Origin of the sequence: Hyphomicrobium sp. D-2, from assembly GCF_029872155.1 — a bacterium.
Classification (GTDB): domain Bacteria; phylum Pseudomonadota; class Alphaproteobacteria; order Rhizobiales; family Hyphomicrobiaceae; genus Hyphomicrobium_A.
Genome location: NZ_JARXLA010000004.1, coordinates 56,561 through 287,246 on the forward strand (window position 1 = coordinate 56,561; position 230,686 = coordinate 287,246).

Annotated in this window: 194 protein-coding genes, 1 tRNA gene, 1 other RNA gene, 5 pseudogenes and 1 riboswitch (1 of these 202 only partly in view); of the genes and pseudogenes, 102 read left to right on the top strand and 99 right to left on the bottom strand. The window is 60.9% G+C overall.

Annotation, left to right across the window (positions count from 1 at the left end; all coding sequences use genetic code 11):
* Nucleotides 1-125: 125 nt before the first annotated feature.
* A complete protein-coding gene (locus QEZ49_RS08820; protein ID WP_280386108.1) occupies nt 126-872 on the top strand; it encodes a cell cycle transcriptional regulator TrcR in 747 nt (248 codons plus the stop codon).
* Nucleotides 873-1,288: 416 nt separating this feature from the next.
* Here the strand turns inward: QEZ49_RS08820 and QEZ49_RS08825 are convergent, their stop codons facing one another.
* A complete protein-coding gene (locus QEZ49_RS08825; protein ID WP_280386110.1) occupies nt 1,289-1,567 on the bottom strand; it encodes a hypothetical protein in 279 nt (92 codons plus the stop codon).
* 16 nt (nt 1,568-1,583) lie between these two features.
* Here QEZ49_RS08825 and QEZ49_RS08830 point away from each other — a divergent pair, with 16 nt between their 5' ends.
* The gene (locus QEZ49_RS08830; RefSeq protein WP_280386112.1) at nt 1,584-3,212 is read left to right on the top strand and encodes an acyl-CoA synthetase; all 1,629 of its coding nucleotides are present in this window, start codon (nt 1,584-1,586) and stop codon (nt 3,210-3,212) included.
* A 420-nt stretch (nt 3,213-3,632) separates the two neighbouring features.
* Here the strand turns inward: QEZ49_RS08830 and QEZ49_RS08835 are convergent, their stop codons facing one another.
* Nucleotides 3,633-3,818, bottom strand: coding sequence for a DUF465 domain-containing protein (locus QEZ49_RS08835; protein ID WP_338074326.1), 186 nt, complete (start codon nt 3,816-3,818; stop codon nt 3,633-3,635).
* A gap of 257 nt (nt 3,819-4,075) precedes the next feature.
* Between QEZ49_RS08835 and QEZ49_RS08840 the strand changes: the two genes are divergently transcribed.
* Nucleotides 4,076-4,282: a DUF465 domain-containing protein gene (locus QEZ49_RS08840; protein ID WP_280386115.1), complete on the top strand. Its 207-nt coding sequence runs from the start codon at nt 4,076-4,078 to the stop codon at nt 4,280-4,282.
* Between the two features lie 37 nt (nt 4,283-4,319).
* Here QEZ49_RS08840 and QEZ49_RS08845 read toward each other — a convergent pair whose 3' ends face one another.
* Nucleotides 4,320-5,723: an MFS transporter gene (locus tag QEZ49_RS08845; RefSeq protein ID WP_280386117.1), complete on the bottom strand. Its 1,404-nt coding sequence runs from the start codon at nt 5,721-5,723 to the stop codon at nt 4,320-4,322.
* Between the two features lie 186 nt (nt 5,724-5,909).
* Between QEZ49_RS08845 and purE the strand changes: the two genes are divergently transcribed.
* From purE to rpsU, 3 genes are all read left to right on the top strand, one after another.
* Entirely contained in the window at nt 5,910-6,404 is a 495-nt protein-coding gene (gene purE / locus QEZ49_RS08850; protein WP_068461930.1) for a 5-(carboxyamino)imidazole ribonucleotide mutase, read from the top strand.
* An 11-nt stretch (nt 6,405-6,415) separates the two neighbouring features.
* On the top strand, nt 6,416-7,516 hold the full coding sequence (locus QEZ49_RS08855) for a 5-(carboxyamino)imidazole ribonucleotide synthase (protein ID WP_280386120.1): 1,101 nt from the start codon (nt 6,416-6,418) through the stop codon (nt 7,514-7,516).
* Nucleotides 7,517-7,651: 135 nt separating this feature from the next.
* Complete coding sequence (gene rpsU, locus QEZ49_RS08860; protein WP_068461905.1) at nt 7,652-7,894, top strand: 30S ribosomal protein S21; 243 nt, start codon at nt 7,652-7,654, stop codon at nt 7,892-7,894.
* Between the two features lie 53 nt (nt 7,895-7,947).
* On the opposite strand, the gene QEZ49_RS08865 is transcribed toward rpsU, so the two are convergent.
* The 3 genes from QEZ49_RS08865 to QEZ49_RS08875 form a co-directional block, all read right to left on the bottom strand.
* On the bottom strand, nt 7,948-8,814 hold the full coding sequence (locus QEZ49_RS08865) for an alpha/beta fold hydrolase (RefSeq protein ID WP_280386122.1): 867 nt from the start codon (nt 8,812-8,814) through the stop codon (nt 7,948-7,950).
* Between the two features lie 273 nt (nt 8,815-9,087).
* Nucleotides 9,088-10,206, bottom strand: coding sequence for an alanine dehydrogenase (gene ald, locus QEZ49_RS08870; RefSeq protein ID WP_280386124.1), 1,119 nt, complete (start codon nt 10,204-10,206; stop codon nt 9,088-9,090).
* A gap of 111 nt (nt 10,207-10,317) precedes the next feature.
* The gene (locus QEZ49_RS08875) at nt 10,318-11,082 is read right to left on the bottom strand and encodes an SLATT domain-containing protein (protein WP_280386126.1); all 765 of its coding nucleotides are present in this window, start codon (nt 11,080-11,082) and stop codon (nt 10,318-10,320) included.
* A gap of 327 nt (nt 11,083-11,409) precedes the next feature.
* Between QEZ49_RS08875 and QEZ49_RS08880 the strand changes: the two genes are divergently transcribed.
* Entirely contained in the window at nt 11,410-12,150 is a 741-nt protein-coding gene (locus QEZ49_RS08880; RefSeq protein ID WP_280386127.1) for an HAD hydrolase-like protein, read from the top strand.
* A gap of 57 nt (nt 12,151-12,207) precedes the next feature.
* Here QEZ49_RS08880 and QEZ49_RS08885 read toward each other — a convergent pair whose 3' ends face one another.
* The 11 genes from QEZ49_RS08885 to QEZ49_RS08935 all read right to left on the bottom strand — a co-directional run bounded on the left by QEZ49_RS08885 (nt 12,208) and on the right by QEZ49_RS08935 (nt 24,204).
* On the bottom strand, nt 12,208-12,549 hold the full coding sequence (locus QEZ49_RS08885) for a hypothetical protein (protein WP_280386129.1): 342 nt from the start codon (nt 12,547-12,549) through the stop codon (nt 12,208-12,210).
* Between the two features lie 207 nt (nt 12,550-12,756).
* Nucleotides 12,757-13,290, bottom strand: coding sequence for a polymer-forming cytoskeletal protein (locus tag QEZ49_RS08890; protein ID WP_280386131.1), 534 nt, complete (start codon nt 13,288-13,290; stop codon nt 12,757-12,759).
* Nucleotides 13,291-13,491: 201 nt separating this feature from the next.
* Complete coding sequence (locus tag QEZ49_RS08895) at nt 13,492-14,382, bottom strand: serine protease (RefSeq protein WP_280386133.1); 891 nt, start codon at nt 14,380-14,382, stop codon at nt 13,492-13,494.
* Nucleotides 14,383-14,588: 206 nt separating this feature from the next.
* A complete protein-coding gene (locus QEZ49_RS08900) occupies nt 14,589-15,992 on the bottom strand; it encodes an NAD(P)(+) transhydrogenase (Re/Si-specific) subunit beta (RefSeq protein ID WP_068461890.1) in 1,404 nt (467 codons plus the stop codon).
* Nucleotides 15,993-16,065: 73 nt separating this feature from the next.
* Nucleotides 16,066-16,503, bottom strand: a complete 438-nt coding sequence (locus QEZ49_RS08905; protein ID WP_245281895.1) for a proton-translocating transhydrogenase family protein — start codon at nt 16,501-16,503, stop codon at nt 16,066-16,068.
* Nucleotides 16,503-17,639 carry a Re/Si-specific NAD(P)(+) transhydrogenase subunit alpha gene (locus QEZ49_RS08910; protein ID WP_068461885.1) on the bottom strand — a complete coding sequence of 379 codons (1,137 nt, stop codon included), beginning with the start codon at nt 17,637-17,639 and terminating at the stop codon, nt 16,503-16,505. The genes QEZ49_RS08905 and QEZ49_RS08910 overlap by 1 nt, the downstream gene beginning before the upstream one ends.
* An 84-nt stretch (nt 17,640-17,723) precedes the next feature.
* On the bottom strand, nt 17,724-17,867 hold the full coding sequence (locus QEZ49_RS08915; protein ID WP_280386138.1) for an aa3-type cytochrome c oxidase subunit IV: 144 nt from the start codon (nt 17,865-17,867) through the stop codon (nt 17,724-17,726).
* Nucleotides 17,868-18,231: 364 nt separating this feature from the next.
* Nucleotides 18,232-18,558: a c-type cytochrome gene (locus QEZ49_RS08920; protein ID WP_280386140.1), complete on the bottom strand. Its 327-nt coding sequence runs from the start codon at nt 18,556-18,558 to the stop codon at nt 18,232-18,234.
* Between the two features lie 152 nt (nt 18,559-18,710).
* The gene (locus QEZ49_RS08925) at nt 18,711-20,120 is read right to left on the bottom strand and encodes an AarF/ABC1/UbiB kinase family protein (protein ID WP_280386141.1); all 1,410 of its coding nucleotides are present in this window, start codon (nt 20,118-20,120) and stop codon (nt 18,711-18,713) included.
* 75 nt (nt 20,121-20,195) lie between these two features.
* Nucleotides 20,196-22,055 (bottom strand): potassium transporter Kup, encoded by a 1,860-nt coding sequence (locus QEZ49_RS08930; RefSeq protein ID WP_280386143.1) that lies wholly within the window; start codon nt 22,053-22,055, stop codon nt 20,196-20,198.
* Nucleotides 22,056-22,386: 331 nt separating this feature from the next.
* Nucleotides 22,387-24,204 carry a M3 family oligoendopeptidase gene (locus QEZ49_RS08935; protein ID WP_280386145.1) on the bottom strand — a complete coding sequence of 606 codons (1,818 nt, stop codon included), beginning with the start codon at nt 24,202-24,204 and terminating at the stop codon, nt 22,387-22,389.
* A gap of 310 nt (nt 24,205-24,514) precedes the next feature.
* Here QEZ49_RS08935 and QEZ49_RS08940 point away from each other — a divergent pair, with 310 nt between their 5' ends.
* On the top strand, nt 24,515-26,029 hold the full coding sequence (locus tag QEZ49_RS08940; RefSeq protein WP_280386147.1) for a sigma-54 dependent transcriptional regulator: 1,515 nt from the start codon (nt 24,515-24,517) through the stop codon (nt 26,027-26,029).
* A gap of 122 nt (nt 26,030-26,151) precedes the next feature.
* Here QEZ49_RS08940 and QEZ49_RS08945 read toward each other — a convergent pair whose 3' ends face one another.
* The 3 genes from QEZ49_RS08945 to QEZ49_RS08955 all read right to left on the bottom strand — a co-directional run bounded on the left by QEZ49_RS08945 (nt 26,152) and on the right by QEZ49_RS08955 (nt 29,104).
* Nucleotides 26,152-26,667, bottom strand: a complete 516-nt coding sequence (locus QEZ49_RS08945; RefSeq protein ID WP_280386149.1) for an HPP family protein — start codon at nt 26,665-26,667, stop codon at nt 26,152-26,154.
* Between the two features lie 58 nt (nt 26,668-26,725).
* The gene (locus tag QEZ49_RS08950) at nt 26,726-27,931 is read right to left on the bottom strand and encodes an NAD-dependent formate dehydrogenase (RefSeq protein ID WP_068461873.1); all 1,206 of its coding nucleotides are present in this window, start codon (nt 27,929-27,931) and stop codon (nt 26,726-26,728) included.
* Between the two features lie 249 nt (nt 27,932-28,180).
* Nucleotides 28,181-29,104 carry a LysR family transcriptional regulator gene (locus tag QEZ49_RS08955; RefSeq protein WP_280386152.1) on the bottom strand — a complete coding sequence of 308 codons (924 nt, stop codon included), beginning with the start codon at nt 29,102-29,104 and terminating at the stop codon, nt 28,181-28,183.
* A 470-nt stretch (nt 29,105-29,574) separates the two neighbouring features.
* Between QEZ49_RS08955 and QEZ49_RS08960 the strand changes: the two genes are divergently transcribed.
* On the top strand, nt 29,575-31,152 hold the full coding sequence (locus QEZ49_RS08960; RefSeq protein WP_280386154.1) for a DUF882 domain-containing protein: 1,578 nt from the start codon (nt 29,575-29,577) through the stop codon (nt 31,150-31,152).
* Here QEZ49_RS08960 and QEZ49_RS08965 read toward each other — a convergent pair.
* Complete coding sequence (locus tag QEZ49_RS08965; protein WP_280386156.1) at nt 31,133-32,101, bottom strand: hydrogen peroxide-inducible genes activator; 969 nt, start codon at nt 32,099-32,101, stop codon at nt 31,133-31,135. The genes QEZ49_RS08960 and QEZ49_RS08965 overlap by 20 nt on opposite strands.
* 410 nt (nt 32,102-32,511) lie before the next feature.
* On the opposite strand from QEZ49_RS08965, the gene QEZ49_RS08970 reads away from it, so the two are divergent.
* The gene (locus QEZ49_RS08970; protein ID WP_280386158.1) at nt 32,512-32,997 is read left to right on the top strand and encodes a hypothetical protein; all 486 of its coding nucleotides are present in this window, start codon (nt 32,512-32,514) and stop codon (nt 32,995-32,997) included.
* 149 nt (nt 32,998-33,146) lie between these two features.
* Nucleotides 33,147-33,830 carry a ParB-like protein gene (locus QEZ49_RS08975; RefSeq protein WP_280386160.1) on the top strand — a complete coding sequence of 228 codons (684 nt, stop codon included), beginning with the start codon at nt 33,147-33,149 and terminating at the stop codon, nt 33,828-33,830.
* A 105-nt stretch (nt 33,831-33,935) separates the two neighbouring features.
* Here the strand turns inward: QEZ49_RS08975 and QEZ49_RS08980 are convergent, their stop codons facing one another.
* Nucleotides 33,936-34,580, bottom strand: a complete 645-nt coding sequence (locus QEZ49_RS08980; protein ID WP_280386162.1) for a Crp/Fnr family transcriptional regulator — start codon at nt 34,578-34,580, stop codon at nt 33,936-33,938.
* A 145-nt stretch (nt 34,581-34,725) separates the two neighbouring features.
* A complete protein-coding gene (locus QEZ49_RS08985) occupies nt 34,726-35,130 on the bottom strand; it encodes a hypothetical protein (protein WP_280386163.1) in 405 nt (134 codons plus the stop codon).
* A gap of 728 nt (nt 35,131-35,858) precedes the next feature.
* Between QEZ49_RS08985 and ccoN the strand changes: the two genes are divergently transcribed.
* The 9 genes from ccoN to QEZ49_RS09030 all read left to right on the top strand — a co-directional run bounded on the left by ccoN (nt 35,859) and on the right by QEZ49_RS09030 (nt 42,566).
* Nucleotides 35,859-37,346 (top strand): cytochrome-c oxidase, cbb3-type subunit I, encoded by a 1,488-nt coding sequence (ccoN, locus tag QEZ49_RS08990; RefSeq protein WP_173953152.1) that lies wholly within the window; start codon nt 35,859-35,861, stop codon nt 37,344-37,346.
* Between the two features lie 7 nt (nt 37,347-37,353).
* A complete protein-coding gene (gene ccoO / locus QEZ49_RS08995) occupies nt 37,354-38,079 on the top strand; it encodes a cytochrome-c oxidase, cbb3-type subunit II (RefSeq protein ID WP_280386166.1) in 726 nt (241 codons plus the stop codon).
* Between the two features lie 8 nt (nt 38,080-38,087).
* Nucleotides 38,088-38,261: a cbb3-type cytochrome c oxidase subunit 3 gene (locus QEZ49_RS09000; RefSeq protein WP_280386167.1), complete on the top strand. Its 174-nt coding sequence runs from the start codon at nt 38,088-38,090 to the stop codon at nt 38,259-38,261.
* The gene (gene ccoP / locus QEZ49_RS09005) at nt 38,251-39,126 is read left to right on the top strand and encodes a cytochrome-c oxidase, cbb3-type subunit III (protein WP_280386169.1); all 876 of its coding nucleotides are present in this window, start codon (nt 38,251-38,253) and stop codon (nt 39,124-39,126) included. Before QEZ49_RS09000 ends, ccoP begins: the two co-directional genes overlap by 11 nt.
* The gene (locus QEZ49_RS09010; protein ID WP_280386170.1) at nt 39,126-40,604 is read left to right on the top strand and encodes a 4Fe-4S dicluster domain-containing protein; all 1,479 of its coding nucleotides are present in this window, start codon (nt 39,126-39,128) and stop codon (nt 40,602-40,604) included. Before ccoP ends, QEZ49_RS09010 begins: the two co-directional genes overlap by 1 nt.
* A complete protein-coding gene (locus QEZ49_RS09015; RefSeq protein WP_280386172.1) occupies nt 40,601-41,131 on the top strand; it encodes a FixH family protein in 531 nt (176 codons plus the stop codon). Before QEZ49_RS09010 ends, QEZ49_RS09015 begins: the two co-directional genes overlap by 4 nt.
* Nucleotides 41,128-41,298, top strand: coding sequence for a cbb3-type cytochrome oxidase assembly protein CcoS (ccoS, locus tag QEZ49_RS09020; protein WP_280386175.1), 171 nt, complete (start codon nt 41,128-41,130; stop codon nt 41,296-41,298). The genes QEZ49_RS09015 and ccoS overlap by 4 nt, the downstream gene beginning before the upstream one ends.
* Complete coding sequence (locus tag QEZ49_RS09025; protein WP_280386177.1) at nt 41,285-41,665, top strand: hypothetical protein; 381 nt, start codon at nt 41,285-41,287, stop codon at nt 41,663-41,665. Before ccoS ends, QEZ49_RS09025 begins: the two co-directional genes overlap by 14 nt.
* A gap of 196 nt (nt 41,666-41,861) precedes the next feature.
* Nucleotides 41,862-42,566: a superoxide dismutase gene (locus QEZ49_RS09030; RefSeq protein ID WP_280386179.1), complete on the top strand. Its 705-nt coding sequence runs from the start codon at nt 41,862-41,864 to the stop codon at nt 42,564-42,566.
* An 82-nt stretch (nt 42,567-42,648) separates the two neighbouring features.
* Here the strand turns inward: QEZ49_RS09030 and QEZ49_RS09035 are convergent, their stop codons facing one another.
* The 5 genes from QEZ49_RS09035 to QEZ49_RS09055 form a co-directional block, all read right to left on the bottom strand.
* Complete coding sequence (locus tag QEZ49_RS09035) at nt 42,649-42,849, bottom strand: hypothetical protein (RefSeq protein WP_280386181.1); 201 nt, start codon at nt 42,847-42,849, stop codon at nt 42,649-42,651.
* Between the two features lie 311 nt (nt 42,850-43,160).
* Complete coding sequence (locus QEZ49_RS09040; RefSeq protein ID WP_280386183.1) at nt 43,161-43,415, bottom strand: hypothetical protein; 255 nt, start codon at nt 43,413-43,415, stop codon at nt 43,161-43,163.
* Between the two features lie 125 nt (nt 43,416-43,540).
* Nucleotides 43,541-43,891 (bottom strand): DUF3240 family protein, encoded by a 351-nt coding sequence (locus tag QEZ49_RS09045; protein WP_280386185.1) that lies wholly within the window; start codon nt 43,889-43,891, stop codon nt 43,541-43,543.
* Nucleotides 43,867-46,986 carry a CusA/CzcA family heavy metal efflux RND transporter gene (locus tag QEZ49_RS09050; RefSeq protein ID WP_280386187.1) on the bottom strand — a complete coding sequence of 1,040 codons (3,120 nt, stop codon included), beginning with the start codon at nt 46,984-46,986 and terminating at the stop codon, nt 43,867-43,869. Before QEZ49_RS09050 ends, QEZ49_RS09045 begins: the two co-directional genes overlap by 25 nt.
* Nucleotide 46,987: 1 nt before the next feature.
* Nucleotides 46,988-48,049, bottom strand: a complete 1,062-nt coding sequence (locus tag QEZ49_RS09055; RefSeq protein ID WP_280386189.1) for an efflux RND transporter periplasmic adaptor subunit — start codon at nt 48,047-48,049, stop codon at nt 46,988-46,990.
* A 138-nt stretch (nt 48,050-48,187) separates the two neighbouring features.
* Here QEZ49_RS09055 and QEZ49_RS09060 point away from each other — a divergent pair, with 138 nt between their 5' ends.
* Nucleotides 48,188-48,841 (top strand): response regulator transcription factor, encoded by a 654-nt coding sequence (locus tag QEZ49_RS09060; RefSeq protein ID WP_280386545.1) that lies wholly within the window; start codon nt 48,188-48,190, stop codon nt 48,839-48,841.
* A 4-nt stretch (nt 48,842-48,845) separates the two neighbouring features.
* Nucleotides 48,846-50,198: a HAMP domain-containing sensor histidine kinase gene (locus QEZ49_RS09065; protein ID WP_280386191.1), complete on the top strand. Its 1,353-nt coding sequence runs from the start codon at nt 48,846-48,848 to the stop codon at nt 50,196-50,198.
* Between the two features lie 84 nt (nt 50,199-50,282).
* On the opposite strand, the gene QEZ49_RS09070 is transcribed toward QEZ49_RS09065, so the two are convergent.
* The 3 genes from QEZ49_RS09070 to QEZ49_RS09080 form a co-directional block, all read right to left on the bottom strand.
* On the bottom strand, nt 50,283-50,996 hold the full coding sequence (locus tag QEZ49_RS09070) for an ATP-binding cassette domain-containing protein (protein ID WP_280386193.1): 714 nt from the start codon (nt 50,994-50,996) through the stop codon (nt 50,283-50,285).
* A 2-nt stretch (nt 50,997-50,998) separates the two neighbouring features.
* Entirely contained in the window at nt 50,999-51,667 is a 669-nt protein-coding gene (locus tag QEZ49_RS09075; RefSeq protein ID WP_280386196.1) for an ABC transporter permease subunit, read from the bottom strand.
* 98 nt (nt 51,668-51,765) lie between these two features.
* Nucleotides 51,766-52,755, bottom strand: a complete 990-nt coding sequence (locus QEZ49_RS09080; protein WP_280386198.1) for an ABC transporter substrate-binding protein — start codon at nt 52,753-52,755, stop codon at nt 51,766-51,768.
* Nucleotides 52,756-52,946: 191 nt separating this feature from the next.
* Between QEZ49_RS09080 and QEZ49_RS09085 the strand changes: the two genes are divergently transcribed.
* The 8 genes from QEZ49_RS09085 to QEZ49_RS09120 all read left to right on the top strand — a co-directional run bounded on the left by QEZ49_RS09085 (nt 52,947) and on the right by QEZ49_RS09120 (nt 64,280).
* A complete protein-coding gene (locus QEZ49_RS09085; RefSeq protein WP_280386200.1) occupies nt 52,947-53,582 on the top strand; it encodes a Crp/Fnr family transcriptional regulator in 636 nt (211 codons plus the stop codon).
* Between the two features lie 201 nt (nt 53,583-53,783).
* Nucleotides 53,784-54,692, top strand: a complete 909-nt coding sequence (locus QEZ49_RS09090; protein ID WP_280386202.1) for a filamentous hemagglutinin N-terminal domain-containing protein — start codon at nt 53,784-53,786, stop codon at nt 54,690-54,692.
* Between the two features lie 181 nt (nt 54,693-54,873).
* Nucleotides 54,874-60,054: a YDG domain-containing protein gene (locus tag QEZ49_RS09095; protein ID WP_280386204.1), complete on the top strand. Its 5,181-nt coding sequence runs from the start codon at nt 54,874-54,876 to the stop codon at nt 60,052-60,054.
* Between the two features lie 70 nt (nt 60,055-60,124).
* Complete coding sequence (locus tag QEZ49_RS09100; protein ID WP_280386206.1) at nt 60,125-60,718, top strand: invasion associated locus B family protein; 594 nt, start codon at nt 60,125-60,127, stop codon at nt 60,716-60,718.
* 171 nt (nt 60,719-60,889) lie between these two features.
* Entirely contained in the window at nt 60,890-62,560 is a 1,671-nt protein-coding gene (locus tag QEZ49_RS09105; RefSeq protein ID WP_280386208.1) for a ShlB/FhaC/HecB family hemolysin secretion/activation protein, read from the top strand.
* Between the two features lie 14 nt (nt 62,561-62,574).
* Nucleotides 62,575-63,081 carry a TonB-system energizer ExbB gene (exbB, locus tag QEZ49_RS09110; RefSeq protein WP_348534804.1) on the top strand — a complete coding sequence of 169 codons (507 nt, stop codon included), beginning with the start codon at nt 62,575-62,577 and terminating at the stop codon, nt 63,079-63,081.
* A gap of 3 nt (nt 63,082-63,084) precedes the next feature.
* Nucleotides 63,085-63,507, top strand: a complete 423-nt coding sequence (locus QEZ49_RS09115) for a biopolymer transporter ExbD (protein ID WP_280386212.1) — start codon at nt 63,085-63,087, stop codon at nt 63,505-63,507.
* On the top strand, nt 63,504-64,280 hold the full coding sequence (locus QEZ49_RS09120) for a TonB family protein (protein WP_280386213.1): 777 nt from the start codon (nt 63,504-63,506) through the stop codon (nt 64,278-64,280). Before QEZ49_RS09115 ends, QEZ49_RS09120 begins: the two co-directional genes overlap by 4 nt.
* A gap of 53 nt (nt 64,281-64,333) precedes the next feature.
* On the opposite strand, the gene QEZ49_RS09125 is transcribed toward QEZ49_RS09120, so the two are convergent.
* From QEZ49_RS09125 to QEZ49_RS09170, 10 genes are all read right to left on the bottom strand, one after another.
* Nucleotides 64,334-65,311: an LLM class flavin-dependent oxidoreductase gene (locus QEZ49_RS09125; protein ID WP_280386215.1), complete on the bottom strand. Its 978-nt coding sequence runs from the start codon at nt 65,309-65,311 to the stop codon at nt 64,334-64,336.
* A 1,208-nt stretch (nt 65,312-66,519) separates the two neighbouring features.
* Nucleotides 66,520-67,242, bottom strand: a complete 723-nt coding sequence (locus QEZ49_RS09130; protein WP_280386217.1) for a sigma-70 family RNA polymerase sigma factor — start codon at nt 67,240-67,242, stop codon at nt 66,520-66,522.
* 29 nt (nt 67,243-67,271) lie between these two features.
* Nucleotides 67,272-69,515, bottom strand: coding sequence for an autotransporter domain-containing protein (locus QEZ49_RS09135; RefSeq protein ID WP_280386219.1), 2,244 nt, complete (start codon nt 69,513-69,515; stop codon nt 67,272-67,274).
* Between the two features lie 151 nt (nt 69,516-69,666).
* The gene (locus QEZ49_RS09140) at nt 69,667-71,982 is read right to left on the bottom strand and encodes a TonB-dependent receptor (protein ID WP_280386221.1); all 2,316 of its coding nucleotides are present in this window, start codon (nt 71,980-71,982) and stop codon (nt 69,667-69,669) included.
* 329 nt (nt 71,983-72,311) lie between these two features.
* Entirely contained in the window at nt 72,312-73,274 is a 963-nt protein-coding gene (locus QEZ49_RS09145; protein ID WP_280386223.1) for a FecR family protein, read from the bottom strand.
* A gap of 96 nt (nt 73,275-73,370) precedes the next feature.
* Entirely contained in the window at nt 73,371-73,877 is a 507-nt protein-coding gene (locus tag QEZ49_RS09150; RefSeq protein ID WP_280386224.1) for a sigma-70 family RNA polymerase sigma factor, read from the bottom strand.
* A gap of 409 nt (nt 73,878-74,286) precedes the next feature.
* Nucleotides 74,287-76,392, bottom strand: a complete 2,106-nt coding sequence (locus QEZ49_RS09155) for a S8 family serine peptidase (RefSeq protein WP_348534805.1) — start codon at nt 76,390-76,392, stop codon at nt 74,287-74,289.
* A 605-nt stretch (nt 76,393-76,997) separates the two neighbouring features.
* Nucleotides 76,998-77,074 (bottom strand) — tRNA-Met (locus tag QEZ49_RS09160).
* Between the two features lie 344 nt (nt 77,075-77,418).
* Complete coding sequence (locus QEZ49_RS09165; protein ID WP_280386551.1) at nt 77,419-77,760, bottom strand: lipid-A-disaccharide synthase N-terminal domain-containing protein; 342 nt, start codon at nt 77,758-77,760, stop codon at nt 77,419-77,421.
* Between the two features lie 61 nt (nt 77,761-77,821).
* Nucleotides 77,822-78,604 (bottom strand): glycosyltransferase family 2 protein, encoded by a 783-nt coding sequence (locus QEZ49_RS09170; protein WP_280386225.1) that lies wholly within the window; start codon nt 78,602-78,604, stop codon nt 77,822-77,824.
* A gap of 422 nt (nt 78,605-79,026) precedes the next feature.
* On the opposite strand from QEZ49_RS09170, the gene QEZ49_RS09175 reads away from it, so the two are divergent.
* Together QEZ49_RS09175 and pabB are read left to right on the top strand one after the other, a co-directional pair.
* Complete coding sequence (locus tag QEZ49_RS09175) at nt 79,027-80,514, top strand: glycosyltransferase family 39 protein (protein WP_280386227.1); 1,488 nt, start codon at nt 79,027-79,029, stop codon at nt 80,512-80,514.
* On the top strand, nt 80,511-82,355 hold the full coding sequence (pabB, locus tag QEZ49_RS09180) for an aminodeoxychorismate synthase component I (RefSeq protein WP_280386229.1): 1,845 nt from the start codon (nt 80,511-80,513) through the stop codon (nt 82,353-82,355). The genes QEZ49_RS09175 and pabB overlap by 4 nt, the downstream gene beginning before the upstream one ends.
* 169 nt (nt 82,356-82,524) lie before the next feature.
* Here pabB and QEZ49_RS09185 read toward each other — a convergent pair whose 3' ends face one another.
* From QEZ49_RS09185 to QEZ49_RS09195, 3 genes are all read right to left on the bottom strand, one after another.
* Nucleotides 82,525-82,713 carry a hypothetical protein gene (locus QEZ49_RS09185; RefSeq protein WP_280386231.1) on the bottom strand — a complete coding sequence of 63 codons (189 nt, stop codon included), beginning with the start codon at nt 82,711-82,713 and terminating at the stop codon, nt 82,525-82,527.
* 116 nt (nt 82,714-82,829) lie between these two features.
* Entirely contained in the window at nt 82,830-83,006 is a 177-nt protein-coding gene (locus tag QEZ49_RS09190) for a hypothetical protein (protein ID WP_173953172.1), read from the bottom strand.
* A complete protein-coding gene (locus QEZ49_RS09195; RefSeq protein ID WP_280386234.1) occupies nt 82,997-85,009 on the bottom strand; it encodes a hypothetical protein in 2,013 nt (670 codons plus the stop codon). Before QEZ49_RS09195 ends, QEZ49_RS09190 begins: the two co-directional genes overlap by 10 nt.
* A 1,037-nt stretch (nt 85,010-86,046) precedes the next feature.
* On the opposite strand from QEZ49_RS09195, the gene QEZ49_RS09200 reads away from it, so the two are divergent.
* A complete protein-coding gene (locus QEZ49_RS09200) occupies nt 86,047-86,877 on the top strand; it encodes an alpha/beta fold hydrolase (RefSeq protein WP_280386235.1) in 831 nt (276 codons plus the stop codon).
* Between the two features lie 248 nt (nt 86,878-87,125).
* On the opposite strand, the gene QEZ49_RS09205 is transcribed toward QEZ49_RS09200, so the two are convergent.
* The gene (locus QEZ49_RS09205) at nt 87,126-87,764 is read right to left on the bottom strand and encodes a DUF2147 domain-containing protein (RefSeq protein ID WP_280386237.1); all 639 of its coding nucleotides are present in this window, start codon (nt 87,762-87,764) and stop codon (nt 87,126-87,128) included.
* A gap of 343 nt (nt 87,765-88,107) precedes the next feature.
* On the opposite strand from QEZ49_RS09205, the gene QEZ49_RS09210 reads away from it, so the two are divergent.
* The 3 genes from QEZ49_RS09210 to QEZ49_RS09220 are packed head-to-tail and all read left to right on the top strand — an operon-like array spanning nt 88,108 to nt 91,089.
* The gene (locus QEZ49_RS09210) at nt 88,108-89,235 is read left to right on the top strand and encodes an ABC transporter permease (protein WP_280386239.1); all 1,128 of its coding nucleotides are present in this window, start codon (nt 88,108-88,110) and stop codon (nt 89,233-89,235) included.
* Nucleotides 89,232-89,990, top strand: coding sequence for an ABC transporter ATP-binding protein (locus QEZ49_RS09215; RefSeq protein ID WP_280386241.1), 759 nt, complete (start codon nt 89,232-89,234; stop codon nt 89,988-89,990). The genes QEZ49_RS09210 and QEZ49_RS09215 overlap by 4 nt, the downstream gene beginning before the upstream one ends.
* Nucleotides 89,983-91,089 (top strand): HlyD family efflux transporter periplasmic adaptor subunit, encoded by a 1,107-nt coding sequence (locus QEZ49_RS09220; RefSeq protein WP_280386243.1) that lies wholly within the window; start codon nt 89,983-89,985, stop codon nt 91,087-91,089. Before QEZ49_RS09215 ends, QEZ49_RS09220 begins: the two co-directional genes overlap by 8 nt.
* A 390-nt stretch (nt 91,090-91,479) precedes the next feature.
* On the opposite strand, the pseudogene QEZ49_RS09225 reads toward QEZ49_RS09220, so the two are convergent.
* From QEZ49_RS09225 to bcsS, 4 genes and pseudogenes are all read right to left on the bottom strand, one after another.
* A pseudogene (locus QEZ49_RS09225) lies at nt 91,480-94,622 on the bottom strand (efflux RND transporter permease subunit).
* Complete coding sequence (locus QEZ49_RS09230) at nt 94,622-95,875, bottom strand: efflux RND transporter periplasmic adaptor subunit (RefSeq protein ID WP_280386245.1); 1,254 nt, start codon at nt 95,873-95,875, stop codon at nt 94,622-94,624. Before QEZ49_RS09230 ends, QEZ49_RS09225 begins: the two are co-directional and overlap by 1 nt.
* Nucleotides 95,872-96,561, bottom strand: coding sequence for a TetR/AcrR family transcriptional regulator (locus QEZ49_RS09235; RefSeq protein WP_280386247.1), 690 nt, complete (start codon nt 96,559-96,561; stop codon nt 95,872-95,874). Before QEZ49_RS09235 ends, QEZ49_RS09230 begins: the two co-directional genes overlap by 4 nt.
* 294 nt (nt 96,562-96,855) lie before the next feature.
* On the bottom strand, nt 96,856-97,575 hold the full coding sequence (bcsS, locus tag QEZ49_RS09240) for a cellulose biosynthesis protein BcsS (RefSeq protein ID WP_280386249.1): 720 nt from the start codon (nt 97,573-97,575) through the stop codon (nt 96,856-96,858).
* 390 nt (nt 97,576-97,965) lie between these two features.
* Between bcsS and QEZ49_RS09245 the strand changes: the two genes are divergently transcribed.
* Nucleotides 97,966-98,436: a phasin family protein gene (locus QEZ49_RS09245; protein ID WP_280386251.1), complete on the top strand. Its 471-nt coding sequence runs from the start codon at nt 97,966-97,968 to the stop codon at nt 98,434-98,436.
* A gap of 112 nt (nt 98,437-98,548) precedes the next feature.
* Here the strand turns inward: QEZ49_RS09245 and QEZ49_RS17255 are convergent, their stop codons facing one another.
* Both QEZ49_RS17255 and QEZ49_RS17260 read right to left on the bottom strand, forming a co-directional pair.
* Nucleotides 98,549-98,791: an invasion associated locus B family protein gene (locus tag QEZ49_RS17255; RefSeq protein WP_348534806.1), complete on the bottom strand. Its 243-nt coding sequence runs from the start codon at nt 98,789-98,791 to the stop codon at nt 98,549-98,551.
* A gap of 28 nt (nt 98,792-98,819) precedes the next feature.
* A pseudogene (locus QEZ49_RS17260) lies at nt 98,820-99,284 on the bottom strand (hypothetical protein); the annotation flags it as partial.
* 241 nt (nt 99,285-99,525) lie between these two features.
* On the opposite strand from QEZ49_RS17260, the gene coxB reads away from it, so the two are divergent.
* The 12 genes and pseudogenes from coxB to QEZ49_RS09310 all read left to right on the top strand — a co-directional run bounded on the left by coxB (nt 99,526) and on the right by QEZ49_RS09310 (nt 114,991).
* Nucleotides 99,526-100,419, top strand: a complete 894-nt coding sequence (gene coxB, locus QEZ49_RS09255) for a cytochrome c oxidase subunit II (RefSeq protein ID WP_348534809.1) — start codon at nt 99,526-99,528, stop codon at nt 100,417-100,419.
* Between the two features lie 74 nt (nt 100,420-100,493).
* Nucleotides 100,494-102,116, top strand: a pseudogene (locus QEZ49_RS09260) (cytochrome c oxidase subunit 1).
* Between the two features lie 231 nt (nt 102,117-102,347).
* Nucleotides 102,348-103,271 (top strand): heme o synthase, encoded by a 924-nt coding sequence (locus QEZ49_RS09265; RefSeq protein WP_280386552.1) that lies wholly within the window; start codon nt 102,348-102,350, stop codon nt 103,269-103,271.
* Nucleotides 103,272-103,294: 23 nt separating this feature from the next.
* The gene (locus QEZ49_RS09270; RefSeq protein ID WP_280386255.1) at nt 103,295-103,447 is read left to right on the top strand and encodes a hypothetical protein; all 153 of its coding nucleotides are present in this window, start codon (nt 103,295-103,297) and stop codon (nt 103,445-103,447) included.
* Nucleotides 103,448-103,476: 29 nt separating this feature from the next.
* Nucleotides 103,477-104,091 (top strand): cytochrome c oxidase assembly protein, encoded by a 615-nt coding sequence (locus QEZ49_RS09275; protein WP_280386257.1) that lies wholly within the window; start codon nt 103,477-103,479, stop codon nt 104,089-104,091.
* 148 nt (nt 104,092-104,239) lie between these two features.
* Nucleotides 104,240-105,199: a cytochrome c oxidase subunit 3 gene (locus QEZ49_RS09280; protein WP_280386260.1), complete on the top strand. Its 960-nt coding sequence runs from the start codon at nt 104,240-104,242 to the stop codon at nt 105,197-105,199.
* A 386-nt stretch (nt 105,200-105,585) separates the two neighbouring features.
* Nucleotides 105,586-105,960, top strand: coding sequence for a DUF983 domain-containing protein (locus QEZ49_RS09285; protein WP_280386262.1), 375 nt, complete (start codon nt 105,586-105,588; stop codon nt 105,958-105,960).
* A gap of 335 nt (nt 105,961-106,295) precedes the next feature.
* Nucleotides 106,296-107,060, top strand: a complete 765-nt coding sequence (locus QEZ49_RS09290; protein WP_280386264.1) for an SURF1 family protein — start codon at nt 106,296-106,298, stop codon at nt 107,058-107,060.
* A 472-nt stretch (nt 107,061-107,532) separates the two neighbouring features.
* Nucleotides 107,533-108,939, top strand: a complete 1,407-nt coding sequence (thrC, locus tag QEZ49_RS09295) for a threonine synthase (RefSeq protein ID WP_280386266.1) — start codon at nt 107,533-107,535, stop codon at nt 108,937-108,939.
* Nucleotides 108,939-110,207, top strand: a complete 1,269-nt coding sequence (locus tag QEZ49_RS09300) for a pitrilysin family protein (RefSeq protein ID WP_280386268.1) — start codon at nt 108,939-108,941, stop codon at nt 110,205-110,207. Before thrC ends, QEZ49_RS09300 begins: the two co-directional genes overlap by 1 nt.
* A gap of 24 nt (nt 110,208-110,231) precedes the next feature.
* The gene (locus tag QEZ49_RS09305; RefSeq protein WP_280386270.1) at nt 110,232-110,846 is read left to right on the top strand and encodes a GNAT family protein; all 615 of its coding nucleotides are present in this window, start codon (nt 110,232-110,234) and stop codon (nt 110,844-110,846) included.
* Entirely contained in the window at nt 110,843-114,991 is a 4,149-nt protein-coding gene (locus QEZ49_RS09310) for an EAL domain-containing protein (protein ID WP_280386272.1), read from the top strand. Before QEZ49_RS09305 ends, QEZ49_RS09310 begins: the two co-directional genes overlap by 4 nt.
* A 160-nt stretch (nt 114,992-115,151) precedes the next feature.
* Here the strand turns inward: QEZ49_RS09310 and QEZ49_RS09315 are convergent, their stop codons facing one another.
* Nucleotides 115,152-115,766, bottom strand: coding sequence for a YqgE/AlgH family protein (locus QEZ49_RS09315; RefSeq protein ID WP_280386274.1), 615 nt, complete (start codon nt 115,764-115,766; stop codon nt 115,152-115,154).
* A gap of 184 nt (nt 115,767-115,950) precedes the next feature.
* Here QEZ49_RS09315 and QEZ49_RS09320 point away from each other — a divergent pair, with 184 nt between their 5' ends.
* Complete coding sequence (locus QEZ49_RS09320) at nt 115,951-116,778, top strand: protein-disulfide reductase DsbD domain-containing protein (protein WP_280386276.1); 828 nt, start codon at nt 115,951-115,953, stop codon at nt 116,776-116,778.
* Between the two features lie 72 nt (nt 116,779-116,850).
* On the top strand, nt 116,851-117,348 hold the full coding sequence (locus QEZ49_RS09325; protein WP_280386278.1) for a peroxiredoxin: 498 nt from the start codon (nt 116,851-116,853) through the stop codon (nt 117,346-117,348).
* Between the two features lie 88 nt (nt 117,349-117,436).
* On the opposite strand, the gene rnhA is transcribed toward QEZ49_RS09325, so the two are convergent.
* From rnhA to ispH, 3 genes are read right to left on the bottom strand one after another with little or no spacing between them, the layout of a single operon-like run.
* The gene (gene rnhA, locus QEZ49_RS09330) at nt 117,437-117,904 is read right to left on the bottom strand and encodes a ribonuclease HI (RefSeq protein WP_280386280.1); all 468 of its coding nucleotides are present in this window, start codon (nt 117,902-117,904) and stop codon (nt 117,437-117,439) included.
* Nucleotides 117,901-118,875, bottom strand: coding sequence for a homoserine kinase (locus tag QEZ49_RS09335; RefSeq protein WP_280386282.1), 975 nt, complete (start codon nt 118,873-118,875; stop codon nt 117,901-117,903). Before QEZ49_RS09335 ends, rnhA begins: the two co-directional genes overlap by 4 nt.
* 29 nt (nt 118,876-118,904) lie before the next feature.
* Nucleotides 118,905-119,912, bottom strand: coding sequence for a 4-hydroxy-3-methylbut-2-enyl diphosphate reductase (ispH, locus tag QEZ49_RS09340; protein ID WP_280386284.1), 1,008 nt, complete (start codon nt 119,910-119,912; stop codon nt 118,905-118,907).
* Between the two features lie 232 nt (nt 119,913-120,144).
* Here ispH and QEZ49_RS09345 point away from each other — a divergent pair, with 232 nt between their 5' ends.
* Entirely contained in the window at nt 120,145-120,735 is a 591-nt protein-coding gene (locus tag QEZ49_RS09345) for a hypothetical protein (protein ID WP_280386286.1), read from the top strand.
* 616 nt (nt 120,736-121,351) lie between these two features.
* Here the strand turns inward: QEZ49_RS09345 and QEZ49_RS09350 are convergent.
* The 7 genes from QEZ49_RS09350 to QEZ49_RS09380 form a co-directional block, all read right to left on the bottom strand.
* Entirely contained in the window at nt 121,352-121,849 is a 498-nt protein-coding gene (locus QEZ49_RS09350) for a F0F1 ATP synthase subunit B (RefSeq protein WP_280386288.1), read from the bottom strand.
* Nucleotides 121,850-121,869: 20 nt separating this feature from the next.
* Entirely contained in the window at nt 121,870-122,409 is a 540-nt protein-coding gene (locus tag QEZ49_RS09355; protein ID WP_280386290.1) for a F0F1 ATP synthase subunit B', read from the bottom strand.
* A gap of 35 nt (nt 122,410-122,444) precedes the next feature.
* Nucleotides 122,445-122,669, bottom strand: coding sequence for a F0F1 ATP synthase subunit C (locus QEZ49_RS09360; protein ID WP_068464942.1), 225 nt, complete (start codon nt 122,667-122,669; stop codon nt 122,445-122,447).
* An 86-nt stretch (nt 122,670-122,755) separates the two neighbouring features.
* Nucleotides 122,756-123,475: a F0F1 ATP synthase subunit A gene (locus QEZ49_RS09365; RefSeq protein ID WP_280386554.1), complete on the bottom strand. Its 720-nt coding sequence runs from the start codon at nt 123,473-123,475 to the stop codon at nt 122,756-122,758.
* Nucleotides 123,476-123,507: 32 nt separating this feature from the next.
* Entirely contained in the window at nt 123,508-123,918 is a 411-nt protein-coding gene (locus tag QEZ49_RS09370) for an AtpZ/AtpI family protein (protein ID WP_068464890.1), read from the bottom strand.
* Between the two features lie 161 nt (nt 123,919-124,079).
* Entirely contained in the window at nt 124,080-124,718 is a 639-nt protein-coding gene (gene metW, locus QEZ49_RS09375; RefSeq protein WP_280386294.1) for a methionine biosynthesis protein MetW, read from the bottom strand.
* 4 nt (nt 124,719-124,722) lie between these two features.
* A complete protein-coding gene (locus tag QEZ49_RS09380; RefSeq protein WP_280386296.1) occupies nt 124,723-125,922 on the bottom strand; it encodes a homoserine O-acetyltransferase in 1,200 nt (399 codons plus the stop codon).
* 87 nt (nt 125,923-126,009) lie between these two features.
* Nucleotides 126,010-126,089: riboswitch (SAM riboswitch) on the bottom strand.
* A gap of 172 nt (nt 126,090-126,261) precedes the next feature.
* Between QEZ49_RS09380 and hisC the strand changes: the two genes are divergently transcribed.
* Genes hisC through QEZ49_RS09395 form a run of 3 tightly spaced genes read left to right on the top strand, consistent with a single transcriptional unit; the run spans nt 126,262 to nt 129,088 of the window.
* Entirely contained in the window at nt 126,262-127,365 is a 1,104-nt protein-coding gene (hisC, locus tag QEZ49_RS09385) for a histidinol-phosphate transaminase (protein ID WP_280386298.1), read from the top strand.
* Nucleotides 127,362-128,402 carry a prephenate/arogenate dehydrogenase family protein gene (locus QEZ49_RS09390; RefSeq protein ID WP_280386300.1) on the top strand — a complete coding sequence of 347 codons (1,041 nt, stop codon included), beginning with the start codon at nt 127,362-127,364 and terminating at the stop codon, nt 128,400-128,402. Before hisC ends, QEZ49_RS09390 begins: the two co-directional genes overlap by 4 nt.
* On the top strand, nt 128,399-129,088 hold the full coding sequence (locus tag QEZ49_RS09395) for a gamma-glutamylcyclotransferase (RefSeq protein WP_348534807.1): 690 nt from the start codon (nt 128,399-128,401) through the stop codon (nt 129,086-129,088). The genes QEZ49_RS09390 and QEZ49_RS09395 overlap by 4 nt, the downstream gene beginning before the upstream one ends.
* Before the next feature lie 290 nt (nt 129,089-129,378).
* Here the strand turns inward: QEZ49_RS09395 and QEZ49_RS09400 are convergent, their stop codons facing one another.
* The 7 genes from QEZ49_RS09400 to ftsE all read right to left on the bottom strand — a co-directional run bounded on the left by QEZ49_RS09400 (nt 129,379) and on the right by ftsE (nt 137,270).
* A complete protein-coding gene (locus tag QEZ49_RS09400) occupies nt 129,379-129,819 on the bottom strand; it encodes a hypothetical protein (protein WP_280386302.1) in 441 nt (146 codons plus the stop codon).
* A 239-nt stretch (nt 129,820-130,058) separates the two neighbouring features.
* A complete protein-coding gene (locus QEZ49_RS09405; RefSeq protein WP_280386304.1) occupies nt 130,059-132,677 on the bottom strand; it encodes an adenosylcobalamin-dependent ribonucleoside-diphosphate reductase in 2,619 nt (872 codons plus the stop codon).
* A 707-nt stretch (nt 132,678-133,384) separates the two neighbouring features.
* Entirely contained in the window at nt 133,385-133,627 is a 243-nt protein-coding gene (locus QEZ49_RS09410) for a hypothetical protein (protein WP_280386305.1), read from the bottom strand.
* Between the two features lie 266 nt (nt 133,628-133,893).
* Entirely contained in the window at nt 133,894-134,682 is a 789-nt protein-coding gene (locus QEZ49_RS09415; RefSeq protein WP_280386307.1) for a lysophospholipid acyltransferase family protein, read from the bottom strand.
* A 3-nt stretch (nt 134,683-134,685) separates the two neighbouring features.
* Nucleotides 134,686-135,339 (bottom strand): YdcF family protein, encoded by a 654-nt coding sequence (locus tag QEZ49_RS09420; RefSeq protein WP_280386310.1) that lies wholly within the window; start codon nt 135,337-135,339, stop codon nt 134,686-134,688.
* Between the two features lie 187 nt (nt 135,340-135,526).
* A complete protein-coding gene (locus tag QEZ49_RS09425) occupies nt 135,527-136,630 on the bottom strand; it encodes an ABC transporter permease (RefSeq protein WP_280386312.1) in 1,104 nt (367 codons plus the stop codon).
* Entirely contained in the window at nt 136,614-137,270 is a 657-nt protein-coding gene (gene ftsE, locus QEZ49_RS09430; protein WP_068464868.1) for a cell division ATP-binding protein FtsE, read from the bottom strand. Before ftsE ends, QEZ49_RS09425 begins: the two co-directional genes overlap by 17 nt.
* A gap of 237 nt (nt 137,271-137,507) precedes the next feature.
* Between ftsE and hpt the strand changes: the two genes are divergently transcribed.
* The 3 genes from hpt (at nt 137,508) to QEZ49_RS09445 (ending at nt 139,981) form a co-directional block, all read left to right on the top strand.
* Nucleotides 137,508-138,059 (top strand): hypoxanthine phosphoribosyltransferase, encoded by a 552-nt coding sequence (hpt, locus tag QEZ49_RS09435; RefSeq protein ID WP_280386314.1) that lies wholly within the window; start codon nt 137,508-137,510, stop codon nt 138,057-138,059.
* Nucleotides 138,060-138,482: 423 nt separating this feature from the next.
* Nucleotides 138,483-138,860 (top strand): response regulator, encoded by a 378-nt coding sequence (locus tag QEZ49_RS09440; RefSeq protein WP_280386316.1) that lies wholly within the window; start codon nt 138,483-138,485, stop codon nt 138,858-138,860.
* A gap of 92 nt (nt 138,861-138,952) precedes the next feature.
* The gene (locus QEZ49_RS09445) at nt 138,953-139,981 is read left to right on the top strand and encodes a hypothetical protein (protein ID WP_280386318.1); all 1,029 of its coding nucleotides are present in this window, start codon (nt 138,953-138,955) and stop codon (nt 139,979-139,981) included.
* 485 nt (nt 139,982-140,466) lie between these two features.
* On the opposite strand, the gene QEZ49_RS09450 is transcribed toward QEZ49_RS09445, so the two are convergent.
* Nucleotides 140,467-141,255, bottom strand: a complete 789-nt coding sequence (locus tag QEZ49_RS09450; protein WP_280386320.1) for a class I SAM-dependent methyltransferase — start codon at nt 141,253-141,255, stop codon at nt 140,467-140,469.
* Between the two features lie 258 nt (nt 141,256-141,513).
* On the opposite strand from QEZ49_RS09450, the gene QEZ49_RS09455 reads away from it, so the two are divergent.
* Both QEZ49_RS09455 and QEZ49_RS09460 read left to right on the top strand, forming a co-directional pair.
* Complete coding sequence (locus QEZ49_RS09455; RefSeq protein WP_280386322.1) at nt 141,514-141,918, top strand: metalloregulator ArsR/SmtB family transcription factor; 405 nt, start codon at nt 141,514-141,516, stop codon at nt 141,916-141,918.
* A 3-nt stretch (nt 141,919-141,921) separates the two neighbouring features.
* Nucleotides 141,922-142,413 (top strand): SRPBCC family protein, encoded by a 492-nt coding sequence (locus QEZ49_RS09460; protein WP_280386324.1) that lies wholly within the window; start codon nt 141,922-141,924, stop codon nt 142,411-142,413.
* Between the two features lie 112 nt (nt 142,414-142,525).
* Here the strand turns inward: QEZ49_RS09460 and QEZ49_RS09465 are convergent, their stop codons facing one another.
* The 5 genes from QEZ49_RS09465 to mobA form a co-directional block, all read right to left on the bottom strand.
* Nucleotides 142,526-143,158 carry a hypothetical protein gene (locus QEZ49_RS09465; protein ID WP_280386326.1) on the bottom strand — a complete coding sequence of 211 codons (633 nt, stop codon included), beginning with the start codon at nt 143,156-143,158 and terminating at the stop codon, nt 142,526-142,528.
* On the bottom strand, nt 143,100-144,440 hold the full coding sequence (locus tag QEZ49_RS09470; RefSeq protein WP_280386328.1) for a ParA family protein: 1,341 nt from the start codon (nt 144,438-144,440) through the stop codon (nt 143,100-143,102). The genes QEZ49_RS09465 and QEZ49_RS09470 overlap by 59 nt, the downstream gene beginning before the upstream one ends.
* A gap of 199 nt (nt 144,441-144,639) precedes the next feature.
* Complete coding sequence (gene moaA, locus QEZ49_RS09475; RefSeq protein WP_280386329.1) at nt 144,640-145,665, bottom strand: GTP 3',8-cyclase MoaA; 1,026 nt, start codon at nt 145,663-145,665, stop codon at nt 144,640-144,642.
* A gap of 434 nt (nt 145,666-146,099) precedes the next feature.
* On the bottom strand, nt 146,100-146,642 hold the full coding sequence (mobB, locus tag QEZ49_RS09480; protein ID WP_280386330.1) for a molybdopterin-guanine dinucleotide biosynthesis protein B: 543 nt from the start codon (nt 146,640-146,642) through the stop codon (nt 146,100-146,102).
* A complete protein-coding gene (gene mobA, locus QEZ49_RS09485; protein ID WP_280386331.1) occupies nt 146,639-147,319 on the bottom strand; it encodes a molybdenum cofactor guanylyltransferase MobA in 681 nt (226 codons plus the stop codon). Before mobA ends, mobB begins: the two co-directional genes overlap by 4 nt.
* 259 nt (nt 147,320-147,578) lie before the next feature.
* Between mobA and QEZ49_RS09490 the strand changes: the two genes are divergently transcribed.
* Nucleotides 147,579-148,700, top strand: coding sequence for an ABC transporter substrate-binding protein (locus tag QEZ49_RS09490; protein WP_280386332.1), 1,122 nt, complete (start codon nt 147,579-147,581; stop codon nt 148,698-148,700).
* 59 nt (nt 148,701-148,759) lie between these two features.
* On the opposite strand, the gene QEZ49_RS09495 is transcribed toward QEZ49_RS09490, so the two are convergent.
* The 5 genes from QEZ49_RS09495 to QEZ49_RS09515 all read right to left on the bottom strand — a co-directional run bounded on the left by QEZ49_RS09495 (nt 148,760) and on the right by QEZ49_RS09515 (nt 153,638).
* The gene (locus QEZ49_RS09495) at nt 148,760-149,245 is read right to left on the bottom strand and encodes a hypothetical protein (RefSeq protein ID WP_280386333.1); all 486 of its coding nucleotides are present in this window, start codon (nt 149,243-149,245) and stop codon (nt 148,760-148,762) included.
* The gene (locus tag QEZ49_RS09500; RefSeq protein ID WP_280386334.1) at nt 149,242-150,459 is read right to left on the bottom strand and encodes a hypothetical protein; all 1,218 of its coding nucleotides are present in this window, start codon (nt 150,457-150,459) and stop codon (nt 149,242-149,244) included. Before QEZ49_RS09500 ends, QEZ49_RS09495 begins: the two co-directional genes overlap by 4 nt.
* A gap of 226 nt (nt 150,460-150,685) precedes the next feature.
* Nucleotides 150,686-151,144, bottom strand: coding sequence for a cupin domain-containing protein (locus QEZ49_RS09505; protein WP_280386335.1), 459 nt, complete (start codon nt 151,142-151,144; stop codon nt 150,686-150,688).
* Between the two features lie 59 nt (nt 151,145-151,203).
* Nucleotides 151,204-153,006, bottom strand: a complete 1,803-nt coding sequence (locus QEZ49_RS09510) for a TRAP transporter large permease subunit (RefSeq protein ID WP_280386556.1) — start codon at nt 153,004-153,006, stop codon at nt 151,204-151,206.
* 2 nt (nt 153,007-153,008) lie between these two features.
* Nucleotides 153,009-153,638: a TRAP transporter small permease subunit gene (locus tag QEZ49_RS09515; RefSeq protein ID WP_280386337.1), complete on the bottom strand. Its 630-nt coding sequence runs from the start codon at nt 153,636-153,638 to the stop codon at nt 153,009-153,011.
* A 343-nt stretch (nt 153,639-153,981) separates the two neighbouring features.
* Between QEZ49_RS09515 and QEZ49_RS09520 the strand changes: the two genes are divergently transcribed.
* The 10 genes and pseudogenes from QEZ49_RS09520 (at nt 153,982) to QEZ49_RS09565 (ending at nt 164,315) form a co-directional block, all read left to right on the top strand.
* A complete protein-coding gene (locus tag QEZ49_RS09520) occupies nt 153,982-155,592 on the top strand; it encodes a P-loop NTPase (protein WP_280386338.1) in 1,611 nt (536 codons plus the stop codon).
* Between the two features lie 212 nt (nt 155,593-155,804).
* Nucleotides 155,805-156,326, top strand: a pseudogene (gene infC / locus QEZ49_RS09525) (translation initiation factor IF-3); the annotation flags it as partial.
* Between the two features lie 319 nt (nt 156,327-156,645).
* Nucleotides 156,646-156,846 carry a 50S ribosomal protein L35 gene (rpmI, locus tag QEZ49_RS09530; protein ID WP_068464816.1) on the top strand — a complete coding sequence of 67 codons (201 nt, stop codon included), beginning with the start codon at nt 156,646-156,648 and terminating at the stop codon, nt 156,844-156,846.
* Nucleotides 156,847-156,914: 68 nt separating this feature from the next.
* Nucleotides 156,915-157,286 carry a 50S ribosomal protein L20 gene (gene rplT / locus QEZ49_RS09535; RefSeq protein ID WP_068464813.1) on the top strand — a complete coding sequence of 124 codons (372 nt, stop codon included), beginning with the start codon at nt 156,915-156,917 and terminating at the stop codon, nt 157,284-157,286.
* 263 nt (nt 157,287-157,549) lie between these two features.
* Entirely contained in the window at nt 157,550-158,632 is a 1,083-nt protein-coding gene (gene pheS / locus QEZ49_RS09540; protein ID WP_280386342.1) for a phenylalanine--tRNA ligase subunit alpha, read from the top strand.
* Nucleotides 158,633-158,704: 72 nt separating this feature from the next.
* Nucleotides 158,705-159,010, top strand: a complete 306-nt coding sequence (locus QEZ49_RS09545) for a hypothetical protein (protein ID WP_280386344.1) — start codon at nt 158,705-158,707, stop codon at nt 159,008-159,010.
* A complete protein-coding gene (gene pheT, locus QEZ49_RS09550) occupies nt 159,007-161,445 on the top strand; it encodes a phenylalanine--tRNA ligase subunit beta (RefSeq protein WP_280386345.1) in 2,439 nt (812 codons plus the stop codon). The genes QEZ49_RS09545 and pheT overlap by 4 nt, the downstream gene beginning before the upstream one ends.
* A gap of 134 nt (nt 161,446-161,579) precedes the next feature.
* Nucleotides 161,580-162,176 carry an amino acid transporter gene (locus QEZ49_RS09555; protein WP_280386346.1) on the top strand — a complete coding sequence of 199 codons (597 nt, stop codon included), beginning with the start codon at nt 161,580-161,582 and terminating at the stop codon, nt 162,174-162,176.
* 310 nt (nt 162,177-162,486) lie between these two features.
* Nucleotides 162,487-162,699 carry a hypothetical protein gene (locus QEZ49_RS09560; protein ID WP_280386349.1) on the top strand — a complete coding sequence of 71 codons (213 nt, stop codon included), beginning with the start codon at nt 162,487-162,489 and terminating at the stop codon, nt 162,697-162,699.
* Between the two features lie 275 nt (nt 162,700-162,974).
* Nucleotides 162,975-164,315: an NAD(P)/FAD-dependent oxidoreductase gene (locus QEZ49_RS09565; RefSeq protein WP_280386558.1), complete on the top strand. Its 1,341-nt coding sequence runs from the start codon at nt 162,975-162,977 to the stop codon at nt 164,313-164,315.
* 114 nt (nt 164,316-164,429) lie between these two features.
* On the opposite strand, the gene QEZ49_RS09570 is transcribed toward QEZ49_RS09565, so the two are convergent.
* Nucleotides 164,430-165,839, bottom strand: coding sequence for a lytic murein transglycosylase (locus QEZ49_RS09570; protein ID WP_280386351.1), 1,410 nt, complete (start codon nt 165,837-165,839; stop codon nt 164,430-164,432).
* Between the two features lie 178 nt (nt 165,840-166,017).
* Here QEZ49_RS09570 and lepA point away from each other — a divergent pair, with 178 nt between their 5' ends.
* From lepA to QEZ49_RS09600, 6 genes are all read left to right on the top strand, one after another.
* The gene (lepA, locus tag QEZ49_RS09575) at nt 166,018-167,820 is read left to right on the top strand and encodes a translation elongation factor 4 (RefSeq protein ID WP_280386353.1); all 1,803 of its coding nucleotides are present in this window, start codon (nt 166,018-166,020) and stop codon (nt 167,818-167,820) included.
* Nucleotides 167,821-168,097: 277 nt separating this feature from the next.
* The gene (locus QEZ49_RS09580) at nt 168,098-168,436 is read left to right on the top strand and encodes a hypothetical protein (RefSeq protein WP_280386355.1); all 339 of its coding nucleotides are present in this window, start codon (nt 168,098-168,100) and stop codon (nt 168,434-168,436) included.
* 406 nt (nt 168,437-168,842) lie between these two features.
* Nucleotides 168,843-169,565 carry a D-Ala-D-Ala carboxypeptidase family metallohydrolase gene (locus QEZ49_RS09585; RefSeq protein WP_280386357.1) on the top strand — a complete coding sequence of 241 codons (723 nt, stop codon included), beginning with the start codon at nt 168,843-168,845 and terminating at the stop codon, nt 169,563-169,565.
* A gap of 522 nt (nt 169,566-170,087) precedes the next feature.
* Nucleotides 170,088-170,294, top strand: coding sequence for a cold-shock protein (locus QEZ49_RS09590; protein WP_068464790.1), 207 nt, complete (start codon nt 170,088-170,090; stop codon nt 170,292-170,294).
* A 141-nt stretch (nt 170,295-170,435) separates the two neighbouring features.
* Nucleotides 170,436-170,720 carry a translation initiation factor IF-1 gene (infA, locus tag QEZ49_RS09595; RefSeq protein ID WP_068464787.1) on the top strand — a complete coding sequence of 95 codons (285 nt, stop codon included), beginning with the start codon at nt 170,436-170,438 and terminating at the stop codon, nt 170,718-170,720.
* A gap of 394 nt (nt 170,721-171,114) precedes the next feature.
* Complete coding sequence (locus QEZ49_RS09600; RefSeq protein ID WP_280386361.1) at nt 171,115-171,855, top strand: thermonuclease family protein; 741 nt, start codon at nt 171,115-171,117, stop codon at nt 171,853-171,855.
* Nucleotides 171,856-172,162: 307 nt separating this feature from the next.
* Here the strand turns inward: QEZ49_RS09600 and QEZ49_RS09605 are convergent, their stop codons facing one another.
* Nucleotides 172,163-172,852 (bottom strand): SH3 domain-containing protein, encoded by a 690-nt coding sequence (locus QEZ49_RS09605; RefSeq protein ID WP_280386363.1) that lies wholly within the window; start codon nt 172,850-172,852, stop codon nt 172,163-172,165.
* 434 nt (nt 172,853-173,286) lie between these two features.
* Entirely contained in the window at nt 173,287-175,116 is a 1,830-nt protein-coding gene (locus QEZ49_RS09610; RefSeq protein WP_280386365.1) for a phosphoenolpyruvate carboxykinase (GTP), read from the bottom strand.
* A gap of 458 nt (nt 175,117-175,574) precedes the next feature.
* Here QEZ49_RS09610 and rnpB point away from each other — a divergent pair.
* Nucleotides 175,575-176,021, top strand: an RNA gene (gene rnpB / locus QEZ49_RS09615) — RNase P RNA component class A.
* 395 nt (nt 176,022-176,416) lie between these two features.
* Nucleotides 176,417-176,767 (top strand): hypothetical protein, encoded by a 351-nt coding sequence (locus QEZ49_RS09620; protein WP_157066874.1) that lies wholly within the window; start codon nt 176,417-176,419, stop codon nt 176,765-176,767.
* A 57-nt stretch (nt 176,768-176,824) separates the two neighbouring features.
* Here QEZ49_RS09620 and QEZ49_RS09625 read toward each other — a convergent pair whose 3' ends face one another.
* Nucleotides 176,825-177,229 carry a diacylglycerol kinase gene (locus QEZ49_RS09625; protein WP_068464776.1) on the bottom strand — a complete coding sequence of 135 codons (405 nt, stop codon included), beginning with the start codon at nt 177,227-177,229 and terminating at the stop codon, nt 176,825-176,827.
* Nucleotides 177,230-177,724: 495 nt separating this feature from the next.
* Between QEZ49_RS09625 and QEZ49_RS09630 the strand changes: the two genes are divergently transcribed.
* From QEZ49_RS09630 to QEZ49_RS09725, 20 genes and pseudogenes are all read left to right on the top strand, one after another.
* Entirely contained in the window at nt 177,725-178,234 is a 510-nt protein-coding gene (locus QEZ49_RS09630) for a cell division protein MraZ (RefSeq protein WP_068464773.1), read from the top strand.
* The gene (gene rsmH / locus QEZ49_RS09635; RefSeq protein WP_280386369.1) at nt 178,231-179,259 is read left to right on the top strand and encodes a 16S rRNA (cytosine(1402)-N(4))-methyltransferase RsmH; all 1,029 of its coding nucleotides are present in this window, start codon (nt 178,231-178,233) and stop codon (nt 179,257-179,259) included. The genes QEZ49_RS09630 and rsmH overlap by 4 nt, the downstream gene beginning before the upstream one ends.
* Nucleotides 179,260-179,387: 128 nt before the next feature.
* Nucleotides 179,388-179,705 (top strand): septum formation initiator family protein, encoded by a 318-nt coding sequence (locus tag QEZ49_RS09640; RefSeq protein WP_157066873.1) that lies wholly within the window; start codon nt 179,388-179,390, stop codon nt 179,703-179,705.
* Between the two features lie 2 nt (nt 179,706-179,707).
* The gene (locus tag QEZ49_RS09645) at nt 179,708-181,504 is read left to right on the top strand and encodes a penicillin-binding protein 2 (RefSeq protein WP_280386371.1); all 1,797 of its coding nucleotides are present in this window, start codon (nt 179,708-179,710) and stop codon (nt 181,502-181,504) included.
* Between the two features lie 56 nt (nt 181,505-181,560).
* Entirely contained in the window at nt 181,561-183,012 is a 1,452-nt protein-coding gene (locus QEZ49_RS09650; RefSeq protein WP_280386373.1) for a UDP-N-acetylmuramoyl-L-alanyl-D-glutamate--2,6-diaminopimelate ligase, read from the top strand.
* A gap of 3 nt (nt 183,013-183,015) precedes the next feature.
* Nucleotides 183,016-184,425, top strand: a complete 1,410-nt coding sequence (locus QEZ49_RS09655; RefSeq protein WP_280386375.1) for a UDP-N-acetylmuramoylalanyl-D-glutamyl-2,6-diaminopimelate--D-alanyl-D-alanine ligase — start codon at nt 183,016-183,018, stop codon at nt 184,423-184,425.
* 90 nt (nt 184,426-184,515) lie between these two features.
* Nucleotides 184,516-185,598, top strand: coding sequence for a phospho-N-acetylmuramoyl-pentapeptide-transferase (gene mraY, locus QEZ49_RS09660; protein ID WP_280386378.1), 1,083 nt, complete (start codon nt 184,516-184,518; stop codon nt 185,596-185,598).
* A 40-nt stretch (nt 185,599-185,638) separates the two neighbouring features.
* Nucleotides 185,639-187,063, top strand: coding sequence for a UDP-N-acetylmuramoyl-L-alanine--D-glutamate ligase (gene murD / locus QEZ49_RS09665; RefSeq protein ID WP_280386380.1), 1,425 nt, complete (start codon nt 185,639-185,641; stop codon nt 187,061-187,063).
* Complete coding sequence (locus QEZ49_RS09670; RefSeq protein ID WP_280386382.1) at nt 187,060-188,250, top strand: putative peptidoglycan glycosyltransferase FtsW; 1,191 nt, start codon at nt 187,060-187,062, stop codon at nt 188,248-188,250. The genes murD and QEZ49_RS09670 overlap by 4 nt, the downstream gene beginning before the upstream one ends.
* On the top strand, nt 188,247-189,353 hold the full coding sequence (gene murG / locus QEZ49_RS09675) for an undecaprenyldiphospho-muramoylpentapeptide beta-N-acetylglucosaminyltransferase (RefSeq protein WP_280386384.1): 1,107 nt from the start codon (nt 188,247-188,249) through the stop codon (nt 189,351-189,353). Before QEZ49_RS09670 ends, murG begins: the two co-directional genes overlap by 4 nt.
* A 109-nt stretch (nt 189,354-189,462) precedes the next feature.
* Nucleotides 189,463-190,896 carry a UDP-N-acetylmuramate--L-alanine ligase gene (gene murC / locus QEZ49_RS09680; RefSeq protein ID WP_280386386.1) on the top strand — a complete coding sequence of 478 codons (1,434 nt, stop codon included), beginning with the start codon at nt 189,463-189,465 and terminating at the stop codon, nt 190,894-190,896.
* A 37-nt stretch (nt 190,897-190,933) separates the two neighbouring features.
* A complete protein-coding gene (gene murB / locus QEZ49_RS09685) occupies nt 190,934-191,899 on the top strand; it encodes a UDP-N-acetylmuramate dehydrogenase (protein WP_280386388.1) in 966 nt (321 codons plus the stop codon).
* Nucleotides 191,896-192,846, top strand: a complete 951-nt coding sequence (locus QEZ49_RS09690) for a D-alanine--D-alanine ligase (RefSeq protein WP_280386390.1) — start codon at nt 191,896-191,898, stop codon at nt 192,844-192,846. The genes murB and QEZ49_RS09690 overlap by 4 nt, the downstream gene beginning before the upstream one ends.
* A 245-nt stretch (nt 192,847-193,091) precedes the next feature.
* Nucleotides 193,092-193,880 carry an FtsQ-type POTRA domain-containing protein gene (locus QEZ49_RS09695; protein ID WP_280386392.1) on the top strand — a complete coding sequence of 263 codons (789 nt, stop codon included), beginning with the start codon at nt 193,092-193,094 and terminating at the stop codon, nt 193,878-193,880.
* Between the two features lie 19 nt (nt 193,881-193,899).
* Entirely contained in the window at nt 193,900-195,177 is a 1,278-nt protein-coding gene (ftsA, locus tag QEZ49_RS09700) for a cell division protein FtsA (RefSeq protein WP_280386394.1), read from the top strand.
* 72 nt (nt 195,178-195,249) lie between these two features.
* Nucleotides 195,250-197,215: pseudogene (gene ftsZ / locus QEZ49_RS09705) on the top strand (cell division protein FtsZ).
* Nucleotides 197,216-197,508: 293 nt separating this feature from the next.
* Nucleotides 197,509-198,444: a UDP-3-O-acyl-N-acetylglucosamine deacetylase gene (lpxC, locus tag QEZ49_RS09710; protein WP_173953230.1), complete on the top strand. Its 936-nt coding sequence runs from the start codon at nt 197,509-197,511 to the stop codon at nt 198,442-198,444.
* 596 nt (nt 198,445-199,040) lie between these two features.
* Nucleotides 199,041-200,012: an outer membrane protein assembly factor BamD gene (locus QEZ49_RS09715; protein WP_280386396.1), complete on the top strand. Its 972-nt coding sequence runs from the start codon at nt 199,041-199,043 to the stop codon at nt 200,010-200,012.
* A 208-nt stretch (nt 200,013-200,220) separates the two neighbouring features.
* Entirely contained in the window at nt 200,221-202,350 is a 2,130-nt protein-coding gene (gene ligA / locus QEZ49_RS09720; protein WP_280386398.1) for an NAD-dependent DNA ligase LigA, read from the top strand.
* A 77-nt stretch (nt 202,351-202,427) separates the two neighbouring features.
* On the top strand, nt 202,428-203,675 hold the full coding sequence (locus tag QEZ49_RS09725) for a sulfotransferase (protein ID WP_280386400.1): 1,248 nt from the start codon (nt 202,428-202,430) through the stop codon (nt 203,673-203,675).
* 130 nt (nt 203,676-203,805) lie between these two features.
* Here QEZ49_RS09725 and QEZ49_RS09730 read toward each other — a convergent pair whose 3' ends face one another.
* The 3 genes from QEZ49_RS09730 to QEZ49_RS09740 form a co-directional block, all read right to left on the bottom strand.
* Nucleotides 203,806-205,623 (bottom strand): aminopeptidase P family protein, encoded by a 1,818-nt coding sequence (locus tag QEZ49_RS09730; RefSeq protein WP_280386402.1) that lies wholly within the window; start codon nt 205,621-205,623, stop codon nt 203,806-203,808.
* 145 nt (nt 205,624-205,768) lie between these two features.
* Complete coding sequence (locus tag QEZ49_RS09735; protein ID WP_280386404.1) at nt 205,769-206,641, bottom strand: 50S ribosomal protein L11 methyltransferase; 873 nt, start codon at nt 206,639-206,641, stop codon at nt 205,769-205,771.
* A 43-nt stretch (nt 206,642-206,684) separates the two neighbouring features.
* Nucleotides 206,685-208,142 (bottom strand): TMEM143 family protein, encoded by a 1,458-nt coding sequence (locus QEZ49_RS09740; protein WP_280386407.1) that lies wholly within the window; start codon nt 208,140-208,142, stop codon nt 206,685-206,687.
* Between the two features lie 531 nt (nt 208,143-208,673).
* Here QEZ49_RS09740 and QEZ49_RS09745 point away from each other — a divergent pair.
* Nucleotides 208,674-209,945, top strand: a complete 1,272-nt coding sequence (locus QEZ49_RS09745) for a J domain-containing protein (protein ID WP_280386408.1) — start codon at nt 208,674-208,676, stop codon at nt 209,943-209,945.
* Nucleotides 209,946-210,065: 120 nt separating this feature from the next.
* Nucleotides 210,066-210,767, top strand: coding sequence for a protein-L-isoaspartate(D-aspartate) O-methyltransferase (locus QEZ49_RS09750; protein WP_280386410.1), 702 nt, complete (start codon nt 210,066-210,068; stop codon nt 210,765-210,767).
* A gap of 160 nt (nt 210,768-210,927) precedes the next feature.
* Here the strand turns inward: QEZ49_RS09750 and QEZ49_RS09755 are convergent, their stop codons facing one another.
* The 8 genes from QEZ49_RS09755 to ahcY form a co-directional block, all read right to left on the bottom strand.
* The gene (locus QEZ49_RS09755) at nt 210,928-211,359 is read right to left on the bottom strand and encodes a hypothetical protein (RefSeq protein WP_280386411.1); all 432 of its coding nucleotides are present in this window, start codon (nt 211,357-211,359) and stop codon (nt 210,928-210,930) included.
* A 172-nt stretch (nt 211,360-211,531) separates the two neighbouring features.
* A complete protein-coding gene (gene trxA / locus QEZ49_RS09760; protein WP_068460105.1) occupies nt 211,532-211,852 on the bottom strand; it encodes a thioredoxin in 321 nt (106 codons plus the stop codon).
* Nucleotides 211,853-211,917: 65 nt separating this feature from the next.
* Complete coding sequence (gene addA, locus QEZ49_RS09765; protein ID WP_280386415.1) at nt 211,918-215,508, bottom strand: double-strand break repair helicase AddA; 3,591 nt, start codon at nt 215,506-215,508, stop codon at nt 211,918-211,920.
* On the bottom strand, nt 215,505-218,699 hold the full coding sequence (gene addB / locus QEZ49_RS09770; RefSeq protein ID WP_280386417.1) for a double-strand break repair protein AddB: 3,195 nt from the start codon (nt 218,697-218,699) through the stop codon (nt 215,505-215,507). Before addB ends, addA begins: the two co-directional genes overlap by 4 nt.
* Before the next feature lie 4 nt (nt 218,700-218,703).
* A complete protein-coding gene (locus QEZ49_RS09775; protein ID WP_280386419.1) occupies nt 218,704-219,474 on the bottom strand; it encodes a nucleotidyltransferase family protein in 771 nt (256 codons plus the stop codon).
* A gap of 12 nt (nt 219,475-219,486) precedes the next feature.
* A complete protein-coding gene (tsaE, locus tag QEZ49_RS09780; protein ID WP_280386421.1) occupies nt 219,487-221,091 on the bottom strand; it encodes a tRNA (adenosine(37)-N6)-threonylcarbamoyltransferase complex ATPase subunit type 1 TsaE in 1,605 nt (534 codons plus the stop codon).
* A gap of 11 nt (nt 221,092-221,102) precedes the next feature.
* Complete coding sequence (locus tag QEZ49_RS09785; protein WP_280386424.1) at nt 221,103-223,628, bottom strand: ATP-binding protein; 2,526 nt, start codon at nt 223,626-223,628, stop codon at nt 221,103-221,105.
* A gap of 369 nt (nt 223,629-223,997) precedes the next feature.
* Nucleotides 223,998-225,401, bottom strand: a complete 1,404-nt coding sequence (gene ahcY, locus QEZ49_RS09790; protein ID WP_280386426.1) for an adenosylhomocysteinase — start codon at nt 225,399-225,401, stop codon at nt 223,998-224,000.
* Between the two features lie 698 nt (nt 225,402-226,099).
* On the opposite strand from ahcY, the gene QEZ49_RS09795 reads away from it, so the two are divergent.
* Complete coding sequence (locus QEZ49_RS09795; RefSeq protein WP_280386428.1) at nt 226,100-227,227, top strand: VWA domain-containing protein; 1,128 nt, start codon at nt 226,100-226,102, stop codon at nt 227,225-227,227.
* A 121-nt stretch (nt 227,228-227,348) separates the two neighbouring features.
* On the opposite strand, the gene QEZ49_RS09800 is transcribed toward QEZ49_RS09795, so the two are convergent.
* The 4 genes from QEZ49_RS09800 to QEZ49_RS09815 form a co-directional block, all read right to left on the bottom strand.
* Nucleotides 227,349-227,654 (bottom strand): HPr family phosphocarrier protein, encoded by a 306-nt coding sequence (locus QEZ49_RS09800; protein ID WP_068460093.1) that lies wholly within the window; start codon nt 227,652-227,654, stop codon nt 227,349-227,351.
* A 2-nt stretch (nt 227,655-227,656) separates the two neighbouring features.
* Nucleotides 227,657-228,067, bottom strand: a complete 411-nt coding sequence (locus QEZ49_RS09805; protein WP_280386430.1) for a PTS sugar transporter subunit IIA — start codon at nt 228,065-228,067, stop codon at nt 227,657-227,659.
* A 192-nt stretch (nt 228,068-228,259) separates the two neighbouring features.
* Complete coding sequence (locus QEZ49_RS09810; RefSeq protein WP_280386432.1) at nt 228,260-228,718, bottom strand: HPr kinase/phosphatase C-terminal domain-containing protein; 459 nt, start codon at nt 228,716-228,718, stop codon at nt 228,260-228,262.
* On the bottom strand, nt 228,711-230,686 hold the 3' portion of the coding sequence (locus QEZ49_RS09815; protein ID WP_280386433.1) for a sensor histidine kinase. Its footprint extends 85 nt past the window's final position; 1,976 of the gene's 2,061 nt are visible here — the last part of the coding sequence; the start codon falls outside the window, past its right edge; its stop codon occupies nt 228,711-228,713. The genes QEZ49_RS09810 and QEZ49_RS09815 overlap by 8 nt, the downstream gene beginning before the upstream one ends.

A 230,686-nucleotide genomic window follows, 5' to 3' on the forward strand; every position in this document is an offset into this window, starting at 1 on the left:
TGGAATTCTCAACTGATTGGCTTGTTGCCGCCGGGCCTCTGCCAAGTTATAAGGCGCCATTCCCCAGTTGACTCTAGAATGCACTTGGCCCTGCTGACCGACGCAGGGAGCCGGAGGTTCCACCTATGAGCGACCGCAAGCCCCTTATGCCGAAGGCGACGGCTGTATGGCTCGTCGAAAACACCTCGCTGACGTTCGATCAGATCGCTGCCTTCTGCGGTTTGCACGTGCTTGAGGTGAAGGGCATCGCCGACGGTGACGTCGCCCAGGGCATCAAGGGTCTGGACCCGGTCAGCTCCAGCCAGCTCACCCGTGAGGAAATCGAGGCGGCTGAGGAAAATCCGGGCCGCAAGCTCCGTCTGGCCGAGCCGAAGGTGACGATCCCCGAGACGCCAACCCGCCGCGGACCGCGCTACACGCCGGTATCACGCCGTCATGACCGCCCCAACGCGGTGCTGTGGCTGCTGCGGAACCATCCGGAGCTGAAAGACAGCCAGATCATGCGCCTTGTCGGCACCACCAAGCCGACCATTCTGCAGATCCGCGAGCGCACGCACTGGAATTCGGCCAGCCTTACGCCGCAGGACCCTGTAACCTTGGGGCTGTGCTCTCAGACGGACCTGGATGCCGAGGTAAAGAAGGGCGCCCGCCGCGTGGAGAAAGACCGCGCGGACATGCCGGATCTGGAGAATGCCGGCACGCTGCTCCCGACCGAGGAGACAACGGCGACTTCGGAAGATCGCAAGGTCGAGATCATGCAGCCGCGCCAGCAGGAAGAGCGCGAGGAGTCCGAGCTGGAAGAGCAGGCCCGCGTGTTCGCGAAGCTGAAAGAGCTTTCCGGTGGCGACCGTCCCGAAGAGGACGAGGACTGAGCTCCAGTGCACCGGCGGCCGGCTCCCCGAAGGAGAGTCGCCGGTGCGAGTGAGCTACATGCTTCCCGGCGCAGTCCGGAACCCACGCAAAATTCTGCGATAACGCCGCTGGATGGACTTCCAGCCTTGGCCGCGCGCACGCCATTTCACCTGATCAGACGTTGAAGCTGGCGTGGATGCCGGCCATTCGACGGATAAGGGCGCGGCGCGTTCAGCGAGATAACTACGGGGCATGGCCTCCCAGAACGCCCCGACCTTCGCCAGCAAGCCGCTGGACGGAGGAGCCCATGGCGCTCCAGATTCATTGCATCGAAGCGCAACTTTTTTGCTCGCCGGACCGGCGCATTGTCAGGCACCGTGCCTGAGTGTCGGGCATGGACGTCATCTGCTCGACTGAAGTCGTGGATCCCGTGGCGTTACTCAACAGCCCAGGGCACCCAGATCAGCAGCATCATGAGTATCCAGAGCGCGATCGATTGCTGTGTAGACTGGCTCATGTCCATCACCCTTCTGTGGAACATGCGACCAGTTGACATTAAACGCTTGCTGGCCTGTGCAGAAGTGTGTCCATGCGGTTTTCCAGACGGTTGATTGGCCACAGGTGCCGACTGATCGCGCGAAACCGCATTGCCCGCGCGCAGCGCTTTCGCTAGCGTTTTTGCAAATGCGCGGATATTCCGCTTGCACATCTTCACCAAGCGCCGGTCTCACATGCCATCCAAACCCTATGACGACAATCTTGGTAAGAACCCAGCCAACTATCAGCCGCTGACACCTCTGCAGTTTCTGCAGCGGGCGGCGCTTGCCTATCCCAATCACATCGCGATCATCCACGGCGATCAGCGCTTCACCTACGGCGAGTTCTATGACCGCTGTCGGCGGCTGGCGTCGGCTCTGGCGGCGCAGGGCATTGGGCCGGGCGATACTGTGTCGGTGATGCTGGCGAACACGCCGGCGATGCTCGAAGCGCACTATGGTGTGCCGATGATCGGTGCGGTGCTGCACACGATCAACACGCGGTTGGATGCGCCGATCGTGGCGTTCCAGTTCGATCACGCTGAAACCAAGCTGCTGATCACCGATCGCGAGTTCGCGCCGCTTTCCAAAGCCGCGCTGGAGCTGGCGAGCGCGAAGCCGATTGTCATCGATTATGACGATCCGGAATTTCCGCAAACGGGCGAGCGTCTGTCTGCAGTCGAATATGAAGAATTCATCGCGGCCGGTGATCCGCAGTTTGCATGGCAGATGCCGGATGACGAGTGGAACGCCATTTCGCTGAACTACACTTCCGGCACCACCGGCAATCCAAAAGGCGTCGTCTATCACCACCGTGGCGCGGCGCTGATGTGCTACGCCAACAACCTTGAAGCCGGCATGGGCGCGCACGCGGTATATCTGTGGACGCTGCCGATGTTCCATTGCAACGGCTGGTGCTTCCCCTGGTCCGTGTCAGCCGTTGCCGGCACGCATGTCTGCCTGCGCTGGGTGCGCGCGAAGGCGATGTATGACGCGATCATCGAGCACCGTGTGACGAACCTATCAGGCGCGCCGATCGTGATGGCGACGCTGCTAAACGCAGCAGACAATGAGAAGCGCCCGATTGAGCATCGCGTGTCGGTGAACCATGCCGCAGCGCCGCCGCCGCAGGCCGTGATGGATGCGATGACAGCGGCGGGCTTTCACTTGACGCATCTTTACGGCCTGACCGAAACCTACGGCCCGGCGGTGGTGAACAAGTGGAACGTCGAATGGGATGAGCTCGACGGCGCTGGTCAGGCATTCAAGCGCACGCGGCAGGGTGTGCGGTATCTCGCGCTGGAAGATCTGACCGTGATGGACCCTGAAACGATGCAAAGGGTGCCGGCTGATGGTGTGACGCTGGGCGAAGTCATGTTCCGCGGTAACATCGTAATGAAAGGCTACCTGAAAAACCCGACAGCAACGGCCGAAGCATTCGCAGGCGGCTGGTTCCATTCCGGCGATCTCGGCGTGCTGCATCCCGATGGCTATATTCAGCTCAAGGATCGCTCGAAGGACGTCATCATTTCCGGTGGCGAGAACATCTCATCCATCGAGGTTGAGGATGTGATCTACAAGCATCCATCCGTTGCCTATTGCGCGGTGGTGGCAAAGCCGGACGACCGCTGGGGCGAAACGCCGTGCGCGTTCGTGGAGCTGCGTCCGGGCATGGATGCTTCGGTCGAGGAGCTGATCGGCTGGTGCCGGGAGCGGCTCGCACACTACAAGTGCCCGCGCTATGTCGTGTTCGCGGAGGTGCCGCGCACATCGACGGGCAAGATCCAGAAGTTCAAGCTGCGCGAGATGGCGAAGAGCGCGTGACGCGCAGCGCTGCTTTGCTGAGCGTTGTGTGAGCGCATTTTTTCGATGGCAGCGGCCCAGAGTGCACTCGTCCGGCGTTCCGTCGAGCGGCACTAGCTTCAAAACGTGTTTGCGGCGCTAAAAATCAGGCTGGTCGCAAAGCGTGTCTAAGCGAAAGCGTGAAAATAAGACGTCGCGTGGGGCGCTCTGCGGCTTGACCCGAAGCGCGCCCCGTTACTGAACGAAGTATGCTCCGCGCTTGGGAGATGCGGAGACATACTCCGTAAGATATGCGGCCGGATCATTCTGCTACCGCGGCCTGCGTTGCCATCGCGGCTATTCAGCCGAATGGCTGGTGCTCAGCAAAAGCGGCGATCAGATGATCCAGCCTTTGTCGATCCTGGCCGGAGACTGAGGGCCAAAGGCTCCTGTTTGGCAGCTTTAATGTCGTGTGCTGCCGTTCATGCTTAGTCGTGTGATTTGGTCTTTGAGTTTCAGCTTCCGTACTTTCAGTCGCTGAATTTCCTGCTCATTCGCACCGGGGCGGGAGAGCTCCTCTTCAATCTTACGCTTAAGAAGCTTGTGCTTCTCGGATAGCTCTGCGAGGTGAGCTGAAAGCGCCATCATGGTCCTCCATGCATATTGAAGACGACAGTAGCGTGACAGAAGCTCGGCGACTTGTCCAATGGCGTTATTGTGTCGGATCGCCTAATTTTTGATGCAAATCTGCTTCGCGAGCGGCGCTGCAATGCGGCGCCTTTGCAATGTTTTATGTGCAGAATGTGCGCTGGCCTGTAACGGCAATCACTTGCGAGTTATAAGCAACAGATGGATAGTCCGGCCGCATATGCGCTGGTTGTTTAAAAGGACGTCGCCGGCCGGACATGACGCGCAACAACGATAGAGAGCTTCGGGACGAACTGGCAAAGTTGCGGGCTGAACACCGTGACCTTGATGATCAGATCATACAGCTTGAGGATTCCGGTACTGCGGATCAGCTGTTGGTGAAGCGCCTGAAGAAAAAGAAGCTGGTGATCAAGGATCGCATGACCGCGGTCGAGGATCAGCTGCTGCCTGACATCATCGCCTGACAGACATCGCTCGCGAACAAGCGCGCGCTGAAGGGCGTCAGGCTGCCCGGATGTCGCCTGACGCATTCGAATTGCTGCCATCCACTGCTGTTCCGGTTGCTTCGCCCGCGATTTCGCGCAGGGCCTTTGCGGCTGCTGCGGTTGTCGCTTCGGCATCCGCTTCGCCGCCGTGCGACGTGGAGATCATGCCGCCTTCCAGCGGCTGGCCCAACGTTTCCTTGAAGGTCAGCACTGCGGTGAAGGCCACGGCTGCTGCGAACATGACCATGAACGCTGGCGCCATCGGATTGTCTGTGTAGGCGACGAGCAGCGTGGCGATGAAAGGCGTGAGGCCGCCGACGATGCCGATCGACAGATTGTAGCCGAGCGCCACGGCCGTGCAACGCACCGGCGCCGGGGTCGATTCCACAATCAGAGCCGGGAACGATGACGTGAACAGGCCGACGAAGAGCGCGGCGCCGAGCTGGCCGGCAAAGACGAGTACAGGGTCGGGCTGGTGCATGAGCGTGAACAGCGGCCACGCGGTGAGAAAGCCCATCCCGATCGAGAATAGCAGCACCGGCTTGCGTCCGACCTTGTCGGTGAGCCATGCGCCGAGCAGCATGCATGGCAGCAGCGCAGTCATGCTGATGGTGTTGATGAGCAACGCCTGCGCGGGGGTGAAGCCGTTATCCAGCTCCATCACGCTGACGAGATAGACGAACAACAGGTAGAACGGCACCGCGTTGAATGCGGCGAGGGCGGCGATGCGGCCAACGAGGCGCCAGTGATTGCGCAGCGTGTCGACAATCGCCGGGCTCTTGCCGGTGCGCTCCGGCACTGTCTCCTCGATGTTGCGGCGGATGAGATTGCCGACCAAGCCGACGCCGAGACCCATGATGAAAGGAATGCGCCAGCCCCATTCGGCGAGTGCATCGGCGGACATCACCGCAGCTAGCAGTGCGCCGGTGGCGGAACCGAGCAGCAGGCCGACGATGGCGCCGCAGGCAGCAAGGCCGCCCATGAAGCCGCGCCGGTTCTCAGGTGCGCGTTCAACCAGAAACACCATCGAGCTGGGATGCTCGCCGCCGAGCGATAGCCCCTGCACCATACGCAGCATTGTGAGCAGGATGGGCGCGGCAATGCCAAGCACCGCGTATCCGGGCAGCAGGCCGATGAGGAAGGTCGGCACGGCCATGGCAGTGATGGCGACGATGAGCGCGGCGCGGCGGCCGTAGTGGTCGCTGACGTGGCCAATGGCGATGCCGCCGAGCGGGCGCATCAGGTAGCCAACGGCAAAGACGCCAAAGGTGGCGAGAAGCTGGGCGACCTGGCTTTCATGGGGAAAGAACTGGCGCCCGATCTCGACGGCGAAAAAGCCGTAGATGGCAAAGTCATACCACTCCAGCACGTTGCCGATCATGCCGGCGCCAATGGCCCGGCGGGTGCGCGCTGGTTGCATCCGGATGTGCCCCTCAAGGATGTTTCGCGGTCTGGTTGGTGGGCTGGCCGTCCCCGGGCCAGCGCGTACGGTGAGGCGTTAAGCATGGCATCGGCGGGCTAAGAAACGGCCAAGCGGCAACCAACACTTGTAAATATCGGGCTGTTCCTGTAACTCCGCGCTTTCTGTGGCCGCACGCAGCACGAGATGAGCACCGAAAAAGCCGTTGTAGGCATCATCATGGGAAGCCAGTCCGACTGGCCGACAATGAAGAAGGCCGCGCAGATCCTGGCAGACTTGCAGGTTCCATTCGAAGCGCGCATCGTTTCCGCCCACCGCACACCTGAACGGCTGTATGACTATGCCAAATCCGCTAAGGATCGGGGCTTGAAGGTCATTATTGCCGGTGCAGGCGGGGCCGCGCATCTGCCGGGCATGACCGCTTCCATGACCCAGTTGCCGGTTCTGGGCGTGCCCATCGCCACGACCGCGCTGGGCGGCGAAGACAGCCTGCTTTCGATCGTGCAGATGCCAGCGGGCGTTCCGGTCGGCACCCTCGCCATTGGCGAAATGGGCGCCACGAATGCCGGTCTGCTGGCGGCACAGATTCTCGCCATTACCGACGCGGCGCTGCTTAAGCGTCTCGAAGCGCACCGGGCGGCCCGCTCTGCGGCTGTCGCCGAAAGCCCCCAGGATACGTGAGACCGCATAGGATGCAGCCTCTTCCCCCCGGCTCGACGATTGGCATTCTCGGTGCCGGTCAGCTCGGCCGTATGCTTGCCGTGGCAGCTTCGCGGCTTGGCCTCAAGGCTCACATTTATAGCGACGTTCCGGGGCCCGCTTCGGATGTCGCGGCATCGACAACGATCGGCGCATACGATGATCTGGCGAAGATCACGGCTTTCGCGGCTGAGACCGATGTCATCACCTATGAATTTGAAAACGTTCCTGTTTCTGCCGCTGCTGCGGTGGAAAAAGTGCGTCCGGTGCGTCCGGGGCTGAAGCCTCTGGAAGTGGCGCAGGATCGCTTCAAGGAAAAAAGCTTCATCGCTTCGCTGGGCCTGCCGTTGCCGCGCTTTGCGCTGGTCGAAGGGCCGGGCGATTTTGCTGCCGCGATTGAAGCCGTTGGCGCGCCATCGATCCTGAAGTCGCGCCGTCTCGGCTATGACGGCAAGGGCCAGGCCCGGCTGGCTTCGCCCGATCAGATCGGCGAGGCGTTCGAAGCCATCGGCCGTGCGCCTGCAACTTTGGAGGCGATGGTCAACTTCCAGTTCGAGGTTTCGGTGCTGCTGGTGCGTGGCATCAATGGCGAAACGCTGGTTTACGATATCCCGCAGAACCATCACGAGGGCGGTATCCTGCGGACCTCCACGGTGCCGAGCCGCCTGCCCGCCGCCCATCGCGAGCGGGCGATCGAGATTGCTTCGACGCTGGCAGAGGCGCTGGGTTATGTCGGTTTGATCGGCGTCGAGATGTTCTACGTCGGCGATGCGCTTGAGCCGCTGCTGCTGAACGAGTTTGCCCCGCGGGTCCATAATTCAGGCCACTGGACGATGGATGCATGCGCCGTCGGCCAGTTTGAGAACCACATTCGGGCCGTTGCCGGCTGGCCGCTGGGTGCGACGGAACGTCATTCGGATTGTCAGATGACCAATCTGATCGGCGATGATGTTGCCGCGTGGCCGCAGTTGGCGGGCGAAGCTAATGCCTGTCTGCATCTTTACGGAAAGAACAAAGCTTTGCCCGGCCGCAAAATGGGTCACGTCAACAGGCTATTCCCCCGCTCAGGTGACGTTGAAACCCGTTCACTCTAATCACGCATGGACAATCCGGCGCTCCCTGTGGTAGGGGAAGCGCCATCATCAACGGCAATCGGGGCGTGGTGTTTAGATACCGCACCGTATGCCGCTTTTTTCATTGGTCACCACAAGGCACAAGGAAGTAGCCGCTTGCAGGTTCTCGTCCGCGACAACAACGTCGATCAGGCTCTCAAGGCGCTCAAGAAGAAGATGCAGCGCGAGGGCATTTTCCGTGAGATGAAGCTCCGTAACTATTTTGAAAAGCCCTCCGAGCGTAAGGCTCGTGAGCAGGCTGAAGCTGTGCGCCGCGCCCGTAAGCTGGCTCGCAAGCGCGCTCAGCGTGAAGGCCTTCTGCCCGGCAAGGCTGCACCCGCTGCTGGTGCCCGCCGCTAAAAGTCGGTTTCCGACGGCATTCCTTGTGATTTAGTGCGCCCTGAGTTATTTGCTCACGGGCGCATTTGCCGTTGGAGAGGCGCGTCATCGTAGGCGTCGAGCGCCTTGGCGCGCTTGTCGTATAGCGCCTCGATCCAGCGGAACATCGCCTCGTGCGAACCGTGCAGGTGGTGGTCCGAGTGGCCCGCGCGCGGGAAGGTGATGATATCCTTCGGCGCGTTGGCGGCCTCATAAACGGCCTTCCCCATCTCCACCGGAATGACGCGATCTTCTTCGCCATGCAGAATGAGCAGCGGAGCGGTCACGCGCGGCAGATGCTGTAGAGTCTCGTAGCGGTCGAAGATGAACGGCCGCACCGGCAGCCATGGATAGGACAGCGCTGCCACGTCGACGATCGACGTATACGGCGCATCCAGCACGACGCCGCCAACCTCGTGCGCGGCGGCCAGTTGCACGGCGACGCCCGACCCGATGGATTCGCCATAGACGATGATGTCTTCCGGGGCGACGCCGTCATCGCGCAGCGCCTGATAGGCCAGCGCCGCATCGGCAACATTGTCAGCTTCGCTGGGCTGACCTTCCGATCCGCCGAAGCCGCGATAACTGAGCATCAGCACGCCGTAGCCTTGCGCCAAGAAGCGCCGCATCCGTTCGGAGCGATTGGTGAGGTTGCCGGCGTTGCCATGGAAATACAGCAGCGTTGGCTTGCCGGGGCTGGCGGGGGCGTACCAGCTGACGAGCTGGGTGCCATCCGCAGCGGTCAACACGCGCTCGCGGGCGCCGGGCAGGTTGAACGCTGCCGGTGAGACGCGCTCAGCATCCGGAAAGTACATTAGCTTGCGCTGCAAAACGAATGCGGCAACCGCTACCACTGCGTAGACGGCAAAAAGGGCCAGCGCGATCTTGATGATGAGCTGCATGCCTCTCCAACGCGCTTTTGCTGCACCGATGGTTGAGCGGACGGGCGGTGGTGCCAAGCGGATGGCAGACTAGCCCGATCCGGCGCCGTCTGCGAAGCCGAACCGCTTCGGCCAATTACAAAATCGAATACGTCGTGGCTGAAAACCCGCAAAAAATTTTACGAGCCAATGCAACTCGGAGACAGGACAACAGATGTCGGATGGCTCTTTGTCCAAGCCATCCGAATTGCAGCGTCGGGCCGCAGCCCTGGCCAGATCGTCTGGCCGTCCGTGCTACTGGCCGAGTGCCCGGAGCGGATCGAAGTAGGGTTCGCCCAACGATTCAGCGACCGCTGGATGCGTAATCTTGCCATCATAGACGTTGAGGCCAGCCCGCAGATGCGGATCTTCCACCAGCGCCTCGGTGGTGCCCTTGTTGGCCAGCGCCAGTACGAACGGCAACGTGGCGTTGTTGAGGGCAAAGGCAGAAGTACGCGCGACCGCGCCGGGCATGTTGGCGACGCAGTAATGCACGACACCATGCTCAACGTAGCTGGGTGCCGCATGTGTGGTCGGCCGCGAAGTTTCGGCAAACCCACCTTGATCGATCGCAATATCGACGATGACCGAGCCGCGCTTCATGGCTTTGACCATGTCGGTGCTGATCAGCTTGGGGGCCGAGCGACCCGGTATCAGCACCGCGCCGATGACGAGATCGGCTTCAAGCACGTAATCCTCAATTGCCTGGCGGGTTGAGAATATAGTGTTGAGGCCCGCGCCGAACTGCTGGTCGAGCCCGTACAGCCGCTCAAGATTGACATCGAGGCAGGTGACGGAGGCTTCAAGGCCGATGGCCATGCGCACCGCGTTGACGCCGGAAACACCACCGCCGATTACGACGACGTTGGCTGGGGCAACGCCAGCGGACCCGCCAAGCAGCATGCCGCGTCCGCCCTGTTCCATCTCAAGGCAATGGGCGCCAGCCTGAATCGACATGCGGCCCGCAACTTCACTCATGGGTGACAGCAACGGAAGGCCGCCGCGCGCGCCGGTCACCGTTTCGTAGGCGATGGCAGCAACACCGGAGCGCATCAGGCCGTGCGCTTGATCCGGGTCAGGCGCGAGATGGAGATAGGTGAAAAGCGTCTGGCCAGGGCGAAGCATGGCGCGTTCAGCGGCCAGCGGCTCTTTCACCTTCACGATGAGATCGCTGCTGGCGAACACTTCGTCGGCGGACGGCAACACGGTTGCGCCAGCTTTCACATAGTCTTCGTCTGTCACGCCAATGCGGGCGGCCGCGTTTTTCTCGACGAAAACCTGATGGCCGTGGGCAACCAGTTCCCGCACGCTGGCAGGTACAAGTCCGACCCGGTTTTCGAAAACTTTAATTTCTTTGGGCACGCCGATGCGCATGTTGGCGCCTTTCTCCGCTTGAAGTCGCGGCAAGGGTATTGCGGATTACCGCCTTGGCAACCGCGATCTTGGTCTGGCCCCCATATCAGGGTGCGGCTTTTGCGGTTCGGCTTAATTTGCAGGTCGGAATGGAGATGCGCGCTGCGCGCCGGTGAAGTCGGGCAAGGCGCCGCCCTTGGTCGCTGACGCGGTGTTCTGCCCCGGCGGAACCAGAAGCAGCAGCATCGCGCTCAACAGCAGCGGTCCGATCCAGATTGCCCAGTAGAGGCCATAGATCTGCACAGCCTCGCGGCGTCGCAACGCGGCCAGCTTCTTTTTCTGGTCTGCCTGATTTGCGGCGTTCTTCAAATCCTGCTGCGCGCGGGCGATTTCATAGTCGATCTCGTCGTGGTTCTCGCCGCACTCATGCAGCGCCCGTTCGTATTCTTCGAGGATCGGCTGCAATTCGCGATCGGCAACTCCGTTCATCAGCGTAAGCCGTTGCAGCGCGCTGTTGACCTTGCGGCCGCACTCGTCGAAGCGGCGCGCCTTGGCAGGATAATCCTTCGCCTGCTCGATGAGACCGATGACCATGGACAGAGAGCCGGTGACAAAGCCGGTGAAATCCAGCACGTTGCGCGTATGCACGCTGATGCTGTCCTGAAAGATGGTGGTGTAGATCGGCAGCAGAAATCCGAACACACCCGCCAGCGCAAATGCCAGCGTGCTTGCATCCTGCTTGCGCTCGAATCGTTTTGCGGCGTTGAAGCGTGCGCGCTTCACGACGTTCCAGTTGTTCAGGTATCTGTCGCGCGCGGATACGTTCTTGCGCACGGTCTCAGCCGCAAGCCGGATTTGTGTCGCGCCAGATGCCGTGGGAATTCGACTCGTCTGCATGCGGGCACATTACTGCGCATCTATCGAACGCTCATCAGGCGAGATGCCATTCCGATGGCCAATGCGCCGGATGGTGTTGAAAACCGGAAGGCGCATCAGGGGGCCGTGCCGCAGGGTCGCATCCGCTGGCAAACCCGCCGCGCAAATCGCGAATGTTACGACCGCTTACCGAACGTTATCGGTGGCGACTCTTTGCGCGGGTTGCAAAACCTGTGGTTGACCTACGATGTAAGGTACTCGTTGGCGCCTTTCTGATGTGCTCTGCGTGTTGATATTCGCCGCAGCCGTGCGCCCAAAATTCTCGTCTGAATGCCTGGAGTAATGCGTATGCGGTTACCTCCCGTTCCAACAACGCCGACTGTCGTATTCGATCTGGACGGCACGCTTGTGCACACCGTTCCGGACATCGCCGCCGCGTTGGATGAAGTTCTCGCGCCCTATGGTGTTGCTTCGACCAGCGAGGATGAAGCTGCCTCCATGATGGGCGACGGCCTCAGCGAATTCTTCTGGCGCGCGTTGACCTCCAAGCGTCTCAATTTGTCGGCCGATGAGGCGGATACAGCGCGGCGTCGCTTTATTGCCTGCTATGCCAAGCAGCCGGCGCGTCGATCACGCGTTTATCCGGGCATCTATGCGCTGTTGCAGGAGCTGCGTCAGCGCAATGTTCGCATTGCGGTCTGCACCAACAAGATCGAGGAAATTGCGCGTACGATCTTGCAGGATATGCGCCTGCTGAATTGTTTTGATGCGGTGGTTGGCGCCGGTGGCGATCGGCCGGCGAAGCCCGATCCTCGCCCTGTTCTGGAAGCAGTTACGCGAGCAGGCGGACAAATGGAGCGGGCGCTGCTTGTCGGTGACACGAGCGCCGATCACGGCGCGGCAATTGCTGCGCGCATTCCGCTGGTGCTGGTCGATTACGGCTATAGCCATTTGCCGATCAGCGCGCTGACCTATGGCATCATTGTCGATAATCCCACGAGCCTGCACGACGCGGTGATGCGGTTTGTCGGCATGGAGGATTATCGCGGACCGGACGCCGAAGCGGAGCATCATCCCGGCGTCGCTTAGGCGCGCCAGTCACACTGAATCATGCGGCAAAGGTAAGTGGTACGCGCTGAGCTGAGCCTATTCGCCAGCGGCAAGCTGACGTTTGCAGATCTCACGCCATTTGCTTTTGGTGATGTGTGTGCCTGCATCCCAGGTGTCGATGCAATACTGAAGTTTTTCAGCGCGAGTAGGCGCCTTGTAGTCGCTGATGCTGGGCGCCGCGGTGTCGGTGCTGCCACCCTCGCGATAGTTGCGCGTGCCCTTGCGGCCGGCGTCAACCGTGCTGACGACGGTGAGTGTCGTCGCGGGGTGAGCAGACGAAGCTGCGACTGTCCATGCACCGGCGGCGGCGTTTGATGCCGTCAAAGCAAGGAGCGAAAGCGCACCGAGGGCGCATATATATGTGCGAGCAAAGGCCATGGTTAATCCTACAACGGATTGCCGCCGCGTGGTGCAGGAACAGGATTTCTGGTGAAGCTTTGCTGGCGTAATGGTCCGGATTGGAACGACGCTTTTGCGTGCGCGGATCCGAGCTCTGAAAAGGGGAAGGCGCGCGAAAGGGGACGTTCGCGCGCCTTCGCCGGCCAGGGCCGGGAAAGCCTGACCGGCTGTATGCCGTGTGATGGTTCAGGGAGCTTCAGAAGCAGCGGCGCTGCTGGGCGCGCTCTTGCTGGTGTTGCGGGATGATGCTGGTTTTGTCGTTTCGGTCCTGATGGAAGCGCTGGCCGTTTCATCCATGTGCCGCAGAGTGCCCATGATGCGCGCGCCTTCATCGGCCGAAAATATCTGATGGATGATCTCGCTCTCAACGATCGCGGTGTTTTCCATTCGCACGCGCTTGGCGTTTATCTTGCCGGTGCTGCGTCCGCGGATGATGACTTCCTCCGCATCAATGCCGCCTTCAACCGAAGCATCGGTGTCGATGATAAGCAGCTTGCAATGCACGTTGCCGAATACGTTGCCCTTGATGAGAATGTCGCCGTTGCTTTCTAGATCGCCGCGCACTGTCAGGCATTCGTCAACGAGCGCATGCACGGGTGGCTTGGTGCGATCTGGTGCGGCGTATTCTCCGGTTGCAGGATGTACTGCCGGGGCAGAAGGCTCGATGCTGTCGGCGTTTCCTGGTGCAGCAAAGCTGTCAAGTTTCTTGGTATTGAACATTGCGAATGCCCTTGTGGAATGATGCAGGCAATATCCGAGCTACGCAGATGAGCAGTAACAGCAGCAATTAAGTGACTGTTCGCACACTATTGGAAGCAAAGAGTGCTGTTCCCGTGAGCAATATGCGTAAATGAAATTGAAGTGTTTCCCGCGCGCTACTCGCACGTCAAAGGATATAAGTCAGTGTTCAATCGGATTGCGCTATTGCAATCCACTCTGTTGCAGCAGTCGAAGAACCGCGCTGCATGGCGCTACAAATGAGTGCCAGTCGCCCTTCTTCTTCGGATCGACATCATATCGAAAGCGGTTCTGCGGTCCGGCCGCGCCTTTGGCCATGACGCCGACAAGCGATCCATCATGCGCAAGAACAGGCCCGCCGGAATTGCCGGGCAGTGAGTCCACGCTGGTGGCGATGTAGGTGGATGTCGTGTCGCGAAACTCGGCCTTGCCGATGCCGACAGAAATGCCGTGGCTCCAGCGCTTGATCTGCTGCGACTGTTTCAGCGAGCGCCGCTTGGCGACACCGGGAAAGCCGATCGCGTAGACTTCCTGCTCGAACGCGCTGTCACATTGTCCGTTCACGGGCAGGGGTGCGCCGACGTGGCGTTTCGATGGTGCTACGACCCGGATGACGGCGAGATCGTACGCATCATCGATGCGGACGGCTTTGACATTGTCGAGCCGCTGCGGGCGCGGCGCGAGCGTGATGCCATCCGCCTCAAAGCGTTTGCTGCTGGTGTCTTCAACCAGATAGCGCTTCTGGCCTTTGCAATCCTCCACTGCATGTCCGGCGGTGATGAAATAGTGCTCAGTGCGTTCGCCCTTCGGTACGCGTCGGACCGGGAAGGCGGAGGCGGTGTAACTGCCTTTGCTGCCTTCGCACACGAACGCGTAGACGGAGTTCCATGCCTCGGAAACAGCTGCGGGGCGCTCGTCGGTGAAGAAGCCTTCGCCCGCGTGAGCCGATGACAGCGAAAGCATCGGCATGGCGACAGCAATGATGGTGCTGACGGCAAACATCGTCGTCAGACGCCGCGTGATGGCGCCGGCGGCTAGTGGCTTGCGGACTAATTTGGCAGAGGCGGGCGGCATGGGTGCGGCGAATGGTTGTTGCAACTCTGCCTGCGGAACCGGGCGGCATCCCATCGAAAACAGCAAAGCCGCTCTGCGGTCAACCCGCAGAACGGCTTTGAGATAACGATCGCACATTGGCCCGGTGATCATGAGCCAGTGGCGGAAACAATGCCCCGCCACAGGGCGCCGAGATCGTGGGCTCCGATGTGGAGCCCGGTTTCCGTTTAGTGGGCCAGCGCCTTGACGATTTCTTCCGTCATCTTCTTGGCGTCGCCCAGCACCATCACCGTATTGTCGTTGTAGAACAGCGGATTATCGATGCCTGCATAACCGGACGCCAGCGAGCGCTTGTTGAACAGCACAGTGCCCGCCTTCCACGCCTGCAGCACCGGCATGCCGTAGATGGGCGACGTCTTGTCGTTCTCAGCCGCAGGATTGACGACGTCGTTCGCGCCGATCACGTAGACGACATCGGCCTGCGGGAACTCCGAGTTGATGTCTTCCAGCTCGAACACTTCGTCATAGGGCACGTTGGCTTCGGCCAGCAGCACGTTCATGTGGCCGGGCATGCGGCCTGCAACCGGATGGATGGCGTACTTGACCTCGACGCCTTCCTTCTTCAGCGCATCGCCCATTTCGCGCAATGCGTGCTGGGCTTGCGCCACCGCCATGCCGTAGCCCGGCACGATGATGACCTTGGAGGCGTTCTTCATCACGTAGGCGGCATCTTCCGCCGAGCCGAGCTTGACGGGCTTCTGCTCGCCGCCGGCCGCCGGGCCCGCCGTCTCGCCACCGAAGCCGCCGAGAATGACGGAGATGAACGAGCGGTTCATGCCCTTGCACATGATATACGACAGGATTGCGCCTGACGATCCGACCAGCGCGCCGGTGATGATGAGCGCGATGTTGGATAGCGTGAAGCCGATGCCCGCGGCTGCCCAGCCTGAATAGGAGTTGAGCATCGACACCACAACCGGCATGTCAGCGCCGCCGATCGGGATGATGATGAGCACGCCGAACAGCATCGAAAGCAGCGTGATGGCCCAGAACAGTGTTGCGTCGCCGCCGGATTGGCAGAACAGATAGATCAGGTACACGATCGCGACGAACAGGCCGAGATTGATGGCGTGGCGCGCGGGCAGGATGATCGGCTTGCCGGACATGCGGCCCGAGAGCTTCGCGAACGCTATGACCGATCCGGTGAAGGTGATGGCGCCGATGGCAACGCCAAGCGACATCTCGATGAGACTGGCGGCGCCGATGGCTCCGCGCGTGCCGATGCCGAAGCTGTCCGGCGCATAGAGCGCGGCGGCGGCAACGAACACGGCGGCAAGACCGACAAGCGAGTGGAACGCGGCGACCAGTTCCGGCATCGCCGTCATGGCGATGCGACGGGCGGTGACGGCGCCGATGCTGCCGCCGACGCCGAGACCGCCAAGCAGAAGTAGCCATGTCCACACCGACTGCGGCGCGGCGACGGCCAGCGTCGTGACCATGGCGATGGCCATGCCGGTCATGCCGAAATAGTTGCCCTGGCGCGAGGTGGCCGGGCTCGACAATCCACGCAGCGCCAGGATGAACAGCACGCCGGAGACGAGATAAAGCAGAGCGACGAGATTAGGTGTCATTGTGCACTTCCCCCGAGGGCAGGCATTGCGAGTGCGGTCGGGATGGGATTGAGGGCGCGCGTTGCTGGGTTCATCACCGCTTGTCGCCCTTCTTCTTGTACATCGCCAACATGCGCTGCGTGACGAGGAAGCCGCCGAAGATGTTCACGGCGGCCATGATGAGGGCCAGCACGCCAAACGTTTTCGAAGCGACAGTGTCGCCGCCCGTGAGGCCCGAGACAGCGCCGTGCTCAACCGCAACGGCGAGCAGCGCGCCAACCACGATCACCGATGAAATGGCGTTGGTGACGGACATCAGCGGCGTGTGCAGCGCGGGCGTAACGGCCCACACAACGTAGTAGCCGACGAAGATCGCCATCACGAACACCATCAGTTCGTAGACGATGGGGTCGATGGTGCCGCCGATGCCACCCGCCGCGAGTGCGGGCGATGCCAATGCGGCGGTGAGCGTGACAGCGCCAGCCGCCAGAGCGGTGAGCCGTCCGAATGTCGATTGCTTGCGACCGTGCATCATGCGGCTCCCTGCAGGCTGGGGTGAACGATCGCGCCGTCGCGGGCGACAAGCGTGCCCTTGATGATCTCGTCGTCCCAGTTGATCGCCAGCTTCTTTTCCTGCTTGTCGAACATGGTCTCGAAGAAGGTGTAGAGGTTCTTGGCGTAGAGACTGGAGGCGTTGATTGCGATCTCGCCCGCGAGATTGAGCGGGCCAAAGATCCGCACGCCGTTGTGGTCGACGATCTCGCCAGGCTTGGTCAGCTCGCAGTTGCCGCCGCGCTCCGCCGCCAGATCGACGATGATCGAGCCGGGCTTCATGCTTTCCACCATGGCGCGCGTGATGAGACGCGGTGCCGGACGCCCAGGAATGAGCGCGGTGGTGATGACGATGTCCTGGCCCTTGATGTGATTGGCGACCAGTTCCGCCTGCTTGGCCTGATATTCCGCCGACATCGCCTTCGCGTAACCGGCTGCGGTCTGGGCCTGCTTGAACTCGTCGTCTTCGACGGCGATGAACTTGGCGCCGAGTGAGGCGACCTGTTCCTTCGCGGCCGGGCGAACGTCCGTGGCCGACACCTGTGCACCGAGGCGGCGTGCGGTGGCGATAGCCTGGAGACCGGCTACGCCCGCGCCCATGATGAAGGCCTTGGCCGCAGGCACGGTGCCCGCCGCCGTCATCATCATCGGCATTGCCTGCTGGAACATCGCGGCGGCATCGATCACCGCTTTGTAGCCCGCGAGGTTGGCCTGCGAGGACAGCACGTCCATCGACTGCGCACGCGTGATACGCGGCATGAATTCCATCGAGAACAGGGAGGCCTTGCCGGTAGCCAGCGCCTCCATGCCTGCGCGATCGCCATAGGGATCGAGCATGGCGATGACGAGTGCTTCCGGCTTCAGCGCCGCGACCTCGGTGGCGGATGGCCGGCGCACCTTCAACAGCACGTCGGCATCGCGCAGCGCATCAGCGGCGGTGGGCACGATTTCCGCACCCTGGGCCGCGAGTGCCGCATCGGCAAAGCGGGATCGCGCTCCGGCGCCAGCTTCAACCTTCACTTTAGCCCCTAGGGCGACGAGCTTCTTGACCGTCTCCGGCGAAACCGCAACGCGCGGTTCATCCGCAGGCTCGGCGGTAACTGCAATGGTGACCATGCAAGTGTCCGATTCCGTGAGAAAAACGCTGTCGCCGGACTCGGCGGCTTGTCGGCCGCCGGTCCATGGGGATTTGGCTTCAGCCTAGGTGAGGAAGAGGTACATGCCGACGAGAAGCACAATCAGCGAAACTACTGCGATTTTCGTTAGAAACATGAAGCCCTTGTAGGTGCTCTCCAACTGGGCGTAGTCCATGTTTTCGTTGCCGCCAGAAAGATCGATCGACACTTGCTTGCCCCTCCCTAGGGATTGCTTGATCGTTGAGCTTTCTTCGTTACATCAAGCCAGATGTGCTATCAAGTCGCACACGGTGTTAGCGTGGTGCTGCATCGATGCTGACCGGCACCGTTTTCCGGTCCTGCCCCGCCAGTTGCGGCGGTGCAATAGGACAGCGCAGCCGAGCATCTGCAGCGACAGTAACGCAGCGATGACAGCGCGGCAGCCCGGACAAAAGAACATAGGTCTAAGGGCTTAGACTTTGGTCTCGGCAGAAAAGCGTCTGCATGATGCGCTGCGTGCTCTGTCTGCGGAGCAAGGCGAACGGACTCGAAACTGCAGCGCTTTCGCGCGTTCGCGAGCACTTCCCCTGCGATCATTTGCGCAGGGACATGATGTAAGCGGCCAGCGCGTGCATCTCATCCTGGGAGAGATTGTGGTTCGGCATCATCGGTGGAATCGATGCCAGCCAGCTCACCACGCCATCGTAGGTTTGCAGCGGTCGATTGGCCACCGCGCTGAAGCCGGGAATGCCCATGGCGCCCTGCTTTTCGCCCTGCCCAGGATTGAGGTGGCATTCGGCGCACAGAGAAATCGCCAGCTCATGCCCTTTCCGTATCGCGTCGGCGCCAGTTTGGGCGTGGGCTGCAGCGGGAAGCAGAACGGCGAATGCCATGCACGCCAGGCGCGCAAGCTTGTGCAAGGAGTTTGCCCCGCTGAACCTCGGCCATATCGACATGGTGCATTCCCCCGGCATCGCAATCAGCGCCGCATTCTACTGAAGGAGCGCGCGAATGCGTTGATCAATATCAGATCCGGCAGTGCGTGATCAGGCGGGCCGGCGTGTGCGCTGGCCTATTCAGGCAGCGGCACACCGGCCAATGCAAACGCTTCGCGCTGGCGGGCGGCGAGCGTGTCGAGGTCGAAATCGTCGATCATGCCGTTGAACAGCCGATACCAGTTCTGGCGCGCACCGAGGTGCAGGAAGACGCCGCCGAGACCGATGGCAGCGCGATCCATGAAGACGAATTCGCGCGGGATGCGAACTGGCCCTTTTTCCTTCAGGATGCGATGCACGGTGAATGCTTCCTGCCGGCCATACTCGCCGGGAGACGTATCCTCAGCGATGGTGCGCTCGCGATCATCCAGCAGCGGGCCGTAGATGAAGCGCGCCCAGATGGTGAGCGCTTCAATCAGCTCGTTGGAGAGACCGGAAAACCCCCAGGTCTCATAGGCGCTGACGATGCGGTCGCGGTCGTTGGCGAGCAATCCGCGATAAAGGTCGACCACGCCCCCGACGAACTGCGGGCGGAATGCGCGTATGCAACCATAATCCAGCAGGTTGATGCCGCCGGGCGCGGGCAACGCTGGAGCTGTGCTGTCGCCCGATGCCGGTGTTGATGCCGCTTGGTCGGCCGCCGCAAACACGGTGTAATTGCCCAGGTGCGGATCGCCGTGGATGACGCCGTAATGGCTGAATGGATACCACCAGGCGCGGAACATCGCCTGCGCGATTGCGTTGCGATCCTCCAGCGGCGCGGCCTTGTAATCGAGCAGCGGTTTGCCATCCAGCCACGTCATGGTCAGCAGACGCTTGGTTGAAAGTGCTGCGATGACTTGCGGCACGCGGACGGTTGGATCGTCGGCGAAGATGTGCGCGTAAAGCCGCGTGTGGCTGGCCTCGCGCTCGTAATCGAGTTCTTCGCGCAGGCGCGCGGCGATTTCAGCCAGGATGCCGCTGGTTTCAATTGCGGGATTGAAACGGGCATGGATGGCGAAGATGGCGCGCAGTTGCGTCAGGTCCGCTTCAACCGCCGACGACATATCCGGATATTGCAGCTTCACCGCCAGAGCGCGGCCGTCGTTGTCCGTTGCGCGATGCACCTGTCCGAGCGATGCGGATGCTGCGGCGTTGAGATCGAATGATCGGTAGCGCCCCGGCCAGTTCGGCCCCAGCTCCGCCACCATGCGGCGCTTTGCGAACGCTGGCCCCATCGGCGGCGCAGCGGATTGAAGCTGGGAAAGCTGACGCGCGTATTCGGCTGGTAGCGCTTCGGGGATGGTTGAAAGCAGTTGCGCCACCTTCATTAGCGGGCCTTTGAGCCCGCCGAGTGCAGCTGTCAGTTCGGCAGCTCCGCGCGCACCGTCATGCTCGCGGCCGAACAATCGCTCTCCGGCGATGCGTGTCGCGACACCACCGACGCTGGCGCCAACCTTGAGATAGCGCGACGCGCGCGCTGAGAACCGGTTTTCTTCCTTTGTCATCGCTTCCCGCATATCGGGTTGCGCGGCGCCATCGGCAAGATGCGATCTGCCGCGACAGCCGTGTTCGACGGCCGGCTAGACCGCAACCTGCGTTCCCACTTCGACAACGCGATCGGTTGGAATGCGGAAATATGTGGTGGCGTCCTGCGCGCTGCGCGCCAGCGCAACGAACAGTTTGTCTTGCCACGCTGGCATTTCCGATTTTGGCGTTGTCTTCAAGTTGCGTCGCGACAGGAAGAACGATGTGGTGCCGACATCCACGTTGAGATCCTTGCGCCGACACACCTCGAAAATTTTCGGAACGCTCGGCGTTTCCATGAAGCCATAGCGCGCGACGACGCGGATGAAGGTGTCGGACACGCGATCGACGGTCAGGCGTTCATAGCGGGGCACGCGTGGCACATCTTCGGTTTTGATCGACAGGATGATGTTACGCTCGTGCAGTACGCGGTTGTGCTTGAGGTTATGCATAAGCGCAGTTGGCGCCGCCGTCGGATCGGCGGTGAAGAACACGGCAGTGCCCGGAACGCGGTGCGGCGGCTTGGCATCGAGCCTGCGCAGCAGCCACTCCATATCGGCTTCATCCTTGCGGGTCTGCTTGGCCAGCAGGCGCGAGCCGCGCACCCATGTCCACATGATGGTGGCGATGCATGCCGCCAGCACCAGCGGCAGCCAGCCGCCTTCAAACACCTTCAGCATGTTGGCGGCGAAGAAGAACTGCTCCAGCACCATGAGCGGCATCAGCAGTGCCAGCGTCTGCCACAGCGGCCACTTCCAGTATTGCCACAGCACCAGAATGGCCAGCATCGATGTGATGACCATGGCGGCGGTAACGGCGACGCCATAGGCCGAGGCGAGGTTGGATGACGACTGGAACATCACCACCATCAGCAGCACGGCGATCAGCAGCATCCAGTTCACGCGCGGCAGATAGATCTGGCCGGACATCGATTCAGATGTGTGGGTGATGCCAAAGCGCGGCAGCATGCCGAGCTGGATCGCCTGGCGTGTCAGCGAGAATGTGCCGGTGATAACGGCTTGCGCCGCAACGACCGTTGCGATGGCGGCCAGCACGACGATGAACGGCAGCGCCCAGCTGGGATACAGCAGGAAGAACGTGTTGGTCAGCGTTTCGGGATGCGTCAGCACCAGCGCGCCCTGGCCGAAATAGTTCAACAGCAGGCAGGGCAAAACGAGCACGAACCACGCGGCCTGAATGGGCTTGCGGCCGAAGTGACCAAGGTCGGCATATAGCGTCTCGGCACCGGTAATCGCCAGGAAGACGAGGCCAAGAACGGTGAGGCCGAGAAAGCCGTGGTTGAGCAGGAACTGCACGCCGTACCAGGGATTGAGCGCAAGCAGAACGCCCGGATTGGCGACGATATTGATGACGCCGCCGAGCGCCAGCGTGAGGAACCAGACGACGGTTATGGGGCCGAAGAAGGTCGCCACCTTGGAGGTGCCGCGCGATTGGACGGAAAACAGCAGCACCAGGATGAGCACGGACAGCGGAACGACGAACTTCTCAAACGCTGGCGAAATAAGCGTCAGGCCTTCCATCGCCGATAGTACCGAGATGGCGGGGGTGATGACCGCGTCACCATAGAAGAACGCGGCGCCGGCAATGCCCAGGCCAACGATAACCGGTGCTGATTTTTTCGCGACGGATTGCCCAAGCGCCATCAGGGCGAACATGCCGCCCTCGCCTTTGTTGTCAGCGCGCAGAAGAATGACGACGTACTTCAGCGTCACAATGAGCAGCAGCGCCCACGTGATGAGCGACAGTACGCCATAGACTACTTCGTTGCCGGGCAGGCTCGAACCCTTGGCGGCATCGACGGCGACACGGAAGGCGTAAAGCGGGCTGGTTCCGATGTCGCCATAAACGACGCCGACTGAACCAACCATCAGCCCCAGAAACTTCTTGTTCGCCATTCCTTCAGGTGAGGCCGGCTCGGCGCCTTTTTGGGCCCCCTGCGAATGTGCCACGTGGCACCCCCGTAGCTGGATTGCAGTGCAGCAATTGGCGCGGGCTTCTGAACCCATACTGAAGCGAAGGGAACCATTTAATTGATATTCTCACCGCGACGCATTGCTTGACAATGACAGGTGAAACTGAAGCGGAAGCAAAGAAACGGACAGCGGCGCACCGACGAAGAGCCGATGCGCCGCAATTGGTAAGGAATTCCCGAAGGGGCGGCGACCAATTGATCGGGTCTTTGCAGCGGAACGCGTCAGCCCGCAGGCAGACGATATCGCCGCCCGATCAGACCGCCTTCTCCGCAGCTTCCAGTTCGTCAATCATGCCCTCGATGACCTTCAGGCCCTTGTTCCAGAACTCGGGATTGGAGGCGTCGAGCCCGAACGGTGCCAGCAACTCAGAGTGATGCTTGGAACCGCCCGCCTTGAGCATATCGAAGTACTTGTTGACGAAGTCGGGGTGCGCTTCCTCGTAAAGGCCATAGAGAGAGTTCACGAGGCAGTCGCCGAACGCGTATGCGTAGACATAGAACGGCGAATGCACGAAGTGCGGGATGTAGGCCCAGAACACTTCGTAGCCGGGTTTTAGCTCAATTGCCGGGCCAAGACTTTCTGCCTGCGTTTCGTACCAGATCTGGCCGATCTGATCCGGCGTCAGCTCGCCGTTGCGGCGGGCTTCATGCAGTTTGCGCTCGAAGGTGTAGAACGCGATCTGGCGCACGACCGTGTTGAGCATATCCTCAACCTTGCCGGCAATCATCGCCTTGCGCTCGCGTGCGTCCTTGGTTTCCCGCAGCAGCGCCTTGAAGGTCAGCATTTCGCCGAACACCGATGCCGTTTCAGCAAGCGTCAGCGGCGTTGAAGCCAGCAGCGCGCCCTGCGAACGCGCCATCATCTGGTGCACGCCGTGGCCGAGTTCGTGCGCGAGTGTCATCACATCACGCGGCTTACCCAGATAGTTGAGCAGCACATAGGGGTGCACGGACGGAACCGTCGCGGCAGCGAATGCGCCGGGCGCCTTGCCGGGACGTGCCGGGGCGTCGATCCAGTTCTTGTCGAAGAACTCACCCGCAACATCGGCCATCTGCGGCGCGAAGTCGTTGTAAGCGCTGAGCACGAGGCGCTGCGCGTCCTTCCATGCAAACACGCGCTCAGGACGTTCCGGCAGCGGAGCATTGCGATCCCAATGGGACATCCGCTCCATGCCAAGCCACTTGGCTTTCATCGCGTAATAGCGGTGCGACAGACGCGGATATGCAGCGCGCACGCTGGAAACCAGCGCGTCGACAACTTCCGCTTCCACCTGATTGGCGAGATGGCGGCTGTCGGCCACGTCCTTGAAGCCGCGCCAGCGGTCGGAGATTTCCTTGTCCTTGGCCAGCGTGTTGGTGATGAGCGTGAAGAGGCGAACGTTGTCCTTGAACACTTTCGATAGCGCTTCAGCGCCGGCCTGACGCTTCTTGCCGTCCGCGTTCGAAAGCAGGTTCAACGTGCGTTCAAGTGCCAGCGGCTCGCTCTCGCCTTCCACGGGGAAGCGCAGCGCCGCCATCGTTTCGTTGAACAGCCGGTTGAACGCGCCGCCCGATGTCTGGCTTTTTTCGTGCATCAGCCGTTCCAGCTTTTCCTCAAGCTGATAGGGCTTTTCCTTGCGGACGTTGATGATCCACGGCCGATAGTGGGCAAGGCGCTCGTTCTTCAGCGCTGCTTCCAGCGTCGCGTCGTCGATCTGGTTCAGTTCCAGCTCGAAGAAGATGATGTTGGTGGAAATTGCGGTCAGCTTTTCGGCGACATCGCCATAGAATTTCGCGCGTTCCGGATCAGCCTGATTGCCGGCGTAGTGCAGGCCCGCAAACGAACCAAGGCGGCCAGTCAGTTCGACGAAGCGCTCGAAGTCCTCGAGCGCGGTTGCCAGCGCGCCGCCGTCCTTGGCGATCTCAACCAGCTTGCCGTGATAGGCATCCTTGATGCGCTGGCCTTCCGCCGCGGCAGCGTCGAGGTCGCGCGCAAGCTCTGGAGCGGTTGGCGAAGGATAAAGATCGGCGAGATTCCACTCGGGCATTGCACCCAGTTCGTCGTTCGTGTCGGCGGTAACGGCCTTGGCCACAGCGGTCTCCTGCGCGTTAAATTTGGTCTGAATGGCGATCGCGAGCGCGTTCGCCCGCTATATGTGAGCTGTCGATTAACTGATTTACAGGTCTGTTAAGGCTGTGCAAAGGCACGCTGAACGTGTCGTTTTGAACCCGACCGAATCAGAAAAGGCTCAACCTGAGCGTCTTCGCAACTCCTTATTTACCCTTGTTGGGCAGTCTTAGCTTCAGTGAGTGAGCCACTGGCGGCCGAGTGTTCGATCCTGACGCATTTCAGGCGAGGCCAGCCAGTTAGGTAGTCCGTTACAGGTTGAGTTCGAGTGCCTCATGGTCAAGAGTTTGCTTATCGTCGATGACGATCCCACCCAACGCCGCATTCTTGAAGAAACGATCAAGCGCCTCGGGTTCGCTACTAAAACTGCCGGCTCGGGCGAGCAAGCCCTGCAGATCCTTGAAGGCCCGGAACGCGGCGACATTAGCCTCGTGCTTTTGGACCTCGTCATGGCCGGCGTGGACGGCATGGCGGTTCTGGAAAAGCTCGGAAGCAATCCGGGCACCCCACCGATCATCGTGCAGACGGCGCATGGTTCCATCGACGCAGCCATCAACGCGATGCGCGCCGGTGCTGTCGATTTCGTCGTAAAGCCGGTTTCGCCGGAGCGACTGGAAGTTTCGATCAAGAGCGCGCTCAAGATCGAGGCGCTGGCCGGCGAGATCACGCGCATCAAGAAGAAGGTTGAAGGCACGCTGACCTTCGCCGATCTCGTGGTGCAGGCTGAAGGCATGGAGCGTGTCGTTGCGCTCGGCAAGCGTGCTGCGGCTTCGAATATCCCGGTGCTTATCGAAGGCGAATCCGGTGTCGGCAAGGAGCTGATCGCCCGTGCCATTCAGGGCGAATCCGAGCGTGCGGGAAAACCGTTCGTCGTCGTCAACTGCGGCGCCATTCCGGAGAACCTGATCGAATCCACGCTGTTCGGCCATGAGAAGGGCGCCTTCACCGGCGCCGTCGACAAGCGTATCGGCAAGTTCCAGGAAGCCGACGGCGGCACGCTGTTTCTCGACGAGGTTGGCGAGCTTCCGCTTGATGCGCAGGTGAAACTGCTGCGCGCATTGCAGGAAGGCGAAATCGATCCGGTCGGCGCGAAGAAGTCCGTCAACGTCAACTTCCGGCTCATCTCGGCTACCAACCGCAACATGATCGACATGGTGCGCGAAGGTAAGTTCCGCGAGGATCTCTACTATCGCCTCAACGTGTTCCCGATCTGGGTGCCGCCGCTGCGCGAGCGGCTGGGTGATGTTGCTGAGCTGGCGCGTCACTTCATTGCCCGCTTCGCGGCTGAGGAAGGCAAGCGCATCAGTGGCCTCAGCGAGGATGCATTGCGTCTGATCCGCAGCTATCCGTGGCCGGGTAATGTGCGGCAGCTTGAAAACGCCGTGTTCCGTGCGGTGGTTCTGGCCGATGGTCCGGAGCTGACGGTTGCGGAATTCCCGCAGATCGCTGCGCACGTCACCGGCTTTGAAACGGCTGTGCCTGCTGCGCCAGCTCCGGCTCCGAAGCAGCCTGCGTTCAAAGGCCCGGCGGTGCTGGGTGCGGAAGATATCATTCCGCAGACGATGGAAATTCGCGGCGGCAACGGTGGTGGTCACGCCAGTGCGCTGGGTATTCCGGTCGTAACCGAAGCTGGCGACATCCGCTCGCTGGATGAGATTGAAGCTGACATGATCCGGCTGGCGCTTGGGCGCTATCGCGGACACATGACGGAAGTGGCGAAGCGCCTGAAGATCGGTCGCTCGACGCTCTATCGCAAGATGCAGGAATACGGCCTCGAGCCGCGCGCCTAAACCGCGGAGGCGTGCAGCTCCTGGCTGTGAGACGGCGCCGCGTCACCCGAGGGTGGCGCGGCGTAGTCGTATCTGAAGTAGAAAGTTATCAGAATTATCGTGTGACGATATTATTCTGCCAGCTAGCGTTTCGGCAGAACGTTGTAGGCGTGGCCAGTCACAATGCGATGATAGATGTAGCCGATCAGCACGATTGAAACGGCGCCAACGGCGACCGGCATCAACAGGAACTGCCAGGACGCTGCGGCTAGAACCACGACAATCGGATTTGCGCCTGCCGGCGGATGCAGCGTGCCGGTAAGAAGCATGCCAGCGATACCGAGGCCAACGCCGACCGCCATGGCTGCCACCGGTGAGGCAATGAACATGAAAGCTAACAACCCGAGCGACGCCGTAACCAGATGGCCGCCGATGACATTGCGCGGCTGGGCCAGTGGGCTGGCCGGCGCACCAAACACAAGCGCGCAGCTGGCGCCGAACGGCGCGATGATGAGCGGAAGCGCCGTCAGATCGGCTGCGCCCGCCAGAATGGCTATGGTCAGAGTGGCGCCAATGCCGGCCAGAATGGCGTTACGCCAGGGCAATGCCCGGAATGCTTCCAGCCGCGACGGCGCCGCGTATTCTGTTGTTTCGGTCAAAACTACCCTCCCCTGAAGTGAAAACGGCGCCGGATTTCCATCCGGCGCCGCACAGGTCTTAGTTGACCTTCTTGAACTTGGCAGCTTCTTCCGAGCCGCCCGTCGCGTTGCCGGCGCTGTAGGAGTGGGCACCGACGCCCGCCAGCTTGCCGCCCTGTACGACGAGGTATTCGTCGCGGATCGGCTTGCCAGAGAAGTAGGCTTCCAGAATTTCGCGCGTTCCAGCAGCGTAACGTGCCTGGGCCGAAAGCGAAGTTCCGGAAATGTGCGGGGTCATGCCGTGATGCGGCATGGTGCGCCACGGGTGATCCTGCGGAGCGGGCTGCGGGAACCACACGTCGCCTGCATAACCGGCGAGCTTGCCGCTCTCAAGGGCGCGCACGATCGCATCGCGATCGCAGAGCTTGCCGCGAGCGGTGTTGACGAGATACGTGCCGCGCTTGAAGAACTTCAGCGTCTCGTCATTGATCATGTGCTCGGTTTCAGGGTGAAGCGGGCAGTTGAGCGTGACGATATCGCAAGCCTTGGCCAGGCTTTCGAGGCTGGTGTGGTGCGTAAGGTTCAGCTCCTTCTCAACCGACTCCGGCAGACGGTGACGATCGAGATAGTGCAGGTTGACGTCGAACGGCTTCAGCAGGCGCAGCACGCGCAGACCGATGCGGCCAGCGGCAACCGTACCAACGTGCATGCCTTCGATGTCGTAGGAGCGGGCGACGCAATCGGCGATGTTCCAGCCGCCCTTGGTCACCCAGTTGTAGGACGGGATGTAGTTGCGGACCAGCGACAGCATCTGCATCACAACGTGCTCGGCGACGCTGTTCGAGTTGCAGTACGTGACCTCGGCAACGGTGATGCCGCGATCCATGGCAGCCTGCAGGTCGGTGTGATCCGAACCGATGCCGGCGGTGATGATTGCCTTGAGCTTCGGGGCCTTCGCGATGCGCTCAGCCGTCATGTATGCGGGCCAGAACGGCTGCGAAATGACGATTTCGGCGTCGTGCAGTTCCTGGTCGAGCTTCGAGTTGGCGCCGTCCTTGTCGGACGTCACAACCAGCGTGTGACCGTTCGATTCAAGGTACTTGCGCAGGCCAAGCTCACCGGAAACGCTGCCCAGCAGCTCGCCCGGCGTGAAGTCGATGGCGGAAGGCGTCGGAGCCGTCTGGCCGTCGGGATACTTGGTGATGTTGGGAATGTCGTCGCGAGCGTAGGACTTCGGGTAGCCGTCGACGGGATCATCGTACAGCACCAACACGATCTTCGCCATGGGGGTATCTCCATCAAGGATTGGCCAAGAGGGAGCGTTTTCGGCAGACGGGGTCTGTCGAGCAGATTGCTCATGCGGGGCGGTGTGCAGGCGGCGAGCAGTTGCCGCTAATGGCCCAGCTTCTAACGCTTCCTCACCGCGATGCTCCGGGCCTTTGCAGCCACTGCTTGCGTCACGGCGAGCGGACTGTGGAAGTGCGAAGCGTACCGATCAAACGAATATGTTGAGACAACTGATCGATGGCATCAATCACGCAGTTGCGAGATCGATCCGCGTGCGGACATATTCGTTGAGCTCCAATTGGGCCGCACAGTGCAGCAAAGCGCGTGCAAGCGGGGGCAACGGATCACGGTCCGACGTTACAATGCCGATGCTCTGTTCATGGACTGGATCGATGAGATCGATCAGAACCAGATCCTCGCTGCCGGCAAATATATAGCTGAATGTGTGGGGAATTATGCTCGACCAGCCGCCGCTGCAGACATGCGAGCAAACGCTGAGGAATGAGTTTGTAGTAACGGTGGGAGTGAGCTTCAGGCCGATTGATCGGGCGAGGTTGTTCAATACGCGCCGGTTCTGCATCGTTTCGTTCAACAGGCAGAGATTTTCCATTGCGGCGTGACGCCAGGTGATCTTCGTCGCTTTGCCCCATTTCGCGGTGCGTGGCGTAACGAACACATATTTCTCGCTGTAGAGCGGCACCTTGCGCACATTCATCAGTGGTTCGTTGTCGAGATAGGTGATGCCGGCATCGAGCTCGAACTTGTCGAGACCGCGCTGGATCTCGGCTGAGGTGATGGATTGAATGTCGACGGTCACGTGCGCATGCTTGGCGCAGAATGGTTCGGTAAGTCGCGCGATCTGTGGCATCGCGGCTGGCACCACACCGAGCCGCAGAGTGCCCTTCAGGCCGCTGCGGAAGCCCTCCATGTCCTGGCGCAGGCTTTGATAGTCGGCGATGATCTGCGCAGCCCATTCGACTACGCGCTCGCCCTCGGGGGTGAAGCCCATGAAGCGCGGTTCGCGGATCACGAGCCGCATATCCAGCTCGCGTTCAAGCGCCTTGAGGCCGGCTGAAAGCGTTGACTGCGTGACGCTGCAGACCTCCGCAGCCCTGCCGAAGTGCTTCTCGCGCCCGAGCGCGACGAGATACGTCATCTGGCGAATGAACATGCTAGCCCCTTCTCCGTGAACCGCTATATCACTACGGATATAACGCATCGCGCACCAACGGCAAATGAGGCGACGATGATAGGTTCGTCCGAACGCAGTTGCAGGCCGAGAGCCTTTTGTTGAAATGCGTTCTAATTTAAATTGGATCTAACAACGCGTTATTTATGTTTACCATTTCTTGATTCAAACATCCAGTAAAGTCGGCGTTTTCACCATTTTGGAATCAAATTGAACTGCGTTGAAAATGAATAGTCCCAACAGTGGGTTAACTCGTTTCCATGTTGTCACGCTGCTGCCACGTTTCAGCCGTGCTAGGCCCCAATTACGTAATTAGAGAAGCACTCACTTGAAATTAAGGGTTTTCGATTAACCCTTAGGGATCGTGAATGCTGGTCGCATGGCGGGATGGCACGGGCGCAAGACGCCTCAACTCAAGCATCCTTTGGCCGGTCAGAACACGGGGTGGCACTTTGGTATCGCGTAGGAAGGCTATCCTCGGCGGGTTCACCGCCGCTGCACTGCTGGGCCTGAGCGCAGGCCCGCCGGACGTCGTTGCAGCCTTTGGCTCGACGCGAACGATCTCGCTGTATCACATCCACACCAAGGAAAATATCTCCGTCACCTACAAGCGTAATGGCAAGTGGGACGAAGCCGCGCTCAAGAAGCTCAACTGGTTCCTGCGCGACTGGCGCGTCGACAAGGCGACGGAAATCGATCGCAACACCATCGATATCCTGTGGGAGATGCATACCGAGCTCGGCAGCCGTAAGCCGATCCACATCATCAGCGCCTATCGCTCGCCCCACACCAACGAGATGCTGCGCAAGACCCGCGGTGGGCAGGCCAAGAAAAGCCGCCATATGACGGGGCAGGCGATCGACGCGACATTCCCCGACGTGTCGCTGAAGCGGATGCGCTACTCAGCCATCATTCGTGAGCGCGGTGGCGTCGGCTATTACCCCACATCCGGCATTCCGTTCGTGCACGTTGATACCGGTCCGGTGCGCGCATGGCCGCGGCTGCTTCGCAACGAGCTGGCGCTACTGTTCCCGAACGGGCGTTCAAAGCATCGGCCATCATCAGGGGGCGAGCTGACGCCTGGCGACGTTCGCAAGGCGCGCCAGAACAAGGAGCTGGTGCAGCAGATTGCTGCGTTCCATGAGCAGCGCAAAAATCCGCGGCCGGTCACGATCGTGGCGGAAGCGCAGTCACTGCCGCCGATCGAGCTTGCGCCGCCACCCGCACCCGCACAAACTTCGCGTCCATCGCTGAGTATTCCTCCGGCGCCGATTGCGCGTCAGCAGGTGGCGTCCATCGGCATGCCGGCGCTGGTGCCGCCCGCGCCGACGCTGGCAAAGCGTCCCGTCGCAGCTGTTCCGCCACCATCGGATGTGGATCGCGGGCGTTTGAACCATCTGGTGACGCTGGCCTCGCTTGGCCCCTCGGAAGTGATGATCCGCACGAACGAAGCTTCAGCGGCCGACCGGCGTCAGCTTGAGGCGCTGGTGCGCAGAGCTGCATTTGTTGCGCCCGATGCGCCAATGTCAGCGCCCGTGGTCGAGCCGCCGGCGAAACCGTTGCAAACGGCGGCGCTGAGCCAGCACGGGCACGTGCAGCCGGGGCCGATAAAGATGGAGCCGGGTCCGCCGTTAAGGCCGCACACCGCGCACGATGCTGGGGCTGACGAAAATGGCCGTTGGGCTTCAGCGCCGGAGTTCGATGACGATCACCCGGAAGAGCTTTCCTATCGTCCGTTTCCGGTCGCGCCGTTCCTGACGCAATCGGCCTCCGCCGATGACGAAGTGTTCCTCAAGCTTGTCCACCCGGATCTGAATCGGACGCTTGATCTGCTCGACGACAAGCCGATCGTTCTGCCCATGCGTTTACGCCCCGGCGATCAGATCGGTGAGGTTCTGTGGGCGCAGCAGTTTAAGGGTAGTGCAGTGGATTTTTCCGCCCATGAACACCAGGCGCCCGGTACGCAGGTTGGTGCGCAAGTGGCAGGTGCGGGCATGACATCCCGTTCGGTCAGGACTTCTGCGCGTTAGTGCTGGCGGGATTGTTCGGCACAGTTTCGCGTTGAGCCGGGGGTATCAACGCTTTCGACCATGCGAGGTTGATAAGGCGGCCCAGTTCGCGGAAGTCGTCGGCGCGGGGCGATGTTGCGCGCCACGCAAGACCAACCGTGCGCAAGGGCTGCGGTTCCACAAAACGTGTGATGCCGATATCCCGCCCGCGCGCTTCCACGTTCAGGCACATCTCCGGCAGTAGGGTGATACCGTAGCCAGCGGCGACCATCTCAACGATGGTTGAAAGGCTGGAAACGCCGAATGTGTTGACCGCCGACGACTGTTGCAGGCTGCAATAGGTGAGCGCCTGCTCCCGCAAGCAATGTCCTTCCTCAAGCAGCAGCAGGCGTTCGTGCTCGATCAGATCCTTGGTCGCGCGCACGCGGCTTGCGAGCTTCTTGGATTTCGGCAGCGCCAGCAGGAAGTGGTCGTCAAACAAAGGCATCGTCTCGATGTCCGCCTGCGTGATCGGCAGTGCTAACAGCACGACATCGAGTTTGCCCTCGGTCAGCTCCTGCATCAGCAGCAGCGTTTGCGTTTCGCGGACATGCAACTCAAGAGTGGGATAGCCTTCCCGCAGCAGCGGCAGCAATGGCGGCAGCATGTAGGGCGCAATCGATGGAATGACGCCCAGTCGCAGCGAGCCAGCAAGCACGTTGTTGGCGTGCAGGGCGAAGTCGATCATCTCGTTGACGTCACACAGGATGCGCGCGGCTCTGGCGGCAATTTCGCGACCCTTGTCGGAAAGCAGCACACCGGAACGCGTCCGTTCGACCAGCACCAGGCCGAGCTGCTGCTCCAGCTCGGTGATTTGCATCGACAGGGCTGGCTGCGTGATCGAGCACGCTTCGGCGGCGCGCCCGAAGTGTTGTTCGCGGGCGAGCGCGTCAAAGTAGCGTAGCTGTTTCAGCGTAACGTGAGGTCGCATAAGAAATACTGATCCAAACCAGCATAACATCCGATTGGATCTTATGGTGCCACCTGCCTACACCATCTGCAACGACGATGTGGCCGCTGGTATTCACGGCTTCGTCATTCTGATCGGCAGGGTAAGGGAAACCACGCCCTCTAGCCGTGGGCGCCTCGGCCGAGCGCCGAATTTGGCCGGGGCGCTCTTACTCTTCCTGTCACCTCCCGCCGCTTCAATCTTCCCATCGTCTCGGAGCGCGCTTCGGAAGAACAGGCATCGCAGTCATGTGCGTGGCCTAACCGCCAGCGGTAGAGCGTCAGCCCATGATGCTTCAGCGCATAGCTTCGCGCGTGTTTAACCGGGCGACATCATTCTGTGCGTCTATCGTTTGATTGATGCCTCTGCATCGGTCGTCACGATATTGCCATGTGATTGTCGCGCTTCCGACGAACGATCAAGGCATCGTATCCGAACTTGTGATGATAGCTGCATCGGGGGAAGAGATGCTGCCGGATATGATCGCAAGCATCATCCTTGCGGGGATGATGCTCGTTCCAATTCTCAATCTTTTTGTTGGGGTAATCGTAGGCGCCGGCATTGCCGGTGCTTCCGGAGCCGCAGCCGGGCTGCTTGTTGCGCTGCTGATCATGGCGGTGGAACATATGGCAGTATCCGGTGTGTACACTGCTGCGCTTTTGGCCCGTCCGCTTAAGCGGGCCAACGCACTTCTAATCGCTCAACCACAGCCGTTCTCGGTCAGGCGCAATGCGGTTGCTATACGTAACGCGTCGCGCAATCGTGCCGTGCCCAGGTTTGCGCGCAGGTTGAGACACGAGCAGGGGCCAGCCCATGCTCTGTCAGGAATGGTCGGTGTAAGACCGTCGGCGAAATCACCGTTGTCGATCTCGTACTGAACTCGAACTCAGATTGATGACAGTCAATCACCAACAGGGCGGAGGCAGCGTTTTGATGTCGCTTCTTCCGGCCTGTTTCCATTTTAACCAAGGGTTAACCCCGTTACCAAGAAACTGGCGCTGTCTTGGATCGCATTCTTGGGGAACGGATGCCGCCAGTCTTATCTGGAAAACGCGCTGCACTGCGCGACCTGCCGCCATCGATTATTTTCAGTGACATTGATACGCAGCCCATACAGCGGGTGGCCGTCGATGCGCTACGTCCCACGCAGATGGCGGTCGGGATGCGTGCCGTTGAGGCCAAGCGCGAGAAGCTTGCACGCCTCACCAAGCGGCCACGGAAGCTGACGCATTATTTGCAGAGGCGAGCCATTCCCGCAGTGCTTGGCCCGGGCGAAGAACTCTACATCATCGATCATCATCACCTCAGTCTGGCGCTATTCCAGAGCGGCGTGCCTGATACCTTCGTGCGTGTGGTCGCGGATTTCTCCAATCGTCGGCGGCTGGCGTTTTTGCGCGCGATGCAGGCGCACGGCTGGTTGCGGTCGTGCGACGGTGAAGGGCGCACGATATCGCCCGTTCTGCTGCCCGCTACGGTGGGGCACTTGCAGGCAGATCATTATCGCGATCTTGCGTGGTCGGTGAGAGAGGCGGGCGGGTTCAGGAAATCGCCGATCCCGTTCAGCGAATTCGTTTGGGCGGATTTCTTCCGCGAACACATTCCGGCTGAGCTGGTCCAGCAGGATTTTCTCTCGGCGCACAGAACTGCCATGCGCATCGCACGGTCGCGCTCGGCTTCTCACTTGCCAGGCTGCAAGCGCGGCAAGTCCTGACCGACGAACGGCGACCGTTTCGAGTACCGGCCGCCGTTATTTGCTGTCAGATAATTTGTGCTGATTGAACGCTGTCGCGGATCGGATGGATTGGGCCGGGCCGCTTTAGCTGCCAGCTTGCTCGTCGCAGAACCGCTGCAGCAGGACAGGGTCGGTAATCACGATCTTGTCCCGGCGTGTGGTCTGGATGGCGCCACTCTGCTTGAGAGCCTTGATAGCGCGGCACACGGTTTCGATCGCAAGGCCGAGGTAGCTCGCCATGTCCGCCTGGGGCAATGCAACGCGTTCATGCGGAACCTTGTCGGTAATGCTCGGCAGCGACAGCACAAGCTTGGCTACGGAGGCCGTGGCCGACGTGCGCATGCGGGTGCGGCTCTCTTCCTGCAACTTCTCAAGCTTGCGGGTCAGAGCCCAGCCAATGCGCCTTTGCAACTGAGGTGAATTCTCGATGGCGCTGCGGCCGATGCTGGCGAGCGTCGATCGCGTCAAGGCTTCCGCCTTGCAGCCGTAGTGCGGCCCCGAAACCATGCCCAGCACGGCGCCCGGACCGGCAACCTCGATTACTTCTCTCTGCCCGGCAGCGCTAAGGCGCGTGACGACAACTGCGCCGGAGATGACCTGGAAGATGACGTCATTGACCTGGTCGGCATCAAAGATCGTCTGGCCTTTGGAATAGATCACGCTGGTGATCTTGTCCGCGTAGCTGTCCAGCCGTGGTGTGTCGGAGGGCACTGGAGAGGCCGTGCTCATCACTTCTCGTACGGGTGTGCTTGCTAGTTCCTGCGCTATGGGAGTTACACGCGCAGTATTCTCGGATCGCGACATATTTCGTCTCGCCACAAATCGTTCTGTCGGCGTTGGACAGAACGACGTCATTGAATGGAACGTAGGTTGGTCAGGCGAGATCGGTCGGTGGCGCGCGCGGCTGCGCGATTACTTCAAAGCGATGTGCCGCTCCGGTGTGAATTGAAGTCGAGTTTTGCGCGTAGCGTGTCGCAATTGGCGGAGCGACGTTCGCAATTGCAGACAAGGCTGCCGGTGTCGACAGCAGCAGGAATGCGTCACACAACGTACGTTGCGTCGAATGGAGAGACGCAAGCGATGCGCGCGGTGGTGTGTTGTCGTCGTTATCACTGCGCGTGCAGATCGAAGGCAGTGCGCCATCCGGCAGCGCATAGGCCGCAAGATCCGGACCCGTAGGGCGCGAAGGGCGATGCGCAAGCGGCACGGCCAACAGCGCCAGCCCGTAGAGGGCGGCGAGCAGTAATCTGGCGCTGTATGAACGTCGAGGATTCCACATGGTGCAGCATCGTATGCAGGACCATTTGAAAGCGTCAATTTATCCCTCGGAAAACAACCAGTAAGTCGCAGTTGCCGTAAGGCAGAATGTCGCGATCGGGTTGACCGCGATCACTCCCGTGGATGCTCTTTGTTTGAGTTAAAAGGTGTGCAGTGAATTTTCGTCGACTGAAGTCAATTTGGCTGCGACGTAAGTGTTCGTTGACCCCCGGGGGGTGCCATAGGCCACTAAGGTCCATGCTGAGAGAGATTGACGCATTGGTCCTGGTGGAAACAAGCGCCGTATGCAGGCGCTTCCTGTCTCCACTCGATCCGAGGCCTGATCTCTCTCGCGACATAACGTCGGTACGGCTTGCCTGGGGAAGCAACCTTCGTGCAGATGTCCGGCGCTTCAGGAACGAACCTGGGCGCAGGAATCCGTCGGGAAGCAAACCCGGTTACGGCCCAAACAAAATAAGGGAAGCCGGCGCATGCCTGTCATGCGCTGTTGGATCGGTTCGTTGCCGGCGCTGCACGGTTGCTAACCAAATTCCGCTTCCAGCAGAGGAAACGCTAACGCGCGGTAGCAGACGACACGCTTGATGTGGTGCGAATGCGCGCTGCGCCAAGTGTGGGCCGAGCGTAGCCACACAGAAATGAGAACGAGCTGTCATGTGCGCCAGGGGTGCCGGACGGCTTATCGGCGGGATCAGGTGCGTCAGCACGCTCTAATGGAATTTTGTTATCGCGATGGCCATAGCAGCAGCAACAACACCATTATCGGACGTTCACGACAGAACCACTTCGGTTCCCGAATATAACGAAAGCGTCATACGCGCATTCACCGTGGCGACGGTCCTCTGGGCCGTCTTCGGTCTTTCGGCCGGCGTGTGGGTCGCGCTGCTTCTGGCGTTTCCTCAGCTCAACGTCGGCGAATTCTTCACGTTCGGTCGCCTGCGTCCGGTGCACACTTCGGGTGTGATCCTGGGCTTTGGTGGCAACGCGCTGCTGGCGACATCGCTATACGTCGTGCAACGCACCTGTCAGGCTCGACTGTGGGGTGGGCGGAATCTCGCCAGCCTGCTGTTCTGGAGCTACCAGATTGTGATGGTGGCCGCCGTCATCAGCTATCCGCTCGGCCTGACGCAGTCGCAGGAATATGCGGAGCCGGAATGGTTCCTGGACATCCTGATCACGCTGGTCTGGCTGCTGTATCTCGCCATCTTCGTCGGCACGCTGGTCAATCGTCGCGAACCGCATATCTACGTCGCGAACTGGTTCTTCCTGGCCTTCATCATCACCGTTGCCGTGCTGCACATCGTCAACAACATGGCGATGCCGATCTCGTGGACGTCAACGAAGAGCTATTCGTTTTACTCCGGCGTTCAGAGCGCCATGATCCAGTGGTGGTACGGGCACAACATGGTGGGCTTCTGGCTTACCGCCGGCTTCATCGGCATGATGTACTACTTTGTGCCGAAGCAGGCTGAGCGTCCGATCTACTCCTACCGTCTGTCGATCGTGCACTTCTGGGCGCTGGTGTTCCTGTATATCTGGGTCGGTCCGCACCATCTTCACTTCACGGCGCTGCCTGACTGGACTCAGACCCTTGGCGCCGCTTTCTCGATCATGCTTTGGATCCCGTCTTGGGGCGGCATGATTAACGGCATCATGACGCTTTCGGGCGCCTGGCATAAGCTGCGCACCGATCCGATCATTCGCTTCCTCGTCGTGGCTGTTGCCTTCTACGGCATGTCGACGTTCGAAGGTCCGCTAATGGCGCTGAAGCCTGTGAACGCGCTTTCGCACTACACGGACTGGACCGTTGGCCACGTGCATTCCGGTGCATTGGGATGGTGCGCGTTGATGGCGTTCGGATCGCTGTATCACCTCGCAGGCAAGCTTTGGAACCGTCCGCTGTGGTCAATGAAGCTGGTCGAGGTTCACTTCTGGCTCGCTGCTATCGGCATCGTTCTCTACATCACCGCGATGTGGGTCTCGGGTATTACCCAGGGCCTGATGTGGAAGGCTTATGACGACTACGGCTTCCTTATGTACTCGTTCACCGACAGCGTCGCGATGCTGCATCCCTACTATGTCGTCCGTGCACTTGGCGGAATCTTCTTCCTCGCCGGCGCCATCCTGTTCGCGATCAACATCTTCATGACGATCTACGGGGCGCATGAGCAAAAGTCCGCTGACAAGCGACTTTCTGCTCGCCCGGCCCCTGCGGAGTAAGCCGATTATGAATCACGCACTCATTGAAAAATCGGTCGCTCTGCTGTTCATGCTGACGTTCATCGTCATCTCGATCGGCGGCCTTGTACAGATCGTGCCGCTGTTCAAGATCGCAACAACCGTTCCGCCGGTTGAAGGCATGCGTCCCTACACGCCGCTTGAGCAGCTGGGACGTAACATCTACACGCGCGAAGGCTGCTACACGTGTCACAGCCAGATGATCCGTCCGTTCCGCGATGAAGTGGAGCGCTACGGCCATTATTCGATCCCGGCTGAGAGCATGTACGATCACCCGTTCCTCTGGGGATCGAAGCGCACCGGTCCGGATCTGGCGCGCGTCGGCGGCAAGTATTCGAATGCTTGGCAGCTGGCGCATCTCGTCAATCCGCAGAGCGTGGTGCCGGTATCGATCATGCCGTCATACGCGTTCCTCAAGAATAAGCCGCTGCAGTACGATGACATCGATCTGCATCTCAATGCGCTGCGCTCGGTTGGTGTGCCCTACAGCGACGAGATGCTCGAAAAGGCTCGCGCCGACATTGAGGCGCAGGCAACTGGGCAGGGTGATACTGACGATTTGCTGAAGCGCTATCCCAAGGCGCGGCTGGGCGACTTCGACGCCAATCCATCTGAGATTACCGAGATGGATGCATTGATTGCGTACCTGCAGATCCTCGGTGCACTCGTCGACTTTTCCGAACCCGGTGCAGCCAACGCAACCCCGGCGAAATGAGACCGCTTATGAGCAACCAATTTTATGCACTGCTTGAGGCATGGTGGCCGGTTTTCGGACTCGTGCCGTTTCTAGCAATCGTTCTTTACGTCATGCGTCCGGGCGCCAAGGCCAAGGCCGAATACAAGCACGACGCTGAAATTCCGTTTGAGGACGGGAAGGACGATCGCAATGGCAAGTGAGCGTCGCTACGATCCCGTAACCGGCCAGTATACGACCGGCCATCAGTGGGACGGGATTGAAGAACTGAGCACCCCGCTGCCGCGCTGGTGGGTGATCTCGCTGGTGGTGTGTTTCATCATCGCTATCATCTACGCGTTCCTGTATCCCGCGTGGCCGACGACGAAGACCTACTACACGGGTCTTCTCGGCTGGACGAGCCACAGCGAACTGGCGGAATATCAGACCGAAGCGCGCGCGGGACAGGCGCATTGGCGCGAACAGATTGCCGCCAATACGGTGGGCGATATCGCTGCTTCCGATGATCTGCGGACTTTCGCGGTTGCTGGCGGTAAGGCGCTCTTCAATGAGAACTGCGCGGGCTGTCATGGCATCGGGGCCGGCGGTCAGCAGGGGCAATTCCCGTCGCTGATCGATGACGACTGGCTGTGGGGTGGTACGCTGGATGACATCTACCAGACGGTGACACACGGCATCCGCAACACCGATGAGTCTAGCCGCCAATCGGAAATGCCTTCGTTCAAGGACATGATGAGCGAAGAGGAAATCGCTGCCACCGCAAAGTTCGTGCTGGCGATGTCCGATACGTCCGTTTCGGCCGAAACACGCAACGCAATGCCCGGCGCTGAGCTTTACACTAACAATTGTGCCGGCTGCCACGGCGCTGAGGGTGAAGGCATGCGCATGATGGGTGTGCCGGCTCTCGCAGATCAGATCTGGCTGTATGGCGAAACGGAAGAAGCCATTCGCAATCAGATCGTGCGGCCCAAGATGGGCAGCATGCCGGCGTGGGGCGGTCGACTGGGCGATGATGCAGTCAAGATGCTGTCCGTTTACGTTCATTCGCTCGGCGGCGGAGAGAAGTGATGCATACCCATGCATCCACAGCACTGGGGCATGCCTCCGCGCAAAGAGCGCCGCGCACAGGCACGCCTCATGCCGCAACCGGAAGGTTTCGGCAGGTCAAGACCGCGCTTACGGTGTTTTTGCTGGGTCTTTACTACATTGTGCCGTGGGTGCGCTGGACGCGGGGCGGTGAAAGCTCGCAGGCCGTCATGTTCGACGCTTCGGCGCAACGCTTCTATTTCTTTGGCCTGGAGTTCTGGCCGCATGATCTGCCGCTGCTGCTCGGTCTTTTGATCTTTTCCGCAGCGGCGCTTTTTTTTGTGACATCGCTTTTCGGTCGCGTGTGGTGCGGCTTTGCCTGTCCGCAAACGGTATGGACTGATCTCTTTTTTGCGATCGATCGCCGCGTAGATCGCATGCTCGGCCGCGATCATCCGCTCGGCCAATGGGCGAAGACAGGCGTTCACGTCGTTGTTGCCATCTTCACTGGCTTCACGTTCGCTGGATTTTTCACCAACATTGTCGAGCTTGGGCCGCAGTTCATTTCGGGCCAAGCTTCGATCGTAGCTTACGTCACGGTCGGTGTGCTCACGTTCACGACTTACACGCTGGCCGCACATGCGCGCGAAAACGTTTGTCTGCACATGTGCCCGTGGCCGCGTTTCCAGGCGGCGCTGCTGGACCCTGAAAGTCTGGTCGTCACCTATCAGAACTGGCGCGGAGAACCGCGCGCGCGTGCACGCGTGCCGCTGCGGCCGGAAATCGCTACACTTGATAGCAGCGCCTATATCATGCCGCGCGTGGCGACCGCGTCAGTGGCGGGCAGCAGTGCTGCAACCACCTATCGCGGAGACTGCATCGACTGCGGCAAGTGCGTGAGCAGTTGCCCGACACGGATCGATATTCGCGAAGGCTTGCAGCTCGGCTGCATCGGCTGCGGCCTTTGCATCGACGCGTGCAACACGGTGATGGAGCGTATCGGCCGCCCGCACGGCCTCATCAACATGGCGCCGGAGTTGTCTTCGGTTGGTGGGTGTGCAGGAAAATCCGGTCGGATCCGGCTTTTCCGGGCCAAGCCGATGTTCTTCGCATCCATAATGATGGTTACGGGTTCGGCGATGGCCTGGGCATTGGCGACGCGCAGTGATGTAAACGCCGCTGTTGAGCATCAGCGCCAGCCGCCGTTCGTGAAACTTTCCGATGGCAGCATCCGCAACGATTACACGCTGCGCTTCAGCCGCTTGGGTGTTCATGATTCCAACGTTGAAATACGAGTCGAAGGGCTCGACGGCGCAGCGATCCGTCTGAGCAACAGCGCACAGGCTTCGTTTACTCAGGGCGCCCGCCGTTCGTTCAGCGATCGGGTGATGGTGACGGTTCCGAAGGGCAGTGTCCCCAAGGTGCGCGTGCCGATTGCCTTTGTGATCACTGACCGCGAAACCCGTGCGCCTGTTGCGCGGCTGGAAACTTACTTCTGGGGACCGGGAGGCGTGCGATGATCAATTACCTTCGGGGGCTGTTCCGCAACGACCGCTGGATACCGGCTTCGTTTGTGCTGTTCTTTATCTTCCTGACGGGCGTTGAGGCGGTGCTCATCACGCTAGCGGTCGGCAGCTTCACCGGGCTTTCCGATCCAGACCCCTACCAACGTGGGCTCACCTATAATGATACGCTCAAGGAGCGTAAGAAGGATCGCGAGCTGGGCTGGCGCATCAGCGTCGATTTCGATCGCAACGGTGATCTCGACGGAGAGGTTACTGTGGTCGCCTATGATCGTGACGGCACGCCGCTGACCACGGCGACCGTTACCGGTACGATTGGAAGGCCGGCAGGTGGTCACGAGCCAGTGGCTATTCCGTTCGGTCCGCTCATAAGCGGTAAAGCAACCGCGAGAGTTTCGGTGCCGACGCCGGGGCGTTGGTTCCTGTACATCCGCATCGAAGACGGTGACACCAAAATCGAGCGTCGCCGGGAAATCTTCATCGAGAACGCATTGACGCAAAATCAGTTAGGGAGGGCGTTATGAGTAGTCTGCTGCTTCTCATCCCCATCGCTCTGGCATTGGGTGCGCTTTATCTGATTGCGTTTCTGTGGAGTTTGCGCGCCGGGCAGTACGACGATCTTGAAGGCGCTGCAGCCCGCATCCTATTCGAAGACGAGCCAATGGAGCGTGACGACCGTGACCGTGACTAGCTATTCGACAGTGTTTCCGAAGGATACGCCGGAGCGTAAACGCGCGCGGGCAATTCTGGCGGTATTCAACTCGACTATGGCGCTCTTCATCGGTGCGATGACGGTTGGTTGGCCGGTCGGATTGGCAGTGGCCGTCGTGCTGGCTGTGCTGCCGTATGCGCCGCTGCTGCTGCGCGTCGTTCCGGAGCTGGTCGCGGAAAACAAGCTTTCTTCTGCGCTCGCCGCATTTCTTGCAGGCGCCGTAGTGGGCACGGTGATTTGGGGCTTTTCGGTCGCGTTCTATATCGCGCTGGCATTGGTGCCGGTAATGCTGATGACCATCCTCTACGCTGCGGTTTCGAATCCGCAGATTTCTAGCGTCGATTAGAAACGTTATATCTGACGCCGATATATCTGCAGAACTGTCATGAGAAAGGGGAGCATCGCGCTCCCTTTTTTTGTGCGCGGACTGCCCCACATGGTGAGTGCGCGCCGCAGTTGTCCAGTTTTGGCGTTGCGTGGAACATGCCAGCGCCAGCGCGCGTTTTATCGTGGGCCGGGGCTTTCGGAGAAGGAAGCTAGCGATGAGGAAACTGACTGGAGCGCTTGCGTTCGCGGCAGTGCTTGCAACAACCGCTGTCGGGTTTGCTGCCGAACCGAAACCTGCATTTGAGTTGCCGCCACTGCCTTACGCAGCCAACGCGCTGGAACCTGTGATCGATGCCAAGACGATGGAGATCCATCATGGCAAGCACCATCAGGCGTATGTAACGGGGCTCAACAAGGCGATTGCAGCCGATAAGGCGTTAGAGGGCAAATCTCTTGAGGAGTTGCTTGCTAAGGCCGGCACTCTGCCTGCTGCGGTGCGTAACAATGCGGGCGGCCACTGGAACCACTCGCAGTTCTGGAAGTCGATGAAGGCGCCAGGCACCGGCGGCAAGCCAGCAGATGCACTTGCAAAGGCCATTGAGACAAAGTTCGGCAGCATCGATGAGTTCAAGCAGAAGTTCCAGACCGCAGGCGTGGGCCGCTTTGGCTCAGGTTGGGTTTGGCTGATTGTGACGCCGGGTGGCGAGCTGGAAATCACCTCGACGCCCAATCAGGACAATCCGCTGATGGATGTTGCGGAGGTAAAAGGTGCGCCGATCCTGGGCAACGATTTGTGGGAGCACGCCTACTACCTGAAATATCAGAACCGCCGCGCAGACTATCTCAGCGCCTGGTGGGATCTCGTCGACTGGGCTGAAGTTTCCAAGCGCTTTGATGCTGCAAAATCAGCCGCGAATTGATTTCCAATCTTTCGATCATATGAGACTTGGAGCGGCGCCTTAATGGCGCCGCTCTGCATTTCGCTACAGGCACAAATGATGGTCAGGCTGCTGCTTCGAGCAACTTCTTCGCTGTGTCGGCAGCAATGCGATCGTGCTCAACGGCAAGATTGAACCAACGGGCCTTGATGGTGTCATTGCTTGCACGTTGATACAGGCGGAAATATCGATCCGTGCGCCGCTGCGCGTGCTTTATGATAGACTGCAGGTGCTTGATATTCGTGATTGAAGACGTCGAGGACATGCGTCACTTCCAACTTGAAGTGTGCGGCTGCCATGTACGTGCGTGCACAGACTGCGAACGGTCGATCCATTCGCACGCAAATGCGCATTAGCCGCCAAATTTTGAATGAGTTCGTTCGCCCACCCGGAACTGCGATAGCGTTCCGGGGCTACTGCCCGGCTTTGTGACGCCGAGCCTCCGCATGTACTTCATTGGTCATAAAAATCATGGCAGCGAAGGCTAGAGCTTCCCCGTTGGGAAAACAAGCTCCCGGGCCCTGATGTCTCTCGGTGTCATGTGCAGCGTCGTCGCTGTTTGCTTGACCAGATCCGCTACCGTTCTACCGGTGTCACGGCGCCCATGACATTGGTTTGCACTACGCCCTCAATGGGTGTGATTTTCGTCAGCACGGCTGCATTGGCGTCGCGACCTGATGGGCAGTCGAGCTGAGCGACAAGCTTGTCGTCCGCCAGCACCACGACATTAGCCAGTTTGCAGGTATCGAATTCAATTGATCTGATTTTTGTACTGACATCCCCGGCGTTGGCCGCTCGCAGCAGTTCAATCAGCAGATACACCTTAACCATCTTCTCCGCTCCGGTTGCGTGGCGCTGGAGGAATAACGCTATGGCCTGCTCTGCGGGTTCCGAGCACGGAGCAAGATGCTGATCGAGAGATGCAGTCCTTTCAGCCGTTGCCCCACGTTTGAGCGCTATTCGGTGACCAGGTCGGACTTGGAATGAGCGACAGCGGGCGCTAGCCGGCCGAATGCATCGACAGGTTCAACCCAATACACAAGATCTGCAATCGCGGCCTTCACGCGGATCTCATCGAGAAGCGACGGAACGCGCGCGCGTGGCAAGACAACGACGAGCATGCCGCGCGCAATGCGTCCGCGAACGCGTTCGCGCATGGTGGCATTGCTGAACGAATGGCCGTGTCCTTCGGTTTCGAACGTCGTGAAGCCCTGCAGTGGTGGTTCCGCATTCAGCATCATCTCAACGATGTGGGCCTCCGACGCTGGCGGATAAACCAGCGTCAGCTTGCAAAGGGGTTGGTCCATGCGAGGCTCCGTGTGTCGGTGTGAGCGCCAGCGCGGACAACGCCGAAGCGGCGAAACAGAATTGGCAGCAGGATTAGCGTCAGCGTTGTTGAGGTTATGAGGCCGCCGATGACGACGATTGCCAGCGGCTTCTGGATTTCCGAACCCGGACCGCTTGCGAACAGCAGCGGCACCAGCCCGAACGCTGCTATACTGGCCGTCATCAAGACGGGTCGCAGTCGCCGCATGGAACCTTCAAACACAACCTTGTCCAGTGTCATTCCGCTGGCGAGCAGCTGATTGAAGTAACTGACGAGGACCAGACCATTCAGCACGGCAATGCCGAGCAGCGCGATAAAGCCGACTGAAGCGGGCACCGACAGATACTCACCAGATACCCACAGCGCGAGCACGCCACCGATCAGCGCAAACGGAATATTGGCGAGGATCAACACCGCCTGTCGAACCGATCGCAAGGTGGCAAACAGCACGACGAAAATAAGCGCCAGCGCAATCGGCACCACAACGGCGAGGCGGGTAGCGGCGCGGCGCTGGTTCTCGAACTCGCCGCCCCACACGAGGCGATAGCCGGGAGGAAGCTTGACGGCAGCGTCGACGGCGCGTTGAGCGTCCTCGACGAACCCGACGAGATCCCGCCCGGAAACATAGGCCTGCACGATGGCGAAGCGCGATGCGTTCTCGCGGTCTACTTTCACGAGGCCGGCGGTCCGCTTCAGCGCTGCAACATCGCCAATACGCACAAGGCCTCCGTCACCGGCAACAAGCTGGCTCTGGATGAACAACTCGGGCGCCTCTCGCAGCGTTTCAGGCCCTCGGATAATGATGCCGGTGCGCTTTTCACCTTCGGAAACGATGCCGGCGGGTGCGCCTTCCAGCAGCGCGCGCAACTCATCCTGAATGCGGGTGACGGAAAGCCCCGTACGTCCGGCGGTGAGGCGGTCCATGTCGATTTGCAGGTAATCGACGGTATCATTGGAAGCGGTGAAGACTTCTGCAGCGCCGCGCACGCCCGCGATAGTCTGTTGAATTTGTCCGGCCAGCGCGGCCAGCTCGTTTAGATCCGAGCCGAAAATCTTGACCGCGAGATCGCCGCGCGCGCCCGTCAGCATTTCAGACGTACGCATCTCGATGGGCTGTGTGAACGAGAACTCGACACCGGGCATATCGGCCATCGCGTCGCGTAGCTGCTGCAGCAGCCAGTCCTTGTCCTGAACGCGCCACTCCTCCTTGGGCTTCAGCACAAGAAACGCGTCGGAGTCGTTGGGGCTCATGGGATCGAGGCCAAGTTCGTCGGTGCCGACACGCGAGACGATTTCCTGAACCTCGGGCACACGCTCCATCAGCAGACGCTGAATGCGCACGTCACCTTCGATGGAGTTGTCGAGATTGATCGAAGGCAACTTCGTCGTCTGCATGATGACGGAGCCTTCGTCCATCGTAGGCATGAATGCCTTGCCGACGGCCTGATATCCCATGACCATGGCTGCAATACCTGCGGCCGCGCTGACGAAAACCGGAAACGGATGGGCAAGGCAGAAGCGCAGCACCGGGCGATAGCCAGCTTCGATGATGCGCATCAGGATGGGGTTTTTGTGCGCCTTGCCGCGCAGAACCATTGATGACAGCGCCGGAATAAGCGTCAGCGACAGCAGCAGCGAAGCCGATAGAGCCAGCACGATGGTGATTGCTACCGGCGCAAACAGCTTGCCTTCAAGGCCTTCGAGCGACAGCAGCGGCAGGAAGACGAGGCAGATGATGAGAATGCCGGATGCAACCGGTGTCACCACTTCTGATGCCGCGACATAGATGTGATGCAACGCAGGAACGCGATCATCACCCGCATGGTGGTTGAGGCGCTCAACGGCGTTTTCAACGACGACAACAGCGGCGTCGACGATCAGGCCGATGGCGATGGCGAGACCGCCCAGACTCATGAGATTGGCTGACATTCCCAGCAGCTTCATCAGCAGGAATGTCATCAACGCAGCCATCGGCAGCGTTACCGCGACGACGATAGATGCGCTAAAATCGCCGAGAAACAGAATGAGCAGAATGACGACGAGCACCGTGGCTTCAATCAGTGCTTTTGAAACCGTGCCGATGGCGCGCTGAATGAGGTCCGAGCGATCGTAGAATGTGTGTAGCTCAACGCCGGGTGGCAGCCCCGGCTTGAGCGCTTCAAGCTGGTCGCGGACGCTTTCGACAATCGCGCTGGCATCGGCGCCGCGCAACGACAGCACGAGACCTTGAACCGCTTCGCCTTTGCCGTCCTTCGTGACAGCCCCGTAGCGCGTGAGATTGCCGATGCCGACCGTAGCCACATCCTGCAACCGCAGCACCTTGCCGCCTTCCGCGCGTAGAACGATCTGCTCCAGATCCGCTGGTGTCTTGATTGCGCCCTCGGCACGCACCACCAACGCCTTTTCGCCATCGGAGAGACGTCCGGCGCCGTCGTTGCGGTTCGTTGCCGCGATTGCTTCATTGATATCGGATAGCGATACACCGGCAGCGGCCAGCGCTGCGCTGTCGGGGATCACCTCGAATGCGCGCACCATGCCGCCCAGAACATTGACATCGGCCACGCCCGGAATAGTGCGCAGGGCCGGGCGTATCGTCCAATCGAGTAGCGTACGACGCTGTTCAAGCGTCAGGTCACCGCCTTCGATGGTGAACATGAATACATCGGACAGCGGCGTAGAAATCGGCGCAAGACCGCCGCTGGCGTTTTCGGGCAGAGCCTCGTTGGCGTCAGCAAGGCGCTCGGCCACTTGCTGGCGCGCCCAGTAAATGTCGGTTCCGTCATCGAAGTTCAGCGTTATGTCGGCAATCGCATACTTGGCCGATGAACGCAGGATCGTCAGGTGCGGGATGCCCAGCAGTTCCAGCTCGATCGGCGTAATGACGCGCGTTTCGACTTCCTCCGGCGTCATGCCGGGTGCTTTCATGATGATCTTCACCTGAACCGACGAGATATCGGGAAATGCGTCGATCGGGATGCGCAGGAACGCCCATGCGCCTGCAACCATGATGAGCAACGAAGCAAACAGAACGAAAGCGCGCTGTGTCAGCGCAAACTCAACCAGCCGGCGCAGCATGTCATTCCTCGCCGATCATGTTTTCAAGTTGAGCCAGGCCAGATACGGCAACGCTCTGTCCGGGTGTCAGATCGCCTTCGATTGTTGCACCGTGCAGCGTCTTTCCCTTCAGCGTTACGGCAAGAACATTGAAGCCCGCATCGGTGCGCACGAATACGCTCGGCTGTCCATGCAGCCAAACGACGGCCGATGCAGGCACATCCAGGCCGCTGGCCTGCGCTTTGCGATGGATGCTGAGCGTCACCATCTGTCCGGGCACGAAGCCGGAGTTTGCAGGCAGACTGCCCGTCAGCAGCGCGGATCGCGTCCGCGGGTCAACGGTGTGGCTAACCGAAAGCGCTTTGCCCGTCGCACCATTTTCGAGACGGATGGTGTCGCCGACGTGCACCCGGCCGATGAGCGAAGCTGGCAGTTGTGCCTCAACCCACAGATCATCGCTGGTGTCGATCGTGATGGCCGGCGCCATCGCTGCAATGTTCGCTCCGGGCACCACGTTCAATTCTACAACCCGGCCAGCGCGCTGCGCGATGAGCGAATAGGAGCCATCGGCGTTGGTCTTGATATTACCCAGCGAGACAAGGCGCTCATGCTCCTCGACCACTGCTTGCAACCCTGCGCGTTGGGCCTCGGTTTCAGCGGCTCGCGTGGGCGAGGCAATTCTTTTCTCGGCCAGTCCCTTGTATCGCTGGGCGACGGCCTGCGCGGCTGAAAGGTTTGCCTCGGCCTGGCGAAGCTGCGAAAGGGTCTCAACCAGTTCTCGGCTGGCAATCGTCATCAGCGTGTCGCCGGGCGTTACCGCCTCACCGGGAAGCACCTCGACTGTGACGACGGTACCGGCGAACGGAGCAGGCACTGCAACGCGGCTGTTCATGGGGGGAATGATGGTGCCGGGTAACAGCGCGATGGCCTCCTCGGCGGCGGAACGCACTTCTGCAAGGTGGATTTCAAGGCGATCAATCTGCGCCTGAGAAACAACGATCTCCGATGCCCAGGCACTGAAGGCTGTGCCGAGCGCCAGAAAGACACCCATTGCTGTAGGAAAGACTTTTTTTGTTAATGACATAGGCTGCAACCGCTCCCACTCCTGATGAGGGCTGTGGGCACGGCTACCTGAATTTCACCTGAAAAGAGGGGGCTGTGGCTACCTTCAGGTTCGTTTCAGGTCCCTTTTTTATCCGTTCCGTCTGCACTGGAGGCTGACATCCGGATCTTGCTGGTTGAGGACGACGATGACATTGCCGGGCGGCTCGTAACCGGGCTGCGGCCGAATGGATCTGTTGTGGATCATGCGCCGAGTGGCGAAGACGGCGTGGTGCTGGGCCTGGGAGAGCATTTCGATGCCGCCATCCTTGATCTCGGGCTGCCGAAAATGCAGGGGATTGCGGTGCTGCGCAAATGGCGGACCGAGAAATGCGACATGCCCGTTCTCATTCTGACCGCGCAAGGTACGTGGACTGAGAAAGTGGAGGGGCTGAACGCTGGCGCCGACGACTACATCACCAAGCCGTTTCACATTCCTGAGGTTGTCGCTCGCCTGCGTGCGCTTATCCGGCGCAAGTCTGGGGCGGCAAGCGTGATGCTGAACCATAAGGGCGTCTGTCTCGACACGGCTGCGGGCAAGGTGACAGCTTCGGGTGACCCTGTGGACCTCACTGCGTCAGAACTCCGCTTGCTGACTTACTTCATGCACCGGCCGGGACGCATCGTCTCCCAGAGTGAGTTGACCGAGCGTCTCTATGCGCTCGATGCGACGGCGGAATCCAACACCATCGAGGTTTATATCAGCCGCCTGCGCCGCAAGCTGGGGCGTGATTTCATAACCACTGTGCGCGGTCTGGGATACCGGATGGATTGATTTGATGATCCGCAGCCTCAAAACCCGCCTCATCATTGTCGCGACGGTCTGGATTGCAATCGGTGTTGTGGTTGCGGGCTTTCTGCTGTCGCGCGTATCGAAGGATTTTCTGGTCAGTCAGTTTTACGACGAACTCTACGTGCATCTCGATGAGCTGCAGAGTTTGATGGAACTCGACGAGAACGGGCAGTTCCGGCTGCAGCGTCCGCTCAGCGATCCACGCTACCTGAAGACGCTTTCAGGTTTCTACTGGGAGATTCAGAAAGGTGGCCATCTGCTGGCGCGATCAGCTTCCCTTGAAGGGCCGAAGCTGGATGTGCCAGATGACGATGGCGTTGACGCACAGGTTCATACCCATCGGATAAAAGGGCCAACGGGTGAGCTGCTTGTGGCCGAGCGCCTGCGCTGGCTTGATACCAGCCGCGATCCGTTGCGCATCATCATTGGCACCGACAGACATTTTCTCGATGATGAACTGCGGAAGTTCAATAACGTTTTGGTCTGGTCGCTTGGCACGTTGGCGTTGTCGCTGATTGGTGCTGCAGTCTTGCTGCTGCTGTACGCGATGGCACCGTTCGGCCAGTTGCGTGAGGCGCTTTCTCGACTGCGCAACAATGGTGCGCCAAGCGTCAGTGGCACATTCCCCGAAGAAGTGCAGCCGCTCATCGACGATCTGAATAGCCTGCTGCTGGCATCTGGCGAGCAGATGCTGCGCGCCCGTACACAGGCAGGAAACATCGCCCACGGGCTAAAGACGCCGATGGCGATCCTCGTCGATGAAGCCCACCGGTTGGAGCAAAGCGGCTCGACGCATTCCGCTGCCGTAATTCGCCAGCAGTGCCGCAGGATGCAAAGCCAGATAGATTATCAGATTGCGCGTGCGCGAGCGGCCGTTGGCCGTGCGAAGCCTGTCGCGGCATCATCGCTGGGTGAAACTGCCGATCAGGTGGTCCGCGCTCTGGGGCAGCTGCATATTGATCTGGGATTGAATATCGAGAACCGCATCCCGGCAAATGTGATGGTGGCTTGCGAGGCGCAGGATTTGAACGAGATGCTTGGCAATCTCGTCGACAACGCGTGCAAGCATGCAAGAAGCACCGTCGTCGTGCGCACGAATGAAGACGAGGGCGGCGATTTCGCTTCGGTAGTGGTGGAAGACGATGGGCCGGGACTGCCGCCTGAGGCCTGGGATGTCGTGTTCAAAATCGGTGAGCAATGGGAGGCTGGTTCGACCGGGTCCGGTCTTGGCTTGGCCATAGTGCGAGATCTCGTTCATCTTTATGGCGGCAGTGTCGAACTTGGCCGGTCATCGCTTGGCGGTTTGCTCGCACATATCCGGTTGCCGCGCGCAGGGTGAGAACGGTCGATACGACTCGCTGACTACACCATGCCGCCAGAAGCAGTTCGTTCCCTCCCTCGTCAGATCATCGTCGTTGTGCGCTTATGTCGTCAGTGCGTCAGCGACGATCGGGTGCTGCAGCAGAGCTGATCCGGCCTGGTACGCCTCCGCGAGTGAAGCGGGCGGATAATTCGTCAGTTCGGCAACCGCACGGGCCGGTGCGGCCGACAATACGAAGATGCGGTCGGCGAGGCGGACGGCCTCGTTGACATCGTGCGTTACGAACAGCACCGCGACATTATCCTTTTTCGCAGCATCGCGTACGATCGTCTGCATCTCGCGCCGCAAACCGGCATCAAGGGCGCTGAATGGCTCATCCATCAGCACGAGTTGAGGCTTGATCGCAAGCGCACGCGCAAAAGCGACCCGTTGCGCCATGCCGCCGGAAAGTTCCCATGGCCGCTTGTCGAAATCAGCTTCGTTTATGCCGAACTGGCGCAACAACTGTGCAGCTTGTAAACGTCGGTGTTCGCGATCAACGCCAAGTGCTTTCAGCCCGAAGGCGGCGTTGTCGAGTGCGGTTGCCCAGGGCAGAAGCCTGGGCTCTTGAAACACGGAAGCGGTTCGGGTGAACGTATTGATGAGTTGACCGCCGGTTGGCTGAATCAGGCCGGCTGCGAGTCGCAGTGCGGTTGTCTTTCCGCAGCCAGAGCGACCGAGCAATACAGCCAGCTCACCGGGGTTGATGGTGAGATTGAGTTTGTCGATCGCTGGAGCGTCGCCGAAAGCGAAGCTGATGTCTGCGAAACGAAGCATGGTCAGCGCAGTTTCAAAGTGTTGAAGCGGGTATTCAAATAACGGCGGAATGGCATCAGAAGAAGGCCGTCGCAAACGAGAACGAGCGCTAGGATAACACTGATCCAGGCCATCATTTCAGGCATATCGAGATTGGCCCGCGCGGTCGCCAATTGTCCGCCCAGACCTGTGCCGCCGCCCAGCATTTCGGCCATGATCGCAACCTTCCACGCGTATGCGATCGTTGTCGCCAGTGCCGGCAGAACCTGCGCCCAGACTTGGGGCAGGACAACGTCAACCGTGTGCTGCATTCGAGGAACGTTGAACGTGCTAGCCATTTCGTCCAGCAGTTTGTCGCGACCGCGCACGCCCTGCAGACAGGATGCGAAGATGATCGGGAATGTCGACATGACAACAGTAAACATTGGCTCGATGCTGCCGGGGCCGAACCAGAGAAGTGCGAGCACGACCCAGACGATTGGCGGCGTTGCGAAGACCATCGTGGCCAACGGTGCTACGGCGTCGCCAACGGCGTCTACGTGACCAGCAAGCAGGCCAAGTCCGCATCCGATTGCGGCTGCCAATAGCCAGCCCGCTAGTGCCTGCTGCCCCGTTGCAAGAACCGTAGATCCGACAATTCCGGATGCTGTAATATCGACGAGGGCGCGGAAGGTATCAGCCAGGGACGGCAAGATTAATGGGCCAGAAATGGCGTGAATCGTTTGCCAGAGCGCTGCGAACAGCACAATTCCGACCGCTGACCAGGCCCATTTTCTAACGCCCGGCCGCATCACATATCCAGATAGAAATCGTCAGTTGGCAGTTTGCCGCCGAGTGCGCGGGGCTCAAGCTCGCGTAGCGTCTGATAGAAGTTTGTCAGTTCGCTCTTTGCGCTCCGGGCCGACACGATTTCGATCCGAGAATGATCGAGTGCTCCGATGAATGCGGCGGGTCGCATGCCGAGTACGCGCGCCGCGAGTTCGCCAGCTTCAGCGCGGTTTTCGAAAGCCCAGGTTTTGGCGCGCGGCAATCCGTCGCGCAGGGCCGCGATCAGATCAGGCATTTCTGCCGGCAAGCTGGCATCAACCGCTAAGCCGACCATGGGGATGCGCTGACCACGATGAGCAAGCCATATTTGCTGCAGGTCGATTGCGCGCCGCAATGTGCGGCCCATGTTTTGCGCCATCAGGATTGAACCTGAAGCTGGCGGTTCAGAAAGCACCGCCGTCTCGGCCTTCCCGGCCGCAAGCATGTGCGCTGCTTCCATGGGTGACTGCACGTAGGTGAGTATCAGGTCGGTATCCGGATCGAGCCCCTCCATCCTGAGCACGCTGCGAAAGACGAGATCGGGCATGTCGTTCTTGAAGAAGCTGAGCACGCGCTTCCCTTTGAGATCGGCAATCGCATTGATCGATGTATCGCCTGTAACGATCGACAAATGCCCCATGCCGAGCAGCGACATCAGTCGCACCGGCACGCCGAGGTTGAACAGCGTTGCCGGGATATGCGTGGGCGTAGCAAAGAGGCGTGTGCGTCCTGCAACGATCGCAGCGCGCAGTTCATCGGGGGAGCGCCAGGTACGCAGGCTGATGCCCGGAGCAACGCTGGCGAGATCGCCATTGTCGATTAGGCGCGCGAGCAGGATTGCCGCTGCGTTGTGTGGAACCAGAACTTCCAGGCCGTTGTCTGGCCCGCCACCAGCAGCCGGCTGTCCGCCCAGAACGAGACCAGCTGCAGCTCCCGCTCCGCTAATGAGCATCGACCGTCGAGATAGTGACAAAGCTTGACCTCTCCGGAAAAAACGGACGGAGGGTGGTGCTTACATTAATATATCGCAGCGCGCTATATTGTATCCAATACGACGGCGGTGGCCGCCCGTGCGAAGGATAGATTATGCCGGGCGCGCTTCGGCCGGTATGACAGCGGCCATCGCACGCACGGAGCTACGCGGTGCAATCGTGGATTTAAACTATGCAGTCACATGACGCGATTGAGCGTTCCGCGCCGGATGGGTCGTTTCAGGATTGGATGCCGCAATCGATCCGCTCGGCAAGCAAGGTCCTGACATTGCAGGCTGGCGATAACCTGTTCTGGCAGGGTAGCACGGCCATCGGCTTCTATGAGGTGCTGAGCGGGCGCATGCGTATGGGGCGGCCGACCATCACCGGTCAGCATGTATCGCTGTACGTCGCGCATGCCGGCGATTTTCTTGCGGAGGCATCGCTGTTCTCGGATGTCTACCATTGCGATGCTACTGCGCTGGTTCCCTCCGAGGTGCGGCTTTATCCCAAAGGCGCAGTGCTGGCGGAATTTGACCGACGCGGTGATTTCGCTACGGCCTTCACCGCAATGATTTCCCGCAGCCTTATAGCAGTGAGGGTGCGCAACGAGCGGCTGATGCTGCATTCCGCGCGGGACCGCATCCGGCATTTTCTCATTCTCAAAGCCGACGACGACAGCACGGTTACGATCAGCGGGCCGCTGAAAGATCTTGCGACCGAGCTGGGCTTGTCGCACGAAGTTCTCTACCGGACGTTGGCGCGCATGGTAAGCGACGGCGAGATTGAACGCAGCGATAATGCAATCAGGCTGCTCAATCCAGCATAGCTAATAAGCGGCTCCCGACGCTGGATTTGTTGCAGTTCTGCACTCGCGCGACTTCTTAAATAAAAAAATTCCACCTTTCTGACGGTGGTATGATTGCAGTCATCACCCCCCTTGCCGGTCCCGTGCTAACGCAAACGCTATATCAAGTTGGATACAGCGATGGCGCCGTTTCCTGCGGATATGGTTTGTTGGGAGGCGGTAATGCGTTTGTTTGCTTGCACGATGGCTTGTTTCTCGGGTGCCGATAGATCGCCGGGCTGCGACAGCCCTGCCGGCCATCGGAGTGGCACGCTGCGCCGCCTGAGTTTGCTGCTGCGCGCCACGGCATCCTATGCGGTCATCACAGCCCTCATCATCCCCACGCCCGCGCTTGCAGGGCCGGAGGGCGGCAATGTCGTCTCGGGTTCTGCCAGCATCACGCAGACGGGCCCTGTTACCGACATCACCCAGTCGAGCGCCAAGGCCATCATCAACTGGCAGGGCTTTTCGATTGCGCCATCAGAAACGGTCAACTTCCACCAGCCGGATGCATCGTCGGTTGTTCTTAATCGCGTCATCGGCAATGAGAGTTCGCTCATTCAGGGCGCACTGAATGCCAACGGTCAGGTGTTCATCGTCAACTCCAACGGCATTTTGTTCTCCGATACCGCAAACGTGAACGTCGGCGGTCTCGTTGCTTCAACGCTCGACATCTCGAACGACGACTTCCTTGCGGGCAATTATACCTTTGCTGGCAATTCGACGGCATCGGTCGTCAACAAGGGCCAGATCAGCGCGACGCAGGGTGGCTACATCTCGCTGATGGGCAACACGGTGTCGAACCAGGGCGTCATCACCGCGACGCTCGGCACAGTGGCGTTGGCCTCAGGCAAGAAGACCACGCTCAACTTTGGCGGCAACTCGCTGGTTGATGTCACGATCGATCAGGGCGTGCTGAACGCGCTGGTTGAGAACAGGCAGCTGATACGCGCCGACGGCGGCCGCGTAATCATGACAGCCCGTGCCGCTGATGCAATTCTCTCCGCGCAGGTGAACAACTCCGGCATCGTGCAGGCGCGCACCATGGCCGCGCTGACGGGTTTCTGGCAAGCTCGACGCATCGGCGCCTGATGGCGGTGATGGCGGCTTCATTGAGACATCCGGCGACAAGGTTTCGATCCAGAACGGCACCGTTATCACCACAAAATCAGCTGACGGCGCCGATGGGCTGTGGCTGATCGATCCCGATGGTTTCACCATTGGCAGCGATATTTCCGGCGCGACGCTGACGGATCAGCTTGCGAACACGAGCGTGACCATCGTGTCGACATCGGGCTCCGGCACCGACGGCAACATCCATGTCAACGAGGCGGTAAGCTGGTCGGCGAATACGCTGACGCTGGATGCCACGAACAACATCTTCGTCAATGCCGCCATGGAGGCGACCGATACGGCGAGCTTCTCCGCGCTGTACGGTTCGGGGACCAACGCTGACGGTACGCCGCACGGACTTTATACCGCGTTCGGCGGTGCAAGCGGCACGTTTGCCGGCAAGATTAATTTCTCCGGCACCGGAACGGTGACGCTGAACGGTGAGGGCTACACCGTCGTCAACAACCTCACCGAACTTGCCGCAATAGCCGACGATGTGACGGGCAATTATGTGCTCGGCAGCGATATCGTCATGCGCGATGCCGAGCCGGCCTGGGCGATTGGCATCGGATCGCAAGCATCGCCTTTCTCCGGCAGCTTCAATGGTCTTGGCCACACGGTTCAGATAGCGGCAGCGACACCCAGGACGCAGACCGATGGTTTGTTTGCGGCCACATCATCAACCGCTTCCATCAGCAATATCGGTGTGAAGGGCATCGTGCTTGCCTATCAGTACGGCGCCAAGATGCTGGGTGCGCTGGCCAATGTGAATGAAGGCGCAATCGTCAATGCGTTCTCCACTGCAACCGTATACGGCTATAGCGCTGGCGGTCTGGTTGGTTCTAACTCGGGACTGATTGCGAACAGCTATCAATCCGGTAACGCGCTCAATTCATACCCCAACACCGCAGCCACAGTGCCGACCAGCGTCGGTGGGCTCGTGGCGGTCAACAGCGGGACGATCAAAAACAGCTTTGTCCATCAAAGCACGGTCGGCAACGCGTCTGCCAACAATAACTCCGGCAATGCGGGGCTGCATATTGGCGGTCTCGTCGGCACGAACACCGGTGTAATAGATAACAGTTACGCTGCGGCCAATGTCGTTACCGGAAACAACAATGAAGCAACCGCCGGTGGCTTCGTCGGCTACAACTCCGGGACGATCACCAACGCGTATGCGGGCCAAAGCGGATACACTCTCCCTAATGACACCGTGGTGTCGTATGGCGCCGTAACGGCCCGTGAGAACGACATCTACGTCGGTGGCTTTGTTGGCGACAACGCCGGGCTGATTGAAAGCTCGTATGGAGCTGTGAAGGTTTCAGTCAATCAGCAGTCCACCGCGGCAACGTCATTCGGCGGGTTTGCTGGTCACAACAGCGGAACGGTCGCGAGCGTATACTACAATCAGGATATAACCGGACTGAGCGTGGACAAAGCCGGCGCGGTCGGGCTGGCCGGCAGCGCGGCAACCGACCTTGCCAATTACGTGGGCTTCAGCTCCGACTATTGGGCGTCGTCGGTTTCCGGCAATCCGTTGCTCGCCAAGATGCCGGTTTATGTGAGTGTGCCGCAAACGAGCACGCTCTCCTATGGCACTTCGGGCGCGGATATCATCGGCGCGCTAACGGCATTCGGCCTGCAATGGACGGATACGCTTGGTGTGCTGCAGTACGATGTCAGCGATGCATCAATGCTGTCGTCGTCTGGCTATCTCAATGCCGGAGGCCACAATGCAGGCAGCGTCATCAACGCGGGTGCCTATTCCAACATCGTCGGTGCTGTCGCCATCGCGCCCAAGGCACTGACGCTGGCGGCCAACGGCATCATTGCGGACAAGGTCTACGACGGCACCACAGGTGCATTCGTCGATGTCACGGCCGCCAACAATGGCTTGGTCGGTCTCGTCGGCAACGAGAGCATCGATGTCATCTATTCCGATGCGACGTTTGCGGACAAGAACGTTGGCAACGGCAAGATCGTATCGCTCACCGTCACGCTGGGCGCTGGTTCCAACGGCGGTGATGCGAACAACTACGTGATTGCAGCCGGCGCCACGACCAAGGCCGCTGTCACGCCAGCGACGCTTTCGGCAACGTATGCGGTTGGTAACAAGGTCTATGACGGCACCACTGCCGCGACCGTAAGCCTAGCGTCGATTTCCGGCCTCTTCGGCGCCGACATTGTCGCGCTGGATGCGAGCGGACAATTTGCCGATGCAAATGCTGGAACCGGAAAGTCCGTAACCATCACCGCTGCGCTTCAAGGTCTTGATGCCGGCAACTACGTTCTGGCGCCGCCTTCCGCTGGTACGGGGGATATTACGCCGCGTGCGCTTCAGTTGGTGGCAACGCAGCCGAAGGGCGGTTCGCCGTTCATCGACGCCGCGATGATTGGCGTCTCCAATCTGGTTGCGGGCGACACGGTATCGCTGTCGGGACGCGCTCTCATTGGCGGCACCGGCGTCGGCACATACGAGATGTCGCTCGGCACGCTGCAGACTTCAGGTAACGCCAACTACACGATGGATGGCGCCGCGGGCATCGCAGTTATCTATCAGGCCAATTTGCCTTTTGGCGGCGTCGTTGCGCACGGCAACGCGGGAATCTCGACGTCCGGAACCACGATGACGGTGGCGCAGACGACGAATAGCGCCATCATCAACTGGCAGAGCTTTGACGTGGGGCAGGGCTATACGGTTGCGTTCGAGCAGCCGAATGCATCGGCGGCGACGTTGAACCGCGTGGTCGGCAATGAGGAAAGCGTCATTGCCGGTGCGATCACTGCGCCTGGCCACGTGTACATCGTCAATTCCGCTGGCGTTCTTTTCACCGGCTCGTCACAGGTGAATGTTGGTGCGCTGGTGGCGTCGACGCAAAACATTGCCGACACCGATTTCAAGGCTGGCATCTACACGTTCGGCGACAACGATGCGACTGGATGGATTGAAGCATACGGCGCGATCAACGCTGCGGATGAAGGCTTTGTTGCGCTCATCGGCAATGGCGTTGCAACCAATGGTTCGATTAAGGCCGCAGGTGGCCGCGTTGTGCTGGTCGGTGGATCGGGCGTCACGTTCACGCTCGACGGCATCATCGAGACAGCCGGTTTCCTCAACATTGACGGTGCTCTCAACGCATCGGCTGCCGGTGCCCCAGGTTTTGCCAATGGCCACTGGCTGATGCGCGCACCGGACGACTTCAACGTCGCGGCTGACGGCAATGTCAGCGGTGCGGGGCTGATGACCGTGCTTCGTCAGATGGACACCAAGGTGGCGTCCGACGCTGGCGATGTGAACATCAAGGATGCGGTTTCCTGGTCGTCGAATACGCTCAGCCTGATTTCCGGCAAGAGCATCAATGTTGCCAACGTGATGAACGTAGCGGGTGCAGGCAACCTGTTCGTCTCCTACGGTCTGACCTCGTTCGAAGGTCCGATGTACAGCAACCTGCTTGGCGTCACAGAATTGCATCGGGATTTTACCTTCCATGGCATCAACATGGCCTACGCCGTGGACGCCGATGGCAATCCAACCGGGAAATTCGCCGGCAAGATCAACTTTGGCAGCTCTGGCAGCCTGACCATGGGCAGCACCGGCAACGAGGTCGCGTACACTATCATCAATACGGTTGCCGACCTCGTGGCGCTGAACAACAGCACGGCGAACCTTGATGGCGGCACGCGCTATGCGCTGGGCAGCGACATCGACCTGAGCGGCATTGCCGACTGGACGCCGATCGGAATGATCGGTGGCAGCACGCACGTCTTCAATGGCGTGTTCAACGGTCTCGGCCACGTGGTCGCCAATCTGACATCCTCGCGCAACGGACTGTTCGCTTCGGTCGGCGAAGCACGTCGCGATCAACAGAATACCGCCAGCCAGAGGCTTGGCACCGTCGCTGAGTATGCGGGGCTGAGCAATCTTGGCGTGACCAACGTCGACATCAACTGCACCGCTGCCTGCAACGATAACTCTGCGACCTACAGCATCGGTGCTCTCGCCGGGATGACGCAGGGGCAGATGACGAACGTGTTCGCGACGGGAAGCATCTTCGCGCAGTCAAGCCTGTCGAATACAAACAAGAGCAGTGTCGGTGGCCTATGCGGGGAATACGGCGGCATCGCGAACAACAACTATGCGGCCGTAAACGTCACGACCAACGGCATCAGCTTCGCGGGCGGGTTTGCGGGCACAGCGCGGGCGTTCTTTGTCCTGGACAGCCATGCATCGGGCGACATCACCTATGACAGCTACGGGCGTGGGGAAGCCTCGGCCGGCGGATTCGTCGGTTTGCTGATAGGCGCTCATATCGTCTCGTCGTCTGCGAGCGGCAACGTGATTGCCAAGGGCGGGGAGATCGGCGGTTTCGCCGGGGATGTCCAACAGAGCAGCTTGGTTTTGCAGTCAACGGCATCGGGCGACGTGTATCTCAATGATACCGCCTACAATCGCAATGAAAAGGACTATGCCGGCGGCTTTGTCGGCTCGATCACCGAAGGCAGCGTTGCGTTCTCATATTCGTCGGGCAGGGTTCAATCGGCTCTGGGCGACCTGACAACAATCGGCGGTTTCTCCGGCAATGTCGTCAGTGGCCTGCACGCCATGTCGGTCGGCAACTCGTGGAACGTTGAGACGAGCGGCCTCTCGACCAACGGCAGAGGCAACTATGAGCCCGACCACGAAGACGGCAGCACGCCTGTCGTCGATGCCTACAACGCAAAGTTCGGCACCAACCTGACCGCGGATCAGTTCCACGGTGGTGCGGTTGGCGTTGACAATGCCGGTGCCCAGACCATGCAGGAGCAGGCGGGCGACACGGCAGCGTTGGCCAAGAGCGCCGAGAGCGTGATGAACGGTGGCTCGCCGATTGCTACCGGTCCAGGCAATGGTGGCGGCACCGGGAATGGCGGTGGTGGCGCAGGCCAGCCAGGTACACCGCCGACGCGTCCAGCGCGGACACCTTCGGGCGCAACGCCGCAACAGTTCCTCGCCACGATGTCAGCTGCTGCGGTTGCTGCGACGGGCGCAGTCGAGGAAACATTCGAAAAGGCGGCTACACCGACAGACGCCAAGGCTGGCACAGCACAGACGCAAGCCAAGTCCGCGCCGAAGCTGGAAGACAACGTCGATCTTTCTGCTGCGCCAACTACAGTGACGCAGATCTCGGACGATGAGGACGAGCGTCGTCGCCGCCGGGCGCAAACTGCACCGGTTGATGCCGGAGCTGACTATGGAGCGGCCATCAAGTCGATCGATGTCGATGGCCAGCGCTTCGACCTCGAAAAGCAGGACGGTTCGACCGGTGATGACGCCGGGTCGGCGACGGCGCCAGCACCATAATCGAACGGAAATGCGGGTGCGGAAACAGCCACCGCACCTCCCGTACGCCTAGCAAAGGATGCATGAGACAATGAGCTTGGCTCAAACAAACAACAAGCAGTGGACCCGGCGGGCGATGCGCGTTGCGGCTGCGGGAACTTGCATCGCGCTCGCACCATTCACTGCACTTGCGCAGACGGCTGCTCCTGCGGCTCCGGCGAATGCGGCAACAGTCTCAACGCTGCCCGGTGGCGCTCAGGCGATCAACGAGGCGTTTCAGGACTGGACGATGACCTGCGTGCAACCAGCTGGCGGCAAGCGCTGCGCTATCACGCAACAGCAGGCCGATGCTAAGACGCGCCAGCGGCTGATCGCGGTGGAACTGCAGCCGATTGGCGATAAGGCTGAAGGTGTGCTTGTGCTCCCGTTTGGGCTGTTGCTCGACAAGGGCGTGACGTTGAAAGCCGGTGCGACGGAGCTGGGCGCGCTGCGTTTCAAGACGTGTCTGCCACAGGGCTGCGTTGTGCCGCTCACCCTTGATGCCAAGGCGCTCACCACTCTGCGCGGCGCGAAAGATCCGCTGACGGTGACAGCGTTCAACGATGCCGGCGGTCCGCTTGCGTTTGCAGTTTCCGTGAACGGCTTCGGCCCTGCGCTCAATCGGGCTGCGGCGCTAGGTAAGTAAATTCGCCTCCCACTGGCGCGGGAGATCAGTCGCCCCGCGCCGAATGGGCGAAGTGTTTTGTATGTGTTGTGTTGGAAATGAGTGAGTAGCGTGATGTCGCGTACCCTGATTGGTTGTTTCTTTCCTCGCTCTTGCCGGGGCGTGAAGTTCGCTACGACAGCACTGTTGGGCATGGCCGTGATCGCACCGATCGCCGACGCACAGACCTATGATGCAGGCACTGCCGCGCGCGAGGCCGAGCAGGCGGTGGAGCATGCGCCCGAACCGCCGCGCTCCGGACCGATAAATCTGCCGCAGCTCATTGATCCGCCGCTGACGCTGGAGGATGGAGAAACGCTGCGTGTGCGCCGCTTCGTCGTAAAGGGTGGCGAAGGACTGGTTGATGCAGCAGTTGTTCGTGGGCTGCTTAAGCCATATGAGGGCCGTAAGCTCACGCTGACGCAAATCTATGAGGCGGCCGACAGAGTAACCGGGCTGTATCGCGAGGCCGGATATCTCGTCGCCAAGGCCTATGTGCCCGAGCAGGACGCGAGCGGTGGAACGCTGCGTCTCAAGATGGTGCCCGGCGCTTACGGTCAGGTCACAATCGACAATCGGTCGCTCGTGCATAGCTGGTACGTGCAGGGCATTCTTGAGCGCCATGGTGTCAGGAATGGCGCGCTGGTCCGCAAGGAAGGACTGGAGCGCGCCATGCTTCTGATGTCGGATCTCAACGGCGCGGGTATGCCCCGGTCTGTGATGGGAGCAGGACGTGCACAGGGATCGTCCGATTTTCTGTTTGAGGTGCCAGAGGAGAAGCGTGTCGACGGGTTTATCCTGGGCGACAATTTCGGCTCGCCTTACACCGGACGTCACCGCGCCATGGCGGGCGTAAATGTAAATTCGTTGCTCGGGCTAGGCGATCGCCTGTCTGCGTTCGGCATGGTGTCGGAGACAACCGACCTCATCAACTGGCGTTTCGCTTATGCGGTGCCGCTTGGTTATGACGGGGTGAAAGCGGAGGCGGCCATCTTCCGCACCACATATGCGCTGGGTGGTACGTTCGCGAACACGCAGTCGACGGGCGTTGCTGAGGGTGCATCGGGCACGCTGTCATATCCGTTGGTGCGTTCGCGCGATGAGACGATCATCGTCAGCGCTGGATATACGTATAAGCGGTTGGACGATCAGGTCTTCGATACCTCGATCAACGAACGCAACCTTGGTGCCGGTATCGCCACGATCAACCGGCAGCGGGTGGGTGAGCTGTTTGGCTTGCCGTATGTGTCCAGCGCCAATCTCGGTCTCACCATCGGCAACGTCGATTATCCCGACCCACTGCAGTTGGCCTGGAATCAGGCAGGCGCCGATACCGCTGGCAATTTCCGCAAGCTGGCCGGTGGCGTCACGGTCACAATGGCGTTGAGCGAGAAGCTGTCGTTTATCGTCGATGCGCGCGGGCAGAAATCGCTGTCGGGTAATCTCGACTCCAGCGAGCAGCTCGGGCTGACGGGCGTCTATGGCGTGCGTTCCTATAATGAGGGGCTGTCGGGCGACACCGGCTGGCTGATTACGCCTAAGTTGAAATATGCCCTGCCTGCGATTGGCGACTGGAACCACGCCGTCAGCGCATTCGCGGATGTTGGCGGCGTTTCGCTGGAGGATGGCAGCTATACGACCACGCAGCCTGACTATGTATCGCTTGCCGATATCGGCCTTGGCTACTACGGCACCTATGAATACATGAGCGGGCGCATGCTGCTGCTCAAAGCCTATCTTGCGCACACGGTTGGCGCCGATGCTGACGCTGCAAGCTATGATCGTGGCACAGTCGGTCTGGTGCAGGCCGGTATTACCTACTGAGGAAAGTGTTGTTCGTGCAGACGCAGTTGGACATTGAATGGCTGGGCCAAGCGATTGACTACGGTGTCATCGGCCTGCTCGGAGTTTTGAGCGTTCTGGTCGTTGCCGTTATTCTGGAACGGCTGGTGTTCTACGCGCGCATCAAGCTGCACCGCTACGTCACTGCCGAAGGGCTGGAGCTGGACCTGACCAAGTATCTGGTGCTGGTTGCATCGGTGGCTTCCAACGCGCCGTACATCGGTTTGCTCGGCACCGTCCTTGGCATCATGCTCACGTTCTATTCCATGGACTTTTCTGCGGGCGCTGATCCGGGCAAAATCATGGTTGGCCTTGCGCTGGCGCTGAAGGCAACTGCGATGGGTCTCATCGTCGCCATCGTGGCGGTGGTTGCGTACAATGGCCTCGTTCGGCGCGCCAAGGTGCTCCAGCTGCGATGGAAGGTACAGCGCGAGGCGCAGATGCAGGCGGCTGTCGACGCGCTGTCCTCGCGTCAGGGCATCGCCGCCGATGGGGGAAAGTGACCGATGGACGAAAAGCCTTTTGAATCGCTTAACGTCATTCCATTTGTCGACATCATGCTGGTGTTGCTGACGATGGTGCTGACGACGGCGACGTTCGTCGCGGTCGGACGCATTCCGGTCACGCTACCGCAGGCTTCGCCGACAAAAGTTGAGCAGCAGACGGAGACCGCGATTGAGATCGCGGCGGGCGGCATAATTCACTTCGACGGAGTTGCTGTCTCGAAGGAACAGCTTGAAGCCAGCCTTAAAGATCTGCCCAAGGACACCAGCTTCCTCATCCGCGCTGACAGAACTGTGCCGTTCCAGGCATTCATTGACGTCGCTGACGTTTTGAAGCGTCTCGCGTTCACCAAGGTTGGTGTGCAAACGCAGAGCGGTGGCGGATCGTCGGCTGGCAGCGGAGCGGGCGCAGGTGCAGCGCCGTGAGCTTCACGCTATCACACGCGGTCGTCGCATCGCTCTTCATCCACGGTGCACTTGTGCTTCCGTTTGTGCTGCCGCCCGTAGCAACACCGCCTGAGGATCCACCGATCCTGGTGGTTGAGCTTCAGGGGCTGGATGCTCCAATGCAGAGCGAAGAAAGAGTTCAGAAGCAGACGAAGGGCGAGGGCGCGCCACGGGAAGCGCAGGCCGCAGCACCAGAGACTCCGCCACCGCAGGAAGCCTCACAGCCTGAACAACCGCCGGAAACTGAGGAGCCACCTGAGGAGGTCGTTGAGGACGGTACGCCGCAAAAGGCTGAAGACCCAAGTGCTGAACCGCAGCAGAGTGAGCCGGTTCCACAGCAGACGCAACCATCAGAGCCGGTTGCGGCAAGTGCGGGCGCATCGGGTGCAGCGAATGTTGAAGGTGATCTGGCGCAGCAGAAGGCCCAGACAATTGCGCAGGAACAGCAGGAAGCAGAACGTTTGCGCGCCTACGTGCGTGCGCTGGTAAAGAAGGTGCAAGACAATCTCGTCTATCCCGATTCAGGTCGCAGGAAGGGGTTGAAGGGCGAGGCTAGCATTGGCGTCAGTCTGCAAGCGGATGGCAGCATAGTGCCGGGATCGCTGCGCGTAGTGGCAAGTTCCGGTCAGCCGCAGCTCGATGCAAGTGCTCTGAAAACGGTTGAGGGTAGTGCGCCGTTCGCGCCGCCGCCGCGCGCTATCACAATTGCCATCGCCGTTGTGTACGGCAAGCTCGCGAAAGACAGGAAATAGCGGCGGGCATGGGCGCCGCTGTGCGTGGATTGCGCGCGGCGCTCGTTTTTGGATCAGGCGGCGAGAGAAGTCTTGCTTAGCTCGGCGAAGGCGACCAGATCTTCGCATTGCTTGTCGTGTTGCGCGGTGATTGGCTTGACGATCAGGCTATGGGGATTGAGATCAGCCTGCAGTGCGGAGAGCTTGGCGCGGACGTCCATCTGGGTGCCGATGAGTGAGCCTTCGATGATGGGCTCAAGATCCATCCAGGGTGTCCAGGAAGGCTGCAAAACTTCCGTCGTCTTGCGCATGCGCTCAACAAATGGCTGCAGCATCATCCGTGCTTCGGCGACGGCCTGCTCCCGTGTGGGTGCGATATGCAGAAAGCGCGTTAGAACCAGGCGCGGATCTTTGTTTGGCGCGGTCTCGCGATACAGGCGCAGCGTGTTGCGAAGGTGTGCGATTGGAAACGGGGGGCCGGCCATCAAGCCATATCCGCGCGTTGCGGCCAGCGCGATCATATCGGGCGTGGAGGTGGCCACGAAGATTGGCAACGGTTGTTGCAGAGGCTGTGGTGTGAGTTCCACGCTATCGGCTTGGTGGAAAGTGCCATCAAAATCGACGCGTTTTTCGGTCAGCAGTTTTTCAACGAGAACGACGGCCTCGCGTGTGCGGGCGGACGCCTCGTCTGACGATAGACCGAAGTGCTTTAATTGCATGGGAAAGGGGCCGCCCTTGGCCACGCCCAGATTGAAGCGGCCGCCGGAGAGGATATCGACCGTCGCGGCGCCCTCAGCAACCATGATGGGATTGTGGAAGGGCAGCAGGATAGCCGCTGAACCGAGGCAGATCCGCGAAGTTCTTGCCGCCAGATATCCAAGAATGGCGAACGGATTTGAACACGCCGAACGAGGATTGAAATGGTGTTCTGCGATCCATGCCTCGTCGAAACCAAGCCGTTCCGCGAGTTCAATCAGATGCGTCTGATCGGAATAGGCGCTGCGGTAATCATTCGAGGTGCTCTCGTAAGTGCAGAACAACCCGGTCCGCATGTCCCATTCCTTTTGAAGTGCTTGCGACGGCCGACCGACGTAAAGCGGCCTGCAACTGAAGCTTTGAAGCTCAGCTGGGACCGCAGCCTTCACTTGCTCAATTGGGTGAGCTGCGCAGCAAACGATCTGCGTTCTATGTATCAGTTTCTCAAGTAATTACGAGTGGCTGGAACATCGCAAGCGGGCAGGAAAAACAATGAAACAGAAATCATCGCCTAAAGGCTGCAAGGCATGCCCCGTGTCGATGATCGGATCACGTCGGCATTGTCGGCATAAGTTCGACGGAGGAGAATTTGTGTACACCATTTGGTGAGGAGCAAAGTCTTCGGTGCCGTGACAATAGCCGTCGCAGTTACGGGCACCCATCAAGGGAGGGGGAAGCCCTTCAAGGGACGGGAAACCCGAGGTGGCTGAGAGCCCGCGCTGCGAGGCGGGCATCATCTCCGCCGCCTGCGACGAGCTTGTCGAGGCTGCGTACAAGCTTGGTTAGCTGGCGTCGTTTCAGCTTCTGATAGAAAACGCGACCGACCTGTTCGGGTGCCAAGCTCAATATGTCGGCGGCCAAACGGCAAGTATCTTCCTTCCTATCGGACAAACTCATCGCCAGCACTCCATGCGATCGCGTGGGCATCAGTATTTTATGGAGCTTCGATAGCGCAGCAGCCTGCATTTCTGATGACAGACCGGATTGTTTCGTGCGTCTGCTCAGCGAAATCTTTCACGCTCTGCACGAAAACATCTAAAGTTTGGCCGTTCAGGATGGGAGTGATCCTGTAGTGCCATTGCAACTTTCTCGGGCAACTGAATTCGAAGATATGACGGGGGTCTGACACACCTGTCATAAAGCGATGGCAGCAAGCTGCTGAGAGGCTCTCAGCTCGAATGTCGTCATCGTGGACCAACTCGACAAAAATCAGCTGCGCCGGGGCACAGCCATGGAGCAACGCTGCTGGCGTTGTCTGCCAGTGGGCGCCAAGATTTTATCCTCAAGTGTGCGACGGCTATTTTCGTTTTCTGGCGGGACAGAAGAGCCATCGCCGCCATCAATGGAAACCGGTGCATTGATCGCGTAGCGGAAGCGAATATATCGCTTTGCTCCTGCAGCAGTTGGCGAAGCCTTCGGCCGCAGTACTCTGTCACCATCGTGTAGCAATGGTCCGAGCGGTTAAATTATCCCAGTCTCCGACCTGCCGGTGAAGCGATCACGATCATGCTTCTATGGCCAGTCGCCTGCGGCAATCCTTGAGACCATCAAAGATAAGACTATGCGTTAGCGCGACAGAAATATCGAGGCGCGCAGCAATATCCTTGAGCTTCCAACCTTCGAACCGATGCAATTCGAACGCAATTCTTGTTCGCTCGGGAAGCTCGGAGATGGCCTTCATTACGAGACGCAATTCCTGCTGAGAACAGAATGCCTCTTCCGGGTTTGGCCGATCTTCGACGATCGTCTCTGGAGGGTACTCGCTGTCGAAATATGCGCGCTCAATCGAGAAACGCCTCAGCCAATCCAGGCATAGGTTGCGGACGATCCTGCGAAGATAGCTAAGCGGTTCTTTAATGGGCCGATCTTCGGCGATTGATGTCTCCAGGCGCAAAAAGGCCTCCTGGACGACATCTTCTCCGCGCGCCCGATCTCTGACGAACATCGTCGCATAATCGACAAGTTCGCGCCGGAAGCCAGAATAGTAGTCAAAGCCTTTGATACGGCTGTCTACGCGCACGTTATCATTCGCAATTGATGGTGCGGCGATCGCTGATTGCGTCTGCCGCACATTGTTATGCTGGACCTCGCAGCAGTGTGCGTCGCGCGCATGGATTGAGAACGGCACTGCCACCATGATGTTGATCGCTCTGTTCGCGCGACTGATGCGCTTCGCTCTCAGATGTCTGGCGCGGCGCGCCTTGGTCGGAGCACCGCCGTGGATCACACGGCGGCGCCCAATCGCACGATGGGTGGTCAGAACTTCAGATTGAGCTTTGCGTTAAAGCCGCTCTCCTGAACGTCGGAGCCGAACTGGCCAGTGTAGGCCAGGCCGAACGAACCGGATTCCGAGAAAAGGAAGTCCGCACCGGCTTCGACCACTGCGACGTTCTCAGCCACCGACACGCCCACCACTGTGAAAGCATCGCTGCCGGAAGTGAACGCATGCACCGACCTGCTTTCGATGTCGCCGAACGCACGCCGCCAGCCGAGCCCACCGCGCGCCACGGCGTGTACGCCGCCGATCTCGAAGTTGGAGGAGACGCGCCCACCCAGTGTTGTTAATGCGGTGTCGGTTGTCTGGCCGTTCACGCCGAGAGCGATATCACCGAAGCTTTCCGCGAAGGCATCAGTCTGCAGTCGCACATAGGCCAGGTTCACATAGGGTTCGAACGCCATCCGCGCGATGCCGATGCGGTAGCCGAACTCGCCGAAAGCCTGCAGGTTATTGCCTGCATAGCTGGCTTCAGTGCTGCCTGTGTACGGGAAGCGGAACAGGTCCGCCTGGCGCTGGATGGTGACATCGCGCGAAGCCTTGAAGTCGTGCCAAGTGTAGGCAAAGCCAGAGCGGAACGCGAGCCCAGACCAGTTGGCGCCTGCGTAAAGACCAAGATGATAATTGTCGCTTGATCCTTCGAAGCCATTGGCGTCGCTGTAGGACGAATGACTGTAGCCGGCGAGTGCGCCGAGGCGCCAATTGTCCAGCACCGCCGCATCAGCACCGAACACGATACCGCCTGCGGAACGATCAAGGTCAGAAGCGCCATAACCACCACCTTGCGACGCACCCCACGCGCCGAAGCCGGTGCCCCAGATTGCCAAACGCTCCAAAGATGCAGGTTGATGATTGGCGGCGGGGCTATCCTTAAGCGACACCTGTTCCTCGCCGAGAGCAACAGCCGGCAATGAGGGCGCAGCGACCGAATTGAACGCATCGCGCATGCGGTTGTTCATGGCATCGCGAACAAAGTGGCTGTCTTCGATCACGGCGGAGCGGGCGGAGGCGTAGCCTTCGCCAGAGAGTCGATTAAACGCCGCGGGCGAGGCGCCCTGTGCCGCGTTGAGGATGGACTGGTAGACGTCGTTCGTCGGGGCAAGCGATGACAGTGCCTGAGCAACGGCAAACTGGTTCGGCGTCTGGGCGCGTGCTGCAAAGTTCGGGCCTGGAGGATCTGTCGGATCCGTAGGGTCGGTGGGGTCCGTTGGGTCAGTCGGATCGGTAGGATCTGTCGGGTCAGTCGGCCCCGAATAATTCGGATCAACCGCTGTGATAGTCAGGTTCACATCTTCGCCAGTATAGTCCACACGATAGGTGAGATAGTCGCCCGTGAACGTTGCACCGTTGGCAGCGTTGGCGAACTCGCCCTCAATATGGTCCGCGTTAAGAATATTGTAGTTCCAGCCGCCGGAGGCAGCCTGTGCGTAGTTTACGGTCGCGCTCGGATTGATTTCTACTCGCCCGCCGTCGATCATCACGATGCCGTCCACAACCACTCTGTCGCTTTGGCCATTAGCGCCGATGTCGACGACGTATGTCGATCCCTGGTTGAGGTAGAGAGTGCCTCCCTCCCAGGAAGGGCCGCCTGCCTCCTCCGGAGTAAAGGTTGCGCCGCCGAGATCGAACGTCAGAGTACCGATATCGCCATCAGCTGCGCCCGGCCGCAGGAAGCCGCCACTGTAAAAGTAGTTGAAGCTACCTGCTTCGGCTCGAATGGTGCCGGTGCCGCGAACGGTTCCATGCTGGTCTGCTTCCAGGGGATGAAACGTCATCGAGAGATCGATGCCGGCAGAGAAATATCCGACGTCAACCGCGCCGGCGACATTCAACGTTCCGAAGTTGATCTCGATAGATTCTGCGCTCAGCTTGCCGTTGGATTCGACGATGACGGTTCCGCCGGATAGCGAAGGGTAGAACCAACCTTTGGATGGGTTGTCGTACTGGTACCGATGCTCGCCAATTCTCAGCCACCTTGCCGAGGCGTTCTGCGTGTTGACGGTGATCTCGGCTCCGGCGTCGCGTGTTCTTGCGGAAACCTTGTCATTCAGCGACGGCAATACGTCGGTTCCCGGAACGCCGGAGCCCGTCTGCTGCCATTTGGTGATGTCCGACCAATTGCCGATCCCGCCGCGCCAATCTGCGTTGACGTTCTGCGCTGCTGCCGGCGCCGCTGATCCAAACGCAACGGCAACTGTCAGCGCGAGTGGCGCCACGCTAGCCATGAGACGGTTTCGAAGTGTTCCTCCGCGTGAGGTGGATAGATCGAGTTCGAGTGTAGAGGCCATTACGCTGGCAGATACTGAGCGGTTCATGATGTCTTTCCTTCGCAAGCAAACGGGTTGACGCGTGATCCACACGCGGCGGATCAGTCGGTCAGAAGCGGGCAGTGAATGAGAGCGTGCCGGTGCGCCCAGGCGAGGCGAGACCGATGGCAGTGAGCGCGTCGAAGTAGTATTCGTCGGTGACGTTCTCGACGGAGAAGCTCAACTCTGTTTTCTCGTTGAGCTTGTAGCTGCCGAACAGATCGTAGATGCCGTATTCCGGCCAAGTTGGGGGCGGCGATAGTCCGCCTGCCTGGGTCATCACTCCACCTATGCGCTCGGATGCGAAATGCGTGCGCGCACCAAGCGTCAGCTTCTGCTCGAAGAGGCGCACGCCGGCCGTGAGGCTGCCATGGAATTTCGGAGGCACATATCCGCCGCCGGAGTCGGTCGAGAAAGTGAATGACGAACACGTGCTCGACGTCAGGCAGTACTGAATATCGATATAGTTTGTGAACGCACCTTCGAAAAAGAACCGGCCTGAGTCGTAGGAACCGGAGAACTCGAAGCCCTTGTAGATGGCGCTATCGATATTGAGGGAGAAGTAGGGGAGATTGGGCGAAGCTCGGTAGCGGACGATATAGTCGTCGTATGTGTTGTGAAATGCGGCGGTCTTGAATCGCAGTACGTCGTTAGCGACGAGCACACTATCGCGCAGGATGTTGAAGCCCAGCTCGTGGCTGTTGGCGCGTTCCGGATCGAGCCCAAACTCGCGCGCAGCCGGAGCCTTCAGGCCCTGCTTGAACAGGCCGAAAACCTGCAGGCCATCAAGCGGCGTAAGGGTGACGCCGCCATTCAAGCTCACGCCATCGCCATCCCGCTTCCACAGGCGCTCGGGAAGGCCGCGGACCCACGGCGGGATTTCATTCTCGAACCAGTCGTAGCGGATGCCGCCCGTAATGCTCAGCCAGTCTGCCGGTTCGAATGTGGCATTGGCGAATTCGGCTAGGGTTGTGCGCTTGCCCGTTGAGCCGCCGCCCCAAAAAGCCGTGGGATCTCCCCAATAATTCTGGAAGGTATATTCCGCGCCCGTGTCCAAGCTCAGCAGGCCGACTGACGTCTCGAACTTGAAGACGTTGCCGATGTCGCCGCCAACCATGGTGCTCGTACGAACGTCGTTCCAGACATCGCCTCTCCCGAGCATCGCGACGGCGAGATCCGTGTGCCACACATTGGCACGCACGTTGATGAGATCGTTGTTGTCGGGGTTCCAGCGGTAGCGTGCGGTGTAGGATTTGGCGGCGATATCGACCAGCGGCCACTCGATGCCACCGAGCAGACTTCCCTGTTCTATGATCTCGCCCGAGATTGAATCATACGTGCGATAGGCAAGCTCGAGTGACTGATTGTCAGCCCACTTCAGCTTCCCCTTTGCGAGTAAGGATTCCGTCTCTTCGGAGCTGTTCGGAACTTCCTCCCCGGGAGCGCTGAACTTTTCGGTCGGCGCACCCCAGCGGTCGATGCCACCGATTTTGCCGTTCGTGCGCGTGCCGGCAAAGTAATTGCCGCGATTGCGCTTTGCGTATGCGACGATGCCTTCAAAGTGCTCGTAGTCGACCGCGCCTGCAAGGCTGCCGTTCCAGGCGTTACCTTCGAAGAACGACGGTCGGTCACGGGCTTCGATATTGCGGTGGTCGATGCCGTAGGGCAGCGGCTTGATGGTGTTATTGCCGATCCCGCCCTTGACCTGGACGCCCCAATTCTTGTCGCCGGTGATGATGTCGGGCGCAGAGATCGTGCGCATGGCGACAAGGCCGCCGATCGTGCCATTGGTCGGGCCTTTTGTTATGTCAACGCCAGCAATCAAGTCCGGATCGATGTAGGATTCATCGCGGCTGCCGATGTATCCGCGATCGGAGCTGACGCTCTGCTCGGCACCATCGATCGTCGTCTTAACGCGATCTGCTCCCTGAAGACCGCGTATGTTGGGCTGGATTGATGTGCCTCGACTGCCGGCGGAAATTACGCCGGGCGTCGAGCGGAAGATGTCGCCGGCCGTCTGCGGACGCACGCGCTCAATCTGCTCGCGTGAGATGTGCGATACGGAGCCTGCAGTTGCGAACGGCGTATCGACTGTGAATGCTTCGCCGGGCGCCGCGCCGCCGCTGTTGCTGCCAGAGACGTCGATTGTATCGAGCGCGATAGCACCGTCCACCGCCGCGGCTTCATCACCGCCACCCGCTGCGGGATCGAAGATCCGCACAGTGTTCGCGCCGGAGAAGCTGTAGCTCAGGCCCGTTCCTGCCAGCAGCTGATCGATCGCTGACTGCGATGAAAGCTGTCCGCTGACGCCACCTGTCTGCTTGCCGGCAGTCAGCGCGCTGGCATAAACAAGTTTGAGATTGGCTTGGCGACCCAGTGCAAGCAAGGCGCTTTCTAAAGGTCCGGCCGGCACAGAGACAGTGACCAGCGCCCCCTGTTGCGCGCGTGCCTGCGTTCCCTGGACTGTCAGTCCACCTGAGAAAACCAGCGAGCTGGCCAATATAGCCAGCCCGCATCTGCTCGCCTGTCTCGGCGAGACGACCCTAACGGCCATTCCGTGCCCCCAATACGCATTACAAATCGTGGGGGTGCGTACGCATCACGCACCGCTCTACTGACTAAGAGCGCTGCTGTCGGCAAACTCCTGACGTTGATCCGAAGAAAAATTTTGCGGCACGCGATTTGAGCGCTTCGAGATGAGCGCGATCGTATTCTTCAGCGAGCTTTGCTCCGCACGACAACCGCGACACCCGGCAGCGCTGTAACGGAAACAGGAAGACTGCTTTCGATCTCGCGCAGCGCTTCATCGGTATCATTGAGGTCGAATATTCCCGACACCCTCTGCTCGGCGGCGGCATCGTCGACGACGTAAATATGGCCGTGGCGATAGCGGGATAGGACTGTCAGCACTTCACGCAACGGGCGTCCCGAAAACACCAGCTTGCCAGTGCGCCACGCCGTTGCGCTGGAAACGTCCAATGGCGTCACAGTAACATCGCCACTTGCAGTTAGCGTTGCCGCACTGCCGGCTTGAACCAGAACCTGTGTGCCGCCGCTGCGTACCGCGACTTGCCCTTCCTCGACCAGAACATCGCCGCGGAACTGGCCGTCAGCTGCTCGCATGCTGTACTGCGTTCCAACTGCTTGCGCCGTTAGCGCTCCCTCGTCGGCAATGAACGGACGCTGCGGATTTCTTGCGACGTCGAAGAAGGCTTCACCGCGCAGGATCTGCACGCGCCGTTCGTTCTCCGAATAGTCGACGATGATTGCCGTGTTGGTGTTGAGGTCGACGCGCGTGCCGTCGGTGAGCACTATGCTGCGCACCTCGCCAACCGTCGTGTAGTAGTCGGCGCGGATACGATCGAGGTACCCCATCTGGATCATCGCAGTGGACAGTAAAACCAGCACCGCCAGACCTGCTGCCTTCGATACGGTTGTCCGCCGCCGGGCACGCTTGAGCTTCTTCAGTTGGTCTGGAGGAACGGGAATATCTTTGAGGTCGCCCCAAAGACGATTGAACTCATTGAAGGCATCGCGATGGGCAGGGTCGCGCTCAAGCCACTCGGCGAACTTCCGGCGGTCTTCATCGGTGGCGTCGCTGGACTGCAGGCGTGCAACCCAACCGGCCGCTTCTTCGGCAACGCGATCCATGTCCGTCTTGTCGCGATGGTCAGTCATGAATTACCCGGCCGATGACGACCGCTCCCCCGAAGGGAAAACGGAATAGCAGCTACTTAACTAGAGTCAAAAAAGTGCCGCCACCTGACGTCGACCTTAGAAAATAATCTCGGCGCGTGCTTGTTTGCAGTGGATCAATGCCTTGATGATGTGCTTCTCGACCATGTTGCGAGAGATGCCGAGGCGCATCGCGATCTCGCCGTTGGGCAGTCCGTGCAGACGACTCAGAATGAAAACTTCCTGGCAGCGATTGGGGAGTTTCTCAATCGCCTTGGCGAGTAGCAGCAGGCACTGCCGCCCGTTGACGATTTGCTCCTGACATGGAGCATCCAGGGCCTGCTCGGCGCCGGCCTCGTCGGGCAGGAAAAGCCGTGCATCAGCTGCATACCGAGCCGTAGTTCGGCTCGCGACGGACTTGGCGATCTGGAACAGATACGCCTGAGGATTCTCAATGACCGTTTTTTGCGGAACGGTGAGAAACCGCAGAAATGTTTCCTGCGTGGCGTCGGCTGCATCGGCAGCATTTCGCAGGCGGCGCTGGAAAAAGCGAAGCAGACGGCCTTCTTCCGAACGGTGTAGATCCTGCACCAATATCCCGAGCATCCGGGTGCTCCAACTCAGAACGCCTCAAAATAATTCAGGTCAGTGGCGGAGCCGTCGTCTGTCGCAGGCCGAAAGTACGCAGAGGCAAACCGGATCACACACCACCGATCGCCACTCAAAGCCTAACGAGAATTCTCCCGCAACATGAAAGATTTAGAGCTTCTCTACAGAACGCCGGAGCGCGTCTTCCACAAATATTACCTGACAAGTATAGTTAGTGGTTGATATTGCAGCCCTTTGTCGATGAAGCGCCCGGTGAGCGCGGATCTGATTTCAGATATCAGCCGCGCTAAAATCCTGGACTTCGTTGCCCTGCAGCAACGAATCCGGCCGCGCAGATTTGGCTCAGTGAGAGTGCGCGCGACTCAAGGGAGCGCAAACTTAAGCCGGTGATTACCGGGCTGATCACCTAGAACCGTATGAACGCTCCGGCAGAGAATGAGTTGTTCTGTGCATTCTCCTGGAAGCGGCCGTCATAGGCAGCGAAGGCGCCGACCATCTCATCAAATCTCAACACGTCGAACTGAAGACCTACGCGGAAGATATTGCGTCCGATTTGGTTGGCATTGGCGGCCAGCGTATTGCCCAGCAGCTCGAAGCCGACAGGCACGCCCACATCGCCACCGAGCCGGCCATAGCCAAGATCGACCGCAGGCGAGAAATTAAAGCTACCCCAGGATATGCCGGCGGTTTGCGCTCGCACACCAATGCCGCCTTCAGTCTGATCCAATCGCGTGGCGTTGACTGCAAGCGAGAAAATATCAGCGCCGGTTTCTATGCCGCCGCTGGTGCGTTGATTTAGGTACGTGACATAGGCGTATGGCGCCAGCGTATGCATACCCAATCCGTAGAGGTGGCCGCCTGTGAGACGGCCGGCAAAACCGTTGGTGTCATTGGAGGAGTAACCGGCGAGTCCTGCATTGCCCAGCACGGTGTTGTTTGTGCCGCCAATGCCCGTTCGCTTGTAGGTATTGTCGAAGCGGTTGCCGCCGATGATGCCGTCAATGAACCAATTGTCTTCGAGCCAGGTCGCGTATGCGAAGCCATGCCATCCTTTTGCCGATCCGTCATCGCCGGTTCCGCGAATGTCGATGTTTGAATCGGTGTAGGCGATAGCAACGCCTGCGGTGATAGTGTCGTTGTCGATCAGATCGTAGCCGCCCACGGCACCGCCGAGAGTGGCGCTGGAGCGCGGAGAACCGTCGATGCGTGCATAGGCGCCGATGCCTTGCGCCCACACCGCCGTGCCGCGACCGTTGGTCAGCATCACTGCGGTGTCGACGTCATCTCGGACAGGCGGGCCGCCGAGCGCCATGGCCGGCACCGCGCTGGTGTTGGCGATGATCTGAGCGACGGTCGTTTCCGGCGTGCCGCCGCTACCGCTCGCCATGATGCGTTGCGCGCTGCGGTTCCAGAACGTCGTCACCAGCGTATCCACGGCGGCAAAGCGCGCATAGCTGGAGTTGACGAACAGCGCGCCGTTATCGTCGCCGTCTTCCGGGTCGTCGCCGGGATCGATAACGTTGACGAGGTTTTCGATGCTGAGAAGGCCCCAGCCGTAAGTGCTGTCCAGGCCCGGAGTGCCCATGTCGGTAGCGGTGCGTAGCACGAGGCTGGCGAGATCGGAGCCGGAAGCGTTCGGGAACATCTGCTTGGCGATTGCTACTGCGCCCGTAACGTGTGGTGCTGCCATTGAGGTGCCTGACAGCGTACCGTAAGTGCTGACGGGGATTGTTGAGTAGATGTCCTCGCCCGGGGCGGCCATGCACCAGACTGCTCCTGCGCCGCAGCGATTGACGTCCTTATCAAATACAATCTCGCCGGATGGAGTACGGAGCACTGATGTAACGGTTATCCAGCCTGGCATTAGCTCGGGGAAATGATACGGCAACCCTGCATAAATATCCGGATTGGATAGGTGCTCGTTACCCGCTGCGAAGACGATGACAGATTGATCGTTGATCGCTCGACGGAAAGCAGTCAGCAGGGGTTGGCCGACGATAGTCTCCACTTGTGCCCTGGTGACAGTGGTTATGTCGACTTCGCCTCCGTTTGGCATGCCCCACGAATTGTTGAAAATCCGAATGCCGGCGGTCAGGGCCTGATTGTATCCGGCTGCTCTGGACGTGTTAGGGCCACGCGAGCTTATGGTCGAGAGCAGGACGCCCGGCGCGACACCTTCCATGCCGACGCCATTGCGCGCGGCGCCAATAATGCCAGCCACATGTGTGCCGTGTTCGGAAGCTGGATCGTCGAGGGGATTGTATTCGAATGGCAGTATCCGGCCGGAAAATTCCGGATGCGTCTTTTGTATTATGCCATCGACCACGCCGATGCTGACTCCCGCGCCAGTATACCCCTTTTCCAAGGCGTATTGCGCACCGACGACCGCAAGGCCCCATTGCGCATTGAACTCGGCATCCATAATCGGTTGGGCCAAAGAGGGCGAGGGTTGGACGTAGAGCAGCGTGCAGGAGGCAGCCGCAAGTGCCATGATCCGGCGAGAAGCAGGCATGCAATTGTCCGATCGATCTATTGCTTGAATGAATGCAAATGCGACACAGACGCGGATGAATTCCGGCGAGATACATGCGACATCAATATGTCAAGCACTATTCGGCGATCTGATTCTGCGGCTCAAGCGCACAATTACTTGGAGCGAACGAATTTGTTGGCCCCTGCGTCCGCACGGCCATTCCGTAACACTGGAGCTAAGCATCCGGTCTTCGGCGCGCTGGACGTTTCACGGCCGGCCGACACGATCTGCTGAGCAGCGACGAGCTCAAGCAGCAAGCAAGCAGCGGAGCAGGAGGCCACAGGGCGCCGTCGGCAGTCTTGCAGACGAGAATACCCACCTGCCGTCAGGCCGGGTTACGCGACATCGCCATATCGCCGATGGTGCGCCAAAAAACTCGTAGAGGGGCTTCATGATGCTTTGCGTGAGAGGACGATGGCCCGGAATTGAGGGCCAAACTGTGCCGCCTCATTCAGCGGGTTCGCATCGTGCCAATGGCAGCCGGAGAGCCGTCCAGCATGCTGACGGTGCGCCACGTTACTGGCTATGTCCGATGCCTAGAAAACCAAAAGCCCGCCAAGCTTTTGCTTAGGCGGGCTTTTTGTTGGTTGCGGGGGCAGGATTTGAACCTACGACCTTCAGGTTATGAGCCTGACGAGCTACCGGGCTGCTCCACCCCGCGTCACCGACCGGACTTCTGAAAAAATCGAGCAGCGTTTTTCTCAGAAGTGTTCGCCGCATTTCTGCGCCGACAACAAAAGCCGCCCGTCACCGAGCGGCTTCGATGAGGGGCTTATAGCATGTTTTTGACGGCTGTGAAGCCTAATCTGCGATTGTGCAAAACTTTGTCTCACAAAGACGTTTTAGCTCGGTGCGACGAATTTCTGACATTAGCTCGGCTGCGTCGTTGGCCGGGCTTGATCGCATTTTTTTTTGCGCTGAACGATGGGCGCGCGAGCAGGCAAAGCAGCGTTGATGGCAGCGCTGCATGATGGGACCCACAAACCGCCACGGAGAGGCGGCGCGCTATTGCGCCGAATGCGCTGCCGGCTCTCCGTTGGCCGCGGCATCTTCCTTGCGGCTGGAGCGGATGAAATAGATGTTGCGGCTGTAGATGATGAGGCCCATCGCCTGTCCCATGATGAATACGGGGTCAAGACGGTAGATCGCGTAGGCCAGCAGCATCGCGCCGCCGACGAGGCTGAAGTACCAGAAAGTTTCCGGCACGATTGAACGCCGCGCGCGTTCGCTGGCGATCCACTGCACGATGAATCGCATCGAGAACATCAGCTGCGCCATAAAGCCGATGCCGAGCCAGACGATCTCGTACGTGGGGGTTTTGCCCCACCAATCGGCCAATGCCGTCATGGCGGTGTGGAGATGCTCCATCGGAATTCATCGCTCTGACGCCATAAAAGGCTGGATTGAACTAAACGGTGGTTTTGTCGTGCAGCCGCGCATCAACATTCGTCGATGACGCACCATCAGGATGCTGATCAACGATTTGCGGCACTTTTGTGCGCTTGCGCAGCCAGGAGACGCCGACAAGATCATAGATGCCAACAAGTGCGCGATTGAGATTGTTGTACTTCGACACGCCAGCCTGCCGGTGCCGATCGTTAACCGGCAGATAGGCCACCTTGCAGCCGTAGGTCTGGAACAGCGCCGGAAGGTAGCGATGCATACTGGTGAAAAATGGCAGTCGCAAGAACGCCTCGCGCCAGTAAACCTTGATGCCGCAGCCGGTGTCCGGACAGTCATCCTTCAGCACTGAATCGCGGATGAAATTGGCGGCCTTCGACGCCCATCGCTTCGAGCCAGTGTCCTGACGCTTGGTGCGGATGCCGCCGACCAGCGCGACGCCGTCGCTGCCCGGCTGGCCCAGCAGTTCCAGCAGACGCGGAATATCTCGCGGGTCATTCTGCCCGTCGCCGTCCATGGTTGCGATTATGGGGCTGGTAGCTGCCCAAACGCCGGTACGCAGAGCCGTGCTCTGGCCACTGCGGCGATCGTGACGCAGATAACGCAGGCCGGGAAAGCGGCCGGAATCGATGAGCGCTTTGATTTCGTTGGGCGTGGTGTCGTCGCTGGCGTCGTCGATGACGATCAGCTCAGCGAGATTGGCAACCGGAACGGCTGCATATGACTCTTCAATGAGGCGGCCGATGTTGCCAGCTTCATTGAGGGCCGGAATGACAATGGTGACGCGCATCAAGCTCCCCTATCCCGCAGGACTCGCCGCGACACCCCTCAATAGCCCTTACGCGTCGACGACGATACCAGTCTTATTCGCGCTGTACCAAGCTAGTAAATAGCTCTGCCCGCAAGCGGAGTAATGTCTGTAAAATCAATGTTGTGGGTGGCGTCGGGAGGCCTGATGGCTGCGATTGATCCACAAAAAAGCCTGCGCTGCGTGCGTCCCTTACACATCGGCGATCCCGGAACCGGTTGACCCAGCATGGCGGGGCAAGGACAACAGTGCCCAAGCTTCACGCGGGTGCCTGAAGCCGTTAAATGGGGGCACGGGTTGGGGCTTTAACTATGGTGGCCCTCCCTCGTGGTGGCTATCGATTGACGCCTAAGTGTCGATTCGCTGGGCCATACTGTTCCCCGTAAGACAAAATCAGAGTGCCAATGCCAGCCACCTCCGGTCACCTCACTCAACAGCGCGACACAAATTGGTTCGCCGTTCTCCTGGTCGGTCTGGCAGCGCTGCTGGCGATGAGATTTGCCGCGCTTTATGCCAACGCCACGGATCTCTTTTTCGATGAGGCTCAGTACTGGGCCTGGAGTGAGGTGCCGGCGCTGGGTTACTACTCAAAGCCGCCGCTGATTGCCTGGATCATCGGGGCGGCGACGACCGCTTGCGGCAACGGTGAGGCCTGCGTGCGGCTGCCGTCTCCATTGCTGCACACGGCGACGGCGCTCGCGATCTTCTGGCTGGGTCGGCAGCTATATGATGCCCGCATCGGTGCGCTGTCGGCATTGGCATTCGCCACGCTGCCGGGCGTGTCGCTTTCGGCCGGTATCATCTCAACCGACGTGCCTTTGCTGCTGTGCTGGGCATTGGCGCTCGTGGGCTTCTGGCTGCTGCTGACCAGTGACCGGTTATGGCCTGCCGTGTTGATGGGCGTGGCGTTCGGTGCCGGCCTCAACGCCAAATATGCGATGATATGGTTCGTCGTATGTATCGCCGTCTATCTGGTGTTTTCGCCTGAAAAACGCGGCCTGCTGCGTGACGGGCGGCTGTACCTGGCGTTGGTGATCGGCGCGGCAATGATTGCGCCCAACCTGCTGTGGAATTACTCCAATAGCTTCGCGACGTTCTCGCACACCGCTGACAATGCGAATTGGGGTGGCTCGATGCTGCACCCGAACAAGGCGCTGGAATTCTTCGGCGCGCAGTTCGGTGTGTTTGGCCCCGTCCTGTTCGGCGCGCTGCTTGTGATCGCATGGCGAGCGCGCAAGGGCGCTGGCGACCGCGAGCGCCTGTTGCTGTCGTTCTCGCTGCCGATCATCGGTTTCATCGTGCTGCAGGCGTTTCTGTCGCGGGCGCATGCGAACTGGGCGGCTCCCGCCTATGTCGCGGCAACCGTGCTGGTGATCGCGACGATGGTGCGTGATGGCGCGTGGGGCTGGCTGAAGGCCTCGTTCGCGATCAACATCGCCGTGCTGTTGCTGCTGGCAATCGGCACCGCGACGGCGGGGCGGGTTGCGCTGCCACTGAAGACCGATCCGTTCGCGCGCACGCTCGGCTGGCGGGGAGTGGCGGAGGCAACTCAAGCCGAGCTGGCCATTGCCGCTGGTGCGGGCAAGCCGTTTGCCGCAGTGCTGAGCGATGACCGCGCCATGACCGCCGAACTGCTCTATTATATGCGCGATGAACCAACCCCGATTCTCGCCTGGCGCGTCGGTGCGCCGCACGACCATTTCGAGATGACGCGGCCTTTCACCGCCTCAACACCGGCGCCAGTGCTGTTAGTGCGTATCGGTGAAACGCCAGGCGCGGTTGCCGGCTCCTTCACCAGCGTGGAGAAGATTGCCGATCGCACGCTCCCGGCCGGTGAAAACGCTCAAAGGCGAGTGTCCTTCTATTCGCTCGCAGGATACAAAGGCGAATGACAGCGCAAAAGCCGCGCGGCGGCCAAGGCCAACCCACTGAGGAGGCCGCGGCACTCTCGCAAACGTTCGTATTGCTGGATAACAATTCCGGATCAGGGCCGCCGTCGCTGCTGTTTTCGGAGCCGCTCGATATCATCTCGGCGTCGACACCGGAGGAAGTTCCGGCTGCGTTGGCGCGGATCGAAGCGGGCGTTGCCAGTGGCCTGCATGCGGCCGGTTTTTTTGCCTACGAGCTTGGCTACGCATTGGAGCCCAAACTCGCGCCGTTGATGCCGCAGCAGCGCAACGTTCCGCTGCTGTGGATCGGCCTTTACCGGGCGCCACAGCAGATGACCAGCGCCGAGGTTGAGCATTGGCTGGCGACGCATACGCGTTCAGGGTCATTCCACTTCGATGACGTGAAGCTGGCGTGGAACGAGCAGCAATACGTTGAGCGTTTCGATCAGGTGATCGAGAAGATCCGTGCCGGCGATATCTATCAGCTCAATCTCACGTTCAAGGCGCGCTTCAAGCTTTCCGGCTCACCGCTGACGTTCTTCCTCGATCTGCGCCAGAAGCAGCGCGTTGCCTATGGCGGCATCGTCGACACCGGCGAGATGACTGTGCTTTCGGCGTCGCCAGAACTTTTTATCGAGCAGGAAGGGCGCACTGTCTTCACCCGGCCCATGAAGGGCACTGCGCCGCGCGCCGGAACGGAAGAAGCTGACGCACAGGCCAAGCTGCAGCTCGCGGGTGATGTGAAGCAGCGCGCCGAAAACCTGATGATCGTCGATCTGATGCGCAACGACATCGGCCGCATCGCTGAGGTCGGCAGCGTCGAGGTAACGGACCTCTTCACCGTCGAAACCTACAAGACGCTGCATCAGATGACATCCGGGGTGCGCGCAACATTGCAGGAAGGCATCGACATCAGCGAACTGATGCGCGGCATCTTCCCGCCGGGCTCGGTAATCGGCGCGCCCAAGATCCGCGCCATGGAGCTAATCCGCGAGCTGGAAACCGAACCGCGCGGCGTCTACTGCGGCGCCATCGGATATATTTCGCCGGAAGGCCGGTCGCTGTTTAATGTGGCCATCCGCACCGCTGTCATCTTCCGCAACGCCGATGGCGAGATGGGGATCGGTTCCGGTGTCGTGTACGATTCCCAGGGGCCGAAGGAATATGCCGAGTGCCTGCTGAAGATGAAGTTCCTCACCGATCCGGTGAAGCGCTTCGAGCTGATTGAAACGCTGCTATACGATCCCGCGCAGGGCGGCTTCGTGCTGCTGGAGCGACATCTGGAGCGGCTTGCGAAGTCGGCCAGCTATTTCGCGTTCGTGCACGATGAGGCTGCGGCGCGTGAAGCTCTCGATCGCGCTGTCGAGGATGCCGGAAGCGACAAGCGCCTGCGCGTGCGCCTGCTGCTAACGGAAGATGGCGCCGTGTCCGTCACGACGACGCCGCTCGGCGCTGCTGCGCCGGATGCAACGATGCGTTTTGCCGTATCGTCATCACGCGTCGACAGTAATGATCTATTTCTGTTCCACAAGACGACGCGGCGCGAGCTGTATGATCGCGAATGGCAGGAATACGCTGACAAGCTCGGCACCGATGAAGTGATCTACCTCAACGAGCGCGGTGAGATCGCGGAAGGCAGCCGCATGAGCGTGTTCATCGAGCGCGATGGCACGTTGCTGACGCCACCGCTCAGCGCCGGATTGTTACCGGGCACTCTGCGCGCCGAATTGCTTGCTGAAGGTAAAGCGCGTGAAGCGGTGCTGACGCTCACAGATCTTGATAACGCCGATGTGGTCTATCTCGGAAATTCTGTGCGCGGACTTCTGCGCGCTGTTCGCGTCTAGCGAACTCGCTCAGCGCTGCGGCTCTAGGTGGCCGTTGAGTGCCGAGCAGAGCCTCAACATAAACAATCGAGCGCTCACGTTTTTTGTGGGCGCTCGATTGATAAAAATTTCTTCGATTTAGATTTGGTCATCGTCGCACGTTAGGGGCGCGCGGCGATGTAATTCTTCTCTACTTGATAACCGTACGGTCGGCCGTAATGACACCGACCTTGGTTTCGCTGATAGCCGAACCGCTGACCATCGCAACGAGTAGAAATGCAAACGCCGCCACCGTTAGCACGGCGGCGACGACGATCTCGCGCGATGATCGACGCATACGGTCAGCGTATGGATCGAGTTGGCTGAGGTTCCATTTCATGCCCGCAGTGTTCTGCGATCTCCGGTCTGCAAGCCAGAGCGCTGAGTGCCGCGCGACAGAAATGACCAAAAAATCAGAGCACGTCAGAAACGTTCTAAGCGGTAGCAAGAACGGTTCTAAAGGCCCCGCATAATGCAGCCCAAAATCAGCATGAACTGTGCAAACAGCAGCGCCCAGAACTCGTTACCGGTGATGAACGGAATGTCGGCTCCGAAGAACTTTATGATGAGCACAGTGACGGTGAGAATAACGGAAAGCATGAACGTCAGAATGCCTGGCGCTTTCAGTCCCATATTGAAGTCCCCTCGGTTTCTTTGATGCATGTCAGCGCGGATCGCTGTGCGACCCGACGACGATTCGTGAGCCCCTGTCGGCTTATAGCAGGAGCAACTCGGTCTGACACCGAGCGCTCAACAAGTCTGGGGATCGTTGGGGATTGTATAAAAACGTTGGCGAACCTGTGTGCCCTGATGATGCTCCACCGAACCCGAAAGCCACCCCTAGCTGCGGCGCTTTTGCGCGGGCGTGCAAAAAACAGCCGCCGCAACAACAGCAACAGAACCAGCATCAGAAAGCCGAAGGCTGCGACAATGGCGGGATGCTTCTCCCATAGCAGGATCGGACTTGTGCGCCCGTCCAGGGTCGCCCGCACGTCGTTGCTGATCGCATCGATATCCAGGATGGCGTTGGTTCGCAGCATCATCTCTACGGCAGCGGTTTGGTCGGAGCTGGAGATGATGGCGGTGCGCACGCGCTCCGATGCAAGCGCATGGATTTTAGCCGGGTCTGCGGCAACCGTACGCAACACCCGTGCACGCGGTGCGTCCTTCAGGCCGCTGAGATAACGCGACAGGCTGGTGAGTTCGTGTTCGGTCAACCTGCGGGCAAGATTGGTCAACTCGGTGTCGTTGAGCTGAAGCAGGGTGTCTCTGTCGGCCTGTTCAATGCCGGTCAGGCGAACGATCGCCAGTTGGTCGTTCAGCGACAGCAGGCGGTGCAGGTCGGGCTGGCTGATCTTATCCGGCGTGGTGCGGCGATAAAGACTGAGAGCAATGACCTTCGGCAGTTGGTCGCCCGCCAGTACAGACCATTTCAATCCGGCATCGATCGAGCGTACCTGCCGGGCGATTTCCATCGCCGGATCCGGCAGCGACTTAACGGCCATTGCAAGGGTGCCGTCATCAAGGCGGCGCAACAGGCCGCTCTCGCCTTCGGCCGCGAGGGTCAAAGCGATCACCTCGTCCAGACGCGCCATCCGCGCCGGCGGGACCGAGTCCAGGAATGTGCGGAACTGCGGGTTGCGTTCAGCCAGGTTGAGGGCTTCGGCATGGGCGTTGCGGAAGTCGCGCCAGATTTCAATGATGCGGTCCGCGGTGGCCGCACCGATTTCCTGCACGTGGATCGAAATCTGCTCGGAGAACGAATCCGCCAGAGCCTCCTGCACCTTGGCCTTGATGTCGGGTGACTTCATCTCGGTGGCGATGATCGGCAGTACGCCGTTGCGCAGATCCCAGATGTCTTTCGCTACCAGCACCAGCCCGACGCCTCCGGCCACCACTGAAACGAGGCGGGCCAGCACGGCGCCGACGATGCGCTGTCCGACGCGGCCGGCCATGTTTGCAAGCTGGCGCCGCATCAGCAGCACAGCCGCGCCGGCGATGCCGCTGCTGTTCTCCTTCAGCACGGATCCGGCGGAGATGTCGGCCGCGCCTTTGCCAGGGTCCACGGTAATGCCATGCCCGGCATCGCCGACAACCGCGCGGGCAGCAGTCTCGCCATAGCGCGCACCAACGAAGGCCTTCAGGCAGGCCAGCGCCGGTTCGGTCGCGTCTTCGCTGGCAAATTCCATCTGCCGGCCGATTTCGTTGCCGACGCCAACCGCAAGCTGCTCAAGCGCGCCCTTCATGGCGTCGGAGCGATAAACCCGTTCAGCCACAGCGGTGGCGAGTTCCTGGGCCTTCTGCTGGTTGGCCAGCGACTGGAGAAGATTGGCCCAGCTCGTCTGCTGGCGCACTTCCTCGACCGCGAGGTCGACCCGGGTATCAATGATGCCGTCCATGCCGATGCGGCGCCACTGGTCCCGCACCGCTGCGTGATAATCGACCCCGGCGATACCGGCCTTTAGCGCCCGCACCGAAATGCCCTGGATAGTCTTGCGGAAGGCCGCCTCGTCCTGAGCCTGGCAGGCCTCATATTCCGCGCGGGAAAGTGGTTCGGCAAACGCCGGAGCGACCGGTCCGGCGGCAATGGCAATGGCGAGGAGCAGCGAGAGGGGGCGGCGAGCGTGGGCGAGCAACGCGGGTCATTCCTTCGGTCTGCGATCGCAGCCCATCCGCGGTGCGATCCGGTGCGAGACTTAATTATATATGCACCTTACTTATAAGGTGTGTCGATTGCGCTCTCAGCGTGGCGCAGTGGGATCGCAATTGTTCGAGCTGCGGACTTATCGGCTAGAGGCTGACCGATGCGGCTGTCCGGGATGGGCGAAATGGCCCTCGGAGGGGCGCTTCGAGCATCACAAATTCTTTCAAATTTATACGATTTGAGACACTGCGGCTTGTGGCCGAGATGTTTCATCAGGCTGACGGTGGGGTGACGGTCGCAGAAAAAATCGAGCCGGAATATCGACTTATATGTGGCGACTGTACAACACTGAGTTGAAGTATTAGCAGTGATGTTCCCGAGGGAACCGCCAGACATTTTAACCCTCAATTACAGTCCGGGCTAATCGACCAATTGAGAAATGTTATTGTTTTAAGGCGTTTACCAATGAAGTTGGGCAGTCGCATCGGATTTCTGAGCGGGCAAATAGTTACTCTCAATTCCCGTTCAGGTGGCAGGGGAATGGCCTCGTTCTCGTCATTCTTTCGCCTCAGGTGGATTTGCACCTTCCCTTGCCCTTATGCGGGAAGGCCACACCAAGTGGCTTGGGGGAGGTTAGTTCGGAGGGAAATTTCGGTTCCTGGCTTTGAGTGGCTGCGGCAAGGTGACCAGTCGCACTTCAAGGCTGATCCGTTCAGTGAGGGGTTCGACCCCTCTCGTACTATACGGGTGCGGGGCCTTACCCGGTGCGGCGGCTGATCATTTCAGAGGGACGTCTGCACTAAACTAGCAATTGTTCGGCAACCACTCTCTATCAAGGAAACGAAATAGAGAGAGTTTCAGCGACAATCTCCGGTCATCGCGGACTGAGTCTCCCGCGGTCTACCGGAGCCGGATGGGGTTCTTTTGGCTTCGTCTAGTAAGCGAGCGAGTTCAGTTACCAAGATGCAAAACAGCGAAAAAATGAAAGCGGCTTGGGGTAGCATTTTCGTCCCGGGGGGGCGTAACGGCGTGCTTTTGGTGCACAGCCTGGGTGGTTCCCCGCTTGAGCTGAAGTTCGTTGCACACACGCTGGGCCAACTTGGCTACACCGTATATTGCCCACTCATTCCAGGTCTTGCTGGCGGGACAGACGTCTCGGGGCTTTCGACTTGGCGTGACTGGTATGGCGCGCTTGAGCAGGCGCACAACGATCTGACCGAGCAGTGTGACGCCGTTATCGTGGGCGGCATCTCGGCTGGTAGCATGCTGGCCCTGCGCCTGGCGGCTACGCGGCCTGAGAAGGTTCATGGCCTCATGCTGTTCTCGCCCACGCTGAAGCCAAATGGCTGGGCGATTCCGTGGTATTTCCGTTTCTTCAGCCTCGTGCAGCAGAAGTGGACAGCACGCCTGTTCAAGTTCCAGGCGCGCAACCCGCACGGCATCAAGGATGAGCGCCTGCGCAACTTCATCCTCGACAGCGTGAATAGCGAGTCGAGCACGATGCCCGATCTGTTCGCCCGTGGTGGCGGACTGGTCTATGAGTTCCGCCGACTGGTGAATAACGTAAAGCCGCTGCTGGGCCAGATCACGCAGCACACGCTGATGTTCCACCCGCGTCACGACGATCAGAGTGATCTGGTCAACGCGATGGTTCTGCAGCGTAAGCTTTCCGGCATCGTCGAGACCTGCGTGCTTGATGACTGCTATCACATGGTAACGCTGGACCGTCAGCGTCCGATCGTGATGGAGCGCGTCAAGGAATTCGCGACCCGTCTCACCGCACGGTTTGAGAAGCTGCGAGCTGAGGAAGCGATCATTTCCGCCGCCAATCGTGGCGAGGGCCGTGGCGCCACCCCATGATTTGAGGGTGCTGCTGCATGAAGTCGAGTGGGCATGCATTGTGCCCCTCGCTCAGATCAAATTCGATAAACAAAAAGCCCGGCTTCGACAGCCGGGCTTTTTGTTTATCTGGCGGTACTGGTGAACCGTACGCTGCTGATGTGCAGAACAGGCCGCAGAAGAGCTACAGCCGCCCGGGCTTCCGCGTGAGCGATCCGCCTATCCATCTCTAACGCCCGGACCGGACTGACCACCAGTTAGTGAGGCGATCAGTCGAGTGCCTTGGATTGCTCAATCGGCTTCGGCCGAACCGCTGGAACCGGGCGAGGCACCTTGAGCGCGGGCAAAGCCTTCGCTTCCTGTGTCTTGGCGCTAGCTTTCTTGCGAGCATCCTGCTGGACGCCATCGCAGCGGGGCAGATCGTCCGGCGCGCGCTTCCAGGTGAACGACTTCGAGAACAGCTTGATGCCCTTGTAGCCGGTGAGAACCAGCCGATCGCGGTTGGCCAGTTTTATGGCTGCATCGAAGGACGCGCCCTGTTCGGGATCGTACACCCATCCATTATCCCAGCCGCCGTCGCTGACCCGCTGCAATGAGCCGAGCACCGGTAGCCCACAGATGCTGCGATTGCGCTTCGTGGGGTCGGGATTGTAGCCGTCCGTTAACGGGTCGCCGCGCTTGTTCGCCGGGTCTTTGAGCCAGACGATGTAGCCGCAAAGATTTCTCGATGCCGGGCCTTGCTCTGCGCACGGACGGATCTCTACGGCGCCGCGGCCGGTATGATTGATCCATACGCCGAGTTCCGGAGAGGCGGCAGAAACGCTGGAGAAACAACCAAACAAAACGCTAATAACCAACGCGCCGGCCAGTGTTTTCAGGGCTGTTAAGCCAGGAAGATCATGACGCATGGTGGTATCGCCGTTCCTGTGTCAGACATTGCGAGCGAAAACCAGGCTTTGAAAGCGGCAGAAAACCGATCAAATGACGGGCATGCCAGGGTTTTCAACGGTAGTATGGGGTTGAGAAGTTCTTTCTCCAACTGCTCGACATAACCCTTTTTTGACCTATTCGCGTTAACGCCCCGTGAGCGAATTGAAACTCGCGTATCTAAACGGAGCGCTTTAGCGTTATACTTGGGCAACTCTTAAGCATGGGTTTGCCATTTCATGGCCAAGTTGGTCGGATAGCAGCGGTGCCGCAGCGCCAGCGCTATTGGCGAATTGAAATCCTTATTCACTGCGGAACCGATCTATGATCTTGACGCTTGCTTTCCGTAATCTGTTTCACGACCGCATTCGTCTTGCGGTTACGCTGATTGGTATTCTGTTTTCGATCGTGCTGGTGGCGGTGCAACTTGGTCTCTACCTCGGTGCCAGCAAAATGATCACCTCGAATATCGATCACGCGAACGCGGATCTATGGATCGCCGTCTACGGCGCGAAGAGCTTCGAGGATGGCGGCATGCTGCTGACCTCAAGGGAGCGGCATCAGGCGTTGGCAACGCCCGGCGTGAAGGCTGTCATTCCGTTGATCGTGCGCTTTGCTGAGTGGCGCAAACCTGAAGGTGGCTCAACCCGCGTCGTGCTTGTTGGTACTGACGCCGAGGACGGCGGGCTGGAGCCGTTCGATCTTGTCGAAGGCTCCTGGGAAGATATCAAGGCGCCAGAAGCTATCGCAGTGGACCGCACCTATTTTAACGAGCTGGGTATCAAGGGTGTCGGCGACACCGCGCAGATCGCCAATGGCCGTGTCCGCATTCGGGCCGTTACCGATGGCGTTCGCTCGTTCACCCAGTCGCCATATGCTTATACGACCTTGAACCGCGCCCGCGCCCTGTTTGGCGATGGCGATGGCACCACGTTCTATCTGGTGCAGACCGTGCCTGGCGCCGACGTCAAACAGGTGCAGCAGGATCTTGTAAACCGTCTTGAGGGCGCTGAAGTTCTGACCAAGGAAGAGTTCCGCGATCGCAGCCTGAAGCAGTGGCTGTTCCGCACCGGCGCCGGTGTTGCGCTGATTGGCGGCGCGTTGCTGGGTATCCTGGTTGGCACGGTTATCGTTGCGCAGACGCTTTATTCCAGCACCAAGGATCACCTTGGCGAGTTCACAACCCTGCGAGCGCTGGGGTCATCGTCAGGATATATTTACAAGGTTATCCTCGCACAGGCGGGCATCAGCGCCATTGTCGGCTATATCCTTGGTATCTCGATAGCGCTGATAATCTTGGTGCTAAGTCATAACACGGCGCTGCCGATGGTGATGACACCGGCGCTAGCGTTCTGGCTCTTCACTTTGACTGTCGGCATGTGCGCCATCTCTGCGCTATCCGCGATCATGAAGGTTACAAAAATCGATCCTGCAGTGGTGTTCAACAAATGATCGATCAGCCGCAACCTGTTCTGGAAGCCATCGACATCGTCAAAGAGCTGGGCTCCGGCGCCGGCAAGGTGCGCGCGGTGAAAGGCGCCAGCCTGGCGCTCGTCCCCGGCGAGCTGACGCTGCTGATGGGGCCATCCGGCTCGGGCAAAACAACATTGCTCTCGATCCTCGGCTGCATTCTGTCGTCGACGTCGGGCATCCTGCGCGTCGCGGGCACCGAAACGACCAATCTGGATTCGGAAGAGCTGGCCGATTTGCGGCGCAAGCACATGGGCTTCATCTTCCAGTCCTATAACCTGTTTCCGACCCTGACCGCGCTTGAGAACGTGCGCATTGCGCTGGACGTGCGCGGACAGAAAGACTTCTCCGCTTCCAATCGTTGCGAGGAAGTGCTGCGCGATGTCGGGCTCGCCCACCGTTTACGCAGCTATCCGGGCAACCTTTCGGGCGGTGAGCAGCAGCGTGTTGCCGTGGCGCGCGCTATCGCGTCGTCGCCGTCGATCGTGCTGGCGGACGAGCCTACCGCAGCACTTGATGGCGAAAACGGCCATGCGGTGATGGCCCTGTTGGCCCGCATCGCCAAGGAACAGAAGCGTAGCGTTCTGGCTGTTACGCACGATCCGCGCACATTGAGTTATGCCGATCGGGTGGTGCGGATTGAAGACGGGCGAATTGTTGGTGAGGAGCGCCGGCCGGACGGTCTTGATGCTCCAGAAATTGCAGATCTTACAAAGAGACGGAAGGCCAATGGGTAATAAAGTCAATTCTACCGTCGTCACGCTTGCGATCGCTGGCGCTTTGGCGGTCGCCGTCGGCTTCTACGTGAACAGGGTGAGCTGGGCGCCGGTCGGCGAGCATGTGGCTTCGTCGGGCACTGAAACCGGCAGCAACAAGAAGGCCGCTGTTACGGCAGCGGCCATGCGCCCGACCTGGGCAGCCTCGGCAACTGGACGCGTTGAGCCGAAGAGCGGTGAAGTGCGCGTGACCGCCACTACGCCGGGTCGCATCGTCACCATTCCTGTGGCGCTGAACGACAGCGTGAAGTCCGGCGACGTTCTGCTTCGTCTGGATGACGAAGACGCAATGACCAAGGTGACGGCCGCAACCGCTGAAGAGCAGGTGCGCGTGCGTGAGCGCGACGAGGAAGAGGCCGTTGGCCTGCAGCTTGAGCGCCGCAAGGCCGAGGACGCCGTCGCTGAAGCCAAGCGCGCGGTGTTCGCCGCGCAGCAGGAACTTGACGCCGCCTATATCGAGGCGCGCACCAAGAACGGCGCTGAGACCGCCGTCGATAACGCGCGCACGAAGCTGGCCGACACCGAAAAGAAGCTCGACGACGAGCTGACCAAGATGTCGACGGTTCTCAACAAGGGCGGCATGCCTTTGCCGACGCGTCTTGAATCGGCACTCACGATTTCCCGCACCGACGTTGATGCCGCCGAACTTGGCGTTGAACACACGCGCATCCGCGCACCGTTCGACGGCACGGTTCTCAATGTGATCGCGAAGGAAGGCGAAGTTGCCGCGCCGTCGCCTGAGAACACGCTTGTCGTATTCGGCGATCTTACCAGCATGAAGGTGCGGGCTGAGGTTGAAGAGCGTGACGCCGCCAAGATCCGCAAGGGGCAGCGGGTGGTTGTCCGCGCCGATGCCTATCCGAACCAGGATTTTGAAGGCAAGGTCGATTCAATCGCCCAGTCGCTTTCGCCGCCCAACATCGTGTCACGCGGCCCGCGCCGTCCAAACGATGTCGAAGTGCTGGAAGTTCTGGTTGATCTCGACGGTAATCCGCCGCTGCTGACGGGCATGCGCGTTGACGTGTTCTTCAAGCACGACGCGACGGCTTCGACGAACTGACAAGCCGGCAAGTTTGAAATTGAGAAACGGGCGCATCGGCAACGGTGCGCCCGTTTTGTTTTGCGTGATGGGGACAGCGAGAAAGACGACCATTGCACGGTGTCGAACGCGTTATGAGGGCGCAGCGCCGAGCAGGGGCAGGATCTGGAGCAGAGACGGGGCAAGACTTAGCGAGCCTGTATCCCTGCGGAGCTGGCCCGGGCAATGGATCGCACATAAGGTGCGAGCAAGAAGATGCAGGGCGGATCAGCGCGGACACGCAAACCTTTTAGCGTGATCGGGCAGGAGATGGCCCTTGCAACTCCGCGGTGTTCCTCATCGCTGATCCGCCACGCCGCATGAGCAGAAGAAACACTTCAGCAGGTGTGACCCGCGATGCGGAGTGCGTATTCACTCCGCCGGTGCGTGCGGCTGGGCACTGTCATGAGCCGGTTTGCGCGCGGCAGCTTCCGCCGCAAGATATTCCGGCGACTCGTCTGTCGGACCGATAAAGCGGCCAAAGATCCACCAGACGCCCCGGCCGAAGTCGTCCATCACCGTGAAGAACGACGGCACGAACACCAGCGACAGCACCGTTGACACCAGCAGGCCGCCGATAACCGCAATGGCCATCGGCGCGCGGAATTCGCCGCCGTCGCCCATCGCCAGCGCGCTGGGGATCATGCCCGCCACCATCGCCAGCGTGGTCATGATGATCGGCCGCGCACGCTTGCGTCCGGCGTCGATGACAGCGTCAAAGCGCGGCACGCCGCTGGCGATTTCCTCAAGGGCGAAATCAACCAGCACGATGGCGTTCTTGGTGACGATACCCATCAGCATCAGCAACCCGATATAAACCGGCATGCTGATGGAGTTGTTGGTGGCCAGCAGTCCTATCACCACGCCACCGAACGACAGCGGCAGCGACAGCAGAATGGTGATCGGCTGCGCGACACTGCCGAACAGCAGCACCAACACGCCGAACACGATCATCAGGCCGGTGCCCATGGCGGTCATGAAGCCGGTTGCGACTTCATCCTGAACCTCGGCATCGCCGGAGGCCTGCAGGCGCACAGCGGCTGGCAGCTTCTGCTGTTCGAACACCGTGAGGAATGTTTCGCGCGCATCCGACATCGCACCGGTGGATTCCAGATCGACACCGATAACGGCGCGCCGCTCGCGGTCGTAACGCTTGATGGAGCTCGGCCCCTGACTGAATGAAACATCGGCGACGGCGGCCAATGGCACGGCGGTGCCGGCGGCATTGGTTACACGCAGGTTCCTGAGGCGCTGTATGTCGGTGCGCGCGTCTTCCTCGATCTGGACCCGAATGGGAACGAGACGATCGCCTGCGTTGAATTTAGCGAGGTGTTGCGTCAACGTCACCGATAGTTGCGACACGGATCGTCTCCGCGATCTGGCTCGGCGCGACGCCAAGGTGTGCAGCGGCCGCGAAATCAGGCGACACACGCAGCTCCGGCCTGTCGACCGCAGCATCGGCGGCGACATTCTTGAAGCCCGGCACCTTGCGCAGTGCGCCTTCCAGCTTGTGCACGGCATCGCTGAGAACGTCGCCGTCCTTTGCCAGCATGGAGAACGACAGCTCGCGTTCGCCGCGTTCGTTCACGTACCATGCGCGGGCGTCCGGGATGTCGGCGAGCTTGGCGGAAATGATGTTTTTGACATCCTTCTGCGCCAGCTTGCGTTCGGTCTTGGGCACCAGCTGCACGAACAGCGAGGCCACGCGCACTTCAAGCGTGCCGGTTGGCGTTGCGCCGCCGAGCACGAATACCTGGTCGATCTCCGGAATGCTGGCGAGTGTTTTCACCATGCGATCGGTGGTGACGCTGTGTCCTCCAGCTTGGAGCCGGGCGGCAGCTCCACGCGCACAGCACAACGCGGGCGGTGTCTTCGTCGGGCATGAATCCGGTAGGCAGCAGTGTGGTTGCATAAATCGAGCCGACGAACAGCCCCAGACCGACGACAAGTGTGAGATAACGCACGCGCAGCGTTGCACGCAGGAAGCCGACATAGGCGCGCATCAGCGGGCCATTGCCCTCGTGCTCCTCTATTCGATCGCGCATGAAATATGCGGCCATCATCGGCGTTATGAGGCGCGCAACGAGCAGCGAGATAAGCACGGCGATGGCGACGGTGAGACCGAACTGGCGGAAGTATTGCCCCTGCGATGCCACCCATGAGACGCACACCGGCGGAGGATCGCGACGATGGTCAGCGAGATCGCGATCACCGCTAGGCCGATTTCGTCGGCGGCTTCCACTGCGGCGCGATAGGGCGATTTGCCGGTGCGCATGTGGCGCACGATGTTTTCGATTTCGACGATGGCGTCGTCGACGAGAATGCCGGTTACTAGGGTGATACCGAGTAGGCTGACGAGGTTGAGCGAAAAGCCCAACATATCCATCGCCCAGAAGGTGGGTATCGCCGATAGCGGCAGCGCCACTGCTGCGATGATGGTGGCGCGCAGATTGCGCAGAAACACGAACACCACCAAAACCGCCAGCACCGCGCCTTCAATCAGCGTTTCCATCGCCGATTTGTAATTGCCGCGCGTGTAGGCGACAGCATCGTCGATCTTGGAGAGGCGAATTTCCGGATTCGCCTTCTGCATCTCGTCGAGTTTTGCAGCCACAACATCGGCGACGGAAAGCTCGCTGGCGCCTTTCGATCGGAATACCGCGAAGGTGACGACAGCTTCGCCATCGAGGCGGACGAAACGAGCGCTGCTCGCTGGCGTCATCGATCACGCGGCCAAGATCGGAAAGCCGCACGCGCCGTCCGCCCGAAAGCACGATCTGCGTCTCGGCCAGCTCTTCCACCTTGCGCGCGCCGGCGAGCATACGGATGGCCTGCTCCTGGCCACCGATTTCGCCACGGCCACCGCCCAGATCGACGTTTGTGGCGCGCACCTGATTGTTGACCTCGGCGGCGGTGATACCAAACGCGAGCAGGCGGTCAGGATCGAGCAGAATGCGGATTTCGCGGTCAACGCCGCCATAGCGTTCAACACGGCCGACGCCCTTGAGCCCCTGCAGCTGGCGCTTGATGACATCGTCGACGTGCCAGGACAGGGCCTCCAGCGTCATGCCGGGCGATGACGCCGCGAACGTAAGGATGGACTGCCCTTCAACGTCGATGCGCTGCACGATCGGCTCGTTGATGTCGCGCGGAAGATCGAGACGGATCTTGTCGATCGCGTCCTTCACGTCGTTGAGGGCGCGATCCTGATTTATCTCCAGCCGGAACTCGATGACTGTTGACGACAAGCCGTCGGAAACGGTCGACATCACGTGCTTGACGCCGGTGATGTTGGCGACAGCGTCTTCGACTTCCTTGGTGACTTGGCTTTCAAGTTCAGCCGGGGCCGCACCGGACTGTACGACTGTAACGGAGATCAGTGGGATGTCGATGTTCGGGAAGCGCGTCACCGGCATCGTCATGAAACTGATGATGCCGAGCAGAGTGAGCACGCAGAACAGTACGATCGCCGGAACGGGCCGGCGGATCGACCAGGCGGAAATGTTAAGGCGCATTATCTCGCCTCGCTGATCTTAGAGTCCGGCAGCACCGGGCGCACCTGATCGCCCGAGCGCAGGAACGATCCGGCGCGGGCGACGATGACATCGCCATCGCGCACCCCTTCCAGAATTTCCACCATGCCGCCGGAGATGAGGCCGGGTTTAACATCGCGCCGCTCGACGCGGTTATCATTCACGACCTGAACGTAAGCGCCGGACGGGTCGAAGATGACGGCGGCAGAAGGCACCGCGATGCCATGGCTGCGGCCGGTGGTGATGGTGCCGCGCGCGAACGCACCGATGCGCAGGCGTGCGTCGTCACCAAGAAAGACGCGCACACGGCCGAGGCGGGTTTGGCGATCGACTTCCGGTGAGACGAGGCGCACGGTGCCCTGCACGGGGCCGACGCCTGCAACGTCGATAACGGCCTTCTGCCCCTGGGCGATTTTACCGATGTCGGTTTCGATGACCTCAGCATCCAGCTCGACCTCGCCGCGATAGACGATACGGAACATCGGTTCGCCGACGCTTGAAGCCATGCCGCCGATGCGCGCGGTGCGGCGGCTGATGAGGCCGTCGGCAGGTGAGGTTACTTTGGTGTTCGTATGCTTCCACTGAAGTTCGCGCCGCTGCGCTTCGATCTGCAGCTTGTCGGCCTCGGCGACGCGCAATCCATCCTCGGCGGCCTTGAGTTGGGCAGCGGTGCTTTTGGCTGCGGCTTCGCGCTGGTCATAAGTCGAGCCCGAAAGGAAGCCGGAGTTTTTCAGCGGTTTGGCGCGATTGAAATTGGCTTCTGCTTCCTCGCGCCGGGCGGTTGCTTCAACGATCTGGCTGCGGACCTGAGCAATGGCCGCTTCGGCGCGTGCAAGGGATGCTGCATTCTGCGCCAGCTGCGCTTCGAGAGATTCCTGCACCAGCACAGCCAGCACGTCGCCCTGCTTGACGCGGTCGCCCTCGTCCACATTGAGCTGCAGCACGCGGAAGCCTTCGACCTCCGGTGTGACGAGAATTTCATCGCGCGGGATCAGCGAGCCGGAAACCGTCACCATCGCGGTGAAGTCAGCGTGCTGCGCCTTGATCACCGTGACGGCCGGGGGCGGCGTCAGCTTCGCGGTATCGGGGGGAAGCGATGCCGTTTCAATCGGTGTCTGCTGGCCAGTAATTGCAGCCAGCAGCGGCGCAACGTACGGCTTGATTTGAGGCGCGAAGAAGTATGCGCCGCCCCCCAGTATCGCCAGCAAAAGCAGGGTTTTGATAACTCGCTTCATGTGCGTTTTGCCTTGGCTGGCTTTGAGGGCTGACTTGATGCTGCGGCCACATCAGATGGCGCATTTTGCGACGGGGCTTGGCTTGGGGCGGGCGGCACGACGTTCAGCAATTTGCCGACGAGATTCAGCGCGCCCGCGATAATGGGTTCCATGTCGAGTTCCGGCTCGACAACGCGGCGGGTGAAAAGCCCGTCGCCAATGAGCGAGAAGATCTTGGCGACTGTCGGGATGTCGAGATCGGGCGCGATGCGTCCTTCGTCGGCGAGTTTCGCAAACAGCGCTTCAAAGCTCTGGGAGACTTCGCGATCAACGGCGCGATAAATCTCGCCAACCCGTTCGTTGCGGGTCGATTCCAGCGCGATCTCCAGGCACAGCGTGCGCCGGTGAACCGGTTGCTCGTTGAAATAGTGGTTGCCGAGATCGCTGAGCGCACCGAGGAAGTCGCTTCCATCGGCAACGGCGGCGAAGCGCTGGGCGAATTCGGCGCGGTCGCGTTCAACCAGGCCAGCGATCAGGTCTTCTTTCGAGCTGAAATAGACATACAGCGCGCCGGGGCTGATAGAGGCCTCGCGGCAGATGTCCTGCATGGTCGTGCGGTGAAAGCCGCTGCGGGCGAAGCATAGCTCCGCCGCGTCGAGGATGTGCTCCCGCCGGGCAGCCTGAGTGGCCGGTTTGAGTTTGGGCATGTGCGCGCCGCGGTAAATGATGCCTAAGCAAGTGTCTTGTAACGAGAGGGCGTAAAACGAACAATCGTTTTGTTTGCATGGGATCGTGGCGGCGTGAAGGCATGCATGCTGCAACGCGGAAAGATGGTTTCAACGGAGGAGGTGGCGATCTCAGGCGGGCGTTGGATCGATCGCTGATGGCGGCGGGTGGCCTAGAGCGCGCTTCCGGAAAAGTGGGACCGGTTTTCCGGCAAGAAGCACGCAAAAACAAACGGCTAGAGTCTTTCCGCGATTCAACGAAACGGCTGAAAGGCTCTAGAACTGCAGCAGCAGTGTTGCTGTCGCGTATGGGTCTTTCAGCTCTTTCGCCTCCTCTAGGAAGCGTCCGGAATAGCCACCCGCAATCGAGAATTCGCCGCCATTCCAGGCAAATCGCGTGAACAGGCCGCCGCGCAGATCTTCGCCCATGTCGTTGGCATGCAGCGCGCCCTCAATGCCGATTGAGGTGTCTTCCCACACGCGATAGCCGGTCCGCACACGGGCGCCGGATGTATTGTGCGCCGAAGTCCAGGAGGCATCGACCTGCCCCCAGGCTGAGGCGCCCATGTTGATCCATAGCTCCGCCACAACCTTTGGCCCGATCTCCTGGCCCTGCACGGGGTTGTCGGGGTCGTAGGGTGCAATGTCGTGTTCGATTGCCGTGATGCCTGCGAACGCCTTGGCGGTGACGGGGCCAAGCCGCATCAGATAGCCAGCCAAGGCTTCGGCGTAGGACGTACGGGCGGTGAAGGTGTGCAGTTCGGAGCGGCGTTCGCCGGTATAAGTGTAGCCGCCATAACCGCCTGAGACGCGCAGGCGTAGGCCATTTTCATAGACATTGCTGAAGGGCGAGACGGTTACGCCGGAAAACATCAGCCAGGTGTGGCTGGCGGCATCAGCGCCGGTCCAGACTTCGATCCAGCCGGGTTGGTAGGGCTGTTCTGCATCATCGGCGGCTGCGTTGTGATGGGGTGCTGAGACGGCAGTCAGCGACATGAGGCAAAGCGCAGATGCTGCTGCCCGCCTTCTCGCAGCGAGCCACGCGACCGAACGAAGATGGCGCCAACACAACATCGCAATACGCAATACAAATTGAACAACGTGCGAGTTTTCTATGGTGTGATTAGAATCCTATATGCCGACATGCAACACGTCTGTGGCGCCGTCAGTGAACTGAGGCATCGCGTGGGCCCTAAAAGGCACAGCCGTCGCGCTACACGGAAGTTTGATTCGTGGCTGTGTATTGTTTGACCACTGTCAACGTATTGCCCGGTTGTTTTGCTAAGGGTTTGTTTGTCGGGTTGGTTCAAAACCCTAGACGGAGACGGTCGTCAGTCTGGCTCCCCCGCCGCAATCTGCGCCCGTCCCATAAGGGAGGACGTCACCATGGTTGCTCACGCGTCGCCTTCGTCCGCGAATGAAAAGTCGCCGACGCTTTCCGGATTTCAGATGTATTTTGATGGATTGGACAACGTCGGTCGCTCCTATGACAGCTTCGTCAAAGGGATGGCTCGCGCACAGCTTGAAATGATGGGCTTCTTCAATCGGCGCGCCCAGGCCACGATGCATTTCCCAACGAGATTGGCCAACTGCCGTTCGGCTCAAGACGTTGCCGGGGCTCAGCTCCAGTACTGGCGTTCGGCGATGGACGACTATGTCGAGAGCGCAACCCGTGCCGGTCGCGCATTCGGCACCACCGTGCCGGGTATCGTGCCTGCCATGGCCGAAGCCGCACGGACGGCCAGAGACTACATCACGTTCCCCGAGCCTGAGCTGGAAGCGGATACGGCGGTTGCCGCCCCCGCAGCCACGGCAAAGGTCTCCGAGACGTCGCGTCAGCAGCGCAAGGCCGCCTGACGGAGCGGCGCCGGATAGGGCGTCTGGACAAAAAATTAAACGCCCGCGCGACGGTTTTTGTGCGGGCGTTTTCTGTTTGTATTCGAAGACATAGCGACAGCTAGTGTAGAACTCACTTTGGCTTTGCAAGTGCCTCTTTGAAGCCCGCCAGCGAGATCGGAATGCCGATGCCGGCTTCCTCCGCCTGGAAGATGATGAAGATCGCGGTCTTGCCGTTCTTCAACTGCTCGACCAGCGGATCCTCGACGACGACCTGCGCGTAACAGGCGAACGTGTGACAGCGCAAAAACGGCGCGTGGCCAACATCCTTGTCGTCGATTTTCCAGGCCCAGTCCCAGCGGCAGCAGGATGCCAAGCGGCGCGAATACGCGCAGCACGCGCGTGCCGTTGGAGAAAATCTGGAAGTAGACGGTGAGGCCGATGTTGTCCTTGTCCTCAGCGGTCACGCTTTGGACGAGCGCGCAGACTTCGCTCTTGGCCCCCGAGGGCGGATCCTTGCAGACGACCTGCCAGTCGCCGTGCTGCGCCTTGACGGTGCCCTCCTGGGCCGAGGCGGACGATGAAATCAGACACGCCGCGCTGACCCAGATCAACGTGCATAGGAACCTGATCATACCATGCGCGGTTGTGCTTGATGCGCTGCGGTATGAGGCGCGATCAAGCGGCTTGAAATTTTGCACACGGTTCTCCTGAGGCTTCACGGCGGTGACACTCGGCTTTGCTGAGGTGGTGTGCCCGGAATCGGGCCAAATTTTGGATTGATGGGCACTGATTTTGCTGCGTAGCGGAATGGCGATTTGTTGTCTCGCAACGCGTAGAAATGACGCATAAAGCTTGACTTGAGGCATGGAAGTCGATTGTGCTCTTAGTAAACGAGGGGACGAGTCTTCTACGCTGAGACTTTATGTCCCCCAACACGGGTGTCACAGGGCAGCTGACCTAGCTCAGCGACTGTTTTGGGGAAAGACTCGGCCAGAGAGCCGAGCAGTACTTTTGGGGAGCGGACGCATGTGGAGACGACTGCTTTGCTCGGCGCCAGCCGCAGCATTGGCAATGCTATGGCTCGGGGCTTCAGTCGCGTGGGCCGGGATGGGGCAGCCGTCACCGGGTGAAATGGGTTTGCAGACCCCAGCCTCGCCGGTTGCCGAGAGTATTCACAGCTTCCACGATCTGGTGAACGCGATCATCATCGCGGTTACGGTTTTCGTGCTGCTGCTCATGCTCTACGTGATGTACCGCTTCAACGCGCGGGCTAATCCGACCCCGTCGAAGGTTACGCATCACACGCTGCTTGAGGTTGCCTGGACGGTTATTCCGATCCTCATCCTCGTGGCGATTGCCATTCCTTCGTTCCGCTTGCTGCACTTCCAGTACAGCTATCCGAAGGCCGATGTGACGCTGAAGGCCACGGGCTATCAGTGGTACTGGGAGCATTCCTATCCCGAGCTCGGGCTGTCGTTTGAAACCCGCATGCTCGATGACGCTGCCCGCGAGGAGCAGATTGCTGCAGGACACGACGCACCGCGTCTGCTGGCCGTGGACAATGAGGTCGTTGTTCCCGTCAATAAGGTGGTGAACGTGCTCATCACGGCCGCACCCGATGGCGTCATTCACAACTGGACGATCCCGTCCTTCGGCTCAAAGGTCGATGCTGTACCTGGCCGCGTGACGACGACCTGGTTCAAGCCCCTCTATGAAGGTGTTTTCTACGGTCAGTGCTCGGAGCTTTGCGGTAAGGACCATGCGTTCATGCCGATCGCCGTTCGTGTGGTGAAGGAGGAGATCTACACTTCCTGGGCCGACACGATGAAGGAAGCAAACGAGGTGGCGAAGTCCGCTCGCTCCGAGAAGGACAAGGACCGCCGCCGTGAACTTCTGCAGCAACGCAACGAGCTGCTGGAGAAAGCCAAGGGAATGGTGCGTCAGGCCTCGGGTCCGCAAACGGATGTCCGTCAGGTCGCCGCCGCCACTCCAGCGAAGTGATCGTTCCGGTTTAACCGCATCACTTCCGGCATTCGTCCGGCAACAAGAACACCGACTTACAAGGCAAACGCACCATGGGAAGCACAACAACAACGGCACATGACAGCCACGACGACCACACGCCGACGGGGTGGAGACGCTGGCTGCTATCTACTAACCACAAGGACATCGGTTCGATGTACCTTGCGTTCTCGATCTTTGCTGGCCTGATCGGCGGCGCGCTTTCGGTCGCAATGCGACTGGAACTGCAAGAGCCGGGCATGCAGTATTTCGTCGACGGACACGCCTACAACACGTTTGTCACCGCCCACGGTCTCATCATGGTGTTCCCTGCGGTGATGCCTGCGATGATCGGCGGCTTCGGCAACTGGCTTGTTCCGTTGATGATTGGTGCGCCGGACATGGCGTTCCCGCGCATGAACAACATTTCGTTCTGGCTGCTGCCCGCCGCGTTCGCGCTGCTGCTGCTGTCAATGTTTGTTGAAGGACCGCCCGGTGGCATGGGTGCGGGCACGGGCTGGACTGCCTATGCGCCGCTTTCCACCTCCGGCCATCCTGGCCCGGCAATGGACTTCGCGATCCTTGCGCTGCACGCCGCGGGTGCCTCGTCGATCCTCGGCGCCATCAACTTCATCACCACCATCTTCAACATGCGCGCTCCTGGCATGACGATGCACAAGATGCCGCTGTTCGCATGGTCGGTGCTGGTTACCGCGTTCCTGCTGCCGCTGTCGCTGCCGGTTCTGGCCGGTGCCATCACGATGCTGCTGACGGACCGCAACTTCGGCACTGCGTTCTTCAACCCGCAGGGTGGTGGCGATCCGCTGCTCTACCAGCATCTGTTCTGGTTCTTCGGTCACCCTGAAGTCTACATCATGATCTTGCCGGGCTTCGGCATGGTCAGCCACATCGTGTCCGCGTTCTCGCGCAAACCGATCTTCGGTTACCTCGGCATGGCCTACGCCATGGTTGCCATCGGTCTCGTCGGCTTCATCGTGTGGGCGCACCACATGTACGCGGCCGGTATCTCGGTGAACACACAGGCTTACTTCGTGTTCGCGACGATGGTGATCGCGGTTCCGACCGGTGTGATCTGCTCTGGATCGCCAATGAGCGGCCCATCAACTTCCGTACCCCCATGCTGTGGTCGCTGGGCTTCATCTTCCTGTTCACCGTTGGTGGTGTTACGGGCGTGATGCTATCGGGAACGCCGGCGTCGACCGCTGCACTGCACGACACCTACTACGTGGTTGCGACACTTCCATTACGTGCATGTCGCTGGGTGCCGTGTTCTCGCTGTTCGCTGGCTGGTACTACTGGTTCCCGAAGATGTCGGGCCTGACGTGCCAACGAGACCATCGGGCAAGCTGCACTTTCCGGCTCACCTTCATCGGCGCCAACATTCTCTTCTTCCCGCAGCACTTCGCCCGGACTGTCGGGCATGCCCCCGCCGTTACGTCGACTATCCGGATGCCTTCGCATTCTGGAACGGCGTTTCGTCGGCCGGTGCCTACATCACAAGCATCGGTACCCTCGTATTCATCCTTGGTGTGCTGCAGGCCTTCATGGCTCGCAAGCAGGCTGCGGGCAATCCGTGGGGTCCGGGTGCAACGACGCTGGAATGGACGCTTTCTTCGCCGCCTCCGTTCCATTGCTTCGAGACGCTGCCGCGCATCAAGGCATCTGATCCGCACTAACACGCGATCGATGTTTCGCGACTGGATCGGGTGTGTGCCCCGTCCCCACGCTCAAAACCGCACAGTGACCCTGGTCACTGTGCGGCCCTCGGGAGGAACCTGCAGGCGGCTGTGCGGTGCGGAAAGAAGCACCGGAAGACCCGGCAGAACGAGAAAAACAATCAGGCTGTGCACGACCTCAAACAATGGGGCGGAAGCATAAGTCGATGGGGTGGAGTGAACATGCAAGGAATGCGCGCGCGAGCCGACCTTGGGCATGCTGGCCCGGTATCCGGCTCAAATGTTGGCGATTTTATCCAGCTTCTTAAGCCGCGGGTGATGTCGCTTGTTGTGTTCACGGCTCTTACTGGAATGGTCGCGGCGCCGGGATCGCTGCACCCGGTGCTGGGAATTATCGCGCTTGTCGCGATCGCAATCGGTGCCGGTGCGGCCGGTGCGTTGAACATGTGGTACGACGCCGACATCGACGCGCACATGGCGCGCACGGCGGCCAGACCGATCCCGCGCGGACGCGTTACGGCCGATGAGGCGCTGAGCTTTGGCACCGTGCTGTCAGTGTTTTCCATCCTGACGCTCGGCGTGCTGGTGAACTGGACCGCTGGCCTTCTGCTCGCGATCACCATCGGCTTTTACATGTTCATTTATACGATGTGGCTGAAGCGCTCGACGCCGCAGAACATCGTTATTGGCGGCGCCGCGGGCTCGTTCCCTCCAATGATCGGCTGGGCCGCTGTCACCGGAAGCGTCAGCATCGAAAGCGTGTTGATGTTCCTCATCATCTTCATGTGGACGCCGCCGCATTTCTGGGCTCTGGCGCTTTATCGCTGCCGTGATTACGAGCGCGTCGGCGTGCCGATGCTGCCGGTTGTGCATGGCCCGCAGGAAACCCGGCGTCAGATCTGGCTTTACTCGCTGCTGCTGGTGCCGCTGGCTGTTTCGCCTGCGCTGATCGGCCTTGCCGGTGTGGTTTACGGCGTAACCTCTGTGGTGCTCGGAGGCATCTTCCTCTGGCTGGCCTGGCGGGTACGTACGATCACTGAAGGACGTGAAGCAGATGCGGCCGCCCGCAAGCTGTTTGCCTTCTCAATTCTGTATCTTTTCCTGCTGTTCGCCGTCATGCTCGTCGAGCACGCGGTAACGCGTTTGATGGCATAACGAAAATGGCAGCAGGATTGACAATGACTGACCCGAATGAGGAGGAGCGCGAGCGTCAGAAGCGGCAGCGTATGCGTTCGCTGGCGATCGCGTTTGCCCTTATTGCGCTCGTGGCGCTGTTCTATGCGGCAACAATCGTCCGCTTGGGCGGCAACGTTTTCAACCGGCCAATGTAACGCAACGCAAGCGCAGGGCACCAATAGGAATGGATGAGATCAACGCACAGCAGCAAGGGAAGCGCCCAACCGGACGGCGCGACGGTGCTGTCGCGTTGATCTGCGGTGCCATTGTGGTTGGCATGATCGGGGCTTCGTTCGCCGCGGTTCCGCTCTATCGGCTCTATTGTCAGGTGACCGGTTACGGCGGCACGACGCAACGGGCTGAAACGCTTCCCACCAAGGTGCTGGACCGCATCGTTCGCGTGCACTTCGATGCCAATGTCGCCAAGGATTTGCCGTGGACGTTTGAGCCCGCGCAGCCGTGGATGGATGTGAAGGTGGGCGAAAACAACCTCGCCTTCTATCGCGCCACCAACACGTCGGATCGCGCCACCACAGGCACTTCGATTTACAACGTCACGCCGGACAGCGTGGGGCGTCACTTCAGCAAGGTGCAGTGCTTCTGCTTCAACGAACAGCGTCTGGAGCCGGGGCAGTCGATCGACATGCCGGTGTCGTTCTTTGTCGATCCGGAGTTCGTCAGCGACGAGGAGACCGGCCACCTGTCGGAACTCACGCTGTCGTACACGTTCTATCCGGTGACAGCGCCAAGCAAGATCGGCGGGCAGGCAGGCATCGCCACGGAGGGACGCGGCGGATGAAAACCTGAACGCTGGAACGGGACACACAGAATAACAGCCGCGGATCCTACGACCGATCCTTACGGACGGCGGCAAGGTTTCACCCTGGGGGCGGAACCACACGATAAATGGATCGGGAGTACCATCGGGGACTACGGGAGAAACAACAATGGCCGCGTCGCACGCGAAACAACACGATTATCACCTTGTAAATCCTAGCCCATGGCCGCTGACGTCATCGATCGCGGCGTTTGTGCTGATGTTCGGCGCTATCGTATGGATGCGCTCGCAGGACGGCGGCGCCGGTATTTTCGGCGTCACAGGACCGTGGGTGTTCTGGCTTGGCTTCCTTGGCGTTGTTGCTAGCGCCACTGCCTGGTGGCGCGATGTCATTCGCGAGGGCAATGAGGGCGAGCACACGCCGGTTGTGCAGCTTCATTTCCGTTACGGCATGATCCTGTTCATCGCCTCGGAAGTGATGTTCTTTGTGGCTTGGTTCTGGGCCTATTTCGATGTCGCCCTGTTCCCCAAGTCGGTGCACGATCTTCTGAACACGACTGACCTTGTCGGGCAGATTTCGCGCGATCAGCTTGTAGGTGGTCAGTGGCCGCCGGTTCCTGTTGAGGGCACTGGCGTGACGGTTCCCGCAACCGGTGCCGCAACGCCGGGCGTGTTCCAGCATACGTTTGATCCGTGGGGCATTCCGCTGCTCAACACGCTGATCCTGCTGGCATCGGGCGTCACTGTTACCTGGGCTCACCACGCCATGCTCAAGAATGATCGCCGCGGCATCATTCTCGGCCTGCTGCTTTCGGTGCTGCTGGGCATGATCTTCACGTTCTTCCAGTGGTATGAATATCAGCATGCCGCGTTCAGCTTCGCCGGTCATATCTATGGCGCGACGTTCTTCATGGCGACCGGCTTCCACGGTTTCCACGTTATCGTCGGCACCATCTTCCTACTGGTGTGTCTGATCCGTGCAATGCGTGGTGCCTTCACGCCCAAGGCACACTTCGGCTTCGAAGCTGCCGCCTGGTACTGGCACTTCGTTGACGTGGTCTGGTTGTTCCTGTTCGCCTCCATCTATGTGTGGGGCGCGGGTCCTAACGCCGGTGGCGTAGGACACTGACGCGGATGACGCGTTCAGCTGGATGCAGTTCCGTCTGAGCGTCGAGTGGATACCAAGCAGGGCGGCCCATGTTGGAGCCGCCCTGTACTGTTTCAGGGGCTGTTGCCGGAGAAATGGCGCATTGCGCGTGGCTCTGTGCACCATATCGAAATGGTCTCCTGAAAGAGTGCTGCAGGTGTTTGCGGTGAGTGGTTGCCCGCCACATTCGTGCTTCCGGAAAAGTGGGCACTGGTTTTTCGATATGAAGCACGAAGGAAAGCCAGCGCTTCCGGAAAAGTGCGTGCTCAGCGGGTGGCTAGAGCCACTTCCTGACTCTATAAAAATACAGCGCAACCGTCCGTGGCCGTTCAGCACGGCCTGCAGGTTTGGCGCACAGGAGGCATGCGATGGATACAGCGCCCAAATCCGTTTCACCGGTTTACGCGGCGATCACAGCGCGGTGTCCCCGCTGCGGAAAGGGGCCGCTGTTCAAGAACGTGCTTGAACTGCGCGATGCCTGCAACCACTGCGGCCTGAACTACCGCTTCATTGATACCGGCGACGGTCCTGCCGTGTTCGGCATATTTATTCTTGGCTTTCTGGTGTGCGGCGCCGCGCTCTATGTGGAATTCACGTTCGAGCCGCCGACGTGGGTGCATTTCCTTTTGTGGGGCATCGGAACGCCGCTGATCGCTCTGGGGCTGTTGCGCTTCCTGAAAGCGCTGCTCATCACCTTGCAATATCGCAATCGCGCTGAAGAGGGCCGGCTCGCGGACGAATAGCGGAACGGGGGAAACGTCGGCGGCGAGACGTTGGGCCTAGGCTTGAGGGGTTAGACTTCGGGGATTAGGCTTGGAGCTTGGCCTGGGCCGCTCGTGACAAGTGGCAGAAGATCATCAGCGCCGTAATGGCTGCGGATGTGACGCGTTGAGCGCGGAGCAGGCTTCCTATCGCCAGTGAAACAGCAGCTGCATGGCGCAAATGGGGGATGCCGATTAACGGGCCGCCGTATAGCGCGGTTGACCGCTTCCGGCTGAAAGGTGCATTTGCTGGCCGGTTGCAGGCGGCTGGGATCGAATAGGTCCGGCCGGGCGGAACGGCCGGGAGTGTCTGATTGATGATAGCCATCATACGAAAACGGGGTTTGCTCTGGCCGACGCTTGCAACGCTTGCTGGTCTTGCCCTGCTGATTTCGCTGGGCAACTGGCAGATGCGTCGGCTGGCGTGGAAGCAGCACCTCACGGAAAACATTACCGAGCGCGTGCACCGCGATCCGTTGCCGGTGGAAGCTGTCGATGCCGCTGCGGCGCGGGGCGATGACATCGAATACACGCGCGTGTCTGCCCAGGGGCAGTGGCTGCATGACCGCGAGATGCATCTTTATGCGCTGGATGCGAGCTACGGGCCGGGCTTTTATATCATCACGCCGCTGAAGCTGGCTGATGGCAGCGTGCTGCTGGTCAATCGCGGCTTCGTTCCGAATGAACTGAAGGATGCGGGTCGGCGCGCTGAGGGGCTGGTAGCGGGCGACGTGCGCGTGGTTGGTCTCGTGCGCGGACCTGAGGCGCATGGCGCCTTTGTGCCGCCAAACGAACTGAAGCGAAATATCTGGTACTGGCGCGACATCGCCGCCATGGGGGCCGAAGCTGCAGGTGGCACTGACGGTGGCGCTGCGCAGGTCCATGCCTTCTTTGTCGATGCCGAGAAGGACCCGGTGCCGCCCGGAGGATGGCCGATAGGTGGGACGACGCGGCTGGAGCTGCCCAATCGCCACCTGGAGTATGCGCTGACCTGGTACGGACTGGCCGCGACGCTCGTCGGGGTATTCGCCGCTTTTGCCGTGGCGCGATGGCGGCGCAAGGGCGCCGATGCGAACACGTGAGAGCGGCCGCCCTGTGCCCTGACCGGGGTCGGGGTCCGGCATCATCCAACCGCTGCGAATCGGTGGGCAGGCGAGGCGGGCGTCCGTTTGAAGCTGTTATGTGCGGACGTGGCGGTGCGGCATTCTGTCGGTCGTGCTGTGCGCGGTCCTGTGCCCCCGCCTACGCACAGCGATCGCCAGCGTCCATTTCGCGCTTGAATAGACGCCATCCCGAACGGAGCGGGCTTCTGGCCCGGCCGGTGCCAGGCCCTTTGGGTTAACCGGAAATCGGCTGTGCGGCAGGCGCTTCGGGTTGCCACGTTCGCTTGTAGGCACGTGTTACGGGCTCTAAAGTACGGCGCAAATTCAGGGCACCGGTTTCCGACAAGAAAAGTACGGTCAAACGAAAAGATTAGGGGCGTTCTGCCAGTCCGCGCGGAAAGCGGAACACCCTATGCGGCTGCCATCTGCTTCGCACGGAGAACGACGCGCTTTGAACTACATCTCGACCCGGGGTGAAGCGCCCCTGCTGGGCTTTGAAGACGTTGTGCTGGCGGGACTGGCCCGCGATGGTGGGCTGTATGTGCCGGAAACGTGGCCGACGCTCTCACCTGAAAAGATCGCGTCGTTTGCCGGGATGCCGTTTGCCGATGTGGCGGCTGAGGTCATCGCGCCATTCACCGGCGGCGCCATCACCCGCGACGAACTGCGCGCCATGGCGGCCGATGCCTATTCCGGCTTTGGCCATTCCGCTGTGACGCCGCTTGTGCAGGTCGGCCCCAACCGTTTCGTGCTGGAGCTGTTCCACGGTCCGACGCTTGCGTTCAAGGATGTGGCGATGCAACTGCTCGCCCGCCTGATGGAGCGCGTGCTGGCTGCGCGTGGACAACGCGCCACCATTGTCGGCGCGACCTCGGGCGATACCGGCGGCGCGGCGATTGAGGCTTTCCGTGGCTCGCCCCATGTCGACGTGGCGATCCTGTTCCCGGAAGGGCGCGTGTCGGATGTGCAGCGGCGCATGATGACGACGCCAACGGAAGGCAACGTTCACGCCATTTCCGTGCGCGGCAACTTCGATGACTGTCAGTCGCTCGTGAAGGCGATGTTCAACGATCACGGCTTCCGTGACCGCATTTCGCTGGCGGGCGTCAACTCGATCAACTGGGCGCGCATCGCGGCGCAGGTGACATATTATTTCGTGGCGGGCGCCGCGCTGGGCGCGCCGTTCCGTCCGGTTTCGTTCGTCGTGCCGACCGGCAATTTCGGCGATATCTTCGCCGGCTATGTCGCCAAGCGCATGGGCCTGCCGATCGAGAAGCTGGTTATCGCCTCGAACGTCAACGACATTCTGCCCCGCACGCTGGAAACCGGCGCTTATCAGATGCGCGGCGTCGTCGCGACGTCATCGCCATCAATGGACATTCAGATTTCGTCGAACTTCGAGCGCTACCTGTTCGAAGCATCGGGCCGCGACGCCCCGTTCATCCGCGCCAAGATGAGCGCGCTGCGTGAAACCGGCGGCTTCGACCTCGGTCCGGTGAAAGACGCGATGCGGCGCGAGTTCGGCGCGTCGGCGGCCAGCGAGCAGGATGTGGCGGAAGCCATCATGCGCACGCGGGCAGCAACCGGCTATGTCGCCGATCCGCATACGGCGTGCGCGATTGTTGCCGCTGAGCGAGTTCTGGGTGAGGGCGGTGCGCCGCAAATCGTGCTTTCCACCGCGCATCCGGCTAAGTTCCCCGATGCGATGGAGGACATCACCGGCGAACGGCCGGGGCTGCCGGCGCGGCTCTCGACCTTGATGACCGACAAGGAGCGCTTCACCACCATCGACAACGACATTGCCGCTGCGGAGGCTCATGTGGAGGCGCTGACGCGCGCAGCTGCGGAGCGCACCTGATGCCGGTTGAAATCACGACGCTGTCGAACGGCCTGCGGGTTGTGACCGATACCATGCCCCGGCTTGAGACGGTTTCGCTCGGGCTATGGGTCGGCACGGGGGCGCGCCACGAAAGCGAGCGCGAGCACGGCATCTCGCATTTCCTTGAGCATATGGCGTTCAAGGGCACGGCCACCCGCACGGCGCAGCAGATCGCGGAAGAGATCGAGGCGGTGGGCGGCGATCTCAACGCGGCCACCAGCATGGAGACGACCGCCTATTACGCGCGCGTGCTGAAGGGCGATGAGAAAGTCGCGCTGGGTATCATCGCCGACATCCTGCGCAATTCCGAGTTTGGCCGGCCGGAGCTGGAAGGCGAGCGGCAGGTCATTCTGCAGGAAATTGCTGCGACGCGGGATAGCCCGGACGATATGGGCTACGACCTCCTGCACGATGCGGCATTCCCGGATCAGTCGGTGGGCCGGCCCATTCTCGGCACGCCGGAAAGCGTCGGCCGATTTACGTCAGGGGATCTGCGGCGCTTTTTGGGGCGGCGCTACGGCCCTGCCAACATGGTGATCGGAGCGGCGGGCGCTGTCCGCCACGGAAATCTGGTTCGCCACGTTGAAGCCCTATTCGGAGACTTTGCTGACAAGAAGCGAACAACCGGGGAACGGAAGGCCAAATATGTTGGTGGCGTTCGTTTTTCCGAGAAATCCTTTGAGCAAAGCCATCTTCTGATCGGGTTTCCCAGTCCATCCTATCGGGACGAATCATTTTTTGCGGCTCAGGTGTTCTCGGGCCTGTTCGGTGGGGGCATGTCGTCCCGTCTGTTTCAGGAGGTGCGTGAAAAGCGCGGGCTTTGTTATGCAATCTACTCCTCGGCCTGGAGTTTGAGTGACACCGGACTGTTTGCGGTTCATGCGGCGACGGGCACGGGATTGATGACACAGCTCATCGACGTCGTGGGAGCCGAGTTCAAGCGTGCAGCGGAGCAGGCGCCGACAACAGCGGAGCTGGAGCGCTCCAAGGCACAGCTCAAGGCTGGGCTGTTGATGAGCCTGGAGAGTTCTTCGGCCCGCGCCGAGCAGGTGGCCCGCAACGTGATGATGCACGATCGTGTGCTCACCAACCGGGAGCTGATGGATAAGGTTGACGCCGTAACCGCGGAGGAAACGCGGGCGTTTGCAGCTAAGCTGCTGTCGAACAGGGCGTCGGTTTCGCTTGTTGGAAGTGGGAAGCGCTCGCGCAAATACGCCGAGCTTGCGGCTGCTACGGTCGGCACGTAGCGCCTGTTAAGGGGGACACAGCCGATGGCATTCCTGCGATCCAGCAGCATTCCGGACGTCAGCATCGCGCTGCGCGGTCGCGGTGTGTGGCTGCGAGCGCCGGTCATGGCTGATTATGTTGCGTGGGCGGAGCTGCGCGCCGTCAGTCGCGATCACCTGACCCCGTGGGAGCCCCTCTGGCAGCGCGATGAGCTGTCCCGCAGCGCCTTCCGTCGCCGCGTGCGCTACTACCAGCGCGAGGCGCGGGAAGACATGGGCTATGCCTTCCTTATTTTCTCTGAAGACGATGATGAGTTGATCGGCGGCTTGACCATGTCGAATGTGCGTCGCGGTGTGACGCAGTCGGCTGTGTTGGGCTACTGGATGGGAAAGCCGTTTGCCGGTCGCGGTTACATGACTGAAGCGGTGCGCGCGGTTGTGAACTTCGGCTTCGAGACGCTGCACCTGCACCGGCTGGAAGCTGCGACGATGCCGCACAATATCGCTTCCATCCGCGTGCTCGAACATAACGGCTTCCGACGTGAAGGCTTTGCGCGGGGCCTGTTGAGAATAAACGGCGCTTGGGAAGATCACGTTCTGCATGCTCTCCTGTGTGATGAAGTCCCCCGTGATGTGGGCTTGGAGGCGCAGCTGGAATGAACGATCACTGCGGCAACCCTATCGGACATCAAAGCGCGTTCGCGAGCGGCACCCGATCGGGCGTCGCTGGCTGGCTGATGTTCGTTGCCGCGATTCTGGTGCTGCTTGCCTCGCTGTCGGGCCGCGCGCTGGCGCTTGGGCCCATCGCGATCGATCCTGAGCAGGACCGGCTGGAACTGACCACGCTGGGCGAGTTCTATGATGCACGCGGCGACAGTCTGCAGGTTGAAACGGCACCGGCTGCCGACGGCATGTCGGGGCGTATGTCCGTTTCGGCGCGCACACCGGGCACCAGCCCGAACTGGGTTGTGTTCGCGCTCACCAATCCGACCGACAAGCCGATCGAGCGCTGGCTAACGGCGGCGCGGTATAACATCGTCGGCTCAGGCGCGGTGTGGCCCGACCTGGACGCCAAGCGCATCGAGGCGGTAACGCCGTCGATGGGTTTCATTCCCGAGCGCATCAAGTCCGACCGCGCTGACATCTTCCGCATCACCATCGAGCCGGGGCAGACCGTTACTTATGTGGTGGAGCTGGCGGCAGATCGTTTTGCCCGCATCTATCTCTGGAAGCCGTTTGAATACGAGCTTTATTCGCGCGATCGCCAATTGATGAACGGCATCATGCTGGGTCTGACCGGCTTGCTGGCCATCTTCCTCACGGCGATCTTTGCCGCCAACCACAAGGCTATCTTCCCGAGCGCCGCGCTCGTTGCCTGGTGCGTGCTGGCATATCTGTGCGTCGACTTCGGCTTCTTCCATAAACTGTTCCAGCTCAAACCCGAGGACAACGCCGTCTATCGAGCGGCGAGCGAGGCGGCTGTCGCGGCCAGCCTCGTCGTTTTCATATCGGTGTTTTTGCGCATCGCGTTCTGGCATGGCCTGATACGTATGCTGTTCACGGTGTGGATCATCGCTCAGCTCACGCTGGTGGCCGTGGCGATCATTGATCCGCGTCTCGCCTCGACGTTTGCGCGCATGTCGTTCCTGGTCATTGGCGGCGTTGGCGGCGCGTTCGCGCTGTTCCTTGCCGTTCGCGGACAGGATCGCGCGCTGTCGCTTATCCCGACGTGGATCCTGTTCCTGATCTGGATCTTCGGCGCCTCAATGGTGCTGACGGGCCGCATTTCCGGCGATGCCGCTGTGCAAGGCCTCGTGGCCGGTCTGGTGCTGATCCTCATTCTCATCGGCTTTACGGTGACGCAGTTTGCGTTCCGCTCGCTGGAGCCGCTGTTCGGCACCACGCCGAGCGAATTGCAGTTGCGTGCACTTGCTGTCGATGGCGCCGGTTCTGCGGTGTGGGAATGGAGCGCACGGCGGGATGAAGTGAAGGTCAGCCCCGCCATTGAGGCATCGCTGGGCCTCAATCCAGGCGAGCTGTGCACTAAGGTCGATGACTTTATAAAACATCTGCATCCGACGGATCGGGAGCGTTTCCGCACCATTCTGTGGTCGGTGCAGGAGCGCACCTGGGCGCGCATCCGCACCGATTTCCGCATGCGCCACACCGACAACAGCTATCGCTGGTTCGAGCTTGAAGCGGCGAGCGTTCCCAATGCGGACGCCCGGGCCATGCGCTGTGTCGGCCTTGTGCGTGACGTCACCGATGCCAAGCGCGCGCATGAGCGGCTGTTGCACGATGCCGTGCACGATAGCCTGACCGGCCTGCCTAATCGCGAGCTGCTGCTTGACCGGTTGGGTGTAGCCATCACGCGCACGAAAACCGAGATCGGCGTGCGGCCCAGCGTGATGGTCGTCGACATCGACAAGTTCAAGAGCGTCAACGTTTCGTTTGGCTTGGTTGTCGGCGACAGCCTGCTGCTGACCATCGCGCGGCGTCTGCAAAGCCATCTCGGCCCGCATGATACGCTGGCGCGCGTCGGCGGCGATCAGTTCGCCATTCTGATGATCGCGGGTCAAAGCCCGCAGGATATGGCCGGCCTTGCGGAGCGTGTGCGGCGTTCGCTGCGTGCGCCGATCAAGATCGCCGGACAGGAAATCGTGTTGACCGGCTCAATCGGCATCGCGGTTTATGATGGCGCGACGCCTTCGCACCTCGACCTTTATAAAGAGGCTGAGATCGCGATGCACCGCGCCAAGCGTGGCGGCGCCGACCGGATCGAGATCTTCCGCCCCGATATGCGATCGGATCGAGATGATCGCGTTGCGCTGGAAAATGATCTGCGCAAGGCGCTGGCGAAGAACCAGATCAAGATTCTGTATCAGCCGATCATCTACCTGCCGACCGAGGAACTTGCCGGGTTCGAGGCGATGATCCGCTGGGAGCATCCCAAGCGCGGTTTGCTTGCGCCGGAGGATTTCATCCCGGCTGCGGAAGAATCCGACCTGATCGTGCGTCTGGGTTCGCACGTGTTGCTGCGCGCGGCGCAGGATGCTGCGCGTTGGCAGCGTGAACTGCCGCGCGATGAACGCCCGCTTTTCGTCTCGGTGAACATTTGCAGCAGCCACATCTTCCAGCAGAATCTGATCCAGGAAATCCGCCACATCCTGGGCCGTAACATCGTGCCGAAGGGTTCGCTGCGGCTTGAGATCTCCGAGAGCCTGGTGATGGAGAATCCGGAGCGGGCTACGGAAATTCTGGAATGGCTGCGCGGCGCGGGTGCCGGTTTGGCGCTGGATGAGTTCGGCACCGGCTATTCTTCGCTGGCCTATCTGCAGCGCTTCCCGTTCGACACCATCAAGGTTGATCGTGCGCTTGTGCAGGCGGGCGGTGACAGCGGCAGCGCGGGTTCTGCCCTCGTGCGCTCAATCGTGGCGCTGGGGCACGAACTGGGCAAAAGCGTTGTCGCTGAGGGCGTGGAAACATCCGAGGATGTCGCATTCCTGCGGTCCATCAGCTGCCAGTACGCGCAGGGCTTTTACTACGGCGAGCCGATGGCAGATCGCGATGTGCAGCAGCTTTTGAAAATGGTGCGCACCGCCGAGCACAAGCTGCGTCCGCGTGGCCTGTTCCGCAACAAGGTGAAATCGAAGTCGCGCAACAAGGGCCAGTCTGGCGCTGATGAAGCGCAGACCGATGCTGCTACCGGCAATGCGGTTGTCGCCAATGGCGCCACGCCGCCGCCAAGATCGGGCAACAACGGTACGTTGGCAGCGGCGATGCAGGCGGCAGGCAATGCATCGGGTGGTCCGTTGCGCTCGCGCATCCGCACGCAGCCTCCAGGCGGAGGAAACGGCGCGGGCCCCGCAGGGCGCGGTGTACGTCCGCCACCTCCAGCACCGGTGCCGCTGACAAACGCCGATATCTCAGCCGCAATGGCGGAACTCGTTGCATCATCTGCGGGCGGAGCGTTGGCTACGTCCAGTGCTGCGATCCCACCGGGCGTGATGCCAAACGGCGGTGGTGTGCCGCCGCGATCAGCGCCGAATGCTCCCGGCGGCATCGCCCCCGACAACGCTCATCCATCGCAGCAACCGGTTCTGCGTGGCGGGCATGATCTTGCTTCGCCGCCTGGACCGGGCGCATCGCAGACGCGCAGGGACGGCATGCATGCGCCGGCCGCTCCGTCACCTGCACCGATGCCCATGCAGCCGATGAACCAGGATGGAATTGCGCATGGCGTTGGGTTCGCCTCGGCGCCTCAGGCAATGACCAACGGCGGACGTCCCGTCGAGCACCAGCAGGAGCCGGTTAAGCGGCCGGACTTCACGCCACCGCCCGCGCGCTCGCCAACGCCAATGACCGAAGCCAGCGCATCACCGTTCGATGCGTTCGTTGATCCGCCGCTGGTGCATGGCGCTGCGCCGTCGTTTGCGCCGCCTGCGTCCGGTGCGCAGATGGAGCCACCGCAGCGTCAAGCCGGTGGCGCTGAAGGCAATCATGCGCAGCATCAGCAGAACGGCCAGATGCCTCCCCAGCATGGCAATGAACCGATGCCAGTGGGTGTGACGCATCCGGCACCCGCACCCGCTCCGGGCAATGCGCCTGCATTTGCACAGCCGTCACAGAATGCACCGGCAGATGCACCTGCGCGCCGGACACCACCTGATTTTGCAAGCTTGCCGCCAACGATGGCCGCAAGCCTCGCCAAGCTCGCGGGCGTGCCGTGGCCGCCGCGTGAGGAAGATGAGCGCGAGCTGGCCGATCACGCGGCAGGCGGCAGACTGCCACCGCGCCAGAGCTGATTGCTGGACGCGCACTGCAGGCAAGCCGCGCGCGCGGCTCTTCCCTGATCGATTGGCTGCAAGCGATACTTGGGCGGTGTTTACATCGCGAACAGGGGGCGTGGGGCGAATTCCGTCGCCCGTGTCGCCCCGTGAGTCGCAGTGTGTTCGCCTGCTCGCCTCAGGCGTGTCCGGCGTCGCTGACCAGATGTGATGGATCTACGCCCAGCTTCGCCAGTGCGCGCACATACTTCGTTTCGAGATTTGGATCGAAGATGATGTCGGGATCGGCGGGGCAGCTTAACCAGCCATTAGCCTGGATCTCGCTTTCGAGCTGACCCGGTGACCAGCCGGCATAGCCGAGCGCAAGAATGGCCCGATCAGGCCCTTCGCCAGCTGCGATGGCTTTCAGAATATCGACGGTAGCTGTCAGGCACACGCCGTCCTCAATCGTAAGTGTGGAATCGTCGGCGAAGTAGTCATCACTGTGCAGCACGAATCCGCGACCGGTTTCGACCGGACCACCAACCTGGATCGTCATGTTGTTGATTTCGCCGATACCGTCGTCGTCGGTGTCAGCTTCCAGTATGCCCAAACGCTCAAGAAGGTCGGGGAAGGAAATGTGCGATGCGCGTTGATTGATGATCAGACCCATGGCGCCCTCTGCGGAATGGGCGCACAGATAGATGACAGAGCGCGCAAAACGCGGGTCTGACATTACCGGCATGGCAATCAGAAGCTGGCCATCAAGATAACCATCTTCCAAGTCCCAGTTCGTATCGTGATCTATGCTCATGTCCCGACATTACCGTGATCGCCGCGCGGCTGTGAAGCGGGCAAATTCCCTCCCGGTTCAATCCAGTGCCGGAAGCCCTTATATGGCAGGTGTTTAGGCTGAGTTGTAAGCTGGCCACATGAATGGGCTGTTACAACGCGAAGCAACGCCATTGCCCGACGTTATTGCTGAGGAACACACAGCCATGCGTAGCAAACGGAATTTTCTGCAAAGTGCATTTGTCTGCGTAGCTGTATTTTCAGCGGCGACGGCCAGCGCGGAGGTCGCCTCTGACTGGGTCGATGGCCACTACTCGCGCACGCGTCTGATTGGCAGCGGCGGTTTGGTCGGTGTTGAGCTGGAACTGCCTGCGGGCTGGAAAACCTATTGGCGATATCCGGGCGAAGCAGGCGGCGTGGCGCCATCGTTTGACTGGTCGAAATCATCGAACCTTGAAAGTGCCGAGGTGCTTTATCCGGCTCCGCAGCGGATGTCAGACGCCGGTGGCGAGACCATTGGATACAAGGGCAGCGTCACGTTTCCGGTGCGGCTGAAGGCTGAGGATCCGGCCAAGCCCATCGATGTCCGGCTCGGGTTGGAATATGGCGTATGCAAGGACATCTGCATTCCCGCCGAAGCCGAACTTGCACTGTCATTGCCGGCGAACAGCGATGCTGAAACAAGCGAGCCGTTGATTGCCGCGATGGCGCGCATTCCCGCAACGCCTGAGGCCCGGCGCGAGAATGATCCGCTCATCAAGCGGGTGACGCCGGAGCTGGGCGGCGATAAACCGCGCATCGTGATTGAAGCGCAAATTCCCGGCGGCACCGATGGCGTTGATGCGTTTGTGGATGCGCCGGGTGGGTTTTACGTTCCGTTGCCAAAGCAGTTGGCAGCCAGCCCCGATGGAAAGGTTACGTTTGAAGTCGACTTGTCCAAGGATGTCGACGTCGCCGATTTCAAGGGCAAGCCGCTGACCGCAACGGTGGTGTCCGGCAGCGGGCAATCTCAGATGACGTTTTCATTGGAATAGAGCGTCCGGGCGGCGCATCGAAAAGCGCAAGCGCCGTGACGTGGTGCAACAAATCTAGGAGGAGACAAACCAATGGCAATCAAAGTCGGCGACAAACTGCCGGATGCAAGCTTTGTGGTGATGACGAGCGACGGCCCCGCTGAGCGTTCAACCAGCGATGTGTTCGCTGGCAAGAAGGTGGCGCTGTTCGCCATCCCTGGCGCCTACACGCCGACGTGCCAGAACCAGCACGTGCCTGGCTTTGTCGATCGCGCCGAAGAACTGGCGGGCAAAGGCATCGACACCATTGCCTGCACGGCGGTGAACGACGTGTTCGTGCTGTCCCACTTCGCCAAGGACACCGGGGCTGAAGGCAAGATCGTGATGCTGGCCGATGGCAACGGCGATTTCGCCAAGGCGATCGGGCTTGATCTTGATCTCACCAGTCGCGGTTTCGGTGTGCGTTCGTCGCGCTATGCGATGCTGGTGGAAGACGGTGTCGTGAAGGTGCTCAACGTCGAGGACATTCCTCCGCAGCATGACAAGTCGAGCGCGGCGACGCTGTGCTCCATGATCGATCGTTCGCTGTAACGGCGCCAACGCACGACGACCTGCGAACATGCAAAAGGGAGCTCAATGCTCACCTTTTTTGTGTTCCGGTGTGATCGGGCGGCGCGCATCACTCAGCGCGGCTGCGCTTGCCGGGTTTGAAATCTTCCATGCCGAGGCGTGCAAGTTCGTCAGCGCGCTCGTTCATCGGGTCTCCAGCATGGCCCTTGACCCAACGCCAATCAATTTCGTGAATGCGGCGCGCTTCATCCAGTCGCTGCCACAGATCGGCGTTCTTCACCGGCTTCTTGTCGGCGGTGCGCCAGCCGTTGCGCTTCCAGCCGTGTATCCAAGCGGTGATGCCGTTCTTCACGTATGCGCTGTCGGTGTGCAGTTCCACCTGGCTGGGACGCTTCAGCGCCTCCAACGAGGAAATTGCCGCCATCAGCTCCATGCGGTTGTTGGTGGTCTCCGCTTCGCCGCCGAAGATTTCCTTGCTCGTTTCGCCGTAGGTGAGGATAGCGCCCCAGCCGCCGGGGCCGGGATTACCGGAGCACGCGCCGTCCGTGTAGATAACGACAGGCTTTGGATCGCTCATGGTGCGGTGTCTCCAAGCCCATATTCTGCGATCGAGCTGACGCCCTGATGGAAGCGCAGTTTGCGGACATACTCCAACGGGTTCTTCGGGCTCACAAGCGCGTCTTTCGGCGTGTTCAGCCAGTCATAGGCGCGCGTTAGCAGAAAGCGCGTTGCAGCACCGCGCGCCAGCGTCGGCATGGCGGCGCGCTCGGCGTCGGTGAGCGGGCGTACGCTTTCGTACCCACGCAGCAGGGCGCGCCCCTTGGTGATGTTGAAAGCGCCGTCCTTCTCAAAGCACCAGGCGTTAAGACACACGGCGATGTCGTAAGCCAGCGCATCATTGCAGGCGAAATAGAAGTCGATGAGGCCGCTCAGCTCATCGCCGATGAAGAACACGTTGTCGGGAAACAGGTCGGCGTGGATGACGCCTTCAGGCAGATCCTGCGGCCAGTTTGCTTCCAGATAATCGAGCTCGCCTTCAATCAGCGGCGCAAGATCCGGCACGATGCCGTTCGCATCCGGCGCGAACTTGTCATACAGCGGCCGCCATCCATTTAGCCCAAGTGCATTGGCGCGCCGGATCGCGAAGCCTTCGCCGCCGCGGTGCATTTCCGCCAGCGCACGACCGACATGCCCGCAGTGCGCCGCTGTTGGCTGGCGCACCCAGAAGCCTTCGAGGAATGTCACAAGCGCTGCGGGGCGGCCGGAAAGCTGGCTCAGGTTATGGCCGTCGGCATTGCGCACCGGCGTCGGGCAGGTGACGCCGTTCTCCGCCAGATGCTCCATCAGGCCGAGATAGAACGGCAGATCCGAAACCTCGACGCGCTTTTCGTAGATCGTCAGGATGAACGGGCCTTTCGAGGTGTGCACGATGTAATTCGTGTTCTCGACGCCCTCCGCGATGCCCTTGAAGGATAGCAGCTCGCCCAGGCCATAGCTGGCAATGAAGCTGGCCAGCTCTGCGTCGCTGACTTCCGTGTAAACAGCCATTTTTATCTTTCGAAGATCGGTGGCGAAGATCAGGTGGCAGCGGGCGCCGGGCGCAATTCACGCGGTACGTTGAAGGCGATGTTCTCGACCGCTGTGGTCACGGTTTCGACGGTGACATCGTACCGGGAGCGGAACGCATCGACGACTTCCTCGACGAGTTGCTCGGGCGCTGAAGCACCGGCAGTTATACCGATCGCCGACAAAGCTTCCAGCTTTGCCCATGGGATATCCGCTGCGCGTTCGATCAGAAACGCCGATTGGCAGCCCGCACGCTCGGCCACTTCCACCAGCCGCAGCGAGATGGAGCTCTTGGGACTGCCGACCACCAGCAGGCTGTCGATCTTGTGTGCGATGGACTTCACCGCCGCCTGGCGGTTGGTGGTGGCATAGCAGATGTCTTCCTTGGCCGGGGCTGCAATGGCGGGAAAACGGCGGCGCAGCACAGCGGCGATGGCGGCGGTGTCGTCGACCGAGAGCGTGGTCTGGGTCACGAATGCCAGCTTGGTCTCATCGCGCGGCTGGAAGGCTTCAGCATCTTCGGTGGTTTCGATCAGTGTCACCGCTCCCGGCGGGAGCTGCCCCATCGTGCCTACAACCTCGGGATGGCCAGCGTGACCGATGAGCAGAATCTGCAAACCGTCAGCGTGTAGGCGCGCGGCTTCGATGTGAACCTTGAACACCAGCGGGCAGGTGGCATCGAGCACGAACATGTTGCGCGACTTGGCTGCGGCGGGCACCGACTTGGCCACCCCGTGTGCTGAAAAGATCACGGGTTGATCGGTCTCTGGAATGTCGGTCAGCTCTTCCACAAAAACGGCGCCTTTGGCCCGCAGGGAATCGACGACAAATCGGTTGTGTACGATCTCGTGACGAACGTAGACGGGCGCGCCGTATTTGGCCAAAGCCAATTCTACGATTTGAATGGCCCTGTCGACGCCGGCGCAAAAGCCGCGCGGGGCCGCCAGATAGACAGTCAAGGGCGGTCGCTGATCCAGCGGCTGGGACGGGGGCGCTGACGATGGTGATGCGGCAGACATTGCTTTCTCTGTCTATCCCGAAGCAACTTGGCGCAATGCGCTTGGTCCGGTTCGGTTAGGGGTGGTAGTATTGGTAGACAATAATACAGGAAGCCTCCACCGCTGGCCTAGGGCTTTGGCCCACTGCGGATCTGAAGGGGCCAACAATGGGTCAATCCGGGGCACGATGAGGCTAGCCGTATTTAACGCTGCGCGCACGGGGGTGTGTGCGTCTCTGCTGGCACTCGGTGCTATGTCGCTGGCTGGGTGCGGCATATCTTCCATCACGTCCGGACTTGGTGGCGGCATGTTCGGCGGCGGTTCTTCCTCGCAGACGACCGGCGCCACCGGTGTAAGCGAAGAACAGCTACTTTCCGCCGCCAAATCCGATGGCGGCAGCGGCTCTGCCGTAGGAGAGGTTGCGCACGGTTGTCCGCGTCTGAGCATATCGCCCCACGGCGGGCACCTGACCATCTACGAGGACGGCCGCGCCGGTGATGGCCTTGCGATCATGCACCGCGGTGAAATCACCAAGACCGCACGTGAATGCCACATCGAGCCCGGTCGGGTAACGGTGCGCTACGGTTTCTCCGGCCGTGTGCTGCTCGGCCCGCGCGGCCATGCCGGCAACGTGCGTCTGCCGATCAACGTCGTCGTGACCGACGCCAAGCGCGCGCGCATCAGCGGCGATCCCGTTAGCGTCGATGCGAGCGTCGCGGTCGACAATCCGATCGGCTATTTCTCGACAGTGCGCTCGGTCACTTTCGATATTCCGGAAGGCACGCGCCCGGGCGAATATGAAGTGTTCGTCGGCTTCGACCAGAACGCCCAGGGCGCGGGCTAATAGCGCATTTGCAGAACCTGGGCCGCTAAGGCTGCGCATGCCCTTATGCAGCGCAGCTATGCGCAGGGCGGCCTGATGTCCCGGAGCATCACGCGTTGGCGCTGAGCTCCCGACTGGAAAAGGAGCGCTTCAGCCATATCGCAAGATGCGCACTGAGCCTTCGCTGTTTGCTCTGAAAGCCGCATCCCGCTTGTGTGTGGTGAGTCAAAAACGGCAGCCTGCGTTGGCAGCGCCGATGTTCTCAGATTTTTGGGCGGCATCCGTCCAAGGACAGCGATGGCTTTTCTCTGCTGACAGTCACCGCCGATGGTCGTCGAAGAGCGGAGCATAACGCCCTTCACGCTATGTGATCAGGTTAGCTGGTGCCGGTGTCGTCGCCCTCGAAGGTCTGCCAGCGCCCCAAGCTTTCCTTGAAGGCTTCCCTGCCCGCTGGGCGCACACTGATGCGCGTTCCACTCAACTTGGAAGCGGGCATGGCAGCGAGACCGACCGACTCTTGTGTGAGGCCGCTTCTACGAACGAAACGCAAAACAAAAACGCCCCGGACGGTGAGGTCCGAGGCGTTTGAATTTGTGTAGCGACTGTACGGATGAACGGGGTGAACCCTCATCAACCGTTAGTTCAGCTTGCCACCCAGATCCTTGATCCCTGCTTCGATCAGGCCGGATGCGGTGGTTGCCGCAGAGGCTTTCGATTTCAGGATTTTCTCAGCGGCTGAAATAGCGTTTTCAACCGCGGACGAGCGCACATCGGCGATAGCCTGAGCTTCCGCCCGGGCGATCTTCTCTTCGGCAGACTTGGTGCGACGTTCAACCGATTCGGTCAGAGCCTCACGGGTTTGCGCCGTCAGCGCCTCCGCTTCACGCTTGGCCTGCTCGAGGATTTCCTTGGCCTCGTTCTCGGCTTCGCGGCTCTTGCGCTGATAGTCGGCCAGCAACGCCTGTGCTTCGTCACGCAGGCGGCGGGCTTCGTCCAGCTCGTTCCGAATAGCATCGGCGCGCTGGTCCAGCGTTTTCCCGATGATGGCCGGGACCTTGTAGTACAGCACCAGAGCGATGAACCCGAAGAACGAGATCATCACCCAGAAGGTCGGATCGGCTAAATCGAAATGCATCGGCGTCCTCACTAGGCTGCTTACTGCAGCGCGTTCTTGACCTCGGCGGGGCTTACGTCCTCGCCGAGAAGCTTGCCGACGACTGCGGTCGCGGTTTCAGCGGCGATATCATCGACGCTGGCCAATGCCTTGGATTTGGTGGCGGCGATGCGCGCCTCCGCTTCCGAGATCTCGGCAGCCAGTTCGCTCTCGACCCGGTTCCGCTCGGCTTCGGTGTCGGCCGCGAGACGATCGCGGACGTCCTTGGCCATCGAAGAAGCCTTCTGACGGGCATCGGCCAGCGCCTTTTCATAGGCGGCAAGCGCGCTGTCCGTCTCGCCCTTGAAGCGTTCGGCTGCGTCGAGATCACGTTGAACGCGATCACGACGCTCCTCAAGCACTTCACCGATGCGCGGCAGCGTTGAGCGCGACAGGATCAGGTAAAGGATGACGAAGCTGACCGCGAGCCAGAAAAGCTGCGGGGCAAAGTTCGCCGGGTTGAGCTGTGGCAACCCGCTTGACCCCTCCCCGTGCGCAGCCGCTGCGGCGGCTACGACGAGAGCTGAGACAGCTGCGATCATGCTATCCTCCTAAGCGCGTGTTGGTCCGTTGCCGATTAGGCGAACAGGATCATCAGCGCGATCAGCAGGCCGAACAGGCCGGTCGCTTCGCAGAGAGCGAAGCCGATCAGCAGGTTGGTGAACTGACCGGGAGCGGCGGACGGATTGCGCAGAGCGCCAGAGAGGTAGTTGGCAAAGATGTTGCCGATGCCGATACCAGCGCCGATGAGCGCGAAGCAGGCGAGGCCGGCACCGATGAACTTAGCTGCCTGAGGATCCATGGTCGTAGTCTCCATAAGGGTTTTTTGCTGGGATCAGGTACGATGAAGTCCGGCCCGGGCGTACCCGTTGACCGGACTTCATAGCGTCAGTGTTCGTGCATGTTCACTGCGTCGTTGAGATAGATGCAGGTCAGCACGGTGAAGATGAATGCCTGAAGGAAGGCGACAACAATTTCAAAGCCGGTGAAGCCAACCAGGAACACCAGTGGTGCCCAGCCGCCGAGCAGCCCCATGCCGACGACGAAGCCGGCAAAAACTTTGAACATCGCGTGGCCAGCCATCATGTTGGCGAACAGACGCACAGAATGGCTGATCGGGCGGATGAGATAGGAGATAACCTCAATGATGACGATCACCGGCAGCAGCCAGAACGGCACACCTGAGGGAACGAACAGCTTGAGGAATTTTGGACCGTGATTGGCGAACCCGATAGCGGTAACGCCGATCCAGACCATCGCAGCGAGAGCGAAGGTTACAATGATGTGGCTGGTTACCGTGAACGAGTAGGGCAGCATGCCCAGCAGGTTCAGCGCCAACACGAACATGAAGATCGTGAAGACCCACGGGAAATACTTCATGCCCTTTTCGCCAACGAGATCCTTGATCATGTTGGCTATGAATTCATAGCTGAGTTCGGCGATCGACTGTAGCCGACCTGGCACGAGAGCCCGGCGATTCATGGCGAAAAGATAGAAGAGCGGGATCAGCACCACTGCCAGAACCATGAACAGCGACGCGTTAGTGAACGATATATCCCATCCGAACAGTTCCAGCGGAATGATCCGCTTGATTTCGAACTGCTCCATAGGACCATGTCCGGCTGCCACGGTCGAATCCCCTACCTGTCGTCTTCGTCGTCGTCCGGTACGGACGGCGATGCAAGCTGCGACGCTTGCTGTTTTGCCTGTTCCTGCCGTGCAACCCGGATCAAATTCGAAAGTCCTGCGGCAAAGCCGAGGATTACGAACAGAACCATGAACCACGGCCGCGTATTGAGTTGGCCGTCAATTGCCCACCCGATAAACCCACCGACGCCTACACCAGCAACCAGCTCCGCGGCAAACCTAAAAGCCTTGGCGAAAGCTTCGCCCCGGGCCTTGTTGGTATCCGCACGGCTTACTGTGGATCGGCGGGTCTGGACATCATCCAGTCGCTTCCCGATAGCAGCCGAGCGCTGGCGAAACGCCTCGCGTTCCTCAGGGCTGATTTCGCCTTGTCCCGGGGGTAGGTCTTTCCCTTCAGAGGACATGGTTTCACCGGCCCGATTGTGTTTCTGAGGCGTCCCAAACGGCAGGTCTTATCAACGGCGCGCACCATAGTGACGCCCCCTAGGGGTGTCAAGAAAACGCGGCCAAGCTTTGCGGGGCGTTTGGGTACGGCGAAACCGCGCAGCCAGCATAGGATTTGGCACTAGCCGGCTCCACGCTTGCGCAGCAGGAAAACTGCCTTTTCGCCCAACAGGTTCTGCAGCGAGATCGACTTGCGAATCGGCAGGCGCTGACCGGAGGTGTTGAAGGCCACGGCCTGCTCGACCTCGGCATCGATCAGGGCAACCAGATCGACGAAATCCTTAATTGTGCACAGGTGTGCATCCGCTGTCGTGTACCAGGGCTCCGGCAGGTTGCGCGTTCGCGGCATGCGGCCGGTGAGCAGTAGCTCCGTTCGGATGCGCCAATGGCCGAAATTCGGGAACGACACGATGGCGCGATGGCCGATCCGCAGCAGATTCTCCAGCACGGTCTTGGGCTGGCGGGTGGCCTGGATGGTGAGGCTGAGGATAGCATAGTCGAACGCCTGATCCGGATAATCGGCAAGATCCCGGTCGGCGTCGCCCTGGATGACCGACAGCCCCCGCATCACGCAGGCATTCACCTTCTCGCGCGAGAGCTCGACGCCGCGACCGTCAGTGTTCTTGGTTTCAGCCAGCAACTGCAGCAGTGCGCCGTCACCGCAGCCGACGTCCAGCACGCGTGAGCCGGGCTCTACCATTTCGGCGATGAGCTGATGATCGACGCGCGACGTTCCCGGATATTGTAAGGCTTTTTGCATCGCGTCAGACCTTCAGACCGCGCTTCACGCCCGCTGAGCTCAGGAAGCCGTGGATGGTGGCGAAGAACTCGGGCTCTTTCAGCAGAAAGGCGTCGTGGCCCTTGTCGCTGTCGATTTCGACGAAGGAAACATTGGCGGCAACCGCATTCAGCGCATGCACGATGGCGCGGCTTTCGCGTGTTGGGTAGAGCCAGTCGGATGTGAAAGAAACCACGCAGAATCGCGTTTTTGTGCCGCGAAACGCATTCGCCAGCACATCGCCGCGGCTTGCGCCGAGATCGAAATAGTCCATCGCCCGCGTGATGTAGAGATAGCTGTTGGCATCGAAGCGGTCGACGAACGTCGAGCCCTGATGGCGCAGATAGCTCTCCACCTGGAAGTCGGCGTTGAACGAAAACGTCAGCTGCGAGCGGTTTTGCAGGTTGCGGCCGAATTTGTGGTGCAGCGCATCTTCCGACAGATAGGTGATATGCGCGGCCATGCGCGCCACAGAAAGCCCGTTGCGCGGCACCTTGCCGTGGGAATGATAGTCACCTCCGCACCAGTCCGGGTCAGCCATCACTGCCTGGCGGCCGACCTCATGGAAGGCGATGTTCTGCGATGAGTGCCGCGGCGCGGTTGCGATCGGCACGGCCGAGAACACGCGCTCCGAATGGCTCGCGGCCCATTCCAGCACCTGCATGCCGCCCATTGATCCGCCAACGACGCTGAACAGCTGGTCGATGCCGAAGTGATCGATCAGGCGCACCTGCGCATTCACCATGTCGCCGATGGTGATGACCGGGAAATTCAGCCCATAGGGCTTGCCGGTGGCGGGATCGATCGAGGCTGGGCCAGTTGAGCCCATACAACCGCCGAGAATGTTGGAGCAGATGACGAAGTAGCGGTTGGTATCAACCGGCTTGCCTGGTCCGACCAGTGTCGACCACCAGCCCGGCTTTTTTGTCACCGGATGCTCCGAGGCGACGTACTGATCGCCTGTCAGCGCATGGCAAACCAGAATGGCGTTGGATTTGTCAGCGTTGAGTTCGCCATAGGTCTCATAGGCGATGGAGATCGGCGCCAGCAACTGATCGCATGCCAGCCGCAGCGGCTGATCCTGTGGCAGACGCAGCACCTTGCTGGACGGGTTGTTTGCCTCGGTCAGCCGTTGGCAAGACCCGCTACCGGTGTCGGTATTCGCAAAATTCGGGGGCACCGACATTGATCCGCGCACTCCAGGCCCCGGCATCAACCGAGGCATAAAAAAACCGGCCGGATATTGAGGACCTAGAAGGCCGCCTCATCCGTTAACCGGGTGCGCGCGGCCTTTTTTAGCGACTTATTTAACGTGGTTGCAAGCCGGCCGGCCAAATCACCACGACATCTGCCATCGAAATATCGGCATGGGCGCCTTAACGTCAAGTGTCGGGCCCCGCACATCAGATCGCAGCGTCAATCAACGCCAGTCTATTGGCCTGCAAAGCTTTGCGTTTCGCTTTCGGCGTCTGTATCACTTCCCGCGCCTGAAAACTAAAGGCTCCATACATCCGGAAAGCCCGCAATGACCCTCGCTGCGCCCCAGCCCAAGCCCGGCATTCTCGAAATCGATCCCTACGTGCCAGGCGAAAGCAGCCTGCCCGCTGGCATCAAGCCGATCAAGCTGTCGTCGAATGAAACGCCGTTCGGCCCTAGTCCGAAGGCGGTTGAAGCCTATCGCGCCGCTGACGCTGCACTCGAGCGATACCCCGACGGCGCGGCGACCAAGCTGCGCGAGGCGATCGCGCGCCGTTACGGCCTCAATCCTGCGCGCATCATCTGCGGCGCAGGCTCCGATGAGCTGCTAACGATGCTGGCGCACGCCTATCTGGGCGAAGGCGACGAGGCCATCTACACGCAGCACGGCTTTCTGCTGTATCGCATTATCATTCTGGCCAACGGAGCAACGCCAGTCGTCGCGCCGGAAACCGGTTTGCGCACCGATATCGATGCCATTCTCAACCGTGTGACCGAGCGCACCAAGATGGTGTTTCTCGCTAACCCGAACAATCCGACCGGCACCTATGTGTCGTTCGACGAGATCCGTTCGCTGCGCGCGCAACTGCCGCCGCATGTGCTGCTGGTGCTGGACGCGGCGTATGCTGAATATGTCCGCCGCAACGACTATGAAGCTGGCATCGAGCTTGTCGCGACGACGCATAACACGGTGATGACGCGCACGTTCTCGAAGATTCACGGCCTTGCTGGGCTGCGTATCGGCTGGGCCTATTGCCCGGAAGCAGTGGCCGATGTGCTCAATCGCATTCGCGGTCCGTTCAACCTTTCCGTGCCGTCGCTGTTGGCCGGTGCTGCCGCCATCGAAGACAGCGCGCATGAAGAAATGTCAGTGGCGCACAATGAGCACTGGCTGGCATGGTTGACGGGCGAGATCGCGGCGCTGGGGCTGAAGGTGACGCCAAGTGTTGCCAACTTCATTCTGGTGCATTTCCCGAATGAGGGAGCGCGCACAGCAAACGAAGCTGATCGCTATCTGAAGCAGCGTGGCATCATCGTGCGCAAAGTGGCTTCCTACGGTTTGCCCGATTGCCTGCGCATCACCATCGGTTCAGTGGATGACAACCGCGCCGTAGCAGCGGCGCTTACGGATTTTATGGCGGGCAGTGCATGAGCGAGCAGCAAACCACCGCATCGGCTTCTGCAGCGCCGATGTTCAAGCGCGTGGCGCTGATCGGCATCGGCCTCATTGGCTCGTCGATCAGTCATGCGATGCGCCGTGGCGGACTGGCAGCGGAAATTGTCGGCAGCGCACGCACGCCTGCAACGCTTGAAACGTCACTGCGTCTTGGCCTGATCGACAAGGGATATGCCAGCGCAACCGAAGCGGTTGAGGGCGCGGACCTTGTTATTCTCAGCGTGCCGGTTGGTGCGTGTGGGCCGATCACGGCTGAGATCGCACCGCATCTGGCTGCGGGTGCCATTCTCACAGACGTCGGTTCGGTGAAGGCGCAGGTGGTGCGCGATATGGCTCCGCATGTTCCGGCCGGTGTGCACTTCGTGCCGGGGCATCCCATCGCAGGTACGGAACAGTCCGGGCCTGAAGCGGGTTTTGCGGAACTGTTCGACGGCCGCTGGACGATCCTGACGCCCACCCCGGACGTGGACGATGCGGCGGTCGAAAAGCTGCGCACGTTCTGGGAAGCGCTGGGCGCCAAGGTTGAAGTGATGGACCCGAGCCATCACGACATGGTACTCGCCATCACCTCGCATCTGCCGCATCTCATTGCGTTCAACATCGTCAACACGGCTGAAGACCTTGGGCGCGTCACTGACAAGGAAGTGATCAAGTTCTCCGCCGGTGGTTTTCGCGATTTCACCCGTATCGCGGCGTCCGATCCAACCATGTGGCGCGATATTTTCCTCGGCAATCGCGATGGCGTCATGGAGATGCTGCGACGGTTTTCGGAAGATCTCGATGAACTGAAACGCGCGATCGAAGCCGGCGACGGCGATACGCTGTTCCGCCGCTTCACTGAAGCGCGGGCCATTCGGCGTGGCATTGTGGCGGCCGGTCAGGATACGTCGGCGCCGGACTTCGGCCGTGCCCACAAGGTTGCGCAGCCGGGCGATAAGCGCGCGGATGCTGCAGATGCCGACGCGACAGCCGCGTCGGGTGGAACGGCAGCGAGCGGTAGGTCACGCAGTTGAGCAGACGCGGCCAGCACGATCTCTGGATCTTTGCCTACGGCTCGTTGATGTGGCGGCCGGGGTTCGAGGCCGAGGAAGTCGTACACGCGCGTTTGACAGGCTGGCGCCGCAGTTTCTGCATCTATTCGCGCTTCCATCGCGGCTCGCCACGCAGACCCGGTCTTGTGCTGGGCCTTGACCGCGGCGGTGTGTGCGAAGGGCTTGCGTTTCGTGTTGCGCCGGAAGCGGAGCGCGAAACGCTGCGCTATCTGCGTGAGCGCGAGCAGGTGGCCAGCGTTTATCGCGAGGCGCTGGTGCCGCTCACGCTGCTGGAGCGCGACCACACAGAAGTGCAGGCGCTCGCCTATTTGGTGGAGCCCGCGCATCCAAGCTATGCAGGCAGGCTTACCCTGGCGGAGCAGGCGCACCTGGTTCGCGGTGGTATTGGCCGCTCAGGCAATAACATCGATTATCTCGCCAGCACCGTGGCTCACCTTACCAAGCTCGGCATCCGCGAGCGCGAACTGGAGCGCCTGATGGGGCTTGTTGGGACCTATGCAAGTCGCGGCCCCGGCAACAGGGATACGCGCGCCAGCGCCATTGCGATGGTGCGGGAATTCGAGCGCAGCCCGGTTAAGGTGCGGCCGCTGCAATCGGGCGATGCGCAGCGCTTCTGTTACCGCTCGGTGCTGAGCGCGCGACGCTGAGTGCAGGGAGCAGCTAGCCTCGGCCACATGCCGCCCGTCATCCGAAGCGGCCTGACCAGGAACAACCTCCTGAGGCATCACAACTAGAGCCCGTTCACACCTCACACCTGGGTGCAGAGCTGCCCGACGTTGTGCTCATCGTTTAACACCGCGCATCATCTGGACGAGCGTTTTCAGACACGCACTCGCGATGGCGACGGCAGAGAGGGGTTTGGGAGCTGGTTAAAGCCGCGTCTTTGATACACGCGGCTTTGTGCATGGGCGGTGCGGTCACTATTGCACATGGCCGCTCAGTGGAGGCGATTGGCGCCCGCGCCTGCTACATTGAGTTCAGTCTGTGCCTGGGCGGTGCGCAGGTCGAACTCAATCAGCTTGCTGATCTTGTTCGACTGAGCCAGCAGATGGACATGCACCTCGTCGGCGGCGAGCTCGGCGCCGCGCTGGCGAATTTCGGCAAGGTTCAGGGTGTCAGCCTCATGCGCCACGCGACCGATGGCAAGCGCTTCTGCGCGGCCGTTCTCATGTCGGCGGACGAGCACATAATTTGCGGCGGGCAATGCTGGGCATTCACGCAGGCTGTAGATGTGATGCACATAGCGCTTGCCTGAAGCGCCGGCCCAGAAGTGGAAGCTTGCTCGTTCCTTCGCGAGTGCGGCTTTCTCAGCAACTTCCCGGTTAGCTAGGGTTCGCTGAGCCCGATACACGGCCAGCTCTATGATACGCGCAACCATTACTGATGTTCCCCTCGCGGCCTTGCGGCGCGCGCTGTGTTCGACGCTCTTTTCTTTTCGTGCCAGCCTAGGGTTCATTCCTTAACGATGAACGTGGTTTCGAGCTTAATTGTGGCTCGATGTCAGTGTTTTTGGGGCAAAGTGAATGCATTCTTGCGGCATGTCGCAGACATTGACGCGCTCGTATGGAGCATAATTTAACGGGCCGTTAGCGTCTGTTTATGGACTTGCGACGCCCGTCAGCCGCAACGGGAAAATCCACATCTGTTGCACGTCCAGCAGCCTTCTCTTTGAACGTAATCGGTGTCCGAACAGCGCGGGCATAACTTGATCCGGGCGCGCGCAGGCTGTTCTGCTGATGGTGCGGCACTGCTGCGTGAAGGCGAATGTTCATCGGAACTGATCGCGATGTGAGAACTGTATCCGGACGCGGATTTCGCGGTGTTGTTATGACGGGCCTCTGCCGCTGCCTCGTTCGTGCCACAGAAAGCACCGGTGCGGCGCATGTGGTTTTCTATGACCTCTCCGATAGCAGCCAGCAGGCTGGGTACGTAACGGCCGCCAAGCCAGTGGCCTCCCTGTGGGTCAAATACAGCTTTCAATTCCTCCGCGACGAAACTGACATCGCCACCGCGGCGGAATACCGCGCTGATCATTCGCGTGAGCGCGACCGTCCATGCGTAATGTTCAAGGTTGCGGGTGTTGATGAAGATCTCGAACGGACGCCGGCGCTTTTGTGACGTTCCTGGAATAGCCTGTTCGATGTCGTTGATCGTGACATAAATCGCGTGGTCGCTGGCTGGCCATTTGAGTTTGTAGGTTTGGCCGGACAACACTGGCTCACGCTGCAGCGGTTGCGCCATGTAGACGACACCCTCGCGGCCAGCGGTTGAGCTGTTGAGTGCTGGAGCACCAAGATCACGCGGCGCCAGCTCACTGTCGAAGACATGCGTTGAGGCTGGTGCTGTCGCCCCCGGTGCGAAACCTGGGACTGGATGCGAAGGCGGTGCGCCCAGCATTTGGCCTGGGCTTGCGTCCTGGACCCCAGAATGGGGTGCAGGCGAACCGATGCCCGATGGCACGCCAGAGGGCGCGCGCGGATCGGTAGAAGGTGAGGCGGCAGCAGCGCCAGAATCGGTTTGCCCGATTGATTGCAGGACCGATCCGGTGATTGGATTGGGACGGTAGGTGGTGCAACCCTTTAAACCCGAACCGTACGCACTGAGATACACGTCTTTGAAGTCGTCGAACGGGATGCCTTCCGGGCAATTGATAGTCTTGGAGATGGCGCTGTCGACATAGGGCTGCAGCGCTGCCTGCATCGCCAGATGTTCACCGGGGGTAAGATCGGACGCCCGGACGAAGGCGGCGGGAAGTGACGCATCTGCGCCGAAGCGTTCCCGGAAGCGAGCGTAAGCATAGTCCTCGACGGTTTCTTCGTGACTGGATCCGTCGCGGGCCAGAATGCGCCGCGTATAACGGTAGTCAAACACGGGTTCAATGCCGCTAGAAACGTTGCCCGCGAGCAATGAGATTGTCCCTGTCGGTGCGATCGAGGTGAGGCAGCCATTACGAATGCCATGCTGGCGGATCGCCTTGCGCACATCCTTGTCGAGCAGCGCAACGTTGGGCGAGGCAAGAAATGCATCGGCCCTATAGAGCGGAAACGCGCCTTTCTCAGCGGCAAGGTCGGCGCTCGCGGCATAGGCTGCGTTCTGGATGACTGACATCCAGCTCTCCGCGGCGGCGACCGCTTCAGTAGAACCATAGCGCAATCCGCAAAAGATCAGCGCATCGGCAAGCCCTGTTATGCCGAGGCCGATGCGTCGCTTTGCGAAAGCTTCATCCCGCTGAGCTGCCAACGGATAGTTGGAAATATCGATGACGTTATCCAGGAAACGAACGGCCACGGCCACCCGTTGCCTCAGCTTCTTCAGGTCTATCCGTGCGCGATCGGTGAACGGATGCTCGACGAAGCGTGCAAGATTTATCGAACCGAGAAGACACGCCCCATATGGAGGCAGAGGTTGCTCCCCGCAGGGGTTGGTGGCGCTTATTTGCTCGCAATAGTGCAGGTTGTTGCGCGAATTGATGCGATCGATGAAGATGACGCCGGGTTCGGCAAAGTCATACGTGGAACGCATGATGCGCTCCCAAAGCGCCCGCGCTGAGACGGTGCGATAGGTCTTGCCTCCGAACTTGAGATCCCACGGCTGGTCACCACGTACAGCGGCCATGAAGGCATCGGTTACCAGCACCGACAGATTGAAGTTGCGAAGCTTGAGCGGGTCGGACTTGGCATCGATGAAAGCCTCAATGTCCGGGTGATTGCATCTCAGCGTTGCCATCATGGCGCCGCGACGGCTGCCTGCCGACATGATCGTGCGGCACATGGCGTCCCACACTTCCATGAAGCTCACAGGGCCGGAAGCATCGGCGCCTATTGAAGTGACGGGGGCGCCGCGTGGGCGCAGGGTGGAGAAGTCGTGACCAATGCCGCCGCCCTGCTGCATTGTGAGCGCGGCTTCCTTCACGCCATCAAAGATGGCGGAAAGATCGTCTTCTATGCGGCCAAGGACGAAGCAGTTGAAAAGCGTGACCTGCCGGCCGGTTCCGGCGCCGGCCAGAACGCGCCCTGCAGGCAAAAAGCCGAAGTCCGACATAGCTGCGTGAAAGCGGTTGGCCCACTTGTCCCGTGCTTTCCGACCTTTTTCTGGCGCGGCGGCCGCATTGGCTACACGCCGGAACGTATCATCCAGCGCGCCGTCGATCGGGGCGCCATGTGCACCCTTAAACCGATACTTGCTGTCCCATATTTCGCGCGAAATCGGGGCTGGAAAGTCACCTACATCAGACATCGGACCATCCCGGCACTCATTTCTTTCAATATAGGAACGCCTCCGCCTCCCGTCAATTAAATGTTCCTGCTATGATCGCTAAATGTTCTTGCCTGAGAAGGAGGCAGTTGCTATGCTTCAGGGGATGCTAGGCGAGGTCCGCAACCGAGCGCCAGACGCCAAGACCGGAAGAAACATTGTGCGAATGCCGTGCGGTGCGCGGACGATATGAGGCAGACAAGAGAAGCAGCGCGGCCGGTGAACTGTATCGCGTGCGATAAACGGCTGTTGGGGCAAAGGGGGAAGGAGAGAAAGGCGTCGAGCCAGACGATGAATGGGTTGCTACGGGAATGCGCAGGGGAAATGCTTTGGCGTAGGGAGCGGGGGGCTTCATGATCAAGACAACGGTGACGGAGGCATGATCTCGGATTGGGGGCTGCGGGTGATGACTTGAGGAAGTCCGGTGAAAATGCTGCGGGGGCGTGAAGGGGCGTACGCGTCGTGCCAATAATGTCGGGCTTCGACGCGAACATCGGACCTGCCGGCCGGGCGTGCTGCGCCCAAGGGCGTCGGCTATCGCCTCCGGCAGTTATGCGTGTGGCTGATCTACGGGAAGGGAGCGAATGTAGAGGGGGCGGAGCCCAACTGTGCAGCGGTGCAGTTGAAGTGCGCGGAGGGAGGAAGCACGAAAGTCGAAGCACGATGGACGGGGCAGCGACGGGCGCTGCTCAACGACGTGGCAATGATGGCGCATCCAGGCCGTTCTGCACAACTTTACATGCAGCACACTGAATAGCGCCGGTAGACCACTGGTAGAATGTGATACAGCCGCAATCGCAGCACCACATTTCGGGTTCATGCTGCTCTTTGCATTGTGTGTGATTGCGACGCTGACGTTCTGCATCCAGATCGACGAGGTTCGACATGGCAAAAGCTTCTTCCACTAAGAGCTCTGGCAAAGCATCGGCCACGGGCAAATTCGTGGCTCCGGCCGCGACCAAAGCGAAAACAGCGGTTGTTGAACGCCGCAGCTCTGCAGCTCCGGCGAGGACAAAGTCCGCATCCGTGAAAACTAAAACGGCCGCCAAAAAGAAGTAGTTGTGAAATTAGATAGAGTTTTTCGCATCCCGCATGAATTGCGTGCGGCAGATGTGAAATGCGCCGCTCCAGGGCGGCGCTTTTGTTTTTGTAAAGTATAGCCGGGGTGGTCCGGCAGCCGGGGCAGCCGTTGCACGTGTTATCCGGCCGTTGCTACCTGGGCTCGCTTCAGAACATCAGCGGGAATCGGCGGCGGGTTTGCGGAGCGGGATGCCTCGATGATCAGGCGATTGGATGCAGCTTCGATGCGGCTCTGCAACTCGTTGCGGAAGGCAGCGCGCGATAGGCCAGCGGGGATCGGATCGAGGATCTCGACGATGATGGTGCCGGGATAACGCATCAGCTGACGGCGCGGCCAGTAGAGGCCGGAATTGAGCGCTACCGGCACGCAGGGAAGCCCAAGACCTTCATAAAGGGCGACCGCGCCGGATTTGTAGTCGGGCTCGCCGCCGGGTGCGCGACGGGTACCCTCGGGGAAGATCAGCACTTCGCGGCCGGCTGCTGCGCGATCCTTGGCGTCGGCGATGAGGCGGCGCAGGGCTGCCGGGCCGCGATCGCGCCGGACGAAGATGTGCTCGAACTTGCGCGAGAACCAGCCGTAGAAGGGGATGAGCGTCAGCTCCCATTTCATGACCATGGCCGGGTCGTTGAAAATGGGGATGAGGGCGAAGGTATCCCACGCGGACTGATGCTTGGCGGCGACGAGGTACGGTGCCTGCGGTAGCCGTTCGCGCCCGCGCACCTCCATGCGCGTTCCGGTGATCCAGCGCAGCAGCCACAGGCTGAACCGCGCGTGGCATTTCAGGCCTGCCATGGCCCAGCGGCGCGGACCGAACATGAGCGGGAAGCCGCCGATGACGAAAACGGCTGTGCCGACATAGAACAGCGCGGCGAAGATGAGCGAGCGGATATAGATGATGGTGGACAAGGGCTAAAAGATCCCGGCAGACGAACTCTCAGCTGCTTCCTTCGCGACCGAGCTTGATGAGGCCGATCGCACCAGCCGCGCCATGGTGAGACGGGCCGCGCGAGGCAGAAATTTAAGGTACTCGGAAATGAGCGTGCGCGTCACGGTGGTGTTCAGCCACCAGTGCGAGGAGGGGAAGCTGCCGGGCATCACCGGGTGCGGAATGAGTTCGACGTCGGGTAGCGCCAGCGACAGTTCGGCGAGGCTGCGGGGCATGTGATAGCTGGCGGTGACGACGATGACGCTGTTGTATCCATGGGCAGCGGCCCAGTTGCGCGTCTGCTGCGCATTTCCGACCGTATCCAGGGCGGCGTAGTCGATATCGACACAGCAATCGAACTTGTCTTCAGGCAGGCCGGATATCTCCAGCAGCGCCTTTTTGCCGGTGCGGGGAAATACGCCCGAAATCAGCATGCGACCGGCGCGGCCTTCATCGAGCAGGCGGGCGCCTTCGGCAATGCGTGCGCTTTCGCCGGTCAGAACCACAATGGCATCGCCGTTCGGATTGGCTTCCATGACCGGGCTGGTGACGACGTTGGCGAAGACAACAAAACCCAGCATCAGCAGCACAGCAATGGCTGCCGACCCGAAAACCAGAACTCGCCACAAGCTGCTCATTGCCGGGGCTATTCGCCTACGCTTTCTTTCATCGCGCCGTCTGCAGTCTAAAAACGCATCACTACCCTAACCGATTTGAAGCCCGGTGGGACAGCCATTCAAGGGTGCAGCGACACCTGCCCACACCGGAACGGCAAGTCGGTCGGAGACCGATCCAGGTCAGAATCGGCAGACTTTATGGAGCCTGTTACAGCTTGGCATTGAGGATGCGGAAGACGCCGAATCGCGACGTGAGCATGCACAGGGCGGATATGATTATGACAACGATGCCGAGCAGAACGTAACCGGTGGCGTCGAGGCCGCCCGATCCGATCAGGCGGTGCACCTCGGCGTTGGTCATGCCGCCGCCGCCCAGAACGCGCATCATGTAGGGCATGCCGAAAAACACGCCCATGGCGCTCGCAGCGCCGACGATGCCGGCACGGATGCCGAGGCGCAGGAAGTGGCGCTCGAACTCGCGGGCGATGTATCGGTCGGTGGCGCCGACCAGATGCAGCACCTCAACGATCTCGCGGTTCGATGCCAGTGCCGAGCGGGTGGCGGAAATGATGATGGCCGTAGTAGCGGCCGCGACCAGCAGCAGGATGAACAGGCCGCCCAACGCGAACGAGCGCATCACGGTGCGGATCTGCTGCTGCCAGCGGCGATGGTCGTCCAGCGTCGCGGAAGGGAACTTACGCGTCAGCTCGGCGCGCAGGGCGTCCGTGTCGGGCGCAGCGCTGCGGTCGATCTCGACCGCGATCATGCGCGGCACCGGCAACTCGGACAGCACATCGGACTTGCCGAGCCACGGCTCCAGCATCTTGGTGGAGCTTTCGAGGCTCAGAGCGTCGGCGCGGGCAATGCCCGGCTGCGCGCGCAGGAAATTCTCCGCATCGCGCAGGGTTTTTTCCATGTCGATGCCGTCGCGCGGCTCAACCTGCACGGTGACTTCGCTGGCGATGTCCTGCAGCCAGGCGTTGGCGGACTGGTTGATCATGTAGACGGCGCCGGCGGTGAGGCAGGCGAGGAAGCACATGATGGCGATGACGAGCGTGAGCGAGCGGCCCGTTACCGAATCGGGCGGCACCACTGGCGTGCTGGCGCTCTCGTGCTTCGGCTTGCGGCCGCGCGTTGAGGGGATGCGCCGGCGCGGTGGCTCGGTGCGCGGCTCCGGCTGCGCGGCATAGCCCTGCTGACCGTAGCCATCCGGCGACCCGGTCATGGCGTTGTCATAGGGGTCATAGTCGGCCGCGGCATGCGACCCACTGCGATCCCCGCGACCGCTCGGCCTGTCATACGATCCGGACATGGCCGTCGTGAAGCTCCAGTCGCGGCGCCTTGAATTGCCGCATCAGTTGATGGTCGTGGGTGGCGATCAGCACCGAGGTGCCGAGCCGGTTCAATTCGATGAAGAGACGCAGCAGCCGGCGCGCCATCTGCGGGTCAACGTTACCCGTCGGCTCGTCGGCCAGCAGCAGCTCCGGCTTGCCGATGACGGCGCGGGCGATGGCCGCGCGCTGCTTCTCACCGCCGGAGAGAATGGATGGATATGCATGCATGCGATCGCCTAGACCCACCCACTGCAGCAGGTCGGTCACGTCCTCGCGGTAGTCGCCAAGGCGCTTGCCGACGACGCGCAGCGGCAGGGCGACATTCTCCCACGTGGTGAGATGGTCGAGCAGGCGGAAATCCTGAAACACGATGCCGATGCGGCGGCGCAGCTGCGCGCGCTTGGCGGTGGAGATGCGGCTCACGTCCTGATTGAAGAGGTGGATCTGCCCGCGCGTCGGGTGACGCGACATGAACAGCAGCCGCAGCAGCGAGGTTTTGCCGGCACCCGATGGCCCGGTGAGGAAGTGGAACGAACCCGGCCGCAGATGAAAGTCCACCTCCGAGAGGATGTCCGGGCCATCCTCATAGGCGAGGGCGATGTTCGAGAGGCGAATCACGGATGTCAGCTAGCCGGTTGCAGCGCGGGGCCTCAGGGCTCCAGGGACGACGGAAACCACGGGAATTGCCGATCAATCGGGTACGAATGTGGCGGGTTCGTGTGCAGCGAGGCGCACGTATGGAATAATCCCGTTATGGCGGTATTGCCGCGGGGATGCAATGTCCTGCTATTCTGACGCCATATGATGCGGGTATGGGCGGGCAGTGCGCCGGGGCCGAAGGATGGGGTGGAGCTGATGAACGACGTGACGAATGCACCGAACAACACGCTTGAGGTCATCTTCACGCCGGAAGACATCGCCCGGCGGCTCGACGAGCTGGCTCAGACGATCGCGGCGGCGAAGCTGGACAACCTGCTGGTGGTGGCGATCCTGAAGGGTAGCTTCGTTTTCGCGGCCGATCTGATCCGCGCGCTGCACCGCCACGGGCTGGCGCCGGAGGTCGATTTCATGACCCTCTCCAGCTACAAGAAGGCGCGGATTTCCTCCGGCCAGGTTTCCATCCTGCGCGATCTCGATCTCGACGCGCGCGGCCGCAACATCCTCATTGTCGATGACGTGCTGGACTCCGGTCGCACGCTGGCGTTCGCCAAGGACCTGCTGGCGGCGCGCGGCGCGGCCTCGATCCGCACCTGCGTGCTGCTCGACAAGCAGTTGCCGCGGGCTGTCACGCTGGAGCCCGATTATTATGCCTTCCTGTGCCCGAACGAGTTCGTGGTCGGCTACGGCATGGACGTGGCGCATCGCTATCGCGAGCTGCCGTTCGTTGGGCGGCTTGTGCGTCCGTAAGGGCGACGGGCTGCAGGTGTGTGGCGCGGGTTGTGCGTCGCGCTGATAGGTTGATGACTGACGGCGGCGACGGGTGGCGTGGCGTGTTGATGCGAGTGCTGGACTGTAGTTCGCAGCGTAAATCGTCGGTCGCAGGAAAAGACCTCGTTCGCTGAGGGGGTATCAGTCAGCGATCTGAAACATTGGTCGCGTTGAAAATGTGGGATGGAGCTCCTTCGCGATTTGGCAAAGGCGATGGCGTTTCGGACAGGATCGATCACGTCACGCACGGATTTTGCACTCAACTGATTGTGGCAGGCTAGACCATGATCGCTTCGGGCCGGATCAGTCCGAGGCGTGAATCATCGGTCTCATCAAATGGCAAGAGCGGCGTCGCGATCTGAAGAGAAGCGATTGCGCTCCAGCACCGGAGGCACCATCACCATGGCCCGCATTCTCCTTGCCGACGACGATGCTTCGACACGCGATCTGGTGCGGCGCGCGTTGGAGGCCGATGGGCACAGTGTGCTGGTTACGCAGGACGGCGCGGAGGCGCTGGAGCAGTTGCAGTCCGGTGGTGGCGGTGCGGCCGGCGGGCAGGCGTTCGATGTGCTGGTGAGCGACGTGGAGATGCCGCTGCTGGACGGCATTTCGCTGGCCGAGCATGCGCTGAAGCAGCCGCAGATGCGTGTGCTGCTGATGTCAGGCTTTTCCGAGCAGCTCGATCGCGCCCGCGCGCTGGCGGGCACGAAGCTGGCGGTGATCTCAAAGCCGTTCACGCTTGAAGATGTACGCGCCGGGGTGAGGCGGTTGTTGGGTTAGGTTGGGGCAAATTGTGTGGATATATCTACTCTACATGAGCACTTTCAGGCTTTGCGTGCGATGAACTTTCATACCCGATGAGAGGCGCGCTTATGTCGAATAAAAACGAACGAGCTGTATTCCTCATTAATGCAAAAATATCGATGGTACCGGCTGACGCGCCGTTGATAAATTTGCCTGACGCTTTGATTGCGATTGAGCGCTTGTTTTCTGAGCGCCGCGCTTTTGCTTCGCTGACGGATTCTGACACTGTTAGCAACGTAACTGTTGGTATGACCCCCGAGCAGGCGAAGGCCACCAACGCAGACTTATCAGATGTCGTATATATTGCTGATCTACAACGGTCTGGCGATAAGACAATTATTTTGGTGACACGAGGCGATGAAACTATCGCTAGCCCTGCATTTGTGAATCGCTTGGAGCGCGAGGTGCGGATCGCAAAACCAAAACGGGATGAGCTTGTTGGTCACTCATGCCACGTGATTATCGACAGTCACAAGAGATCTTTTGGGGTATATAGAGCCGCCATTGAGAAAGTGCCAAATGTATCAAGGACTCTCGTTATAAGGTTTCTTAATGCATTGCTCAGAACTGATGCTCAACGCAACGGCGCTGCTTTCATGCGACAAAGTTCGCAACGCTTGATTCCCAATTACCCGCGTATCGATTTCGCCCTGCAGCCAAGCGCCAGTTTGGAGAAAGACATTAAGGCGGGCCGCGTAAATTCAATTGAATTAATATCTCGACGTGAAGAATTTAGTGGCCCAGACTTGGGTGTGAACATAAAAAGAAAAACGAGAAATCTGGCGATGACGCTGGATTATGAGGGTCGACCAGAGCGTTTAATTAATTGGTTAAAAAATAAACTTCCAATTATGGCCAGGGAAGAGAACTATGACGAAGTTCAGATTAACATATCCGGCTTAGAGGGCAAGAGTAGTGCGTCGCCCACATTTGCGATCTCAAGATTGGAGTCTGCAGAAACTATTTACGCCAGGACAGCCATCATAACTGATTTTGAAAGGCCGTTGGAGCAGTGCGAGAGCGTCTGCAATGATGAGCTTGCGAACAAAATATCGAACGTGATTGCGAATGAAAAATATTGGACTCCGTCAAGCTGATGTGGATGCTGTGGCAGCTAGCTCAGTGCTTCGCGTATCTGCGTATTCGCGTTGGGAAGGGTGTGTATGCTTCAAAATTGTTTGCTGATCTAATCGCGCCAGTTATCATTGGCGCTGTGCTTACCATGCTCCATCGTTATGCTCTCGGAGCTCCGGATTTCTTTGGAGACGATCAGTTCGTCGAGAAGTTTTCAAAATTATTTGAGCTTTTGGCGGCGTTTTTTATCGCAGCCTTGGCCGCGGTTGCGACATTGGATCGAAAAAACCTCGATGAGCCTCTGCTGGGTTCGCCAGCGACTCTACGCTCTTGGTCAAACGAGCGTCAGAGATTAAATGATGTGGTTTTGACGCGCAGAATGTATATATCATATCTTTTTGGATACTTGGCAACTGTCGCTCTTTTGCTTGTGACTTCAATGCCATTCGTTGAGGCGTTTGTAAACTCCTGTACTTTTTGCAGCGGAAGCTGCTATGAATTGCTGTGGTTAATTGGGAGAGCTTTGTTTTTTACTGTTCTTGCAAATGTCGTTATTACGTCTTTGTATGGGATATATTTTTTGAGCACCCGCCTTCAATCTTAGGAGTGGGTTGCTTGAGCCAGCCACCCACCCCCTGAAAGTGAAGCCTGCGTAGAACAGCTCGACGTCGGTGAAGCCGGCGTCGCGCAGGATGGCTTCGTCCTCGTCGGGTGAGAGGATCGTCAGTTGTTGGGCGATGGCCGCGCGGGCGGCTTCGGCCTTTTGCGGTTCGATGCCAGACGCAATCGCGAACGCCGAATAACGCTGCAGCCACAGCGCGCGCTGCGCCTCACCACCCGGAATGGAAAAGTGCGCGACGACGAACGGCGCGCCGGGCTTCAGACGCCGGCGCACCTCGGCGGCCGTGCGACGGCGCTCCTCCACATCCAGAAAATGCATCGTGAGCAGACATGTTGCGCCGTCGAACGGGCCTTCGGGAGTGTCATCGATCGTGCCGCGATGGAGGCGGATGCGCGCCATGTGCGGGGCGGCCACCTGCTCCGCCAGGGCCAACATTTCCGCTGACGGATCAACGCCATCGAAGGTCCAGTGCGGATAGGAGTCGGCGAAGCTTTTGAGTTCGAGGCCGCCGCCCGCGCCGAGCACCAGCACGCGGCCGGTGGGGCCGATGCGCTCGGCCAGTAGCAGGCCGGCCATGCGCTGCATGCCGGTGTAGCCGGGCACGATGCGGGGCGGGCCTTCGGTGTAGCGCGCGACCGCCTGCGGATCGGAGAACGCGGTGCTGGCGTCGGTCATGGCGGGGTTCTCCTGCCGCTTGCGTGCGTTGCGGCGTGGCGATGCATGTGTGTCGGGCGCGGGGGGTGATGGGTGCTCGATGTAACAATCAATGTTACATGATCGGGCGGCGGTCAAGGCTGAGGAAGCAGCGTCTCAGAAGAAGCGACAGCAGGAGAATGTTGCGCCCGCCATTTATCAGGGCACGATTGCGCGAAAAGTTAGCCAGATGGATAACCGATATTGACGCCGCAGGGCTCGGAGCTTACAGTTAGCCATATGGATAACTATCAGAACCAGCTCGATCAGACGTTCAGCGCGCTTGCCGATCCGACGCGGCGGGCCATCGTGGCGCGGCTTGCGGAAGGGGAGGCATCCGTGGGGCAACTGGCGCGCCCGTTCGCCATGGCGCTGCCGAGCCTGATGAAGCACATCCGCGTGCTTGAAACGGGCGGACTGGTTGAGACCGAGAAGCGTGGCCGGGTCCGCACGTGTCGGCTGAAGCCGGCCGGGATGCAAAGCGTTGAGACCTGGCTGGCGGAGCAGCGCGCCATCTGGGGGGCGCGTCTCGATCGCCTCGAGGCCTACGCGATGGCGCTGGAGCAGGCGACGGAGAAAAAAGCCAAACGCCGCACGGAAGCGGAAGCCGGGAAAAACGTCAGCACAGGAAAGCGGAAGGGTTAAGCTATGACATCACGTTCTGACGATACCCTTGATCGATGGGAAATGGAGCGCGAAATCGTTCTTACCCGCGCGATCAACGCGAAGCGGAGCAGTGTTTTCACGGCGTGGATCGATCCGCAGCACCTGCCGCGTTGGTTTGGGCCGACGGACATCGCGATTGAAACGAAGGCGATTGATATTCGCGTCGGCGGTATGTGGCGGTTTGATATGATCGCGCCCGATGGCACGCGATACACGAACCGCATGATGTTCCGTCGGATCGAAGCGCCGCGTCTGATCGAGGTCGATTACGGGGCGGACGTGGATGATGATCCCGCTCGCTTTCGGATGACGGTGACGTTTGATGAGCAGAGCGATGGCAAAACTATTGTCACGCTGCGGCAGTTGCATCCGAGCAAGGAACAGCGCGACGCGACCATCGGGTTCGGCGCAGTGGAGTATGGCTATCAGACGCTCGACAAGCTGGCGGCGCATGTTGAAGCGAAAGCGGCGTGAGCGCCGGCTTGGGTTCCGCAGCAGCGTCAGGACGGCCGTTGCGCGAGGGGCTGCGTCAACCGCCGGTGACGCTCATGTGGAGGGCGACGGAAGGGCGGCCGGCGCAAGGCGCTTAGTTCAGACGCTCAATCATCCGATCTTGATCGCTTATGCGCAGCAAATCGTGATGTCGACGCAAGATCGCCTCCAACGCCTCTTTGCGTCCTTTGAAGGCTGTGTTCTGAGCAAGAAATGTATTCGCGATGTGATGCAGCATGTCGGTCTTGACCCGCTTGCTATCTGTCAACGTCTCGTGAACCTGCGTGAAGCGGCCGGGGTCGAATTGCGCCTCGCGAAGCTCTGCGAGAAGCTGCTCTGCTGTGACAACGGGCACTTTTACAGTTTTGTGTGAAGATTTTTTCTTCGAGACAGACGGCTTTTTTGCAGGTGTTTCTTGCTTTGGCTTTTTTGTGCGGGCGGGGGCGGCCGGTCGAGATTGCAAGGCTGCGTCGATGGCCGCACGTAGTTCAGCCAAGTCGATATTTGCTTCCTGCATTTCGCCTATCAGCGCAAACAAATTTGCAGCGCGCGCCAGCGATTCCCGCTGCTTCTTTGTTTTGGCGTTGGCGCACAACTCTGCCGCTGCTGCAGCACTGTCGGATGACGTCTTGATAGCGTCCGCCAGCGCTGCGACAGTCTTCGCGACATCAGACTGCAGATAGCTGCTCAGGGCTGCGAGCGATTGAGGGAGATGGCTGCGGTCCATGTTCGTCTACTGCATCGAGTATCTGGTTGCCGAGATTCTGAATGATGCCGGATTTCTGCAGGTTCTGCGACCTGAGAAAGGGAATGCCAGATTGTACACCTTCAGTAATCTGCGATGATCTTGGTATAGTGGCATCATAAAAAAATGGCCCTGCGTTGGGGATGCGGTTGCGCACGGCATATTCGGTTGATTGAGCAGTGGGTATCAGAGTTTGAGGTAATCTGCCGTCATTACCGGTGGTCATGGTGCCGATGACGCCTGCCCAGTGAATTGCTGGATTTATGCGTGGCGCCAGTTCCGAGAACTGCCGCGCGAACGTTTCAACCGCACGCGTCGACGACAGATCAACAACTGTGGGCACAAAAAGATGCGTTGAAGATGTCATGCCATTGATAAAGCCAAGCGTGAATCGAGGCGGTGCATCAATGAGCACGTAGTCTAACTGCAACACTTCCGCGGCGTGCGAGAGGAATGCAGCCAAACGATAACGTGGATCATCGCCAAGCATGTTGAGCACCCAGTGATATTCCACTGCGCGTTCTACTTGGGACAGTTCATAGTCGTTCGCCAGATAGAACAGTTGGCCGGAAGCGCGATCTGTTCGGAGGCGAGGCAAATTATTGGTCGCCGGTATGATTGCGTCGTTGATACGATATGTGGGCCAATCGGATTTTCTGAAGCGGTCGCGAAGGATCGTTTTTGCGTCCAACGCTTGTCCAAATGGCGGGCCGCCGGGACCAAATTGTTCAAGCCGCATTTGTTGCGTCAGCGTACCTTGGTAATCAAGGTCAATGGCTAAAACCTTGAAGCCCTCAGTAGCGAAGTAGGCGGCAAGATTTGCAACCAACGTGCTTTTGCCTACGCCGCCTTTTTGATTGGCGAACATTAGTATTGGGCAGGGCATGCGCACCTGGAGAGGGAGCCCAGCGTCGTGCAGCGGTAAGGACGGTCTGCGCCAGAATGCAGTGTCACCCGACTGCGACAGTTCGAGCGCGTCGTGGAGCGTTTCGTGAGCTGCGGCGTTGGCAGCGACGCCTTCCCGTAGTCGGCGGACCTCGTCCTGAAGTGCAGTATTGCTTGATGTCAGTTTCTGTTCGATTTGGTTCGCTGCATCTATCCGGGCATCGAACTGGCGCTGAGCCTCCTCGGCGTTGGTGGCGCGATGACGGCATTCGTTGAACATGCCATCCAGCTTGTCGCGGTGCCGGCGTAGCAGCAAAATATAGCCGACGAGAGCGGTGATGAGCGCCGCGCTACCGAGGCCAGCTAAATCACCAGCCATTTTCAGCCAGCTATGCGTTATCGCTACACACGCCGAAATCGCCTCAGGCGAACTCCACCCGCAATCAACCACCGCCCCCTCCCACGCAATACTCAGCATGAGCTTAGCGAATAGTTTTACGTCGGAGCAAGCAGGATTTCGCGCAGAGCGCGAAGGCCTTTCCGATTGTCAACCGGAGTTGCTGAGTTGCGAGTGCCCGCTAACCGCCGGTGACGCTCATGTGGCGGGCGACGGAGGGGCGGCCAGCGCGGCGATCGATGACGAAGTCGTGGCCCTTGGGCTTCAGCAGCATGGCTTCGTCGATGGCGGCATGCAGAGCGGCGTCGTTCGGTCCGGCGCGCAAGGGTTCGCGCAGATCGACAGCATCTTCCTGACCCAGACACATGAACAGCGTGCCGGTGCAGGTGAGGCGCACGCGGTTGCAGCTTTCACAGAAGTTGTGCGTCATCGGCGTGATGAAGCCGATGCGGCCGCCGGTTTCGCGCACGCGGACATAGCGCGCGGGGCCACCAGTCTTGTAGGGGATGTCGTCGAGCGTCCAGCGGTCGAGCAGGCGCGCGCGCACGATGGAGAGCGGCAGGTATTGGTCGAGGCGATTGCCGTCGACTTCGCCCAACGGCATCGTTTCGATCAGGGTGAGGTCGTAACCGCGCCCGTGTGCGAAACGGATGAGATCGTCGATCTCGTCCTCGTTGGTGCCCTTGAGCGCGACGGCGTTGAGCTTGACCTTGAGCCCGGCTTCGCTGGCGGCGTCGAGACCCTGCAGCACAGTGTCGAGATTGCCCCAGCGGGTGATGGCGCGGAAGCGATCAGGCTGCAGCGTGTCGATGGAGACGTTGATGCGCTCAACGCCGGTGGCCTTAAGCTCGCGAGCGAAACGCTTGAGCTGGCTGCCGTTGGTGGTGAGTGTCAGCTCTTCAAGCTTGCCGGAATCGAGATGGCGTGACAGCCCCTGGAACAGCGACATGATATTTTTGCGCACGAGCGGCTCCCCGCCGGTGATGCGCAGCTTGCGCACGCCACGCTCGACGAAGGCGGTGCAGACGCGGTCAAGCTCCTCCAGCGATAGCAGGTCGCGCCGGGGCAGGAAGTTCATGTTCTCGGACATGCAATAGACACACCGGAAGTCGCAGCGGTCGGTGACGGACACCCTGAGGTAGGTGACCGCGCGGCCGTAGCGATCGATGAGCTCTGGCTGTGCCTGAGTTTTAGCTGGCTGACCCACGGCTTGTGGTACGCTCCGAGGCTTAAGTGTGAGGCCGGTTGGCCTTCGCTTATCGATAAATGGTACGGGCCTGTCGGGCAACCCACGCCGCACCGGACCGTTATGAAGATTGGGGCGGTTGAGCAAGTGATCAAGGCCGCCGCGCCCGGGTGGAGCGGTGATGCGTACGGTCATAGTCCTGCAATGGCTGGTTGCTCGGGCCGGATTAGGGGCGCGTTTTGCGGGCGGCGGCGAACTCGGTGGCTCGACCGCTGATCGCGCGGCCCGGCTGGTTCCCGTGCCCGGAGAAGAGCTGGAGCCGGAAGTTGGGCGGTCTCTGCTCGAGAACGGCACGTTGTGGCTTCTGATCGGTTTTGTACTGGTTTTGCTGGGATTGGGCTATCTGCGGCGGCGCTGGCGGGGAAGGTCCGGCGAAAGACCCGTGTGGGCGCGGCTCAGCCGTTTTTCGCAGCGCCGGCCGCGATGAAGGCCGCGATGGCTTCAACATCATTGAGATCGAACAGCGGCAGCGCGCCTGATTCAGTGGTGTGATCGGCGGCGATGGCGATGATGTGCGGATCGGACGGCGCCAAAGGATCGCGGGTTTTCGAGGCGGTGCGGCGTGCTTCGATTTTTGCAATCGGCGCCGACTTGAAGCCCTCGGCGATGATGAGATCGGCGTCGCCAATGATGCGCGGAATTTCCGTGAGCTGCGGTGGCGCGGATGGTTGCCGCACACCGTCAATTTCCCATGCGTCCGGTGCGATGACGATGGACGCGATGGCGCCAGCGTGGCTATGGCGCTCGCCGTCGGTTGCGCCATCGTGCGGGCGCAGGTGATGGTGTGTGTGCTTGACGGTGACAACGCGCCAGCCGCTGCGTGTGAAGTGCGCGACCAGCCGCTCGACAAGCGTGGTCTTGCCGGAATTCTTCCATCCCGCGACGCCGATTATGTAGGGCGATGATACCAGGGCTGGCGGTGTGCGATCAGCGCTCATAACGCACCGAGATTTGTGGCTGCTGCACAGATGGCGCGGGCCTGTTCGTATTCTTCCGGCGTGTTGACGTTGAAGAACGGGTCAACGGAAATATCGGCAAGCGATAGAGCTGGAAATTCCACGATGGCGCAGTCGTTGGCTTCGGCAAAGCGATATAGCGCCCGCATGTTGCGCGCCAGTGCGTCGGCGGCGGCATCGGCAAGGTTAATGCTCCAGAGCCCGGCGACGGGGTATTTCTCGCCCGCATGGGCGGCGATGGCGCAGGGTTTGCCGGATGAGCGGATGGCGTCGGCGAGACGCTGCACGAGGTCGAGCGGCACGAACGGGCTGTCAGCCGATGCTGTTGCAACATAGCGCGCGGCCGGGGCTTCGCGTTGTGCCCACAGCAGGCCCGCATGGAGGCCGGCCAGCGGTCCGGCGTGGCCCGGGATGGCGTCGGCAATGATGGGGTAGCGGAACGCGGCGAAGCGAGCCGGATCGCCGTTGGCGTTGATGGCGATCTGGCCAACCTGCGGCTCCATGCGGTCCAGCACGCGGCGGAGCATGGGGCGGCCGCCGAGATCGAGCAGCGATTTTTCCGGCCCGCCCATGCGCGATGACAGGCCGCCCGCCAGCAATACGCCGACGATGTCGTCGCGGTGGTTGGGGCTGTCAGCGGTGCCAGTCTCACTTTGCATGGTGGCGATTTAGGGGGCCGCTGCGATTGCGGCAAGCTTGCTGCGTTGCAGCATTGCGGGCTGATGGCGGAGAGGTTGGTAACTGGTGCCGCGATCGACGCCGGACATGACGCGCGGGATGCGCGGAACGGGTTGGTGGGCGAAACGGCGCGCAGTATAACGGCGGCAACTGAATGATGTCTGCCGACCCCGCGCTATAGGCCGGATGCAGGCGAGCGGGCTGCCCGAGCGTGGCGGCTGCACGGAAGGATAAGGCCCGGTGCCGAACAAAGTTGATCGACGCAAGTTTCTGACCACGACCGCGGCCGGAGCAGCCGGGGCGAGCATCGCTGTTCCAGCTGTGGCGGCGCCGGCGGTTATCGCGTCCAATCCCGTTGTCGAGTGGCGGCTGGTGTCGAGCTTTCCGAAGTCGCTCGATACGATCCATGGTGCAGGCGATACGTTCGCCAAGGCGCTGGGTGAGATGTCAGGCGGTAACTTCCGCGTGCGCGTGTTTGCGCCGGGCGAACTGGTGCCGGGCATGAACGCGGCCGATGCGGTGCAAAATGGCTCCGTCGAGGCAGCGCATACGGCGTCGTATTACTACTGGGGCAAGGACCCGACATTCGCGATCGCGACGGCGGTGCCGTTCGGCCTGAATTACCGGATGCAGAATGCGTGGATGTATCAGGGCGGCGGCATCGACCTGATGAACGCGTTTTATCAGCGCTACAACATCATCGGGTTTCCTGGCGGCAACACCGGCACGCAGATGGGCGGATGGTATCGCCGCCAGATCAATGCGCCGGAGGATTGGCGCGGGCTGAAGATGCGCATCGGCGGGCTGGCGGGCGCGGTGATAGCGAAGCTGGGCGGTGTTCCGCAGCAGATCGCGGGCGGCGATATTTATCCATCGCTGGAGAAGGGCACTATCGATGCCGCCGAGTGGGTCGGCCCGTACGACGACGAGAAGCTCGGGTTCTCGAAGGTGGCGCGCTACTATTATTATCCCGGCTGGTGGGAAGGGCAGGCGATGCTGCACTTCTTCATCAACATGGACCAATGGAACGCGCTGCCGAAGCACTATCAGGCGATGGTGCGCAGCGCGGCGACGATGGCGGACATCGGCATGATGACGCGCTACGATCTGCAGAATCCGGCGGCGATCAAACGGATTGCAATTGGCGGTGCGGAGCCGCGGCCGTTTTCCGAGGCAGTTCTGGAAGCCTGTTTCAAGGCATCGAACGAAGTGTTCGACGAGATCTGCGCCAAGAACGCCGACTTCAAGAAAGTGTACGAGGCGACGCTGGCTATTCGCGGCGAGGACTATTTGTGGTTCCAGCTGGCCGAGCACACCTATGATACGTTCATGATGATCCAGCAGCGCAAGGGGCTGGTTTAAGTACTCAGCGGAGCATGAGCGGGGGCGTGGCGCAATTTCGGACGCGTTTCGGCAGTACCCTATTCGATCGGGATGTCGTCGTCGTCGGCTTGTAGCGCCTGAATAAATTTCTCGTTCAGTCCGAAGTGTTCTGACAGGTCTTCCTGATACAGCGCATTGCCTAGCAGCAGCCGATCGGCTTCAGCCTTGCTGATTTGGGGCACGAAGAACGCGCAGACGTCGATCTTGTGCTCCACCGTTGTGAGGCAGCGAGCATAGTCTGGCACCGGCGCGCCGAACCGGATCGCAGCGTATTCATTGGTGAACTCAAATTCGCCAAGTCGTTTCTCGCGCACCTCGGCATAGAGTGCTGCCGCCTTAGGGCCGGTGCAACGGATGACCACGCCAATGATCTTGCCGTTGCTATCCTTGAATTCGCGCGCGTCCGCCCGGTCGCCGAGGCAGATGTCGAGACTTAGAGCTATGTCACTCGTCAGGCGGTCGGCGTGTGCGGGCGCGGTGCACAGTAGTGCCGCTATCAGTGCGATGTTGCGGAAAGGGTTCATTGCTTTTCTCCCGTCCGCGCGGAAAGCGTATTGGCCAGCTTGCATTTGCTGAATCCGGCATCTTTGAACAACGCCTCCACGCCGCGCTTTGCATCAGCCGCGTTGGCGCCAGCGAAGGCGGCGCAGCCGACGCGAGGTTTGCTGCAACACATGACCGCGAAGACATCGTCCAGATTGTCGGTGACGGAGGGCTTGTTTCCGCATGCGTCAGATGCCGCCCGGCACTGCTGTAGCGACAGCTCGCTCGCAACCTGCACCGACGGCCCCCAGACGACGCGCGATGTATGATGTTCCGTCGGCGTGTAGGCAGCGAAGATGCCGCTGGATGCAGGGACGCTGGAAGTTTCAGCGGATTTTTCACTGCTCGGAGTTTCGCCAGCAGGATTTTTATCTGCGGGGCTCTCGTCGAAAGGAGCCGCCATTGCCGTGGCGAGCAGCTTCAGGTCGCTGCCGGTGAGATCCTGCGCCTTCAGGCGTTGCAGGGATGCAGAGCACGTTTGTCGTTCGGGGTCGTATTCCACGCAACGCGCATAGTCGTTTATTGCGCGAAAAATCAGATGTAGCTTTTCATAGATGGCGCCGCGCGTTTCGTAGACGTCAGCCTGATCGGGTGAGTGCGGTTCGGTGCTTTTTGACAGCAGATCGAAAGCCATGTCGGCATCCCGAAGAGCCGAGTTGTCGAGATTGAGTTCGGACAGCGCCTTGGCGCGACCGGTATAAGCAAATATGAAATCGTCATCGCGATTGATGTATGCGGTGTAGTCAACCACCGCGTTGGCGAATTGTCCGCTGCCGAGGTGAGCGTTTGCGCGGTGGTATAAGCCGCGGAGATTACGCTTGTCCTTGAGAAGCTGGTTTGCGTCGGCGATGGCAGCATCGAACCGGCCCAGGCGAAAGTTTACGTGGCTTCTTGCGGTGAGATTAGCCTCCTGGTCGGCGTCCTGAAGCAGCGCTGCGTCCAGATCGATCAGCGCCTTTTCATACTGACGCGCGGTAGCGTATAGCGCACCACGCTGGCTGAGTGCGGCTGCGTTGGTTGGATCTTTGGTGAGGATGCGCGTGCAGGCGACGATGGCCTTGATGCCTTCACCCTCGCATTCCTTTGCTTCTTCTTGCGCATGGGCCGCTGAAGTTAACAAAAGCAGCACAAGCACGGCTTTGCCTGCTTGCTTCAGCGCAAAGGCGATGCGCGCGCGGACTTCCCCCAACAACATGATTGTTGCCCTATCACGCGAGCCAAACGGGCGCCGGAAAGATGCGTCGGGAATGGCCGTTGTTCAGTGAAAACGAGCCGTCAAGTGGCGCAGCAATTGAGGCTTCAGAATATTATCCGTGCACGAACTTTTCAATGGCGGTTTTCACACGGCGAAGCCATCGCGCGCCGGGCCGGCGATCTGATGCGTAGAGAGCAGGCTGGGGCGGTGCAGTTGATGTAGCTGTCTATGCCATCTGCTTGGCGATGCGGGCGATGGCGGCGTCCGCAACCTCTTCCAGCTCCGGCAGCAGCATGATGCTTTCCTGCCCGTTGGGATCGGTGCGTGCGATGAGGGCCGAGATGGGTTTGTCGGTGAGATTGACGGGCATATGCGGCACGCCGGCCGGAATATAGAAAAGGTCGCCGGCCTTGGTGAGAATGTGATGCTCCAGGTTGTCGCCGTAGAGCGTCACGCCTTCGCCCTCCAGAATGTAGACGGCGGCTTCGTGGTTCTCGTGCAGGTGCGCTTTGGCGCGACCACCGGGCGGGATGGTGAGCAGATGCATGCAGATGCCCTGCGAGCCGACAGTCTCGGCTGCGATCCCTGTAAAGTAGGTGACACCATGCTTGCCGTCGTAGGTATCGCCGGGTGTGTCGCCCGGCCGGATGAGCCGGCAGGTGGGTTTGGTCGGTTGCTCGCCCATCAGATGCACCTCCGGTGACGTTCAGCATACGTCTCACGGGGGAGTTTAGGCGAAAAGCTTTACGGCTTCACCTCACTGGGCTTCACGAGATCGGGAGGCACCGACATATCGAGCGTTGGCGCGCCGGGCCCTGTGGTATCGGGCGGCGGGGCGCCGGGAATTGCGGGCGGATACGGCGGCAGGTGGAAGCCTTCGCTTTTGAACGCGGGCGCTGCGCCACCCGGTGCTGTGACGGCGGGACGATGAGCGGTCGGCGGCGGATCGTGCCGGACGAGGCCGAGGAACGCGATCAGCAGCGCCACGACGAAAAGCTGGATACATAGATAGGGGAGGGCGCCCCAATAGATCTGGGCTGTGGTGACCGGCGGCATCGTTTGCCCGGTGACCTTGTCGACGTACGGTGCGCGCGGTGCGACGGAGCGCAGATAAAATAGCGCGAAGCCGAACGGCGGATGCATGAAGCTGGTCTGCATGTTCACAGCCAGGATGACGCCGAACCAGATCAGGTCGATGCCGAGCGCTTCCGCAGCGGGTGCCAGCAGCGGCACGATGATGAACGCGAGCTCGAAGAAGTCGAGGAAGAACGCGAGGAAGAAAACGAGGATGTTGACGAAGATGAGGAATCCGACTTCGCCGCCCGGTAGCGACGTAAGCAGGTGCTCCACCCACAGGTGACCGTTCACGCCATAGAACGTAAGCGAGAAGATGCGCGCGCCGATGAGGATGAACATCACGAACGCCGACAGCTTGGTGGTGGATTGCGCGGCGGAACGCATGATCTCGAAGTTGAAGCGGGCGCGATTGCCCTCGCTGTAGCGCTTGCCGAGCGCGAGCAGCATGGCACCGACCGCGCCCATGGCGCCGCCCTCGGTTGGGGTGGCGACGCCGATGAAGATGGTGCCGAGCACCAGGAAGATGAGCAGCAACGGCGGCACCATGACGAACACGACTTGTTCGGCCAGCGGCGAGAGGAATTGCGGTCCGCGCACGAGGCGCAGCAGCCAGTTGATGCCCGCGATGACGACGGCGAAGCAGACGCCAAGCGTCATGGTGAGGACGACGAAATCGGCGCCTCGATAATGGCTCTGCAGCATGATGAGCAGTGCCGATACGGAGCAGATGCTGGTGAGCACGACTAGCGAGAGATACCCGCGGCTACCGTCAGGCTGACGATAGCGGATCGCTTCCGGCGGCAGGCCCGGTGCGGCGGTTTTCCAGATGAACGCGATGGCGAACGCGAACACGGCGTAAAGGCCGGTGAGAATGAGCGCAGGAATAAGTGCGCCGGTGTACATGTCGCCGACGGAGCGGCCGAGCTGGTCGGCGAGTACGATAAGCACCAGCGACGGCGGGAAGATTTGCGCCAGCGTGCCCGAGGCGGCGATGGTGCCTGCGGAGAAGCGCCGATCATAGCCATAGCGCATCATGATGGGCAGCGAGATGAGGCCCATGGAGATGACGGAAGCGGCGACGACGCCGGTGGTGGCGGCAAGCAGTGCGCCAACGAAGATGACGGCGAATGCAAGACCGCCGCGCACGCTGCCAAACAACTGGCCGACCGTTTCGAGCAGATCCTCGGCCATGCCGGAGCGTTCGAGTATCAGCCCCATGTAGGCAAAGAAGGGGATGGCCAGCAGCGTGTCGTTGGTCATCACGCCGTATATGCGTTCGGGCATGGTGCCGAGTAGCGGCCACGACAGATTGATGGCGCCGCCGGAATAGGGCGCAAGCTCAACACCGATGACGAAGAACACGAGGCCGACGGCGGCAAGCGAGAACGCGGCCGGATAGCCGAGCAGCAGGAACAGCACCAGCGCCGCAAACATGATCGGCGCGAGGTTCTCGGCAATGAACGGCAGCAGCATCAATCCCCCTTCTGGCCCGCTGGCGGCGCTTGGTTGTGTTTGCCGGGTGGCGGGGCAAGGATTGGAAGCTCAGATGCTTCCGATGCCTGCTGCGGGGCGGTTGCGGGTGTGTCGCGGTCATCCGGCAGCTCGCCGCGCATGATGGCGATGCGCTTGATCAGCTCTGAGATGCCCTGCGCAAACAGCAGCCAGAACGCAATCGGGATCAGAAATTTGATCGGCCATTGCGGCAGGCCACCGTAGTTGGCTGACTGTTCGTTCTGCTGCCATGACATCATGGCGAAGCCCCACGACGTGTAAGCAATGAGCGCCGCTGTGGGCAGCAGGAAGAACGTGTGCCCGATCAGTTCAATGATGTTGCGCGTGCGCTTTGACAGCCGCTCGTTCACGATGTCGATGCGGATGTGCTCGTTGATGGCGAGCGTCCAGGGGGCTGCCAGAAGGAACACGGCCGCGAATAGCCACCATTGCACTTCGAGCCACGCGTTGGAGCTGCTGTCGAGCAGCTTGCGCACGACTGCGTTGCCGGCACTGATGACGGCGGCGACGATGACCAGCCAGGCAACGGACTGGCCGATGATGCGAGTGGCGTTGTCTATCCAGCGGCTGAGCGCAAGCAGCGCTCGCATGCATCTCTCCTGATCCTGCTATGGCGCCCATTCTGTGACGAACGAGCTGGCATTGTTGCAAGGCTGCTCAATTCGGTGTGGCATCCTATATCGATGCCAGTCCGTGACTTCCAGTAAAGCCTCTGACACTCTAGAATGACTCTAGAGCCGATCTGATTTAGCGGAAACGCGGAACGGCTCTAGGACTTTATTTGTTTGGCCGTACTTCGCATCGGAGAACCGGTCCCCATTTTTCTGGAAGCCACGCTGTTCAATCGTGCTTCTTGTTGGAAAATCGGGAGCCACGTTTTCGGAAGTACTCCAGGCGATCCTCCCTCGCCGCCTATGCCCCCTGGAGCTGGAAATGACTGTTTCGAAGACGCAGGTTCTCGACGAGCTGCGCCGTATAAAAGGCCCTGATCTGGAAGGGAATATCGTGGATCTCGGGCTGGTGTCCGAGGTGCTGGTGAAGGACGATCGGGTTTATTTTTCCATCACCGTGCCGGTTGCGCGCGCGGAAGAGCTTGAGCCGCTGCGCCAGGCGGCCGAGACGGTCGTTAAGGCGCTGCCGGGCGTGGCCGGGGTGAGCGCGGTGCTGACGGCGGAGGCGACGCGTGCGCAGGCAGCTCCCGCGGGCCGGGCGCCGGAAAGTGCGCGGGTAGCGCAGGCACGGGCGCAGGGCGTCGGCCTGCAAGGCGGCAATGGCGGCGCGCAGGGACATTCCCACAACCATGACCACGGCCACGACCATAAGCACGACCATTCGCACGGTCACAGCCACGGACCGGCTGGCGCATCAGCAACTCCACCGCCGGGCGCTGAGACCGGCAAGCGCGAACTGCCGGAAGTGCCGGGCGTCAAATCGCTGATTGCGGTTTCGTCGGGCAAGGGCGGCGTCGGCAAATCGACGGTGGCGGTGAACCTGGCGCTGGGCATGGCGGCCGCGGGCAAGAAGGTGGGCATACTTGATGCCGACATTTTCGGCCCGTCGCAGCCGCGCCTGCTTGGCCTCAAGGGTCAGCCGCAGGTGGTGAAGGGCAAGACGCTGAAGCCGCTGGAAGGCTATGGCCTGAAGGCGATGTCTATGGGCTTCCTCGTCGATGAAGAAACGCCGGTGATCTGGCGCGGTCCGATGGTGGTGGGTGCGCTCAACCAGATGCTTCGTGACGTGGCATGGGGTGAGGACGGCGACCTTGACGTGCTCATCATCGACATGCCGCCGGGTACGGGCGACGTGCAGCTCACAATGGCGCAGCAGGTGCCGCTTTCCGGCGCGGTGGTGGTTTCGACGCCGCAGGATCTGGCGCTGATCGACGCCCGCAAGGGTCTGGCGATGTTCCGCAAGGTGGGCGTGCCGGTGCTGGGCATCGTCGAAAACATGAGCACCTTCATCTGTCCGAAGTGCGGTGAGCGCTCGGATATCTTCGGCCACGGCGGCGCCCGCAGCGAAGCTGAGCGTCTGGGCGTGCCGTTCCTGGGTGAGGTGCCGCTTGATATGGATGTTCGGCTGCGGTCCGATACCGGTCAGCCGGTGACGGCAACGCTGCCGGACAGCGAGCACGCGCGCATATTCAAGGATATCGCCAAGCGCACGCTGGAAGAACTGGATCAGGCGAAACAGAACGCTGTGCGCCCGCCCCGGCTGGAGATCACCGGCGGCGGCACCGGGCTGATCGTCGAGTTCGCCTGCAAGACCCGCTATGAGTTCACGGCCGAGATGCTGCGGGTGATGAGCCCGTCGGCGGAGGTGCAGGGACATTCACCGGACCAGCGGGTGACTGTTGGCGGCAAGCGTAACGTGAAGATCAAGGATCTGCGCGCGGTCGGTAACTATGCGGTGCGCATATCGTTCGATGATCGCCACGATACCGGCCTTTATACGTGGAGCTACCTGCAGCAGCTTGGCCGGGAAAAGGAAAAGCGCTGGACGAAGTATCTGGAGGAGCTGGGCCAGAAGGGGCTGAGCCGGGGCTAAGCCCGGTAAATGGGGGCGATCTGATACTTTTTTGGGTGGGTTGAGGCCGGTGCGCGCCACGATCCACCCTTGACTTGCGCCCGTTTCTTCTCGATCTTTTGCGCTATTGTAGCCTGTTACTATGCCGGTTCGGCTCCTGGGAGCCTACCCGGCTTTCCGTGTAGAAACGGATTTATCGAAGCAATTCAAGGAGACGCAACATCCGCCGACCAATGCGAGCCGCGCCCGAGCGCGAGCCATCCGGCCCCCGGATCAATGAGGCAATCCGGGCCCGCGAAGTGCGATTGATTGACGAAGACGGACAGAACGTAGGTGTGGTGTCCCACACCGATGCTCTCGAGCAGGCCCAGAATGCGGGCCTGGATCTCGTGGAGATCTCGCCTGAGGCGACGCCGCCCGTTTGCAAGATCCTCGATTATGGAAAATTCAAATTCCAGTCGCAGAAGAAGGCAGCCGAGGCGCGCAAGCACCAAAAGACCGTTGAGATCAAAGAGATCAAGATGCGTCCGGCGATCGACGACCACGACTATGATGTGAAGATGCGGTCGATCAAGCGGTTCTTCGAAGAGGGCGACAAGGTAAAGGTTACCCTGCGCTTCCGTGGCCGTGAGATGGCGCATCAGCAGCTCGGCATGGCTGTTCTGCAGCGCGTGAAGAGCGATCTCGGCGAAGCCGCCAAGGTCAGATCCGAGCCGCGCCTGGAAGGCCGTCAGATGGTCATGGTGCTGGCCCCGTCGCCATCGAGCATCAAGGCCGCGCCGAAGCCGAAGGTCGAGACTGAGGCGGCTCCGACGCCTGCGCCCGTCGAAGAGTAGTGTTCAAAAGGTTAGCCCAAGTTAACCTTTGACCGCTTGCCGTTTACTGAAGGCGCTTCTATAAGGACGCCGAAGCCGCCCGGCGGGGCATGCCGTGGCGGCTGCAATTGCTTTGACAAGCCTCAAATAGGCGACCCCTCCCGCAAGGGAGTTTCCCGACCGGATCTGCACCGAATTGATCGGTGTCGCGCCGGACGTGGAATAAGGGTTTGCCGCGAGTTAGAAAGGATCGAGCCAAATGCCCAAGATGAAGACCAAGAGCGGCGCCAAAAAGCGCTTCAAGATGACGGGTACCGGCAAGGTGAAAGTTGCTGCCGCCGGCAAGCGTCACGGCATGATCAAGCGGACTTCGAAGTTCATTCGCGATGCGCGCGGCACGATGGTGCTGAGCGAGTCGGATGCGAAGATCGTCAAGAAGTACATGCCCTACGCACGCTGAGCTTGCTGCTGATTAAGAGTCAGCGGCGCTCGCGCAATCCGAACAACGTCATCTAACGGAGCAGCATCATGGCACGCGTCAAGCGCGGTGTTACCGCCCATGCCAAGCACAAGAAGGTTCTGAAGGCCGCCAAGGGTTACTATGGCCGCCGCAAGAATACGATCCGCGTCGCAAAGCAGGCCGTTGAAAAGGCACTGCAGTATCAGTATCGCGACCGCAAGAATCGCAAGCGTACGTTCCGCGCCCTGTGGATCCAGCGCATCAACGCAGCCGTGCGTGAGCATGGCATGACCTATGGCCGATTTATCGATGGTCTGAACAAGGCCGGCATCGAGATCGACCGCAAGGTTCTGGCCGACCTCGCTGTCAAGGACGCTGCTGCGTTCAAGGCGCTGGCCGATCAGGCTGCTGCCGCTGTGCAGAACGCCGCCGCTGCCTAAGCCTAGTGCGCGAAGCACTCTGAGACCAATGATCCATGCTTCGGACTGAATAGGGTCCGAAGCGATCATGGAAGTTTCTGAGACCGATGATTCACACTTCGGACTAACAGGGTCCGAAGTGATCATGGTCTAGGGTTCTCTACCTCTACGCTTGTCATCCCCGGCCGTCAGAATTGGCCGGGGAGCCAGGCATCCGCTTGCACAGCGCAAGGGATCGTCGGGACAAGCCCGAGGATCACACTTGAGAGAAGCTGGACAAGCGAATGTCTTCGACCGCGACAGGCTCTGACCTGAAATCCCTCGAAACTGAGCTGCTGGCGGGCATTGCCGCCGCAGGCGATCTGCCGGCCATCGAGCAGGTGCGCGTTGGCGTGCTGGGCAAGAAGGGCCGCATCGCCGAGCTGATGCAGACTCTCGGCAAGCTGCCGCCGGAAGAGCGCAAGACGTTCGGCCAGACCGTCAACGAATTGAAGGGCCGCGTAACCGACGCGCTTGAAGCCCGCAAGGCGGTGCTTGAGGAAGCTGCTCTGTCGCAGCGTCTCGCCAACGAGCGCACAGACGTTACGCTGCCGGTGCGGCTCGGCCCGGTTGCCGAAGGGCGCATCCATCCGGTCAGTCAGGTCTATGATGAGTGCATCGAGATTTTCGCCAACCTCGGCTTCTCGGTTGCGGAAGGTCCGGATATCGAATCCGACGACCTGAACTTCACCAAGCTGAACATTCCGGCTGAGCATCCCGCGCGCCAGGAGCACGACACGTTCTACTTCCAGCCGAAGGAAGATGGATCGCGCCTGCTGCTGCGTACGCACACGAGCCCGGTGCAGATCCGCACCATGCTGGGCCAGAAGCCGCCGATCCGCATCGTCGCGCCGGGCCGCGTTTATCGCTGCGACAGCGACCAGACGCACACGCCGATGTTCCACCAGATTGAAGGTCTGGTCATCGACGAGACCACGCACATGGGGCACCTGAAGTGGGTGCTTGAGGAGTTCTGCAAGGCGTTCTTCGAGGTGGACGAAGTGAAGATGCGTTTCCGCGCGTCGCACTTCCCGTTCACCGAGCCTTCCATGGAAGTGGATGTCGGCGCCGAAGCGATCGGCAAGCCCGGCCAGTGGCTGGAGATTCTGGGTTGCGGCATGGTGCATCCCAACGTCATCCGCAACTGCGGGCTCGATCCGGAGAAGTATCAGGGTTTCGCGTTCGGCGTCGGCCTCGATCGCCTGACGATGCTGAAGTACGGCATCCCGGATCTGCGCGCGTTCTTCTCCGGCGATCTGCGCTGGCTGCGCCACTACGGCTTCTCGGTGCTGGACGCGCCAACGCTGTCGGGCGGCCTTTCGTCTTGATCGGGTCAGGCCAATTCTGGGGGCTGATCGCGATTGTTGTCGTGCTGGTTGGGCTTGGGTTAGCTGGCATTCTTGCACTGGCAGCTAAGGGTCCGTCGTGCCTCCGGCTGGATTGTTTTTTTTGTCGGTCTGGCAGGCGGTCCGCTGACCCTGCTTGGCTTCTATCTCGCGCGCCTGCCGGGCTACCACGGGGTGTGCGTTGGATTGTTCGGCGACACTATGCCGTGCACTTTTTCTGAATTCGCCAATGCAGAAGCGAGCAAGCTCGTCTTTGGTTTCCCAATAGCGATTGGGTGGTTGATCATTTTTTTGATCGCTTACCTAATTAGCGTTTTCGCAAGTCCGACGACCACCCTGCGGAGCGATGGCACGCCATGAAATTCACGCTATCCTGGCTGAAGGATCACCTCGACACCAACGCTTCGCTCATTGAGCTGGAAGCGAAGCTGTCGGCGATCGGACTCGAGGTTGAAGGTATCGACGATCCGGCTGAGAAGCTGGGTGCGTTCAAGGTTGCACGCATCGTCGATGCGCGGCGCCATCCCGATGCTGACAAGCTGCAGATCGTGATGGTCGAGATCGAGCAGGGCGCGCCGCCGGTTGAAGTGGTGTGCGGTGCTCCGAACGCGCGCACTGGCCTCGTCGGTGTGTTCGCGCCGCTCGGCACCTACATTCCCGGCAGCGATATCACGCTGGTGAAGAAGCCGGTTCGCGGTGTCGTTTCCAACGGTATGATGTGCTCGGCGGCAGAGCTTGAGCTGTCCGACGAGAGCGCTGGCATCATCGAGCTGCCGGAGGACATGGCTGCGCGCGTGGGCGAAGCCTACATCGATGCGGCTGGCCTGAACGATCCCGTCATTGATGTGTCGCTGACGCCGAACCGTCCCGACTGCACCGGCGTGCGCGGCATTGCGCGCGATCTCGCTGCGGCTGGTCTCGGCACGCTCAAGCCGGAGCCGACGCTCGGCGCGGTGGAAGGCGATTTCGATTGCCCGGTGGATGTGAAGCTTGAGTTCAGCGCCGACACTGCCGATGCGTGTCCGGCGTTTGCGGCGCGCTATGTGCGCGGCGTGAAGAACGGCCCGTCGCCGGAGTGGATGCAGCAGCGGCTGCGCGCGGTTGGCCTGCGGCCCATCAATGCGCTGGTCGATGTGACCAACTACATCAGCCAGGATCGCGGTCGCCCGCTGCATGTCTATGATGCTGACAAGCTGAACGGCGCCATCGTTGCGCGCCTTGGCAAGGCGGGTGAAAAGTTCCTCGGTCTCGACGGCAAGGAATATGCGGTCGACGACACGATGTGCGTGATTGCCGACGCCAATGGCCCGCTGGGTTTTGGCGGCATCATGGGCGGCGAAGATTCCGGTTCGACGGAAGCGACCGTGAACGTGCTGATCGAGAGCGCGTATTTCGATCCGGGGCGTACGGCTGCAACCGGCCGCAAGACAGGCCTTGTTACCGACGCGCGTTACCGCTTCGAGCGCGGCGTCGATCCGGCATCGGTGCTGCCGGGGCTGGATCTTGCAACCGACATGATCCTGAAGCTGGCGGGCGGCAAGCCTTCCAAGCATCGCATGGCGGGCACGCCGCCGGTCGACCAACGCGTCATCGCGTTCGACTATGCGCGCGTTGCCAAGCTGAGCGGCATCGACGTTTCGGATGCGGAAATCACGCGCATCCTTGAGGCGCTGGGTTGCACAGTTGCGCAAGGCGGCAAGGGCAAGCCTGCGCAGGTGACGGTGCCGACATGGCGCCCGGACATTCACGGCGCGGCGGATCTGGTGGAGGAGGTTGTGCGTATCGCCGGCCTCGACCGCGTGCCGTCAACGCCGCTGCCGCGTCCTGAGGGCATCGCCAAGCCGGTGCTGACCGAGCGGCAGAAGCGTGCGCGTCGCGCGCGTCGCGCATTGGCTGCGCGTGGACTGACGGAAGCGATCACGTGGTCGTTCCTGCCGGAAGATGATGCCAAACTGTTCGGCGGTGGTGACGCGGCGCTGCATCTCGCCAATCCGATCTCGGTGGAGATGTCGGTGATGCGCCCGGGTCTGCTGCCGGGGCTTATCTCGGCGCTGGGCCGCAACCAGGATCGCGGTGTGCACGACGTCGCGCTGTTCGAACTTGGGCAGGCCTATCGCGGTGACGCGGAGGGCGATCAGTATCTTTCCGCTTCGGGCGTGCGCTCGGGCACGGCGAAGGCTGCAGGTGGCGGACGTAATTGGGATGGCGCGGCAAAGGCCGTGGATGTGTTCGACGCCAAGTCGGACGTGTTCGCGCTGCTGGCGTCGCTGAACGTCGATCCAACGAAGGCGCAGGTCACGCGCGATGCACCGGACTGGTATCACCCCGGCCGTTCTGGCACGCTGCGTCTCGGACCGAAGACGGTGCTGGCGCACTTTGGTGAGCTGCATCCGGCGACGCTGAAGGCGCTGGATGTCGATGGCCCGGTTGCGGCGTTCGAAGTGTTCATCGATGCGCTGCCGGCGCAGAAGGCCAAGGGCCGCACCAAACCGCGCCTTGAGATGAACGACCTGCAGGCGGTGCGTCGCGACTTTGCATTCGTGCTCGACAAGGACGTCGCGGCCGGTGACGTGGTGCGCGCGGCGGTTGGTGCCGACAAGGCGTTGATCCAGGATGTGTCGGTGTTCGACGTGTTCGAGGGCGGTGCGCTTGAGAAGGAAGGCAAGAAGTCGATCGGCATCGAGGTGGTGCTGCAGCCGACTTCGGAGACGCTGACCGACAAGGACATCGAGGCCGTTTCGCAGAAGATCACCGCGGCGGTGAAGAAGGCGACGGGCGGCGAAATCCGCTCGTAAGCCGAGGCGGGCGCTAAGCTGACACGCCAATACGACGCGCAGATTGCGGCGCGCCGTTGCTTGGATTGATCGGCTTGGTTTGGGCGCGCGACGGCGCGGCAGCGCCGCCCAAATGATGGAAACGCGCTTCAAACATGCAGCCGCCTTCTGACGATGCCTGGAGCGCGTGGGATCCTGAGCAACTGGCGCAGCGCCTTCGTGGCGTGCCGTGTGTCTGGTACGTCGTCGGCGGATGGGCGCTGGATCTCTGGCACGGCGAGCAGACGCGGCCGCATGACGATCTGGAATTCGCGGTGCTGCCGGACGACATCGCACGGTTTCGCGCAGCTTTGAGCGAACTGGAATTTTTCACCGCCCATGATGGCCAGCTGGAACATCTGGCTGCGGATGCTGTGCCCGCGCCTCACATCGGGCAGATGTGGGGGCTGGACCGGGAAGCCGGATGCTGGCGCGTCGATATGATGATCGAGCGCGGCACGCAAATGCGCTGGGTCTGCAAGCGCGACGAAGCCATTCATGCGCCACGCGCGGAGATGGTGAGCAGAAGCGCTGGCGGCATTCCGTATCTGGCACCGGAGGCGGTGCTGCTGTTCAAGGCCAAGTATCGGCGCGAGAAGGACGAAACGGATTTCGCGCGCGCTTTGCCGAAGCTTGATGCGGGCCAGCGGGAGCGGTTGGCGGACTGGCTGGCGATTATCCATCCGGGCCACGGCTGGCTGGAGAGCCTTTGAGGCGCGAGATTGCCGGGTGCGCTGGGAATTCGCATCGCACGCAAAATTTGCAAGCCGTTACAACCCACAGATGACTGGCTGATTGATGGCTGTCGTTGCCTGAAATGCCGGGGCGTGGGCGCAGAACGGCGGCGGCTTAGCGGTTTCTCAGGAGATTGTGTGCTTCGTGGTCCCTGAACCTGGGCCATGACCGCTTCGGACCTACCAGTCGGAAGCGTGGATCATCGGCCCGATCAAAAGGCTGGAGCGGCATCGCAATTCGAAAAAGTGCGATCGCGCTATAGCTGCGCGCAACGGGGAGCCCCACGCTATGATGGACAATCGCAAGTTTCTGATTTTCGGCTTCGTGGCCTGCATCCTGGCGGCGCTTGCTTACACATTTGTGTTCGCCGATCTGCCGTTTGCGACCGGCCCGGATTCCAAGGCGGCCATTGAGGCTGAGGAAGCCATGGAAGCGCAGACTGAGGCTCCGGCCCCGGTTCCCGCCGAGGCTCCCGCAGCCCAGCCGGACGCAGCGCAGTAATCAGCGCTTTCCGCTTTCGCTTTGGCCGGGTGCGGCAATGCTGCTGCCGCGTAACGCCTATGCGTCTGTGTGGCTAGCGCCGCACCGATATGCTGATGCTATAAGCCCGGTTTAGAGTGCTTCGAAGTTCTGCTGCGGAGCACCATTCCAAGGAATGGACCGAAGCGTCCTGTGCAGCGTATGCGGCCCGGGCGTTTCGCTGCCCGTAGGTTCACCACCCAAGAGGCGTGCCCGCGATGACCGAGATGACCACTGCCGATCTGCCCACCAAGATCATGCCCGTTGGCGAAGGCGACAAGGATCTGCCGCACATCGTCATCGTTGGCGGCGGCGCGGGCGGGCTGGAGCTGGCGACCCGTCTGGGCAAGAAGCTGGGCAAGACCGGCCGCTGGAAAAAGAAGAAGGCGGACATCTCGCTGATTGAGAAGTCGCGCACGCACATTTGGAAGCCGCTGCTGCATGAGATCGCGGCGGGCAGCATGGACGTGTCGCAGCACGAGCTGGAATATCAGGCGCAGGGCTACTGGCACGGCTTCAAGTTCCGCTACGGCGAGATGACCGGTGTCGATCGGGAAAAGAAGCTCGTCTATCTGGCGGCGACCTATGACGAGGAAGGCCGCGAGATCACGCCGGTGCGCTCGTTCCGGTATGACATTCTGGTGATTGCGATCGGCTCGGTCGGCAACGCGTTCGGAACGCCGGGCGTTGAGAAATACGCGATCATGCTGGATACACCCGTTCAGGCGGAGCGGTTCAACCGTCGCCTGATCAACGCGTGCGTGCGCGCCTATGCGCAGGAGGGCCCGGTGCTGCCGGGTCAGCTCGATGTTGCGATCATCGGCGCTGGCGCGACTGGCACGGAGCTGGCGGCGGAGCTGCATCGCACCGCGCGCGGCGTGGTTGCGTTCGGCCTCGACAAGATTGATCCAGAAAACGACATCAAGATCACGCTGATTGAAGCTGCGCCGCGCATTCTGCCGGCGTTGCCGGATCGCATTTCGCAGGGCGTATCGGAGACGCTGAAGGGTCTGAAGGTCGATATCCAGACCAATTCGCGCGTTACCGAAGTGACCGACAAGGGCGTGCATCTTGCCAATGGCAATTTCATCCCCTCGGAGCTGGTCGTGTGGGCAGCGGGCGTGAAGGGTCCGGCCGTGCTGGGCAACCTCGGCCTTGAGGTCAGCAAGTCTAACCAGCTTGTGGTGTCGCCAACGTTGCAGACGAGCGATCCAAGCATCTTCGCGATGGGTGATTGCGCCTATCTGGTGCCGGAAGGCGAGACGCAGCCTATTCCGCCGCGTGCGCAGGCGGCGCATCAGGAGGCCTCGCACCTCTATACTGAGATCCAGCGCAAGCTGAAGGGCGAGCCGCTGCGTCCGTTTAAGTATCGTGATTTCGGATCGCTGGTATCGCTGGGCCACTATTCGACGGTGGGCAGCCTGATGGGCTTCGTCGTTGGACGCAGCTTCATCATCGAGGGGCTGTTCGCGAAGCTGATGTATCGCTCGCTGTACAAGATGCATGAAGTGGCCCTGCACGGGCCGTGGAAGGTGTTTCTGGACACGCTGTCACGCACGCTTACGCGACGCACCGAGCCGGTGGTCAAGCTGCACTGACCTCCTGCTATTTCAGCACCGGCGACTCCGTTCGCGGAGTCGCCGAGCGCCAACAAAAAAAGCCCTCGGAGAAATCCGAGGGCTTTCAGTTTATGCAATGTGCTTGCGTGCGGATCAGCGGTTGCGGCGCAGCGCGTTGAGCAGTTCCGGCGTGGCGAACGAATCCGCTGGCAGGCCGAACTTGATCTGCACGTCCTTCACCGCAGCGCGGGTTTTTGCACCGGCCAAGCCGTCGACCTTACCGACATCATAACCGCGCGCCACCAGCTGACGCTGCAACTCCTTGGTGCCTTCATAGTCGAGGCCGTTGGTGTTGCCGCGACCCATCCCCATTGCGCCCGCGCCATCGATGCGGGTCGAGAGATAGGCGGCGGTGGTGGCGTAGTTCAGCGAGTTGTTCCACTCGGTGTAGATGTCGAAGTTCGGATAGGCGAGGAACGCCGGACCGAAGCGGCCCATCGGCAGCAGCAGCGATGCTTGCAGGTCGTCGGATGCTACAGGGCTGCCATTCGGATACTGGATGCCCCACTGCGCCCACTGCGAGCGCGGCAGCTTGATGGCCAGGTCGGCCTTGTCCCACGGCAGATCGCGGGTGACGCGCACTTCCTCAAGCCAAGGCTCGTTGGAGCGCCAGCCGAGGTTCTTCATGTAGTTGGCGGTGGAGCCGATAACGTCACGGTCGTTCGAGAACAGATCGATGCGGCCGTCGCCATCATAGTCGATCGCGTAATCGAGATAGCGGGTCGGCAGGAACTGCGTCTGGCCGATCTCGCCAGCCCATGAACCGATCATGGTGGAGGGCGTCATGTCTCCGCGCTCGATGATCTGCAGCGCTGCGATCAGCTCTTCGGTGAACATGTAGCTGCGGCGGCAATCATAGGCGAGGGTGACGAGCGCGGGCATGATCGGGAACTTGCCCATACCGGCGCCGAAGTCGCTTTCCAGTGCCCAGAAGCCGGTGATGACAGAGGCGGGCACGCCGAATTCCTTGGCGGCGCGATTGAACGTGTCGCTGTGCTGGGCAATCTTGCGCTTGCCGGACACGACGCGGTTCTGCGTTGCCAGGCGCTTCTGGAAATCCAGGAAGCTCATGGCGAAGAACGACTGCTTGCGGTCGCGCTGGATGATGGTGGGGTTGAGCTGGGTACCGTCGACAATGGCGACGGAACGGTTGCTCAGACCACGCTCGGCGGCGAGCTTGCGGAAGTCGCGCTTCCAGGCGTCAAACGACTGGGTGTTCTTGCAGTTGTCATTGGGCGGAGGATAGGGCGCCCGCTTTTCCGGGTGCGTCTCATGCGAGGTGACGGGCTGAACGCGGGAATTGGCGGCAACCTGCACCAGCGGCTGCAGATCAGTCTCAGCAGCCTGAGGCAGCTTCGGTAGCTGCGCGGAGCGGCTTGCGGCTCTTGGTGGTGGCTCCGTTTTGACGGCGGGAGAAGGCTCTTTCTGGGCCTGGGCGGGGTATCCCGCACCGAAAATGAAGGCCACGGCGGCAATTGCCGTACAGAATTTCAAAGCGTTCATCGGGCGTCCTTCGGCGTTTTTCACATTTTTCGAGGGTAACACAATCCCGCGGTATGTGGCCGCGTCAAGACACCGGCGGCCCTCGGGCATGCGGTATTTTCAGCCTTGCGAGAAAAAGGGGCTGCCAGCCAAGTTACAGCCCCTTTCTAGGCGGTTGGGGCAGTGCTATCTAGCCGCCATGACCGATACCTCTCACATTCGCAATTTCTCGATCATCGCCCACATCGACCACGGTAAGTCGACGCTGTCCGACCGGCTGATACAGCTTTGCGGAAACGTCGCCGACCGGGAGATGAAGGAGCAAATTCTCGATTCGATGGAGATCGAGCGAGAGCGCGGCATCACCATCAAGGCGCAGACAGTGCGCCTCGATTACAAGGCCAAGGATGGCCAAATCTATCAGCTCAACCTGATGGATACCCCAGGCCACGTGGACTTCGCCTACGAGGTTTCCCGCTGTCTGGCGGCCTGTGAAGGCGCCATTCTGGTGGTAGACGCTTCCCAGGGTGTTGAAGCCCAGACGCTGGCCAATGTGTATCAGGCGATCGATAACAATCTCGATCTGCTGCCGGTGCTGAACAAGGTCGATCTTCCGGCCGCTGATTCCGATCGCGTGAAGCAGCAGATCGAGGACGTGATCGGCATCGATGCCTCGGATGCGATCCCCATTTCCGCCAAGACCGGCCTTAACGTCGAAGCTGTGCTGGAAGGCATTGTCGAACGCCTCCCGCCGCCGAAGGGCGATGTCACCAAGACGCTGAAGGCCCTGCTGATCGACAGCTGGTACGACGCCTATCTGGGCGTTGTCGTTTTGGTGCGCGTCATCGATGGCTCGCTGAAAAAGGGCCAGAAGGTCACGCTGATGTCCACCGATGCCAGCTATCAGGTGGAGCGGGTGGGCGTATTCCGGCCCAAGCAGCAGATGCTGGACAGTCTCGGTCCGGGCGAGGTGGGCTTCTTCACCGCTGCCATCAAGCAGGTGGCCGATACGCGCGTTGGCGATACGGTGACCGATGCCAAGAATCCGACCAGCGAGCCGTTGCCGGGCTTCAAGCCGGCGCAGCCGGTGGTGTTCTGCGGTCTGTTCCCGGTGGATGCGGCGGACTTCGCCGATCTGCGCGAGGCGATGGGCAAGTTGCGCCTGAACGACGCCAGCTTCTCCTTCGAGATGGAGACTTCGGCTGCGCTGGGACTGGGCTTCCGCTGCGGCTTCCTGGGGCTTCTGCACCTGGAGATCATTACCGAACGTCTTGAGCGCGAGTTCAATCTCGATCTCATCACGACGGCGCCGAGCGTCATCTATCACATCTATCTAACCGACGGCAGCATGGTGGAGATGCACAATCCGGCCGACATGCCGGAAACGACGCGCATCGACCGCATCGAAGAGCCTTGGATCAAGGCGACGATCATGGTGCCGGACGACTATCTGGGCAGCATTCTCAAGCTGTGTCAGGACCGGCGCGGCCGGCAGAAAGAGCTGACCTATGCGGGTAACCGTGCGATGCTGGTCTACGAACTGCCGCTGAACGAGGTGGTGTTCGACTTCTATGACCGCCTCAAGTCGATCAGCAAAGGCTATGCCTCGTTCGACTATCAGATCATCGGCTATGAGCGGAACGATCTGGTGAAGCTGTCCATCCTCGTCAACGACGAGCCGGTGGATGCGCTGTCGATCATCGTGCACCGTACGCGCGCTGAAAGCCGTGGCCGTGCCATGTGCGAAAAGCTGAAAGAGCTGATCCGCCCGCACCTGTTCAAGATTCCGATTCAGGCGGCGATTGGTGGCAAGGTTATCGCGCGTGAAACGATCAGCGCGTTGCGCAAGGACGTGATCGCCAAGTGCTATGGCGGCGACATCAGCCGTAAGCGCAAGCTGCTGGAGAAGCAGAAGGCCGGCAAGAAGAAGATGCGCGAGTTCGGCCGCGTGGAAATTCCGCAGGAAGCCTTCATCGCCGCGCTGAAGATGGACGACGACTGATCTGTGCCTGATGGTGAGCGTTGCGTGCGCTATGCAGGTTTTTGCGCACGCACGCTCATTGGCACGGCCTAGACGGCAACCTTTATGGGCCGTGCTGCGTTGATCGCTCGGGGCCGTCGCACAGGGGACCCATGCGACGGAACCTTAGTCTCATCACCGTTCATGTGGACATGACATCGCCGCGCTGTTGCCGCGCGAATGCCATTGATGCGCGGCATTGTGCGCGCAACCCATGTATCTGGAATTTGATCGCCCTTGGCTTGAAAGGAACGTGACCGTGAAAGTGAAATCGTCTGTTGCCGCGCTTGTGTGTGCTTCATTGCTGGTGCCGCTTGTTCAGACGCAGGCGGTCGCTGCGCCGCTGCCGAAGCCCGCGATCACTAATGCTGACAGTGACGTGACGCTGGTGCATCGCCGCGGCCGCGGTCCTGCCACCGGTGCTGCAATCATTGGCGGTCTTATCGCTGGCGCCATCATCGCTTCATCGGTGCGCGAAGGCCGTGCCGAAGAGCGCGATCTGCGCCGCTGCGAACGCGATTTCTACTCCTTCGATCGCCGCACCGGCACCTACATCAACCGCTACGGCGACGAGCGCATCTGCCCATATCTGCGCTAAATCCTGCCGACATCCGCACGCGCATAATACGCGTGCATAGGGTGCGGTAATGCGTTGATGCAACAGGCAAGAATTATAACGGGGCGCCGATTGAAAAATCGGCGCCCCGTTGCTTTTTTAGAGACGCATACGGCGCATCGACGCAGTCGGTTAACCTTGCCGTATTCTTACCCAATCCTGTGGCAATGTGCGGCCAACCCGGAGCGGGCCGCTGTCGAGGCAGCGAGGCGCATACCGCCGCCCTTAACTGAGGCGAGACGGACCGGGGACTGAGCAGGATCGTTCACACGGCGGCTGGCTGATTGCGGCTCTGTGGGGGAATGGTCCGGCGTTTCAAACCGATCGGGCGCCAGCGATCCCATGCAGGGTAGGGCGGCCCGAAATCTCGACATATCCAGGAGTACCCATGATCAAGCGGCTCTCCACCGCAGCGATCTGCGTTGCGCTCGTTTCCATCCATTCCGCCGTTGCTGCGCCCAATCCGGGCTCGAAAACACCACGGCAGGCCAATGGAACCGCGGAAGTGAAAGCAGACCCCAGAACCAACGCCCAGTCAGAAACGAAGGCTGTCTACGGCGCTGACGTAAGGCCCGCCGAAGACAAGAAGCCTGTAAAGCGCCTGGCCGATGCCAGAGGCGCGCCGCGCAAGTGTCTCTCGGCGCCGGCGCGTGCGCTGCTCGATCAGATCGAAGAAAAGTTCGGTCCGGTGCGGGTTATCTCCACCTGCCGTCCGGGTGCGCGCATCGCGGGATCCGGCCGCATTTCACGCCATGCCAGCGGCAATGCGGTCGACTTTGATGCGGGCAACCGCAAAGGGGCGATCGTGAGCTGGCTCGTGGCCAACCACAAGAAGGGTGGCACGATGACCTATCCGAGCATGAGCCATATCCACGTCGATATCGGCCGCCACTTCGTTTCCCTGGCTGGTGGGCGCAAGACGGCCAGCCGTTCCAGCGGCAAGCGCAGCCGCCACGCTTCGTCGTCGGGCTCGCGCTACTATGACGGCGACGCCTACTACGGCGGACGTTCGTCGTATTCGTCGCGGGCGAGCTACGGTGGCGGCGGCAGCTATTACGGCAACGGCTCTGGCACCGGAAGCTATTCCGGCGGCTATGCCACGATTTACTGAGGTTGCGGCCGGTTAGCCGGGGCGAGCATCGGTGCTTTTGCGCCGCTGCAGCGTCCGGAAGCCGATCACGAGAATGTCCAAGAGGGCGTCAGGCGAAGGCTTGGCGCCCTTTTTTGTACCCCGGTTGAGAGGACGGCCCGTGCACGGAAGCGCAATCCGCGGGTTTCGGCAAGGATTTGAACACCTTCCACCAAGAAATCCGCCGCAAAAATGCCGCGATTTGACAGCGGCGCAAACAGGCTTCAAGGTAATGCCACTTCTACGCCTTTCTATAGCAAGTCTTGAGAATCATGGGTCTTTGCTGTCGCACTTGGTCTCCGCACGGGGCCGAGAACAATTTCGTGTGCCTAACCAACGCCGCCTTGCCTTTCGGGCTGGACCAGTCCATATAATGCGGATCGAACACGCCTTGGTTCACTCTACGGCGGTGCCATCGTGCGCCGACACTGGACGTCTCCATCGCGCGATTTGATCTACCCGGGGCAACCCGGGCAATTTGCCTACCTGCTTTGGAGAGACTTGATGGCAAACGGCACCGTAAAGTGGTTCAACGGTCAAAAGGGCTATGGCTTCATCCAGCCGGATGAAGGTGGCAACGACGTTTTCGTGCACATTTCGGCTGTTGAGCGCGCTGGCCTCTCGACTCTGCGTGAGGGTCAGAAGATCGCTTACGAGACCGAGACCGGCCGGAACGGTAAGGTGGCTGCAGTTAACCTGCGTCCGCTCTAATCGACTGCGGATTTATTTCCGCTTAGGGGAGCGGGCGCGGTCTGCTCCCCTAATGCTTTTCTGACTTCCGATTTTTTGCACTCCCCGTGCTCACACGCGCAGCGGCGTCTGTCTGCAGCGCTGCTTCACCTAAGGAACCTGATGGCCAAGGAAGAGATGCTCGAGTTCGAGGGCGTGGTGGAAGAAGTGCTTCCCGATGCCCGCTGCCGCGTGAAACTCGACAACGGACATGAAGTGGTCGCCTACACCTCTGGGCGTATGAAGAAAAACCGCATCCGTATCCTTGCCGGTGACCGTGTGACGATCGAAATGACGCCCTACGATCTGACGAAGGGCCGTATCAACTTCCGCCACAAGGATGTTCGCGCAGGTGGACCACCACCGCCGCCGCGCCCCGGTGGTCCAGGCAACTTCCGTCGCCGCTGATCTGATTGATGCCTGTGTCTGCGCATTGCGCGGGCGGTTTGATAGCCGGGTAACGCCGCAAGGCGTTGGCCCGGCTTTGTGTTTGGGCTGAGCTTCTCGCCCTCTTCAGTTCGTGTGCGGACTGTCTCTTCGTGCCGCCGCTGCTTTGCTGCGCGTGCCAAGGTCTAGAGCCTTCCAGCGTTTCGTTGAATCGCGGAACGGCTCTAGCTGTCTGTTTGTCGTGCTTCTTCTCGGAAAACCGGTTCCCACTTTTCCGGAAGCATTCAGGGTGCGGCGGCAGGCGTTGTCTTGTTTTCAGCGCGCGGGCATCGTCGCCACAATTCCCCCGTTGATTGCGTAATACGCACACGACTCCGCCAAGGTTGAGTCAAACGAATCAGCATTTGTTGGAGGCATGTATGTATGTCTCTCGCGTTTGTTCTCCCGTCGACCGGTGGCGTCTGCGCTGGTTGGCGTTCTCGCATTCGGCGGACTGTCGTTGCTGCCCTCCGACGATGAAGCCGCAGCACGCGTTGTTGCCAGCGGCGATGCCACGCTCAGCGGAACCGCACGGGTGATCGACGGCGATACGCTGGAGATTGCTGGCCACCGCGTACGCCTTGAGGGGATTGATGCTCCGGAGACGGGGCAGGTGTGCGCCCGCTCCGGTGGTTCAGGCAGCTGGAGATGCGGTGAAGCGGCGGCCGAGCGGCTGGCCAGCCTCGTCTTCCAGCGCACGGTGAGTTGCGAAAACCGGGGCTATGACAAATATCGCCGGATGCTGGGCATCTGCTTTGTCGGCGACACCGACGTCAACGCGCAGCTTGTACGCGAAGGCCTTGCCTGGGCGTTCGTGAAGTATTCGGACACCTATGTGCGCGAGGAAGCGCAGGCGCGCGCGTTGCGTGCGGGTGTGTGGCAGGCTGAAACCGCGCCGGCATGGGAATATCGCGAGCAGCGTTGGGCGCATGCGGAGCAGGTCGCGCCTGAGGGCTGCGCCATCAAGGGCAACATCACAGACAAGGGCCGCATCTACCACATGCCGTGGGGCCCCTGGTACGGCAAGGTGAAGATTGAGGAGGCAAAGGGCGAGCGCTGGTTCTGCAGCGAGGCGGAAGCGGCCGATGCGGGCTGGCGGCCGGTGGTGGCGCAGTAGCGGTTGGTGTCAGGCCAGCTCTGCCGAGCGAGATGACCAAGCCTGCGTGGCTCTGTGCAGTGCTGCTTCAATTGGGCTTGCGTCAGGACGCGTTTGGTTCGGTCTGCGTTGCAGTGCTCGATTTCGTCATCGGGTGCGGATGTGTTGATCTGTGTCCGTGCATGTATCGTTTACCGATATTTGTGCGCGTAACTTCGCAGTGCTTTGACTGACGCGCATGAGCTTGAGGCATTGGCATAACAAAAACGCCCCCTGCGGCAGTGCCGAGGGGGCGTTTGCATTTTTTGTGACCGTTACGCGCTGAAAATCAGCGGCGATATTCGCCGCGATCAGGTCCGCGGTCGCCACCGCCGCGGTGATCTCCGCCACGGTGGTCGTTGCCGCGACGGTCATCACGACGATCAGGGCCGCGGTGATCGTGTCCGCGGCTATCACGGCGATCCGGACCGCGATAGTGGTCATGGTTGCGATGATGCGGCTGACGGTTCCAGCGCTGTGGCGGCGCCTTCATGCCACGCGGAGCGTTATAGCCATCGCGCCACCAGCCAGCACGGCGCTGACCTGGAGGAGGTGCGCGCCAACCCGGGCGCGGCCGTACCTTGTAGCCGTACCAGCGATTGCGCTCGGCGTACCAGGGGCGTCCGACGTAGTAGCGGCCCCAGTAATCGCGGGCGCTGAAGGTGACATACGGAATGCGGAATGCTGCCAGCCCGATATCGGGCACGGCAACCATGTTGCCGCGATAATCGAAGGCCAGATATTCGCTGTAAACCCAACCGCGATCCGGTCCCCAGCGAACATCGCACCACGATTCATCGCGCAGGCAGCCTTCAATGTAGATTGGCTCACCTTCGGGGATGACGCCGATGCTCGGGAAGTCGATGTCGGGTCCGGTGCGCATATTCACGTTGGCGGTCGAGTACCCGGGCTCTGCCTGGGCCGCCGCCGTGATGCCAAGCGTCGCCAGAACGGCGACGGCGGCAAGGAAGCTTCGCATTATCATTTTCGTCCGATTGCTCCTGGTTCGGGTCAAAACCCCTCGACTGACCATCAGGCCCCTAACCTTGGCGGTGTCTTGGCAGGGACAGGGCCTTTCGGTGGCATTCAGTTGTCGGCGGGTTTTTGGGTCGGTTCAGCGGTGTGGAGGGAGGTTGGTGGCGGTCTGACGGGACTACGTTGCGGGCTTTTGAGATCCGTCGCATGGGAGCGTTTTCGCGCATTCCAGCGACAGGACTTTCAAAAGCGATAACGTGCAAAGGACCACTACGGTTCAAAGATTAACCGTATGCGAACGTCCGCCGATTTGTGCGCGATGCAACCCGATGTCAATTCGGTAGCGAGAGTGCGGGAGGGGCTCCCGGTATGGGCAAAGGCCGCGAGGGGGAGGCCTGCGCAGCCTGTTGGTGGTGCCCACATTTCTTCAAGCTGGCGTCAGCCCAGACGCTGCTCCAGGTTGGAGAGCTCGTCGTTGAGCTTTTGCGGCAGCCGGGCGCCGAATGTCGCGAAGTGCGCGCGGATAGATGACAGCTCAGACTTCCAGCCGTCGCGATCGACGCTTGTCAGAGCCTTCATATCGGCTGGATCGACAGCAAGGCCGTTCGTATCCATCGAGCCTTCCGCGGGCAGCCGGCCGATAGCCGTTTCGGTAGCGGCAGCGTTGCCATCGCAGCGCTCGAAGATCCATTTGAGCACGCGACTGTTGTCGGAGTAACCCGGCCACATGAACTTGCCCTTGGCATTCTTGCGGAACCAGTTGACGTAGAAGATCTTCGGCATCTTATCGCCGCCCTTCTCGCCCATCTTGAGCCAGTGCGCGAAGTAGTCGCCCATGTGGTAGCCGCAGAACGGAAGCATCGCCATCGGGTCGCGACGCAGTTCGCCAACCTGGCCGGCGGCAGCGGCGGTTTTTTCCGAAGCCATGATGGAGCCAAGGAACGTGCCGTGGGCCCAGTTCAATGCTTCCATGACCAGCGGCACCGTGGTGGCGCGGCGACCGCCGAACAGGATCGCGTCGATTGGCACGCCTTGCGGATCTTCCCATTCGCGGGCGATCACAGGGCATTGGTTGGCGGGTACGGTGAAGCGCGCATTGGCGTGTGCAGCAGGGCGGCCGCTGCCTGGGCGCCACGAGCGGCGCATCCAGTCCGTCAGATGCTCCGGCTGTTTTTTTGTCATGCCTTCCCACCACGCATCACCGTCATCGGTGAGGGCGACATTTGAGAAGATGACGTTGCTGTGCAGGGTACACATGGCGTTGAAGTTGGAATCGTTGCCGGTGCCCGGCGCGACGCCGAAGAACCCGGTTTCAGGATTGATCGCGTAAAGGCGTCCGTCTGCTCCGAACTTCATCCAGCAGATGTCGTCGCCGATCGTTTCTGCCTTCCAGCCGGCGATGGTCGGCACGAGCATGGCGAGATTGGTCTTGCCGCATGCGGACGGGAATGCCGCCGCAACGTACTTCACCCTGCCCTCAGGATTGGTGAGCTTGAGGATGAGCATGTGCTCGGCCATCCAGCCTTCATCGCGCGCCTTCACGGATGCGATGCGCAGCGCGTGACACTTTTTGCCCAGCAGTGCATTGCCGCCGTAACCGGAGCCGTAGGACCAGATCTCGCGCGTTTCGGGGAAGTGCGAGATGTACTTGGTGGCGTTGCAGGGCCAGGGAACGTCTGCGGTTGTGCCGGAGCTGAGCGGCGCGCCAACCGTATGCATGCCGCGTACGAAATCATCCGAGTTGCCGAGCGCGTCCCACACTTTTGAGCCGACGCGCGTCATGATGTGCATGTTGGCGACTGCATAGGCGCTGTCCGTCACCATGACACCGATGCCTGCGATGGGCGAACCAATGGGTCCCATGGAATAGGGCGCCACGTACATCGTGCGGCCTGCCATGGCGCCGTCGAACAGCTTCGAAAGCGTGGCTTTCATTTCAGACGGATCGCGCCAGTTGTTGGTCGGGCCTGCGTCGTCCGACGACTGTGAGCAGATGAATGTCTGATCTTCGACGCGTGCAACGTCAGCGGGGTCGGAGCGCACGAGAATGGAGTTTGGGCGCAGTTGCTCGTTGAGCCGGATTGCGGTTCCGCTGTCGACCATGGTCTTCACGAGCAGCTGATATTCCTCCGGCGACCCATCACACCAATAGACATTGTCCGGTTGGAAGCGCGCGTTGGCTTCTGCAACAAAAGCCAGAACCTTGGGGTTGGCGGTGGGCAATGCGCCGTGGGAAGCGGCGGCTCTGATCGGCGCTTGAACGTTCATGTGTGACGTTTCCTCGGATGGTCGTGTCAGCGCTTGGAATTTTCCGAACCTTCAGAGCGGGCCCGTTTGAACGCGCCTCAGGCAACGGGCGCCGTAGTGGACGTATAGGCTTCGCGACGCATGGCTGCTTTTAGCGACCTTGTGGCGCATTTCGATTATACCATTGGGTAGGTTGAGAGTTAATGCGTAGATGGTAGATGGTTGGTCAATTGCTGCATTCATGGCCGATATTTTCAGACGATTCCCGCCTGATGACTGCCCAAAAGGGTAGTCTAATATGTTTATTTTGCGCCCAATGGGGTTGGTTTGTTCGCTTGATGGCGTTCCGGCTCGCCATGTCAGTGCGCGCGCCGGCTGGGTTGCTGGGCTCTCGGCCTCTGACTGAGGTGGGGCGCGATGCTGGGGAGCGCGGGCGAGAGGCCTTGACGTCGGGGGTGTCTGGCCCCTTATTCGCCGTGTCAGCCGGCTGGACGGTCGCTGTTGGATTCGCGGGCGGCAACGCCGGCGGCTTCGATGGAGGAAAGTCCGGGCTCCATGGAGACACGGTGGCGGCTAACGGCCGCCGGGGGCGACCCCAGGGAAAGTGCCACAGAAAGCAAACCGCCCGGAGAGGCTTCGGCCCGTGCCGGGTAAGGGTGAAAGGGTGCGGTAAGAGCGCACCGCGCCGACGGTGACGTCGGTGGCAGGGTAAACCCCACCGGGAGCAAGACCAAATAGGGGTGGCCAGGCGCGCGGCAACGCGGCGCCAGATCCGTCTTCAGATCCGCTACCCGGGTTGGTTGCTAGAGGCGTTCAGCAATGGACGTCCCAGACGAATGGCCGTCGCGGAGGATTTGGCCAGCATTCGGCATGCCGATGTTGGGCTCGCCTCCAGACAGAACCCGGCTTACAGGCCGGCTGACAAAATTTCTCGTTCGCGGCTTCCTGTTTTTGCGCGCTTGTCCGTCTCATGGTGGTCGGCTGTCTGCGTGTCGGTCGCCGGCTTGGGTGCGTGCCGTAGCTGTGCAGGTGTCATAGGTGTCGGGCGCGGGCTATCCGCTGCCGTTTGTACGTCGACGATTATTGCGTTTGTCTGCGCGCTTCGCTGCGCCGAAAATTAGCGCTTCGGTAGTCATTCCTGCCGGCCGTTAGCGAATGCGATTGTCGGATTGGGCGTGTGGGCTTGCTGCTGTCGCGCTTTGGCACAGACTCGCAAAACGCATTAATTCGCGCCGATTTAATGCCTGATTTCGCTTTGAAATTTCAATTCAGCAGTAAGCAATCGGGCTTAGCTTCCATGCACGGGTTCATGGAGGTCCACATGCGTAAAGTTCTCTTGTCACTGCTCTGCGGAGCGGCTGCTGTCGCCACTTTCGGCGCCACCGCTGACGACGCTTCCGCGCGTTCCTATCGCTGGTATCGCGATTATGCGCCGATGTATCCGCAGGTTTATTACGGACCGCCGGCCATGTATGTGGTGCCGCCTGCCTATCCGTACTATCCGCGCAAGGTCTACTCGGCTTGCTGCGGCGGCTACGTTGTTGGTCCGGCCTACACGTATTATCCCGCGCCGGTTGTTGTTCCGGTGCAGCGCTATGTGCAGCCTTACTACGTAGCGCCGGCACGCGGTGCCTACTACGGCGGCCGTCGCGCGGCGCGTTGCTGCCGCTAACGGGTGTTGAGCTGCGCGGCGCATTTGCAGCATGCGCCGCGGCTCTGTTCCCGTTGCTTACTTCTGCCCGTTATCGACGAGCCAGGCCGGGTTGAACCATCGATCCGCTGGCCCGTCGTACGGCAGGCGGGTGATGTCCCAGTGGCGAATGTATTTCGCGTAGACATCCCATACCGGCGGGCCGCCGCCGATGTACACGACGCGACCGGCAAACTTCGCCAGCGTCTCCAGCGGATCCATATGTGAGCGCAGCTCGAAGATCGTCATGAACTGACGTTCGTAAGCTGGAACCGCGCGGCATGTCGTTGGTCCCGCCATCAGCACGTGCCCGCGCGTGTTGCGGAAGAAGTTGGCGACGTCTTCGCGGAACTCCGGATCTGGATTGCCTTCCCACGGCAAATGTCCGTTGAGACCGATCTGTCCGGAAAGGCCGATGGCGCACATCGATCGCACGTCAGGCATCTGCATTGTCTTCACTCGCTCGCTTTCGCTTCTTCGCCGTCTTCACAACAGCATCGGCCATAGATCGGTTTGACCGAAGTTGAAACCCGCATTCGTGGCGGCTGGCGCGCGGGGGCGCCGAATGGGCGCGCGCATTGGCGTGCGCAGGATGGATGTGTGGCGCCAACGTAACAATTGCGCCCGAGTTGAGGCGCTGCCTCCACACTTGCTGTGGATACCCGCTTGTGACGGGTCAAATTCCCTGTAGATCCATTGACGCCCATATAATCCCATGCGATCCCATTGATGCCCGAACCGCACCGGGCAGGGTTTCGTGGCAGGGCGCCGGTCTTCGAATGAGGGCTCGCAGACAGCGAGCGACCGCCACGGCCCTCCGGTTCGCGCAAGCGAGCGGATGGCAACGGTGCGCCAAACGGGTTGAGCAAGGCGAAGAGGAAGTCCGTCCTTCGGCGTTGAGTTTTGTGTTCGAGAGTTATGCGAGGCCGAAAACAGGGGATGGACCGCTTTGTCTCGACGTTCACCAACAAGATTGACGCCAAGGGCAGGGTTTCCGTGCCAGCCTCATTCCGCGCTGTGCTTGAGCGCGACGCCTATGCTTCCGGAGGCGCAGCCGGCATCTATTGCTACCCCGCGCTCGAAGCTCCTGCCCTTGATGCAGGCGGCGAGAGACTTGCGCAAAAAATCGACGGGCTTCTCGCAGGCCTGCCGGACTATTCGGACGAGCGGGACGAGCTCTCTGTCGCGCTCTACGGCGACGTCCAGATTCTCTCGATCGATGGCGACGGCCGCATCAATCTTCCTGAAGCGTTGCGCGCCCACGCCGGTCTCACTTCCCAGGTCACTTTTGTCGGGCTGGGCGACAAGTTTCAAATGTGGAACCCGGAGCAGTTCGCAGAGCGCCGCGAACGTGCCCGCCAGAAGGTTCATCAGACACGCAAGCTCTTTGGCGCGGGGAGCCGCTCATCCTCAGGCGAGGATGACGGTAGCGAAGGAGCACGGGGATGACGGCAGGACGCGGACCGGGAGACCGATCAACTAATCCCGATCGCGCGCGCCACATCCCCGTGCTGCTCGCTGAGGTGCTTGATGGCCTTCAGCCGCAGGATGGGGGTGTTTATGTCGACGGCACGTTTGGCGCTGGCGGTTACACGCGCGCCATTCTGGAGGCGGCCAATTGCAATGTGCTGGCGCTGGATCGCGATCCTTCTGCCATTCTCGGTGGGCAGCCGCTGGTGCGCGAGTTCGGCGATCGGCTGACGCTGGTTGAGTCGCGCTTTTCAGAGCTTGAAGATGTTGCGCGCGAGCAGGGCGTGGCGCCGGTGGATGGCGTCGTGCTCGATATCGGCGTTTCGTCGATGCAACTCGATCAGGCGGAGCGTGGGTTCTCGTTCCAGTCCGACGGTCCGCTCGATATGCGCATGGCGTCATCGGGGTTGTCGGCAGCGGATGTCGTCAATGACGCCGAGGAAGAAGATCTTGCGAACATCATTTTCCGGCTGGGCGAGGAGCGCCGTTCGCGCGCGATAGCCCGGGCGATTGTTCGCGTGCGGGCTGAGGCGCCGATCGAGACCACCCGTGTGCTGGCGGAGACGGTTTCCAAGGCAGTGGGCGGGCGTCGCGGTGACGATCAGCACCCGGCCAGCAAGACTTTTCAGGCGCTGCGCATTTATGTGAACGATGAGCTGGGCGAGCTGGCGCGTGCGATGGCCGCGGCCGAGCGCTGCCTGAAGCCCGGCGGCAGGCTGGTAGTGGTGACATTCCATTCGCTGGAAGACCGCATTGTGAAGCGCTTTATGCAGGAGCGCGCCGGCAAGGAAGAGGGGGTTTCGCGCCACCTGCCAGAGAGAAAGATAAAATTGCAGCTACCCAGTTTTGAGATTGTTAACCGGCGTCCATTAACTGCTTCGAAAGCAGAACTTGAGGTAAACCCGCGCGCCAGATCGGCACGCCTGAGGGCAGCAACCCGGACCGATCAGCCGGCCTGGCCTTTGGATGAGAAACGGCTCGCGGTGCCCTCGACAGATGAGTAGCTGGCTGCGAAGGCCTGGAGCGTGATCGCTTCTCTTCAGAAACGCGATGCGCTCTAGCCATTTGCTGAGGCCGATGATCGACGCTTCGGACTGGTGGTCTGAAGCGATCATGGTCTTGAGGGGGTGTGATGCGGATCATCATTCTGGGTGCATTATTGGCGACCATTGCCAGCGCTTTCGTCCTCTATTCCAGCAACTACGACACCCGGCTTCTGGAAGAGCAGGTGGCGAAGCAGGAGCGCGCAATTGAGCGCGCACGCAGTGACATCGCCGTGCTGAAGGCGGAACGCGCGCACCTTGGCCGTCCGGCGCGCATTGAGCCGCTGGCGCGCGCGCTGGGGCTTGGCCCTGCTTCGGAGCGTCAGCTTGCGCCATCGGTGGCGGCTGCGCTCGACCGTGCTTCCGGTTCCGACACCGGCTCTGTTCCGCAGAATCGGGGGCGCTGAATTTGCAAACGCCGCAAACCAACGATGAAGCCGCCGCTGCAGTTGCGTTCGACACGGCAATGATGGGAAGGCGCGCGAGCGGTCCGCTGCGGACGCTGATTGCTACGCTTGCGATGGGGCTGGCCTTCGTTGCAGTTGGCGCGCAACTCGTGCGGCTGGCCATTCGCGGCCAAGGCGGCATGTCGGTATCGATCAACGAGACTGTGGCGCAGAGCTTTGCCCGTCCTGATATTGTGGATCGCAACGGGCGGTTGCTCGCCACCGACGTTGAGGCCTATTCGCTGTTTGCCGATCCGCAGCGCGTTATCGATCGCGACGAGGTGATTGAGAAGCTGAGCGCGGTGTTCACCGACATCGATCGCACCACGCTGCGCCGCGACCTCTCCGATCGCAATCGCCGCTTTGTGTGGCTGCGGCGCGGACTGTCGCCGCGCGTTGCCCAGCAGGTGCATAACCTCGGGCTGCCGGGGCTGGATTTCCGCCGCGAGCTGCGCCGCGCCTATCCGGCTGGCAACATCGCGGGACACACGATTGGCTACGTCAACATCGACAACAAGGGCGTTGCCGGTATCGAGCGCTACGTCGATGAAGTTGTCGGTGTTGATGCCGTTCATACCGCGACGATTGCCGATCGTCCGCCCGTGCGGCTCTCAATCGATGTCGGTGTGCAGCACGCGGTCGAGGCGGAACTTGCCGACGCGATAGAGCGCTACAAGGCCAAGGGTGCGGCCGCGCTGGTGATGGATGTAAACACCGGCGAGCTTCTGGCTTCGGCATCGCTGCCGACGGTTGATCCGGCGCGACCGGGCACGAGTCTCGACACCGCCTTCGCCGACAAGATTTCCTCCGGCACCTTCGAACTCGGATCGGTCTTCAAGACGCTGACGGTGGCGATGGCGCTCGACCAGCAACTGGTGACGCCGGATACCGTGATCGATGTCGGGCGCGAAATGAAGACCGGGCGCTTCACAATCAAGGACGTGCACTCGACCGGGCGACCGCTGAGCGTTGCGGAAATTTTCCTGCGCTCCTCCAACGTCGGTTCAGCGAAGTTGGCGTTGCAGGCCGGACCGAAGCGGCAGCAGGAATTTTTGCAGCATATGTCGCTGCTGGAAGGCATAAAGACTGAGGCGGGGCCGGTGCCACCGCCGCAGGTGCCGAAGCGCTGGGGCGAAGTTGAAACCGTAACGGTTTCCTATGGCCATGGCATTGCGATGGCGCCGCTGCAGTTTGCAGGCGCGGTGGCCACACTCATCAATGGCGGCCGCAAGGTGGTGCCGACACTGGTGAAGCGGAACCCCGGCGCGGACGATGCGCAGACGGCTCCGCAGCAGCAGTTGATCTCGCCCGCCACCAGCGCGGCGATGCGCACCCTGATGCGCGGTAACGTCAGCGGTCCGGTGGGCACCGGCAAGCGCGCCAACGTGCCCGGATATGATGTCGGCGGCAAAACCGGAACGGCCGAATTGCCGGGGCCGGGCGGCTATCGCGAAAAGGCCGTGATTTCCTCGTTCATCGGTGCATTCCCGATGGAAGCACCGCAGTATGTGGTTTTCGTGCTGCTGTTTGAGCCTAAGGGTACCGCTGAAACGGGGGGCGAAATTCTTGCCTCGCGCAATGCTGCGCCCACCATGGCACGGGTTGTGTCGCGTATCGGGCCGCTGCTTGGGATCCTGCCCAAGCAATCGGCCTCGGCTGACCATGTTCCGGGCTCATCCGGCCAAGGCAACGGGTCTCTGGCGCTACGGTCGCGGCTGGCGTTTGACGCTGCGACGGTGGCAAAATATGAAACTCGGTGACGCCCTGGTGCGGGGCGTTTATTCGAGGCGTTGCGTTCCACAGCACCTGGAGAACCATGCTTCTCTCCTCTCTCATAGGGGCTGACGCCAGCGCTCCGGCCGGCTCCGGAAACGTGGAAGTCAGCGGCATCACATCCGACAGCCGTCAGGTGCAGCCCGGGTTCGTGTTCGTAGCCGTGCCCGGTGCCAAGGCCGATGGTGCGCGCTTCATCGCCAATGCGGTTGCGAGCGGCGCGGCCGCAGTCGTGGTGTCACCCGACACTGAAGTGTCGGGCGCGGGCGAGGTTCCGGTGGTGCGCGCGATAGAACCGCGCCGCTTGCTGGCGCTGATGGCGGCGCGGCTTTACGGATTACAGCAACCGGCGACAACGGTTGCGGTGACGGGCACCAGCGGCAAGACATCGGTCGCTGATTTCACCCGCCAGATTTATGCCGCGCTCGGCCATTCCAGTGCATCGCTCGGCACCATCGGTGTCATCAAGGGCGACGAGGCGGTCTATGGCTCGCTGACGACGCCCGATCCGGTCTCGCTGCACCGTACGCTGGCGCAACTGGCGGCCGATGGCGTTACGCATCTGGCGTTCGAGGCTTCGTCGCATGGGCTCGATCAGCATCGGCTTGATGGCGCGATTTTGAAGGCGGCGGGGTTCACGAACCTTGGCCGCGACCATCTGGATTATCATCCGACCGTTGAGGAATATCTGGCGGCCAAGCTGCGCCTGTTCAGCGATCTGCTGCCTGAGGATGGCGTTGCGGTTATCAACGTCGATGCCGAAGGCGGCGCGCGCGCGGTCGAGGTCGCAGAGGCTGCCGGTCGGCGCGTGTTCACTGTTGGGCGTGCGGGCACCGGTTTGAAGCTGGAACGTCTGGTGCGTGAAGGTTTTGCGCAGCGCATGTCGGTGGCGCATGAGGGCCGCGTGTTCGACGTTCGTCTGCCGCTGCTGGGCGAATATCAGGCGGCAAATGCGCTGGTCGCGGCCGGGTTGGCGATTGCTACCGGTGAGGTTGCCGGCCGCGTGCTGCCCGCGCTTCAGGGGCTGAAGGGCGTCAAAGGACGGCTGGAGATCATCGGCGAAAAGAACGGCGGCCTCGCTGCCGTCGACTATGCGCATAAGCCTGAGGCGCTGGCGGCAGTGTTGGATGCGCTGCGTCCGTTCGCGACCGGCCGGCTCATCTGCGTCATGGGCTGCGGCGGTGATCGCGATCGTGGCAAGCGGCCAATCATGGGCGCGATCGCGGTGGAGAAGGCCGACGTCGTCATCGTGACCGACGATAACCCCCGCACGGAAGATCCACAGGCGATCCGCACTGAAATTCTGGCGGCGGCACCGGGCGCGCAGGAGATTGGCGATCGCGCGGCGGCCATCGCTGCCGCAGTCGCCATGCTGGGCGCTGGGGATGTTGTGGTGGTTGCGGGTAAAGGCCACGAGACAGGCCAGATTGTTGGCGATACGGTGCTGCCGTTTTCCGACCACGACGAAATCCGCAAAGCGCTGGAGCGCGACTAGACGATGACCCGAGCTCTGTGGACCTGGGACAGCCTTGTGCCGGCCGCGATTGGCATGGCTGAGGGTGTGCCGAGCCAATCCATCACCGGATTTTCGATCGATACGCGCTCGCTGCAACCCGGTGAGGTTTTCGTTGCTCTGCGCGATGTGCGTGACGGCCATGATTTCGTGCTGGAAGCGTTTCGCAGGGGCGCGTCGGCGGCGCTGGTCGAGATGGCCTATCGCAAGGCCGATGGCGACGGGGCGCTGATCCGGGTCGATGATGTTTTGCAGGGGTTGCGCAGCATCGCGGCGGCCGCGCGCCGCCGTACCGATGCGCGCATCGTGGCTGTCACCGGCAGTGTCGGCAAAACCGGTACCAAAGAGGCGCTGCGCCGCTGTCTGTCGCAGATAGCGCCGACGCATGCGGCGGAAAAATCATTCAACAATCATTGGGGTGTGCCGCTGACGCTGGCGCGCATGCCCGCTGATGTGCGCTATGGCGTGTTTGAAATCGGCATGAACCACGCCGGCGAGATCACGCCGCTGACGGCGCTTGTGCGGCCCCATGTTGCCATCGTCACCACGGTGGAGCCGGTGCATCTGGAGTTCTTCGGCACCACGGACCGCATCGCCGAGGCGAAGGCGGAAATTTTCTCAGGGCTGGAGCCCGGTGGTGTGGCGGTGCTGCCGCGCGATAATCCTCATTTTGAGTTGTTGGCCGCCCGCGCGGCGTTGCATGGCGCGCGGGTGGTTTCGTTTGGCCGTCATGAAAACGCCGACGTGCGACCGGAAGTGTGGGTGCTTGATGCTGAGGGCAGCGATCTCACCGTCCGTCTCGGCGATCGGCTGATTTCGTATCGCATCGGTGCTCCCGGAGCACATCAGGCGCAGAATTCACTGGCGGTGGTTGCCGCGCTGGATGCGCTGGGTGTTGATATCGAGGCTGCCATATCGGCGCTGGCTGAGGTGCGCGCTGCCAAGGGGCGGGGCGAGCGCAGTCGGATCGATCTGGTGGACGGCCCGCTTTTGCTCATAGATGAAAGTTACAATGCCAATCCCGCTTCCATGCGGTCGGCGTTGGAGGCGATGGCGACGGTGCCCCGTGCGCAGTATCAACGCCGGATTGCGGTGCTGGGCGACATGCTCGAACTGGGCGAGGCATCCGGCGACCTTCATGCCGGGTTGAGCGATCCAGTGGAAGCCGCCGAGGTGGATCTGGTGTTCGCCTGCGGGCCAAATATGCAGCGGCTCTATGAGGCGCTACCGCCATCGCGGCGCGGTGCCTGGGCACCGGCATCCGATGGCATAAGGGAAGCGGTGCTGGGCAACGTACGCGGCGGCGATGTGGTGGTGGTCAAGGGCTCGCTGGGCTCGCGCATGGCGCCGCTGGTCGATGCGCTGGTTGCCAAGGGACACGAAGCGCGCGCCTGATGAATTTACCGGAGCGACTTGACGGGGCTCCGGTTATGGCACGAGAGGGAGAACGGCCGATGCCGTTGGAAGTGTTGGGCGGAGACTTGAATGCTGTATGAACTTGTAGCCTTCAGCGACCAGATCGGCGTGCTGAACGTCTTTCGCTACATCACGTTCCGCACCGGCGGCGCCATCTTCACCGCATTGTTGTTCGTCATGCTGTTTGGGCCTGGCATCATCGATCTGTTGCGGGTGAAGCAGGGCAAGGGTCAGCCGATCCGCGACGACGGGCCAAAGTCGCATCTGTCGAAGGTCGGCACGCCGACCATGGGCGGCCTCATGATTTTGGCGGGCATCACCGTTTCGGTGCTGCTGTGGGCCAACCTCAGAAATCCATACATCTGGATCGTGCTGGGCGTCATGCTCGGCTACGGCGCCATCGGTTTCTACGACGATTATCTGAAGGTCACGCGCCGCACATCGTCGGGCTTTTCGAGCCGCATGCGATTGGGGCTGGAACTGCTGATCGCGGCCATCGCCACCGGCGCGGTAATGTATCTGGGTCCGCCGGAAATCAGTCAGGTTCTGACGCTGCCGTTCTTCAAGAACATGGTGCTGGATCTGGGGCTGTTCTTCCTGGTTGTCGGCGTGTTCGTCATCGCGGGTGCGGGCAATGCCGTGAACCTGACCGATGGCCTCGATGGTCTTGCCATCGTTCCGGTGATGATCGCGGCGGCTACCTTCGGTCTGATTGCATATTTGATCGGCAACGCGAAGTTCGCCCAGTATCTGCAGATCCATTACGTGGCGGGCACGGGCGAGCTGGCTGTCATCTGCGGCGCGCTGATCGGCGCGGGCCTCGGCTTCCTGTGGTTCAACGCGCCACCGGCCATGATCTTCATGGGCGACACTGGCTCGCTGGCATTGGGCGGCACGCTGGGCGCCATCGCGGTGGCGACGAAGCACGAGATCGTGCTCGGCATCGTCGGCGGCCTGTTCGTGCTTGAGACGCTTTCGGTCATCATTCAGGTGGCGTCATTCAAGATGACGGGGAAACGCGTGTTCCGAATGGCGCCGCTACATCACCATTATGAGCAGCAAGGCTGGCGAGAATCGACGGTCGTCGTGCGCTTCTGGATCATCTCGGTGATCCTGGCGCTGGTCGGCCTCGCAACCCTCAAGCTTCGCTAACATCAACGCCTTCGGGCCTCAGTTGCGTTAGATTCTGCGCATGATTCGCATCACCAGCTTTGCAGGCAAGCGGGTGGCGGTGTTCGGCCTTGGGGCTTCGGGCATTGCCACCGCGAAGGCGCTCGTCGCGGGCGGCGCCAATGTTGTCTGCTGTGACGACAACGCTTCGGGGCTTCAGGCGGCAGCGGATGCCGGATTGGCAACCGCCGATCTGAAGGAGGCGAACTGGGCCGTTTATGCGGCGCTGATCCTTGCCCCCGGTGTGCCACTCACCCATCCCGAACCGCACTGGACCGTGCGGGCGGCGCGGCTTGCCGGCGTCGAGGTGATCGGCGACCTGGAGCTGTTCGTGCGCGAGCGGCGTCTGCAGGATTTCGATGTGCCGCTGATTGCCATCACAGGCACCAACGGCAAATCGACCACGACGGCGCTGGTCGGCCATCTGCTGCGTGAAGCGGGCCGGGATGTGCAGGTGGGCGGCAACATCGGCACCGCCATGCTGGCGCTGGAGCCGTTCGTGCCCGGCCGCCATTATGTGATCGAGTGCTCGTCGTATCAGATCGATCTCGCGCCTAGCCTCGATGCAAGCGTCGGTGTGTTGCTGAACGTGACGCCCGACCATCTCGATCGCCACGGCACAATCGAAAATTATGCGGCGGTGAAGGCGCAGCTGGTGCTGCAGGCAAAACACGCTGTCATTGGCGTTGACGACAACTATTGCCGCGCAATCGCCGCGAAGCTGATCGATGCCAAGGGTGCGGATGCCGTGCTGCGCATCTCATCGCGTCCCGAGGCAATGTGCGATGTCGGCGTCGAGGATGGCGATATCGTTCTGCGCCGCGACGGTTGGGAATCCACCATTGCCGGACTGGCGGGCATCGGCTCGCTGCGTGGCGCGCACAATGCGGAGAACGCCTGCGCTGCTGCGGCGGCGCTGCTGTCGTTGCCGCAACCGATGAAGCCGACCGAGATTGATGCCGGACTGAAGACGTTTCCTGGACTTGCGCACCGCATGGAGCAACTCGGCCGGGTGGGGCAAACGCTGTTCGTCAACGACTCGAAGGCGACCAATGCGGATTCCACCGAGAAGGCGCTGCTCTCGTTCAAGGGCAACATCTTCTGGATACTCGGCGGCAAGCCCAAAGCTGGCGGTATTGCCGAGCTCGTTCCCTATTTCGATCGTGTCGCCAAGGCGTATCTGATCGGCGAGGCGACCGAGGATTTCGCGGCGACGCTTGAAGGCAAGGTGAAGTTTGACCGTTGCGGAACGCTGGAAGCTGCAACGAAAGCTGCCGCGCGCGATGCCGCCGCATCGCTCAACGGTGCGTCTGCCGAGCCGGTCGTGCTGCTGTCGCCGGCGTGTGCCTCGTTTGATCAGTTCCGCAACTTCGAAGTGCGTGGCGATGCCTTCCGCGCGCAGGTCGCCGCGCTTCCCGGCTTCAGTGCTTTCCGGAGCGGGGCATGAGGCTGTCGCGCGCCGACAGGAGCCGCGTCGCCGACTGGTGGTTTACGGTCGATCACGTGCTTGTCGGTGCCATCCTGGCGCTTGTTGCTGCCGGACTGGTGCTGTCATTGGCGGCCAGCCCCGCCGTGGCACTGCGCAAGGATCTGCCGACGTATCATTTCGTCGAGCGGCATCTGATCTTTTCCGCCATCGGTGTCGTGGTGATGCTGGCGGTGTCATTGCTGAGCCCGCGCGGTGTGCGTCGGCTGGCGCTGCTGCTGTTCGGCGCTGCGCTTGCCGGATTGCTGGTGGTGTTCTTTACCGGCGCTGAAATGCAGGGCGCGCGGCGCTGGCTTTCAATCGCGGGGCATTCGCTGCAGCCGTCTGAATTTGCCAAGCCGGGATTTGTGGTGCTGTCGGCATGGCTGTTCGCCGAGAGCGGCAAGCGCGCCGATATGCCCGCGGTTCCGCTGGCGATCATCCTGCTGCTGTGCTTCACGGGCCTGTTGTTGTCGCAGCCGGACGTCGGTCAGACGCTGCTTGTCATTGCTGTCTGGACGTCGCTGTATTTTCTTTCAGGGCAGCCGCTGCTGGGCGCTGGCATCATCGCGGGCTGCGGCGTGCTGAGCTTCGCGTTCGCCTATTCCACGTTCGACCACGTGCGCTATCGCATCGACAAGTTTTTGTTTGCGACGCCGGGTGATTTTTCGCAGCTTGACCGTGCCATGCGCTCGTTTTCCGAGGGCGGATTCCTGGGGCGCGGACCGGGCGAAGGCGTCATCAAAACGGTACTGCCCGACGCGCATACCGATTTCATCTTCGCTGTCGTGGCGGAGGAATATGGCATCATCGCCTGCATGGTTCTGTTGGGGCTGTTCGCGTTCATCGTCATGCGTGCGCTTGTCACCGCCGCGCAGGAGAGCGATGCCGGAATACGTCTTGCCATTCAGGGGCTGGCGATCCTGTTCGGTACGCAGGCGCTCATCAACATGGGGGTGAACGTGGGCCTACTGCCGGCGAAGGGCATCACGCTACCGTTCATTTCATCGGGCGGCTCGTCGATGATTGCGGTTTCGTTGACGCTTGGCATGCTATTGGCGTTGACGCGGCATCGCCCGCACGCGACCCGGCTGAGAAAGCCCCCGCTGCTGAACGACATGGCTCCCATGGATCAACGTTTGCAGACATCAGGATCGGCGCAGAAGTGAACAATACGCAGCACACTGTACTGTTGGCAGCAGGCGGGACCGGCGGGCATCTGTTCCCCGCGCAGGCGCTGGCTGAGGAATTGGCCCGGCGTGGCATCGAGGTTGATCTGGCAACGGATATGCGCGGCGACCGTTATGGCACCGGCTTTCCCGCGCGCACGGTTTATCGTCTGCCATCGGCAACGCTGGGCAGCCGCTCGCCGATGGCGGTGGCGCGCACCGGATGGCTGCTGACGCAAGGCCTGTTCAACGCGTATCAGCTGCTGGGCCGCGTGCGCCCGAAGGTGGTGGTGGGCTTCGGCGGCTATCCGACGTTCGCGCCGATCAAGGCTGCGCAACTGCGTGGCATCCCGACGTTGCTGCACGAGCAGAATGCTGTGCTGGGGCGCGCCAACCGCATGCTGGCCAAAGGCGCTTCGGGAATTGCGACGTCATTTGCGCAGACCAAGTTTCTGCTGCCCGAGTGGCAGCCAAAGGTAAGGCTGATCGGCAACCCGGTGCGCAGCTCAGTGATGGCTGCGGCGCAGCTTGGCTATCAGGCGCCTGAGGCTGACGGTCCGTTGAAGCTGCTCGTGTTTGGCGGCAGCCAAGGCGCGCGATTCTTTTCGGAGGCGGTGCCCCCGGCGTTGGCGCTGCTGCCGGAAAGTTTGCGGCGGCGTCTTGAGGTGGTGCAGCAGGCACGAGCCGAGGATGCAGATGCGGTGAAGGCTGCTTATGCCGAAAGTGGCATAAGGGCGGAGGTATCACATTTCTTTGCTGATCTTCCTGAGCGGATGGCGGCAGCGCATCTGGTCATCGGCCGCTCCGGCGCCTCTACCGTTGCTGAACTGACGGTCATCGGACGCCCGTCAATTCTGGTTCCGCTGCCGCACGCGATCGATAACGATCAGCTCCAGAATGCTGGCAGGCTTGCCGAATCCGGGGCTGCCTGGTGTATCGAGCAGAAGGATTTGTCGTCGCAGCGGCTTGCGCATGACATCGCAAGGCTGTTGGGTGATCCTGGTCTCCTGACCTTGGCGGCAGACGCCTCCAAACAACTTGGGTTGCCGGATGCTGCTGCGCGTCTGGCCGATATGGCCGAAGAGCTGATACGTTTGAAGTGATTCGGACAGGTTGGTTGTGTTGCGGCTGTGGGGGCTAAAGCAGTCGTCGCCATCGGCGAGCCATGATGCTGCTGCCAGTGGCTGACGTATAAGAACGAGGGATTACCGCATGCAGATGCCCCGCGAGATCGGGACCTTCCACATCATCGGAATCGGCGGGATCGGCATGAGCGCCATCGCCGAGATTCTTCTCGCGAAAGGCTATGCGGTCCAGGGCAGCGACCAGAAAGACTCGCCCAACGTGCGCCGGTTGCGCGCCAAGGGCATGCGGGTTTTTATCGGCCATGATGCCGTGAACCTGGTGGGCGCGCGCTGCATCGTCATCTCGACGGCGGTGAAGGCCGGCAATCCCGAGCTTGAGGCAGCCCGCGCAAAGGGCATTCCCGTCATCCGCCGCGCCGAGATGCTGGCCGAGCTGATGCGGCTCTATTCCACCGTTTCGATCACCGGTACGCACGGCAAGACGACGACGACCTCGCTGACGTCGCACATCTTTGCCGCCTCCGGAACCGATCCCACGGTTATCTCCGGCGGCATCATCCAGGACTGGGGCACCAACGCGCGCCTCGGCAAGGGCGACTGGATGATTGTCGAGGCCGATGAATCCGACGGCACGTTCGTGCGTCTGCCAACGCAGATCGGCGTTGTGACCAACATCGATCCGGAGCATCTCGACTACTTCAAGTCGGTCGAGAACATGCACCGCGAATATGAGAACTTCCTGCGCAACATTCCGTTCTATGGTCTCGCGGTCGTCTGCGTGGATCATCCTGTTTCGCGCGAGATGGTCGAGCGGCTGGAACTGCGCCGCGACGGCCGCCCGCTGCTGACATACGGCACCATGCCGGGGGCGGATCTGCGTCTCGTTGGGCTGGTGCATGAAGCCGGTGGCATCGTCATCGACGCCGACCTGAGCTCGCGCGTTGCCGGTGGTGAGCGCCAGCTGCGCGGCTGGAAAATTTCCGTCTCCGGCCAGCACAACGCACTGAACGCGCTGGCAGCCATTGCGGTGGCGAGCGAAGCCGGCATCAACGACGGCGCCATTCGCCGGGCGCTTGGAACCTTCGCGGGCGTGAAGCGTCGCTTCGAGCTGACCGGCGAGTGGAATGGTGCGGCCATCTATGACGACTATGCGCATCACCCGGCCGAGATCAGTGCAGTGCTGGCGGCGGCGCGTGGCAGCGCACGTGGTCGCATTATCGCGGTGTTCGAGCCGCACCGCTATTCGCGCGTGAATGATCTGTTCGGTGAATTCTGCACCTGCTTTGGCGATGCCGACACGGTGATCGTAGCGCCGATGTATTCGGCTGGTGAGCAGCCGCTGCCGGGCATCGATCAGCGTTATATCGCCGAGGGCATCCGTGCTGCGGGTCATCTGTCAGCGATCCACCTCGACAGCATCCAGGATCTGACGCCGATGTTGCGTCATCATATTCGCCCCGGTGACACGGTGATCTGCCTTGGCGCAGGCACCTCCACCGAATGGGCACATGCACTTCCCGGTTGGCTTGCGGCCGATGAGCCGCGGCGCGTCAACGCGTAAACTGCCTGTTCCATCAGACATTAGCGGAGGCGCGACGTTGACGGTTTCCGATCTCAGCGCTGATCTGGCGGCCATGATGCCGGATCTGCGTGGTCGTCTTGCTGCGGATGTGCGGCTGGCCGACATCACCTGGTTCCGGGTTGGCGGCGCTGCGCAGGCGCTGTTCACCCCGGCCGATGAAGCCGACCTGGCTTACTTCCTCGCCAACTGTCCGCGCGATCTGCCGGTTACGGTGATCGGGCTTGGTTCCAATCTGCTGGTGCGCGATGGCGGCGTCGAGGGCGTGGTGATCCGCCTTGGGCGCGGCTTTGCCAACGTCACTGCCGAGCCGGGCAACCGCATCCGCGCTGGCACCGCTGTGCCCGATGTGAAGGTTGCGCGCGCCGCTGCCGATGCAGGCATCGCGGGGCTGGCTTTCTATCGCGGTATTCCGGGTTCGATCGGTGGCGCTCTGCGCATGAATGCCGGTGCGCACGGTAGCGAAACCAAGGACGTGCTGTTTGAAGCCCGTGCGGTGGACCGCCAGGGCAACATCCATGTGCTGTCGAACGCCGACATGGGTTTCAGCTACCGCCACAGCTCGGTGCCGAAGGATTGGATTCTTACCGAAGCGCTGTATCAGGGACGCCCCGGCGATTCCGCTGCCATCCTGCAAGAGATGGAAGAGGTGGCGCAGTATCGCGAGAAGAACCAGCCGATCAAGGAACGCACTGGCGGCTCCACGTTCAAGAACCCGCCGGGCCAGAGTTCATGGCGTCTGGTGGATGAAGCCGGATGCCGGGGCCTGCGTGTCGGCGGCGCCAAGGTTTCGGAGATGCACTGCAACTTCCTGATCAACGACGCCAACGCCACCGCCGAGGACATTGAACGTCTCGGCGAGACGGTACGTGCGCGCGTGAAGGCGAATTCCGGCATCGAACTGCAATGGGAAATCATCCGCCTCGGAGAACCGCTGCCCGGATGCCCGACAGGTGAAGCACTCGCGGAGGCGGAAGTTCTATGATTGGTAAGGCGCCGGAGCGTACGCGAGAGCATGTCGCTGTGCTGATGGGCGGCTGGTCGGCGGAGCGCGATGTCAGTTTGCGGTCCGGCGCTGCGTGCGCCAAGGCGCTTGAGGGCGAGGGTTATCGCGTCACGCAGATTGACGTCGATCGCGATATCGCCGCGCGCCTGAAGGAAGTGCAGCCGGATGTGTGCTTCAACGCGCTGCATGGCCGCTTCGGCGAGGATGGCTGTCTGCAGGGCGTGCTGGAGTGCCTGGCCATTCCCTATACGCACTCGGGCGTGCTGGCATCGGCGCTGGCCATGCACAAGGAGCGCGCCAAGGATGTGATGCGCCTTGCAGGCGTGCCGGTCGCAGAAGCGGAAGTCGTGACCCGCCGCCAGGCGATGGAGCGCCATGCGATCAAGCCGCCCTACGTGGTGAAGCCGGTTGATGAAGGTTCGAGTGTCGGCGTCGTTATCGTCGAGGCGGGCGCCAACGGGCCGCCCGCGCGCATCGGCGAGATCGGCAAGCCGGAGGATCTGGTGATGGTGGAGCGCTACATTCCCGGCCGCGAGCTGACCTGCGCGGTGATCGGCGATTTCGTTTCCAACATCATCGAGATAAAGCCGCTGAAGGGCCTCGAATTCTACGATTACGAGGCGAAGTACGCGCCCGGCGGCTCTCAGCATGTATTGCCGGCGGATGTTTCACCGGATGTTTACCAATTGGTCCAGAAATACACGTTGGCGGCGTGCAGCGCATTGGGATGCCGGGGCGCCGCGCGTGCCGATTTTCGTTTCGACGATGCGGCCGCCGGTGGGACGGGTGAACTGATCTGCCTTGAGGTCAATACGCAGCCGGGCATGACGGAGACGTCGCTGGTGCCGGAGCTGGCGCAATACGCGGGCTGGTCGTTTGGCGAGCTCGTCAGATTTTTGGTCGAGGATGCGAGTTGCAACAGGTAGGGGGCGAGTTGGGAGTTGCGCAGCGAGTGCCGAAGGCACCGTCGCTCAAATCCGCTACGAACCGCACTACCTCAGAGATTGAACGTCCTTCCCGCCAACGCAAGGCACCGGCCTCCTCCGCCAAGGCTGCACCGAACACCAAGCCATCGAAACCCAAGACGGCCGCGCGGTCTGGCTCCGCGAGATCCGGGGCTGCAAGGTCTGGCACTGCAAGGCCTGGCCCGCTGCAGCTGCGACGCCGTCCGATGCCCCGCTATACAACCTATGGCCGCCGTCTTGGCACGGCGCTGTTCATGGGGCTTTTTGGTGCGCTTGCGTTCTCGCTGCTGACCGATGGCGGCACCCGCACGCGGGAGGTCGCAAGTTTCCTGCCGAAGGCGGATCAGGTTCTGGCCTGGACCGGGCTGCGCATCGAGCAGGTGGCGCTTACCGGCCAGCGCTTCACGTCCGATGCGGACGTGTTCGAAGCCATTGATCTGCCGAATGCCGGTTCGCTCGCGACCTTTGACGTGGAGGCGGCGCGCGAACGCGTTGAGGCGTTGCCGTGGGTTTCAACCGCAGCCGTCAGCCGCGTTTATCCAGCTTCCCTCGATATCCGTATCACCGAACGGCGGCCCACAGCGCTGTGGGCGAATGGTGGGCGTGAGTTTCTGGTCGACAGCACGGGCCGCGTGCTGTCGGGGCTGAAGCCGGGCACGATGGTTCGCTTGCCGCGTCTTGCGGGTGAAGGCGCCCCGCAGGATGCCAGAGCGCTGCTTGAGCTGATCGTGCGCTATCCCAACATCGCCGAACGCTTTGTCATGGCCGAGCGTGTCGGCGGCCGTCGCTGGACGCTGCATCTGAAAAACGGGCTTGTCGTCCACCTCGGCGCCGACCGTGAAGCGGTGGCGTTTGCCGCGCTCTCCTCGCCCGACGAGCTTGGCGGATTTCTCAACGCACGCAATGTCGTCATCGATCTGAGGGCCCGCGGCCGCATCGTTGTGCGCCGGGCCCCCGCGTCGGCATCCATTATTCAACCCCCAAGTCAGAGTTAGTAGGTCGAGGAAGACCGTGATGCTCAACCGCGAAAAATCAGCCCCGAAAGGCTCCGAAATTGTCGGCCTGCTCGATATCGGAACGAGCAAGGTGGTGTGCATCATTGCTGCCCTGGAGCCTTCGCCGGTGCCAGGCGAGCCGCGCGTTACGCGCCTGCTGGGCATCGGGCATCTGCGTTCGCGCGGGCTGAAGTCGGGGGTGATCATCGATCTGGCTGAGGCCGAAGCGACGGTGCGGGCGGCCATTGCCCAGGCCGAGCGCATGGCCCGCGTGACGCTGGAAGAAGTGCTGGTCTCGGTTTCCTGCGGTCGGCTGCAATCGTCCAATTTTTCCGCCAGCGTTGACGTGCCGGGCGGGGTGATCCGCACCGACGATATCGATCGGCTGATGGCGGGTGGCCATGCCTTCGCCGAGCGCGACGGGCGCACGCTGATCCATCTCAATCGCATCGGCTACCGGATTGACGGCGTTGCAGGCGCCAGTGACCCGCGCGGGCTGGCGGCCAGCAAGCTTGCCGCCGATCTGCACACGGTGGCGGCCGACGAAGCGCCGGTGCGCAACCTCATGCTGGTGGTGGAGCGCTGCTACCTGAATGTGCGCGCACTCATCGCAACCCCCTACGCCAGTGCCCTTTCGGCCACCACCGAAGAGGAGCGCGCTCTGGGGGTCACATGCATCGATATCGGTGGCGGAACCGCAACGGTTGCGTCGTTCGCCGATGGGCACTTCATCCACGCCGCCACGGTACCGTTGGGCGGGCACCACATCACGCTAGATATTGCCCAGTCCTTGCAGACACCACTTGCGGAGGCGGAGCGAATCAAGACGCTATACGGCTCACTTGTTGTCGCGCAGTCTGATGAGTTTGAAACGTTTTCGTTCCCGCTTGCGGGTGATGAGGATGGGGCGCTCGGGCAAGCTACGAAGGCCGAACTTGCCGGAATTATTCGACCACGCGTGTCGAACATCCTGGGGCTGGTGCGTGAACGACTGGAAAAAGCCGGTGTGCTGGATTTCGCCGGCGAGCGTGTAGTTCTGACCGGCGGTGCCAGCGCACTGGTCGGTTTTGGCGAGTTTGCCGCTAACGCGCTGGGGCGTCCGGCACGGGCTGCAACGCCGCAACCGATCGCTGGCATGCCGCAGGGCACTTCGAGTCCGGCGTTTTCGACCGTTGCGGGGCTGCTGGCCGTTGCCGCTTCGGGAAGTGGAGAGGTTCCGGTCAGACGGAGCGGCGAGGCGCTCGGTGGAGGTTACCTCGAGCGCGTCGGTGAGTGGCTGAAGGCTGGCTTCGCGTAATCCGATCCCGGCCTCAACTTATGGATCGGCGCTTCCAGGCGTCCGACCGGGCACAGGGGGCGGCCGAACGCGATGAGCATCAAGCTGCAGCTTCCAAAGCTTACCTGATCTGAAACCGCGCATCATTGTCGTCGGTGTCGGTGGCGCCGGCTGTAATGCCATTAACAACATGATTTCCGCCGGTCTTGAGGGTGTGGAATTTGTGGTCGCCAACACAGACGCGCAGGCGTTGGCGACATCCACTGCTGAGCACCGCCTGCAACTGGGGGCTAGTCTGACCGAAGGGCTTGGCGCTGGCTCAAAGCCCGAGATTGGCGAAGCTGCAGCCGAAGAAGCTATCGAGGACATTCGCGCGCAGATTGCCGGCGCGCACATGGTGTTCATCGCTGCCGGTATGGGCGGCGGCACCGGCACCGGCGCAGCGGCAGTTATCGCCCGCGCGGCGAAGGAACTGGGCATCCTCGCGGTCGGCATCGTAACGAAGCCGTTCCATTTCGAGGGCGCGCGCCGCATGCGCGTCGCGGAGGCTGGCATTGCCGAAATCCGCAAGCATGTCGATACCCTGATCGTTATTCCGAACCAGAACCTGTTTCGCATCGCCAACGAGAAGACCACCTTCGCGGAAGCCTTCGTGCTGGCCGATCAGGTGCCGTATTCCGGCGTTGCCTGCATTGTTGATCTGATCATCAAGGAAGGTCTGATCAATCTCGACTTTGCGGATGTGCGCACGGTTATGAGCGGCATGGGTTCGGCCGTTATGGGCACGGGCGAAGCCTCCGGCGAGCATCGGGCTTCCATCGCGGCCGAGGAAGCCATCGCCAATCCGCTACTCGACGACGTGTCACTGCGCGGTGCACGCGGCCTGCTGCTATCGATTACCGGTGGCAGCAACCTGACGCTTTATGAAGTCGATGAAGCCGCGAGCCGTGTCCGCCAGGAAGTCGATCCCGAGGCGAACATCATCGTCGGCGCGACTTTCGACGATCTGCTGGGCGACAAGGTCCGCGTGTCGATCGTTGCTTCAGGCTTGGCAACGCCGCCGGCCGCCGGTCAGGATCGGAACGACGCGCACAGCGCTTCGGCTCCGTCGGCATCGCCGCATGGCTATACCGGCGCGCAGCAGCGGGAAGATATGCATCGCGCACCGCCTTCGCAGCCTGGTGGCATGGCAATGCAGCAGCCTTCTGCCAACCACTTCCAGCCAGTTCCCGGTTTCCATCCGGCGCCTGAGGTCTCACACCCGGTATCCCGGCCGCCTGCGCAGCAGCCGCCGCCACATCCCCAGCCCCAGCGATCTGATGCTGGACGCGGCTTTCCGCAGCCGACGCGGTCCACCGAAGAGGACATGCAGCGCCGTTTGAGCGAGGCAATCGGCGGTGAGGCATCGGGAGACCAGGTTCAGGCGCATGGGCACGGCCAAAGCCAGAATCACGGTCAGGGCCAGCCGTCCAGTGGTGAGGTTTGGCGCGCGCCCGGCAACGTGGTGATCGAAGAGGGGTTTTCGCAGCTTTCATGGCCGCGCGAGAGCGCAGCCCGCCGCACAGCTCAGACGCAAGCCCAGCCGCCGTCGTCCGCTGCTCAGCCTGCAACAGGCTCGTTTGTGCCAGCTCCGCCGGCTGATCTGCGTCGCAACGGACGCCGGATGCCGGAAGTCGAAGATTTCCCGCCGCTGGCTCAGCGCGAATACCGGGCGAAGGCGAGTTTTACCGAGACCGCCCACGCGGAAGATCTGGGGCAGATGCCGCCCGCCGTGCCGCAATCGGGCGGCGAGGAACCTCAGCGCCGGGGTATTCTGCAGCGCATAATGGCGCGCACGCGTCGCGAGGACGTTGAGGGTAGTGTTGCTCATCCGCAACGCGAGCGGCAGGGCGATGATCGCTACGATCAAGGTTACGATGACCGCCGCCGAGGTGGAGAGACACGCCAGTCATCGAGCCCGGTAACCGACTCATGGTGGGAGCCCGGTAACGAATCACAAGAGGTGGATTCCGGGGATGACCCAGGACCGCTGCCGGAGTTCTTCAATCGTCGCCGCTAGAATTTGCCGCTGAGCTGCCTTAAAAGTGCAGAAAATAAGGCTAAAACGGCATGTGTATTATAGTGGTAACACATCGTAAGAAACCGTGATTTGGCGTGTAACCGAGGCCCGGCGTATCGTTTGACTCGTTAACGACAGCGTTCGCTAAGTCCCTGCACTTCCTAGGGCGCAGCCTAAAAAGACGCCCGGATAAGTTAACGAAGATCGCAGATTGGGACTCGAACATTGTTGGGGGTGGTGGCAACCAGGACACACTGGGAAGCCACTGAAATAGCATCGAGGGACAGGGGCAGATGTCGAATCGATTTATCGGCGCGCGGCAGACCACAATCGCGCGCGAAATCGAGGTGACAGGGACGGGGGTCCACAGCGGAGCGCCAGTTTCGGTCATCCTGCATCCGGCAGCGATCGATACTGGCCTCCGTTTTCTTGTCACCAAACGTAACCGCATTATCGCGGAAATTCCGGCCACCGTTGAGCACGTCAAGAACCTGACGCTCTGCACGGTCATCGGAAACGACGCCGGTGTAACCGTCGGCACGATCGAGCACCTTCTCTCCGCGCTGCGCGGTCTTGCGGTCGATAACTGCATCATCGAAATCGACAGCAAAGAAGTTCCGATCATGGACGGCAGCGCGGCGCCGTTCGTTGATCTGATCGACGAAGCAGGCATCCGTGAACTGCAGGCTCCCCGCCGTTACATCAAGGTTTTGAAGCCGGTGCGGGTGCAGGAAGGCGAGAGCTACGGAGAGCTCCTTCCGCACGCAGGTTTCCACGTCGACGTCGAGATCGACTTCCCGACACCGCTGATCGGCAACCAGCGCGTAGCCTTTGAGATGAGCCCCGGCGTTTTCCGTCACGAAATCGCCAAGGCACGCACTTTCGGCTTCATGAGCGATGTTGAGCGTCTGTGGAAGGCCGGTCTGGCTCTTGGCGCCAACCTCTCCAACACTGTCGCCATCGGCGACGATAAGGTGATGAACCCGGAAGGTTTGCGCTTCCCGCAGGAGTTCGTCCGCCACAAGATGCTGGACGCTGTTGGCGACCTCGCTCTGGCCGGTAAGCCGCTGTTGGCTGCATTCCGCTCCGTGAAGGGTGGTCACCGTCTCAACTCGCTCGTCGTTCAGGCTCTCCTTGCCGATAAAGACGCTTGGACCGTCGCGACGGTTCCACATGTTCGCGAAACCAAGCACGTGGACATGCACTTCGCAGTTGCCGCAGGCGAGTGATACGCGCCTGCCTGGGCCCCCCCCCCCCCCGAGCTAGCAGCCCTGGGCCCTCGGTTTAGAAGCCGAGTTTTGAAATCGGGCCGCTCCGTAGTTCTTCCGACGCCAGCTGTTGCTGTAGAGCTTCAGCCCCTACGGAAAGCGTGATCGATTAAGGCGCGGGAAACGCGGTGCGCCGGATCAGCGGCGCTGTCCACCAGACATTATCGGTAGCTTTCGCTCAGGCTGATGCCGTCGATTGAAGCGGCGCCCATTCCCAGCCGTGTCGGCCGATTTAGCTTCGCAAAATGCGAATATCACGCTGCAGCCACTGGTCTTGCTGTCCAGTGGTGGACGGACACAGCCTCTCGTTTTCAGCTCCGGTGTCTTGCGTTGTCGCGGCTATGTTTCACGGCACAGCACGCAACTTCTTTGAGGCTTGATGGATGGGCAACGCGATAGCGCTCAAGTCCCAGAAGAACCATAATCATCCCATAGCGATCACGACCGTGTGGAGCGTCGTTCCGCCGTGGTATCGCCGCGGTGGCGGGATGTGCTAGGGGTAGCGTACTGCTGGGGTATTCCCCGGGGGACCAGAAGAAAGCAGGCGAATGCCGCACGTGGGGAAAATCAGGGAAATCGGCCCGGCGCGCCGTGCGTTCACCGTCGTTTCGGCGATCGCAGCTGCTGCGATTCTGGCCGCTTGTTCTTCCAACGACGCTATTCGTGCTCTCAACCCCGATCCGCCCTCCAAGATGTTTGCTGACGCGGATGCCCTTATGGCCAAGGGCAGCCATGAATCTGCGGCGAAGAAATTCGAGGACGTTGATCGCGAGCATCCCTATTCGCCTGAGGCGCGCCGCGCGATCGTGATGGCCGCCTATTCCTATTACAAGGCAGGCAAGACGCCGGAAGCTATCGCCGCTGCCGAGCGCTATACGACGATGCATCCGGGCACCAAGGAAGCACCGCTCGCCCATCACATCATCGCGCAGTCGTACTTCGACCAGATGAAGACGCCAAACCGCGATCAGGACACGACGCGCAAAGCGTTGGCCCAGTTCAAGATCCTGAAGGCGCGCTATCCGGACAGCACATACGCGCAGAAAGCCGATAACCAGATCCGCCTTTGCGAGGACACGCTGGCTGCTCAGGAGATGGATGTAGGCCGCTACTACCTCAACAAGGGCAACCACATCGCCGCCATTAACCGCTTCAAGACGGTGGTGACCGAATACCAGACCACGGCGCACGTTGAAGAAGCGCTCTATCGTCTGTCGGCGTCGTATCTTGCGCTCGGCATCGCGCCAGAAGCGCAGAACGCGGTCGCGGTGCTGGGCCATAACTTCCCGAATTCGAGCTGGTACAAGGATTCCTACGCGCTGCTGCAGAAGCAGGGGCTGATGCCGCAGGTCAGCGCAGGTTCCTGGATGACGGATGTTCTGAGCGGCCCGAGCAAACCGCCGGCAGCGCCGCCGGCCGCCGCACCGGCGCCTGCGCCTGCTCCGGCAGCGCCTTCGGTACCCGATTGGCCGGCCGCCACAACCACCTCGCCGCCGCCACCATCATCGCTGGGCGGTCCTAGCAGCTAATGGGGATTGAGCCCGGTGACCGGCGCACGTCCGGTCGCCCAGCCTCTCCACATGAGCCGTGCGCTTAATGCGTTGCGTTGACCTGCGTTCGTGTTCGGCATTTGAACAACGTCATCATCATCTCGCTGTGCATTCGCGCGCTGTGCGGTTTGCGGGTGTGACGGCATCCGCTATCTCTCGGGTGAAACGCCCGTAAGATCGGACTTCGATGAGCCAGGATTTCAGCACCACGCCCGTTGAAGATTTGAAACGCGCGGAGGCGGCAACCGAGCTGCAGCGCCTGGCGACGCTTATCCGGCATCACGACGATCTTTATTATCGCCAGGACGCGCCGGAGATTTCGGATGCGGAATATGACGCCCTGCGCCTGCGCAATGATGCCATAGAGGCGCGGTTTCCGAAGCTCGTTCGGCCTGACAGTCCCTCAATGCGCGTCGGCGCGCCCGTGGCTGAAGGGTTCGGCAAGGTCAGGCATCGGGTGCCGATGCTGTCGCTGGGCAACGCGTTCGCTGCTGAGGACGTGAGCGAATTTGTGCAGCGCGTGCATCGCTTTCTGCGTCTGCCGGAAGATGAGCCGCTGGCGTTCATGGCCGAACCGAAAATCGATGGCCTGTCGATTTCGCTGCGCTACGTGAATGGCGAGTTGATTGAAGCGGCGACGCGCGGCGATGGCATGGAAGGCGAGAATGTCACCCGCAACGTGATGACGATTGCGGAAATTCCGCATCGGCTGAATGGCGCCAAGGTGCCGGAAGTGATCGACGTGCGCGGTGAGATCTACATGGCGCATGGTGATTTCGCGGCACTGAATGAACGGCAGACTGCGGCAGGCGGCAAGGTGTTCGCCAATCCGCGCAATGCTGCTGCCGGATCGCTGCGGCAGCTCGATCCAACGATCACCGCTGCACGGCCCTTACGCTTTTTTGCTTACGCGTGGGGCGAGGCTTCGTCGTTGCCCGCCGATACGCAGTCTGGAGTGGATGAGGCGTTTGCGTCGTGGGGGCTGCCGGTCAATCCGCTTGCGCGGGTGTGCAACGGAGCGGACGAGCTGATCGCCTACTATGACAAGCTTGCGGCTGAACGCGCGAGCCTGCCGTATGACATCGACGGCATCGTCTACAAGGTGAACCGCCTTGATCTGCAGGAGCGGCTGGGTTTCGTCTCGCGCTCGCCGCGCTGGGCGATTGCGCACAAATTCCCCGCGCAGCAGGCGATGACTATCTTGCGCGATATTGAAATTCAGGTGGGCCGCACGGGGGCGCTAACACCGGTTGCACGATTGGAGCCGGTGACGGTGGGCGGCGTTGTCGTCACCAACGCGACGCTGCACAACGAAGATGAGATCAAGCGCAAGGATGTCCGCATCGGCGATACGGTGATCGTGCAGCGCGCGGGTGATGTCATTCCGCAGATACTTGGCTTTGTGCCTGACAAGCGTCCGGCCTATGCGAAGCCCTATGTCTTTCCCGAACGCTGCCCTGTGTGTGACAGCCACGCGGTGCGCGAGGTGAACGAGAAAACCGGCAAGGTGGATGCGGTGCGGCGCTGTACCGGCGGGCTCATCTGTGCGGCGCAGCGGGTGGAGAGGCTAAAGCACTTCGTGTCGCGCAACGCCTTCGACATCGAGGGTCTGGGCGAGAAAAACATTCAGGCCTTCTATGACGAGAAGCTGATTCAATCGCCTGAAGATATTTTCACGTTGGCGGCCCGTGATGCGCGCGCCGATAAACGGCTTGAAAGCTGGGAAGGCTGGGGGCCGCAATCCGCAACCAAGCTGTTCAGCGCCATCGCCGCGCGGCGTGAGATCGCGCTCGATCGCTTCATCTTCGCGCTTGGCATTCGTCATGTCGGCGAGACGACGGCGAAACTGCTCGCGCGCTTTTACGGAACGGTGGAGAATTTCCGCGCATCGATGATGGAAGCGGCTGAGGGCAAGGATACAGAAGCCTTCAAGGAGCTGACCAACATCGAAGGCATTGGCGAAGTGGTGGCGCAGGCCATCGCCGACTTTTTCGTCGAGCCGCACAATGTGACTGTGGTTGACGATCTTTTGAAGGAAGTTTCGCCGCAGCCGCTGGAGGCCGTCGATGCAACATCGGCGATAGCGGGCAAAACCGTTGTATTCACCGGCACGCTCACTATTTTGACGCGTAGTGAAGCTAAGGCCCAAGCCGAACGGCTGGGTGCGAAAGTTGCCGGTTCTGTGTCAAAGAAAACCGATTATGTTGTCGCCGGAGCTGACGCGGGCTCGAAGCTTGCCAAAGCGCGCGAACTTGGTGTCGCGGTGATCGATGAGGTTGAGTGGCTGCGGTTGACCGGCGAGCGCGATAGCGGCTAGTTGCCCGGATAGACATACAACATTGATTCATTGTCTGCGGGCCGCAAGCCGTCAGCGAAAACAAAAAAGGAAGACGCATGCTGAGGAGACGCCATCTTTCGTCGGGAGTACGCCTGGGGCCTCCGCTGCCGTTGCGCATGTTCAATCAGCTTGGGCCGCTCGTGCGCGCGGCGGGCAAGTGGCCGTCTATCGATGTCGACAAGATGATGCGTGACATCGAGCGCAAGTATGGACGCGATGACTGGCCGGATGAAATCCGCCGTGCGCTGCCTGTGCGCGCAAAGGCGTTTAACGAGGATGCGGATCTTTCGTTGTTCGGAATGCTCGCGGTTCGCGATCAGTTCATCAAGAGCGCCGACAACGCGCTGGCGCTTGAAGATTTGATTGCGGCGCATCCTGAAATTCTGGAAGAGAAGATCGAGCGCCCGCTGTTCGTGCTTGGCCTTGCCCGCACCGGCACGACGCTGCTGCAGCGGCTTTTGTCGATGCATCCCGGCGCGCGATATCTGCCATTCTGGGAAGGCTATTCGCCGTTCCCGCGCAAGTTCGGCAAGCATGAAGGTGGCCGCGATGGCCGCCACGCGGAAGCGGCTAGCCGGCTCAAGTTGCTGAACTTCGTGGGGCCGGAATTCAACAAGATCCATCCGATCGAAGTTGATGATCCGGAGGAGTGCTATCACCTTTTCCGCAACCACTTCCTGGTGCCGCCGGGCTTTGACTTTGCCTATGTGCCGTCGTTCTGGAAGTGGTGGGATGCAAGCGCGCATGAAGATGCCTATCGCATGCACAAGCGTCAGCTGCAGGCGCTGCAATGGCTCAACCCCAATCAGCATTGGGTGCTGAAGTGCCCCAATCATCTTTCGGGCCTGAAGCAGCTACTGGAAGTTTATCCCGATGCGCGCATCGTCAATACGCACCGCAGCGCTGATAAAACCGTGCCGTCGCTGTGCAGCCTTGCTGCCGTGACGTGGTGCATGACATCCGACACGGTTGATCTGAAAAAGGTCGGTGAGTTCGCGCTCAATCTGGCTGAAAGCTGTGAAGCTGCAGGCCGCGAGGCGCTGAAGATCGCGCCACCCGGCCAGGTGATCCATGTCGAATATAACGATCTGGTTGCCGATCCGGTCGGCATGGCGATGTCGATCTACGAGCGCTTCGGGTACGATGCCCATTCGTCACTGAGGGCGCGCATGTCGCAATGGCTTGCCAGCCATCCGAGCGACAAGCACGGCCGCCACCAATACGTGTTGGAGGACTTCGGGCTGACGCCGGAGATTATTGCGGAGCGACTGGCGGTGAAACAGCCGGCAGCGGTCAACGCATAAGTTTGAGAGGCCGCCGCGTAGCTGTTCGCTGTGCGCGGCGCATGTTGCTCCGTCAAGAATGCAAAAGAGAGGGTCAGCGCCCTCTCTTTTTTGTTTCACCTTGATCGCAGTGCGATGCGTGCACGCAAGCCTAAATCGACGCCGTTGCCTGCTTCAACCATGCCCGCTCCTTAGTGTCGTCAATGAGCGGAGCAAGCTCGGCGAAGACGCGCGCGTGATAGGCGTTGAGCCATTCGATCTGCTCCGCCGTCAGCAGCTCTTTCGCGATCAGCCGGCGATCAATCGGCGCCAGCGTGATGGTCTCGAAGCTCATCATCTCTCGATCGCCGCCCGCTGGCTTTTCCAGCGGAGTAACGAGCACGAGATTTTCGATGCGGATGCCGTATGCGCCTTCTTTGTAATAGCCGGGCTCGTTGGAAATGATCATGCCCGGTTCCAGAACGGCCATCCCTGCGCGCGAGATCGATTGCGGGCCTTCGTGTACGGACAGATAGCTGCCGATGCCATGGCCGGTGCCGTGATCGTAATCCAGCCCGGCCTGCCACAGCGCGCGGCGTGCGAACGGATCGAGATCGATGCCGCGCGTGCCCTTGGGGAAGCGCGCCGTTGCAATGTCGATATGGCCCTTCAGCACCAGCGTAAAGCGCTCGCGCATTTCCGCTGAAGGTTTGCCGATGGCGACGGTGCGCGTGATGTCGGTGGTGCCATCGGAATACTGAGCGCCGCTGTCGATGAGAAACAGCTCGCCGGCTTTCAGATTGCGATTGGTGGCTTCATTGACGCGGTAATGCACGATCGCGCCATTGGGGCCGCTGCCAGAAATGGTGTCGAACGAAATCTCGCGCAGCTGGTTGGTGTCACGGCGGAAGCCTTCCAAGCGTCGAACGGCCTCGATCTCATCAACTGTGCCGGACTGAACTGCGCTATCCAGCCAGGCAAGAAAGCGCGTCACAGCAACGCCATCGCGCACATGGGCAGCGCGTGCGCCCTTGATCTCGGTGGTGTTCTTGATTGCCTTCAGTGCAACGACAGGATCGCCGCCGCGCACGATCTTGCGCGCGCCACCGAGCGATTTCGCAAACCAGTAGCTTGCGGCGTTGGTATCAAGCCGCACTTTTTTGCCGGATGTACGCAGCGCCTTGAGGCGGTCAGCCATCGCATCGGGTGGGCTGACGCGCGTGAATGTTTCAAGCTGTTTGCGTCCGGCATCGGGCACTTTGGCGTCAGCAATGAACAGCTCGGGCTTGCCCGTTGCGGGGATTATTGCGAACGCAAGCGGCGCGGGCGTGTGCGGAATGTCGGAGCCGCGGATGTTGAACGCCCACGCAACGGAATCGCTGAGCGTAAGAACGACGGCATCCTGATTGGCCGCTTTCAGCGCCTTCTGAATGTCGGCGATCTTGTCGGCAGCGGAGCGACCGGCAAACTTCATCGGGTGGAGGAAAATCGGGTCGGATGGCGGAGCAGGGCGCTCGCTGCCCCACACGCGGTCAACCGGATTGCGCGGTGTCGGAACCATCTTGATGGCGCGCGGCTGCAGCGCGGCTTCAAGGCGTTCGATCTCAGAAACGGTGTGCAAACGCGGATCGAAACCGACGCGGGCGCCCTTCGGCAGATTTTCCAGCAGCCATTCGCCAATGCGTCCGCGCGGTAGCAGCGAAACCGACATGATGTCGGGGTCGACCTCTGCTTTGGCCTGTACGGTGTAGCGGCCGTCGGTGAACAGAACAGCGGATTTCTTGGCGATGATCGCTAGGCCGGCTGAGCCCGAGAAGCCTGTCAGCCAGCCGAGCCGGGCAGACGACGCGGGAACGTATTCGCCCTGATGCTCGTCAGCGCGCGGCACAAGAAAGGCATCAAGCTTGGCCGCAGCCAGATGGCGGCGAAGTTCTTTGATGCGCTCGGCGGCGGCGCCGCGCTCGGACTGGCTTTCGAAGCTTTGGAACATGGGATCTGATCGGCGTTGTTGCGAACGGAAGACACAGGAAACCAGCCGATTGCACAGCGTCATGCACGCGTGCAGCGTCAAAGGCGGCGCAAATGAAGTTGCGCACGCCCAGTGCTGTCGCCTGTCCGATCAGATTTTGAAGCGGTTAACCGCGCCGACGCAGCGTCAGCGTTGTCCAGTCGCCCATGCGCCGACGCTCTACCAGCGTAAAACCGTGCGCCAGATAGGAGGCGACCACTGTCGGGGCTTCCGGGTTCAGAATGCCCGAGAGCACGGTGAAGCCGCCCGGACGCAGCCCTGCGCCAATGCCACCGGCAAGGCCACGCAGCGGACCGGCGAGAATGTTGGCGATGATGAGATCGAAGGGCGCCGCGGCGCGCAACGTTGGATGTGCGAGCCCAGCCGTGCATGCGAACGTGATGTGGCGCACGCCGTTGGCTTCGGCATTGGTGCGCGCAACGTCCACGGCAATTGGATCGTTATCCGAGGCATAGACGCGGGCGGAAGGCAATGCGCGTGCCGCAGCAATGGCCAGCACGCCCGATCCGCAACCGAGATCCAGAATGCGCGTGAAATTATACGAGCGCGTCAGCCGGTCGATGGCGATCAGACAGCCAAGCGTGGTTTCGTGGTGGGCGGTGCCAAAGGCTTCTCCCGCATCGATCAGGATCGATCTCGGGCCATGCGGAATGCGATCGCGGTCGTGGCTGCCGTGTACAACGAAGCGCCCGGCGTTCACCGGCGGCAGGGCGGCCTGGGACATCGCCACCCAGTTGAGATCGGGCAGATCCTCAAGCGTTACAGCGGGCAGGTCCGCGCCAACCGTAGCGCTCAATTGTTCTACGGCGACATCCGCCGCGCTGCGGTCTTCCCAGTAGGCCTCGATGCGCCACGCGGCAGGGCCGTCTTCAAACAGGGTGACGGCATCGGCGGCCGGATCGGCTTGCGATAGGATGTCTTCGATCGTCTGCGCCAGGCCATGGTCGGCCGCGCGCACGGATAGTTTTGTGCTGGGCATGCGTATTCCAGATGTGTGAAGGGCAGCCATGCGCCCGTGTGGGTCAGCGGCTGCCCGAATATCCTTCGAACTCCATGCCCTCAGCGCTAACCGGATCGGGCAACTCGTCGAGGAAAAGATCCCACTTTCTGTCGATATGCAATGCGGCTTCTGCGGGTGGCATGGTTAGTAACCGGCCATCGGGCTGCTCTACAACCAGACCGTCGGCCGTCAGACGTTCCAAAGCGTCGGAAATATCGAAATCGACGCTGACCCCAAAGCTGGAAGCCAGATATTGCTCAATCGCCGCGTCGATGGCCTCGATATCCTGCCGGTAAGCATTTTCCTTGGCCAGCACCGAATAAAGCAGCATTTCCTCTTTGATGTCTTCCTCAGCGGCGCGAGCGGCAAGCTTGAGCATCACGCCGCGATTGTCCGCCATGGCGTGGAAGTAAAGGTTCTGCGCCATCACCACCATGTAGCGCTGCTTCTGGTTCATGAAGTTCATCGTCTGGCGGAAGGCGATGCCGCCGAGGCCGAACAGCGCTGTAGCCGCTGCAACAGGGTTCGAAGCTAGCAGGGCGATCTTGCCCGCCGCGCTGACAGTGCCGAGGGTAAGACCTCCGCCCGCCGTCGCGCTGAGCCGCAGCTTGTCATAAAAGCGGAAGCGCACGCGCGTGTTGGGAAACACCATCTCGATGTCAGAGCGCGGAATGTTCTTGAACAGCTTCATGTAGACGCACGATTCCTTCACTTCCGAAGGAATGGTCTCGCGCGCTTTTTTGACGAACTTCTCCGCATCGCGCCGATTGAGCTGCTGTGTTTGCATGACTTCACGCACATGCTTCTCAAACGGCTTTACCTTGAACAGCAGGAACAGTCGCTGGAAGATCGGAACGTCGAATTCCTCGCGCAGATAAAACTTGTTCCAGCGGCGCCGATGATTGCGACGCGACGTGGCGCCACGATAAAACAGCAGCAGTTCATCGAAGGCGCACAGATCGACATGCAGGTCGAGACCGTAGGCGGAATCCTGCGTCAGGATTTGCGCGACGTCCGAGTGCTGGATCTGCACATAGTTTGCCTGCTGCAGAATTCGTTCCATGCCGCGCAGAATGCGATGCTGCATCACGGCCCGCTCGTCGGGGGTGAAGGCGCGCGTCATCAGCAGATCGCTGTCGGGGCTGAACGGCTCATACGTTTCTTCAAGCTCGTGCAGCTCGGCGGTGTATTGCTGCCGGCGCCAGTGATCGAGATAGCGGAAGAAGCGCCGCGCTTCCTGTGCCTGACCGTTGGGCCATGCGGTGGGTGACGTCAGCCGATCCAGAAGGGCGAAGCGGGTAACCGGGATGAAACGCTCACGGGCGCGCTCGCCTTCCGGCTTGATAGCGTCGAAGGCGGAAACCTCGTCATCGGTGCCCGCAACTGTGCCAGGCGCATCCTGCGGTGGGCCATCAGCTCGGGCGTTGGAATAATCGGTCGCGTTAGGCGCAGAAGCCGCCTGCGCGTCGATTGATGACATTTTTCGCGCTCCCTCTAAACGCGGGCAAATACGATTTGCACATGAGCCGGTGGGCCACGGTGCCCTATGTTGTTCTATTGTTGAAATAACTTGATTGTCGAGACTTCGCCGGTGGACGGGGCGATTTTGCGGCGCGCTTGTGGCCGGCTTTCGTCATTGTTTAATTGCCAGCGGTTCCTGGCGCGCGCCAGGGTTCGAATTGGCCGCCGATTACGTTGATAAAACGCATATCCGCCACAGTCGCGCCCTTGTTCACCATAAGAACACATCCATGCATGCCAACATGGAGAGGGCATAGCGGTGCGTGGCGTCTTCCGCTGTCTGTTTGTAACAGTTCTCGCATTTGCGGGGCTTCAGCCGCTTAGTTCAGCGCTGGCTGACGAACGCATATCCATGCCGTTCGAGTGCGCGATCATAGATGGCCGGATCGTTCTTCAACCTGGCCGCGTGACTGAATACGCCGTTTTGGGCGTGCGTCATGAACGCAAGACATCAACCTGCGCACGAGATGGATCTGGCGGCTGCCGTGCCGTGACGGCGCATCGTTTCGATGTCGCCTGTAACGGTGGGGCTGCGGCATGGATCGATATCGCGGCCGAACTTCGCAATGCCGCTGGCAACCGCGTCTGGATCGAAAACGGCCAGCTCAATCTGTTGATGGCCCGGCCGGATGCCGCCGACGCGCAAACAGAATGCCATCGACGCGAAGCGCAGGCGGCTGCATCGGGTCGCGATGTTGTCATTGAAGGCAACTGCCTGCCATGGGTGCGCAAAGCGGCGCTCGATCATCTGGTGCTACCGGCCGGATCTGCTCCGGTTGATGAGCTTGGTGCGCGGCTGACGTATGCCACCTCGCCGACCCCGCAATTTGCGCCCGTCTATGCCGCGCTGCTGTCTCCCGTGGCGATGACCACGCAGTCCCGCACGCGCGAAACCACCGTCGCTGTCATCGATCCTGAGGCCATGCGCACTGCCGGCACGAGAATGCAGGCGTGGGATACAGTGCTGCAACCGGAATACGGACAGGATGATTGGGTGACGGTTGTGCATTCCGGCGCTGCAGAAAATGCGCCCGGCCATGTGGAAGTGAACGTCGCACAAAGCGCTGGACTTGAAGCGGCTGACAACGCTGTTGTGGGGGCAGAGCAGGCAACGGATGCAACGGTACGCGGTTGGGGCGGCTTGTGGCTGGTGGTATTCAGCGCTTTCGGCGTTGCTGTGATTGCGGCACTGCTGATGAAGTTGCCGCCTCTGGCGCAAAGATACGCTGTTCGATCGACCCGTCTGAGGTTGCGGCGGCGCAGTGTTTCCATAGCCAATGCAGCAACGACGATTTCCTCTTTGCTTGAGCAGACGGCCGACGCCGTGACACAGCTCAAGGGGGCCGGACCTTTGCGCGAAGTGCTGCTGAGTGAGGTGCAGGCAGTTCGCGAGCGGGCAGCGCATGTTGAACTTGCAGCAGGCAAAGGTGATGTCGCACCGGAAAAGTCTGGAATGCAATATCGTGCGATGGTGAGAGATCTGGAGCGTATCCGGCGGATTGTCGACAGCGCCGTCGCGAGCTTGAAAAAGTCCGGAAATACGCAATCGACTTTGCCTCAGACAGCGAGCGAAGCCTACGACGTGCTGGGCGTAAATGCGCACGTGAGTGCGGGCGTGCTGAAAAAGATCGTCGACGCGCTGCGCATGAGCTGGCACCCCGACCATGCCCGCGATGATGCGGATCGCGAGATGCGGGAGCAGCGCATTCGGCAGATCAACATTGCCTGGGATCTGATCAACGGTGAGCGCAAGGCAGCGTAGCCACGCCGCATGCCGCAACGCGTCGTTCCGATCGCTGCATTGGGCAGCATCTAAGTCGATTGCGATGCGGTCTGAATTCCGCTTGTAAACGCTCTTCGGTTAGAACCGCGCTGAGGGGTGATGGCTTCGCAGATGGAGGCTTCCATCGCACCTGAACTCAATGATGGCCGGGCCGCTGATCGCCAGCGCATGGTGGATGAGATCATCGCCATCGCTGCGGAGAGCATGGAAAGCTATCCAGCGGTTTCGCTCGATCCGGCGGTGTTGACGGTGATGCGTCGCGTGCCGCGGCATGAATTCGTGCCGGGCGTCAGGCGGCATGCGGCCTATCGCGACCGTCCGCTTGATATCGGCGATGGTCAGACGATATCGCAGCCGTTCATGGTCGCGCTGATGACCAGCCTGCTGCATCTGAAGCCCAGTGATCGCGTGCTGGAGATCGGCACCGGTTGCGGCTATCAAACCGCGATACTGGCCGAGCTGGCGGGCGACGTGTTTACGGTCGAGATTGTTGAAAGTCTTGCGAAGCGGGCGGCAGCCACGCTGACGCGGATGAGGTATGCGAATGTGCATACGCGCATCGGCGATGGAAACAGCGGTTGGCCGGAAGCGGCACCGTTCGATTGCATCATCGTAACGGCGGCACCCGATCATATGCCCGACGGCCTCGTTGCCCAATTGAAAGAGGGTGGCCGCATGGTGATCCCGGTCGGAGGCACCGAGCAGACGCTAAAGGTTGTCACCAAACAAGGCGGCGGACAAATATCTGAAGGCGATATTATGCCGGTGCGCTTCGTGCCGTTCACCCGCGACGCCAGCTGAGCCTGGGCCCTTGTCCGGCAAAGTACAAGCCCACGCTGCTGTTGCGATCAGCATGGAGTGCTTCCGGAAAAGTGGGCACCGATTTTCCGACAAGAAGCACGACAAAACAAACATCTAGAGCCGTTCCGCGATTCAACGAAACGCTGAAAGGCTCTAGCGGCTACTTCCAGCTCCACACCAGATCTGTCTGGCTGTAATCGAAGGCGCGGCTGGGCGCATTCTCATCGCTCATGTCGAGTTCGCGGCCTTCGTCGTCGAACAGGTGGACAGTGCCATCGATCAGCAGCGTTTTGCCGCCGATCTCGCACTCGTAGGGTACGGCCCGTGCGCCACCCAGTTCGCGCCAATGGTTGCCGAAGCGCGAGCCGGTACAGATGAGTGTATCGGCGTCTAGCGTCTGTTGTTCCAGCTCCGCCTGGATAGCGGCAATCAAGCGTGGCTCGTGCTTGAGCTGCTCCATCACATCGGACAGCGGTATCGTCCCGCCAGCATATGCGGGCGCTGCAGCAAGCAGCGTTGCGGCAAGCGCGCCGAACATGCGGCGCTTGGTGATGTGCGTGACAACGAAAAAAGCGGCTTTTGAAATATGCATTGCGCCTCACCCGGGCAAATTCACTTCAATTCAAACAGCTTATCGCAGGTCGCGGTGCCCGCCTAATGGTGTTGCAAAGGCGCTGTGGAGCAAGGCGTGGCCAACGAAAAAAGGCCCTGCGCTTGCAGGGCCTTCGATCGTTATTTTACGGCACCGTTGACGCGATGATGCGTCAGACGGCGGAGTTGATCCAGTCCTCAAGGCGCTTCTTCTGCACCAGGGCACCGGTGTGCTGAGCGGCAACCTGACCGTCCTTGAACAGGATCAGGGTCGGCATGGCGCGGATGCCGTACTTGCCGGTGACGCCAGGATTTGCGTCGACGTCAAGCTTCACAACCTTGACCTTGCCCTTCATCTCCAGCGCGACCTGGTCGAGAGCAGGGGCCATGGCCTTGCAGGGGCCGCACCATTCCGCGAAAAAGTCCACCAGAACCGGCTCCGAAGACTGCAAAACCTCCTGGTCGAAGGTGCTGTCGGACACTGCATTTGCCATTTGAATTCTCCATTTGAAGCGTAGGTAAGCACCGCACGGCGGCCACGCCTCTTTGTGCAGGGAAGTTAGGAATGCGACCCCTGCCCGTCAAGGTTATCCAGGTCAATGTTCCAGAGGCGCCCGGTATAGTCGTCCAGCAGGGCGTCCGGCAACATCATCATGCGGGGGCCATCGGTCCACAGCAGGGCCGCGCGCACAACCCTGCCGGGATAAATCTCCTGCAATGCAAGCCGGTAGGCGGCAAGCTGGTAAAGATAGGCTGGAGCCACCGTCTCGATGGTTCGGGGCGGCGGGCGATTGGTCTTGTAATCGACGATCAGCACCTCCGAGCCCGTATCCACCAGCCGGTCGATCTGGCCCATCAGTTTCAGCGGAGCGCTGCGTCCGTTGGGATGCGGAATCAGGGCTACGATGGGCACCTCGGCCCGGCTGCTAGGCCCGAACAGATCCGTGAACTGCGGTGCGGTGAGGATTGCCAGCGTCTCTTTGGCGATGCTTGCGCGCATGCCAGCGCTGAGAGCGGCGCCGCGTAGCTCCAGAAAAGTGTGTGCCGCCTGCTCCCATCCCGCAACCGGCAACGTCGGGAGATGTTGCAGCAACGCATGGGTGAGCGTTCCGCGCAGGAAGCGATGCTCGCTGGTTTGCAGGCGCGGTGAAGGAGCGGCGGGCTCTTCCTCGGCCGGGCGGCGGTGCTCCGGCTGCACCGGCAACGCTTCGCCTTCATCGTCGGGCGCGTAGGCCTCAAGACGGGACGGCGCGAGCGGAATGGAAAGCGCAGCCTCCTTTGGCGCAGCGGCGGCGGCCCATTCAGGCAGCGTGGCAATGGTGGTCTGACGTCTGTGTTCGGACTTCGGCTTGCCGGGTGCCGCCGACTGCGGAACGCTATAGCGGCGCGCCGTTGTTCCTTCACCGGTGTCCACCTTCTCCATCAGGCCCTCAAGGCCCTGCTCGATCAGCTCATACCAGCTTCCGGCCATCGGACCGTTCTTGCCTGCGAATCCGGCGACGTAAAGCCTGTCGCGCGCGCGGGTCATGGCGACGTAAAGCAGGCGATTGCGCTCTTCCAGTTCGCGCCGGGATTCGTCCGCCTTTGCCGCTTCGATCAGCGGATGCTTGCCGGTGCCTTTGACAACCCAGACAAACGGCTTGTCCTTCGTGCCATCCGGCAAGGCGACGCCGTCCAGTGTCAGAAGCTCGTCGCCCTTGCCGGAGTTCGAGCGCGTGCTGCACGTATCAGGCAGGAATACTATTGGGGCTTCCAGGCCCTTGGCGCCGTGCACGGTCATGACGCGAACTTCATCGCGGCCCTGCTCCATGTCGCGCTTCACCTCGCTCTCTGCTTTACGCAGGAAGGTCAGGAAGCCCGTGAGCGAAGGCGCTTCGGCATCGTCGTATCGTAGAGCGAGGTTGAGAAACTCGTCGATCGGGTCGGCGGCCTCGCTGCCGAGACGCGCAAGCAGACGCGAACGGGCACCCTCACGATCGAGGATCGACGCGAAGAATTCGAACGGCGGCACGAAGTCGGCACGCGAGCGCCAGCGCTTGAGTGTTTCGAACGCGGTGCGGAAGCGATCGTTGTCGCCTTTATGTGCGATCAGCCCTTTCCACAACGAGCCGTTGCGTCCATGCGCAATGGCCAGCAGGTCGTCATCGTCCAGCCCGATCAAAGGCGACTTCAGCACTTCAGCCAGCGCCAGATCGTCTTCAGGCAGGGTGAGGAAATCACCGAGCGAAACGAGGTCCTGCACCGCGATCTGATCGGACAGGCGCAGGCGATCGGAACCGGCCACCGGAATGTTGCGCGCCTTGAGAGCGGCGACCATCGGATCGGCAAACGGCCTGCGTTTGCGCACCAATATGATGATGTCGCCAGCGCGGATCGGGCGCGCCTCAGAAGCGAGCATCTCGCCTGTATCCAGCCACGAGCGAATGGTGTTGGCGATGCGGTCGGCAACACGCGCGATCGGCTTCTGCTCGTGTTCCTCTTCCAGCGGCGCCCAGCGGTCGGACCTGACAGCGTCCTCGGCTAGCTCCGGTGGCCAAAGCTCGACAACACCACCGTGGCCCATCCGGTGTACGGCGTGATGGATGCGGCTGCGATCAGCCGTGAGCCCCGGTGTGCGCAAATGGTCGGAGAACACGCGGTCAACCGCTTCAAGTATCGGCGCAACGGTGCGGAACGACAGATCGAGTGGGATGCGGCGCCACGCATCAGGGCCGCTCATTTCGGCAAAGCGCGTGCCCATGGCGGCGAACTGGCGTGGATCGGCGCCCTGGAAGCTATAGATCGATTGCTTCTCATCGCCGACGCCGAACAGCGTGCGGATGGTTTCCATCTGCCCTTCGCCGGTGAAGAATTCGCGCGCCAGTGATGCAACGATCTGCCACTGCTCCGGGCTGGTATCCTGCGCTTCATCGACGAGGATGTGATCGATGCCGCGATCAAGTTTGAACATCACCCACGATGCGAGATCCTGCCCGCTGAGCAGGTAAACGCTCTTGGTGATGAGATCGTCATAGTCCAGAGCCGCGCGCCGCATTTTTGCAACCGAATACCGTTGCAGCACGACACTGGCGATGCGGTGAAGCGCGATGGTTGCCTCGACCGCCCGTAGCGCGCGGCGCTCATTATGAAGTTCAAGGCAGTGCATTTGTGCTTCGGTCGCCGCGTCCTTCAAACCGCTGAAGCCATCACTGACGCCTTTTGTCATCAGACGATCACGCGGCTCTTTCTTGCCTGTCAGCAGATAGCCCATCAACGCTTCGGCGCGGGGGGCGGCAGAGCGAGCGCTCAACGCCCTGACGACGTGAGCGGAAAGATCCTGATCAGATTTTTTTCCGCCGGACAACGCATCGCGCAAGCGCATCAGCGTTGCGTCGTCGAACAGATTGGCAATCTCCTCGTCGATCTGGGTGGGTCTGATATCTGCACGCACATTGAACGCACGGCGGAATGCTCGGTCGAGACCATGAAAACTATCGTCTGAATCATCGCCGAAATCGATGCGCAAGGCGCTGTCCAGCCAACGACGCTGTTGCAGCGCGTTTTTGAGGATCTTCTCGAAGACGTCCTCCGATGCGAACGGGATGATGGCGGCGAGGGCCTGTGCCTGCACGTCGCTTCCGGCGCTGCCGGTCACATCGAACAGCGTAGCGTCAATCGCCTCGCGCAGCAGCTTGCGGGCCAGCGTGTCGTCAAGCACGGAGAACCCCGGCGTTACACCGGCTTCAAGCGGAAAGCGTTGCAAGAGGCGTTCGCAGAACGAATGGATCGTCTGCACTTTAAGGCCGCCCGGCGTTTCGATGGCGACCGCGAACAGCGTGCGTGCGAACTGAACTTCGTCGAATGTCGGTGCCCGGTTGTTGAGCTCCTGCAACCTGTCGTGCAGCGCTTCGTCGGGCAGGCTAACCCAGCCTGCAAGCGTGTCGAACACGCGCTTCGACATCTCGGCGGCAGCGGCCTTGGTGTAGGTGAGGCAGAGAATGCGCTCTGGCTTGGTGCCGGCCAGCATTAAGCGCAACACCCGCTGCGTCAGTACGTGCGTCTTGCCGGTTCCGGCGTTGGCGCTGACCCATACGGAGGCTGCAGGATCAGCAGCATCGCGCTGGGATTTTTTTGTGCGTTCGAGATCGTTGACGGGCGGATCAATGCTCATGATGCAGCCCCTTCTGATGCTGTCCCGTCATCTTCGCCGGGCATGGACCATTCGGCCACGCGCGCCAGATGCGCATAGTCGTCATAGAGGTATGTGAAGCCGGGCCGACGCAATGCCCTGTACGGCGTCGCTGGATCATCGAACTGTCTAATGAGCGCGGTTACATTTGTAAGCACCGACGCAACAACCTGATCGAGGTCTGCCTCGCTCGGGTCGATAAACAATTGCTCGCCTGGCGGTTCCGCGCCCGTCGCGCGTATGTAACGCAGACCGGCAACAGGCCCGCGCGGCACCTTGGCGAAGCCGCCGGTGCTTTGTGCAATCGCTGCTTCTAGCGACAGCTGCGGACTGGTGCCATCGAGCACGGATTTCTTGGCCGGGATGCCGCCGGTTTTGTAATCGACAATGACAATGCCATTGCTGCGCACATCGATGCGATCGGCGCGCGCTGAAAGCGTGAACGGCCCAGCAGGCGCTTCGATGATCAGCCGGCCTGAAACCTCCGACACGATGCGCTCCATGCCTTCGCGCCACTGCGGTTCGTGCTCGGCGAACCATTGCGCGAACCGCTCGAACCGTCCTTGCCAGAAGGCTTTGATCCTGGGGTTCTGCGCATAGTTCGCCAGCGTATCCTGCGCCATGGCTGTCAGCTCGCCATGGATGTTTTCGGGTAGCTGATCGGGAAACTTCGCCGCAAATCGGTTCATGATTTCGTGCACGACGCTGCCGCGCAGCGCATTGGTTGGGTCGGCGCCTAGTTCTGGCAGCGGCTCCAGTTTGAGGATCTCGCTGGCGAAAATTGCATAGGGATTTGCAAGCCATTGATCGATGCGGGTCACGCTGATGCGGCGCGGGCGCATGTCCACCGGTGGGCACGGCGCAGGCGCGTTGAGCCGAATACGATTGCCGATGTGATCGCGCATGCGCGCCCATCCGAGCCAAGGCTTGTCGGAATTGAGCGCATCGCTAACGCCAAGTCCCGACAGCAGCGCTTGCATGCGCATCAACCAGCGCGATGGCACCGTTGGCACGCCGTCGATTTTTTCTGCACGCGTCAGGTAAACCCGCGGCGCACCGAGTTGGGATGTAAAATCGTGCGCAGCGTAGCCGATCTTTTCTTCCGGTGATGGCAGGCCAAGCTCAGCGCGCATCGGGCGATTGAGCCATGGACCTGGATCGGCCGCCTCTGGCCAGGTGCCGTCGTTCAGCGAGCCTAGAATAACGACATCCGGCTGCTGCAGACGCGCTTCGAACGGTCCCCAGATCGCAAGGCGCGGATGAACGGCAACGTGCTGGCGCACATTCTCGGCGCTGATGAGGCTGCGATAAAGGTCGGCGTAGTCAGCAGTGCGCACCGAAAGTTGCGGTGCCTCGGGGGCGATCAGGCCGGCAAAGAAACTGGCGCCTGCACGGCCCGCTTCCTCGCGCCAAAGCGGCGAGCTGCCATCGTCAGCATCCGCGTCTTCCGGCAGGCGGCATATGGCTTCGGCCGCAGCAATGTGTGCCTCGGCAAGCTGCGCCAACGGTTGTTCGTCGCGATCGGCAAAGGCTTCAGTCAGCGGCGCGTAGGCTTCACGCAGCAGATCGACCAGCGCGTGCGCGGCGGCCCAGTCTTCCTCCCACAGACGCTTCACCGCCCGTTGGCGGCGGCGGCCCTCATCGACATTCGCCCGCGCCATTTCCAGCGCATCGGCAATGCCGTCGATGCCGCTGCCGAGATAGACATCTCGGAATGCGATAAGTTCCAATGCACGCGCCGACCGGCGAATGGTGAAGGCGTCAAGGCCAAGGCGCGCCAGCGGATGCTTGAGCAAGGCCATCACGGCAGCGGGCGCAAAATCCTCGGCGGCGGTGGTAACGACGAGATCAAGGAACGTGCCCGGCGGTGTTTTCGCAAACGGCCGGCCGGCGGAATCGTCGACACGGATGCCCCACGCTTCAAGCCGCACGGCAACGCGGCGCGCCAGCAGTCGGTCAGGTGAAATCAACGCCGCTGTGCGGCCCGGCGTTTCAGCCGCTTCGCGCAGAATAAGCGCGATGGTTTCGGCTTCGTCCTGCGCTGTGGGCGCCTCAATGAGCGACATGCCATCAAGCGCATTACGCACCGCGTCGGGCATGGTCGTTGCAACGTATCGGCGCCACTTCGCGGTTGTGCTGGAAGGGCGCATCATCTCGGAGATCAGCGCGTCCCGTTCGTGCAGGAGCGGAAGCGTTTCGGTTCCGGGCAACATCTGAACGTCGGAGCGCTGCAAGCCGAGAGCGGTGAGCAACTTATGGAAACCGAACTGCGGATGCTCCGGGTGATGAGCAATCGCGTTCCAGCTTTCCGTATCGAGATAGAGGTCGAGGCCCGGCAGCACGATCGCGCCTTCCGGCATCTGCGCGACCGCGCGCATCAGCTCAACCGTTGCAGGAACCGAGCCCGTCACACCGGCAACAATCACTGGCCCTTTGGGAGGCAGTTTTGCGAGCTGTTCGGCTTGCAGCAGTATTGCGCGGTTGCGCCGCTCCGCTGGAGAGAGAAGTTGTTTCTCCTCAAGGTGCGCGGGCCAGAACGCCGTGATGATTTCGAGAAACTTCAGCGTATCCTGCCAGTGCGCGGCGTATTCATCCGGCACCAGCGTCGCGAGGCGATCGAGCGGAACGTTTTCCGTTTCGATCATGTCCATCAGGCGTGCAAGTTCGGCGGCGAGGTGGGCGGCCTGCGCGGGCGTATTGGCCCCTGCGGCGACAGCGTGATCGGAAAGATGCGCTGCATCGCCGCCTGCACTGCGGATGGCCTCAGACCACCGCTGCACCAGCATGGTGAGCACAAGCCGTCGTTCGATCTCGCTTGCGGCGGGCGGCAGGTCGAGGGCATCTGTGCCAAGCGTTCCGGGGCCAGCGAGGCCAGCCAGCAGCGTCGCATCTTCCTCGCTGGCGGAAATGGGCCGTATCTGCGGCAGCGTCAGCGCGCGCCCACCCGCCGCTGACAGAAACGCCTCCTGCATGCTGCGCGTTGCGCGCCGGGTCGGCAGTAACAATGTGATGTCAGGCAATTCAAGCGGCGTTGGCGGCTTGCCGGTTCCGCCCGCCAGATCGCCGCTCAGGATGGCGTGCGCAACCGAATAGAGAAACGGTCTGCCGCTGGGGACGGTGAACACGCGCGCACCGGCAACCGGTGTGTCCGATGCCTCGAAATCCCCTTCCATGTCGTCAGGCTGCGTCCCCACTGTCGATCAACCTTTCCGCATCGGCCAGAGCTTCCGGCGTGCCAACGTGCATCCATGTTCCGTCGAGGCGGATACCATAGAGTCTGCCATTGTCGATGGCGCGATCCCATAGTTTGTTGAGCGAGAACGGGCCCGTCGGCGCGCCTTCGAACAAACGCGGATGCGCAATGGATACGCCGGCAAATACGAACGGCGCCATCCGCCCTTCAGCACGGCGGTGGAGGCGACCGTCGTTGTCCATCACGAAGTCGCCGGAACCATCGTAGCCCAGGCTGGTCGCGGTTGAGGCGAGCAGCATTGCGCTGTCCATGATGTCCGGGTTCCAGAATGAAAACAGGCGCTCTAGATTCGGAGTGACGCTTTCGATCCACACTGAGTCAGAGTTTTGAATGAGGAATGGTTCCGGGCCGAGCAGAGGCAACGCCTTGACGACGCCGCCGCCGGTGTCGAGCAACTCCGTGCGCTCATCCGATATGGTAACCTGCGGGTGCGTGCGCGTTTTTACATGCGCTTCCAGAACGTCGGCGCAGTAGTGCACGTTCACGACAGCACGTGGCACACCGGTCGCCGCAATGCGATCAAGCACGTGATCGATCAGCGGACGCCCTTTCAGCGGCACCATGGGTTTGGGAATATCGCGCGTCAGCGGAAGCATGCGCTTGCCGAAACCACCGGCGAGCACCATCGCAACCTCAGGGCGCCATTTGGTTCCGTCAGTGTCCGTGCGCGGAGTGTTGTCGTTCTGCGCAGTCATGAAATGCCTCTGTCAGCCAGGGATGGCGCCGCGCAGTTCAGCGGGAAAATGCGCATCGTACCAGTGCCGCAACGGTTCAAGTGCCGGATGGGCAAGGTCGCGTTCCAGATAACGCCATAGACGCGGAATGTGACGCAGGTATCCCGGCTTGTGATCGCGCTTGGCGAGGCGGGCGAAGATGCCGACGATCTTGGTGTTGCGCTGGGCGCCAAGGGCAGCATAGGAGAACGCGAAGCGCTCACGGTCGAAGCCCTCGCGGCCAGCCGACGCGTTGCAATAATAGTCAAGCAGTTCAGTCTCAAGCTCGGCTGGCACATCAACGCGCGCGTCCTGCAGAAGTGAGACGAGATCATAGGCCGCTGGCCCGCACATGGCATCCTGAAAGTCGATTAGTCCGACACGCGCAACGCCTTCGCGCTCCGGCAACCACAGCAGGTTGGGCGAGTGATAGTCACGTAACACCCAGGCGGGCGGCAATTTCTCAAGCTCTGCAATCACATCGCGCCACAGCGCAACAAATTGCGCGCGTGCGGCATCATCGATCGGTGCGCCTTTCACTGCTGGCCAAAACCAATCGGTGATCAGTTCGGTTTCGATGGCCATCGCAGTGCCGTCATACTTGGGCAGTTCGTGTGCGCCATCGCCTGCAACCGGCAACGTGCGTGGTGGCGGAGCGGCGTGCAGTGCAAGCAGCACATCGGTTGCGGCGCGCCATAGCGTGGCCTGGTCGGCGGTGCCCGCCAAAACTTCGGCACCGAACACGCGATCGCCGAGATCGTCGATGATCAGAAACCCGTTTGCCAGATCCTGCGCCCTGATGCGCGGAACAGTAGTGCCGACCGCGCGCAAGGCATCGGCAACGGCAACGAACGGCCGGACATCTTCGGCGAGATGCGCGATGCGGCTATAGGGCAGCCCGTTGCGAATGATCGGGCCGTCGGGCTGGCGCGGCGCATCCATCAGGATTGCCTTGCACTGCGTGCCTGCATAAATGCGGCCGTATCGGCGCGCCGAAGCATCGCCCTGCAGATAGCGGATCTGGCGCGGGTTGGCGGCATCGCTTTCGTCGCCGTTGCCGTAGACGAGTGCGCGCATGGCGATGAAGCGTTGCAGCCGCGAAGCCCATGCGCCGAAGCCGGTCAGCGTGATACGGCGGGTTGCGTTGACGACATCGTCTGCGGTGTCTTCGCCCCCGGCGTCGATGCTTTCATCCGGATCGTCGATGCGCACTTGCAGCCGGTCGTGGGGCAGAAAGCTTTCTGCGCGCTCCGGCCATTCCACCAGCGCGATGCCTTCCGTCAGCGCCAGATCGAGCCCCAGTTCGTCCAGCTCTTCCGGGGCGCCGAGACGATAAAGGTCGAAATGCGCAACGCCCATGCGCGGTGTTGTGTAGGTCTGCACCAGCGTGAAGGTGGGGCTCGGAATTTCTTCCTGCGCGCCGTCCATCAGCGTGTGGATGATGGAACGCGCCAGCGTGGTCTTGCCCGCACCCAATTCGCCGCTGAGCGTCAGCAGATCGCCGGTGCGGGCGACAAACGCGAGATCCGCGCCGAGGTTGGCAAGCTGGGCCTCGTCGAGGCAGGGAAACACATGGGTGAAAGCATCGGGCGCCGGCATACGGGCTCACATCAGGCTGATTTACTACCGGCCGATAACTGAGCCGCAGGGCCTTCATAAGGCAAGGCCGGATCTGCTTTATCAGGGCGTCCATTGGCCGGAAGGCGCACAGTGACGCGCGTACCCAGATTAGGCTCCGATTCCAGCGCAACGGTGCCGCCGTGCAACTCGACCAGGCTCTTGACGATCGACAGCCCCAAACCGGCGCCCCGGTGGCCGGCGCTGTGATTGCCGCTCTCGAAGCGGTCGAACACACGCCACAGGTCGTCCTTCGCGATGCCGACGCCCTCGTCATCCACGGTGAAGACAACCATTTCGCCGTCGCGACGGCAGTTGATCTCGATCGTGTCGCCGGGCTTCGAGAAGCTGACGGCATTGGACAACAGATTGAACAGGATCTGCCGCACCCGTGCTTCGTCGCCGATGAATGAGCGCGCGTCATCGGCAACGCCGATGCTCAGTGACAGCCGGGAATGGGAGGCGGCTTCGCGCACGCCGACGATGGCTGCATCGATAACCGTAGAAACGTCAATCGGGGCCTGCTTCAGTTCCATCGAGCCAGCATCGATCGAAGCCAGCGTCAGGATGTCGTCGATGGTGGTGAGCAGTTCCTTCGACGAATTGGAGATATCGGCGAGATACTCTTCCTGCTTGTCGTTAAGCGGCCCGATGATCGGATTGCTCAGCATCTCGCTGAAGCCGATGATTGATGTCAGCGGGGTGCGCAGCTTGTAGGAAACGTGGCTGATAAAGGCGTTCTTGATGCGGTCGGCCGCAACGAGCGCGGCGTTGCGTTCCTCCAGCATGCGTTCATACCGCTTGGCGTTGGTTACATCGCTGAACGTCAGCAATGTTGCGCCATCGGGCAGCGGCATGGCGGCATAATCGATCAGCGTCTCGTTGGAGCGCACCATCTGGCCGGTGAACTCTTCGCGATGCTCGGAGATTGACGTGACCGAGTGATTTAGGCGGTTCCAGATTGCCGGATCATCATACAGCGGCCGGGACTGTTCGATGAAGGCATCGATGTGCGGATGTTCCGCCAAGGCCCGCTTCGGCAGATCCCAGATTTCTGCCAGCGCAGCGTTGAACAGCTTCAGGCGGCCATCGGTGCCGAAAACCGCAACGCCTTCCTTCAGCGTGTCGAGTGTCTCGCGCTGAACATTGACGAGGGCGTTGATCTCTCGCTCCAGCGCCAATCTGTCAGTGTCGTCGATGAACAGATAGGTGATGCCACCGTCGGAGTTCTTTTCCGGGCGCACCTGCAGCGTGCGTCCGTCCGGCAGCGACCAGGTATCATCGCTGACCGATGGGCTGGCGTAGGCGTCGAGAATGTTTTCCTTCCACTCGGCGTAGTTCACGACCTGAGGCAGACGGCCAAGCTCGCGCAGCCGGTCGAGAATGGCGCCAGCGGAGGGCCGAGATTTCAGCCACGCTTCATCCAGGCGCCACAGCTTGCGGAATGCTTCGTTGAAGAACACGAGTTGCTGGCGATCATTGAATACGGCCACCGCAGTCGCCACGCGATTGAGCGTGCTGTCGTAGAACTGCGGCCGCTCACCTTCGCCTTGCGGTTTTTCCAGCGACGGCACTTCAACAGCCACGGCCGCCGTTGCTTCGTCAAATGGCAGCATCGTCACATCGAACAGCCGCCGATCCCTGCCAACAATCAGATGCAGGCGGTCGCGGTATCCTTCGCCGCGCGCTAGCACGCGGGCGGCATTGCGGCGCTGGCGCTGCTCCAGCAGTTCGATCTGGCGCTCGTGCACTTCCGAGCGGCCGCGCGCCTCAACGGCGCGAACGTATGCGTTGTTCACCCAGGTGATGCGGCCATCCTTGGCGCGCAGCCACACGGGTATGGGCAGAGCATCGAGCAGCGCACGGCTGGCGCGAACTTCGCGGGCCAGCCGTTGATGCTGAGCCATGATGCGCGCAACTTCATCGCGATGGCCTGCAACATCGCGGAAGCGCAGGATGGCGCGTCCGCCCGAGGTGCGGCCTTCAGCTTCGAGGTGTCCATCCGCCGTCGTGCGGACAATCAGGTTGAACGGGTGGCCGGAAGCGAACAGGGCATCAATGGCGGGTTTCAATGCGGCCGCTGAGGCCGGTTCCAGCCAGTTGCCGAACCGCAGGAATTTTTCGGGCGAGTCCGGCAGGCCGGGGATGCCATGCAACGTATAGGCAGCGACAGCCAAAGGCTTGTGCTGCTCCCAGTAGAGCAACACCTGCGGCTCGGAACGGATGACGGAGTCTGCTGCGGTGAGGGAGCGCTTCAGCGCGGTTATTTCCGCGCGCGATTGGCTTTCCTTGCTGCGCAGTCGATCAAACGCCATCCAGCCGATCCCGCCCGCAATGACCAGAGCGGCCACTGTTGCGCCGAGCAGAATGCCGGCCTGGGCGCCAAGCAATGGCAGATTGAATCCTGTGCCGGATGTGACGCTGGCGGCAAGCAGAAGCACGCATGCAAAGCTCGCCGTTGCTAATGCGGCCAGCCCATACGGCTTTCTTGCAAGTCGGGTCAGGGTCGCAAACTGCATCGGGATCCGGGACAGGAAAGGGGGCACCCGAGGCCAAAGACGCAACGAACAACGGACAAAGGCCCTGCGCCATCGCCCTCAGGGGCGAATCACATCCGATTATGGGGCAGGCAGGACCGCCGTGGCCAGCGATGCAGCCGTCGCAGTAGCGGGGCGGGAGCTTTTGGCTGTCAGGTGCTGCCGACAAGACGCACGCACCCGGTGATGGTGGCTGTTTCAGACCTGATCGATGCGGGCTCTATCGGCCCCCGGCGTGAATCATCGGTCCCAGCAAGGCCATAATCGCTGCGGGCATTCCCAGCCCGCAGCGATGAGTTGTTGGCTCCGGCAAGCAGCAGCAGCGTTGCCGGTTCGCAAGAAGCGCGGGCCTTAGTAGCGGTAGTGGTCGGCCTTGAACGGGCCTTCCTGGGTGACACCGATATAAGCCGCCTGCTCCGGGCTCAGCTTGGTCAGCTCGACGCCGATCTTCTCAAGGTGGAGACGGGCAACCTTCTCGTCGAGGTGCTTGGGCAACGTATAGACTTCATTCTTGTACTTGCCCGCGTCGGCCCACAGTTCCATCTGCGCCAGCGTCTGGTTGGTGAACGACGCCGACATCACGAACGAGGGATGACCCATCGCGTTGCCAAGGTTCACCAGGCGGCCTTCGGATAGCAGGATGATGCGGTGGCCATCGGGGAACTCGATCTCGTCGACCTGCGGCTTGATGTTGTTCCACTTCAGGTTCTTCAGGCCCGCAACCTCGATCTCGTTGTCGAAGTGGCCGATGTTGCACACGATGGCGCGATCCTTCATGCCGCGCATGTGCTCGGACGTGATGACGTCCTTGTTGCCGGTGGCGGTCACGAAGATATCGGCGCGGGGAACAGCGTTCTCCATCGTCACGACTTCATAACCTTCCATCGCCGCCTGCAGTGCGCAGATCGGATCGATTTCGGAAACGAGCACGCGGCAACCGGCGTTGCGCAGCGATGCGGCCGAACCCTTGCCGACGTCGCCGAAGCCGGCAACCATGGCGACCTTGCCGGCCATCATCACGTCGGTGCCGCGGCGGATGCCGTCCACCAGCGACTCGCGGCAACCGTAGAGGTTGTCGAACTTCGACTTGGTGACGCTGTCATTGACGTTAATGGCAGGGAACAGCAGTTCGCCACGCTTCTGCATGTCGTAAAGACGATGCACGCCCGTGGTGGTCTCTTCCGAAACGCCCTTGATGTTCTTGGCCAGCTCGGCAAACCAGCCGGGCTTTTCCGTCAGCGTCTTCTTGATCAGGTTGAATAGCACCGTCTCTTCTTCAGAGCCGGGCTTGTCGAGGAATGCCGTGTCGCCCTTCTCGGCGCGCAGACCGAGGTGGACGAGCATGGTGGCGTCGCCGCCGTCGTCGAGGATCAGGTTCGGCGTGCCGCCGTCACCCCACTCAAGCAGACGGCGCGTGAAGTCCCAGTATTCCTGCAGGGTTTCGCCCTTGTAAGCGAACACTGGAACGCCAGCGGCCGCGATGGCTGCGGCAGCATGGTCCTGCGTGGAATAGATGTTGCACGACACCCAGCGGACATCGGCGCCAAGAGCCACCAGCGTCTCGATGAGCACAGCGGTCTGGATGGTCATGTGCAGCGAGCCGGCGATGCGGGCGCCCTTGAGGGGCTGAGAAGCGCCGAACTCTTCGCGGGTGGCCATCAAGCCGGGCATCTCGGTTTCGGCGATGGCGATTTCCTTGCGACCCCAATCGGCGAGGCTGATGTCTTTAACGACGTAGTCTACGGGCTTACCCATGCGCGTGTGCTCCTTGACTGACGACCAGAGAGGCCGGTGGACGGCGGCTTCGCCACCTTTAGCGGCTCTTCTAGCGAGACACGTCCTGCACCGCAACAAGATATAAACAAGTCCTTATATGTGTTCCAAGGACGCCTGGGCCCAACACTGGGGCGGACGGCGTGAACGCAGGTGTCCGGACCTGTTTTTTCGAAAAACAACGACTTGTTAATCTAAATAAAATGCAAAGCTAATGGCCGCAATAATAAATTATTATGCATTAGAAGCGGGCGTTCGATCTTTTAATAACATTCAATCTTTGAACGAGGCATATTCCTGCGAACAACAACTGATATTGCAGGGTGAGGGCGTCGATGAACCATTTCTGGGAGCGCCGGGCAGGTCATTTCGGTAAGGGATTTCGCCGTTTCAGGCGCGATGATCGCGGCGGCGTAGCTATTGTATTTGGGCTCTCTATCCTTGTGATCATGTTGGCCGCAGGTGCCGCCATTGATTTCAGCCGTTGGCTGCACGCGCGTGACAAGACGCAGGAAGCGGTCGACGCTGCGGTTCTGGCGGGCGGTCGGGTGCTGCAGACTGGTGGCACCAAGGCAGCTGCGATCGCAGCCGCGCAGAGTTTTTATGATGAGAACGTCAAGAACCGGATGGATGTCGTCTCGGACACGGTGAACTTCAACGTGCGCGATGACAACAAGGGCATGAGCGCCTCCGGCATGGCGGAAATTTCGACGCCGCTGCTGGCATTCACCAAGTTCTTTGGCGGCTCGGGTGTCAGTAAGCTCCCGCTGGAAAGCGGTGCGCAGGCCGAATTTGCAATGGGCAAGGGAAGTGTCGAGGTGTCACTCATTCTCGACATCACCGGGTCTATGAAGGAAGGCACAAGGCTTGCTGATATGAAAGCGGCAGCTGCCGATCTGGTGAACACTGTGGTCTGGGAAGATCAGAGTGAACACTACGCAAAGGTGGCGCTGGTGCCGTATGCGGCTGCTGTCAATGTGGGCGATCTGGCGACGACCGTACGCGGATCCATTAAGAGCGGCACCGCAACAACCCCAGGCTCTCAGAAGTACAAGTTCACGAATGCTGAGCGCCGGGCAGCCGAGAAAACGTTCTCGATCAGCACCTGCGCTACCGAGCGCACCGGTTCTGAAAAGTTCACCGATCAATCGCCGACGTCGGCAAAAGTCGGACTGAATTATCCGGTCTCCGGTTCGAGCAATCCGTGCCCGTCGGCGCAAGTCGTTCCGCTCACAAAGGACAAGCTAAAGCTGTTGACGGCTATTGCGAATTATGAAGCTGCAGGTTCCACGGCCGGCCATATCGGTATTGCGTGGGGCTGGTACGCGCTATCACCAAACTGGAGTTCGGTGTTTACCGGAGAGAGTGCACCGGCGTCTTACAGCAAGCTGACTGAAAAGGACCGCAAGGGCGCACCGATGCTGCGCAAGATTGCGGTGCTGATGACCGACGGTGAGTTCAACACAGCCTATTGCAACGGCGTCATCGCGAAAGATTCGGGCGACGGCAGCGGTGGCGATGCTGACCATATCAATTGCAACGCGACCAACAGCAGCTCTGAATACCCCGGCCGCAGCTCTGAATATCAGGCGCGGGCACTCTGTGACGCAATGAAAGCCAAGGGTATCATCATTTATTCGATCGGGTTTGGCAGCGGCGTTGCCGATGAAGCGAAATCGCTATTGAAAAGCTGTGCGACGGAACCTGAAAAGGGACTGCATTATTACATGGCCACTACTGGTGACCAGCTCAAACAGGCCTTCCGGGATATCGCGCTGAAAATGTCGTCGCTTTATCTGTCGCGATAAGCTGGGTAAAAATCGGATAGATTTTGCAGGGAGCGCGCTGTGAAGCAGTGTGCTCCCTTTTTCTTCTATGCGATGTATCGGATCCGATGCGGGTAGAAGCTTGATACCACCGCAGCAGTGTTCAGCCGTCCTCGACGCATTCCTCGCCGAAACCATCCTCGACCAACGAGACCAGCGCCTGCAGCGCTTCCGGCCCCTGTGGGCCCTGCGCTGTCATGTGCAGCGTCGATCCGGGACCAGCGGCCAGCATCATCAGCCCCATGATTGAGGTGCCGCCCACCGACTGGCCATCGCGCGTCACGGTGATGACTGCATCGTAGGTCTCAGCGCATTTGACGAATTTTGCGGAGGCACGGGCATGCAGCCCTTTGCAATTGCGTATCGTCACCAGCGCTTCAGGACGGGAGCTGTTCTCGATCTCTGGCATACTCAACTCGAACCTTCTCCCGACAGCTCCTGGCTGGCGATCTTGATGTACTTGCGGCCCGCATCACGCGCGCATTGCACCGCATCCGCCAACGGCATCTCGCTGCGGATGCTGGCAAGTTTGACAAGAATGGGCAGGTTTATGCCTGCAATGACTTCCACGTTGGCCTCGTCCATCACCGAGATGGCGAGATTGGAGGGGGTGCCCCCGAACATGTCGGTCAGGAGAATAACGCCGTCGCCGGTATCGACACGCCGGATGGCCTCGATGATCTGACCGCGTCTGAGGGCAGCATCGTCATCCGGTCCGATGGAGACCGTCTCAAGCTGTGTTTGGGGCCCCACCACGTGCTCGAGCGCAGAACGAAACTCTAGCGCGAGTCCGCAATGGGTAACGATGACAAGTCCGATCATGGAATAAAGCCGATCTCGTCTGTTGCCCTGCCGCTAGTGGGCGAGGGGCTTGATCGTTGCGATCGCTGACTGCTTTCGCCGGGCAAATCCCAGGCAGGGCCTATTCGCAGCGCGGCAGAATTTACAAGGCTTCTTACGGGGCGCAAGTGGATTTGGCTTCTCCCTATGCAACTGTCCGTGGGGTATCCAACGCTAGTCCTTGCAGGATTCCAAGGCCAGAAGCAGCTTTATCGGCGCTGAGGCCTCAAACGGAGCCACCCGTAGCAAGGGCAGATTTATGCCTTGCAGGTTGGTGCGTAAAGGCGGATCGGGCAGCCGGTCGACCTCGGCCGGGGCTGTAAGATCCACGACCAGCTCGACAAATGCCCACGGCACATAGGGCATTGCGACGATTCCCAGCCCGCGCACCTCCATGCGGCCTGCCAGAATGCTGGGCGGTTCAATGCGCAACCTGTTGCCATCGCTCGTCAAAATGACGCGGTCATCGGCAACAAGTTCGGCCGGCGCTGGCAGCAACAGGGATGGCGGCAGGGCGATACAACGCAATGCCAAATCGGATTTGCCGGCACCTGAAGCGCCGCGAATAAGCACTGCCCGTCCATCCACCGCGATTGCGGTACCGTGATGGGTTGCGGGCAGGTGGTCAGGCACGGCGACCACCCGAAGCATTGCCCCGGTGCGTGGGATTGGCCATCGGCAACCGCACCGTGAACCTGGCGCCGCATGGCGCTGCATCCGGCACATCATCCGGCCCGGCATTCGGCGGATAGCGGTTCTCGGCGATGATGTCGCCGCCGTGCGCAAGCACGATCTCGCGCGAGATGCTGAGGCCAAGCCCAGAGTTCTTGCCGCGGCTGGTGTCCGTTGCCGGGCGATCGGAATAGAACCGGTCGAAGATGATTTCCAGACGGTCGGCGGGGATGCCGGGGCCTTCGTCTTCAACGAAAACTTCCAGATGCGGAGACGCGACCCGAGCGAGCACTCTCACCTTGCCGCCTTCGGGCGAAAATGAGATTGCGTTGTCGATCAGGTTTGTCAGCACCTGTCCGAGCCGGCCCTCGTCGCCGACGATGTAAAATGCGCCGGAGAAGGGCTCTGTGCCGATTTCCAAGGTTACGCTGCGGCTATCGTCGCCAATGATGTCGCTGAAGATCGAAACAACGTTTTCGAGCATCGTAGGCACGTGAACGTGGCGCATTTCCTTGCGCGCCAGCTCCGCATCGAGCCGTGAAAACTTCGATACGTCGGTAATCAGGCGGTTGAGACGCTTTAACTCATCCTGAATCTGCCCCACCAGATGCATGCGCTGTTCATCGGTTTTCGCGTAGCCCAGCGATTCAGCGGTGGAGCGTGCAGCGGTGAGCGGATTTTTCAGCTCGTGTGCCACGTCGGCGGCAAATTTCTCGCTGGCCTCAATGCGCCGGCACAACGCGCCAGTCATGGCCTGAAAAGCTTCGGCCATCTGCGCCACTTCATCGGTGCGATTGCGATACTGCGGCAACTGCGTGCGTGCATCAATGCTCTGGCTGACGCGTTCGGCGGCTGCGGAAAGGCGACGGATCGGACCTGCAACCGTGCGCGCCAGCAACAGCGAAGTCACCACCGAGGCAAGCAGCGCAACGGCCGCAAAAATCAGAATGATGACGCGCTCTTCGTTCAGGATCTTGTCGATCTGGCCCGGCCGGGTTGAAAGCAGCAACACGCCCCGCACTTCGCCGAAGCGCTTGATGGGCTGGGCAATCGAAACAATCTGCTCACCCTTGCGGTTGAGCAGCAGCATGCTGGTTTCCTGGCCGGTCAGTGCTTCGCGCACTTCCTTGTAGGCCATGCCGTTGCCGGTGCCGATCTCCTGATACACCGACAGCGGTTCGCGGAAGAGATAGCGCGTCAGGCGTGTCCAGAAATTCTGCGTTTTGGTTCTGTCACCGTCGGCGCCGGTCGGCTCATTGCGCAGCGCTTTCCAGCGCGCCAGCGTCTGCTGCGTATCGACGATCAGCGTGCCGTCGCGGCCATAAATCCGCGCGCGCGTGTTCGTCGGTTGAATCAGCTTGCGTACAATTGGCGTCACATCTTCGGGATGGATTGACAGTTCCAGCGATGCCAGTCCGTCGTCGCGGTAACGCGTTACGGCCGGTGGCGCATCGGGGAGCGAGTCCGGATCGATGACGATCTGCTCGCGCACGACCTTGGCATTGCCCGCGATGGCATCGGCGATGATCTTGCCTTGCGTGGTCAGCGCGTCGACCTTGGCGTCGATCAGCCAGGTGTGGAACGAGCTTAGATAGAGAATGCCGCCCAGCAGGATGATGAAGCCGAGCAGGTTTGAAATCAGGATGCGCCGTAGCAAACTGGCAGAAAAGAAGCGCACGATCCGCTGACGGGAAAACCAGGCCTGCAGTGGTGCTAATGCACTCGGACGGGATGCGGCATCGCCGGCATCGGCAGTAGCGGCCGGAGAACCCAATGCGATTGAAGTGGCTGCGCGGTGAATAGAATTGAACGTGTCGCGCGCAACATTGCCGATTGCAACGGCCGTTGGTTTGACTGCCGTATAAACGGCTCCGTACATCGCGGTTGCTTTGGCTGCTGCTGCGGAAAACACAGACACCGTCGCGCTCC

Bases quoted from the DNA above. Each gene is read 5' to 3' on its own strand.
- QEZ49_RS09420 (WP_280386310.1), bottom strand. From the start codon at position 135,339: ATGAGCAGCTTGTGGCGAGTTCTGGTTTTCGGGTCGGCAGCCATTGCT.
- QEZ49_RS09220 (WP_280386243.1), top strand. From the start codon at position 89,983: ATGGGTAATAAAGTCAATTCTACCGTCGTCACGCTTGCGATCGCTGGC.
- lepA (WP_280386353.1), top strand. From the start codon at position 166,018: ATGACCGATACCTCTCACATTCGCAATTTCTCGATCATCGCCCACATC.
- QEZ49_RS08905 (WP_245281895.1), bottom strand. From the start codon at position 16,503: ATGCACGGTCGCAAGCAATCGACATTCGGACGGCTCACCGCTCTGGCG.
- QEZ49_RS09040 (WP_280386183.1), bottom strand. From the start codon at position 43,415: ATGGTTAAGGTGTATCTGCTGATTGAACTGCTGCGAGCGGCCAACGCC.
- QEZ49_RS09205 (WP_280386237.1), bottom strand. From the start codon at position 87,764: ATGCGTCATGATCTTCCTGGCTTAACAGCCCTGAAAACACTGGCCGGC.
- QEZ49_RS09805 (WP_280386430.1), bottom strand. From the start codon at position 228,067: ATGATCGGACTTGTCATCGTTACCCATTGCGGACTCGCGCTAGAGTTT.
- QEZ49_RS09310 (WP_280386272.1), top strand. From the start codon at position 110,843: ATGAACGATCACTGCGGCAACCCTATCGGACATCAAAGCGCGTTCGCG.
- infA (WP_068464787.1), top strand. From the start codon at position 170,436: ATGGCCAAGGAAGAGATGCTCGAGTTCGAGGGCGTGGTGGAAGAAGTG.
- QEZ49_RS09695 (WP_280386392.1), top strand. From the start codon at position 193,092: ATGCCCCGCTATACAACCTATGGCCGCCGTCTTGGCACGGCGCTGTTC.
- QEZ49_RS09795 (WP_280386428.1), top strand. From the start codon at position 226,100: ATGAGCGCCTCCGGCATGGCGGAAATTTCGACGCCGCTGCTGGCATTC.
- murC (WP_280386386.1), top strand. From the start codon at position 189,463: ATGCAGATGCCCCGCGAGATCGGGACCTTCCACATCATCGGAATCGGC.
- QEZ49_RS09035 (WP_280386181.1), bottom strand. From the start codon at position 42,849: ATGTCCTCGACGTCTTCAATCACGAATATCAAGCACCTGCAGTCTATC.
- QEZ49_RS09740 (WP_280386407.1), bottom strand. From the start codon at position 208,142: ATGTCATCAATCGACGCGCAGGCGGCTTCTGCGCCTAACGCGACCGAT.
- QEZ49_RS09050 (WP_280386187.1), bottom strand. From the start codon at position 46,986: ATGCTGCGCCGGCTGGTTGAGTTTGCGCTGACACAGCGCGCTTTCGTT.
- QEZ49_RS09630 (WP_068464773.1), top strand. From the start codon at position 177,725: ATGGACCGCTTTGTCTCGACGTTCACCAACAAGATTGACGCCAAGGGC.
- QEZ49_RS09365 (WP_280386554.1), bottom strand. From the start codon at position 123,475: ATGGAGCAGTTCGAAATCAAGCGGATCATTCCGCTGGAACTGTTCGGA.
- QEZ49_RS08955 (WP_280386152.1), bottom strand. From the start codon at position 29,104: ATGTTCATTCGCCAGATGACGTATCTCGTCGCGCTCGGGCGCGAGAAG.
- QEZ49_RS09170 (WP_280386225.1), bottom strand. From the start codon at position 78,604: ATGCGCGTCACCATTGTCATTCCGGCCCTCAATGAAGCTGGCAACATC.
- QEZ49_RS09465 (WP_280386326.1), bottom strand. From the start codon at position 143,158: ATGGACCGCAGCCATCTCCCTCAATCGCTCGCAGCCCTGAGCAGCTAT.
- QEZ49_RS09785 (WP_280386424.1), bottom strand. From the start codon at position 223,628: ATGCAGTTTGCGACCCTGACCCGACTTGCAAGAAAGCCGTATGGGCTG.
- QEZ49_RS09070 (WP_280386193.1), bottom strand. From the start codon at position 50,996: ATGCTTCGTTTCGCAGACATCAGCTTCGCTTTCGGCGACGCTCCAGCG.
- QEZ49_RS09030 (WP_280386179.1), top strand. From the start codon at position 41,862: ATGAGGAAACTGACTGGAGCGCTTGCGTTCGCGGCAGTGCTTGCAACA.
- QEZ49_RS09460 (WP_280386324.1), top strand. From the start codon at position 141,922: ATGACATCACGTTCTGACGATACCCTTGATCGATGGGAAATGGAGCGC.
- QEZ49_RS09090 (WP_280386202.1), top strand. From the start codon at position 53,784: ATGCGTTTGTTTGCTTGCACGATGGCTTGTTTCTCGGGTGCCGATAGA.
- QEZ49_RS08830 (WP_280386112.1), top strand. From the start codon at position 1,584: ATGCCATCCAAACCCTATGACGACAATCTTGGTAAGAACCCAGCCAAC.
- QEZ49_RS09275 (WP_280386257.1), top strand. From the start codon at position 103,477: ATGGATGAGATCAACGCACAGCAGCAAGGGAAGCGCCCAACCGGACGG.
- QEZ49_RS09730 (WP_280386402.1), bottom strand. From the start codon at position 205,623: ATGTTCCAAAGCTTCGAAAGCCAGTCCGAGCGCGGCGCCGCCGCCGAG.
- bcsS (WP_280386249.1), bottom strand. From the start codon at position 97,575: ATGTCGCTGACTGCCGTCTCAGCACCCCATCACAACGCAGCCGCCGAT.
- QEZ49_RS09445 (WP_280386318.1), top strand. From the start codon at position 138,953: ATGTCGAATAAAAACGAACGAGCTGTATTCCTCATTAATGCAAAAATA.
- QEZ49_RS09265 (WP_280386552.1), top strand. From the start codon at position 102,348: ATGCGCGCGCGAGCCGACCTTGGGCATGCTGGCCCGGTATCCGGCTCA.
- QEZ49_RS09100 (WP_280386206.1), top strand. From the start codon at position 60,125: ATGAGCTTGGCTCAAACAAACAACAAGCAGTGGACCCGGCGGGCGATG.
- hpt (WP_280386314.1), top strand. From the start codon at position 137,508: ATGAACGACGTGACGAATGCACCGAACAACACGCTTGAGGTCATCTTC.
- QEZ49_RS08835 (WP_338074326.1), bottom strand. From the start codon at position 3,818: ATGATGGCGCTTTCAGCTCACCTCGCAGAGCTATCCGAGAAGCACAAG.
- QEZ49_RS09190 (WP_173953172.1), bottom strand. From the start codon at position 83,006: ATGGGACTGAAAGCGCCAGGCATTCTGACGTTCATGCTTTCCGTTATT.
- QEZ49_RS08940 (WP_280386147.1), top strand. From the start codon at position 24,515: ATGGTCAAGAGTTTGCTTATCGTCGATGACGATCCCACCCAACGCCGC.
- QEZ49_RS09455 (WP_280386322.1), top strand. From the start codon at position 141,514: ATGGATAACTATCAGAACCAGCTCGATCAGACGTTCAGCGCGCTTGCC.
- QEZ49_RS08880 (WP_280386127.1), top strand. From the start codon at position 11,410: ATGCGGTTACCTCCCGTTCCAACAACGCCGACTGTCGTATTCGATCTG.
- QEZ49_RS09620 (WP_157066874.1), top strand. From the start codon at position 176,417: ATGCGTAAAGTTCTCTTGTCACTGCTCTGCGGAGCGGCTGCTGTCGCC.
- QEZ49_RS08890 (WP_280386131.1), bottom strand. From the start codon at position 13,290: ATGTTCAATACCAAGAAACTTGACAGCTTTGCTGCACCAGGAAACGCC.
- QEZ49_RS09215 (WP_280386241.1), top strand. From the start codon at position 89,232: ATGATCGATCAGCCGCAACCTGTTCTGGAAGCCATCGACATCGTCAAA.
- mraY (WP_280386378.1), top strand. From the start codon at position 184,516: ATGCTGTATGAACTTGTAGCCTTCAGCGACCAGATCGGCGTGCTGAAC.
- mobA (WP_280386331.1), bottom strand. From the start codon at position 147,319: ATGCAAAGTGAGACTGGCACCGCTGACAGCCCCAACCACCGCGACGAC.
- QEZ49_RS08965 (WP_280386156.1), bottom strand. From the start codon at position 32,101: ATGCGACCTCACGTTACGCTGAAACAGCTACGCTACTTTGACGCGCTC.
- QEZ49_RS09655 (WP_280386375.1), top strand. From the start codon at position 183,016: ATGACCCGAGCTCTGTGGACCTGGGACAGCCTTGTGCCGGCCGCGATT.
- mobB (WP_280386330.1), bottom strand. From the start codon at position 146,642: ATGAGCGCTGATCGCACACCGCCAGCCCTGGTATCATCGCCCTACATA.
- QEZ49_RS09725 (WP_280386400.1), top strand. From the start codon at position 202,428: ATGCTGAGGAGACGCCATCTTTCGTCGGGAGTACGCCTGGGGCCTCCG.
- QEZ49_RS08985 (WP_280386163.1), bottom strand. From the start codon at position 35,130: ATGTGGAATCCTCGACGTTCATACAGCGCCAGATTACTGCTCGCCGCC.
- QEZ49_RS09045 (WP_280386185.1), bottom strand. From the start codon at position 43,891: ATGGACCAACCCCTTTGCAAGCTGACGCTGGTTTATCCGCCAGCGTCG.
- QEZ49_RS09270 (WP_280386255.1), top strand. From the start codon at position 103,295: ATGACTGACCCGAATGAGGAGGAGCGCGAGCGTCAGAAGCGGCAGCGT.
- QEZ49_RS09315 (WP_280386274.1), bottom strand. From the start codon at position 115,766: ATGAGCATAGATCACGATACGAACTGGGACTTGGAAGATGGTTATCTT.
- QEZ49_RS09010 (WP_280386170.1), top strand. From the start codon at position 39,126: ATGCATACCCATGCATCCACAGCACTGGGGCATGCCTCCGCGCAAAGA.
- QEZ49_RS09600 (WP_280386361.1), top strand. From the start codon at position 171,115: ATGTATGTATGTCTCTCGCGTTTGTTCTCCCGTCGACCGGTGGCGTCT.
- tsaE (WP_280386421.1), bottom strand. From the start codon at position 221,091: ATGCCGGCGCCCGATGCTTTCACCCATGTGTTTCCCTGCCTCGACGAG.
- QEZ49_RS09150 (WP_280386224.1), bottom strand. From the start codon at position 73,877: ATGCTCGGGATATTGGTGCAGGATCTACACCGTTCGGAAGAAGGCCGT.
- QEZ49_RS09605 (WP_280386363.1), bottom strand. From the start codon at position 172,852: ATGCGAAGCTTCCTTGCCGCCGTCGCCGTTCTGGCGACGCTTGGCATC.
- ispH (WP_280386284.1), bottom strand. From the start codon at position 119,912: ATGTCTGCCGCATCACCATCGTCAGCGCCCCCGTCCCAGCCGCTGGAT.
- ccoN (WP_173953152.1), top strand. From the start codon at position 35,859: ATGGCCATAGCAGCAGCAACAACACCATTATCGGACGTTCACGACAGA.
- QEZ49_RS09450 (WP_280386320.1), bottom strand. From the start codon at position 141,255: ATGACCGACGCCAGCACCGCGTTCTCCGATCCGCAGGCGGTCGCGCGC.
- QEZ49_RS09670 (WP_280386382.1), top strand. From the start codon at position 187,060: ATGAGGCTGTCGCGCGCCGACAGGAGCCGCGTCGCCGACTGGTGGTTT.
- addB (WP_280386417.1), bottom strand. From the start codon at position 218,699: ATGGAAGGGGATTTCGAGGCATCGGACACACCGGTTGCCGGTGCGCGC.
- QEZ49_RS09405 (WP_280386304.1), bottom strand. From the start codon at position 132,677: ATGTCTGATGTAGGTGACTTTCCAGCCCCGATTTCGCGCGAAATATGG.
- ahcY (WP_280386426.1), bottom strand. From the start codon at position 225,401: ATGGGTAAGCCCGTAGACTACGTCGTTAAAGACATCAGCCTCGCCGAT.
- QEZ49_RS09235 (WP_280386247.1), bottom strand. From the start codon at position 96,561: ATGCCCAAACTCAAACCGGCCACTCAGGCTGCCCGGCGGGAGCACATC.
- QEZ49_RS08895 (WP_280386133.1), bottom strand. From the start codon at position 14,382: ATGCCGCCCGCCTCTGCCAAATTAGTCCGCAAGCCACTAGCCGCCGGC.
- QEZ49_RS08845 (WP_280386117.1), bottom strand. From the start codon at position 5,723: ATGCAACCAGCGCGCACCCGCCGGGCCATTGGCGCCGGCATGATCGGC.
- QEZ49_RS09380 (WP_280386296.1), bottom strand. From the start codon at position 125,922: ATGTCGGTGCCCCCGAATTTTGCGAATACCGACACCGGTAGCGGGTCT.
- QEZ49_RS09335 (WP_280386282.1), bottom strand. From the start codon at position 118,875: ATGGCTGTTTACACGGAAGTCAGCGACGCAGAGCTGGCCAGCTTCATT.
- QEZ49_RS09055 (WP_280386189.1), bottom strand. From the start codon at position 48,049: ATGTCATTAACAAAAAAAGTCTTTCCTACAGCAATGGGTGTCTTTCTG.
- QEZ49_RS09690 (WP_280386390.1), top strand. From the start codon at position 191,896: ATGATTGGTAAGGCGCCGGAGCGTACGCGAGAGCATGTCGCTGTGCTG.
- QEZ49_RS09125 (WP_280386215.1), bottom strand. From the start codon at position 65,311: ATGCGGACCGGGTTGTTCTGCACTTACGAGAGCACCTCGAATGATTAC.
- QEZ49_RS09280 (WP_280386260.1), top strand. From the start codon at position 104,240: ATGGCCGCGTCGCACGCGAAACAACACGATTATCACCTTGTAAATCCT.
- QEZ49_RS09000 (WP_280386167.1), top strand. From the start codon at position 38,088: ATGAGCAACCAATTTTATGCACTGCTTGAGGCATGGTGGCCGGTTTTC.
- QEZ49_RS09505 (WP_280386335.1), bottom strand. From the start codon at position 151,144: ATGGGCGAGCAACCGACCAAACCCACCTGCCGGCTCATCCGGCCGGGC.
- QEZ49_RS09210 (WP_280386239.1), top strand. From the start codon at position 88,108: ATGATCTTGACGCTTGCTTTCCGTAATCTGTTTCACGACCGCATTCGT.
- ald (WP_280386124.1), bottom strand. From the start codon at position 10,206: ATGCGCATCGGCGTGCCCAAAGAAATTAAAGTTTTCGAAAACCGGGTC.
- QEZ49_RS08840 (WP_280386115.1), top strand. From the start codon at position 4,076: ATGACGCGCAACAACGATAGAGAGCTTCGGGACGAACTGGCAAAGTTG.
- QEZ49_RS09185 (WP_280386231.1), bottom strand. From the start codon at position 82,713: ATGAAATGGAACCTCAGCCAACTCGATCCATACGCTGACCGTATGCGT.
- ccoP (WP_280386169.1), top strand. From the start codon at position 38,251: ATGGCAAGTGAGCGTCGCTACGATCCCGTAACCGGCCAGTATACGACC.
- QEZ49_RS09085 (WP_280386200.1), top strand. From the start codon at position 52,947: ATGCAGTCACATGACGCGATTGAGCGTTCCGCGCCGGATGGGTCGTTT.
- QEZ49_RS09155 (WP_348534805.1), bottom strand. From the start codon at position 76,392: ATGCCTGCTTCTCGCCGGATCATGGCACTTGCGGCTGCCTCCTGCACG.
- QEZ49_RS08875 (WP_280386126.1), bottom strand. From the start codon at position 11,082: ATGCAGACGAGTCGAATTCCCACGGCATCTGGCGCGACACAAATCCGG.
- rpmI (WP_068464816.1), top strand. From the start codon at position 156,646: ATGCCCAAGATGAAGACCAAGAGCGGCGCCAAAAAGCGCTTCAAGATG.
- QEZ49_RS08885 (WP_280386129.1), bottom strand. From the start codon at position 12,549: ATGGCCTTTGCTCGCACATATATATGCGCCCTCGGTGCGCTTTCGCTC.
- QEZ49_RS08820 (WP_280386108.1), top strand. From the start codon at position 126: ATGAGCGACCGCAAGCCCCTTATGCCGAAGGCGACGGCTGTATGGCTC.
- pheT (WP_280386345.1), top strand. From the start codon at position 159,007: ATGAAATTCACGCTATCCTGGCTGAAGGATCACCTCGACACCAACGCT.
- QEZ49_RS09650 (WP_280386373.1), top strand. From the start codon at position 181,561: ATGCTTCTCTCCTCTCTCATAGGGGCTGACGCCAGCGCTCCGGCCGGC.
- QEZ49_RS09290 (WP_280386264.1), top strand. From the start codon at position 106,296: ATGATAGCCATCATACGAAAACGGGGTTTGCTCTGGCCGACGCTTGCA.
- QEZ49_RS08910 (WP_068461885.1), bottom strand. From the start codon at position 17,639: ATGGTCACCATTGCAGTTACCGCCGAGCCTGCGGATGAACCGCGCGTT.
- QEZ49_RS09470 (WP_280386328.1), bottom strand. From the start codon at position 144,440: ATGGCTGGTGATTTAGCTGGCCTCGGTAGCGCGGCGCTCATCACCGCT.
- QEZ49_RS09230 (WP_280386245.1), bottom strand. From the start codon at position 95,875: ATGAAGCGAGTTATCAAAACCCTGCTTTTGCTGGCGATACTGGGGGGC.
- QEZ49_RS09165 (WP_280386551.1), bottom strand. From the start codon at position 77,760: ATGACGGCATTGGCCGATTGGTGGGGCAAAACCCCCACGTACGAGATC.
- QEZ49_RS09350 (WP_280386288.1), bottom strand. From the start codon at position 121,849: ATGCATTTCGATTTAGCCGATCCGACCTTCTGGGTGATGATCTCGTTC.
- QEZ49_RS09800 (WP_068460093.1), bottom strand. From the start codon at position 227,654: ATGCCAGAGATCGAGAACAGCTCCCGTCCTGAAGCGCTGGTGACGATA.
- QEZ49_RS09750 (WP_280386410.1), top strand. From the start codon at position 210,066: ATGGCTTCGCAGATGGAGGCTTCCATCGCACCTGAACTCAATGATGGC.
- trxA (WP_068460105.1), bottom strand. From the start codon at position 211,852: ATGGCAAATGCAGTGTCCGACAGCACCTTCGACCAGGAGGTTTTGCAG.
- QEZ49_RS09355 (WP_280386290.1), bottom strand. From the start codon at position 122,409: ATGATCGCAGCTGTCTCAGCTCTCGTCGTAGCCGCCGCAGCGGCTGCG.
- coxB (WP_348534809.1), top strand. From the start codon at position 99,526: ATGGGGCAGCCGTCACCGGGTGAAATGGGTTTGCAGACCCCAGCCTCG.
- QEZ49_RS08925 (WP_280386141.1), bottom strand. From the start codon at position 20,120: ATGACAAAGGAAGAAAACCGGTTCTCAGCGCGCGCGTCGCGCTATCTC.
- addA (WP_280386415.1), bottom strand. From the start codon at position 215,508: ATGAGCATTGATCCGCCCGTCAACGATCTCGAACGCACAAAAAAATCC.
- QEZ49_RS09115 (WP_280386212.1), top strand. From the start codon at position 63,085: ATGGACGAAAAGCCTTTTGAATCGCTTAACGTCATTCCATTTGTCGAC.
- QEZ49_RS09440 (WP_280386316.1), top strand. From the start codon at position 138,483: ATGGCCCGCATTCTCCTTGCCGACGACGATGCTTCGACACGCGATCTG.
- QEZ49_RS09640 (WP_157066873.1), top strand. From the start codon at position 179,388: ATGCGGATCATCATTCTGGGTGCATTATTGGCGACCATTGCCAGCGCT.
- QEZ49_RS09145 (WP_280386223.1), bottom strand. From the start codon at position 73,274: ATGACTGACCATCGCGACAAGACGGACATGGATCGCGTTGCCGAAGAA.
- QEZ49_RS09390 (WP_280386300.1), top strand. From the start codon at position 127,362: ATGAGCGAGCAGCAAACCACCGCATCGGCTTCTGCAGCGCCGATGTTC.
- ftsA (WP_280386394.1), top strand. From the start codon at position 193,900: ATGCTCAACCGCGAAAAATCAGCCCCGAAAGGCTCCGAAATTGTCGGC.
- QEZ49_RS09625 (WP_068464776.1), bottom strand. From the start codon at position 177,229: ATGCCTGACGTGCGATCGATGTGCGCCATCGGCCTTTCCGGACAGATC.
- QEZ49_RS09300 (WP_280386268.1), top strand. From the start codon at position 108,939: ATGCCGGTTGAAATCACGACGCTGTCGAACGGCCTGCGGGTTGTGACC.
- QEZ49_RS09500 (WP_280386334.1), bottom strand. From the start codon at position 150,459: ATGTTGTTGGGGGAAGTCCGCGCGCGCATCGCCTTTGCGCTGAAGCAA.
- QEZ49_RS09015 (WP_280386172.1), top strand. From the start codon at position 40,601: ATGATCAATTACCTTCGGGGGCTGTTCCGCAACGACCGCTGGATACCG.
- QEZ49_RS08930 (WP_280386143.1), bottom strand. From the start codon at position 22,055: ATGGCGAACAAGAAGTTTCTGGGGCTGATGGTTGGTTCAGTCGGCGTC.
- murD (WP_280386380.1), top strand. From the start codon at position 185,639: ATGATTCGCATCACCAGCTTTGCAGGCAAGCGGGTGGCGGTGTTCGGC.
- QEZ49_RS08900 (WP_068461890.1), bottom strand. From the start codon at position 15,992: ATGACACCTAATCTCGTCGCTCTGCTTTATCTCGTCTCCGGCGTGCTG.
- QEZ49_RS08975 (WP_280386160.1), top strand. From the start codon at position 33,147: ATGCCGCCAGTCTTATCTGGAAAACGCGCTGCACTGCGCGACCTGCCG.
- QEZ49_RS09755 (WP_280386411.1), bottom strand. From the start codon at position 211,359: ATGCATATTTCAAAAGCCGCTTTTTTCGTTGTCACGCACATCACCAAG.
- ccoS (WP_280386175.1), top strand. From the start codon at position 41,128: ATGAGTAGTCTGCTGCTTCTCATCCCCATCGCTCTGGCATTGGGTGCG.
- QEZ49_RS09515 (WP_280386337.1), bottom strand. From the start codon at position 153,638: ATGCGAGCGCTGCTTGCGCTCAGCCGCTGGATAGACAACGCCACTCGC.
- QEZ49_RS08950 (WP_068461873.1), bottom strand. From the start codon at position 27,931: ATGGCGAAGATCGTGTTGGTGCTGTACGATGATCCCGTCGACGGCTAC.
- QEZ49_RS09570 (WP_280386351.1), bottom strand. From the start codon at position 165,839: ATGAACGCTTTGAAATTCTGTACGGCAATTGCCGCCGTGGCCTTCATT.
- QEZ49_RS09305 (WP_280386270.1), top strand. From the start codon at position 110,232: ATGGCATTCCTGCGATCCAGCAGCATTCCGGACGTCAGCATCGCGCTG.
- pheS (WP_280386342.1), top strand. From the start codon at position 157,550: ATGTCTTCGACCGCGACAGGCTCTGACCTGAAATCCCTCGAAACTGAG.
- rsmH (WP_280386369.1), top strand. From the start codon at position 178,231: ATGACGGCAGGACGCGGACCGGGAGACCGATCAACTAATCCCGATCGC.
- QEZ49_RS08855 (WP_280386120.1), top strand. From the start codon at position 6,416: ATGCAGCCTCTTCCCCCCGGCTCGACGATTGGCATTCTCGGTGCCGGT.
- QEZ49_RS09370 (WP_068464890.1), bottom strand. From the start codon at position 123,918: ATGTCCTCTGAAGGGAAAGACCTACCCCCGGGACAAGGCGAAATCAGC.
- pabB (WP_280386229.1), top strand. From the start codon at position 80,511: ATGACAGCGCAAAAGCCGCGCGGCGGCCAAGGCCAACCCACTGAGGAG.
- QEZ49_RS09245 (WP_280386251.1), top strand. From the start codon at position 97,966: ATGGTTGCTCACGCGTCGCCTTCGTCCGCGAATGAAAAGTCGCCGACG.
- QEZ49_RS09735 (WP_280386404.1), bottom strand. From the start codon at position 206,641: ATGCCCAGCACAAAACTATCCGTGCGCGCGGCCGACCATGGCCTGGCG.
- QEZ49_RS09585 (WP_280386357.1), top strand. From the start codon at position 168,843: ATGATCAAGCGGCTCTCCACCGCAGCGATCTGCGTTGCGCTCGTTTCC.
- QEZ49_RS09520 (WP_280386338.1), top strand. From the start codon at position 153,982: ATGACTGTTTCGAAGACGCAGGTTCTCGACGAGCTGCGCCGTATAAAA.
- QEZ49_RS09495 (WP_280386333.1), bottom strand. From the start codon at position 149,245: ATGAACCCTTTCCGCAACATCGCACTGATAGCGGCACTACTGTGCACC.
- QEZ49_RS09135 (WP_280386219.1), bottom strand. From the start codon at position 69,515: ATGGCTAGCGTGGCGCCACTCGCGCTGACAGTTGCCGTTGCGTTTGGA.
- hisC (WP_280386298.1), top strand. From the start codon at position 126,262: ATGACCCTCGCTGCGCCCCAGCCCAAGCCCGGCATTCTCGAAATCGAT.
- rnhA (WP_280386280.1), bottom strand. From the start codon at position 117,904: ATGAGCGATCCAAAGCCTGTCGTTATCTACACGGACGGCGCGTGCTCC.
- rplT (WP_068464813.1), top strand. From the start codon at position 156,915: ATGGCACGCGTCAAGCGCGGTGTTACCGCCCATGCCAAGCACAAGAAG.
- QEZ49_RS09345 (WP_280386286.1), top strand. From the start codon at position 120,145: ATGTCGCTGGCTGGGTGCGGCATATCTTCCATCACGTCCGGACTTGGT.
- QEZ49_RS09105 (WP_280386208.1), top strand. From the start codon at position 60,890: ATGGCCGTGATCGCACCGATCGCCGACGCACAGACCTATGATGCAGGC.
- QEZ49_RS09775 (WP_280386419.1), bottom strand. From the start codon at position 219,474: ATGACTGCGCAGAACGACAACACTCCGCGCACGGACACTGACGGAACC.
- QEZ49_RS09610 (WP_280386365.1), bottom strand. From the start codon at position 175,116: ATGAACGTTCAAGCGCCGATCAGAGCCGCCGCTTCCCACGGCGCATTG.
- QEZ49_RS09285 (WP_280386262.1), top strand. From the start codon at position 105,586: ATGGATACAGCGCCCAAATCCGTTTCACCGGTTTACGCGGCGATCACA.
- QEZ49_RS09555 (WP_280386346.1), top strand. From the start codon at position 161,580: ATGCAGCCGCCTTCTGACGATGCCTGGAGCGCGTGGGATCCTGAGCAA.
- ccoO (WP_280386166.1), top strand. From the start codon at position 37,354: ATGAATCACGCACTCATTGAAAAATCGGTCGCTCTGCTGTTCATGCTG.
- QEZ49_RS08865 (WP_280386122.1), bottom strand. From the start codon at position 8,814: ATGCAGCTCATCATCAAGATCGCGCTGGCCCTTTTTGCCGTCTACGCA.
- QEZ49_RS09565 (WP_280386558.1), top strand. From the start codon at position 162,975: ATGCCCGTTGGCGAAGGCGACAAGGATCTGCCGCACATCGTCATCGTT.
- QEZ49_RS09425 (WP_280386312.1), bottom strand. From the start codon at position 136,630: ATGTCCGGATCGTATGACAGGCCGAGCGGTCGCGGGGATCGCAGTGGG.
- QEZ49_RS09325 (WP_280386278.1), top strand. From the start codon at position 116,851: ATGGCAATCAAAGTCGGCGACAAACTGCCGGATGCAAGCTTTGTGGTG.
- metW (WP_280386294.1), bottom strand. From the start codon at position 124,718: ATGCAAAAAGCCTTACAATATCCGGGAACGTCGCGCGTCGATCATCAG.
- QEZ49_RS09360 (WP_068464942.1), bottom strand. From the start codon at position 122,669: ATGGATCCTCAGGCAGCTAAGTTCATCGGTGCCGGCCTCGCCTGCTTC.
- QEZ49_RS09590 (WP_068464790.1), top strand. From the start codon at position 170,088: ATGGCAAACGGCACCGTAAAGTGGTTCAACGGTCAAAAGGGCTATGGC.
- QEZ49_RS09560 (WP_280386349.1), top strand. From the start codon at position 162,487: ATGATGGACAATCGCAAGTTTCTGATTTTCGGCTTCGTGGCCTGCATC.
- QEZ49_RS09320 (WP_280386276.1), top strand. From the start codon at position 115,951: ATGCGTAGCAAACGGAATTTTCTGCAAAGTGCATTTGTCTGCGTAGCT.
- lpxC (WP_173953230.1), top strand. From the start codon at position 197,509: ATGTCGAATCGATTTATCGGCGCGCGGCAGACCACAATCGCGCGCGAA.
- QEZ49_RS09065 (WP_280386191.1), top strand. From the start codon at position 48,846: ATGATCCGCAGCCTCAAAACCCGCCTCATCATTGTCGCGACGGTCTGG.
- ligA (WP_280386398.1), top strand. From the start codon at position 200,221: ATGAGCCAGGATTTCAGCACCACGCCCGTTGAAGATTTGAAACGCGCG.
- QEZ49_RS08980 (WP_280386162.1), bottom strand. From the start codon at position 34,580: ATGAGCACGGCCTCTCCAGTGCCCTCCGACACACCACGGCTGGACAGC.
- QEZ49_RS09175 (WP_280386227.1), top strand. From the start codon at position 79,027: ATGCCAGCCACCTCCGGTCACCTCACTCAACAGCGCGACACAAATTGG.
- purE (WP_068461930.1), top strand. From the start codon at position 5,910: ATGAGCACCGAAAAAGCCGTTGTAGGCATCATCATGGGAAGCCAGTCC.
- QEZ49_RS09400 (WP_280386302.1), bottom strand. From the start codon at position 129,819: ATGGTTGCGCGTATCATAGAGCTGGCCGTGTATCGGGCTCAGCGAACC.